Here is a 227,319-nt window from a genome sequence, read left to right as displayed (position 1 = left end):
AAGGCCGGTCTCAAGAAGGCCCGCAAGGCTTCGCAGTTCTCGAAGCGCTAGTCGTCACCGGCTGAAGATCGCAATGCCGCGTCTGTTCGGTACCGACGGGGTTCGTGGTCTCGCCAACGGCGAGCTGACGGCCGCGCTCGCACTGGGTCTTGCCCAGGCGAGCGCGGCCGTCCTCACACACGGACACCATGCCGACGCCCGCCGGGCGTCGGGTCGACCGCGCCCGCGCGCGGTCCTCGCGCGTGACCCGCGCGTCTCCGGCGAGTTCCTCGGTGCCGCCGTCGCGGCCGGGCTCGCCTCGGCCGGCGTCGACGTGCTCGACGCCGGGGTCATCCCCACCCCCGCCGCGGCGTTCCTCGTCGCGGACATCGACGCCGACTTCGGCGTGATGATCTCCGCATCGCACAACCCCGCTCCCGACAACGGGATCAAGTTCTTCGCCACGGGTGGCCGCAAGCTGCCGGACGAGGTCGAGGACCGCATCGAAGCGGCCATGCACGACCACTCCGCACCCACCCCCACCGGCATCGACGTCGGGCGCATCTCGCGGTTCGCCGACGCCGAGGACCGCTACGTGGTGCACCTGCTCGGCACGCTGCCGCACCGGCTCGACGGCATCCACGTCGTGCTCGACTGCGCGAACGGTGCCGCCGCCGGCGTCTCGCCCGAGGTCTTCGTCAACGCGGGTGCCCGCGTGACGCTCATCGGCGCCGACCCCGACGGCTGGAACATCAACGACGGCGTCGGTTCGACCCACATCGACAACCTCGCCCGCGCCGTGATCGCGCACGGTGCCGACGTCGGCATCGCGCACGACGGTGACGCGGACCGCTGCCTGGCGGTCGACGCCGCGGGCAACGCGATCGACGGCGACCAGATCATGGCGATCCTGGCGTTGTCGCTGCAGGAGCGCGGACGGCTGAAGGACGACACCCTCGTCGCGACGGTCATGTCGAACCTCGGGCTGAAGCGCGCCATGGCCGACGCGGGCATCACCGTGATCGAGGCCGGCGTGGGCGACCGCTACGTGCTCGAGAAGATGACCGAGGGCGACTACTCGATCGGTGGCGAGCAGTCCGGCCACATCATCTTCAACGAGTTCGCCACCACGGGTGACGGCATCCTGACCGGGCTGCACCTGGTCGCCGAGATGGCGCGCACGGGCAAGACCCTGCAGGAGCTCGCCTCGTGCATGACGGTGTTCCCGCAGGTGCTGCTCAACGTCCGGGGCGTCGATCGTCACGGGCTCGCCGACCAGGGCGTGCAGGACGCCATCGCCGCCGCCAGTGAGGCGCTCGGGGACAGCGGCCGTGTGCTGCTCCGTCCGTCGGGCACCGAGCCGGTCGTTCGCGTCATGGTCGAGGCCGCCTCGCAGGACGATGCCCAGCGCATCGCCGAGGAGCTCGCTGCCGTTGTGCAGGACCGCCTGGCGCTCGACGCCGCGTAGGTTCCCCTCCGCAAGACACCGGTGTTCGCCGGTTGAACACGCGCAGAACGCGGTTCAGCTCGCGAACACCGGTGTTTTGCTGTTTCGCCCCCCCCACTCAGATCTTGCGGAGCAGGACCGAGTTCACCTTGTGGTTCGCGCCCTTCTTGAGCACCAGGGTGGCGCGGGAGCGCGTGGGCAGCACGTTCTCGAGCAGGTTCGGCTCGTTGATCGCCCGCCAGACCTCGGTCGCCGTCCGGACCGCGTCCTCACGCGAGAGTGAGGCGAACCGGTGGAAGAACGAGTCGGGGCTCGAGAACGCCTCTTCCTGCAGGGCGAGGAACCGGTCGACGTACCAGGACTCGATGTCCTTCGTCTTCGCGTCCACGTAGATCGTGAAGTCGAACAGGTCGGACAGCGCGAGCCGCCCGTGCACCGGGGGCGCCAGCACGTTGAGGCCCTCGACGATGAGCACGTCGGGCTGCCGGACGACGATCTCGGCATCGGGCACGATGTCGTAGACCAGGTGCGAGTAGTACGGCGCGCGGACCTCGGTCGCCCCGCTCTTCACCTGGCTCACGAAGCGCAGCAGGGAGCGGCGGTCGTACGACTCCGGGAAGCCCTTGCGGTCCATGATCCCGCGGCGCTCGAGCTCGGCGTTCGGGTACAGGAAGCCGTCGGTCGTCACGAGCTCGACCCGAGGGGTGTCCGGCCAGCGCTTCGTCAGCTCGCGCAGCAGACGGGCGACGGTGGACTTGCCGACCGCGACGGAGCCCGCGACGCCGATGACGAACGGCGTGCGTCCGGCGCGCTCCCCGAGGAACCGGCTCGTCTCGGCGTGCAGGTTGCGCGCACCGGCGGCGTAGAGCGTGAGCAGGCGGGACAGTGGCAGGTAGACCTCCTGCACCTCCTGCATGTCCAACCGGTCGCCGAGACCACGCAGCTGCACGATCTCGGTCTCGGTGAGCGACAGGTGCTCCTTCGGGGCGAGCTGGGACCAATCGTCACGTGGGATCTCCACGAACGGGGTCGGGTGCGCGACGGCGGTCTCCGAGAACGGCATGGGATCGAGCGTACAGACGGGAGGCCCGGGGCACGTGAGCCGACCGGCTCACGTGCCCCGGGCCTCCCGTCCAGTGCCCGGTGCGCGTCCGCAGGACGCGACGCGTCAGGCGGGGAGGGCCGCCTCGATGGCGGCGACGACCTCGGGGGCGTCCGGCTTCGTGGTGGGACGGAAGCGCGTGACGGTGCCGTCGGGGGCGACGAGGAACTTCTCGAAGTTCCACGCGACGCGGCCGGCCTTGCCGTCGGCGTCCGGGGTCTCCTTGAGGGCCTGGTAGAGCGGGTGGGCGCTCTTGCCGTTGACCTTGACCTTCTCGGACATCGGGAACGTCACGCCCCAGGTGGTGGAGCAGTACTCGTCGATCGCCGCGGACGAGCCGAGCTCCTGCAGGAACTGGTTGCTCGGGAAGCCCAGCACCGTGAACCCGCGGGGGCCGTACTGCTTCTGCAGGGCCTCGAGCTGCTCGTACTGCGGGGCGAGGCCGCACCGGGAGGCGACGTTCACGACCAGTACGGCCTTGTCGGCGTAGGCGCCGAACGTGGTGTCCTCGCCGTGCAGCGTGGTGATGGCGATGTCGTCGAAGCGTCCCATGGCCCGGACGCTAGTCCACGATGTCGAGATCGGCCTGACGGCGGACGAACTCGCCCATGTTCGGCACCGTGAACGCCACCTTGCCGCGCTCGGGCGCGTAGATGATGCCCTTCTCGATCAGTCCCTGTCGTGCCGGGCTGGTCCCCTTCGGTTCCGCACCGAGGCGCGATGCCACGACGGCGGTCCCGGAGACGCCGGCCGGGTCGTCCGACATCGCCACGAGGTACTGCCGCTCCGCGGGTGTGGCACGGTCCCAGCGGGCCGGGAAGAAACCGCTGTCGAGTTCTGCGTTGCCGCGGTCGACGGCAGCTGCTGCGTCATCGCGGGTGATCCGTCGGTCGGCCGCGAGGTCCCACGCCGCCGCCCCGTAGGTCTGGAGGTAGTACGGGTACCCGCCCGAGGCATCGATGAGGAGATCGAGCGCGGCGGCGTCGAAAACCACCCCGGAGCGGGCGGCCGGAACCGTGAGCGCGTCAGCGGCTGCTCCCGACGGGAGCGACCCGATCTCTCGGTAGTCGAAGAGGCGCTCGGCGTAGGACCGGGCCGCCGTGAGCTTGCCCGGTACGTTCGGCAGACCGGCCCCGACCATCACGAACGGCCAGCCCCGTTGTCCGGCCCGGTGCTGGACGGACAACAGCGCGGAGAGCAACTCGAGGTCGAGGTCCTGGACCTCGTCGATGAAGAGTGCGAGCGCCCGGTTCTGCTCCCGTAGCGCGGGGGCGAGGTCCTCGACGAGTTCCTCGAGGTCGATCTCTATGACGCCGGAGTCCGCGCGACCCTCAACGGCGGAGAACCCCAGGTCGAAGCCGATGTTCCCGAAGTGCACACCGAACGACGTGACGGTGCCGAGCGCGCGCTGCACGGCTGCGCTGACCGAGCGGCCGCGGGCGAGGCGACGTGCTGCCAGCGCGATCTCTCGCGCGAGCCTCCGTCGAGCACCCTCGCGGCCGGACACGCTCGTCTGTCCTTCGACGTCAACGACCAACCACTCCGCGGCGTCAGCCTGCATGCGGAACTGGTTCAGGAGGACGGTCTTCCCGACCCCACGCAGCCCGTGGAGGATCATGCTGCGCGTTCCGAGCGCGCGCCGTGACCGTGCCACGACGAGGTCGAACGCATCGATCTCGGTGTCACGACCGACCAGCTCCGGGGGGCGCAGGCCGGCGCCGGGCGAGTACGGGTTCAAGGCGGCGTGCATCGAGCAGATTCTACGCTTGTCTAGCGCATCTCGTAGAATGCTCCCGATTGTGCTCGACTCGTTCCCATCGGTCGCTTCGCAGGGTCGGCGTCCAGGCAGACCGTAGGATCGCTTCCATGTGTGGAATCGTCGGCTACGTCGGCAGCAACAGCAGCCAGGACGTCCTCCTCGGTGGCCTCCGTCGCCTCGAGTACCGCGGCTACGACTCGGCGGGCATCGCCGTCGTCGACCCAGCCGGAGACCTCGTGTCGGCCAAGAAGGCCGGCAAGCTCCAGGCCCTGGTCGACGAGCTCGAGTCGTCGCCGATCCCGGACGGCACGACGGGCATCGGGCACACCCGCTGGGCGACCCACGGTGGCCCGACCGACGGCAACGCCCACCCGCACCTGGCCGACGGCGACAAGCTCGCCCTCATCCACAACGGCATCATCGAGAACTTCTCCGAGCTCCGCGCCGAACTGCAGGCCGAGGGCATCGAGTTCCGCAGCGAGACCGACTCCGAGGTCGCCGCGCACCTGGTCGGACGCGCCTTCCGCGACACCGGTGACCTGACCGCCGCCATGCAGCAGGCCGTGCAGCGGCTCGAAGGGGCCTTCACGCTCCTCGTCGTGCACGCCGACCAGCCCGGCGTCGTCGTCGGTGCCCGTCGCAACTCGCCCCTGGTGGTCGGGCTCGGCGACGGTGAGAACTTCATGGGCTCGGACGTCGCCGCGTTCGTCGCCTACACGCAGCGCGCGCTGTCGATCGGGCAGGACGAGATCGCCACGATCCGCCCCGACGGCGTGGACGTCATCCACTTCGACGGCACCCCGGCCACGCCGACCGAGTTCGAGGTCAACTGGGACGCCTCCGCCGCCGACAAGGGCGGCTGGAGCTCGTTCATGGCGAAGGAGATCAGCGAGGAGCCCGAGGCCGTCGCGAAGACGATCCTCGGTCGCGTCCACGACGGCGCCGTCACGCTGACCGACCTCGACCCGATCGCCGAGCGCCTGGCGACCGTCGACCGCGTCATCGTGATCGCCTGCGGTACCGCCGCCTACGCCGGCATCCTCGGCAAGTACGCCATCGAGCAGTGGGCCCGCATCCCGGTCGAGGTCGAGCTCGCGCACGAGTTCCGCTACCGCGACCCGGTGCTGAACGAGCGCACCCTGGTCGTCTCGATCAGCCAGTCCGGCGAGACCATGGACACGCTCATGGCCGTCAAGTACGCCCGCGAGCAGGGCGCGCAGGTCCTGTCGATCTGCAACACCCAGGGCGCCACGATCCCGCGTGAGTCCGACGCCGTGATCTACACGCACGCCGGACCCGAGGTCGCCGTCGCGTCGACCAAGGCCTTCATCGCCCAGGGCGTCGCGCTCTACCTGCTCGGGCTGCACCTGGCGACGCTGCGCGGCACGCTCACCGCCGAGCAGATCGCCGAGCAGGTCGCCGAGCTCGAGGGCCTCGCGCCGAAGCTGCAGCAGACCATCGAGGACGCCGCCGGCATCAAGGACCTGGCCCGCTGGATGGCGGACACCCGGAGCGTGCTGTTCCTCGGTCGCCACGTCGGCTACCCGATCGCGCTCGAGGGAGCCCTCAAGCTCAAGGAGCTCGCGTACATCCACGCCGAGGGCTTCGCCGCCGGTGAGCTCAAGCACGGCCCGATCGCCCTGATCGAGCCGGGCCAGATCGTCTTCGTCATCGTGCCCTCGCCGCGCGACCCCCGATCGCTGCACCCGAAGGTCGTCTCGAACATCCAGGAGATCCGCGCACGCGGTGCCCGGGTGATCGCGATCGCCGAAGAGGGCGACGCCGCGGTGCTGCCGTTCGCCGACGAGGTCCTGCGGATCCCGCTGGCGACCCCGCTGTTCGAGCCGCTGCTCGCCGTGGCACCGCTGCACATGTTCGGCATGGAGCTCGCCGCGGCCAAGGGCCTCGACGTCGACCAGCCACGCAACCTCGCGAAGTCGGTCACCGTCGAGTAGTCGCGACGGTGATCATCGGGATCGGGGTCGACGTGGTCGACCTGGAGCGGTTCGAACGGGTGCTGGAGCGCACACCGGCGATGCGGGCGCGCCTGTTCACGCCGTCCGAGCAGGTCCGTGACGGCGAACCCCGGCCGATCGCGTCCCTCGCTGCGCGGTTCGCGGCCAAGGAAGCCCTGATCAAGGCCTTTGGCTCGAGTGCCGGCCTCAGCTGGCAGGACCTCGAGGTCGTGTCCGACGACCAGCGGAACCCGTCGCTCACCCTGCACCAGGGGGCCCGGCAGGTGGCGGACGCGCGTGGCGTGACGAGCGTGCACCTGTCGCTCTCGCATGATGGAGGGATCGCGACCGCGTTCGTGGTCCTGGAAGGAACAGACGTGGTCCTGGAGGGGACGGTTCAGTGAGTGCGTTCACCGGGATCACGGTCGACCGTGGGGCCCTGATCGAGAACTACGCGACGATCGCCGACCGGGTCGCACCGGCCGGGGTCATCGCGGTGGTCAAGGCGAACGCCTACGGCCACGGAGCACTCGACGCCGCGCAGGCCTTCGTGGATGCCGGTGCCGAGTGGCTCGGGGTCGCCGACATCGACGAGGCCGTCGCGCTCCGTCAGGGTGGCATCGACGAGGGGGTCCGGATCCTCGCGTGGCTGCACGCCCCCGACGAGGACTTCCGTCGCGCCGCGCAGTTCGACGTCACGCCCGCGGTGTCGAGCGTCGAGCAGCTCTCCGCAGCAGCCGACTCCGACGTCCGCGCCGTGCACCTGTGCGTCGACACCGGCCTCAGCCGCAACGGTGCGGTCGAGTCCGAGTGGGCCGAGCTCTTCGCGACCGCCGGCGCCCTGGCCCGCGGCGGCAACCGCACCCGGGTCGAGGGGCTCATGTCCCACCTGTCGAACGCGTCGCGCACCGACGACCTCGACCAGGACGCCGCACTGCAGCGGGCGCTGGACGGCCTCGCCGCGAACGGCATCGTGCCGGACGTGGTGCACCTCGCCGCGAGTGCCGCGAGCATCGCCGTGCCGGAGACCCGCCACGACCTGTCCCGCGTCGGGCTCGCCCTGTACGGGCTGAGCCCCTTCGACGGTCGCACCTCGGCCGACCTGGGGCTGCGCCCGGCGATGCGGGTCACCGCCGCCGTGCTCCGCACCGTGCCGGTCGCTGCGGGCGACGGTGTCTCCTACGGCTACACCTGGCGCGCCGAGACGGACACCCGTCTCGCCGTGATCGGCCTCGGCTACGCGGACGGCCTCGACCGCGACTTCGGCAACCGGGTCTCGGTGCGGATCGGAGACCGGACGTTCCCGGTGGTCGGACGCGTCGCGATGAACGCCATGCACGTCGACATCGGCGACGCCGACGTGCAGGTCGGCGACGAGGCGGTGCTGTGGGGCGACCCCGCGAACGGCGACCCCGCCGTCGAGGACTGGGCCGACGCCGTCGGCACGATCAACTACGAGGTGGTCGCCCGGATCGGCCGCAGCGTGGAACGGAGGACGACGTGAGCTCCGCACCGCTGCGTCAGGCGCGCATCGACCTCGACGCCTACCGTGCCAACCTCGACCGTGTCCGTGAGTGGATGGACCCGGTCGCCGTGATGGCGATCATGAAGGCCGACGCGTACGGGCACGGCCTCGAGCCGATCGCGCTCGCCGCCGTCGACGCCGGCATCCGCTGGATCGGCGTGCTGACGGTGCCCGCGGCCCTGCGGCTGCGCTCGATCGGCGTCGGCGAGGACGTCCACCTGTTCACCTGGCAGCACGACCCCGACCTGGACTTCCGTGACGCCATCGACTCGGCCGTCGACCTCGGCGTCTCGAACGTCGCCGAGCTGCAGCGCATCATCGACGCCGTCGACCAGCGACCGGCCCGGGTGCACCTCGGCGTCGACTCGGGCCTGCACCGCGACGGCGCGACTCCGGCGGACTGGCCGGCGCTCGTCGAGCTCGCCCGGGACGCCCAGCGGAACGGCCGCATCGAGGTCGTCGCCGCGTACACGCACCTGGCCGAGGCGTCCGACCACGAGGACAGCGCCGCGGTCGCCGTGTTCGACGCCGCGATCGAGATCGCCGAGGACCTGGGGCTCGACGTCCCGATGGAGCACGTCGCCGCGTCGCTCGCGGGGCTGGAGCGCAAGGAGTTCCGCAAGGACATGGTCCGGATGGGTGCGAACCTGTTCGGCATCCCCGGAGCCGACGGCGTCTCGGCGGCCGACCTCGGGCTCGAGCCGGTGATGACCCTGACCGCGTCGGTCGCGAAGACGAAGCGCGTCCCCGTCGACACCGGCGTCTCCTACGACTACACGTACCGCACCGCGACCGAGACGACCCTGGCGCTCGTGCCCGTCGGGTACGCCGACGGGGTCCCGCGTCTGGCGCAGGGACGCATCGAGGTCGCGATCGGTGGCAAGCGCTACCCGATCGCCGGCCGCGTCGCGATGGACCAGTTCCTGGTGGACGTCGGCGAGGACGACGTGCAGACCGGCGACACCGTCGTGCTGTTCGGCACCGGCGAGCACGACGAGATGACCGTGCTCGAGTGGGGCGCAGCGCTCGAGACCATCGGTGAAGAGATCGTCTGCCGCATCGGCAGTCGTGTGCCCCGGTTCTACGAGGGCCACGACATCGAGGGACGGGTCGGGGAGTACCTGCGGGGCGAGCGGCCGTGACCGAGTTGCCGCACGTCCTGCTCGACACCACCGTCGACGGCACCGAGGCGATGGGGGAGCTCGGGGCCCGGTTGGCCGCGGTGCTGCGCGCGGGGGACCTCGTCGTGCTGACCGGGCCGCTCGGTGCCGGCAAGACGACCCTGACGCGCGGGCTCGGCGCCGCACTCGGCGCGCGCGGCCAGGTGTCCAGCCCGACCTTCGTCCTCGCCCGGACGCACCCGACGACCGCCGGCCCCGACCTGGTGCACGTCGACGCCTACCGCCTGTCCGACCCGGTCGAGCTCGACGACCTCGACCTCGACTGGGACGCCGCGATCGTCGTCGTCGAGTGGGGCCGCGGCATGGTCGACGGCATCAGCGACAGCGTGCTCGACGTCGAGATCACCCGTGCCACCGGCGCCGACGACGCAGCCGCTCACGACACGGACCCGGACGACGTCCCCGACGAGCCCCGCCGTGTCGTCGTCACCGCGACCGGCCCGCGCTGGGAAGGCGTGGCCCTCTGACCCTGCAGCCCGTCGACGCGGACGACGTCGAGGCGATCCGCGCGTTCCTCGTCGGGGCGGATCTGACCCTCGCCGGGCTCGACGAGCCGGCGGTGCGGCTCTGGATCGACCGCGACGACGCCGGCAGGGTGGTCGGCAGCACCGGGTTCGAGGCGAGCGCTGACGGCCTGCACGTGCTGATCCGGAGCGTGGCCGTCGGCCCGCAGCACCGCGGCTCCGGGGCCGGCACGCGCCTCGCGCGGTTCGCGATCGAGCGGGCGACCGAGGCCGGTGCCGAGCGTGCGTGGCTGTTCTCGCGTCGCTCCGGTCCGTTCTGGCAGTCGCTCGGCTTCACGCCCGCCGACCGACAGGCGCTGGCCGCCGCGCTGCCGGACACCCACCAGGTCCGCCTGTTCCGTCGGACCGGGCAGTTGGACCACGAGGTCGCGTGGTCCCGCGGGCTGCCGGTGCGCTGACCGCGCCTACGATGGACGGGTGCTGCTCGCGATCGACACCTCCGCCGGGACCTCCGTCGCCGTCGTCGACCCGGCCACCGGCCAGGCCCTCGCGACCCGCGACACCGAGGACAGCCGCCGGCATGCCGAGGTGATCGGCCCGTTCCTCGCCGAGGCCCTCGCCGAGGCCGGCATCACCGGCGCCGACGTCACCGGCATCGTCGCCGGCATGGGCCCGGGCCCCTTCACCGGCCTGCGCGTCGGCATCGCCGCCGCCCGCACCTTCGCCGCCGCTCGCGGCGTCCCCGTCCTGCCCCTCGTCAGCCACGACGCCGTGGCCCTCGACCAGCGCGACTCGGGGATCGCCGGTCCGTTCGTCGTCCTCACGGACGCCCGCCGCCGCGAGGTCTACTGGAGCGCCTACGACGCCGACGGCGTCCGCGTGGCCGGCCCCGGACTCGCCAAGCCCGCCGATCTCGACGACGCGATCCGCGCCTCCCGGCCCGCAGCGGTGGGCTGGGACCGTGTGACGGTCGCGTCCATCCCGGCCTGGAGGCTCGGCTCGCTCGCCGCGGACCGGCTCGCGTCCGGTGCGGCGTTCGACCAGGACACGCCCCTGTACCTGCGTGAGCCCGACGTCACGGTGCCGGGTGCGCCCAAGCGGGTGAAGCAGTGACCCTGCCGGACGGGCTCCGCCTGCGGCGAGCACACCCGCAGGACCTCGACGACATCATGTGGCTCGAGCACGTCTCGTTCCCGACGGACGCCTGGTCGGCGTCGCAGATGTCCGGCGAGCTGTACTCACCGCACGGGTACTACGTCGTGATCGAGACGGCCGACGACACGTCCGCGCCGCTGGTCGTCGGGTACGCCGGGCTCTCGTCGCTCGCGGGCAACCCGGTCGCCGACGTGCAGACCATCGCCGTCGCCGCGGACCAGCGCGGCAAGGGGCTCGGGCGGGTCCTGTTCACGGAACTGCTCGACGAGGCCCGGCGCCGCGGGGTGCGCGAGGTGTTCCTCGAGGTGCGCGCGGACAACCCCGTGGCGCAGGCGATGTACACGGCGTTCGGGTTCGAGCACATCGCGACCCGGCCGCGCTACTACCAACCGGACGGCGTCGACGCGTGGGTGATGCGGGCGGACCTGCCCGGCCCGGACGCCGAGCGGTCGTCCGTCGTCGGACCCATCGGACAGGAGGCCCTCGGTGAGCGCGACTGAACCACTGGTGCTCGGCATCGAGACGAGCTGCGACGAGACGGGCGTCGGCATCGTGCGGGGGAGCACCCTGCTGGCGAACGTGATCGCCTCGAGCATGGACGAGCACGCGCGCTACGGCGGGGTCGTGCCCGAGGTCGCCGCACGGGCCCACCTGGAGGCGATGACGCCGACGCTGCACGAGGCGCTCGAGCGTGCCGGCGTCACCCTCGACGAACTCGACGCCGTCGCGGTGACCGCCGGGCCGGGCCTGGCGGGGGCGCTCATGGTCGGGGTGGGAGCCGCGAAGGCGCTCGCCGTGGCCACCGGCAAGCCCCTGTACGGCGTGAACCACCTGGTCGGGCACGTCGGCGCCGACGTGCTGCGCGAGGACGGCAGCGAGATCGAGCTGCCGACGATCGCGCTGCTGGTCTCCGGTGGCCACACGTCACTGCTGCTGGTGCGGGACCTGGTCGGCGACGTCGAACTGCTCGGCGAGACGATCGACGACGCGGCGGGCGAGGCGTTCGACAAGGTCGCGCGGCTGCTCGGCCTGCCCTACCCCGGCGGCCCGCAGATCGACCGTGCGGCGGCCGATGGCGATCCGACGGCGATCCGGTTCCCCCGGGGACTGACGCTGCCGAAGGACATGGCCGCGCACCGGTACGACTTCTCGTTCTCAGGGCTCAAGACCGCCGTCGCACGGTGGGTCGAGCGCTGCCGCGACGAGGGCCGCGAGGTGCCGGTGGCCGACGTCGCCGCGAGCTTCCGCGAAGCCGTCGTCGACGTCCTGCTGACCAAGGCCCTGAACGCGTGCCGCGACACCGGCGTCGACCGGCTGCTGCTCGGTGGCGGGGTCGTCGCGAACGCCCGACTGCGACAGGTCGCCGAGGAGCGCTGCGCGGCCGCGGGCGTGCGGCTCCGGATCCCACCGTTCGACCTGTGCACGGACAACGGCGCGATGATCGCCGCCGTCGGCGCCCGACTCGTGGCCGAGGGGCACGCGCCGAGCGACCTCGGCATCGCGGCGGACTCGACCCTGCCGGTGACGACCGTCCACGTCTGACCAGTTCGGCCCCGGTCCTTCTTCGGGAGCCTGTGGGAGGATTCACACGGGCGTCGGAGAGACCGGACGCCCGAGAGGGGTGGACGGTGTCCGATCAGAACGAGTGGCCGAAGCCGGGCGAGACGCCGAACGGCCCGGCGAACGGACAGCCCGACGGCACGCCCGCCCCGGACGCCCCGCAGGCTCCTGACGCACCGCAGGCGCCGTCGGCCCCGGAAGCGCCCCAGAACCCGTACGGCCAGCAGCAAGACCCGCACGCGGCCCCGCAGCAGCAGAACCCGTACGGTGTTCCGCAGCAGCCGCAGAACCCGTACGGTCAGCCGCAGCAGCAGAACGCGTACGGGCAGCAGCAGAACCCCTACGCGGCACCGCAGGCCTCGTCGAACCCGTACGGGCAGCCGCAGCAGCAGAACCCGTACGCGGCTCCGCAGCAGCAGCAGAACGCGTACGGCGCCCCGCAGAACCCGTACGGCCAGCAGCAGAACCCGTACGCGCAGCAGCAGCAGCCCTACGCGTCGAACCCGTACACGTACCAGCCCTACGCGCAGCGCCCGAAGACGAACGTCCTGTCGATCCTGTCGATCGTCTTCGCGTTCGGCGGCATCATCATCTGGCCGATCATCATCCTGACGAGCCCGGCCGGCGCGATCATGGGCCACATCGCCCTCGGCAAGATCAAGCAGACCGGCGAGGGTGGCCGCGGCCTGGCGCTCGCCGGCATCATCGGTGGCTGGATCCTGACGGGCCTGTTCATCCTGATCGTCGCCCTGGTGTGGATCTCGATCGCGAACGCGTCGGACTACTCGGACTACTCCGACTACAGCTCGAACTCCGGCGCCTTCGTCAGCTGACGCAGCCGCTGACGCGGACGCTGCCGCCGACGCGCACGCAGCACCGCACGCGGCCCCCGGCCGTCAGCCGACCGTGTCGGTGAGCCGCTCGCACAGGATCGCCGTGTGGCGTCCCTCCAGGCGGGTGAGCACGAGCGTGACGCGACCCGAACCGCGCAACCGCAGCCGCTTGCGGAACTGCGCCGGGTCGACGTCGACGCCGCGCTTCTTGATCTCGACGGTGCCGATGCCATCGGCGGCGAGCCGTGCGGCCAGTCGCTTGACGTCGAGCGGCATCGTGTCGAGCACCCGGAAGCCCTGCGCGAAGGGGGTCGTGACGGCGCGGTCGGACGTGACGTAGGCGATGCCCTCGGACAGCATGTGCCCGTCGAGGCCCCGTGCCAGGTCGCCGATCAGCCGTGCGCGGATCACGGCGCCGTCGGGCTCGTACAGGTAGGCAGCGAGCGGTCCGACCTCGGCGTCGTCGGCGTCGGCCGCTCCGGTCATCTCGGCGATGCCGTGCGCGCCGATGACGGTGGCAGCGCGGCGGATCCCGGGGCGGGCGAGGGGGCCGAACCACAGGGCGAGCTCCACGACCTCGCGGTCGACGGAGGTCCACTGCGCCTCGGCCGTGTCCGGGATCAGGTCGCGGTCGATGCCCGGTCCGAGCTTCACACCGGTCGGCGTCGTCGTCGCCGCGGCGAACACGGTGTCGAGCGAGGGGGACCAGTCGTCGGGGTCGGCGAGGCGGCGGGTGTCCGAGTGGCCGGAGGTGCGGCGTGCGGGGTCCATCCACACGCCGTCCACCGCGGACAGGTCGAAGGACGCGGCATCGCCGAGCTCCACCCGCGCATTCGGCCACACCGCGAGGTTGTGGGTCGCGACGGCCGCCGTCACCTCGTCACGGTCGACGGCGGTGACGTCGAGGTCGAGCGCCGCCATCGCCATGGCGTCCCCGCCGATGCCGCAGCCGAGGTCGGCGACCCGGGTCAGGCCGGCCGCCGCGAAGCGTCCGGCGTGCTGGGCCGCGACCTGCAGCCGGGTGGCCTGCTCGAGCCCGGCCTCGGTGAAGAGCATGCGGGAGGCGAAGTCGCCGAACTTGCCGCGGGCCTTCAGCCGCAGCTTCGCCTGGGTCAGCACCGCGGCGACCAACCGGGGATCGTGGCCCTCGGCGCGCAGCCGGGACACCACACGGACGATCTCGCCGCCGTCGGAGACGCCCGGGGTACGGTCGAGCAGGGCCATCCCGTCGGGGGTCAGCAGTGCGGTGAGTTCGGCGGCGTCCATGCGTCGATCCTCGCAGGTGCTGCGTGTTCTCCGGATGTGCTGGCACTCGGATTGACCGAGTGCCAGAGGCCCCCTAGAGTTGGCGTTGGCACTCTCCTGTGCGAAGTGCCAACCCGGTTTTCATCTGTACCGAGTCCGTACCGAGAAAGAAGAGGTCACCGTGGCCGTCAGCATCAAGCCGCTCGAGGATCGCATCGTCATCCGCCAGGTCGAGGCGGAGCAGACCACCGCTTCCGGTCTGGTCATCCCCGACACCGCGAAGGAGAAGCCCCAGGAGGGCGAGGTCGTCGCCGTGGGTCCGGGTCGCATCGACGACAACGGCAACCGCGTCCCGCTCGACGTCGCCGTGGGTGACAAGGTCATCTACTCCAAGTACGGCGGAACCGAGGTCAAGTACTCGGGCGAGGACCTGCTGGTCCTGTCGGCCCGCGATGTCCTCGCGGTCATCGTTCACTGAGTCGAGTACTCACCACGGACGCCCCGTCCGGCCTTCGGGCCGACGGGGCGTTCGTGCGTCCGGGGCCGGTCACCCGGGTGCGCCGGTCCTGGTCAGTCCGCTCACCCCGCCTGGAGGCCCGGTGCGCGTCCCACGGGTCGGTGGTCGTTCCTAGGATGGTTCCGTGAGTGAACCGAGTCCGGCGCGACCCGTCCGCAGCGAGGCATCCGTCGGCGTGGTGCAGGCCATCGTGGCCTACGGGCTCTGGGGGCTGATGCCGCTGCTCTTCGCAGCCATGGCCCCCGCGGCGGCGTTCGAGATCGTGTCGTGGCGGATCGTCTTCGGCCTGGTGTTCTGCGCGGTGGCGATCGCCGTGACCCGGTCGTGGCTCCGCACCCGCACCCTGATGGCCCAGCGCCGTGTGATGCTCGTGATGGGGCTCGCCGCCGTCCTGATCCTGGTCAACTGGACCGTCTACGTCCTCGCGACGACCACCGGCCACACCGTCGAGGCCGCGCTCGGCTACTTCATCAACCCGCTCGTCACCATCGCGCTCGGCGTCGTGGTCCTGCGCGAACGCCTGCGTCCGGCGCAGTGGGCAGCCGTCGGGCTGAGCGTCGTGGCGGTCGTCGTCATCGCGATCGGCTACGGGCAGATGCCGTGGATCTCGCTGGCCCTGGCGTTCTCGTTCGGACTGTACGGCCTGGTGAAGAAGCGGGTCGGCGGCACCGTGGACGCCCTGAGCGGCCTGACGATCGAGACCGTGTGGCTGCTGCCGATCGCGGTCGTGGCGCTGGTGGTGCTCGGTGTGACCGGGATCGGTGGCGGCGTGACGTTCACGAGCGAGGGCTGGGGACACGCGGTGATCACGGTGCTGACCGGGCCGGCGACCGCGGTGCCGCTGCTGCTCTTCGCGTCGTCGGCACGCCGGGTGAGCCTGTCGACGCTCGGGCTGACCCAGTACTTGGCGCCCGTGATGCAGCTGCTCGTCGGGGTGCTGGTGCAGCACGAGGAGATGTCGGCCGGGCGCTGGTTCGGCTTCGGCATCGTGTGGCTCGCGCTCGTGGTGCTGACGGCGGACTCGTTCGCCGCCGCGCGTGCGTCCCGTCGCCGGGCGCTCGCACCCACCCAGGCCGAGCCGGTCTGACGGACGCACCACGGGCCTCCAGGCCGCCCGTCGGTCCGTCCTGCTGCGGCGACGGACCCTGCCCTGCCGCGCATCCCGGTCACCGACGCGAAAGCGACAGGCCCCCACGGAAGTTCCGTGGGGGCCTGTCGCTTTCGCGAGCGGTGCTGGGCTGAGCCCTACTTCTTCACCGCACCCTGGATGGCGCTCTGGTAGACGGGCTTGTTGTCGCCGTCGAACTTGTAGATGCCGATGTAGGCGGCCGACGGGTCGTTGTTCTCGTCGAACGGACCGATGCCGGACGGGCCGGTGTAGTGGATGTCCTTACCGTCGTCCAGGAGCGTCTTGCACTCCTTGAACGTGGCGCACTCGGTGCCGCCGTCAGCACCCGACACCGCAGCCATGTTGGCCTGGATCGTGCCGGAGTCGGTGCCCTTGCCCTTCACCGCGGCGAGGGCGGCGAGGACGGTGGCGTCGTAGGACTCCGCCGCGTACGAGTAGTCGGCGAGCGTCTTGCCCGACGAGTCCTTGTAGAACGCAGCGAGCTGCTTCTTGAAGTCGTCCTTCGGCGAGGCACCGGGGATGGTGCCCTGGGCGCCGGTCAGGGTGCCCTTGTCGAAGTCCTTCGAGTAGTCCGCCGTGTTGCCGTCGGACATGTAGATCTTCGCCTCGTTGCCCTGCGAGACGAGCTCCGGGATGATCGACTTCGTCTCGTCGAAGGCGAGGACGACGATCGCGTCGGGCTTTGCGGCCAGGGCCGCGGTCACCTCGGACGAGAACGTGGTCTGGCCGGGCGGGAACTCCTGGCCCTCACCCTTGCCGCCGTAGACGACCTGGCCGCCCGATGCCTCGACCGCAGCCTGCACCGAGTTGCGGAGGCCGGTGCCGTACGTGTCGTTGAAGACCAGGAAGGCGACCTTCGCGTTGCCGTCACCGGTCACGAGCTGACCGAGCGCGGAACCCTGCACCGAGTCCGGCGGTGCGGTCCGGTAGTAGTACGACGAGTAGCCGGAGAGGTCGGTCGCGGTGTTCGCGGGCGAGATCTCGACGATGCAGTTGCTCGTCAGCTGGTCGATGACGTTCAGCGTGACCGACGAGGACTCGGCGCCGATCGCGACCGGCACCTTCGCGTTGACGAGCTTCGTCGCCGCGGAGCTCGACACAGTCATGTCGTTGCTGTCACCGGAGTCGGTCGCCGGGTCGATCGTGACGTCCTTGTCGAGGACGCCGCCCGCGGCGTTGATGTCCTTGACGGCCAGGCCGACACCGGACTCGGCCGGCGGGTTGAGGTAGGCCAGCGAGCCGGTCAGGGGCAGGATCGTGCCGATCTTCAGCGCGTCCGTACCGGGGGTGTCCGGGGCCTTGCAGCTGGCGGCGGGATCCTTCTTCGCATCGCTCGACGCCGAGCTCGAGGGGGAAGCACTGCCGGTGGTGGAACACGCGGCGAGGAGGACGGCTGCTGCGCCCGCCAACGCCAGTGCCGCGGTGGCACGGGTGGTTCTGATCATCCGTGGAGCCCTTTCTCTGCGCGGAGGCTGTGCCGCTTCGGGTGAATGCGACGCCTCCACTGGATGTCGAGAAACGTAGGGTCCATGTGTTTCGCCCGTGTGACGGGGCGGTACGCAAAGGTGTTTCGTTACCGAGCCGTGACGTTCCTGTGCGCAGGGACAGGGATCGGTGCAGCAGCGACGGTGCCGGCGTGGCGACCCGACCTGCGTCAGGCGGATGGTCCGGCAGGGCGCCCGGGAGGCCCGGCGTACGTTCCGCCGCATGAGCGACTTCCAGCCCACCACAGCCATCGTCACCGGTTCCGAATCCGGGATCGGCCGCGCGACCGCCGTCGCGCTCGCCGAAGCCGGCATGGACGTCGGCATCACCTACCTGTCCGAACCCGACCGTGCAGAGGAGACCGCGGAGGAGGTCCGGAAGACCGGCCGTCGGGCCTTCGTCGAGCAGATCGACGTCTCCGACCTCGCCGGCGCGGCCGCCGTCGTCGACCGCCTCGTCTCGCAGCTGGGCGGCGTCGACGTCTTCGTTGCCGACGCCGGCACCGGCGACAACGCCCCGTTCCTCGAGATGACCCTCGACCAGTGGCGCCACACGGTGTCGACCGACCTCGACGGGGCCTTCGTCACGATGCAGACCGCCGCGAAGCACATGGTGCAGGCCGGCACCGGCGGCCGGATCATCGGCATCACGAGCGTGCACGAGCACCAGCCCCGCTACGGGTCCAGCGCGTACGACGCCGCGAAGCACGGGCTCGGCGGCCTGCTGAAGACCATGGCGATCGAGCTCGCCGAGCACGGCATCACCGTGAACGCCGTCGCCCCCGGCGAGATCGCCACCCGGATGACCGGCGCCGAGGACGAGGACCCGCACACCATCGACCGCCCCGGTGTGCCGCTCGGCCGTCCGGGCAACGCGTGGGAGATCGCGGCAGCCGTGGCGTTCCTGGCCTCGCGTGCGTCGTCCTACATCACCGGGGTCTCCCTGCCGGTGGACGGCGGGATGCTGCAGATGGGCCCGCACGGCGGCTCGCACATCACGTCGAACGACTGGCGTTCGGCGTAGGAGCTCGGCCGGCGGTCCGGCCTGCAGGCCGGACGCCGGGCCGGTCAGCTCTGCCGGTCGGCGCGCTGGTCAGCTCTGGCGGCCGGCCTGCTCGTCAGCTCTGCTGGACGGCTTCTTCGTCGAGTTCGGCCTGGGACCGCAGGACGCAGAACTCGTTGCCCTCCGGGTCGGCGAAGACCACCCATCCGCCGTCCGGGTGGCGCAGGTCGGCGAGCTCCACGGCACCGATGCCGCGGAGCCGCTCGACCTCTTCGTCGCGGGTGCGGTCGGTGGGGCGCAGGTCGAAGTGGATCCGGTTCTTCACGGTCTTCGCCTCGGGCACCTGGATGAAGAGCACCGTGTGCGACCGGTCCGGTGCGGTGATCTCGCACTCCTCGTGCCCGGGGGCGTTCGGGTCGTCGGGCAGATCGACGTACCCGAGCACCTGCTTCCACCACTCGGACTGGGCGTAGGCGTCGCGGGAGTCGATCGTGGTGTGTGAGACGGCGCTGGCCATGTCGCGACACTACCGCCGGGGAACGCAGCACGCCCCCGCTCCACAGGGGAACGGGGGCGTGCTGTCGAACGCTGTCTAGCTGCGGTAGTTCGGCGCCTCGACGACCATCTGGACGTCGTGCGGGTGGGACTCCTTGAGCCCCGCCGCCGTGATGCGGACGAACTTGCCACGGGCCTTCAGCTCGGGGATCGTGCGACCGCCGACGTAGAACATCGACTGCCGCAGCCCACCGGTGAGCTGGTAGACGACGTTGCCGACCGAGCCGCGGTAGGGCACCTGGCCCTCGATGCCCTCGGGGATGAGCTTGTCGTCGTTCGGCACGTCCGCCTGGAAGTAGCGGTCCTTCGAGTACGAGGTCTTCTTGCCGCGGGTCTGCAGGGCCCCGAGGGACCCCATGCCGCGGTAGGCCTTGAACTGCTTGCCGCCCACGAACACCAGGTCACCGGGGGACTCGTCGGTGCCGGCCAGCAGCGAGCCGAGCATGACGGTGTCGGCACCGGCCACCAGGGCCTTCGCGATGTCGCCCGAGTACTGCAGGCCACCGTCGGCGATGATCGGCACACCGGCCTCGCGTGCGGCGAGGGAGGCCTCGTACACGGCGGTCACCTGGGGCACACCCACACCGGCGACGACGCGCGTGGTGCAGATGGAGCCCGGACCGACGCCGACCTTGACGGCGTCCACGCCGGCGTCGATGAGCGCCTGGGCGCCCGCGCGGGTGGCGACGTTGCCGCCGATGACGTCGATCGCGTCGAACGTCGGGTCGGCCTTGAGCCGACGGACCATGTCGAGCACGCCCTCGCTCTCGCCGTTGGCGGTGTCGACGACGAGCACGTCGACGCCGGCGTCGCGCAGGGCCTCGGCGCGCTGCCAGGCGTCCCCGAAGAAGCCGATCGCGGCACCGACGCGGAGCCGGCCCTCGTCGTCCTTCGTGGCGTCCGGGTACTGCTCGCTCTTGTCGAAGTCCTTGACGGTGATGAGGCCGCGGAGCTTGCCCTCGGCGTCGACCAGCGGCAGCTTCTCGATCTTGTGCTGCGCGAAGATGGCGATCGCCTCTTCGGGGTCGATGCCCTCCATCGCGGTGATCAGCGGCGCCTTGGTCATCACGTCACGCACGTACGTGGTGGCCTGCTCGAACGAGGCCACGAAGCGCATGTCGCGGTTCGTGATGATGCCGACGAGGGTGCCGTCCTGCTCGACGACCGGCAGGCCGGAGACGCGGAACTGGCCGCAGAGCGCGTCGACCTCGGCCACGGTGGCGTCCGGGGTGGTGGTCACCGGGTTGGTGATCATGCCCGACTCGGAGCGCTTGACCTTGTCGACGTAGGCAGCCTGGTCCTCGATGGACAGGTTGCGGTGCAGGATCCCGATCCCGCCCTGGCGCGCCATGGCGATGGCCATGCGGGCTTCGGTGACGGTGTCCATCGCGGCGGAGAGCAGCGGGACGTTGACGGAGATCCGCTTGGTGAGCCGGGACGCCGTGGACGCCTCGCTCGGGATGACGTCGGTGTGCCCGGGCAGCAGCATGACGTCGTCGTACGTGAGTCCGATGAATCCGAACGGATCCGGCTGGTCCATGGGTCCCCTTCGTGGGCGAGTGAAGTGTCGAGACACCGGGAACACGACGACGGGTTCCGGATAGGACATGGTAACGCGAGCGGCTGTCGCCGCATTCCGCCTGGAGGCACGGATCGCGCCCGCCTCGGAGCGTTCCTCCACAACGTCACAGTTCGGGTACGAATCACACAGGGAACGTGTTGGAAACACGGGTGTCACAAAATCCCCATAGGTTCCTCGTCATCCGAACGAGAGGCTCTTCCGTGGGATCCATCACTCCTCCGGGACGGGCGCAGCCGCGCCTGTTCCGCCTCCGCCACGCACGACGACGACCGGTCCTGGCGGCCGTGCTCGTCGCCGCGTTCCTGGCGACCTTCCTGATCGACTGGGCGGTCACCCTGCCGGCCTTCAGTGCCACCTCGGCACCGGCCACCAGCCAGGCGTGCACCGTCAGCCCCGACAACGGGTGCATCCAGGGCACGATCACCGACTCCGAGCGTGAGCCGGCCGAGGGCGTCGACGTCGACGTGACCGGCCCGAGCGGCTTCGACGAGACGGCCACGACGAACGGCGACGGCCGCTGGTCCGTCAGCGTCGACACGGCCGGCGAGTACACGGTGAGCGTCGACCAGGGCACCCTGCCGAAGGGCCAGTACCTGACGAACGCCGCCGACGCCGAGCGCAAGGTGCAGGCCACCCTGAACGCCAACGTCGGGCAGATCTTCCAGCTGTCCGACCAGAAGGGCGCCACGACCTCGACGGATTCGTCGGGTGTGAGCATCCAGCGGGCCTGGCAGCAGTTCGCCTCCGGGCTCCGGCTCGGGCTGCTCATCGCCCTGGCGTCCATCGGGCTCTCGCTCATCTACGGCACGACGGGGCTGTCGAGCTTCTCGCACGGTGAGCAGGTCACCCTCGGCGGTCTGCTGGCGTACGTGTTCGCCAACCAGCTCGGCTGGAACATCTGGGTCACCGGGATCGTCGTCACGCTGTTGTGCGCCGCGACCGGGTACCTGCAGGACGCCGCGATCTGGCGCCCACTCCGGCGACGGCGCATCAGCCTCACGCAGCTCATGATCGTGACGATCGGTCTCTCGATCGCCGCCCAGTACGCGTTCCAGTACTTCTTCGGAGCCTCGACGGTCCGCATCCAGCAGGGCAACCCGGAGACCGTGCGGTTCGCCGGCGTCACCCTGACGGTGCAGTCGTACGTCGCCATGGGCATCGCGCTCGTGGTCCTCGTCGCGACCGGGCTCTTCCTGGCGAAGACGCGCTTCGGCCGGGCGACCCGCGCCGTGTCGGACAACCCGGCGCTCGCCGCGGCCTCCGGCATCGACGTCGACCGGGTGATCCGCTTCGTGTGGACGCTCGCCGCCGGCCTCGCGGGGCTCTCCGGCGTGATGCTCGGACTCGTCCTGAACGGCGTGAACTGGCAGACCGGGCTCCAGCTGCTCCTGCTCATGTTCGCCTCGGTCACGCTCGGCGGCCTCGGCACCGCGTACGGCGCCCTGGTCGGCTCGATGATCATCGGCGTCGTCGTGGAGCTCACGAACCTGGTGCTCCCCGGTGACTTCAAGTACGCCACCGCCCTCGTCATCCTCATCCTCATCCTGCTGTTCCGGCCGCAGGGCATCTTCGGCCGCGCCGAGCGGATCGGCTAAGGGAGCACGCGCATGGACTACATCCTCAACCTGCTGTCCTCGCTCACCCAGGAGGCACTCGCCCCGACCACGGCGGCGTTCGCGCTGGCCGCGATCGGCCTGAACGTGCACTTCGGGCTCACCGGCCTCGTGAACATGGGCCAGGCGGCGTTCCTGCTGCTCGGCGCCTACGGCTTCGCGATCTCGATCACGAACGGACTGCCGTTCGTGATGGCGGTGCTCATCGCCCTGCTCGTCTCGATCGTGTTCGCGATCATCCTCGGCATCCCGACCCTGCGGTTGCGCGGCGACTACCTGGCGATCGTCACGATCTCCGGTGCCGAGATCATCCGCATGGTGGGCCGCTCGAGCCTGCTCACCTCGACCACGGGCGGCTCGAACGGCATCACCGGGTCGAGCTACCGCGACCCGTTCACCGCCCTCAGCCCGCTGCCCGACGGCACCACCACGATCCTGTGGTTCACGTACGCGAACAACGGCGTCAACGGCTGGTGGATCCGCATCGCGGCGTGGGCAATGGTCGCCCTGTTCACCCTGGTGCTCTTCCTGCTCATGCGCAGCCCGTGGGGCCGCGTGGTGAAGGCCATCCGCGAGGACGAGGACGCCGTCCGCTCGCTCGGCAAGAACGTCTACTCGTACAAGATGCAGGCGCTCGTGTTCGGTGGGGCGCTCGGTGCGATCGCGGGCATCATCTACGTGCTGCCGAGCTCTGTGCAACCGGACGCCATGGGCCGCTCGATGACGTTCTTCATCTGGACGGCGCTCATCCTCGGTGGTGCGGCGACGGTGTTCGGACCGGTGCTCGGAGCCGTGCTCTTCTTCGTCGTCCGGCTCTTCATCCGCACGCTGGCCGGCGACTTCATCCCCGACTCGATCATGAACGCGCAGCAGGCCGAGCAGTTCTCGTACGTGCTCGTCGGCGTCGCGCTCATGCTGCTCATCGTGTTCCGTCCACAGGGGTTGCTCGGCAACAAGAAGGAGCTGACGTTCAGTGTCTGAGACCTACGACCACCCCAAGGCCGACCCGATCCTCACCGTCGACGACGTCACCCGCCGCTTCGGGGGCATGACCGCCGTGGACGTCGACCACCTCGAGGTCCAGCGCGGCTCCATCACGGCCCTCATCGGCCCGAACGGCGCCGGCAAGACCACGTTCTTCAACCTGCTCACCGGGTTCGACAAGCCGAGCCCGGGTGCGAAGACGCAGTTCAACGGCGCCACGCTGCAGAAGACGAGCGCGACGCACATCGCGAACAAGGGCATGGTCCGCACCTTCCAGCTGACCAAGGCGCTGTCGCGGCTCACCGTGATGCAGAACATGCTCCTCGGTGCCCGCGACCAGCCCGGCGAGAACTTCTTCGCCGCCCTGGTCAAGCCGGTGTGGGCGAAGCGGGAGCGCGAGATCACGGCCAAGGCCGAGGACCTCCTCGCCCGGTTCAAGCTCGACACGAAGGCGGACGACTACGCAGGTTCGCTGTCCGGCGGACAGCGCAAGCTGCTCGAGATGGCCCGGGCGCTGATGTCCGACCCGACGATGATCATGCTCGACGAGCCGATGGCCGGTGTGAACCCCGCGCTCACCCAGTCGCTCCTCGGGCACATCCAGTCCCTGCGCGACGACGGCATGACCGTGCTCTTCGTCGAGCACGACATGCACATGGTCCGGCACATCTCGGATTGGGTGGTCGTGATGGCCGAGGGCAAGGTCGTGGCCGAGGGCCCGGCGGACACGGTGATGGACGACCAGGCCGTGATCGACGCCTACCTCGGTGCGCACCACGACACCGACCTGGGTGACGACTCGCTCCTCACCGAGGAGACCTTCGAGGAACTGGCGGAGGAAGTCGCCGAAGAGGACGCAGCAGAGGAGACGACCCGATGACGGACGCAACGGACCCCACGAACGCGAGCAGTGCCTCCAGTCCGTCCCCGGCGGCCACGCTGGAACGCGAGCCGGTGCTCAGCGCGAAGAACCTCGTCGCCGGCTACCTGCCGGGCGTGAACATCCTGAACGGCTGCGACCTGGACTGCTACCCGGGCGAGCTCATCGGCATCATCGGGCCGAACGGTGCGGGCAAGTCGACGCTCCTGAAGGCGCTGTTCGGGCTCGTGTCCATCCGCGAGGGTTCGGTGACCCTGCAGGGTGACGACATCACGAACCTCAAGGCGAACAAGCTCGTGCAGGCCGGTGTCGGCTTCGTGCCGCAGACGAACAACGTGTTCCCCTCGCTGTCCATCGAGGAGAACCTGCAGATGGGGCTGTACCTGCGGCCCCGGAAGTTCGCCGAGCGCCTTGAGGTCATCTACGACCTGTTCCCGGTCCTCGCGCAGCGGCGGAACCAGCGGGCCGGATCGCTCTCGGGTGGTGAGCGGCAGTCCGTCGCGATGGCCCGTGCGCTGATGATGGACCCGAAGGTGCTGCTGCTCGACGAGCCGAGCGCCGGACTGTCCCCCGTGCGCCAGGACGAGACGTTCCTGCGGACCCGCCGGATCAACAAGGCCGGTGTGTCGATCATCATGGTGGAGCAGAACGCGCGACGCTGTCTGCAGATCTGCGATCGTGGGTACGTGCTCGACCAGGGGAAGAACGCGTACTCGGGCACCGGGAAGGAACTCGCTGACGACCCCAAGGTCATCGAGCTCTACCTGGGGACGCTCGCCAAGGACGTCGACGCACAGCGCTAGCGCTGTCGTCGGCTACGGGTACCGCTGTGGGGGTGGTATCCGTGACGGGTGGGGCCGTGCGTGGTCGCTTCGCGCCGCACGGCCCCGCTCCTGTACCCGGCCAGGAGGCGCTACTCGCCCCTGGTTGCATGGCTGTGGTCGCATGACGCCGTCGTGTTCCGTCAACGCCGCGGTCCCGTCGAGACGCCTCGGAATTCGGCGGCGTCGCGACGGCGTGGCGGTGTCCTGCGCTGACGACGGCGTCTTCCGTTGACGACGGTGTCGTCCGTCGCACCCGGCCAGGAGGCGCGGCTCGCCCCGCGCGGGTCGGTATCGTTCCGCGGGTGCGCACCTCCGGACCCCTCGTGCTCGACGCCCTCGTCTGGCTCGTGTTCATCGCGCTCTTCGTCGGGGCGGCGCTGCTCGTCAAGGTCGCGGCCGTGCTGCTCGTCGTCCTCGTGGTGCTCGCGCTCCTGCTCGGCTTCGTGCTGCGGGCGCTCCGGAAGCGCCGACGGGCCCCGCGGCGTCCGCGCTGACGGCTCCGCCGTGACGTCTCCGCCCGCACCGTCCGGCCCGTGCACGCCGCAGAGCCCGCCCGGTAGGCTGTCCGAGTGAGCGAAGTCGAGATCGGTGCAGGCAAGCGCGGACGTCGGGCGTACGCGTTCGACGACATCGCGGTGGTCCCCTCCAGGCGGACGCGTGACCCGCGCGACGTCAGCGTGCAGTGGTCGATCGACGCGTTCACGTTCGCGTCGCCGATCCTGTCGGCGCCGATGGACTCCGTGTCCTCGCCGGCGACGGTCATCCAGATGGGCAAGCTCGGCATCCTCGGTGTGCTCGACCTCGAAGGTCTGTGGACCCGCTACGAGGACCCGACCCCGTACTACGACGAGATCAAGTCGCTCACCGACGGCAACGTCACGAAGCGCATGCAGGAGATCTACTCCGAGCCGATCAAGGCCGAGCTGATCACCGCACGCCTGGCCGAGATCCGCGCAGCCGGGGTGCCGGTCGCCGGTTCGCTCAGCCCGCAGCGCACCCAGGAGTTCTCGAAGACGGTCGTCGACGCCGGTGTCGACCTGTTCGTCATCCGCGGCACCACGGTCTCGGCCGAGCACGTCTCCCAGACCGAGGAACCCCTCAACCTCAAGAAGTTCATCTACGAGCTCGACGTCCCGGTGATCGTGGGCGGTGCCTCGACGTACACGTCGGCGCTGCACCTCATGCGCACCGGTGCCGCCGGCGTGCTCGTCGGCTTCGGTGGCGGCGCAGCGTCGACCACCCGCGCCGCGCTCGGCATCCACGCCCCGATGGCCACCGCCGTCGCGGACGTCGCCGGTGCCCGTCGTGACTACCTCGACGAGTCGGGCGGCCGGTACGTGCACGTCATCGCCGACGGCGGGCTCGACACCGCGGGCGACATCGTCAAGGCCATCGCCGTGGGTGCCGACGCCGTCATGCTCGGCACCGCGCTCGCCCGTGCGACCGAGGCCCCGGGTGGCGGCTACCACTGGGGTGCCGAGGCGCACCACCCCGAGCTGCCCCGCGGCCGCCGGGTCGAGGTGGGCACGATCGCCCCGCTCGAGAACGTCCTGAACGGTCCGACGCCGACCCACGACGGCCGCGCCAACCTGGTCGGTGCCCTGCGTCGCTCGATGGCGACGACGGGATACTCCGACGCCAAGGAGTTCCAGCGAGTAGAAGTGGTCGTGGCGCCGTACCACCAGTGACGGTGGCACCCGGGCACGAACCCGGGTGACGCCACGGCGCCGACCGTGACCCGGAGGCGACGATGGCCAAGTCCAGCACGACGAAGCAGACCAGCACGGCCGGACGTCCGCGTGACGTGGCGCCCGGCGTGGGGTTCGACCCCGCGGCGAAGCTCGGGCCGGACGAACGTGCGGCCGCGATCGAGACGCTGAAGACCAAGGAGCTCGACGTCCTGGTCGTGGGCGGCGGGATCGTCGGTGCGGGCAGTGCGCTCGATGCCGTGACCCGCGGCCTGAGCGTCGGCATCGTCGAGGCCCGCGACTGGGGCTCGGGGACCTCGAGCCGCTCGTCGAAGCTCGTGCACGGCGGCATCCGCTACCTCGAGCAGCTCAACTTCGCACTCGTCCGCGAGGCCCTCATCGAGCGCGGCCTGCTGCTCCAGCGCATCGCCCCGCACCTGGTGAAGCCCGTGCGCTTCCTCTACCCGCTCAACCACCGGGTCTGGGAGCGCTTCTACATCGGGATCGGCATGGCGATGTACGACGTGTTCAGCTGGTCCGGCGGCCGTCCGCCCGGCGTCCCGCACCACCGGCACCTCAGCCGGAAGCAGGTGCTCAGGAACATGCCCGGCCTCAAGAAGGACGCCTTCGTCGGCGGCATGACGTACTACGACGCCCAGGTCGACGACGCGCGCTACGTCGCGTCCCTCGTGCGCACCGCCGCCTCGTACGGCGCTGAGGCAGCGAGTCGCGTCCGCATCGAGGGGTTCATCAAGGTCGGGGAGCGCGTGGTCGGCGCGCAGGCCCACGACATCCAGACCGGCGAGCGGTTCGAGATCCGCGCGAAGCAGGTCGTCAACGCCACCGGTGTCTGGACCGACGACACCCAGGCGATGATCGGCACCCGCGGCCAGTTCAAGGTGCGGGCGTCGAAGGGCGTCCACCTCGTCATCCCCCGTGACCGGTTCCAGTCGAACACGGGCATGATCTTGCGCACCGAGAAGAGCGTGCTCTTCGTCATCCCGTGGGGTCGGCACTGGCTCGTCGGCACGACCGACACCGACTGGTACCTCGACAAGGCGCACCCCGCAGCGACCGCGGCGGACATCGACTACATCCTCGAGCACGTCAACAAGGTGCTCGCCGTCCCGCTCACCCGCGAGGACGTCGAGGGCGTCTACGCCGGACTCCGCCCGCTGCTGGCGGGGGAGTCCGACCAGACCTCGCAGCTCAGCCGCGAGCACGTCGTCGCGCACACCGTGCCCGGGCTCGTCGTGGTCGCCGGCGGCAAGTGGACCACCTACCGGGTGATGGGCAAGGACGCCATCGACGAGGCCGTCGCGGCCATGGACGGCAGGATCCCGGAGTCGACGACCGAGGACATCCCGCTCCTCGGCGCCGAGGGCTACCCCGCCGCGTGGAACCGACGCGCCCGCACCGCACGGAGCTTCAACGTGCACAAGGTCCGCATCGAGCACCTGCTCAACCGGTACGGGACCCTCGCGACCGAGGTGCTGCAGCTCGTCGAGCAGGACCCGGCACTCGCCGAACCGCTGCCGGGAGCCGACGACTACATCGGCGCCGAGGTCGTCTACGCCGCCTCGCACGAGGGCGCCCTGCACCTGGAGGACGTCCTCGCCCGTCGCACCCGCATCTCCATCGAGGCGTGGGACCGCGGCGAGTCAGCGGCGCCCGTCGCCGCGAAGCTCATGGCGGACGTGCTCGGCTGGGACCAGGAGACGACCGAGCACGAGGTCGCGAACTACCTGAAGCGCGTCGCCGCCGAACGGGAGTCGCAGCTGCAGCCCGACGACGAGAGCGCGGACCGCGTGCGGCTCGAGGCCCCGGACATCGCGTTCGGCTTCGACGAGGACGACGTGGTCGTGGGCGGCGGCCGTTCGGACGGCGCCGAGGGCGCGAAGGCGTCCGACGAGCAGGTCGTCGGCGAGAAGACGAGCGAGCCGGAGTAGCGAGGCCAGCAGACGCCGTCGTGTCACCGAGAAGCCGGCGTCTGCGGGTTGAACAAGACGCCGTCGTGTCGTGTTGACGCCGTCTGGCCGTCGAGACGCCGCCGGATCCGGCGGCGTCTCGGTGTCGACGAGGCGTCTCGACAAGACGACGGCGTCTTGCGGATTCCACCCGCGCCTCCAGACCGGAAGGACGGAAGACCGGACTGGAGGCCCGTGGTACGTCCGTCAGGCGGCGTGCGCCCGCAGGGCGGCGCGGCGCACGTGCGCCGCCTGGCCGACCACGAGCACCACCGGGATCGCGATCAGCGCGACGAGGCTCGTCACGTAGAGCACGCCCGACCAGATCGTGTGGGCACCGCCGCCGACCCCGTAGGCGTCCGCGACGTCCATGCCGAGGGCGATCGCCGCCACGAACGACATCGGCGTCCCCATCACGACGACGGCGAGCAGCACTGCCGCGATGACGTGCGCCCTCGCCCGGGTGATGAGCAGCAGCACCGACAGCCCCGCGGCGAACAGGACACCGACGACGGCGATCCCGATGACGGTCGCGATGTCCGCTCCGACCGAGAAGCCCTGCTCCGAGAGCTCGGCGTGGATCTCCGCCAGGGTCGCACCGGGGACCGCGGCGAGCGGGTCCAGCACCAGTGCGTCCACCGCCAGCAGCGCTGCGTACAGCGCGACGACCAGCACCCCGACGACGGCGACGACGATCCGTGTTCTCCCCATCCACAGAACAGTAGTGCGCGGAATGCGCGGGACCACCGGGTGGTTAGCATGGGGGTACTCGAAGAGGGAGCCATCATGGTCGACGTCCATCGCGTCAAACTCCCCGGAGTCGGCGTGCTGCACAGCTTCTACACCGACGACGGTGGCAAGTGTGGTGTCATCACGCACCGGTCGGGGCACTCCGACCTCATCTCGTTCGCCGACGTCTCCGACGGCGCGGACAAGTCCGAGAAGGTCTCGCTGCGTCTCAGCGAGGACGAAGCGCACACGCTCGCCGAACTCCTCGGCGGCACCCGGATCACCGAGGGCCTCGACAAGCTCGACGAGATCCCGGGACTGTCCATCGACTGGTTCTCCGTCGACTACGACGACGCCATCGCGGGCAAGCCCCTCGGCGACCTGCACGACTCGGGCTTCATCGGCCTGACCGTCGTCGCCGTGGTCCGTGGCGACAGCGCCAACCCGGCGCCCTCGTCGGACTTCGTCGTCTTCCCGGGCGACACGATCGTCGTCGCCGGATCCCCCGAGAAGGTCGCCAAGGCGTTCTCCTTCTACCGCAGCGGAGAGCTTGCGGCCGCCTCGGCCGAGGCCCCGCGGAAGAGCTAGCGCATGCACCTGGGTGGTGAGCTGCTCACCATCGGTGTGCTCTTCGTCATCGCCTACGTCCTGGGCCGGCTCGGCAAGACCATCGGTCTGCCGGCCATCCCGATCTACATGGTGGTCGGACTCGTCGCGAGTCCGAACACCCCGTGGTTCGGGCTGAGCGTCGAATCCCACACCATCGAGCTCATCGCGACGTTCGGGCTCATCCTGCTGTTGTTCAACCTCGGGCTCGAGTTCGACCAAGAGGAGTTCTACGGCAACGCCGGCAAGCTCCTGGTGTCGGGCGGCACCTACGTCGTCATCAACATGGGCGTGGGGTTCGCCTTCGGGTTCTCGCTCGGCTGGGGCACCCGAGAAGCCCTGATCATCGCGGGCATGACGGCGACGTCCTCGAGCGCCATCGTGACGAAGCTCCTCATCGAGCTCCGGCGCCTGGCGAACGACGAGACCCCGATGATCCTCGGTGTCACCGTGATCGAGGACGTCTTCATCGCCGTCTACCTGGCGATCGTCTCGGTCGTGCTCTCCGGCGACACCAACGTCTGGGCCGTCGTCGGCAAGCTGGCACTGGCGTTCGGGTTCCTCATCGTGATGTTCACGCTCGCGCGCTTCGCGGGCAAGTGGGTCTCGAAGATCTTCGCCACCCGTGACGACGAGCTGTTCACGGTGCTGTTCTTCGGACTCGCGGTCATGTTCGGTGGCATCGGCGACCTGCTCGGCGTGACCGACGCCATCGGTGCCTTCGTCATCGGCCTGCTCTGCGGAGCGACCCGGTACCGCGACCGCATCGAACAGCTCGCCCTGCCGATGCGCGACGTCTTCGCCGCGTTCTTCTTCGTCAACTTCGGGCTCGGCCTCGACCTGTCGACCTTCGGCGAGGTGCTCTGGCCCGTCCTCGGCGCGATCGGCATGACGGTCGTGCTCAACGCGGTCGCCGGCCAGATCGTCGCGCGGATGAACGGCTTCAACGTCCAGCAGGGCATCAACACCGCCGTCATCCTGGTGAACCGTGGCGAGTTCGCGCTGATCCTCGCGACGCTGTCGGCTGCCGCCGGGCTGGAGGCGCGGATCACCGCCTTCGCGGGCCTCTACGTCCTCTGCATGGCCGTCCTCGGGCCGCTGCTCGCGGTGAACTCGGACCGGATCGGCCGCCTCGTGGTGCGCCCGGGCCGGCTCATCCGCCTGCGCGGACGCCTGGGTGGCCGACGCGCCGTCGCCGCGGCAGCCGCCGCCGAGAGCGCCGAAGCGGCCGAGGCCGAGGCGGACGCGACCGCCGCGGCGCGGAAGGCCGAGCGGGACCGCCAGTTCGCCGAGGAGTTCGCGCTCGTCGAGGCAGCTGGCAGGGACGAGCGAGACAATGAGGGGTCCGAGCCGACGTCCGCCCCCGTGACGTCGCCGGTCGAGATCCCCGCCGAGCGCCCCGAGCGCCCGGTCCGACAGCGCGATCCGGAGTACTGATACAGATGTGGGCCGTTGCCCGACGACCGAGGTGGATCGCGCTGCTGCTGCTGGCGCTCGTGCTGGCGGCGGTGTTCGCCGGGCTGGGCAAGTGGCAGCTGGAGCGGTCGATCGCCAACGGCAAGCCCCTGCCGGCGACCACCGAGACCCGCCGCACGCTCGAGGCGGTCACCACCCCCGAGCGCCCCGTCAGCGAGAGTCTCGCCGGGCAGAAGGTCACCGTCACCGGGACCTTCGTCGCCGACGACACCACCGTCCTGACCGGCCGCACCGGGGGTGGGAAGTACCAGACCGTCGGACACCTGGTGGACTCGGACGGTGGGGCGAGCCTCCCGGTCGTCATCGGGTGGTCCGACCAGCGGTCGGCCGCCGTCGCCGGGGGCGAGCGCCTGGCGGACGGCCAGACGCTCACGATCCAGGGCCGCTACTACCCGGCGGAGTCGCCCGACCAGGACGCCTACAAGAAGGGCGAGTACTCCGCCGTCGCCCCCGCCCGGTTCGTGAACACCTGGCAGGCCTTCGACGACCGCATGTACCTCGGGTACGTCGTCGCCGACGGCACCACCGCGAAGGCCGCCGACCTCGGCACCATCGCCGACCGCGCACCGTCGCGCGAGGTCCAGTTCGACTGGCTCAACCTGTTCTACGCGATCGAGTGGGTCGTCTTCGCCGGCTTCGCCGTGTTCCTCTGGTACCGGTTCGTGAAGGACGCCTGGGAGCGCGAGCAGGAAGAGGAGCGCGAGGCAGCGCTCGCCACCGAAGCCGACGCGCTCCGACGGTAGGATTGCCGGCATGGCCCTGACCGTCCGAACCCGTGACATCCCCAAGATCCCGGGGGCGGTGAAGTGGTACCGCGTCTCGGCGTACATCACCGGTGTGCTGCTGCTCGCCCTGGTGGTCGAGGTCATCATCAAGTACACGCCGCTGCAGCTCGAGATGCAGCTCGGCAACGGTCCGTTCTTCGTGCCCAACGGCACGGCGGGCGAGACCCCGGGCACGTTCAACCTGTCGATTGCGATCCTCATCGCCCACGGCTGGCTGTACGTGCTCTACCTCTTCACGGACTTCCGTCTGTGGAGCATCATGCGCTGGAGGCCGTCGCGCTTCCTGCTCATCGCCCTCGGGGGCATCATCCCGTTCATGTCCTTCGTGGTCGAACACCGCATGCAGCAGCGGGCCATGGACACCTACCACGAGCTGATCGCTGCCCAGCAGCGTGAGAAGGAGGCCGCTCGGTGAGCGAGACCGAACAGCGTCCCGTCCTCGTCGTCGACTTCGGGGCCCAGTACGCGCAGCTCATCGCGCGTCGGGTCCGTGAAGCGAACGTCTACAGCGAGATCGTGCCGCACTCCATCACCGCGGACGAGGTCCGCGCCAAGGACCCGGCAGCCATCGTGCTGTCCGGTGGTCCGTCGTCCGTGTACGAAGAAGGCGCGCCGTCCCTCGACGGTGACATCCTCGACCTCGGCGTCCCCGTGCTCGGCATCTGCTACGGCTTCCAGGCCATGGCGACCGCCCTCGGTGGCGAGGTCGCGAACACCGGTCTGCGCGAGTACGGCGCCACCGACGTGACCCTCGCCCCCGGCACCAGCACCCTGCTCGGCGACCAGCCGGCGGACCAGGTGACGTGGATGTCGCACGGCGACTCCGTGGCCAAGGCACCGGCCGGCTTCGAGGTGCTCGCCTCGAGCGCATCGACGCCCGTCGCGGCGTTCGCGTCCGACGAGCGCAAGCTCTACGGCGTGCAGTGGCACCCCGAGGTGAAGCACTCCGTGTACGGCCAGGCCGTGCTCGAGAACTTCCTGCACCGAGCCGCGGGTCTGCCCGGCGACTGGAACTCCAGCAACGTCATCGAGGAGCAGGTCGCCCGCATCCGCGAGCAGGTCGGCTCCGCGCGGGTCATCGCCGGGCTCTCCGGTGGTGTCGACTCAGCCGTCGCCGCAGCCCTGGTGCACAAGGCCGTCGGCGACCAGCTGACCTGCGTCTTCGTCGACCACGGGCTCCTGCGTGCCGACGAGCGGAAGCAGGTGGAAGAGGACTACGTCGCCTCCACCGGTGTCCGGCTCATCACGATCGACGCCGAGCAGCAGTTCCTCGACGCCCTCGCCGGCGTGAGCGACCCCGAGCAGAAGCGCAAGATCATCGGGCGGGAGTTCATCCGCACGTTCGAGGGCGCAGCCGAGGCACTCGTGCTCGAGGCCCAGGCTTCCGACTCTGATGCCGAGGTCAAGTTCCTCGTGCAGGGCACGCTCTACCCCGACGTCGTCGAGTCCGGCGGCGGAGCGGGCACCGCGAACATCAAGTCGCACCACAACGTGGGCGGCCTGCCCGAGGACATGACGTTCGAGCTCGTCGAGCCGCTGCGCACCCTGTTCAAGGACGAGGTCCGCGCGGTCGGCCGCGAGCTCGGGCTGCCCGAGGTCATCGTCGGTCGTCAGCCGTTCCCCGGCCCGGGCCTGGGGATCCGCATCGTCGGCGAGGTCACGAAGGAGCGGCTCGAACTGCTCCGCGCGGCCGACAAGATCGCCCGCGAAGAGCTCACCGCGGCCGGCCTCGACCAGGAGATCTGGCAGTGCCCGGTCGTGCTGCTCGCCGACGTCCGCTCCGTGGGCGTGCAGGGCGACGGCCGGACCTACGGGCACCCGATCGTGCTCCGTCCGGTCTCGTCCGAGGACGCCATGACCGCCGACTGGACGCGTCTGCCGTACGACACCCTCGCGAAGATCTCGAACCGCATCACGAACGAGGTGCCCGACGTCAACCGGGTCGTGCTCGACGTCACGTCGAAGCCGCCGGGGACGATCGAGTGGGAGTAGGGCTCCCCTGAGCAACGGAAGGCCCGGTACGCGTCACGCGTGCCGGGCCTTCGTGCGTCCGTGGGCGGCGCCGGGGTCGGTGCCGGAGTCGCACGAACTGCCGTCTGCCGGGACGTGTGACGGCAGTCCGCGCGACCCGGGCGCTGCGCGTGCGGCGTGTTGTGCGACCTCGGGCGGCTGGAGTTGTGGGCGTGGGTGCTGCCGGGGCCGTCGAGTGGTCACGACACCCCGCGGGCCCGGTGCCGAGGGGCCACGAACTGTCGGCTGGCCCCGGCCCGGGCGACACTTCGTGACCACTCGACGGTCGTTCGGCGGGGTGTTGTGACCACTGGGGCCGCTGCCGGGACCGCCGGCCGCCGCTCTCGCTTCCACCGGCCCGGGAACGACGAAGGGCCCCGGCAGCGCCGGGGCCCTTCGTGTGTGCGGTGGTACTAGTTGCGCGAGCTGCTCGCGACGATGGCGAGGATGCGCAGGATCTCGAGGTACAGCCAGACGATCGTCACGATCAGGCCGAACGCCGCGGTCCAGGCGTAGATCCGGGGAGCGCCACGACGGACACCGGTCTGGATCTGGTCGAAGTCGAGGATCAGCGAGTAGGCCGCCATCACCACGACGAGGATGCCGATGATCACACCGAGCGGGATGCCGAAGATCGTGATCCCGAGTGCGCCGAACGCCGTGTCCGTCACTCCGGTCCACATCAGGACCAGGTTGATGAGCGAGAACACCATGTACCCGACCATCGCGACGAGGAAGAAGCGCGTGGCCTTCGGTGTCGCGCGGACCTTGCCCGATGCGAACAGCGCGAGCGTCACGGCGAAGACACCGAGCGTCCCGAACACCGCCTGGGTGACGATGCCACCCCACATCGAGTTGTACGCGCCGGAGATGCCACCGACGAACAGACCCTGGACGAACGAGTACGTCAGGATCAGACCCGGTGACGGCTTCTTCTTGAAGGTGTTCACGAGGCCGAGCACGAGGCCGACGACCGCCGCGACGATCCAGACGACCGGCGGCAGGTTCCAACCGGCCACCGCGCCGACGACGAGCACGCCGAACGCGAGCAGCGTCTTGACGATGGTGTCTTCGTACGACATGCGGTCGGTGTCCACCGGGGACGCAGTCGGGCGGTCGTACATGTACTGCAGCTGCTCGGGGGTCATGCCGCCCTGGGCCTGCTGCGGGGTCTGTCCCCAGCCGGCCTGCTGCTGACCAGCACCGCGCCCGCCCCAGGTGTTTGCCCCCTGTGCGTTGAAGGCGGGGGACTGGTCGAAACCGGGCTTGAAGGCCATGGTGTCCTCTTCCTAGGAGATTCGAGTCCTCTCAGCCTAGGGGCGCTCGGTCGCGGAAGGCTGAGGATTCGCGGCGAGCGGACGCGGGCCCAGCGGGCTCCGTCGAGGGAAGCCTAGGGTCGCCCGCTGCACGCGCGCCCCGAGGACGTCGAGAGTCCGCCGTCGAGCCCGTCGAGCGCGCCCGTCCCGACGGCAGCGCCGGGTAGAGCCACGTGACGAGCGCGACCGAGATCGTCATGAGCAGGAACCACGCCACGATCTTCGTCGGCGCCACCGGCTGCCACACCGCGAGCTGCGCCGGGTAGCTCCACGCTCCGGCCCAGGTCGCGACGTTCTCCGCCGCCCAGATGAACACCGCGACGAGGGCCATCGCCACGAGCACGGGCATCCGCAGCGTCGCCCGGTGGATCCGAACGTGCATGGTCGTGCGGGCGAAGAGCAGCAGCACGAGCGCGAGCAGCACGTACCGGGCGTCGGCGACGAAGTGGTGGCCGAAGAAGTTCAGGTAGATCCCGCCCGCCACGACCGCCAGCAGCCACTGCCGCGGGTACCGGTCGAACCGCAGGTCGAACAGCCGGTAGACCCGCACCATGTACGACCCGACGGCGCCGTACATGAACCCCGAGAACAGCGGCACCCCGGCGACGACGAACAGCCCACTCGACTCGTAGGTCCACGAGCCCATGTGGGTCTTGAACACCTCCATCGCGGTCCCGACGACGTGGAACAGCAGGACGACCCGGAGCTCCCGCACGGTCTCGAGCCCGAACACGAGCATCCCGACCTGCAGCAGCACGGCCGCGATCGTCAGGACGTCGTTCCGCATCGCCGCGGGCACGGTCAGGTGCACCACCGCCATGGTCGCGAGCAGCAGCGCCCCGAACGCGCACGCCCAGGCCTGCTTCGCGCCGAACACCAGGAACTCGGTGACGAACACCCGGACGGGCCGGTGCGGTTGATGCCCGGCGTCGAGCAGGCGGCGAGCGGCGCGGTCGATCCGGGCCTCGACGGCGGTGGAGAGCGAACGGACGGTCATGCGGCGATGGTCGGCGTCGTCGCTGGGAACGACGGGCCTCGGAGCGCCGGGTGTGTCCCGCGACACAGGCGCCCCGCTGGTCACCCGCGGCCAGTAGGGTCGCGCCATGACCCTCGTGATCGCCCACCGCGGTGCGTCCGGCTACCGTCCCGAGCACTCGCGGAGCGCGTACGAGCTCGCGATCGAACTCGGCGCCGACGCGATCGAACCGGACCTGGTGCCCACGAAGGACGGCGTGCTGGTGCTCCGGCACGAGAACGAGGTCTCGGGCACCACGGACGTCGCCGACCACCCCGAGTTCCGGCACCTGCGCACGACGAAGACCGTCGACGGCCAGACCCTGACCGGCTGGTTCACCGAGGACTTCACGTGGGCCGAGCTGCAGACGCTCCGCACCCGCGAGCGCCTGCCGGTGCTGCGTCCGGGATCCGCCGAGCACGACGGTGCGCAACCGATCCTGCGGCTCGTCGACCTGCTCGCGATCCTCGACGCGGCGCCCCGCCCGGTCGGGCTCGTCGCCGAGGTGAAGCACGCCGCGTCCTTCGACCGCGCCGGGTTCCCGATGGGTGCACTCGTCGACGCCGCGCTCGGCGAGGCCGGGTGGCGGCAGGACGAGCGGCTCACGGTGGAGAGCTTCGAGAAGGGCGTGCTGCGCGACCTGCGCGAACGGGGGACCGGTGGTCGGCTCGTGTACCTCCAGGAGGCCCGTGGCAGCGCCGCGGACGAGGTCGCGTCCCACGGATCGCTCGCCCCCACCTACGCCGCCGAGCGCTCCGAGGACGCGCTCGCGTCGTTCGCGACCGAGTTCCACGGCATCAGCGTCGACCTCGGCACCCTGATGGCCGGCGTCGACAGCGTCGCGCTCGACGACCCGACGCCGGTGCGCAGCGCGATCGTCGACCGCGCCCATGCCGCCGGGCTCGCGGTGTACGCGTGGACTCTCCGGCCGGAGAACCGGTTCCTGCCGTCGCCGTTGCGTCGTGGCGGCGACGTCGCGGCCTTCGGCGACTGGGAGCGGTGGTTCACGTCCGTGATCCGCACCGGACTCGACGGGGTGTTCGCCGACCACCCCGACCTGGCGGTGCGTGCCCGGTCAGTCCTCGAGCGCCTCGAGCGGGATGCCGGCTGACCGGAGGGCCTCGAGGGCCTCCTCGCGTGCGGACGTGGCAGCGGCGCGGAGCCCGGCCAGGTCCTCGGGCCGGTAGAACCACGAGCTCCGGTCGCCGGGCGAGACCGTCCGTTGCGCGTCCGTCAGGTCGGCGTCGTGTTCGCCCTTCCGGAGGTCGGCACGCGCACGGTCGAGCGCCTGCAGGACTGCCGAGGCACGGATGACCTCGGCCGCGGGCAGGTCCCCGGGCGCGAGACGGGCGACCCGAGGGTCGATCGGTGTCACCGGGAGGGCCTGCACCGGTGGCTGTCGGCGCCGCCGTCGATCGACGAGGACCGCGACGGCGGACGAGACGACGAGGAACACCACGACGGCGACGAGGAGCCGGGCACTCCTCGGGAACGTCGACGCAGCGAGGGCCCCGAGTACGGCCAGGCACAGCCCAGCGGTGACCAGGCCGACCGACAGCGGGACCAGGCACCCCGCCGTGTCCTGTCGAGACCGCTGAGCACGGACCCGACGGTGGCTCTCGACGATCGCGGCGGGGTCGTCGCGCCCGTCCGGAGGCAGGATGCAGAGGACGTCCTGGGTGGTGGGGACCGCGGCCGACGTCGCAGGGAGCACGAAGACGTCAGGTCGGTCCGGTGTGATCGCCACGGCGCCATCCTGCCGCACGAGGTCGCTGTCGGGGGTCTCGCCTAGAATGTCCCGAACATGACGATCGTGCTCGACCCCTTCGAATCGACGCCCGAGCCGGGCGCCGGTGCCCGCGCGTACGAAGACCCGTTCACCGCGGGTCTGAACCCCCAGCAGAAGGAAGCCGTCGAGTACCGCGGCGAGTCCCTGCTGATCGTTGCCGGCGCCGGTTCCGGCAAGACGAGCGTGCTCACCCGCCGCATCGCGCTGCTGCTCGCCAACCGCGAAGCCTGGCCGTCGCAGATCCTGGCGATCACGTTCACGAACAAGGCCGCCGCCGAGATGCGCGAGCGCGTCCGGGCCCTGGTCGGTGGCGAGGCCGAGGGGATGTGGATCTCCACGTTCCACTCGGCGTGCGTGCGCATCCTGCGGCGCGAAGCCGAGCGGTTCGGGTTCCCGCAGTCGTTCACGATCTACGACTCCGCCGACTCCAAGGCGCTGCTGAAGCGGATCATCAAGGAGCTCGAGGCCGACTCCCTCGGGCTGACCGTCGGTGCCGCGGCGTCGAAGATCTCGAAGCTCAAGAACGAGCTGCAGGACATCGACACCTACGCGCGCAACATCAACGTGAACGACCCGCAAGAGGTCATGTTCACCGAGGTGTTCCGGCGCTACACGAACGAACTCCGCCGGGCGAACGCGTTCGACTTCGACGACCTCATCGGGCAGACGGTGTTCCTGTTCCGGGCCTTCCCGGACGTCGCCGCCCTGTACCAGCGCCGCTTCCGGTACATCCTGGTCGACGAGTACCAGGACACGAACCACGCCCAGTACGCCCTGATCCGCGAGCTCACCCGCCCGGTGCCGGTCGAACAGGTCGACAAGCTCGAGGACTCCGGCCAGCACGTCGCCCGGATGCGCGAGACCGACGGCTCGATCGCCCCCGCGTCCCTGACGGTGGTCGGTGACTCCGACCAGTCCATCTACGCCTTCCGCGGGGCGGACATCCGCAACATCGTCGAGTTCGAGCGGGACTTCCCGAACTCCAAGACGATCCTGCTCGAGCAGAACTACCGCTCGACGCAGAACATCCTCGACGCGGCGAACGCCGTCATCGCGAACAACTTCGACCGCCAGGCGAAGAGCCTGTTCACCGACGTCGGCGCCGGCGAGAAGATCGTCGGCTTCACCGGGTACACCGGCCACGACGAGGCGCAGTTCGTCGCCGACGAGATCCAGCGCCTGCGTGAAGACGGCATGGACTACCGCGACATGGCGGTGTTCTACCGGACCAACTCGCAGACCCGTGCACTGGAGGAGATCTTCATCCGTGCGGCGATCCCGTACCGGGTGCTCGGCGGCACGAAGTTCTACGAGCGTGCCGAGATCAAGGACGCCATGGCGTACCTGATCACGGTCGCCAACCCGGCCGACCCGATGGCGCTGCGCCGCATCCTCAACGTGCCCAAGCGCGGCATCGGCTCGGTCACCGAGACCACGCTCCAGCGCTACGCCGACGAGCACGAGACCACCATGCGTGACGCCCTGCGACACGCGGGCGAGCTCGGGTTCGGGCCGAAGGTGCGGAACGCCATCACGGAGTTCGCGGCGCTGCTCGACGCCGTGTCCGAGAAGGCCCCGACACAGCCGGTGGTCGACACCCTGACGCAGCTGCTCGACGGTTCCGGGCTGCTCGACAACCTGCGGAAGTCGCCCGACGCGCAGGACGCCGCACGCGCCGACAACATCGACGAGCTCGTGGCCGTGACGCGTGAGTTCCAGAAGAACAACCCCGAGGGCACGCTGTCGGACTTCCTGACCGAGGTCTCGCTGGTCGCCGCGGCGGACGAGCTCGACGACTCCTCGGGCACGGTGTCGCTGATGACCCTGCACACCGCGAAGGGCCTGGAGTACGACGCGGTGTTCCTGACCGGCGTCGAGGAAGACCTGCTCCCGCACCGGATGTCCGCCAACGAGCCCGGCGGTCCGTCGGAAGAGCGCCGGCTGTTCTACGTGGGCATCACCCGCGCCAAGAAGGTCCTGTTCCTGTCCCTCGCGATGACCCGTGCCCAGTTCGGTGACGTCAACGTGGCGATGCCCTCGCGCTTCCTGCAGGAGATCCCCGAGGGGCTCATCGAGTGGAAGCAGTCCCCGGGCATGGCGAACAGCCGCGGTGGCACGCAGCCCCGTGCCCTGAACGCCAAGCGCGACGGCGGCTTCGGCGGCGGTGGCGGCGGCGGCGGTGGCTACCGCGGTGGTGGTGGCTGGGGCGGCGGCTCGTACGACCGCGCAGCGGCTGCCTCGAAGACCCGTCCGAAGACCGAGTGGGCGAACCGGGTGTCCGGGCAGGTGCGCGACAACGGCGACATGGAACTCGTCGCCGGCGACCGCATCAAGCACGTCGACTTCGGCGAGGGCACGGTGTCCGCGGTGACGGGGCAGGGCGCCAAGCGCATCGCCGAGATCGCGTTCGACTCCGCGGGCCGCAAGAAGCTCCTCATCAAGATCGCCCCGATCGAGAAGCTGTAGGAGCCCTCACCGGTCCACACCGAACCGGCAGCCGCGGCCGGTCTGGAGTTCACGGAACGGACCCGGGGCGTTCCCCCGCGATCCGTACGGTGCGGTGCTGTGCAGAACAGCCCTGACGACCGCGACGACGCCCACGACCACGCCGGAGAGCGCAGCAAGCGCATCCCGGTCTCCCGCCGGGGCTTCCTGGTCGGGTCCGGACTCGCCGGTGCCGCCGGTCTCGGGGCGTCGAACGGCTTCGGCAGCGCCCCGGCCGTCGCCGATTCGCTGACCGCGGCACCCGCCGTGGCTCCGGCAGCGCTCGGCGGATCGGCGGCGGCCGCGCAGGCAGCCGTGGTGCGCGGCCACACCGGACGGTGGCACCCGGACACGACCTCGCCGCGCTTCACCGTCGCGGTGATGCCGGACACGCAGTACATGTTCGACGGCGCCGCGGTCGACCAGGCACCGATGCGCGCCTCGCTCGAGTACGTCGTCCGCGAGCAGGCCCGGCACAACACGGTGTTCCTCGTGCACCTCGGCGACCTGACGCAGAACGGTGCGGCGTCCGAGATGCGCGCGTCCGGTGCGGTCTTCGACGTGCTCGACCGAGCCGGGGCGCCCTACAGCGTGCTCGCCGGCAACCACGACGTCGACTCCTCGACCGACGACCAGCGCGGCCGCACCCCGTACCTCGACGTGTTCGGTCCGCAGCGGTTCCGGAAGGCCCCTGGCTGGATCGGTTCGAGCCCCGACGGCTACAACACCGCCCACCGGTTCACCGCGGCCGGCCGCGAGTGGGTCGTCCTGGCGCTCGACTGGCGGACGAGCGCGAGCGGGCTCGCCTGGGCCAGCTCCGTGCTCGCGGCCCGGCCGCACGCTCCGGTCATCCTCACGACGCACGCCCTCGTCGACTCGGACGCCAGCGGTGGAGCGGCGTTCGACCCCTACGGCCAGCAGCTCTGGGACTCCTTCATCTCGAAGCACGACCAGGTGTTCCTGACGCTCAACGGGCACTACTGGGGTCCGGGCCGCACGACGGCGAAGAACGCCGTGGGGCACGACGTCGCACTCCACCTGACCAACTACCAGAACCGCTACTACGGCGGCGCGGCCATGATCCGGCTGTACCACGTCGACCTCGAGCGGAACGTCATCGACGTCGAGACGCTGTCGCCGTTCCTGCTCGCCGGCGGTCTCGGCGACGCGAACGAGCTCGCAGCCAGGAGGTCAACCTCAGTGGCGACGTCGACCGCTTCACCATGGCGGTGGACTTCGACGCGCGTTTCGCGGGGTTCGCGCCGGTCGCACCACGGGCCTCCCGGCCGGCGGCACGCATGCTGGTGCCGGGGACGCTGGCGTACTGGCGGTTCGACGGCAACCCGGACGGGGCGGCGCTCGCGCCGACGACGCGGGTGCGCGACCAGAGCGGCAAGGGCAACGACCTGGTGGTCGCCCGGCGGACCGGTGCCGTCGCAGGGGCGCTGCGCTGGACGGCGGCGCACCACCCCGACCAGCCGGGCGCCGGCAGCCTCGCGCTGCAGGGCGGCAAGACCGGCGGCGACCACCTGCAGACCGTCGACACGGCACCGCTCAACCGGACCCACTTCCCCCGGGGCTACACGGTCGAGGCGTTCTTCGTGCTGCCGACCACGTTCGACCCGAGTGCGAACGGGTTCAGCGCCCTGCTGTCGCAGTACTCGAGCGCCGGCCAGGTGGGGAAGGCGACCGGAGCCGACGGTGACCCGGACGAACCCGCGATGACGCTGAGCCTGTCGGGGGACCGCGAACTGCAGTGGTGCGTGTACCCGGCGAGCCAGGACGGATCACTGACGAACTGGGGACACGAGTTGCCGCTCGGTGCCTGGTGGCACGTGGCCGTGGTGAACGACGGGACGCACACCGTGCTGTACGTCGACGGGTGCCCGGTCGTGCGGAACCCGTCCACCCCGAACCGCGGTCTGAGCACGATCGGCAAGCCGTGGCTGCTCGGTGGCTACCGCTACGGCGGCACGCTCGACAATGTGTTCGTCGGGTCGATCGGCGACGTGCGCATCGTCGGCCGGGCCCTGCAGCCGAGCGAGTTCATGAACGCCTGACGTCCGGCGGCGGACGCCTGGCCCGCGCGGTGGGTGGGGGCTCGGGCTGCCCGGCAGACGTGCGTCTGACACGCCCGGCCGTTCGGCGCGCCCCTCGTTCGGGTGGCACGATGACAGTTGGTGAGGTTAGCCTTACCTAACGTGACACCTCCCATCGAACTCCTGACCACCGCCACCGCCGAGCGCTACCGCTCCGCCGTGACGTCCACGGTGGACCGTCTGGCCGACCGCTTCGCCGCCGCCGACCGTCCGACGACCGACACCGCTCCCGAGGTCCTCCGGGCCCGGGTACAGGGCGTCGACCTCGACGCCGAACCCCTCGGGACGGACCGCGCACTCGCCGAACTCGACGAGCTGTTCGTCCGCGAGGCCGTCTGGTTCCACGACCCGGCGTACCTCGCGCACCTGAACTGCCCGGTCGCGCTGCCCGCGGTCGCCGCCGAGTCGGTCCTGGCCGCCGTGAACCCGTCGGTCGACACCTGGGACCAGTCCCGCATCGGCACCGAGATCGAGCGGCACGTCGTCGCCTGGCTCGCCGGTCGGATCGGCTTCGCCGCGGGGGACGGCATCTTCACCTCGGGCGGCTCGCAGTCGAACCTGCAAGCGCTGCTGCTGGCGCGCGAGGCCCTCGGTACCAGCGGCACGGTGTTCACGACCGCCGAGACCCACTTCACCATCGCGAAGTCCGCGCGGCTACTCGGGCTCGAGGCCGTGGTCGGCGTCGCCACCGACCACGCCGGCCGGATGGTGCCCGCTGCCCTCGCCGAGGCGATCGCCGCCGCCCGCGCAGCCGGGCAGACGCCGATGGCCGTCGTCGCCACCGCCGGCACCACCGACCGCGGGGTCATCGACCCGCTCGAGCCGATCGCGGACGTCTGTGATCTGGAGGGAGTGTGGCTGCACGTCGACGCCGCGTACGGCTGCGGGCTGCTCGTGTCCCCGACCCGCCGGCACCTGCTCGACGGCGTCGAACGGGCCCGGAGCGTGACCGCCGACCTGCACAAGTCGTTCTTCCAGCCGGTGTCGTCGAGCGCCCTGCTCGTGCAGCGCCCGGAGGACCTGCGCCGCACCGCCTGGTACGCCGACTACCTGAACCCGGAGGACGCCGCCGAGCCGAACCAGGTCGACAAGTCGCTGCAGACCACCCGCCGGTTCGACGCCCTGAAGCTCTGGGCCACCCTGCGGGCGACCGGTGCCGACGCGATCGGTGCCGCGTTCGACGCCGTCATCGACCTCGCCGCGGCCACCCACCGGATCGTCGAGGAGCACCCGGACCTGGTGCTCGTCGCGCCGACGCAGCTCAGCACGGTGCTGTTCCGCTGGCAGCCCGCCGGCATGACCGACGAGGCCGCCGACGCGCTGGTCGCCCCGATCCGCTCGGCCCTGCTCGCCGAGGGCCGGGTCCTCATCGCCAAGACGGTCATCGACGGCCGGCCGTGCAACAAGCTCACACTGCTCAACCCGGAGACGACGCCGGAGCAGATGCGCGCGTCGCTGGAGCACGTCGTCGCGACGGCCGCCCGGGTGCGCGCCGCCACCACCGAGACCGAGGGAGCGAACCGATGAACCGCGATGAGCAGCCCGTGCACGACGTCGTCGGCATCGGCATCGGCCCGTTCAACCTCGGCCTCGCCTGCCTGACGGACCCGATCGCCGACCTCGACGCGGTCTTCCTCGACGCGGCTGACGGCTTCGCCTGGCACCACGGCATGATGCTCGACGACGCCACGATCCAGGTACCGTTCCTCGCCGACCTGGTGACGATGGCCGACCCGACCTCGCCGTTCTCGTTCCTCGCGTGGCTCAAGGAGACCGGCCGCCTGTACCCGTTCTACATCCGCGAGGACTTCCACCCCCTGCGCAGCGAGTACGACGCCTACTGCCGCTGGGCCGCCGACCGGCTCGACACCCTGCGGTGGGGCCGCCGGGTGACCGCCGTCGAGCACGACCCGGTCACCGACACGTTCACGGTGCACGCCGAGACCGATCTGGGTCCCGAGACGTACCGCGCACACCACGTCGTCGTGGGCATCGGCACCGAGCCGTCCGTCCCCGCCCCGCTGCGCGGGATCGGCGGACCGGCCGTCCACTCCGCCGAGTTCCTGCGGAACCGCGACGCCCTCCGCGACGCCGGATCGATCGCCGTTGTCGGCAGCGGGCAGTCCGCCGCCGAGGTCTACCGCGAACTGCTCGAGGACATCCGGCAGGACGGCTACCGCCTCGACTGGATCACACGCTCGCCCCGGTTCTTCCCGATGGAGGACACCAAGCTCACCCTCGAGATGACGAGCCCGGAGTACACGGACCACTTCCACGGGCTGCCCGAGGCCGTCCGCGACCGCCTGGGGCGGGAACAGCGCGGCCTGTACAAGGGCATCAGCGCCGACCTGGTCGACGACCTGTACGACCAGCTCTACCGGATCAGTGCGCGCGGCCCCGTCCCGACGACGCTCCGGACCGAGACGAGCGTCGTGGACGCCGCCTGGCTCGCCGACCGTGGCACCTACCGGCTGACGCTCCGCCACGAGCAGCTCGACCAGACGTACGAGCACGAGGTCGAGCAGCTCGTCCTCGCCACCGGGTACACCCCGCGGGTCCCGCGGTTCCTCGACCCGGTCGAGCACCTCGTTGCCCGCGACTCCCGCGGTCGCCTGGCGGTCGCCCGCGATCACCACGTCGACACCCTGGGCGGACGCATCTGGGTGCAGAACGCCGAGGAGCACACGCACGGCCTGACCGCGCCCGACCTCGGCATGGGTGCGTGGCGGAACGCGTCGATCATCCGGTCCGTCACGGGTCGCCCCGTGTACGGCCTGGAGGCCCGGATCGCCTTCCAGGAGTTCGGCCTGCCCGCCTCGGAGCCGTCAACAGCAGCGCCGTCCACCGGCCGCCCCGGCGCCGCGGAGCGCGCGCCGGCCCGCCCCGCGACCGAGCGCGCGGAGGTGTCCGCATGAGCACGACCGTGACCACCACGGCGCCGGACGCGACCGCGCCTGGGGGAGCCGAGCCGAGCCTCCTGACCGTCGAACCCGTGGACCCGGAACGCGACGCCGCCGTCGTGCAGTCGTGGCTCGCCCACCCGGCGTCGTCGTGGTGGGAGATGGGCGACCTCGACGTGGACGCCGTGCGCGCCTACCTGGCCGGCGTGCAGGCGGACCCCGCGCAGGCAGCGTGGCTCGGCCGCCGGAACGGCGAGCCGTGCTTCCTGGCGGAGACCTACGACCCCTCCGCCGTCCTGCTCACCGACGTGTGGGCGGCCGAACCCGGCGACGTCGGCATGCACCTGCTCGTCGCGCCGGTGCCCGCGGACCGTCGTGTCCACGGCCTGACCAGCGCGGTGATGCGTGCCGTCGTCGAGCACTGCCGGGACGCCCTCGGCGCGCGCCGGGTCGTCGTCGAACCGGACGTGCGGAACACCGCCGTGCAGGCGAAGAACGCCGAGGTCGGGTTCCGCGCCCTGCGCCAGGTGGACGTCGACGGCAAGCGGGCCCTGCTGTCGGTGCTCGACACCGATCGCATCGGCGTCCCCGACGACGACGGGCCGGCCGCGCACCTGCGGCCCGAGCACCTGGAGCCCGCCGAACGGCACCTCGTCGCGAAGTCGATGGCGGAGTTCACCCACGAACGGCTGATCGCACCCGTGCCCGACGGGGACGGCTGGCGGCTCGAGGCGGGGGAGTCGACCTACCGGTTCCGGGCGCGGCAGCACGTGCTCGAGCACTGGTCGATGGACGAGGCCTCGCTGACGCGGACCCGTGCGGGGGTGTCGGCGCCGCTCAGCGCGCAGGAGCTCGTGCTCGAGCTGCGAGCGGTGCTCGGGATCCCCGACGAGCTGCTCGGCACGTACCTGGAGGAGATCGCGTCGACGCTGGCGAGTGCGGCGGCGAAGCACCGGCGGGGCGTCCGGGTCGTCCGGTGCGACCGATTCGGCTGGTTCGTCCGGTTCGACCGGGTCCGTCGAGGACGTCGTCGCGTCGTTCCAGGACGTCGAGGCGGCGATGACCGAGGGGCACCCGGCGTTCGTCGCCGCCAACGGCCGGATCGGGTTCGGGCTCGACGAGTACCGGGCGTTCGCGCCCGAGTCCGGCGGCCGGTTCCGGTACCGGTGGCTCGCCGCCCGACGTGAGCACACGCACCTGGCGCTCGCCGCGGACCGGACCGAGCAGGCGCACTGGGAGTCGGAGCTGTCGGCGGCGGTCGTGGCCGGGTTCCGTGCCACGCTGGAACGTCGCGGGCTCGACCCCGACGACTACGTGTGGCTGCCCGTGCACCCGTGGCAGTGGCAGCACCGGATCGCCGTGACCTTCGCACCCGACCTGGGCCGACAGGACCTGGTCGACCTGGGCGACGGACCCGACGAGTACCAGCCGCAGCAGTCCATCCGCACCGCGTTCAACCGCACCGAGCCGGCACGCTCGTACGTGAAGACGGCGCTCGCCGTGCAGAACATGGGGTTCCTGCGGGGGATGTCGCCCGCGTACATGCGGAACACCCCGGCCGTGAACGACTGGGTCGAGTCGATCGTCTCCGCCGACCCCACGCTCGCCGCCGCCGGGTTCTCGGTGCTCCGGGAGCACGCCGCCATCGGCTACACGGGGGACGCCTACCACCGGGTCGACGTGTCCTCGCCGCAGCGCAAGATGCTCGCCGCCCTGTGGCGGGAGAGTCCGCTGCCGCGGGTGGCGGACGGCGAGCGACTGCTGACGATGGCGGCGCTGCTGCACCGGGACGCCTCGGGGAACGCCGTGGTCTCGGCGTTGATCGAGGCCTCCGGTCTACCCGCCGACGTCTGGGTCCGGCGCTGGCTCGACGCGTACCTGCTGCCCGTCGTGCACTGCCTGACCGTGCACGACCTGGTGTTCATGCCGCACGGCGAGAACCTGGTGCTCGTCGTGCGCGACGGCGTCGTGGTCCGCGCCGTGATGAAGGACATCGGCGAGGAGGCCGCGGTGCTCGGTCGGCACGACGACCGCCCGGTCCCCGCCGACATCGACCGGATCGTGCACCCGGTGACCGACGACGAGGCCGCGCTCGCGGTGTTCACCGACGTGTTCGACGGGGTGCTGCGGTTCGTCGCCGCGATCCTCGACGACGACGCGGTGCTGCCGGAGTCCCGCTTCTGGCAGGTCGTGGGGGAGTGCATCGACGCCCACGCCGCCGCGCACCCGGACCGCCGTCGTCCCCTGGACCTGCGGGTGCCGACGTTCGAGCACTCGTGCCTGAACCGGTTGCAGCTGCGGAACACCCTGTCGATGGTGGACCTGGCGGACCAGTCGGCGTCGCTCATCCGGGCGGGGGCGATGGTGAACCCGATCGGCCGGTAGGGGCACGCGGCGTGAGCGAGACTGGTCCGATGGAGACCGGTGCGGGCGCGGGTGTGGGGGCGATCTCGGTTGCGATCGAGGACGTCGCCGAGGCACGCTGCATCCTCGCTCGAGCGTCGCACCGTGCCGAACGCGTCGCGGGCATCGGATGGGTGCTCGGCGTCCTGGGGTTCATCGTCGGGGTCTCCGGCATCGATCGCATCCCCACGGTCGATCCCGACGCTGGACCGTGGGTCGTGACCCTTGCGGCGATCGGCCTCGTGGTGATCGGGTACCTCGCTGCGTACTGGATCACCCGGAACCCACGGGCGGAACGGTCCGCCGCCGTCGATGCCGCAGCAGAGCGCATGCTCGTGGCGACACGCGCCGGAGGATTCCCGGAGCTCGATCCGAAGAGCGTCCGGCGCGCGTTGCGTGAGGACGACAACGGGCCCGCGCCGTGGTTCGATCCCGAACTCGGGCCGCACTCGTGGCCGGTGTGGCGGATCGGTACCGTCGACCCCGCTGAGAGCCGCTTCGTCATCGGGGAACGATCGAACGATGCTCGATCGCTCACGGTCCGAGTCGAACCCGCTCAGCCGGCGTGGTGGTCCAGGGACTGAACGCCGACCGTCGGCCTCAGGGCTGGAGGCGTGTGGCCGTCCAGGCGCCCTCGGTGAGCGCGTACTGCAGTCGTCGGTGCATCCGGTCACGGCTACCGTGCCAGAACTCCACGATGTCTGGTTCGAGACGCCAGGCAGCCCATCGTGCAGGTCGGGGGACGTCGTCGCCGGAGTCGTCGAGCAGGTCGTTCGCGTCGTCGATCAGGTCCTGCAGCGTGCGGGGCTCGAGCACAGCGGACTGGTCGGCGATGGCCGTCGCGGCGCGTGACTTCGGGGAGCGGTCCCCGAACAGGGCGTCGGACTCGGCATCCGACAGCCGGACGACGTGGCCCTCGAACCGGAGCTGCTGCATCGTCTCGCGCCAGTACGCCTGCAGCGCTGCGTGCGGGTTCTCGGCGAGCTGCCGGCCCTTCGGGCTGTCCTCCGACGTGCCGAAGACCAGTCCGTTCGTCTCAATCCGCTTCACGTCGACGGTGCGAGCGGACACGCGGCCGTCGGCACCGGCCGTGGCGAGGGTCATAGAGAGCGGCTCGGAGACCTCACGGTCCTTCGCCGCGGACAGCCACTCGCGAGCGAGGTCGAGCGGAGACGCTGGCGGGTTGTCGAACTCGGGCAGGTGCAGGGAGTCGTCACCGGAGAGCGGGGCAGAGGACATGTACCCACCCAACCGTGCGCGGGGGCTCGGTGTTCAGGGAGTCACGGACGGTCGTCGCCGGCACCCGGTCAGGCGTCGGGGAACTTCGCTGCGACGAACGCGCGTTGCGCCTGCACGGTGCCGAGGTGTTCGTCGGCCGGGGCGAACACGTCGACGAGGTCCTTGAACCGGGGACGACGACCGCGGCGGAGTCGGTACGCCCGCATGCCACCGCCCTGCTGTCGCGCCATCCCACTCGGCCACACGTCGACGCGGGCCCCCTGCACGCCCAGGAGCCAGCCCTCGTCGTCGAGCGCTTCGCGCACCAGGCTCAGCGCCTCGAAGGCGTCGTACGCCGTGGCCGCGTGCTCTGTGCCCAGCAGCAACACTGTCACGGTGTAGCGCACCTGATGGTCGGGGTTCGTCAGGTCCATCTCGACGATCACGGTCGCCGGCGCGCTCGTGCCGTTCCTGTGAGCGGTTCGTTCGTAGGTCGTCATGTCACGCACCGAGCCGCAGCGCATTGAAGAACGGGACGCCCGGGTGGGCGATCGCGCCTCCCGGACCGATGGTCATCAGGGTTCCCGACTCGGACACCGTGGCGTTCCGCGGAGTCGCCGAGAAGACGCCCGGTCCGAACCCAGGGAACCTGACGCGGGACGCGATCTCGTCGAACGTCGCATCCCGGTCGAGCTCCAAGCCGTAGCCGACGTGACGATGCCCGAGCGAGTCGGTGTACTCGATGCAGCGGAAGGTCCACGCTCGTTCTGCCGGGCCCAGAGACGGCGAGACGGCTTCCGCCAACCGCGCGAGCTGCCGGCAGACGGCAACGCGGTCGGCGAGGGGACCAGCGGGGACCGAGTTGAGGAGTTCGTGGGCGAACGGGATGTCGATGACGGCAGGCGGGTGCTCCTGGTCACCGAAGGCCGTCGTGGTGATCTCCGTCGGGAGATCGGCGTGCCGCGCGAACGGGCGGTACGGCGGAAGCGGTGCTGCTCGGAGGTTGCCGTCGCCGTCGCGCCAGTCGCTCGTCAGGTCGAGCGGCACGTCGGCTTCCCCGACGATGCGGAGCGAGCGCTCGTCCTGTCCCCAGTAGGTGTCGCAGGCGACGCAGCGGAAGTACGAGGTCCGCTGCTGGTGGCTGACGCCGATCGCCGTCTCGACCCTGCCGTGCCGCGCAACTGCAGCGGTGCAGACCGAACACCCCGGCTCGATCGCCGTCGGATCCGCGCTCGGCATCGTCATCTGTTGATCACCACTCGGTTGAACGGGAGTCCGATGGGCGCCGTGACGCCCGGTCCGATCGCGAGGAGGGTGCCCGCCGAGTCCGATTGATGGGCGGTCGGACTGGGCGGGCGATGGTCCCCGGCCTCCTCGGGCAACGCGGCTCGATCGCTGAGTAGCTGCAGGTTCGGCTTCCCGCGGAGTACGGCCCCGTACCCGACGTGGAGGTGGCCGAGCTCGTCCTCAGCCTCAGCCTCAGCCATCGTGCTGCCCGTGGAGGAGTGCGCGGGCGGCATTCCGCCAGGCACGTGGAACGGCGTCAACGGAATCGACGATGGTGATCCCCGGGTGCGGTCGGTCTCCGAGTGCCCGGAGGATCTCCGTGCGACGCCGGGCGGGATCCGGGTCGATCACCAGGTGCAGTCGCGGCCCGGTGGCGTTGAAGGTGAACAGTTCCCATGCGGTGTTCGGGACGGACACTCCGAGGACCACTTCGGCCCAGATGCCGCTGGATGCCGACATCCGCCTGGCGTGTGCTGCTCGTGACTGGATCGGCAGGAGACCCCGCCGCGCTCGGGGGCGTTCGGCGACCGGCAATCCCTCCCAGTGATCGGCGGCCACGTCGACGAACACGATCGCGCGACCGCTGCGCTCGTCCTCGATCAGCGACTGACGGCTCACCCGCCGTGAGCCGGTGCCGACAGCCGGCGGGCGGTCCCCGGCGATGGAGTACGCGAACTCGACGACGACGCCACGGTCGTACGGCACCGTGGCGGGCCGGCCGCGGTCGTCGATCGCCAGGTGCAAGTCATCGGGTACGGGGACAGCAGCGAGGCGCACGCTCACCACCCTACGAGCATGTTCGTGGCGCTGGGGTGCAGCGCAAGGACATCAGGCATCCGGCAGGATGACGAATGCAAAACGCGCCCGTTCACTCGCGAACCCACCGGGAAAGTACCGGACCAGTGTCGTTCCTTCGTCGAAACGTTCCGCCGCCATGCCGTCGGGAAGTCGGAAGTCGGAGGTCGGCCAGCGCTGTTGATCGTCGGCCGTCCTCGGGGACGCTGCCCAGAAGCGAGATGCAAGTCGTCAGGAAGGGCGCCGGTTGATGGTCCCAAGCCTGCCCGTCGTCAGCACGAGAAGGGACTGTTTCGTCTCGTATCGAGGATGGCGGGTGTCACGGTGACACGGGTTCGATGAGGGCTGGCTGCTGGCGAACCCACATTGCGTGCTCTACCGGGATTTCGTCGATCCAAGCTGTCGAAACAGGATCTGGATGATTGATCGCGTGTGCCACCTCGTAGACGGCATCCGAATACCGCAGCCCGCTAGCTTCGTCATCGGCCGCAACAACGACAAGGACCTCGGCGGGAAGTACGTCGACTTGATGGCGGAGCAGCCATACGCGAGCAATACCGGCTGCACCCTTGGTGCGCTCCTGCAGTGCGCCACACAGATCACGCTCGCGGCGGCTCGGCGGTGCCAGCGTCACTGGAGCACCGGCGGGGAACAGGCCGCTGTCATTGATGACCTGATCTCGGTCGCCTGGACCGACCACCTGGGGATGCGGACGATCAATGTCAACGATGACGCCCCAGTCCTGCGGGATCATCCGGACCAGCTGGTGCATCGGAAGGCTCTTCGGCGTGGCGGGTACATCGCTGGTCATTCTCGCCCTAGCGTCATCGAGCTCGGTGAAAGCGAGGGCCAGCGGGACGCCCTCGTTCCCGACGATCGCTAGAGGTATGGCCAACCGGTCATGTCGCAGCACGATGACCTGCGTACGGGCGAACGCATACTTCGACGACATCATGGCGCGACGATGAGGATTGCTGGGAAGTCCACCGTTCGTCATTGGTTCAGTCGCCACTTTCGTCCTCTATGACGAGCGCGAAGCGCGCCCGCTCCGTTGCAAACCCCCCGGGGAAATCTCGAACCAGAGTGCCGCCCCCGTGCAACCGTTCTGCGGCCATGTTGTTGGGGAGCAGGAGCTCATTCAGGATGGAAGGGCCTTTCATGAACACCGCAGACGAATGCTCCACCGCTTTCGAAAGACGCCGGTACGGATCGCGGTACAACACCCTACCCCCAGCTCGTTGCACAGACTGGACGACGTACGGCAATCGTCCCCATGCGGCCTCGGCAGGGTGCTTGGCGGGGACATCGTGACCGTTCCAGTTCGGGGTCAGATCGATCGCAGGACCGAGTCGAACGAGTGCCCGAGTGGCGGCATCTCGGTCGTCGTTGGCCAGGCTGTCCCCGGGCGTAGTCAACCGGAGATCCACTGAGTACCGGTAGTCACCAGATCGGACACCGTCCCTCAGCCGGGAGATCAGCCCGCCGGTGTTGCCTCGGAGTTCGACGACTTCGATCCCCTCGCCGAACGACCATTCCTTTTCGAGGTCGGCAATCGAGTACAAGGGCCCGACCGCGCTGAAGCGTCTGTCAACGAGGATCTCGTTGCCGCGCTGGCGGAAGGGGCCGCGGTGCTCCACGATGGTGAAGGCTCGGTCCTCGAGCCAGTTCATGAACGTGAGCAGACGACCGTACTCCGGCCAGAGCGGGTGCGGCGCGACCATCGAGTGATAACGACCGTCCGGGGAGCGTTCGGGGATGGCGAGCCAAGATTCCGACCTTGGTAGGAGCGACCTACCCGACCGGGAGAGCCCCATTCTCATCGTGGCGTGCTGTCATGGCGCAAGTCGTTCAAGTAGTCGAAGGGAATGGCGTTCCCGCTCCGCAGAGACCAGCTCCCAAGGCGCTTGAGTCCGTCACCGTACTCGTTCATACGCATCGTGTAGTCCGACGGCGACGTGGTGGCTGCGTCCATCGCCGGATGGTCGATCACGTTGGCTGCGGCCGACCAAGTGCTGCGGTCCCCGGGGATGAACACTTCTGTTGCGCCGCCGGCGCCGTACTGGGTGTTCGCGACAGCTGTGCCCTGGGCGTGGGGGATCGGTGCGGTGACTTCATAGGTAGTGCCGTCCGTCCGGAAGTTCTGGTACGGGCCGCGCTCGTCGTGGACGCCGATCTGTACCGACTCCGAGTACCTCCGCGCATCACCACCGGCGGTGATGAGATCGGACGTCGGGCCGTCGCTGACGACGAAGAACTCCCCGTTCCCGACAACCTGCAGACGCTTGCCGACAAGCGCAGTCGGGTCACCGGTCGTCCAGGGATCGACTCCCGGGTATCCAGCTCCCCAAGCCGACGGCTGTCCTTGCCAATGGCGAGCTCTTGCCGCCATCGAGGGAGCGTCCGACCGCCAGTAGGAGTCAAGCCCGTTCTTGAAGCCCTTGAGCGGATGCGCCAAGTCCTGCCGGATGCCGTTGCCCCCGCCGACCACGAAGGCGCGAAGAGATTCAAGGGTTCGGAGCGCAGTGCCGTGACGGACGTTGGACAGCAGATGGCGCGCAGGAGCGAACAGCGTTCGAGCCTCGGAGCCCACGTGCCGACCAGCGGAGCTGAACTTGGATGCGAGAGAAGCGCCCTTCGCGAACTCCCTCCCGATCTTCGCCGCGGTGGTGATTCCCTTCCCACCGGGCACACAATCGAGCAGCGCGAAGGCGAGGTCCCACCCGTCGGCGGTGCCCTTGCTCATCTTGTACAGGGTGTCAGCGAGCACGAGCAGCGCTGCGCCGAGCACGATCCATGCGAGCGGTCCGCCGATGATCATCGCGATGATCCCACCCACCGCCACGACGACCTTCGCCACCGACACGATGGTCTCCCACGCCTCGGACCCGAAGATCTTGTCCCACCTGGACTGCTTCCCGAGGCCCGCGTCCGCAGCTTCACCGATCTTCGTCGCAGTCCGCTGCTCCGCGTCCTGCCAATCACCCTTCGCATCCGCCACGAGCCGCTTCGCCGCATCGATCCGCGACTGCGCCGCCGAGATGTCCCCCTGCGCCGACGACACCGACCCCTGCGCGACGGAAGCGTTGTCGGACGCTGCCCGCAACTGTGCCGGCGAGGGAACATCCACCCCGTCCGGCACGTCGGAACCTGCCGGGTACTTGTCCGCGACCTTCGACAGGTCCTTCGACGCGGACTCGTAGTGCGACAACGTCGACTGCGCATCCGCCAACCGGTCCTGCGCTGCGGCGAGGTCCCCGGTGGCGTCCTTCGCATCCGCCAACGCACCATCAGCCCGGTACTGGGTGTCATCGACCGTGTCAGCCCACCCCGACAACGCCGTCGCGGCGAGTTCGTACGAATCGACGAGCTTGGTCAGGTCCGACGGGGTGTCCTCGATCGCGTCGACGAACACATCAGCGGCTTCACCCTCCCAGTCGGTCAGCCACCCGGAGCCCTTCACCGACTTCAGCCGGGTCGAGGCGTCGTCGGCCGCGTCGGAGATGCGCTGGTACTCCCGCGCCATCATCCGCAACGTCGACGGATCACCCTTGACCGGATCATCACCCTGATCGACAACGTCCCACCCCGACGGCCGCCCCATGACTACTGCGCCCTCGAGGCAGCGGGTCCGCCGCCGCCGTTCTCGTCGTTGACCTGCAGGGCCTGTGCCAGCTGTTCGTCGGTCTCGGTGTAGGTCTCGATGGACGAGCTCAGCATGTCCGCCAACGCCTTCGTCGACTCGCTGATCTTGTCCCGCTTGTCGCCCCAGCGGTGGTCGAAGTCGTGCAGAGCGTTCTGCACCGTCCCCGAACCGATCTCGTCGTCGGACGCGTCGACACGCTTGTGCGCCTGCTCGAGCGTGCTGTGCACGGTCGTCAGGTCGTTCTGGAGCTCCCCGAGCCCCATCAGGTCAACCAGCAGTTTGCCTGCCACGGAACAATCCCTCCCCGATCACGAACCGGCGCCGTCAGGACGGCGCCACAGGAACCGCGACGACCCCGTGCCCCACGCGATCGCGGGGCACGGGGTCGACGACGGTGTCAGCCCTTGAGGCCGGAGGCCAGCGACTCGTCCGTCTCGGACAGGGTCTGCGAGGCCTTGGAGAGGAACGTGGAGAGGCCTTCGAGCCCCTGGACCGTCTGGGTCACGCCACGGTTGAACTCGTCGTAGGACTCGCCGAACGCGACCGACGACTTGTCGGTGACGTAGCCGTCCGAGATGAGCTGCTGGATCTTGCGCTGCAGTGCCGACAGACGGTCTTCGATGTCTGCCTGGCCCGCCTTGAGGTCGGAGGCTGCTGCCTCGAGGTCTGCGTACGAGACGTTGATGTTCGCCACGGTGTGACTCCCTTTCCCCGGAGTTTCGTTTGTCCCCCCAACGGGGCGTGTTGCAGGGGACACTACCATCGTCCTGCGACACGAAGTCAACGCTACGGGGGAATGCCATGACCTTCACGTTCACGATGGTCGACCGCGAGAGCGGCCAGACCGCGAACGTCTACGTGGACGGCGACGACTCCCGGGCGGTGCGCGAGCTGGTGGCCGAGGCCGAGCGCCTCATCGCGACGGACGTCGTCGCATCCGGCCGGACCCCCGTGTACTTCGTCGGGGAGCAGCCGCTCGACCTCTCGGCGTCGGTCGCCGAGTCGGGCGTCCGTGAGGGCGTGGTGGTGCGCCGGAGCCTCGAACAGGTGCCGCCGCCGCCGCTCCGCCCGCTGACCGACGCCGAGGTCCGGATCGTGTCCGGGCTGCACGCGGGGACGATCGTGCGGGTCAGCACCGGCACGGTGACCATCGGTACGTCGCCGTCCGCGCACGTGCGGGTGCCGGTGAGCACCACGGATGAGGTCGAGGCCGAGGCGTCGGGGTCCGACACGGTGCCGGACATCGCCCTGCTCGTCACGGTGACGGCCGACGGCGCGAAGGTGCGCCCGGCGAACGGCTACTCCGGCGCGCTGCTGGACGGCGAGCCGGTCACCGAGGAGACCGACTGGCCCGAGACGGCACAGCTCGCGGTCGGCGGGGTCCTGCTCGGCTTCGGCCGTGCCCCGAACCGCGGCGCCCACCTGTCCCTGGCGGACGACGGCATGTCGCTCGAGTACAACCGGCCGCCGCGCATCCTGCCGCCGGACGAGCACACCCGCTACCAGCTGCCCCCGCCGCCGACCGAGCCCCCGGCCCGGGCGCTGCCCATCCTGATGGCGCTGGCGCCGATGGGCATGGCGGTCATGTTCGTGTCGACAACCGGGCGTTGGATCTACCTGCTCATCGCCCTGCTGTCGCCGATCCTGATGATCATCACGGGCCTCCAGGGCCGCCGGCAGGGCAAGAAGACGTACCGGCAACGCGTCGTGGAGTACGAGGACACCAAGGCGCGGATCGAGGCGGACGCGACCGAGAGCCTCCAGTCCGAACGTGCACGCTGGATCGCGAGCGCGCCGGACCCCGCCGCCGTCTACGAGACGGCGGTCACGCCCCTGCCGCGCCTGTGGGAGCGACGCCGGACGGACCCGGACCACCTGCTGGTCCGCGTCGGCACGGCGACGCAGCGCTCCGAGGTCACCATCGAAGACCCGGAGCAGCTGTCCCACAAGCGGACCGTCGCGTGGGACGCGACGGACGTGCCGGTGCGCATCCGCCTGGCCGAGCGCGGCGTGATCGGCATCGCCGGTCCGGACGACGACGCCCGACGACTCGCGAACTGGGTGGTCGCGCAGCTCGCGACGCTGCAGAGTCCGAAGGACGTCACCTTCACGCTGCTCACCGACACCACACGCACGTCGCTGTGGGAGTGGATGTCCTGGCTGCCGCACGTCCGCCGCGACGGTGCGGACCAGCCGATGACGAGCATCGCCTCGAACGCCACGTCGACCGCGCGGGCGATCGCCGAGCTCGCCGCGATCATCGACGCCCGCAAGGAAGCCGGGATCGGCAAGAAGACCCCGCCGGCCGACGAGATCGTCGTCGTGATGGACGGCGCGCGCCGGCTCCGCGCGATGCCCTCGCTCGTGCAGGTGCTCAAGGAGGGGCCGTCGGTCGGGGTGTTCAGCATCTGCCTCGACCTGGACGAGCGGCTCCTGCCCGAGGAGTGCGACGCCGTGGTGGTCGTCCGCGACGACCGGGTGCGGGTCACCCAGCAGCGCAGCGAGCGCATCGACGACGCACGCCCGGACCTGGTCGACCAGGACTGGCTCGAGTGGGTCGCCCGGTCGCTGTCCCCGATCGTCGACGCCAGCCCGGACGTGCAGGACGGCGCCATCCCGTCGTCCGCCCGGCTGCTCGACGTGCTCCAGCTCGAACCGCCGACGTCCGAGGCCGTGCAGGCACGCTGGCTGCTCGGCGGCCGCAGCACCACCGCCGTGGTGGGGGCGTCGATCGACGGGCCGTTCGCGATCGACCTGCGGAACGACGGGCCGCACGGCCTGGTCGCCGGGACCACCGGTTCCGGCAAGTCCGAGCTGCTGCAGACGATCGTGGCGTCCCTCGCCGTGGCGAACCGGCCGGACGAGATGAACTTCGTGCTCGTCGACTACAAGGGCGGCGCGGCCTTCAAGGACTGCGTCGACCTGCCGCACACGGTCGGCATGGTCACCGACCTCGACACGCACCAGGTCGAGCGCGCGCTCGAGTCGCTCGGCGCCGAGCTGCGCACCCGCGAGCACGCTCTGGCCGAGGTCGGTGCGAAGGACCTGGAGGACTACCAGGACCTGCAGGCCAAGCGCGCGGCGAACGGGGACACGATCCCGAGCCTGCCGCGGCTGCTCATCGTCATCGACGAGTTCGCCTCGCTCGCCCGCGAGCTGCCCGACTTCGTCAAGGGCCTGGTGAACATCGCCCAGCGCGGTCGTTCGCTCGGCATCCACCTGATCCTCGCCACGCAGCGACCGGGCGGTGTCGTGTCCCCCGAGATCCGCGCGAACACGAACCTCCGGATCGCGCTGCGCGTCACCGACCAGTCGGAGAGCCAGGACGTCATCGGCGCGAACGACGCCGCGCGGATCGCGAAGTCGACCCCGGGACGCGCCTACGTGCGGCTCGGCGCTGCCTCGCTGCTGCCGTTCCAGTCCGGTCGTGTGGGTGGGCGCCGGCCCGGCTCGGACGACCAGGAGGCCCGCCCCGCCCTGGTCCGCGAGCTCACGTTCGCCTCGTACAGCGATCCAGCCCCCCGCCCGGCTGCCGTCGAGGCCGCCGCCAGCGACGTGGAGGTCACCGACCTGAGCGTCCTCGTCGCGTCGATCGACGACGCCACCCGCGCCCTCGGCACCCCCGAGCAGCGGAAGCCCTGGTTGCCGCCGCTCGGCGAGGTCGTCGGGCTCGACGACGTCGAGGCGACCGGCACCGGCGACCTGGCACCCCTGGCGGTCGCCTGGGGCGTCGAGGACCACCCGGGTGACCAGCGGCAGCGCCCGGCGGTGTTCGACCTCGACGCGGACGGTCACCTGTTCGTCATCGGCTCGCCGCGCTCGGGCCGCAGCCAGACGCTCCGCACCTTGGCGGGGGCGATGGCCCTGCGGCTCGGCGTCGGCGACGTGCACATGTACGGGATCGACTGCGGCAACGGTGCGCTGCTGGCCCTCGGGGCGCTGCCGCACTGCGGTGCCGTGGTGCAGCGGCACGAACCCGACCGGGTCTCGCGGCTGCTCGGTATCCTGCTCCGCACCGTGCAGGAGCGCCAGGCCGCCTTCGCCGCCGGCGGGTACTCGTCGATCGCCGAGCAGCGGACCGACGCGGGCGCCGTGCCGATGCCGCACATCGTCGTGTTCCTCGACCAGTGGGAGAGCTTCATGGCGACCCTGGCGGACGCCGAGAACGGTGCGCTGCACGACGCCGTCCAGACCCTGCTGCGCGAGGGCGTCGGCGTCGGCGTGCACCTGGTCGTCTCCGGCGACCGCACCCTGACGTCCGGCCGGATGTCGAGCCAGGTGGAGCGGAAGCTGCTGCTCGCCCTGGCCGACCGTGGCGACTACAACTACGAGGGCATCAACGGCAAGAAACTGCCGGAGTCGATCCCACCGGGGCGCGGGTTCCGCAACGCCACGGCGACGGAGACCCAGGTCGCCGTGCTGCCCGGCGGACTCGGGGGCCGCGACCAAGCTGCCGCGCTCCGGGGCATCGGTGACGAGGTCCGTGCGCACGTGCCGGCCGACGCCCCGAAGCCGTTCCGCATCGACGTGCTCCCGCGCTCCATCACCTTCGCGGACGCCGTGCGGTACCTGCCGTCGGCCGAGGCATCGGTCGGCCGGGTCGCACTCGGTGTCGGCGGCGACGAGCTCCGGCTGTTCACGCACGACTTCGTGCAGGACACCCCGGTCTTCATCGTCGGCGGCAGCCCCCGCTCGGGCAAGAGCACCGCGCTCGTCGCGATGGCCCGTCACGTGCTGTCGGCGGGTGGGTCGGTCGTCGCGGTGACACCGCGGGAGTCCCCGCTCCGAGCACTCGACGGAGCACCCCGCGTCACGGTGGTGACCGACGGCACCATCGGGGCCGAGGGGCTGTCCGCCGCGATCGATACCGGCTCGGACGGCTTCACGCTCGTGCTGGTCGACGACGCCGAGGCCCTGAAGGAGTCGCCGGCCGAACCGGTGTTCCGGGCGATCATGGACTCCGACCGGGGTCGTTCGGTCGGGCTCGTCCTGGCCGGTGACGTCGAGGGCGTGGCGAGCGGGTTCCGCGGCTGGCAGGTCGACGCGAAGAAGGCGCGTCGGGGCATGCTGCTCGCGCCGCTCAGCACCGTCGACGGCGACCTGATCGGCACGAAGCTGTCGAAGAGCCTGGTCACCCAGGACCGCGTCGCGGGTCGGGCGCTGCTGAACGACGCCGACCAGGCGCTCCGACTCGTGCAGGTACCGGCCGGCGACTAGCGCCGGCCGCGGGGGCGTCGGCCGCGGGGGCACCGGCCGCGGGGCGCTGCCCGGAGCCCGCGCACCCCGGGATCCGGCCCGGTCCGGGGCCTGCTCAGCCCAGCGGCGTCTCGCTGACGAGTCCGACGGCGGGTTCGGCGCGGAGCGTGTGCCCGCCGAACACCACGGTGTCGCCGGGCTGCACGGTCGTGCGTTGGGACGGCACGAGCATCGCCGCGGGGAACCCCGGGCGCTGCAGCTCGACGCCGTTCGCCGAAGCGGTGTCGAGCACCCAGAGGGAGCCCTCGGCGCCGAACCCGAACTCCAGGTGGGTGCGGCTGAGCAGCCGCTCCGGGTCCTCCAGGGCGATCATGTGGGCGTGTCCGCCGTCCGGGTGGGCGCTCGCGGGGTCACGGCCGATCAGCCCTCCACCCGACACGGTCACCCGCTGGGTGCCGTCGAGGACGAGCACGGCAGCCGCTGCCTGGCGGGCGGGGGCGGCGTCACGACGGGCGGTGGATCCGCCGGACGACCCGAGCGGTCGGCCGGGCATCTGCGCCACGGTCGCCCGGACCCGGTCGGCACTCGCACGCGGAGCCGGGGGCGGTGTGGTGACCGACCGGGCGAGCTCGCCGCGCTGCGCCATCTGTGCCAGGTCACGCTCGCCGACCCGTTCGACGACGGGTTCGACGACCTTGCGCTTCTTCCGGAACGGCCAGAGGCGCATCAGGACGCCTCGCTGCCGACCGCGGCGGAGTCGATGAGCTCGAAGGTGTCGGTCACGGTCTCGAACAGTTCGTACAGGGGCTCGGCCAGGTCGGTCGCGGGCGACGAGACGCTGACCAGGGCGACCTGGTCGCCGGCCGGCACGAACGTCTGCATGAGCACGACGTCGAACGACCCGCGGCCGTCCGGTGCCTGCACCGTCGAGACACCCCAGACGCGCGGCACCCGGCCGACGCGGGGGACCTCGTGCACGTCGACGTGCATGCCGTCGTCGTCACCACCGAGTGCGGCGACGTGGTCGGTGAGCGCGGCGAGCGGGTCGCCGCCGGCCTCGGGCGCGGGCAGGACCGTCACGGTGAGGGCACCAGAGACGATGCCGTCCTCGCTCGGCTCGGCGAACGCGGCGCAGTACCGCGCGCCGCTGTCCCACGCCGAGCGGGCGAACCGGCGGAGCACCCGGACGATCTCGGTGCGGTGGTCCCACAGTTCCCGGTGGTCCTCGATGCGTTCCTGCACGAGGGCGCTGATCCGGTCGTCGCGGCGTTCCGGTTCGACCGGGAGCTCGAACCAGGACCGCGGGACCGTGATGGCGAAGTGGTCGACCGACATGCCCGCTACCGTACCGCGGCGTGTCGCCCAGCGGTCCGCCGCATCGCCCGCAGCAGCAGCGGCCCCGGCAGCCGCAGCAGCACCCTCGGCACGAGCGCCCGCACCCCGGCCACCACCCGGACGGTGCGCCGGAAGCGCCGTTCCTCCCGCGGCCCCCACGCGAAGCCGTACGCCGTGCGCACCCGTTCCGGCAGCATCCCCACGGTCACGATGCGGACGAGGGGCATCGCCGCCCGCACCCACAGCGGCGCGAACCGCGGGTGCAGCAGGTCACGGACGACCCCACGGGCGTCGTCGGTGACCTCGAGCCCCTCCAGTGTCCGCTGCCAGTACCGGTCGAACGCCGCCACCGAGGTCGGCCAACGCTCCGGCGGCACCCGCAGCGCGGTCGCGATCGGGGCGTAGGCGGCGAGGACCTGCTCGGCTCGGGCCGGGGAGACGCGTGTGCCGAACAGGTCGTGCGCCCGGCGGGCGGAGTCGAACAGGGTCGCGGCCACCCAGAGCTGCCGGTCGACGTCGTCGGCGCCGGCGACGGGCCGGTGCGCACGGTTGACGAAGCCCGCTGCGGTCGCCGAGTCGGTGTCGGTGCCGATGACGACGGCGTAGACGAACATCAGGGTGTGGGCGAGCCGCTGCTGGGGTCGCCGGGCGAAGTCCGAGTGCCGCCGGACACCGGCCGCGACGACCGGGTCGGCGATCTGCAGCAGGATGGCGCGGCCGCCCGCGGCCACGGGCGTGCTGTCGGCGAGGAACCGCCGCAGGTGACGGTCGTGCACGCGACCAGCAGTCGGACGGGAGGCACGGTGCGGGTCGTGTGCCGCGCCTCCAGGCCGTGGGGTGGTCACGCCGCACCCCGTCGGCGTCGCGCCCGCAGGACGGGCCGGAGGTCCACGGCGATCGCCGCCAGGAGTGCGACCCCGCCGACGACCAGGGCGACCAGTGCGGACGAGGCGCCGACGGGCGCGTCACCGGTCAGGGCGAGGAGCGTCGCGACGAGCCAGATCGCGGGGAGCGGCCAGAGGCGGGTCGGTGATCCGGTGACGACCGCACCGACGACGCCGACGACGAGGAGCGGGACCCAGCGGCCACCAGACTCCGAGCGGGCGGCGAGGTGTGCCGCGGCGGCGACCAGCAGCATCGCCGCGACCGCCAGCAGCCGCGCTGCCGAGGGCATGCTGCGGACGCTGGAGCGGACTCGTCGGAACACGGCCCGATGCTACCGAGCCGTGTTCCGGGGGAGCCTGATCAGCTCAGAGATCAGCGCTCAGAGCGGCTTCGTGCCGAGGTCGTTGCCGAGGTCGGCGCGGTCCTCGTCCTGCTCGTTCTCGTGCTCCCACAGGTCGGGCGAGCCCTCGCGCGGGGACCCGCCGGTCGGACCGTCGTCGGAGCCGTCACCGGGCTGCGGATCCACCGTCTCGCCGGCGACCGCGTCGTTCGTCACCGTCTCGAGGGACTCCTCGGCCTCGTCCACCTCGTACGGGCCGACGTGCTCGCGGTCGATGTCGTCGTCGCGACGCTGCTGGGACTCGAAGTCGTCGACGGGGCTGATGCCGGGGTCGCTCATGGTGGTTCCTTTCCGTTGCGGGCTTCCTGCCTACCCGCCGGCGCTTGGCGGCCGTCCGGTTTCGTGTCGTGTTCACCCGGGCGTCACCTTCCGGTCACACCGCCACGGCAGCATCGCCGATGCTCGGGGGAGTGGAGCGCGGTCGCCGACGGGTGGTCGAGCGACCGCGCCTTCCTCGCCCGGGCCGGCCGGGCCGGGCGGGCCCGTGCGCCGGCCGCCGGTGCGCTTCGTCCGTGCCGCTGTCAGACGCGTTCGAGCAGGTCGCGTTCCTCGACGTCGGCGAGTGCGAGGGTGCGGTAGCCGGCGGACTCGAAGAACACCGTGATGCGGTCCTCTTCCGTGCTCATCACCACGCCCGTGCCCCACTCGGCGTGCTCGACGCGCGCATCCGGCGGCCACGCTTCGTCGTTCGCACCGTCGGCGACGTGGGCGGAGGCCTCGCGTGCCGTGCCGGACGAGCAGGTGTCGCAGTTCCCGCACGGCTCCGGCAGCTCGTCGCCGAAGTAGCCGAGCAGGAACTGGCGGCGGCACCCGGTCGTCTCGGCGAGCTGGCGCATCATGGCGATACGGGACTCCTCGACCCGTTCCCGTTCGGCGGCACGGTCGGCTGTCGCACGTGCCGCACGGTCGGCGTCCTGCGGGCCGTCCGGCACCCGGGAGACACCGTCGACGTCGTCCCGCAGGGCGCCGGCGTCGAGCAGGGCGTTGAGTGCTCGACCGGCGGTGCGGGCCGACAGGCCGGAGGCTTCCACCAGCGCGGCGCGGGCGATCGAGCCGGTCGTCGGGACGGCGTCGAACACGGCCCGGACCGAGGCGGGCCGCGGCGAGCCGGACGCGAAGAACGTGCGCAGGCCGAAGTCCTCGGCGCGGTAGTGCAGGGTGGCGCCGGCCGGTTCGGCATCCCGCCCGGCCCGCCCGATCTCCTGGTAGTAGGCGTCGATCGACTCGGGGACGTCGGCGTGCACGACGAACCGGACGTCGGGCTTGTCGATGCCCATGCCGAAGGCACTCGTCGCGACCACCACGTCGACGTCGCCGTCCAGGAACCCGGTGTGCACGGCCTCGCGCTCCGCCACCCGCATGCCGGCGTGGTACGGCTGCGCGCGGCGACCGCGGGCGGCGAGCGCGTCGGCGTACTCCGTGGTCGCGGCGCGGGTGGCGACGTAGACGACCGTGGGTCCGTCGAGCTCGGCGACCTGGTCGACCACGGCCTGGCGCTTCTCGGCGTCCTCGGCGTGCCGGACCACCTCGAGCCGGATACCGGGACGGTCGAACCCCGAGGCGAGCACGAACGGGTCGCGCATGCCGAGCCGGTCGACGATGTCGTCCCGCACCGGAGCGGAGCCCGTCGCGGTCAGGGCGAGCACCGGTGGGCGGCCCAGGCGCTCCGCGACCTCGCCGAGCGCCAGGTAGTCGGGTCGGAAGTCATGACCCCACGACGAGATGCAGTGCGCCTCGTCGACGGCGACCAGTGCGACCCCGGCGTCGCGGAGGCGCTCGAGCACGTCGTCCTTCACCAGCTGCTCGGGGGCCAGGAACACGTAGCCGACCTCGCCCGCGGCGACGGCGTCCCACGCATCGGCGACGTCCCGTGCCTTCTTCGTGGCGTTCAGGGCGACGGCTCGGGGTGCGTCGGGATGGTGCTCGAGCCCGACCACCTGGTCCTCCTGCAGCGCCACGAGCGGGGAGACGACCACGACGAGGCCGTCCAGCCCGAGGCCGGCGACCTGGTAGATCGCGGACTTCCCCGATCCGGTGGGCATGACCGCCAGGGCGTCGCGGTGTTCGAGCACCGCGTCGATGACGGACTCCTGGTCGGGGCGGAGCTTCCAGCCGAAGACCTCGGTGGCGCGGGTACGGAGTTCGGGTTGCACCGATCCACAGTGCCGAGCGCCAGCTTGGGGCCGGTCCCAGCGGTGCGCGCAGCGGCTCATGCGCTTCCGGTGCCCGCTCCTGATCGCCGGGTACCCGGCTGTGTCCGACGTGCACCGGCCGTCCACCGAGCAGCGCTAGGCTGCGTGGCGGCCGTTGTCTCGACATCGAGCGACCCTCGATGTGGAGTGCGCGACCGGGAAACCGATGCCGATCGCACGAACCGTGCGGGAAGAAGAACAGCGTGGATCTTTTCGAGTATCAGGCCAGGGACCTCTTCGAGTCCTACGGCGTCCCCGTGTTGCAGGGGATCATCGCCGACACCCCCGAGCAGGCGAAGGCGGCGGCCGAGAAGATCGGCGGCGTCGTGGTCGTCAAGGCGCAGGTGAAGGTCGGCGGTCGCGGCAAGGCCGGCGGCGTGAAGGTCGCGAAGACCCCGGACGAGGCGTTCGAGCACGCGCAGGCCATCCTCGGCCTCGACATCAAGGGCCACACCGTCCAGCGCGTCATGGTCGCCCAGGGTGCCGACATCGCCGAGGAGTTCTACTTCTCCGTGCTGCTCGACCGGGCCAACCGCTCCTACCTCTCGCTCACCAGCGTCGAGGGCGGCATGGAGATCGAGCAGCTCGCCGTCGAGAAGCCCGAGGCACTCGCCCGGGTCGAGGTCGACCCGCTGACCGGCATCGACAAGGCCGCCGCGCTCGAGATCGCCGCGCAGGCGAACTTCCCATCGGAGCTGCAGGACGCCGTCGCCGACGTCTTCGTCAAGCTCTACGACGTCTACAAGGGCGAGGACGCGACCCTCGTCGAGGTGAACCCCCTCGTCCGCACCGGCGACGGCCAGATCCTGGCACTCGACGGCAAGGTCTCGCTCGACGAGAACGCCGACTTCCGCCACGAGGGCCACAAGGACCTCGAGGACACCGCCAGCGAGGACCCGCTCGAGGCCAAGGCGAAGGCCCACGGCCTGAACTACGTCAAGCTCGACGGCCAGGTCGGCGTCATCGGCAACGGCGCGGGGCTCGTCATGTCGACGCTCGACGTCGTCGCCTACGCCGGTGAGCGCCACGGCGGCGTGAAGCCCGCCAACTTCCTCGACATCGGCGGCGGCGCCTCGGCCGAGGTCATGGCCAACGGCCTCGACGTCATCCTCGGCGACCCGCAGGTGAAGAGCGTCTTCGTGAACGTCTTCGGCGGCATCACCGCCTGTGACGCCGTCGCGAACGGCATCGTCGCCGCGCTCGGCATCCTCGGCGACGCGGCCACCAAGCCGCTCGTCGTGCGCCTCGATGGCAACAACGTGGAAGAGGGTCGCCGGATCCTGGCGGAGGCAGCGCACCCGCTCGTCACCGTCGCCGCGACCATGGACGATGCGGCCGAGAAGGCCGCCGAACTCGCCGCCGCAGCGGCCTGAAGGGACTGACCATGTCGATCTTCCTCAACAAGGACTCCAAGGTCATCGTCCAGGGCATCACCGGTGGCGAGGGCACGAAGCACACCGCCCTGATGCTCAAGGCCGGCACGAACGTCGTCGGCGGCGTGAACGCCCGCAAGGCCGGCACCACCGTCACCCACGGCGACGTGTCGCTGCCGGTCTTCGGCTCGGTGCGCGAGGCCATCGACACCACCGGTGCCGACGTCTCGATCGTCTTCGTCCCGCCGGCGTTCGCGAAGGACGCGGTCATGGAAGCCATCGACGCCGAGATCCCGCTCGTCGTCGTCATCACCGAGGGCATCCCCGTACAGGACTCGGCCGAGTTCTGGGCGCACGCCAAGGCGAAGGGCGGCACGACCCGGATCATCGGGCCGAACTGCCCCGGCATCATCACCCCGGGGGAGTCCCTCGTCGGCATCACCCCGGCGACGATCACCGGCAAGGGCCCGATCGGGCTCGTCTCGAAGTCCGGCACCCTGACCTACCAGATGATGTACGAGCTCCGCGACCTGGGCTTCTCGACCGCCATCGGCATCGGCGGCGACCCGGTCATCGGCACCACGCACATCGATGCGCTCGCCGCGTTCGAGGCCGACCCCGAGACCGAGGCCATCGTGATGATCGGTGAGATCGGTGGCGACGCCGAAGAGCGTGCGGCCGAGTTCATCAAGGCGCACGTCACGAAGCCGGTCGTCGGCTACGTCGCGGGCTTCACCGCTCCCGAGGGCAAGACCATGGGCCACGCCGGCGCGATCGTGTCCGGTTCGGCCGGGACCGCCGAGGCGAAGAAGCAGGCGCTCGAGGCCGCCGGCGTCAAGGTCGGCAAGACACCGTCCGAGACCGCCGCGCTGCTGCGCGAGGTCGTCGCCGCTCGCTAGCGGCCAGCCCGTTCCGCAAAACACCGGTGTTCGTCGGTTGAACCGCGTCCTGCGCGTGTTCGTCCTGCGAACACCGGTGTTTTGCGTCGGCAGCCGCGCGGCTCCGGGGCGGCCGCGCGAGGGGCACGTATCCTCGCTGCGATGAACCGCCTGGGAACCGCTCTGCTCGCCGCGATCGAGGCGGTCGTGACGGTCGGCGTCGGCATCGGGATCGCCCTCGTGCCCCTGACGCTGCTCTGGGGGTTCGAGTACGGCCTGCAGGTCGACTGGGACGTGTTCTGGAAGGCCACCGGCAGCGTCTGGCTGGTCGGGCACGGCGTCGACGTCTCGTTCCTGCTCGGGTCCGCACTCGCCAAGAGCACCGGGGTCAGCGGCGCAGCCGACCCCATCCACGTGACCCTGGCGGCCCTCGGGTTCGCGGTCGTGACGGCCTGGCTCGGCGCCCGCGCCGGACGTCGGTTCGCGGAGACCGAGCACCGCACCACCGGGCTGCTGGTCGGGACCGCCGTCGTTGCGCTCCTCGGTCTGGCCGTCGCACTGTCGTCGACCTCGGCTGCCACCCGCCCCACGCTCTGGCAGGCCGTGGTGCTGCCGGCGCTCTGGTTCGGGATCCCCGCACTCGCCGCCTCCGAGGTCTGCCGGCGTCGGCGTGACCTGCCCGCCGACGCCGGCACCCAGCGGGTCATCGACCTGGTCGACCGCATCCCCGCCGTCTGGCGGTCCGTCGCCGGGTTCGGCCTGCGCGCCGGGACCGCCGCGACCGCCGTGGTCGTCGGGGTTGCCGCGGTGCTGGTCGGTCTGCTCCTCTTCACCTCGTTCGCCGAGGTCATCACCCTGTACGAACAGTCGCACGCCGGGGTCATCGGCGGCGTCGCACTCACCGTCGGGCAGCTCGCGTTCCTGCCGGACTTCGTCGGGTGGGCGACCTCGTGGCTGATCGGCCCCGGGTTCGCCATCGGCACCGGGTCGAGCGTGTCCCCGATCGCCACGACCCTGGGCCCGATCCCCGGGCTGCCGGTCTTCGGCGCGCTGCCGACCTCTGGTCACACCTTCGGGCTCGTCTGGATCCTCGTGCCGGTCATCGCCGGGTTCGCGATCGGCGGCTCGATGCGGCCGCGGTTGGTGCGGGCCCTGGGCGCCGCCGACTCCGCGCTGCACCGTGCGATCGGCGGTGTCGTCGCGGGACTCGTGGCCGGGGTGCTCACGGGGCTCATCGCCTGGGTGTCCTCCGGTTCGTTCGGCCCCGGGCGCCTGGCCGACGTCGGTCCGCACGCCCTCGCGGTCGGCGGGTTCGCCGCACTCGAGATCGGCCTGCCGGCGATCATCGCCCTCGCCGCGGGCAGTGACCTGGTCCGGCTGCCGGACCGCGGATGGACGCGAGAGCGCTGGACCGAGGCCGACGAACCCGACGATGCCCCCGACGCGGCGCGCGCCGGGGTCGACGTCGGCGAGGGGTCCCTGCTCGCCGCGCTCGACCAGGCCGGTGCCGGGCGCACCACCGACGTGCACCGCTTCGTGGTCGAGGAGTCCCACGACGGGTCGACCGCTGCACGGCCCCGTGCGACGACCGAACACGTGACCGAGCCGGTCAGCAGCGAGCCGATCGGCAGCGAGCCCGCCTCCGCACCCGCGCCCGTCGCACCGCGTGCCGGCGACACCGACCACGACGTCGAGCTCCCCGACTGGGCGAAGACCGATGCGGTGGCCGCCGACCGCCTGGCCGCTGAGCCCGAACCGGAGCGCCGCGGTGCCGGACGAGCAGCCCTGGGTGGCCTCCGCGACCGCCTGGCCGGTGCGGCCGAAGGGGTCCGGGGACGAGCCGGTGCACTCCGCGAGCGCGTGACCGGCTCCGACGCCGAGCCGGAGCAGCCCGGCCCCGAGCGGCCCGCAGCCCCCGCAGCCGCGTCCACACCCGCACCCACCCCGGTGCCGACCGACGCCCAGCCCGCGTTCCCGTGGAGCACCGAGGAGTTCGTGGCCGGCCGCGACGACGTGGACGAAACGGCCGAGGCGGACCGCGTGGACGTCGAGCCCGGCACCCGAGCGCCCGCCTCGAAGCCGGCGGAGCCGTCCCGCCCGGCGAAGTGGGACGTCACCGACCAGATCCCCGAGGACGAGCTGCCCTGGTGGCGGCAGCCGAAGGACGACCGGTAACAGCGCCCGTCGGGTCCGTGCCTGCCGGTAGGGTTGGTGCCGTGCTCGAACTGGTCGTCCTGATCTCCGGTACCGGGTCGAACCTCCGAGCCCTGCTCGAAGAGACCTTCGACGCCGAGTACCCCGCCCGTGTCGTCGCCATCGGTGCCGACCGTGATGCCGAGGGTCTCGGCCTGGGCGAGGAGTTCTCGATCCCGACCTTCACGGTGCCGTTCACCCGCTACGACTCCCGCGCCGAGTGGGGCCAGGCCCTGGCGGAGCAGATCCGCCCGTGGTCGCCCGACCTGCTGGTGCTCTCCGGCCTGATGCGCCTGCTGCCCCCGGCCGTGGTGTCCGAGTTCGCCCCGGGGATCATCAACACCCACCCGGCGTACCTGCCCGAGTTCCCCGGCGCCCACGGCGTGCGGGACGCCCTGGCCGCCGGGGTCACCGAGACCGGTGCGAGCGTCATCGCGGTCGACGACGGCGTCGACACGGGGCCGATCCTGGCCCAGGAGCGCATCCCGGTGCTGCCGGGCGACACCGAGTCGACGCTGCACGACCGCATCAAGCCGGTCGAGCGCCGCCTGCTCATCCAGACCATCCTCGACATCGCCAACGGCACCACCGACCTGAAGGGCACCCCGACCGCATGAGCGTGCACGCAGCCGACCCCAGCCTCTACCGCGACCGTGACGTGGTCCCGGTCCGCCGTGCACTCGTCTCGGTGAGCGACAAGTCCGGCCTGCTCGAGCTCGCCGGCGCCCTGGCCGACTCCGGGGTCGAGATCGTGTCGACCGGCTCCACCGCGCAGACCATCCGTGACGCGGGCTACGCCGTCACCGACGTCGCGAGCGTCACCGGGTTCCCCGAGTCCCTCGACGGTCGCGTGAAGACGCTGCACCCGTCGGTGCACGCCGGCCTGCTCGCCGACCTGCGGCTCGAGTCGCACGAGCAGCAGCTCGCCGACCTCGACATCGCGCCGTTCGAGCTCGTCGTCGTGAACCTCTACCCGTTCGTCGAGACCGTCGCGTCGGGTGCCGACACCGCGACCGTGGTCGAGAACGTCGACATCGGCGGCCCCGCGATGGTCCGTGCCTCGGCGAAGAACCACCCGAACGTGGCGATCGTCGTCTCCCCGGCGTCCTACCCCGAGGTCGTCGAGGCCGTCCGTGCCGGCGGCACCACGCTCGAGCTCCGGAAGCGCCTCGCCGCCCAGGCCTTCGCGCACACCGCCGCCTACGACACCGCGGTGGCGTCCTACTTCGCGAGCGACGTCGTCACCGCCGCCGCGGCCCCGACGACCGCCGGCGACATCCGGACCCCCGGTGCGTTCGACGAGCACCTGGCGGTCGAGGCCGAGCTGTCGGCGACCCTGCGCTACGGCGAGAACGCCCACCAGGCCGCGGCGCTCTACACGACGTCGGACGGCACCGGCATCGCACAGGCGACGCAGTTGCACGGCAAGGAGATGTCGTACAACAACTACGTCGACGCCGACGCAGCGGTCCGTGCGGCCTTCGACTTCGACGAGCCCGCCGTCGCGATCATCAAGCACGCCAACCCGTGCGGCATCGCGATCGCCCCGGCCGACGCCGCCGACCCGATCGCCTCGGCCCACGCCGCCGCGCACGCCTGCGACCCGCTCTCGGCGTTCGGTGGGGTCATCGCCGCGAACCGCCCGGTCACCGTGGCCATGGCCGAGACCGTGAAGGACATCTTCACCGAGGTCGTCGTCGCCCCCGGGTTCGACCCCGAGGCGCTCGAGATCCTGTCGCGCAAGAAGAACATCCGCCTGCTCACGCTGCCGGCCGACTTCGCGCTCGCCGACCGCGAGGTCAAGCAGATCTCCGGCGGCTTCCTGGTGCAGGACGCCGACCGCTTCACGGGCTTCGACCAGGCCACCTGGACCCTCGTCGCCGGCGAGCCCGCCGACGAGCAGACCCTCGCCGACCTGGCCTTCGCGTGGCGTGCGAGCCGTTCGGTGAAGTCGAACGCCATCCTGCTGGCGAACCAGGGCGCGAGCGTCGGTGTCGGCATGGGCCAGGTCAACCGGGTCGACTCCTGCCACCTCGCGGTGAACCGTGCCGGTGACCGAGCGACCGGCAGTGTCGCGGCGTCGGACGCGTTTTTCCCGTTCGCCGACGGCCTGCAGGTGCTGCTCGACGCCGGTGTCCGTGCGGTGGCGCAGCCCGGTGGCAGCGTCCGCGACGACGAGGTCATCGCCGCGGCGAAGGCCGCCGGCGTCACGATGTACTTCACGAGCGAGCGCCACTTCTTCCACTGATGTGAACAATCGGTGGCGAACCATTGCGCGCCGTGAGTCACTGTGAATAGTCTGTAAGGCTCCGCGGCAGGCAGCCGACGATCCCTCGGGACCGGCGGCACCGCGGACACAACGGTGACGAAGACGACGACTGGAGTGACGATGGACAACATGACCGGAACCGTGGCGACGGCCGCCCGTGCAGGTCTCGTGTCCGTCGTGGGGACCACTCCCGCACGGCGATCCCTGATCGCACCGCGGCCCCGCGCCGCGGCCGCCGTCTAGTCGGGCCGTTCCCACGGCCCCGCGACGCAGCACCACCGGCGTCCGCGAACCACCCGCCTGAACCCGGGGGACGACTGTCCCTCGGTGCCTCCGGCCCGACCGACGTCACGCGAGTGACGGCGGAGACGCGACCACGCGCCCGGCCGATGATCACCACGCAACGCCACACCGAGCCTCCAGGCCGAAGCCGCGCGACGCGAGCAAGCAAGCAGCAAGCAGCAAGCAGCAAGCAGCAAGCAAGCAAGCAAGCAAGCAAGCAAGCAAGCAAGCAAGCAAGCAGCAAGCAAGCAGCGAGCAAGCACCGCGCAGCGCGACCCGGGGACCCGGCAGACGCATGAGGACGCAACGCATGTCCAAGTCGCCCACCACGGCGCGCCCGTCCACCTTCCGCGCGATCGCGCGGATCTACCCCTACGTGAAGCCCTACCAGGGGCGCCTCATCGGCGGCATGGCCGCAGCGATGGGAGCCTCCCTGGTGGCGCTCGCAATCCCCTACGTGCTGCAGTGGCTCGTCGACGGTCCGCTGTCGTCGCGCGACTCGGCACAGATCTGGCCCGCCGGGCTCGGGGTGCTCGCCCTCGGTGTGCTCGAGGCGTTCTTCATCGCCTCGCGCCGCCGGCTGGTGATGCGCCCCTCGACCCGCATCGAGACCAGCATGCGCAACTCGCTCTACGCGAAGCTGCAGGACCTGCCGGTCGCGTTCCACGACCGCTGGGAGTCCGGGCAGCTGCTGTCCCGCTCCGTGTCGGACCTGTCGCTGATCCGGCGATGGCTGGCCTTCGGGGTCGTCCTGCTCGTCGTGAACATCGTGACGATCGTCGTCGGCTTCGTCGTGCTGTTCACCTTCGGCTGGATCCTCGGGCTGATCTTCCTGATCGCCTCGATCCCGCTGTGGATCAACGGTCTGCTGTTCGAGCGCCGGTACTCCGCCGTCGCGCGACGCAGCCAGGACCAGGTCGGTGACCTCGCCACGAGCGTCGAGCAGTCGGTGCACGGCATCCGCGTGCTCAAGGCGTTCGGTCGCGGCGGCGCCAAGCTCGAGGAGTTCAGCGAGCAGGCCGAGGCCCTGCGCGGCACCGAGATCAAGAAGGCGAAGGCCATCGCGGGCATCTGGCTGTGGCTGCTGCTCGTGCCGGACGTCGCGTTCGCGCTGTGCCTGCTCGCCGGCATCTGGCTGGCGTCGCAGGGGCAGCTCAGCGTCGGCCAGCTGTTCGCGTTCTTCGCGACGGCGACGGTGCTGCGGTTCCCGATCGAGTCGATCGGCTTCCTGCTCTCGATGACGTTCGACACGCGCACGGCGGTCGACCGCTTCTTCGAGGTCATGGACTCCGAGAACACCATCACGGACCCGGAGCACCCGAAGACGATCGCGGAGCCGCACGGTGCGCTGTCGTTCAACGGCGTGCACTTCCGGTACCAGGACTCCGCACCGCAGTACCCGGACCTGATCAACGGCGTCGAACTGCAGCTGCAGCCGGGCGAGACCATGGCGCTCGTCGGGCTCACCGGCTGCGGCAAGACGACGCTGCTCTCGCTCGTGCCGCGCCTGTACGACGTGACCGGCGGTTCGGTGACGATCGACGGGGTCGACATCCGCGACCTCACCCGCGAAGAGCTGCGCCGGCACGTCGGCGTCGCCTTCGAGGACGCCACCCTGTTCTCGTCGACCGTGCGTGAGAACGTGCTGCTCGGTCGACCGGACGTGCAGGGTGCCGAGGCCGAGGCGCTCATGCGCGAGGCGCTCGACATCGCGCAGGCGTCCTTCGTGGACGACCTGCCCGACGGCGTCGACACCCGGGTCGGTGAAGAGGGGCTGTCGCTGTCCGGTGGGCAGCGCCAGCGCCTGGCGCTCGCCCGCGCGATCGCCGCACGGCCGTCGGTGCTGGTGCTCGACGACCCGCTGTCGGCGCTCGACGTCGACACCGAGGCACGGGTCGAGGCGGGCCTGCGACGCGTGCTCGCCGACACCACGTCGCTCATCGTGGCGCACCGTCCGTCGACGGTGACGCTGGCCGACCGGGTCGCCCTGATGGAGAACGGCGTCGTCACGGCCGTCGGGACCCACCACGACCTGATGGCCACCAACGAGCACTACCGCTACGTCATCTCGTCGCTCGACGACGACGACGCGACCGCACGACAGGAGGCGATGGCATGAGCCAGCAGACCGACCAGAACCTGCCGGGAGGAACGGCGTCCGTCCCGCAGGAAGCTCCGGACGAGCAGGCTGCCGCCCCCGTCACCGCCTCGATCACCACCATGGGCGTGCGCGGCGAGGAGCGTGAGGACTTCACGAAGGCCGAGAGCAAGCGCCTGCGGCGCCGGTCCCTCGCCCTGCTCGGGTCCCTCGCCGCACCGCTGAAGCTCCGGCTGGTGTTGCTCGGGATCGTGGTCGTGGTCTCGACAGCCGGCACCGTCGCGGGTCCGGCGCTCATCGCGTGGGGCATCGACAACGCCCTGCCCGCGGTGATGGACCAGAACGACTGGGTGCCGGCGTTCGGCGTCGTCGCGACGTACATCGTCGTGGCCGTCCTCGGTGCGGTGCTCACGGCCTGGTACACGGTGCTCGCGGCACGGATCAGCCAGGCGATCCTGTTCGACCTGCGCAAGCGGGTGTTCCTGCACACGCAGCGACTCTCGCTCGAGTTCCACGAGACCTACACGTCAGGCCGGATCATCTCGCGCCAGACGAGTGACCTCGACTCGATCCGCGAGCTGCTCGACTCCGGGCTGAACCAGCTCATCCAGGGCGTGCTGTACATGGCGTTCACCGCCGTGGCCCTGGTGCTGCTCGACCCGACGTCCGGGCTCGTGCTCGCGGTGTCGCTCGTGCCGCTCTGGTTCCTGATCCGCTGGTTCCAGACGAACTCGCAGACGCTGTTCCGCTCCACCCGTGTCACCTCGGCGCGCGTCATCGTGCACTTCGTCGAGACGATGACGGGCATCCGGGCGGTGCAGGCGTTCCGCAAGGAGTCCCGCAACCGTGACGAGTACGGCGGCTACGTCGAGGACTACCGGGTGGCGAACACGAAGGTGTTCAACCTGTTCGGGACCTTCGACCCCGTGCTCGTGCTCATCGGCAACGCCACGCTCGCCGCGGTCGTCATCGTCGGAGGCTTCCGGATCGTCGGCGGGACGCTCGAGGTCGGTGCGCTGCTCGCGGTCGCGCTGTACGCCAAGCGCTTCTTCGACCCGGCGCAGGAACTCGCGATGTTCTACAACGGGTACCAGTCGGCCTCGGCGGCGATGGAGAAGATCTCGGGTGTCCTCGAGGAACGGCCGAGCGTGCCGGACCCCGTGAAGCCCACCCGTCTGGCGGACGCCACCGGGAAGATGGACTTCGACGACGTCGTCTTCGCCTACAACAAGGGCAAGGTCGTGCTGCCGGAGTTCGACCTGCACATCCCGTCGGGGCAGACCATCGCCCTCGTCGGGTCCACCGGTGCCGGCAAGTCGACGCTCGCCAAGCTCATGGCGCGCTTCTACGACCCGACCCAGGGATCGGTCAAGCTCGACGGTGTGGACCTGCGCGACCTCGACACGAAGGACATGCGCCGCGCGATCGTCATGGTCACGCAGGAGGCCTACCTGTTCTCCGGCACCGTCGCGGACAACATCGCGCTCGGCAAGCCCGGTGCGTCTCGTGAGGAGATCGAGGCGAGCGCCAAGGCCGTCGGCGCGCACGAGTTCATCATGGCGCTGCCCGACGGGTACGACACCGACGTGAACAAGCGCGGCGGTCGTGTCTCGGCGGGTCAGCGGCAGCTGCTCTCGTTCGCGCGGGCGTTCATCGCGGACCCGAAGGTGCTCATCCTCGACGAGGCCACGGCGTCGCTCGACATCCCCTCGGAGCGACTCGTGCAGGAGGGCCTGGAGACCCTGCTCGCCGACCGCACCGCAGTGATCATCGCGCACCGACTGTCCACCGTCGCGATCGCCCACCGGGTGCTCGTGATGGAACACGGCCGGATCGTCGAGGACGGCACCCCCGCCGACCTCATCGCCGGCACCGGGCGGTTCGCCCAGCTGCACGCGGCCTGGCGCGACTCGCTCGTCTAGGCCCCGGTCGGGCTGCACCACGTGGTTGGCTTGCTCCATGAGCAACGACAGCGTGGTGCAGCCCGGCGGCGTCGCCCTGCACGACCCCTTCTACGGTGCCCCCTTCACCGAGGCCGTCCGACGGTTCTGGCGGAAGTACACCGTGTTCACCGGACGGGCATCGCGCGCCGAGTTCTGGTGGTGGTGGCTGACGTCGTTCGCGATCGGGCTCGTGCTGCAGCTCGTGCCGCAGGTGTTCACGCCGGACACCCCGGTGCTCGAGAACCCGGTCGGCTCGTACCTGTTCATGCTGTGGGTGCTCGCGACGCTCATCGGGTCGCTCGCCCTCGGCGCCCGACGGCTGCACGACGCCAACCTGTCCGGCTTCTGGCAGTTCCTGCACGTGCTGCCGGGCCTCGGCTCGCTCATCGTGTACGTGCTGTGCCTGCTGCCCGCGAACCCGAAGGGTGCGCGCTTCGACCGCTGACGGTGGACCCTGGCGGTGCACCCTGGCGGGCCGGCCTGCGCGGCCGGGGATCAGAACGGGTCGTCCGCGTCCGTGGCGGGTGACCAGCGCGCACGACGCATGTCGAGCCTCCAGGCCGTCGTCCCCTGCACGAGCGGCGTCCCCTCGACGCGGTAGTGCTCGAGCGCCCGGGCCTCGTGGTGCAGCGGCGGGTGCCCACCCGCGCGCACCACGCGCCACCACGGCAGGTCGGCGCCCTCGTGCGCCATCACCTTGCCGACGGCACGCGACGCCCGCGACCCGAGGGCTGCGGCGACGTCGCCGTACGTCATGACGTGACCCGGCGGGATCATCCGCACCACCTCGGCGACGGCGGCGCCGAAGTCGACGACGGCGGCATCGTCGGACGGTACGGCGTCGGAGGGCACGTCGTCGGAGCGTACGTCGTCGGGGAACGCTAGAGCGTCAGGACCGCGAAGTGGTCGCCGTACTGGGTCTCGCGCACGACCTCGAAGCCCACGGCGCGGAAGAACGCCTCGGGGCTGTCGTCGCCGCCCGGCTCGTACACGACCGTCAGTCGCTCGAACCCGCGGCTGCGTGCCTCGTCCGCCAGACCGTGCACGGCGAAGCGACCGACGCCCCGGCCCTGTGCGCTCGCCGCCACGTTGACGCGCCAGATGCAGCTGCGCAGCTCTTCCTGCGCGTTGTCGGCGTCGAACGAACCGATGATCAGGCCGAGGACCTCGTCGTCGTCGAGGACGACACGGGTCCACGCGGAGCTCGGCTTGACGTCGGACTCGGCGACCCCGTAGGTGGTCGGCTGCACGAACTGTTCCTGGCCCGGCTTGAGCGTCAGGGAGTTGGCCGCGGCAGCGGTCTTCGCGGAGAGTTCTTCCAGGCGCAGGTCGGACATGCGGCCAGGCTAACGGTGCAGGCCCTGCGGAAGCCAGTGACGACGGCAGACCGAGACCGCACCGTTGCCGCGGTATGGTCGCGGCATGGCAGAGCATCGACGCGGAGCGAACCTCCCGTCGATCGGCGGGTTCAACCGCACCGTGGTCCTGGACGCCGTCCGCCGCTCGCCCGACGGCCTGAGCCGCGTCGAACTCGCCGCCCGCACCGGCCTGAGCGCGCAGACCGTGTCGAACGTCACCCGGTTCCTGATCGAGGCCGGCATGATCGTCGAGTCCGGCACCGTCGTGTCCGGCCGCGGCAAGCCCCGCACCATCCTGCGGCTCGAACCGGGCAGCCGGTACGCGGTCGGCGTGCACGTCGACCCGGCCGTCGTCACCTACGTGCTGCTCGACCTCGCCGGCACCGTCGTCGCCGCGTCCACGACCTCGACCCCCACCGCCGACGACCCGTCCGAGGTGGTGCGCACCATCGCCTCGGCCGTCGACGGGCTCGTCGCCGACGCCGGGGTGGCCGTCGACAGCGTGCTCGGCGTCGGGATCGCGAGCCCCGGACCCATCGACGTCGAGGCCGGCATCGTGGTCGACCCGCCGTTCCTGCCCCGGTGGCGGGACGTGCCCCTGCGCGATGCGCTCGCCGAGGCCACCGGCTACCCGGTCCTGCTCGAGAAGGACGTCACGGCAGCCGCGGTCGGCGAGATGTTCCTGGCGGGGGAGTCCTCGGCCCGGAACTTCGCGTTCGTGTACTTCGGCACCGGGTTCGGCGTCGGGCTCGTCGTCGACCACGAACCCGTGCGCGGGGTGGGGTCGAACGCGGGTGACGCCGGGCACATCATGGTCGACCAGGGGTCGCTCGCGGGCACCCCGGACGGCTCGGGTACGCGCGGCGAGGTCGGTGCAGCCGTCGCGCCGGACCGGCTGGTGCGGATTGCGCGGTCGCGGGGGCTCGCGTTGTCGGGCGGTGTCGCGGTCACGGAGGCTGGCGCAGACGCGGATGTCGACTCGGTCGACGCCGTGAACGCCGCGTGGGACGAGCTCGCCGTGGCGATCGCCGACGGGGACGACACCGCCGTCACGCTCGCGGCCGAGGCCGGCACCGTCATGGGCAACGCCGTCGTCCTCATCGTGAACCTGCTCGACATCGACCGCGTGGTGTTCGGCGGCCCGTTCTGGTCGCGCATCGCGAGTGCTGCCCTGCCGGCCGCGCGGACCGCCATCGTCGGGTCGCCGCTGCTCGTGCCGAAGCACGCCGTGCAGGTGGTGGAGAGCGACCGCGGTGCCGACGTCGCCGCCGTGGGTGCCGCCTGCCTGGTGCTCGACGCCGCGCTCTCGCCGCGGGCCAGCACCCTGCTCATCCGGCGCTGACGGCACGGCGTCGTCGCTCGGCGCCCTGCCCGGCCGGAGCACTCCGCCCCGGCCCGCTACGCTGCGATCCGACGCAGCCGCCAGGTGTGCGGGATCGACGGGGGACACATGACGGACAGCACGGACACCACGGACAGCGCGAACGACACGGACGGCACGATGGACCCGCGGTGGGCGAGGGTGCGCCCACTCGTGTTCCGGACGATCATCGGCGCGGTCGTCGCCGCGGGCCTGGTCGGCATCGCCGCGGTGCTCCTCGGCGACTTCGGCATGGTCGCGGTCCAGCTGCTCCTGACGATCGTCGTGGTCGTCGTGTTCGCGCTGCTGTCCTGGTACGACGCCGACGTCTCGTCCAGGCGGTCCGGGATCTTCGCGTTCGCGAGCATCGCCACGTCGATGTACCTGCTCGTCGCCGGTCTGTACAAGGTGTGGATCGTGCCGACGGGCGTCTCCGGTGACGGCATCTGGTTCGTCCTGGAGCACTTCTGGCACTGGATCTGGCTCGTCGGCGTCGCTCGGGTGGCGCTCCTGCACGTCCACCTGCTCCTCGTGATCCACCGGCGGTACCCGACGCCCGTCCTGCAGGTCGTCGCGAAGGCCACCGTCGGCGTCATCGCCCTGCTCGCACTGCTGCTCTCGATCCCGCTGCTCGCGCCGGACGTCGACTACGCCCGCGGCTACTGGCGGCTCGTCTGGGTGGTGGTGATCCTCGACCTGCTCGGGACCGTCGTGGTGCCCCTCAGCAACGCCCTGTTCCGTCCGCGAGCCACGCTGCCGTCTGCGACGTGGCCGGTGCCCGAGCAGCAGCCGGCGTGGAGCGCGACGCCGACGCCCGCCGCTCCCGCACCGGCACCCGATGTGCCGCTGCCGCCCGCTCCTGCGCCCGCTCCCGCTCGCGCCTCCACCCCCGGCCCCGCGCCCGAGACGGTCGTCGCGTCCGACGGGCGTCGCTACGCGTCCCGTCCGTCGGCCTCCCGCGCCCTTGCCTGGCCCCGCTACGTCGACGGCACGCCCCTGCCCGCGCTGCCCGACGGGACGCCGGACTTCTCGGAGGTCACCGAGCGCTGACACCTCGAGCAACGCGTGTGCAGAAGACGTCGGGTTCGCCGTGCGGACCCGACGTCTTCTGTTCACCGGATGCGGTGAGCGCGACCGCAGGGCGGACGGGAGGCGCGGTGCGGGCCCGACCCGCGCCTCCCGTCCGCACGCCGCGTGTCCAGGGCACCGGTCGCGACCCGGGACACCGCCCGTTCACCCGGCGGCCACCGGCCGGTCGCGTGGATGCTGAACAGTCGTGCAGGTCTCCGCCCGCTCTCTCCCCCGAGAAGGACCCTACATGCGTGCTCCTGCCCTGCGCCCACCCGCGATGCGGATCGGCGCAGTCGTCGCGACCGCCCTGGTCGTCGCGGCCGGTGTCGTCACCGCCAGTCCGGCCCTCGCCGCCGTCGGTGACGACGACCCGGCCGTCGGCGCCGTCGCGGCGAACGGCCTCGTCGTCAACGAGGTCGAGTCGAACGGCGACGACACCGACTGGGTCGAGCTCAAGAACACCTCGGGCACCGCGATCGACCTGACCGGGTACGCGTTCCTCGACTCCGACAACTCGCACGACGCGTACGTGCTGCCCGGCGGCTCGACGATCGCCGCCGGCGGGTACTTCGTCGTCGACCAGCTGTCCGCGACCGCCCCCGGCTTCGACTTCGGGCTCGGCGGTGCGGACACCGCGCGCCTGTACGACCCCGCCGGCGACCTGGTGCTCCGGTACGCCTGGACGACCCACGCGGGTGTCACCTACGGTCGCTGCGCCGACGGTGTCGGGCCGCTCGTGGACACCACGGCCTCGACGAAGGGCACGGCGAACGACTGCTCCTCGCCCGTGCGCATCAACGAGGTCGAGTCGCAGGACGGCACCCCCGGCGACTGGGTGGAGCTGACCAACACCGGCAGCACCACCGTCGACCTGGGCGGGTACGTGCTGCGCGACAGCGAGGACGACCACACGTACACGATCCCCGCGGGCACGACCGTCGCGGCCGGGGGCTTCACCGTCCTCGACGAGGCGGCGTTCGGCTTCGGACTCGGCAAGGCGGACTCCGTGCGGCTCTTCGACGCCCGCGGTGCGGTCGTCGACTCGACCTCGTGGACGGCGCACGCGAGCGCGACGTACGGCCGCAACCCCGACGGCACCGGGGACTTCGCCGAGACGGCAGCCCCCACGAAGGGCGCGGCGAACCGGTTCGCCGGCGTCGTCACCGCCGAGGCCTGGCCCGGCGGCCCGGACGAGACCGTGCTCGACGACGAGGACACCTTCACCGGTGACCTGAGCGGCCTCGACTGGACGACCTCGGGGAGCTCGCGGGACGGACAGCTCTGGGCCGTGCAGAACGGCGACGGCCTGCTCTACCACCTGACCTCGGACGGCGCGGGCGGCTGGGCGCCGTCGAACGCCGCTGGCACCGACCTGCGCTACGCCGACGGCACGGGCACCCCGGACGCCGAGGGCGTGACCGTCACGAGCGACGACCCCGGCGCCGTCTACGTGTCGACCGAGCGCAACAACGACGTGTCGAGCACGAGCCGTCCGTCGGTCCTGCGCTACGCCACGACCGACGGCTCCGAGGCCACCCTGCGGGCCACCGACGAGTGGAACCTCGCCGCGGACTTCCCCGGGCTCGGCGCGAACGCCGGGCTCGAGGGCGTCACCTGGATCCCGGACACCTGGCTCACCGCGCACGGCTTCGCCGACGAGCGCACCGGCGCCGCCTACGCACCGTCGAGCTACGCCGGACACGGCGAGGGGCTGTTCTTCGTCGGGGTCGAGGGCACCGCGAGTGTGTACGCCTACGCCCTGATGGACGACGGATCCTCGGCGCGGGTCGCCACCATCGCGACCTCGCTCGCCGTCGTCGCCGACGTGCAGTTCGACCCGACGCTCGACGCGCTCTGGGTGGTCTGCGACGAGGTGTGCTCGGGTCGGACCGCGCTGTACGAGGTGACCGACGGAGTCTTCGCCGCGTCGACGCTGTACGAGACGCCGTCGGCCGCTGACCGCACGCTCGCCAACGAGGGCTTCGCGATCTCGGGCGTCTGCACCGACGGGGAGCGCGCGACCTTCTACGCCGACGACAACGACACGGACGGGTTCTCGCTCCGCACGGGGACGTACCCGTGCGAGGGCGGCGACACCGACCCGGGCACGGAGCCGACCCCGACCCCGACCCCGACCCCGACCCCGGGTGACGGTGGCACGACGCCGACGCCGACGCCGACGCCGGTTCCGATCCCGGGTGCGACGCCCACCGCGGATCCGACCCCGGGTCCCTCGGCTCCGCCGGTTGCTCCGGTGGCGCCGTCGGGGTCGCTGTTGACGGAGGTGAGTCGTGGTGGGGTGTCGGCTCCGGCGTCGGCTCGTGCGGGGCAGACGATCACGGTGACGGTGGGCACGCAGTCCGCGGGGCAGAGCGTCAACGTGTGGTTGTTCTCGGAGCCGACGCTGATCGGCACGGCTGTGGTCTCATCCGACGGGACGGTGCGGGTGACGATCCCGGCGGACACGATGGCCGGCGTGCACCGCCTCGCGGTGACGGCTGCTGACGGGAGCCTGATCGGGTGGACCCCGATCACGATCACCGTGGATGGGCAGCTCGCGTTCACGGGTGCTGCGGGCCTCGGTGCCGGTGCGCTGGTGGCGTTCCTGCTGCTCGCGGCGGGCGCGGGTGTGCTGGTCGTGCGCCGCCGCAGGACCGCGGCCGCCGCGGAGTAGTCCCCACGCCCCACGGGCGCACTTCGTGAGCAGGAATGGTCGGGTCCGCAGTGGGGACCCGACCGTTTCTGCTCACCATGCGCGGTGGGCGCGACCGCGTGACGGACGGGAGGCGCGGTGCGGGGCCGCCCCGCGCCTCCAGGCCGGTGGGCGGCTGCGGTCAGTCCGCCGACCCGTGCATGGTCTGGGTGTCGTCCTGACCCGGGATGGCGTCCTTCGTGGTCCAGCCGTACCAGCGGCCGTCGATCTCGGTGACCGCGCGGCCGTCGCCGCAGGTGACGAGGCCCTTCGTCGGGAGCTCCTCGGGCAGGAAGTCGGCGGTCATCGCCGTGCCGCCGTACGACTCGTCGAGCGGGGTGCAGTCGTCCACGTCGACGCCGTCCTTCGAGGCGAACCCGATGACGTACCCGGGCTGGGAGACGTGGAGGCGCACGTCGATGTCCTTCGCGTCCTTCGGCACCCACTTCGGCATGAAGAAGGCCAGGTCCTCGGACTCCCCGGAGCGCGGGGCGTCGGAGTACGCGTCGAAGTGCTTCTGCGGGGTCTTGTTCGGCACGATGTCCTGGATCGCGCTGCAGCCGGCGGTCAGCAGCAGGGCGGACACCCCGGCGGTGGAGGCGAGGGCGATCCGGAGGGTGCGGCGGGCGGTGGTGGGGCGCGTGTCGGTGCTCATGGAACCAGTCTCACGACGGACGCGGCGCTGAAACATCACGTGCGCACCCGGAAGTGGTCGGGGGTTACCCCCACCCGCCGCGCCGGGCCTGCCGAGGAGTACTCAGGAGTGCCCAGGTCGCCCCGGTAAGCAGGTTCGGTGCACCAGACGCAGCAGCCACCGGTCGGAGTCCCCTGGCACCAGGCCACCTTCCCCGCCTCGTTCTCGCGGTTCTGGCGGGGGTACGTCGTGTTCCGCGGTCGTGCCGCTCGTGCCGAGTTCTGGTGGTGGGCGCTGTGGTGGGCGATCATCTCCGCGGCGATCAACATCGTGTACGGCATCGGACTCTTCATGACGCCGCCACCGATGCCGAGCCCGGACGAGACGCGCGTCCTCGACCAGGCGATGCAGTCCTTCAACCCGTTCCCGGTCTGGTGGTTCCTGCTCACGTCGATGCCGGTCTTCGCCCAGATCGCACTGGGGGTCTTCGTGGTCGTCGGACTCGCGGCGCTGCTGCCCTGGATCGCCATCGCGGTGCGGCGGCTCCACGACACGAACCGCTCCGGGTGGTGGGTCCTGCTGTACCTCGTGCCCGCCGGCAACATCGCGCTCGCCGTGTTCCTCGCACTGCCCTCGGAGCCACCCGCGGCACCGCAGCAGTCCGGGCCACCCGTCGGTGATCGGCCCGCGCACCCGGTCGTGACGCCGCAGTAGCGTCGGGGCATGCAGCAGGAGATCCTCCGGTACACCGCCTTCGCCGCCGAGCCGGGCGGTGGCAACCCCGCCGGGCTCGTGCTCGACGCGGCCGGGCTGTCCGACGCCCAGATGCTCGCGATCGCCCGGCAGGTCGGGTACCCCGAGACCGCATTCGTCGTGGGTGCGACGTCGACCGTGCCGCGGGTCCGCTACTTCTCGCCGAGCGCCGAGGTGCCGTTCTGCGGGCACGCCACCGTCGCACTGGCCGTCGCGCTGGCCGAGCGCGAGGGGCCGGGCCGCCGGGTGTTCACGACCCTGGCCGGCGAGGTCACCCTCGACGCCACCGTCGGCGCGGAAGGGTCGGTGCAGGTCGCGATGACGAGCGTCGAGCCGTGGACACGGGACATCGACCCCGCTCTGCTGGCGCGGCTGTTCGACCTGCTCGGACTCTCGGCCGCGGATGTCGCTGCGGGGTTCCCGGTGCTGGAGTCCTTCGCCGGCAACTGGCACCCGGTGCTCGTGCTGCACGACGGCGAGCTGTTCCACCAGTTCCGGTTCGCGCCGGGGCCCCTCGCCGAGCTCAAGCGCGAGGCCGGCTGGGCGGGGACGGTCACGGTACTGCACCGCACCGGCGACCGGGAGTACGAGGCGCGCAACCTGTTCCCCGCCGGGCGCATCACCGAGGACCCGGCGACGGGATCGGCGGCGGCGTCCACCGGGGCGTACCTGCGGCAGATCGGTGCAGTGCAGCCGGGCGACCGCATCACGATCCGGCAGGGGCGACACGTCGGGCGTCCGAGTCTGCTGCTCGTGGACGTGCCCGAGGCCGGCGGGATCACGGTGACGGGGAGCGCGACCCCGATCTCCTGACGGACGTTCCTTCCCAGAACGCACGCGATGGGAAGCGGGATCGGGCGTACCTGGTCGAAACTTCCGACCCGGTACGCCCGTTTCCGCTCGGTACGCCCGATTCCGCCCGGTACGCCCGATTCGACCCGGTAGGCCCGAATCGGCCCGAGAAACTCCTTGACACGGTTAAGTCAATACGGTGGACTAATCCTGCGCGCGGGCGATGGTGCCCGCGGACATCACCCGTGCAAAGGAGCACCGATGAAACGCACCCGCATCATCGCCGGACTCGCAGCTGTGGCCGTGGCCGCAGTCGGTCTGGCTGGCTGCTCGAGCTCGGGGTCCGCCTCGAGCGACACGATCAAGATCGCGTACCAGAAGTTCGGCGCCTTCCAGCAGCTCGACGCCCAGATGAAGGTCGTCAAGAAGCAGTACGAGAAGGACAACCCCGGCAAGAAGGTCACCCTCGTGCCAATCCAGGCGCAGGGCAACGACTACTACACGAAGCTCGCGCTCATGAACAAGGCGCCGGCCACCGCCCCGGACGTCATGTACGAGGACACGTTCCTCGTCAAGGCCGATGCCGAGGCGGGCTACCTGCTGCCACTCGACAAGTACACGGACAAGTGGGACGAGTGGGACCAGTTCTTCGACAACGCCAAGCAGGCCGGTCAGGGTGACGACGGCAAGATCTACGGTGTCCCGATGGGCACCGACACCCGAGCCCTCTGGTACAACAAGGACATCTTCAAGAAGGCCGGGCTCGACGTCCCGTGGAAGCCGAAGACGTGGGACGACGTGCTCGCGGCGGCGAAGACCATCAAGGACAAGCAGCCCGACGTCATCCCGTTCAACATCTACTCGGGCAAGGCGCAGGGCGAGGCCTCGACCATGCAGGGCTTCGAGATGCTCCTGTACGGCGCCGACGGCTCCGGCAACACCCTGTACAAGGACAAGAAGTGGGTCACCGGCTCGAAGCAGTTCGAGGACTCGCTCAAGTTCGTGAAGGACGTCTACCAGGGCGGCCTCGGCCCGACACCGCAGCAGGCGCTCGACACGAACGTCGGCACGACCATCGCCCAGACGTGGCTGCCGAAGGGCAAGCTCGCGATCGACCTGGACGGTTCGTGGCAGTCCGGCACGTGGCTGAAGTCCGGCACCGCGCCGTGGCCCGAGTGGAACGACGTGATGGGCCAGGCACCCATGCCGACCCAGAACGGGCAAGCTCCCGGCTACAACTCGATGTCCGGCGGCTGGACCCTGGCGGTCGGCGCGAAGTCGAAGAACCCGCAGGCGGCGTTCGACTTCATCACGAGCTTCCTCGACAAGGACGGTTCGCTGAAGTACGACACCGAGAACAGCCAGATCGCCGTCCGGAAGGACGTCGCGGACGACCCGGCCTACACGGCGGCGAACCCGACGTTCAAGTTCTTCTCGGGGCTGGTGGAGAATACCAACTTCCGCCCGGCGACGAGTGACTACTCGCAGGTGTCCAACGCGATCCAGGTCGCGATGGAAGCGGTCATGACCGGTCAGCAGTCGCCGAAGGACGCGGCTGCCGCCTACGACAAGGCCGTCACGCAGGTGGTCGGCAAGGAGAACACCGTCTCCGCTGGTTGACGGACGTCACCCACTGACGGACTGGAGGCGCGGGGCGGTCCCGCACCGCGCCTCCCGTCCGTCCTTCCCCACCTTCGGAACCCCTCCGCACCCGGAAGGCACCCATCGTGTCCAGCACCCCCCTCGCGCCGACGCTGTCGGCGCCCGGTGCGCCGAAGCGCACCGATCCACCCGTGCCGCGCAAGCGGCGACCGCTGCGGAACGTCGGACGAGCGGTTCCGCTCATCCCCGCCCTGGTCCTCCTCGTCATCTTCCTGCTGGGCCCCGTCATCTCGTCGTTCTACGGGTCCTTCACCAACTCGGCCCTGACCGGCGCCAGCGCGGCCGACCAGCAGTTCGTCGGGTTCCAGAACTACGTCGAGCTGTTCCAGGACCCGGACTTCCCGAAGTCCGTCATCCTGACCGTCGTCTTCCTGCTGGCCTCGGCCGTGGTGGGACAGAACGTGCTCGGCCTCGGACTGGCCCTGCTGATGCGCTCGGCGAACAAGGCCGTCCGGGCGATCGTCGGCACCTTCGTGGTGGCGGCGTGGGTCCTGCCCGAGATCGTGGCGTCCTTCGCGGCGTACGCGTTCTTCAACGACGAGGGGACACTCAACACGTTCCTCGCCTCGATCGGGATCACCGGCGCGAACTGGCTCTACACGTACCCGATGCTCGCCGTGATCCTGGCGAACATCTGGCGCGGCACCGCGTTCTCGATGCTCGTCTACTCGGCCGCCGTGCAGGAGGTCCCCGAGGAGATCACCGAGTCCGCCGAGGTCGACGGAGCCACCGGCTGGCAGCGGCTCGTCTACATCACGCTCCCGGTGATCCGCCGGAGCATCTCGACGAACCTCATGCTCACGACGTTGCAGACCCTGTCGGTCTTCACGCTGATCTTCGTGATGACCGGCGGCGGCCCGGGCACGAACTCGTCGACCCTGCCGATCCTGGCGTACCAGGAGGCGTTCAAGTTCTCGCAGCTCGGCTTCGGGACGGCGATCGCGACCATCCTGCTCGTGGTGGGGGCGGTCTTCTCGATCATCTACATCCGGGCCCTCAAGCCGGAGGTGGACTGATGGCCATGACAGCCCCGTCCCTCGACCAGACCACGACCCGCTCGGTGACCGCACCGGGGTCGATGCACATGACGTCCCCGCGCGGCCGCACCATGCGGTGGGTGTCGAACGTCGTGCTGCTCGTCATCGCGGTGTGCTTCGCGGTGCCGCTGCTCTGGCTCGTGCTCGCCTCGTTCGACACCCAGGCCTCGCTGTCGGTGAAGCTGCCCTCGCAGTTCACGCTCGACAACTTCGCGAAGGTGCTCACCCCCGAGCTGTCGTTCATCCCGCTCGCGAACAGCCTGCTGCTCTCCGGCGGCACCGCGGTCGTCACCGTGGTGTTCGCCCTGCTCGCCGCGTACCCGCTGTCCCGGTACAAGATGCGGGTCAACAAGCCGTTCCTGTACAGCATCCTGTTCGGCACCGGCCTGCCGATCACCGCGATGATGGTGCCCGTCTACGCACTGTTCGTGTCGCTCAACCTGATCGACAACGTGTGGGGCTGCATCTTCTTCCTCGCCGCCACGTCGCTGCCGATGGCGATCTGGATGGCGAAGAACTTCATGGACTCGGTGCCGATCTCGCTGGAAGAGGCGGCGTGGACCGACGGCGCCTCGATGCTCACCACCCTGACCCGCATCGTGATCCCGCTCATGCGTCCGGGCATCGCGGTCGTGTTCATCTTCGTGTTCATCCAGGCGTGGGGGAACTTCTTCGTCCCCTTCGTCCTGCTGCTCTCGCCCGAGAAGGTGCCCGCCGCGGTGAGCATCTTCAACTTCTTCGGGCAGAACGGGGCGGTGGCGTACGGCCAGCTCGCCGCGTTCTCGATCGTCTACTCCGTGCCCGTCATCGCCCTCTACGTGATCGTGTCCCGAGGCCTCGGCGGCGGCAACGCCCTCGCCGGCGGCATCAAGGGCTGATCCGCCGGTCCACCCCGGCACACTCTCGAAAGGAAACACATGCACCAGGACGAACCGCTCGTCGAGGCCCGGATCGCCCGCCTCGTGCGCGACCGTGTCGACCCCGCCGTCCTCCGTCGCTCGGCCCCGGTGACGATCGAGGCGTGGGAGGTGCCGGGCGAACCGGTGCCGTTCGACGCCGCCGTGGGCGAGACGTACACACCGTTCACGGTGGGGTCGCACTGGGGCGGACGCCCGTGGGGCACGACGTGGTTCCGGGTGACCGGGACCGTGCCGGCGGACTTCGGCACCGCGCCGGGGACCACCGCCGAGCTCCTCGTCGACCTGGGGTTCACCAAGCGGCAGCCCGGGTTCCAGGCCGAGGGACTCGCGTTCCGCGCCGACGGCTCCACGATCAAGGCGATCGAGCCGCGGAACGACACCGTGCCGCTCGAGGTCGGCCCGGGGGAGGCCTTCGAACTCTGGATCGAGGCCGGGGCGAACCCGGACATCGGCGGCGACTCGTTCCAGGGTGCGACGCCGCTCGGCTCGCGCTCCACCGCCGGCGACGACCCGATCTACCGCCTGAAGGCCCTCGAGGTCGTCGAGCGCGACGACACCGTGTGGGAACTGCAGCAGGACCTCTGGGTGCTGCGCGGGCTGATGGCCGAGCTCCCCACCGACGGCACCCGCGGCGCCGACATCCTGCGGGCACTCGAACGCGCCGCCGACGCCCTGGACCCGGACGACGTCGCCGGCACCGCCGCGGACGCCCGTCAGGTCCTGGCGCCCGTGCTCGCCGTCCCCGCCAGTCCCGCCGCCCACCGCGCGATCGCCGTCGGGCACGCCCACATCGACTCCGCCTGGCTGTGGCCCGTGCGCGAGACGAAGCGCAAGTGCGCCCGGACGTTCTCGAACGTGCTCGACCTGATGGACCGCGACCCCGACTTCACCTTCGCCTGCTCGTCCGCGCAGCAGTACGCGTGGATCCGCGACGAGTACCCGTCCATCTGGACCCGCATCAAGCAGCGCGTCGCCGAGGGCCGGTGGATCCCCGTCGGCGGCATGTGGGTCGAGTCGGACACCAACCTGCCCGGCGGTGAGGCCCTGGCGCGCCAGTTCGTCGCCGGCAAGCGCTTCTTCCTCGAGGAGTTCGGCATCGACACCCCCGAGGCCTGGCTCCCCGACTCGTTCGGCTACTCGGGCGCCCTGCCGCAGATCGTCCGCGCCGCCGGGTCGAAGTGGTTCGTCACCCAGAAGCCGTCGTGGAACGAGACGAACGTCATCCCGCACACCTCGTTCCACTGGGAGGGCATCGACGGCTCGCGCGTCCTGACGCACCTGCCCCCGGCCGACACCTACAACTCCGACGTCTCGCCCGCCGACCTGCGCCGCGGCGAACGGAACAACAAGGAACGCGGCACCGCGAACACCTCGATGCTGCTGTACGGCTTCGGCGACGGCGGTGGCGGTCCCACCCGCGAGATGGTCGGCGCCGCACACCGCCAGCACGACCTCGACGGGTCGCCCCACGTCACACTCGGCACGCCGGCGCAGGTGTTCGAGCAGCTCGAAGCCGAGCTGCCGACACCCGGGGTCTGGTCGGGGGAGATGTACCTCGAGTTCCACCGCGGCACCTACACGTCGCAGATCCGCACGAAGCAGGGCAACCGCCGCTCCGAGCACCTGCTCCGCGAAGCCGAGCTCTGGGCGGCGACGGCGGCGGTCCGGCTCGGCAGCGAGTACCCGTACGCCGAACTCGAGGACGCCTGGCACACCGTCCTGTTGCAGCAGTTCCACGACATCCTGCCCGGGTCCTCGATCGCGTGGGTGTACGAGAACGCCGAGGAGCAGTACGCCCGGGTCGCCGAGGTGCTCGAGGGGCTGATCGGCAGTGCGACGACGGCGCTCGTCGGCGCTGCCGACGACGCCGCGTCGGTCGTGCGCTTCAACGCCTCGCCGGTCGCGGCAGGGGACATGACCGCCCTGGCAGGTTCGGTCGTCCACGCACCGCGACCCGTGCCTCCCGTCCGGAGCGGCGACCGCTTCGTCTTCGACACCGGCGTCGTCACCGCGACCATCGACGCTGCCGGCCACGTCGTCTCGTTCGTCGATCACGCCACCGGACGCGACGCGATCGCACCAGGCGCTGCGGCGGCGGAGTACACGGTCTTCCGGGACACCCCGAACCAGTGGGAGGCCTGGGACATCGACCGCGCGTACCAGCGCAACGGCACGGTGCTGTCGGCGTCGTCGGTCGCGATCGCAGGCGACGAGCTCGTCGTGGAACGGTCCTTCGGATCGTCGACGCTCACCACGCGCTACTCCGCCGTGCAGGGCGAACCGGAGCTGACCGTCGAGACCGAGGTCGACTGGCACGAGCACCAGAAGCTGTTGAAGCTCGCGTTCCCGATCGACGTGCTCGCGTCGTCGGCCTCGAGCGAGATCCAGTTCGGGCACATCGACCGGCCGACGCACCAGAACACCTCGTGGGACCACGCCCGCTTCGAGACCTCGGCACACCGCTGGGTGCACGTCGCGGAGCCCGGGTTCGGCGTCGCCGTGGCGAACGACTCGACCTACGGCCACGACATCACGCGCGAGACCCGGCCGGACGGCGGGATCACCACGCTCGTGCGGGAGTCGCTGCTGCGCGGACCGACGTTCCCGGACCCGAACGCCGACCAGGGGCACCACGTGTTCCGGACGGTGCTGCGGATCGGGGCCTCGGTGCTCGACGCCGCCGACTCCGGGTACCGGCTGAACCTGCCGGTGCGGAGCGTCCCCGGGTCGTCCGAGGTCGCGCCGCTCGTCACGGTGTCGTCGCCGCAGGTGTTCGTCGAGGCCGTCAAGCTCGCCGAGGACCGCTCCGGAGACGTCGTCGTGCGACTGTACGAAGGACTCGGGGGCCGGGCTGCTGACGTCGGGGTCACCTTCGGGTTCGACGCTGCGTCGGTGGCGCAGGTCGACCTGCTCGAACGGCCGCTGGAGCGCTCGTGGTCGGCCGGGGAGCCCGTCGTGCTGACCCTGCGGCCGTTCGAGATCGTGACGCTGCGCGTGCGTCGGGCCTGAGGCAGCGGGCCGGCGTTCGGTCGGGGAGAGACCGCGGCGCCGGACGGGACACGGGTGCGTTCCGTCCGGCGCCGTGTTGCGTGGGGTGCGGGTGGGGTGCGGGCGCGGGCCGGGCCGGGTGGAATCGGGCGTAGCTGGTCGAATCGGGCGTACCTGGTCGGAACTTCTGGCCAGGTATGCCCGATTTCGCTTGGCATCGCGGCCGTTCTGGGAAGGAACGTCTCCCCTCCACAACCGTCCAGGCCTGGAGGCCCGTCCACAGTTCCCGACATCGGCCTCCGGAACGGATGGCCGGTCCGGCATCGTCACGTGCATGAACGAGTCGCTGCCCATCCTCCGAGCCTCCGCCATGCACGAGGCCGGCCTCGATGCCACCACCCTGCGCCGCCGGACCCGGACCCAGGGTGTCGGCCGCCTGGTCCGGGTCGGACCGAACGCCTTCGTCGACGGTGCCGCGTGGGACGCCGCCGGGCCTCGTCAGCGGTACGTCACCCGGGTCTTCGCGCGGCTCGGTCGACTCGGCACGCAGGCGACGGCCTCGCACCTGTCCGCGGCGGCCCTGCACGACCTCCCAGCGCTCGGCGGGTGGGACGTCCCGGTGCATGCGACGGTGCCGGAGTCGATGTACCGGGGCCGGAGCGCCGAGCTGGTCCTGCACACGAGACCCGTCGGTCGGGGCGAACGGGCCACGGTCGGTGCGATCGCGGTCACCTCCGTCCCCCGGACCGTCGTCGACGTGGCGATGACCGGCGACCTGCGGGCGGGCGTCGTCATCGCGGACGCCGCGCTGCGACGTGGGTTCGACGACGCCGACCTCCGACGAGCGGTTCCTCCGAAGGCCCGCGCCCGAGCCCTGGCGCAGCAGGTGCTCGACCTGGCCGATGCTCGGTCCGGGTCACCGGCCGAGTCGATCGCTCGGGTCGTGTTCCGGGAGCTCGGGCTTCCGGACCCGGTGCTGCAGCAGGAGTTCGTCGTCGACGGACGTCGGTCCGCAGTCGACTTCTGGTTCCCGGACCACGGGGTCATCGTCGAGATCGACGGACGGGCCAAGTACTCGCAGGAGCGCTACCTGGGCGGCCGGAGTCCGACCGAGGTGTTCCTCGACGAGAAGCGGCGGCACGGTCGCTTGCTCACCGTGCCGGGTGTGCGGACGATCATCCGGCTCGAGTGGCGAGACCTGTTCGACCTCGATGCGCTGGCGCTGCGACTCCGGGCGGCGGGGCTCCCGTGCGCGGTCCGACCGGTCCGGAGCGCTCGGCTCCGTACGGGGTGACCGTCCGACTCCGGACGGGCTGACCGTCCGGCGCCGCGCGGGGCGACCGTCCGGCACCGCACGGGGTGATCGTCCGGCGCCGGTGAACCGGCACAGCACGCTCTGGCTAGCGTGGCGGCATGGCAGTGCAGGAGATCTGGCTCGTCCGTCACGGCGAATCGGTCGCGAACGTCGCGGCGGCTCGGGCCGAAGCCGCGGGTGAGGACGTGATCGACGTCGAGTTCCGGGACGCCGACGTCCCGCTCAGCCCGCTCGGCACCGATCAGTCCCGGGCCCTCGGGCAGGAGCTCGCCGACCGCGGGATCGACGACGTCCCCGTCGCGCTGTGGGTGTCGCCGTACCTCCGCGCACAACAGACCATCGCGATCGCGCTCGAGGCAGCCGGCATCACCGAACCCGAGAAGCGGGTGGACGAGCGGCTGCGCGACCGTGAACTCGGCGTCCTCGACCTACTGACCCTGCAGGGCGTCCGCAACCGGTACCCGGACGAGGAACGCCGGCGGCAGTGGCTTGGCAAGTACTACCACCGGCCGGCGGGCGGGGAGTCGTGGGCGGACGTGATGCTCCGGCTCCGGTCGCTCCTCGGCGATGTCGAGCGGGTCGACGGCGCCGAGCGCCTGGTGATCGCCGCGCACGACGCCGTGGTGATGCTCGCCGTCGCGGTGTGCCTCGACCTCGACGAGCCGGCGCTCATGGAGTTCGCCCGGACCCACGCCGTCGCGAACGCCTCTCTCACGCGACTCCGTCGCGACGATGCCGGATCGCCGTGGGTGCTCGAAGAGTTCTCCTCCGTCGGACACCTGGACGACGACGAGGTCACCCAGCACACCGGCCGGAAGGACGACGAACATGTCCACTGAACCCGTCACCCCGAACTTCCTGCGGGACTGGCCACTGCCCGAACCCGGTGCCGGCAAGTACGGCCGCGGGCAGGTGCTCATCGTCGGCGGCGCCGCTCGGACCCCCGGTGCGGCGATGCTCTCCGCGCTCGCCGCACTCCGCGTCGGCGCCGGTCGCCTCACCCTGGCGGTCGGCCGGAGCGTGGCGAACGAGGTCGCGGTCGCGGTGCCCGAGTCCGGGGTCGAACCACTCGACGAGGACCAGGACGGACACATCGCCGTCGGTGCGATCGAGGGCATCGCGGACAGCGCCTCGAGCGCCGACGCGGTGCTGGTCGGGCCGGGGCTCGACGAGCCGGACGGTTCGCGTGACCTCGTGGCCGAACTCGCCGACGTCGTCGGTCCGCAGACCACCGTCGTGCTCGACGCCTTCGCCCTCGGGGTGGCCGCCGACGTGCGGGACCGCCTGGAACCGCTGCGTGGACGGCTCGTGATGACGCCGAACTCCGGCGAGGCCGAACGCCTGCTCGGGCGGGAGTGCAGCGACGACGACGTGGCCGACGCCGTGGCGATCGCGAACCGCTTCGGAGCGGTCGTGGCCCTCGGCGACTCCATCGCCACACCGCAGGGTCGGGCGTGGCTCAAGGGCACCGGCTCCGGCGGTCTCGGCACGAGCGGCAGTGGCGACGTGCTGTCCGGCGCGGTCACCGGCCTGCTCGCCCGCGGCGCCGATCCGGCACAGGCCGTGGCGTGGGCGTCCTACGTGCACGCTGCCGCAGGTGACCGGCTCGCGGTGCAGGTCGGTCCGCTCGGCTACCTGGCGAGCGAGCTCGTGACAGAGATCCCGCGGGTCCTGGTCGAGCTCGGGGCCTGAGCGCGCCCGTTCTTTCCCAAAACGCCCGCGTTACCTGGCGCTTTCGGGCATACCTGCCGAGAACTTCCGACCAGGTACGCCCGAATCGACCAGGTACGCCCGGAACGACCAGACCGCCCGACCCCGCCCCGACCCCTACCCCCGCAGCGACTCCACGGCCTTCTCGATCCGCCGGGCCCGGGTCTCCGGGGCCTTCGCCTGCGCGACCGGGTCGGCGAGTGCGCGCTGCCGTGAGTTCGACAGGGTGTCGAACGCCGCACGCACGCCGGCCTCCTGCAGCGCGGCGGCCAGGTCCTCCGGCAGGTCGACGGTCCGGGGCAGGGTGTCGACCTCGAGCGAGACCTCGACGGTGTCCCCGGCGGTGATCCCGGCGGCCGCACGGTGCGAGGCCGACAGCGGCACCAGGAACTGCTCGTCCATGACCCCGATGGTGGAGCGGTAGGTGTAGCCCCGGTCGATCGTGACGACCACCGCGGGGCGCTTGCCGGATCCGAGCGCCTCGATGACGGACTCCGGGACGGGGAGTCCGGTCGCCGTCTTCCGCGCTTGCAGGACCGTCGTCGTGAACCGCATCCGTGCCTCCAGGCCTGGTGTGGGCGCGACCCTGCGCCCAGAACGAGCAAAGCGTACAGCCGCACCCGCTGTTCCGCCGTCGTTCACCACCGGAGCACGGGCCGGAAACCGGCCGCGTCCACGATCGACCAGAACCCGGACACCCGGTCCCCGCAGCACCTTCCCCCACCCGAAAGGCCCACCCGTGCAGCACAAGCGCACCCTGGCCGGCATCGCCCTGGCCGCCGCAGCAGTCGTCACCCTCGCCGGATGCTCCTCGACGAGCTCCGCCAGCACGAGCAAGGGCGACGCCGACTGGAAGACCACCACCAGCGCCCAGTCCGCCGGCGGCATGGACGCCCTGGTCAAGGCGGCCAAGGCCGAGGGCCAGCTCAACGTCATCACGCTCCCGCCGACGTGGGCCAACTACGGCAAGATCATCGACGGCTTCACCAAGAAGTACGGCATCAAGATCAACTCCGCGAACCCGAACGGCTCGAGCGCCGACGAGGTCGCCGCGGTCAAGTCGCAGAAGGGCCAGAGCACCGCCCCCGACGTGCTCGACCTCGGCAACGCCGTCCTGCAGGAGAACCTCGACCTGTTCGCCGACTACAAGGTCGCGAACTGGGACGACATCCCCACGAACCTGAAGGACGAGGACGGCGCCTGGACGCGCGACTACACCGGCCTGATGTCGATCGGGTACGACTCGTCGAAGATCTCCGACGCCCCGAAGGACATGACGGACCTGCTCGGCTCCGAGTACAAGGGCAAGGTCTCGATCGGCGGCGACCCGACGCAGGCGAACCAGGCGGCGTCCGCGGTGTACCTGGCGGCGCTGGAGAACGGCGGCTCGGCCGACGACATCACCAAGGGCGTCGCCTTCTTCGGCAAGCTCAAGCAGGCCGGCAACTTCCAGAACGTGCTGCCGACGCAGGCCACCGTCGCCTCGGGTGAGACCCCGGTCGTCGTCCAGTGGTCGTACAACAACCTGGCCTGGGGCCCGGCGGCGGGCGCGAGTGGCAACAAGGACTGGAAGACCGTCGTCCCGAAGGGGCAGGCGCTCGGCTCGTACTACTCGCAGGCCATCAACAAGGACGCCCCGCACCCCGCGGCCGCCCGCCTGTGGGAGGAGTACATCGCCAGCCCCGAGGTCCAGAACCTGTACCTGCAGGCCGGCGCCTTCCCCTCCACCCTCGCCGCGCTGACGAAGTCGGGCAAGGTCGACCAGGACGCCCTCGACGCCGCCGGTGGCGCACCGAAGGACTACGTCGAGCTGACCGACGCGCAGGTCGCCGACGCCGCCAAGGTGCTCAAGGCCAAGTGGTCCTCGACGATGGGGTCCTGAGCAGCATGACCACCGCATCGGCAGACGCGCCCGCGGCGAGCGGCACAGCCGCGACCGACGCCGCACCGGCGACGAGCGCGACGAGCCCCGTGCGCCCGACGTCCGCACGAGCGTCCGCCGATGCCGTCCGACGCGGTGCCGGACCCCGTGTCCGGCGCCGCATCGGCCTCGCCTGGCTGGGGCTGACCCCCTTCGCCGCCTACGTCCTGCTGTTCCTCGCGGTCCCCGCCGTGATCGCGATCGGCAGCGGTTTCTTCGACGGCTCCGGAGCGTTCACGTTCGCGAACCTCGCGGCCTTCGCCGACCCGTCCGTGCTGCGGGCGTTCGGCGGGTCGTTCGGCCTGTCCGCCGCCTCCGCGGTCATCGGTGCCGTGCTCGGCGCGGTCGTCTGCTGGGCGCTCTCGGCACTGCGGCCGGACGGACTGGTCCGGTCGATGATCGACTCGGCGGCGAGCGTCCTCGCCCAGTTCGGCGGCGTCATGCTCGCGTTCGCGTTCATCGCCACGATCGGCGTGCAGGGACTCGTCACGACGTGGTTGGTCACGGTCTTCCACGTCGACCTCAACGCGGACGGCGCCTTCCTCTACACGGTGCCCGGGCTCGTGATCCCCTACGTCTACTTCCAGGTGCCGCTCATGGTCCTCACGTTCATGCCCGCACTCGAGGGCGTCAAGGCCCAGTGGGGCGAGGCCGCCGCGACCCTCGGCGCCTCGCGCCTGACGTACTGGCGCCGGATTGCGTTGCCGGTCCTGGCACCGGCGTTCTGGGGGTCGCTCCTGCTGCTCTTCGCCAACGGCTTCTCGTCGTTCGCCACCGCCGCGGCCCTGATCTCGCAGGGCGGCATCGTGCCGCTGACGATCCGCACGCAGCTCACCAGCGAGACGCTCGCCGGCTTGCAGAACGTCGCCGGGGTGCTCGCCTTCGGCATGGTCGTCGTGATGGCGGTCGTGATGGGCGCGTACTCGCTGCTGCAGCGCCGTGCCGCGAGATGGCAGCGATGAGCGCGGCGGCCCCGGTCCGTCCGGCCCGCCCGGCGCAGCCGGTTCGGCTCGGAGGCCCGTCCCGCGTCCGCCGCTTCGGCACGGCCCCGTCCCGTGGTGCGGCAGCGATCGTGCTCACCGTGATCGGGCTCCTGTTCGCCGTGCCGCTGGTCGCCCTGCTGCAGTTCACCTTCCGGCAGGGCACCGACGGCGGGCTCACCTTCGCGCACTGGGCGGCGATCGGTGACCCGGCCAACGCGTTCACCTACCAGCCCGTGTTCGACGGGCTCGGGGCGTCGCTGCTCATCGCCGTGATCACCGTCGGGATCGTGCTGCTCGTGCTGCTGCCCGCCCAGATCATCACCGCGCTCCGCTACCCCAGGCTCCGGAGCGTCCTGGAGTTCGTCTGCATCGTGCCGATCACCGTGCCGGTCGTGGTGCTCGTCGTCGGGTTCATCCCCGTGTACCAGGTCGTCTCGCAGGTCTTCGGATCCGGCTCCTGGACGCTGGCGTTCGCAATCGGGATCATCACGCTGCCGTTCGCGTTCCGCCCGATCGCCGCCGCCATCACCGCGACGGACCTGATCGTCCTGTCCGAGGCGGCCCGGTCGCTCGGTGCCTCGTGGTGGACCGTCACCTGGCGCGTGCTCCTGCCGAACCTGCGTCGGGGCATCACCGCCGCGTGCTTCCTCACGATCACCGTGGTCCTCGGCGAGTACACCCTCGCCGCGTTCCTCTCCCGCAGCACGTTCCAGACCGGGCTCGTGCTCGTGCAGGGGACCGACCCGTACGTCGCCGCGATCTTCTCGGTCGCCGCGCTCGCGTTCGGCTTCGTGCTGCTCGTCCTCATCGGCCGCATCGGGACCCGTCGCACGGGCCGAGTCCGCCGCACCCGCACCACCCGTCGTCCCCGCCTCGAGGAGTCCGCATGACCGTCACCGCTCCGGCAGCCCCGGCGTCCCTCGCCACCACCGGTGCCGTCGTCGAACTCCACGCCGTCGAGAAGCACTACGGCGCACACCGTGCACTCGCGGGACTGTCCCTCCGTGTCGAGCCGGGGGAGTTCGTCTCGCTCCTCGGCCCGTCCGGTTGCGGCAAGACGACGGCGCTCCGCGCGCTCGCGGGCCTCGAGGCCATCGACGCCGGCTCCATCCGCATCGACGGCCATGACGTCGCCGACACCCCGGTCAACAAGCGCGACATCGGCATGGTGTTCCAGCAGTACTCGCTGTTCCCGCACATGACGGTGCGGCAGAACGTCGCCTTCGGCCTCGAGATGCGCCGGGTCCCCGCCGCCGAGCGCAAGAGCCGCGTGGTCGAGGCCCTCGACATGGTCCGCCTCGGCGAGTTCGCCGAGCGGTACCCGCACCAGCTCTCCGGCGGGCAGCAGCAGCGCGTCGCCCTGGCCCGTGCCCTGGTCACCCGCCCCCGGGTGCTCCTGCTCGACGAGCCGCTGTCGGCCCTGGACGCGAAGGTCCGGGTGTCGCTGCGCGACGAGATCCGCCGCATCCAGAGCGACCTCGGCATCACCACCGTGTTCGTCACCCACGACCAAGAGGAGGCGCTCGCCGTCTCCGACCGGATCGCCGTGATGCAGGCGGGCGACATCGAGCAGGTCGGCACGCCCGAGGAGCTCTACCGCACCCCGTCGTCGGCGTTCACGGCGGACTTCGTCGGCCAGTCGAACCGGCTGCAGGGCGACCTGCGCGGGGGCGACGTCTTCGTGTACGGGTTCCGGGTGCCGGCGCTCGACTCCTCGGCTCCGGACGGGCCGGTGCTCGCCTACGTCCGGCCGGAGGACATCGCCTTCGCCCCGGAGGGCATCACCGGCACCGTCGTCACCTCGAGCTTCCTCGGGTCGATCCGCCGCACCACCGTCCGCCTGGACGACGACACCGTCGTGACCGTCCAGCACGAGGTCGGCGACCGCCGGGCCACCGGCGACCCCGTCGCCGTGCGCCTGCTCGGCGCACCCGTGGCGGTCGCGCCGCTCGCGTAGCTCCACCCCCCCCCGCGAAAGCGACAGATCGCGCTCGCGACCGCGCTCACCGTCGCGAAAGCGACAGATGGGCGCGGATGCTTCGCGGACTTCTGTCGCTTTGGCGGGGTGGGCGCGACCGACGGCGGACGGGAGGCCCGTGGCGGCCTGGCACCGCGCCTCCAGACCGGTGGGGGCAGCGCTGGAAGCGCGCCTCGCGCTCGTCGGCCAGCCCGGCCTCGACGCGTGCCCGCATGTTCTCCGACATGTCGGGCAGGGCGTCGAGCCGAGCCCAGAACGCCTCGGTGTTCTCGCCGTCGGCGGGGTTCGGCGTCCCGGAGACGTACCGGCAGGCGAAGACCAGGTCGAGGTACTGCGACCGGTCGCCGTTCGGGTAGGTCATCTCGGGCAGCACCTGCACCCAGGCCAGGCGTTCGGCGACGGCGACGACGTCGGCTTCCTCCAGGACCTCGCGTTCGGCGGCGACGGCGGGTTCCTCGCCCGGGTCGACGATCCCGGTGACCGGGGTGTACGCGCCCGTGTCGGCCCGCCGGACCACGAGCAGTTCGCGATCGGCGCCGGAGCCGCGGGTCACGATGGCGCTCACGCCCGACAGCCAGAGCGGCGCCGTGCCGATCTTCTCGCGCAGGGACAGGACGAAGTCGGGGGTCGGCATGCCTCCACGCTACCCACACGACCCCTGTCGCAGACTGGTCATGACCAGTAGGCTTGCCGTGTGGAGATCATCATCCTGCCCACGCCGGACGAGGTCGGTCGCGTCGCCGCGGCCAAGATCGCGTCCGTCGTCGCCAAGAAGCCGTCCGCCGTCATCGGTCTCGCCACCGGATCCAGCCCGCAGGGCATCTACACCGACCTGCAGCGCCGGGTGCAGGCTGGCGAGGTCTCGTTCGCCGAGGCTCGTGGGTTCGCCCTCGACGAGTACGTCGGCATCCCGCTCGAGCACCCCGAGTCGTACGCGGCCGTGATCGCTCGCGACGTGGTGGCACCGCTCGGATTCGACGCCTCGCGCGTGCGGGTGCCGGACGGCCGTGCCGCCGACCTGGAGTTCGCGGCCAAGGAGTACGACGCCGCGATCCGTGCCGCGGGCGGGATCGACGTGCAGATCCTCGGCATCGGGGCCAACGGCCACATCGGGTTCAACGAGCCGACCTCGTCGTTCGCCTCGCGTACCCGCATCAAGACCCTCGCGCCGTCGACCCGTGACGCCAACGCGCGCTTCTTCGACTCGCCCGAGCAGGTCCCGACGCACTGCATGACGCAGGGGCTCGGCACCATCCTCGAGGCCCGCGAGCTCGTCCTCGTCGCCCAGGGCCCGTCGAAGGCCGCGGCCGTCGCCGCTGCGATCGAGGGGCCGCTCAGCTCCTTCGTGCCCGGTTCGGCCCTGCAACTGCACGAGCACGCGACCGTCGTCGTCGACGAGGAAGCCGCCGCCGGGCTGCAGCTCGCCGACTACTACCGCTACACGTACGCGAACAAGCCGGCCTGGCAGCGGTTCGAGTAGGCGTCTGGCTCGGGTTCAGCCCCTGGCGGCTGCGGCGAGGCGGCTGAGTCCCTCGTCGAGCGTCTCCGCCGAGCACCCGAAGTTCAGCCGCGCGAAGCCCCGGCCCTGCCGTCCGAACGCCGGGCCGGAGCCGAGCGCCACCTTCGCCCGGTCGACGAGCTCCGATGCGGGGTCGTCGCCCCACGGCAGCGCCCGCAGGTCGAGCCACGCCAGGTACGACGCCTGCGGCTGCCGGTACTCGGCGCCGGGCAGCACGTCGCCGATCTGCTCGGCCAGGGCGCGCCGGTTCGCCGCGAGCTCGGTGAGCAGCGACGCCAGCCACGGCCCGCTCTCGCTGAAGGCCGCGACGCTCGCCGTGTAGCCGAGGATGCCGGTGCGCTCGACGACCTCGGTCGGCAGGCCGTCGAACCAGGCGCGGGCCCGCTCCGAGGCGCCGATCATCATCGCGCACTTCGTGCCGGCGAGGTTCCAGGCCTTGCTCGCGCTCGTCAGGGCGACGCCGAGGGACGCGGCCTCGGGGCAGGACTCCAGGAACGGCGTGAACACCGCGTCGGCGTGCACGAGCGGCGCGTGGATCTCGTCGGACACCACGACGGCGTCCCACTCGGCGGCCAGCTTCGCGAGTGCGACGAGCGACGCGCGGTCGTGCACCAGGCCGAGGGGGTTGTGCGGGTTGCAGAGCAGCACCGTGCGGGCTCCGTCGGCGAACGCCTGTGCGATGCCGTCCAGGTCCATCCGCCAGCCGGCCGTGGTGTCGAAGGGGTCAGCCGGGCTCGTGGGGGCGAGCAGCGGGACCTCGGTGACGGTGCCGCCGGCCTCGGACACGTACTCCCAGAACGGCGGGTACACGGGCGGCATGATGACCACCTGGTCGCCCGGCTCGATGACCCGGCGCAGCACCTCGACCGCCGCGACCGACACGTCCGTGGTGGTGCGGACCAGGTCGGGGTCGACCCGCCATGCCCACCGGCTCTCGGCGAAGTCGGCGAACGCCTTGGGCAGGGCCCGTCCGTGCCCGACGTACCCGGTGTCGCCGTTCGTCACCGCCGTGACCAGGGCGTCGCGGATCGGTTCGGCGAGCATGCTGTCCATCTCGGCGACGAACATGGGGAGCACGTCCGGCGGGTAGGCCGTGTACTTCTCGCTCGTGCGGGACCGGTACGCATCGAAGACGGACACCATGACGCTCATGCGCCCATCCTGACAGCGAGGCACGCGGGGCGCGAGGGTGGTTGGTCAGCCGGGCGGAGGCCCGCCAGCAGCACCTCGACGTAGCGCTCGGGGTCGTGCACCCGGGAGCCACCCGCCACGGCGGCCACCCGCATCCCGCACAGCAGCCGTCGCAGGTCGTCCGCGTCGACATCGGCACGCACGAGCCCCTCGGCCCGTGCCCGTGCGAGCAGCGCGTCGACGGACTCGACCAGGTCGCCCGCGAGCGCCGCGGTGTCGGCGCACGAGAACCCGCCGTTCGTCAGCAGGTCGCCGAGGGCCGCGTCGTCGACCATGCTCCGGAACGCAGTCGTCACGACCCCGCGGAGCGCGTCCACCGCGTCGGGCAGCGCGACGGCGACACGGACGAGGTCGAGCATGTCCTCGAGCGCGTCGATCGCGAGCGCCTCGAGCAGGTGCTGCTGCGACGGGAAGTGCCGGTAGGCGGTCCCGACACCCATGCCGGCCTCGTGCGCGACGGCGTTGAGGAGCGGCTGCTCGCCCCGCTCGAGGAACGACCGGGCGACGTCCAGCAGCGCGGTCCGGTTGCGTTGCGCATCGGAGCGCAGCGCTTCGGGTCGGGCCATCGCGATCGTCATACGGACACTCTATCCGCTTGTGCTAGCGTTCCGGATGGATCATCCGATTCCAGACGACGAGTGAGCAGGAGACGACCATGGACACCTTCGAGTGGGAACCGTCCGCGATGCCCGACCAGCGCGGCCGGACCGTGGTGGTCACCGGCGCGACCGGCGGACTCGGGCTGGTGGTCGCGACCCGACTCGCAGCCGCCGGAGCACGCGTCATCGCGGCGGTCCGCAACCCCGACAAGGCGGCTCGCGTCCTGCCCGTCGGCCTGGAGGCGCGGGTCGTCGACACCGCGTCGGTCGCCTCGGTCACGGCGTTCGCCCGGCAGCTCGTGGCGGACGGCATCGTCGTGGACGCCCTCGTCAACAACGCCGGCGCGACGCTGGGCGCGTTCGGGTTGACCGACGAGGGCATCGAACGCACCTGGGCCACCAACGTCGTCGGCCCGGCCGTGCTCGCCGACGCGATGCTCCCGGTGCTCGGCGGACCGTCGCCCCGGGTCGTCCTCGTCGGGTCGAACCTGTCGCAGCGCACCCGCCGCGTGCCCGCACCGGGCGGGGTCGACGATCCGAGCGACTACTCGCAGCTCGCCGTGTACACCGACTCGAAGACGGCGGCGACGGCGCTCGCGGTCGACCTCGGTGAGCGGCTCCGCGCGGCCGGCTCGGACGTCCGCTCGGTCATCGCACACCCCGGCATCGCGGCGACGGGGATGAACGACCAGGCCGAGACCCTCGCGCAGCGCCTCGGCGGCATGATCGCCCGCAGCATGGCCCGGACCGCGGAGGACGGCGCTCGCTCGACGCTCTGGTCGGCCACCGCGCCGGACGTCGCCGAGGGGGTGTTCGTCGGGCCGGCGCTGCGTCGGGGTGACCGGCGACTGCACGTCGTGCCCGTCCGCGGGGCCGCCGCGGATCCGGTGTTCCGGCAGCGGGTCCGCACCTTCGTCGACGAGGTCGCCGCCCGCGCCGTCGTCTGACCGAGGCCGGGCCCGACGCCGAACCCGACGTGAACAGCGGGAGAGCGGTCGGTGACGCAGGCGGCGTCCCCCGTCCGAGGGGGCTAGCGTCACCGATGTGAACCGATCTCGCGTGCACCGTCGCCCGCTCGTCCGTCCGCTCCCGCTCGCCGCGGTGGCCACGATCGCCGCACTGCTGGGCACGGCGATCGTCGCCGCGCCGGCCGTGGCCTCGCCGTCGACGCAGCCCGGACGGACCGTCAGCGATCCCGCGCGGTACGTCGACCCCTTCATCGGCACGAGCAACAACGGCAACACCTGGCCGGGTGCCACGGCGCCGTTCGGGATGATGCAGTGGAGTCCCACGGGCACCGCGGGTGACCAGACGTCGACCCCGGTCGCGAACGGCTACTCGTACGACGTGAACCGGCTGCGCGGCTTCAGCCTGACGCACCTGAACGGTGCCGGGTGTGCTCCCGGGGCTGCCGGTGACGTGCCGATCATGCCGGTCACGACCCCGGTCACGACCTCGCCGTCGGCCGACTCGAAGGACGCCGTCTACGCCGCCGGGTACTCCCACGACCAGGAGTCCGCGAGCCCCGGCCGCTACGGCGTCACGCTCGACAACGGCGTCCGCACCGACCTGGCCGTGACCACCCGTGCCGGCGTCGGCGCGTTCACGTTCCCGGCCGGCAAGGACGCGAACCTGCTCTTCCGCACGTCGAACTCGATCAACGGCAGCGAGGCTGCGATCACCCGCGTCGACCCCCGCACCCGCACGGTCAGCGGCAGCGTCCTGACCGGCGGCTTCTGCAGCCGCCGCGCGAACGGCGGCGGCGCCACCAACCCGGACCGCCGCAGCTACTACCGCCTCTACTTCACCGCGACCTTCGACACGGCGTTCGCGAGCACCGGCACCTGGAAGGACGGCACGGTCCAGCCTGGAGGCACGTCCTCCTCCGGTGGGGAGGGCTACCTGACCGGCGCCGACCGCGCCGGACGCGGCTCCGGCGCGTGGGTCGGGTTCGACGCGCGTCGCGGAGCGACGGTGCAGGCGAAGATCGGCATCTCGTACGTGAGCGCGGCCGGGGCGGCCGCGAACCGTGACGGCGAGGTGACCAAGCGCTCGACCGTCGCCAGCGTGGCGGCCGGCACACGGGCCTCCTGGAACCGTGAACTGTCGCGCCTGCGCGTCGGTGGTGGCACGGCGGACCGGACCACCCAGCTGTACACGTCGGTCTACCACGCACTCATGCAGCCGAACACGCTGAACGACCGCGACGGTCGTTACCTCGGGCCCGACCTGCGGGTGCACCGGATGGACCGCGGACACCGGGCCGTCTACGGCACGTACTCCGGGTGGGACCAGTACCGGGCGCAGATCCAGCTGCTGGCCTTGCTGCGGCCGGACGTCGCCGGGGACATGGCGCAGTCGATGCTGCGGTTCGCCGAGCAGAACGGCGGCGTGTGGGACCGGTGGCTGCACCTCGGAGCTCCGACGCACGTGATGACCGGCGACCCCTCGGCCGCGACGCTCGCAACCTGGTACGCCATGGGCGTCCGGAACTTCGACGTCCGGGCCGCCTACGCCTCGCTCAAGCGCCAGGCGACGGTCGAGAACGCGGACGCCGAGAGCGACATCGGGTGCCCGGGGCAGTGCCTGGCGCAGCGGCCCGCACTCGACGAGTACCTGGAGCGCCAGTACGCGGCGAACGACGACTGCTCCTGCTGGGGTGGTGCGGCCGAGACCCTCGAGGACTCGATCTCCGACAGCGCGCTCGGGTACTGGGCGGGTTCCCTCGGGCTGCGGTCGGACGCCCGGATGTTCGCGGAGCGTGGGACCTACTGGAAGAACACCTTCAACGCCGCCGTCGGCTACCAGGCCGCTCGTCAGGCCGACGGATCGTGGACGCCGGACTGGTCGCCCTCGACCGGCACCGGGTTCGCGCAGGGCACGAGCGCGCAGTACACCTGGCTCGTGCCGCAGGACGTGCAGGGGCTGTCGAGCGCGCTCGGCGGTGACGACGCCACGACCGCTCGGCTCGACGACTTCTTCCACGACAGCACCGGTGCGTTCGCGGTGACCGGTGGCGATGCGACGAAGTTCGACCCGACGAACGAGCCCGACATCCACACGCCGTGGATGTACAACGCCCTCGGCAAGCCCTGGAAGACGCAGGAGACCGTGCGGCAGGTCGTGGACGACGCCTACTCGACCGGCCCAGGCGGCCTGCCGGGCAACGACGACCTCGGCACGATGAGCGCCTGGTACGTCTTCGCCTCGATCGGCCTGTTCCCGCAGACGCCCGGGCGAGCGGAGATGCTCATCGGCAGCCCGACGTTCAGCACGGTCGACATCCGGCGCTCGAGCGGCGAGCGGATCCTCATCCGGTCCTCGGGGGCCGAGCCGTACGTGCAGGGTGCCCGGTTGAACGGGTGGACGCACGAGCGGTCCTGGGTGCCGGCGTCGTTCGTGACGCGGGGCGGCACGTTGTCCCTGCGGGTCGGGGACACGGCGGACACGTCGTGGGCGAGTGGCCAGCGGGGGCGCCCGGTCGACCGCTGAGCACTGCTTGACACACCGTACTTCAGCGGTGATATGTTGACCTCCTCGGGGAACACGAGGGGGCACCATGGGGGATCTGACGGTCGACCTGCCGACGATGCAGGCGGTCGCACGAGCGGCGGGGCAGGCGGTCACCGACCTCCGCTCTGAGCGCCCGTTGTCCGGTTCGGACGGCGGTACGTTCGGCTCGGGGGCGGTCGAGTCCGCGTTCGTCGCGTCGGCCAGGGCGCACGACGCGATGATCCGGTCCCTCGGTGACGACGCGGACACGCTGCGCGAGTACGTGACCGCCGCCGCCGAAGCGGTCCTGCGTGCGGATGCCGACCTCGCCCGGCGGGTCCGGTGAGCGCGGACCCCGTCGCGGGCGACCCGGACGGCATCCAGCGGATCGCCCGTCGGCACGACGACCACTCGGACGCGGTCCGTGACGGCGCCCGGCACGTGCTCGTCGCCGCGGAGCACGCGGCGTCCGGCTGGGCGGGGCGGGCGCAACAGCGGTTCCTCGTGACGGCGGCGGCGATGCCGGCGAGTGCCCAGCGCGTCGCGGCGCGGCTGGACGCGGCGTCGGCCGCACTCGGCACCTACGCACGCCAGGTGCGGGAGATCCAGGACGACGCCGCGAGCCTGCAGACGACCCGGCGGAACACCGCGGACGACATCGCGGCCAACCAGCGGGCGATCCGCGATGCCACCGTGGTGGCGTCCGGACCGGATGCGGTCGAGTCGGACCGTGCGCTCCTGCAGCAGCTGGAGCGCAGCGGCGAGTGGTTGGCAGCGCTGGACGCTCGGCTGACGACGCAGTGGGACGAGCTCGTCGCCCGCCGAGCCGCAGCCGACCGAGCGGCGGCCTCCGCGCTCGAGGACCGGTCGGTGCTCGGCAAGCTGGTCTCCGCCACGGTCGTGTCCGCGATGAGCGACGGGCAGTTCCTCACCTGGCTCGGCACCCTCGACCCGGAGACCGTCGCCGCGCTCGGTGACGACGCACGGGTCGCCGAGCGGCTCGCCGGACTCGACCCTGCGCAGGTGGCCGGGTGGTGGCAGGCGATGTCGGGCGTCGACGGTGTGCCGTCCACGGTCCAGCGGGCGTTCGTCGCGGCGATGACGGCGGTCATCGGCAACCTGAACGGTGTCGCCTCCTGGGCGCGGGCACGGGCGAACACGACGGTGTTGGCTGACCGGCTCGCACACGCCCGCAAGCAGGTCCGCCACTGGCGAGGGCGGCACGACGCCGCCCGGAACCCGGCCGAAGCGGCGACGGCACGGGAGCAGCTGCTCGTCTGGGAGCGGCAGCGCGACGCCTACCGGAACATCCAGGACACCCTCGCCACGACACCGGTCTCGCTGGTGGCACTCGTCGACGACCGTCCCCCGCTCGCGCAGGTCGTCGCGGGTGACCTCGACCGTGCCACGCACGTCAGCGTCATCGTGCCGGGCATGAACACCGCGACGTACCAGGACGGCACGGTGCAGGACTACAGCGCGATCGCCCGCGGGATGCGTCGTGAGGAGGCTCGTGTGGCTGGCATCCGCCGCAGTGACATCGCCGTCGTGTCCTGGATCGGCTACCACCCGCCGATGGCCGACGACCCGTCGTTCCGGACCGTCCTGGCGGAAGACCGAGCGCGAGCGGGCGCCGAGCGACTCGTCGCCGACCTCGACGGGTTCCACGCGGCACGAGCGGCTGCCGGGCGGGACGCCGACCTGACCGTCATGGGGCACTCCTACGGCACGACCGTGGCGACCATCGCCCTGACGAAGACCCACGCCGACCACGTGGTGCTGCTCGGCTCGGCCGGTGTGACGGACGCCGTACCGAACGCGTCCGCGCTGCACGTGCCCGAGGGGCAGGTCTTCGCCAGCCAGGGCGCGAAGGACGGCTGGGCCGTCACCGGGCAGAACCTGTCCGGTCGGCGTGACCCGACCGAGTCCACGTGGGACGCGCACGCGTTCAGCTCCGAGACCGAGGGTTATGGGTCGGGCACCCTGCACGGCGTCACCCGCCACGGGCCGTTCGACGGCGATGACGACGACGGCCGGTACTCCTACTTCGACAACGGGACCACCGCCCAGCACAACGCTGCACGAGCGGCGATGGGACTCGGAGACGAGATCCCGGAGCGCGGCGGCCCCTTCGATCGGATGCGGCAGCAGACCAAGGACGACTGGCTCATGTACGGCTGGCAGACCGGGGGCACCGGTGACCCGATGCTCTGAACCGCGGGGCGCCGCCCTCGCCGGAGCCCTGGTGGTCACCGCGCTCCTGGCCGGGTGCACCGGCGCCTCCCCGGACTCCCCGATCCAGAAGGACACGTCGATGAACGTCGAACAGTCGCACCAGGACGTCCTGGACATCTTCGCCGCCGTGCGCTCGGTCGTCGGGCAGGAGGGTTGGGGTGACGAGGACCCAGGGTGGAACCTCTGCGGAGGCGATGGCGAGGACGCTGCGCAGTACACCTACGCGAGCACCCGGAGACTTCCGCTCCCGGGCACACCCGATCAGGTTGCCGAAGGAGTCGCGAGGGCACTCGCGAACATCGGGTACGAGGGCGCGCGTGTTCAGCACGACACGGAACTCTCGCCGGAGCGGACGGTCATCAGCTACCCGAAGGGGTACCTCGGTGGGACAGCAGCAGACGGGTTCGCCATCTTCTTCCAGGCATTCGATTCGTACGCGGACGTGTCCATCGACGGGCACTGCGTCCCGGGCCGGGCCCCACGGTTCGGTGAGCCCCTCAACCCCCGCCCGACCGACCTGCCGTGACGTGTCCGAGCGAGCCGTCTGTGCCGTGCGCGCTTCAGCGCAGCTCGCGCCCGCCACCCCAGACGCGCTCGACCTCGAGCGACGGCGACAGCGCCACGAGGTCGGCGGCGAACCCCGGCGCCAGCCGACCCAGACGGTCGCCGAGCCCCAGCGCGCCGGCCGGCACGCTCGTCAGCGCCGCCACGGCCTCGGGCAGGGTCCGCCCGGCGAGCGAGACCGCGTTGCGGAGCGCCACGTCCTGCGTCAGCGTCGACCCCGCGATGGTCTCCGTCCCCGCCACGTGTGCGACGCCGTCGGTCACCGTGACGTCGAGCGACCCGAGCCGGTACGACCCGTCCGCAGCGCCGGCGGCACCCATCGCATCGGTGATCAGCGCCACCCGACCCGGCGTCGCCCGGAAGAGCGTGTCCGCCACGACCGGGTGCACGTGCACGGCGTCCAGGATGAGCTCGAGCGTCACGCGGTCGTCCGACACGGCGGCGCCGATCGGCCCCGGAGCGCGGTGGTGCAGCCCGGGCATCGCGTTGCAGGCGTGGGTCAGGATCGTCGCGCCGGCGTCGAACGCGGCCCGCGCCTGGTCGTACGTGCCGACCGTGTGGCCGACGGCGACCGTGACGCCGGCGTCGACGAAGCGGCGGACGGCGTCGAGCGCTCCGGGCAGCTCGGGCGCGATCGTGACCTGGCGGATGACACCCTCGCCCGCTTCGAGCAGGGCGTCGACCGCGGCGGGGGTCGGCTCGATCAGGAACGACTCGTTGTGGGCGCCCTTGTTGTGCGGGGACAGGAACGGTCCCTCCAGGTGCACACCGAGCACGAGCGGGTCGGTCGCCATCACAGCGCGGACGTGGGCCAGCGACGCCGCGAGCGCGGGGACCGGGTTCGCGACGAGCGACAGGACGGAGCGGGTCGTGCCGTGCGAACGGTGCATCGCGAGCGAACGGTCGAACGAGTCGTCCTCGTACGCCTCGGTCGCCCCACCGTGCCCGTGCAGGTCCACGAAGCCGGGCGTCAGGACCGCGTCGCCCAGGTCGACGACCCGGTCGGCCGCGGGGGCCTCGGGGCCGGAGCCGGTCGCGTGGATCGTGTCGCCGACGACCAGGACCCAGCCGTCGGCCGTGGTGCCGGCCGCGTCGACGACGCGGGCTGCACGGACCAGCGTGCGCTGGGCCTCCTGGCCGGTCTGGAGGCCCGTGGTGCTCATGCGGTCTCCTTGCGGAACGCGATCACGCCGCTCAGGGCGGCGATCACGATGAAGACGATGCCGACGACCGGGTGGCCGATGGAGATCCAGGTCGCGCCTGCGGCGACGACCAAGGCGACCTCGACGATGGTCTTGCCGACGATGTCGGTCTCGATCGGGGAGCGCGGCGACCGGAAGAAGTACCAGACGACCGCGGCGAACAGGGGAGCCCCGACCATGAACAGGTAGCCGGGGAGCGGGAGCTGCCACGACCAGTAGCCCCAGAAGGCCAGGGACAGCAGGCCGAACACCATCACGGCGATCCGCAGGATCATCCAGGCCTCGAACCGCCGTCGCGGCTGCCGGACGGCTGCCGGGTCCGGGACCGATTCCCAGTCGACGGGGGACTGCGGGGCGTTGGTCATGGTGCTGCCTACTTGAAGATGATGGTGCGGGCGCCGTCGAGCAGGACGCGGTCCTCCGCGATCCAGCGCACCGCCTGGGTGAGCGTGCGGGACTCTTCGTCCTGCCCGATGGACACCAGCTCGGCCGGTTCCTTGGTGTGGTCGACGCGGACGACGTTCTGCTCGATGATCGGGCCCTCGTCGAGGTCGCTCGTCACGAAGTGCGCGGTCGCACCGATGAGCTTCACCCCGCGGGCATGCGCCTGCCGGTACGGGTTCGCGCCCTTGAAGCCGGGCAGGAACGAGTGGTGGATGTTGACGGCACGCCCCTCGAGTGCGGCGCAGAGTTCGGGCGACAGGATCTGCATGTAGCGGGCGAGGACCACGAGCTCGATGTCGTGCTCCTCCACCGCCTGCAGCACGCGCCGCTCCATCTGCTCCTTCGACTCGGCGTCGGTGACCGGACGGTGCTCGAACGGCACGGAGTAGAACGCGGCGAGCTCGGACAGGTCCGCGTGGTTCGACAGCACGAGGGGGACCTCGATCGGCAGCTGTCCGCCGCGCTGCCGGTAGAGCAGGTCGTTCAGGCAGTGGCCCGCCTTCGACACGAGCACGAGGGTGCGCAGCGGACGACCGACGACGTCGAGCTGGACGCGGGCGTCGTAGCGGGCGGCGACGGGGGCGAGTGCTGCCTCGAAGGCGGCGCGGTCCACCGGCGCCATCACCTGCAGGCGCATGAAGAAGGTGTTCGTGTCGGCGCTGGAGAACTGCTGCGACTCGGTGATGTTGCCGTGGGCGGCGACGATCGCTCCGGAGACGGCGTGCACGATCCCGGGCTGGTCGTCGCAGACGAGCGTCAGGGTCCAGTGCGTGGGGGTCGGGTCGGTCACCGGATCAGGGTACCGGCCGCGGGGGAGGTGCTTCGTGAGCAGGAATGGTCGAGTGCGCCGCGGCGACTCGACCATTCCTGCTCACGAAGCGTCAGGCGGCGGGCGCCAGCGTCAGCGCCCGGCGCCGGCGTCGGCGTCCCGCAAGCGCCGGTCGGCCAGGGTCAGCACGGTCAGGAGCACCGCGACGCCGAGGATCACCCACGCCAGCACGTGCAGGTCCGGCGTCGTCGGGGCCTGGCCGAACACGCCACCGATGAGCGAGGATGCCGCGATCGCCCCGATGTACACCGCGGTGCGCGACAGCCCGGCCGCGGTGCCGATGTACTCCGCGGGGACGAGCCGGTACAGCGCCGCCTGGTTCGACACCGACGCCAGGGCCTGCGGCACCCCGAACAGCGCCGGGGTCAGGGCGAGCAGGACGACGGGCGACCCGGTGTGCAGGAAGAGCAGGAGCGCACCGCCCAGGATCGGCACCAGTGCGGCGACGACGAGCGGCCCGCGGATCGCGGTCTTCCGTGCGACCACGAACGAGGCCACCCCGGCGACGATCGCGGCCGGCAGCTGGATGTACCCGGCGACGTCGCTCGGGTAGCCCGCGACGTCCTGCACCCACTGCGAGAACCCGTAGGTCATCGTGTAGGCGAGCAGGTACGTCAGGAACAGGCGGCCGTAGGTGCGGGACAACGCGCCGTTCCGGGCGAGCAGCCGCACGTCGACGAACGGTCGCACGGCCCGGAGCTCCCACGCCACCAGGGCGACGAGCAGCACGACGGCCACCGCGAGCAGCCACCACAGCCCGGCGGACAGGTCGAGCAGGAAGACGAGCAGCGCCGAGACGGTCCCGGTCATCAGCACCATGCCGAGCGGGTCGAGCGCCTGCAGCACCGGCAGGTCGGCGTCGTCGCGCGGACGCAGCCGGTCGGACGGCAGCCAGAGCGTCGCCACGACGATGCCGAACACCGCGAGCGGCACGTTCACCAGGAAGATCGCGTGCCAGCCGAACGCGGCGATGAGCGCCCCGCCGAGCGGTGGGCCGGCGGCGGCGGACACGAGCGACGTGATCGACAGCGCCCCGAGCACGAGCGGCGGCGTCGGCTTCCCGATCCGAGCGGAGTGCTGCCGGAGCGTGGTGAGTGCCGCCGGGTAGGCCGACGACGTCCCGATGCCGATGAGCACCCGGGCGAAAACGGCGCCGCCGAACCCGGTCAGCACCTCGGGCACCACCCCGGCGATCCCGACGATGACGAGCCCGGTCAGGAACACCTTCTTCGGGCCGAACCGGTCGGCGAGCTTGCCCATCGTGGGCTGCGCGATCGCACTCGCCAGGTACAGGGCCGCGACGAGCCAGATCGCCTGCGCCGCACCGATGCCCAGGTCGCGGGAGATCGGGGTGAGGGCGACCGACACCATCGTGGTGTTGATCGGGTTGAGCAGGGGCCCGACGAGCACCGGGATGAGGAGCTTCGGGCCGAAGCCGCTGCCCGTGGTCGTGTCGGGGGTCGTGGTGGTGGACGTGAGAGCGCTTCTTCCGGTTGCAGGACTGGGCGAGGGGTGCGGGTCAGGGATCGACGATCGGCCCGAGCAGGTCCATCGCCCGCGCGACGACGCGGCGGTCCGCCTCGGGCAGGGTCGCGAGCCGCTCGGCGAGCTCGTGGTTCCGCGCGGCCCAGGCGGTCTGGCGCGCGTCCCGGCCGGCCGCCGTCGCGCTGACGATCGCCCGCCGGCCGTCCGTCGGGTCGGCCTGCCGCTCGGCCAGGCCGAGGTCGACCAGGGCCTGGACGGTCGCGCCCATCGACTGCGGTCGGACACCCTCGGCTCGCGCCAGGTCGGCGATGGTGGCCGGCCCGTGCCGCAGCAGGCGTCCGAGGGCGGCGGTCTGCGACGCCGTGACGTCGTCCGACTTCGAGGCCAGCAACGACCGCCGCAGTCGTCCGTGCATCGTCAGCACGGCGTCGGCCAGGTCGGTCGGGTCGGTCTCCGGTGCGTCGGTCACGCCCCGGAGGCTAGTCCGTCACCAGCCAACCTTGCAAGTTTGCCTTCTGATATCGCTCAGGGAACGGCGGACCCGTCGTCGCCCGCGTCCGGCTCGAGCAGCGGGAGCAGGGTCGCCGAGATCGATTCCGCACCGTCGCCGAACCACGCGTTGCTCGCCCGGACGATCGGGTGGGCGCGTGCCAGCAGCGCCTCGCCCTGGTCGGTCAGCCGCATCCGGGAGGACCGTCCCCGGCCAGGTGCGGCGCCCCGCTCCACGAGTCCCCGCGTCGAGAGCCCCCCGACGAGCGTCGTCATGCTCTGCGGTCGGACGCCGACGGCCCGCGCCAGGTCGGCCTGGCTGAGCTCGCCCGCTGTGGCGAGCTGGATGAGCGCCCCGAACTCCACGGGCGTCAACCCGAGCGGCGCCAGCTCGGCTGCGAGCCGGCGGGAGAGCGTCCGTGCGGCCCGGATCACCGTCCACGCCACGATGCCGTCGACGTCGTCGCGCGGGGCTGGGAGTTCCTGGGGCACGGGGCGATCGTACCGGCGTACGTTCTGGTATCAGGAAACTGATACCAGAACGGGTCAGCGGGACGAGGAGCGGACATGGGCGAGATCGTGGCGGTCACCGGCGTGACCGGGGACGTCGGGGGCAAGACTGTGGAGCTGCTGCGGGCGGCCGGGGTGACGGTGCGTGCCGTGGTCCGACGGCCCGAACAGGTCGACGCGCTCCGGGCGCGGGGCATCGACGGACGTCTGGCCGACCTGGACGACGAGGACGCGCTCACCGCGGCGCTCGAGGGGGTCGACCGGTTCTTCCTCGTGACGCCGGTCAGCCAGCGGCAGCGCGAGCAGGGCACCACCGGGGTCCGTGCGGCGCAGCGTGCAGGGATCGGCCGGATCGTGCAGCTGTCGGGCGGGGACGCCGCCGAGCACTCCCCGATGTCGTGGGCGAGCGCCGCCTGGCACATCGACCGTCTGGTGCGCGAGAGCGGGCTGGCGTGGACGATCCTGCACCCCTCGTCGTTCATGACGAACGTGCAGCCCTCGGCGCCGGCGATCCGACGGGGGTGGTTCCCGCACACCACCGGCCGCGGGGTGATCGGCTGGATCGACACCGAGGACATCGCCCGGACCGCCGCCCGGGTGCTGACGGAGGACGGCCACGACGGCACCGAACCGGTGCTCACCGGGCCGGATCTGCTCGACGCGCGGGGTGTCGCCGCCGCGCTCGCCACCGGGCTCGGCCGACCCGTGCGCGCCCTGCACCTGCCGAGCCGGGTCTACGCCGGTGTGCTGCGCCTGAGCGGCGTGCCCGCGTGGCAGGCCGAGGGGCTCCGGCAGCAGTTCGGCCGGGTCGTCCGCCGCGGCCTCGACGGCGTCGACGTGATGAGCGACGACGTCCTGCGCATCACCGGCACCGCGCCCCGGAGCCTGACCGACTGGGCGCGAGCCCACCGCGACGACCTGCTGGGGTGACCCGCCGCACCGGAGGTGATCCGAGCCTCCAGGCCGTGGGCCGTCAGCGCGACGTGAGCGTGACGACCAGGTGTTCCTGCACGTAGCCGAGCCAGTCGTAGACGTCGCGCAGGCCGACGCCCGCGTCGGCCTCGACGGACCGCTCCTCGTCGTCGGCGTCCTCGATGCCCAGCCGGTCGGCGATCGTCAGCCGCAGGTCGGTGAGGGTGCGGAGCCACGCCTGCTCGTCCTCGGCGTCGAGCGAACCGTCGCGGGTGCCCGTCAGCCAGTCGTGCACGATCGAGGCGTTCGTCGTCTTCTGCGTGAGCAGGTCGGACTGCGTGTACTTCCGGAACTCCGCGCTCGCCGCGTCGTCGCCGGGGTAGGCGTCCGGGAACATCCGTTCGCTGATCGGGTCGGTGGACAGGTCACCGCCGAGCACCTGCTGCAGCTGCTCGGTGAGCGAGGCGAGCAGGTCGCGCTCGCCGGAGGACAGGCCGAGGTGGACGCCGTCGGCGCGGCGGACGAACGGGATCACGCTTCGGGAGCCTTGTCGACGGTCGCCTGCAGCCCGTAGCCGTGCATGGACTGCACGTGGGCCTCCATCGACTCACGCGGGCCCGTCGCCACGATCGCCCGGCCGTCGTCGTTGACCTGGTGCATGAGCCGCTCGGCCTGCTCGCGAGAGAACCCGAAGTGCCGCTGGAAGACGTAGGTGACGTACGACATCAGGTTCACCGGGTCGTCCCACACCACCGTGACCCACGGGGTGTCCGCCCGCGCACTGGTCCGTTCGTCCGTGGTGGTCCGTTCGTCCACGTCGGGCGAGAGCAGCGTCATGCATCCAGGGTGACACAGGGCGGGGTCGCTCGGTACGATCGTCAGGTCGCGACTGGCGTTGGATGGGTCACCATCGGGGAGCGACAAAGACACGGTGCGCGGCCGTACGCCTGGGCTGCACCGACCGACCGTCCGAGTGCGACCAGCTGGTCGTCCGCACACCGTAGGAGTCCCGTGTCCATTGCCGATCTGCCCCCGTTCGTCTCCGACTCGGCCGAGGTGGCCGAGCAGGCCGCCGCACGCGCCGCCTTCAACGCCCCGCTCACCGAGGTCGACCCCGAGATCGCCGCCGTCCTGCAGCAGGAGCTCGGCCGCCAGCGCGACACCCTCGAGATGATCGCGTCCGAGAACTTCGTGCCGCGTGCCGTGCTCGAGTCGCAGGGCTCCGTGCTCACCAACAAGTACGCCGAGGGCTACCCGGGCAAGCGCTACTACGGCGGCTGCGAGTACGTCGACGTCGCCGAGCAGCTCGCCATCGACCGTGCCAAGGCGCTCTTCGGTGCCGAGTACGCCAACGTCCAGCCGCACTCCGGCGCGACCGCGAACGCGGCCGTTCTGCACGCCATCGCCTCGGCCGGCGACACCATCCTCGGCCTCGAGCTCGCGCACGGTGGTCACCTGACCCACGGCATGAAGCTCAACTTCTCCGGCCGCATCTACAACGCCGTGGCGTACGGCGTCGACCCCGAGACGTTCGAGGTCGACTACGACGACATCCGCGCGAAGGCCATCGAGCACCAGCCGAAGGTCCTGATCGCCGGGTGGTCCGCCTACCCGCGCCAGCTCGACTTCGCGAAGTTCCGCGAGATCGCGGACGAGGTCGGTGCGAAACTCTGGGTCGACATGGCGCACTTCGCCGGCCTCGTCGCCGCCGGGCTGCACCCGTCCCCGGTCCCGCACGCCCACGTCGTCTCGTCGACGGTCCACAAGACCCTCGGTGGCCCCCGCTCGGGCATCATCCTGTCGAACGACGAGACCCTGTTCAAGAAGCTGAACTCCGCGGTCTTCCCGGGCCAGCAGGGCGGCCCGCTCATGCACGTGATCGCCGCGAAGGCCACCGCGTTCCTGCTCGCCGGCACCCCGGAGTTCAAGGACCGTCAGGAGCGCACGATCCGTGGCGCCCAGGCCCTCGCCGCCCGCCTGACCGCCGACGACGCCAAGGCCGCGGGCATCGACGTGCTCACCGGCGGCACCGACGTGCACCTGGTGCTCGTCGACCTGCGCGCGTCCGAGGTCGACGGCAAGCAGGCCGAAGACCTGCTGCACGAGGTCGGCATCACCGTGAACCGCAACTCCGTGCCGTTCGACCCGCGCCCGCCGATGGTCACCTCGGGTGTCCGCATCGGCACCTCGGCGCTGGCCACCCGCGGATTCGGCGACGCCGAGTTCACCGAGGTGGCCGACATCATCGCGCTGACCCTCATGCCGAACCCGGACGTCGCAGCACTCTCGGCGCGGGTGAAGGTCCTGACCGACGCGTTCCCGCTCTACGCGTGAGCGGTTCGGTCAGCGCGGCGCTCCCGCGCGAGCTCTGGGCCGGTGAAGGGAGTGCCGTCCGCATCGACGGCACGGCCCTCGCCGCCCGGACGCTCGACGAACTCCGGGGCCGGATCGACCGCCTGCACGAGCACGGCATCCGTCCGGGTCTCGGCACGATCATGGTCGGCTCGAACCCCGGCTCGATGTCCTACGTCGCGGGCAAGCACCGCGACTCGGCGTCGATCGGGCTCGACTCGCACCGCATCGACCTGCCCGAGACGGCGTCCGCTGCCGACATCCGGGCCGCGATCCTGCAGATGAACGACGACCCCCGGGTCACCGCGTTCATCGTGCAGCTCCCGCTGCCGCAGGGCATCGACCCGACGCCGATGCTCGAGCTGATGGACCCGTCGAAGGACGCCGACGGCCTGCACCCGACGAACCTCGGCGAGCTCGTGCTCGCCGTGCCCGGTGGTGCCGGCACGATCGACGCACCGCTGCCGTGCACCCCGCGGGGCATCGTCGCGATGCTCGACGCGTACGAGATCCCGATCCGTGGCGCGCACGTCACGATCATCGGCCAGGGGCTGACCGTCGGACGGCCGCTCGGCCTGCTGCTCACGCGGCTCGAGGCGACCGCGACCCTGACGCACTCGCTGACCGCCGACGTCGCCGCGGAGTGCCGTCGCGCCGACATCATCGTCGCCGCGGCCGGGGTCGCCGGGCTCGTCAGGCCGGACTGGGTCCAGCCCGGTGCCGCCGTCATCGACGTGGGGATCACCCGCGTGGTCAACGAGGAGACCGGCAAGGCGAAGCTGCACGGCGACGTCGACCCCGCGGTCGCGTCGGTCGCGGGCTTCCTGTCGCCCACCCCCGGTGGCGTCGGGCCGATGACCCGCGCGATGCTCATGAAGAACGTCGTCGAGGCCGCCGAGCGCCAGCTGTCGTAGGGCGCGGGCTGCGCGCTCGCGTGCCGATGGTGTGCAGCAATGGTCGGGTGGCGTCATCGCACCCGACCATTGCTGCTCACGAAGTGCACTCCGCCGGTGCTACGGTCGCGGCATGGGGGATGAACGTCTGCAGACGACGCCGGTGATGCGAGCCCGGCCCGAGCCGTCGCAACTGACCAAGGACGCCCGGTGGCTGATCGTCATCGTGGCGATCTGCGTGCTGTTCCAGGCACCGGGTTCGAGCTGGGCGACGACCTTCGTGCACGCCGGCCAGGAGTACACGTTCACGTCGGGCCCCTGGTTCGGGTGGACGCTCGCGACGGTGGCGTTCGCGGTCGCGGGGTTCGTCGTCGCGATTGCCCGCCGTGGTGCAGCCCGGTTCGACGAGCACACCGTGATGGGCCTGACCCTGGCCGCCGTGCTCGGGACCACTGCCGTGGTGTGGTTGCTCATGCCGGCGCAGACCGCGTGGGTGGAGTGGGCCGTGGAGCACGGTCGGACGCACCCGTTCGTGCTCGGGAACGTGGTGGAGTACGTCCGGTACGCGGACTACCTCGGCTGAGTCGGCGCGGGCGCGGCCGGGCGCTGCCGTTCTTTCGCGCTGAGCGACAGTCCACGGGCTGATCGCCGCGTGAACTGTCGCTGATCGCGAAACGTCGAGCGGCGGAGCGCCGTCAGTCGCGCCGGGCGCCCTGCGCGGCGTGCACCGTGAACACGTTCGGCTCGCGGAACCCGGCGTCGGCGAAGGCGGCGGTGACGGCGGCGGTGATCGCACCGCGCGACTCCTGGTCGACCAGCGCGATCGCCGCACCGCCGAACCCACCACCGGTCATGCGCGCACCGACGGCACCCTGCTCGACCGCCGTCGCGACGGCCAGGTCGAGCTCCGGCACGGAGATCTCGAAGTCGTCCCGCATCGACTCGTGCGACGCGACGAGCAGCGAACCGATCGCCCGGGGGCCCTGTTCGCGCAGCGTGCGGACGGTGTCGAGGACGCGCTGGTCCTCGGTCACGATGTGCCGTACGCGGCGGAAGGTCTCGTCGTCCAGGAGCTCCTGCGCACGAGGCAGGTCCTCGACGCTGACGTCACGCAGTGCCTCGACACCGAGCGCCCGCGCACCCTTCTCGCACGAGGCCCGACGAGCCGCGTAGCCACCGGTCGCGTGGGCGTGCTCGACGCGGGTGTCGATCACCAGGACCTCGAGCCCGTTCGCCTCGAGCGCCAGGTCGACGACGGCGGTGTCGAGCGTGCGGCAGTCGAGGAACACGACGGCGTCCTGCTCGCCGAGCAGCGAGGCGGACTGGTCCATGATCCCGGTGGGGGCACCGACGGCGTGGTTCTCCGAGTACTGCCCGACGCGCGCCAGGGTCTTCCGGTCGAGGCCGAGTTCCCACAGGTCGTTGAAGGCCAGCGCGACACCGCACTCGATCGCCGCACTGGACGACAGGCCCGCACCGACCGGCACGTCGGACTCGATGAAGACGTCGAACCCGGTCTTGTCGTCCAGATCGGCACCGGCCTGCTCGCGCAGGGCCCAGGCGATCCCGAAGACGTAGGCCGACCAGCCGTCCATGGCCTCGGGCGACAGGTCGTCGAGGGACAGCGCCACCGGCTCGCTCGAGGCGTCGAAGGCAGAGGCGACGCGGATCGTCCGGTCGTCGCGCTGCGCGATGGACGCGGTGGTGCGACGGTCGATCGCGAAGGGCAGCACGTAGCCGTCGTTGTAGTCGGTGTGCTCACCGATCAGGTTGACGCGACCGGGGGCGGAGTACCGCACCGTCGGCTCGTACCCGTAGACCTGCTGGAACGTCATGCGCGCTCGACTCCCTGTCGGATGAACTCGGCCGCCTTCTCGGGCACGAGGTCCCCGATCCAGGCGCCCATGGCGGCTTCGCTGCCGGCCAGGAACTTCAACTTGTCCGCCGCACGTCGCGGCGAGGTGATCTGCAGCATCAGCCGCACGGTGTCGCGGGCGGTGTGCACCGGTGCCTGGTGCCACGCGGCGATGTACGGCGTCGGGTCGCCGTAGAGCGCGTCGAGCCCACGCGTGAGCCGGAGGTGCATGTGGGCCAGTTCGTCCTTCTCGGCGTCGGTCAGGCCGGCGAAGTCGGGGACGTGGCGGTGCGGCAGCATGTGGATCTCGATGGGCCAGCGCGCGGCGAACGGGACGAAGGCGGTGAAGTGCTCGCCAGCGAGGACGACCCGCTCGGAACCCCGCTCGTTCGCGAGGTGCTGCTCGAACATGTCCGGACCGAACCGTTCGATGCTCGCGAGCAGGCGCTGGGTGCGCGGCGTGATGTACGGGTACGAGTAGATCTGCCCGTGCGGGTGGTGCAGCGTGACGCCGATCGCCTCGCCCCGGTTCTCGAAGGGGAACACCTGCTGGATGCCCGGCATCGCGGAGAGTGCGGCGGTACGGTCGGCCCAGGCTTCGACGACGGTGCGGGCACGCGACTCGGAGATGGAGGCGAAGGACCCGGAGGTCTCGGGTGAGAAGCACACGACCTCGCACCGGCCGACCGAGCGGAGCTGGCGGTTCAGGCCGACGTCGCTCAGGGACTCGAGCGACTCGGGGGCGTCGTCGGCTTCGAGCAGCGGGCCGAACGACGGCGATCGGTTCTCGAACACGGCGACGTCGTAGCGGCTCGGGATCTCGGACGGGTTGGCCGGGCTCTGGGGTGCGAGCGGATCCTGGTCGGCCGGCGGCAGGAACACCCGGTTCTGCCGGGACGCCGCGATCGAAACCCACTCGCCCGTCAGGACGTCCTGCCGCATCCGCGCCGTCTCGGGCCGCGGGTCGAGCACGCGCTCGTCGATGCTGCGTTCTGCGGGCAGCGTCGAGTCGGCGTCGTCGAAGTAGAAGAGGTCGCGGCCGTCCGCGAGCTTCGTCACGCGCTTGGTGATCACCGGAACAGCCTAGCGCCCATCCGAAGCGTTGCGAAAGACATCGGAAGCAAGCGAAACTGTGCACATGACGGACGCCGACCTCTCCTTCCTCGCCGGCGCGCTGCCCGCGCCCCTCCGGCAGGACCGCATCGTCGCGATCGTCGACGGCGCCCCCGGCATGGTCCGGACGGCCGCGTTGGCCGCGTCCCTCGGCACCAGCGAGGTGACGGTCCGCCAGGACCTCGCCGTCCTCGACCAGGAGGCCCGGATCCGGCGGGTGCACGGAGGCGCGGTCCGCCTCGGGGCCGGGTCCACCGAGCGCCCCTTCGAGGAGACCGCCGTCGAGCACCAGGTGGCCAAGGCCGCAATCGGCCGTGCGGCCGCTGCGCTGGTCCGCCCGGGGGAGTGCGTCGTCCTCGACGTCGGCACCACGCCGGCCGCCGTCGCCGAGGCCCTCGTGGCGCGCACCGAGCTCACCGGCGTCACGGTCGTCACGAACTCCCTCACCACGGCGCTCGCGCTCGAGCGGGCTGTCCCGCGCTTCACCGTGATCGTCACCGGGGGCACCCTCCGGCCCCTGCAGCACTCGCTCGTCGCCCCCTTCAACGGCGCGGTCCTGCCGATGATCGCCGCGGACCTCGTGTTCCTCGGCGGGACCGGACTCGACGTCGACCACGGCCTGACGAACGTGAACCTGCCCGAGACCGAGGCCAAGCGGATGCTCGCGGCGACGGCCCGGCGTACGGTCGTGGTCGCGGACGGGTCGAAGTTCGGCCGGGCCCACATCGGGGTCGTCCGCGCGCTCGAGGACATCGACGTCGTCGTCACCGCCGAGGCCGACGCCGCCGCGGTCGCCACGATCCGGGCGGCCGGGGCCCAGGTGATCGTCGCCGACGGCGAGCAGCACACCGAACCAGCCGGAAGGAAGAACACCCCATGACCGCAGCACCCACGGGTGGCCAGTACCGCCTCCACCACGCCGGACCCGACGGGGTCGTCGAAGCCGTGGTCACCGAGGTCGCCGCGGGCATCCGCGAACTCCGCGTCGCCGGCTTCGACATCACCGAGACGTTCCCCGTGACCGAGCAGCCGCCGGGGGCGAACGGCATCGTCCTGGCGCCCTGGCCGAACCGCGTCGCCGGTGGTGTGTGGGAGCTCGACGGCAAGCGGCAGCAGCTCGACGTCTCGGAGCCGAAGTACGGCAACGCCTCGCACGGACTGCTCCGGTTCGCCCCGTACCGGGTGGTCTCGCAGACCGAGACGTCGATCCAGCAGGAAGCGACGATCCACCCGCAGCACGGGTGGCCCTTCACCCTCGAGACGCGCGTGCTGCACGAACTCGTCGACGACGGCATCCGCGTCACGCACGAGGTCACGAACCGCTCGGGCGTCCGCGCACCCTTCGCCGTCGGTGCCCACCCGTACCTGCGTGCCGGTGACACCCCCGCCGACGACCTGGTCGTCACGCTCGACGCCGCGACCGCCTTCACCGTCGACGAGCAGAAGGTCCCGAACGGTTCGGTGCCGGTCGAGGGCACGCCGTACGACCTGCGCCAGGGGCGACGTGCCGGGGACTCGGACCTCGACACCGCCTACAAGGACGTCACCCCCGACGCCGACGGGATCCGCCGCACGACGATGCACGGGCCGGAGGGCGACGGGGTCGAGCTCTGGCAGGACGCCTCGTTCCCCTACGTGCAGGTCTTCACCTCGCGCGAGTACCCGCGGGGCGACGGGAAGGGCCTCGCCGTCGCGGTCGAACCGATGACGGCGCCCGCCAATGCCCTGAACTCGGGCGAGGGCCTGCGCTGGCTCGAGCCGGACGAGACCTGGACCGGGTCGTGGGGGATCCGCCGCGTCTGGTCCTGAGGATTCCGGTCGGCGTGCACCGCCGACACGAGGAAGGCCCCGCCGGGTGTCCGGCGGGGCCTTCTGTGTTCGTGTCGGACGCCGGGCGTCAGCCGCGGCGCATCCGGAGTGCCTCGACCGCGAGGGACTCGGTCGCGTACCGGCCGACCTCGTGCGCCCACGCCGGGTCGTCGCCACGGAGCGCGATGAAGTCCTTGCGCTGCCGGCAGACGTAGCCGAGCACGGCGGTGGCCGTCGCGACCTCGATGAAGTCCTTGCGGATGTGGCGGGTCGTGACCTGGGCGTTGCGGCGGAGCGTGTCGAGCAGGAGCTCGTTGCTCATCGTCGTGTTGGTCGCTGCTGCGAGCTCGACGATGCGGCGCGCGTCACCGGTGGTGCTGGTCTGCGTGGCTTCGATGGGCTCGATCACGGTGTGCCCCGTTCGTTCGTGGTGGTGCTGTGCTGCAGGATCCGGTGATCGGATCCGGGAACGACACTATCGGCGGCAGCCCAACAATCCGCTGAGGGTGGGCTGTGGTGGGCAGGGGATCTCCCATGAGCCCGCTGGGGACGGGTTGTACCCCGTTCAGGAGCAGGCGGCGTCCCTCAGACGCAGCGGGCGCTGCCGACGGGTGCGCCGAGGGCGTCGAGGGACTCGCTGACGCGGTCCGCCAGGTACTGGTAGCCGGCGTCGTTCGGGTGGCCGCCGTCGACGGCGGAGTACCCCGGGCTGTTGCTCGACTTGAACCACCTGCCGGCGAGGGCGTCGATGTACGGGACACCGGCGGCGGCGGCACCCGCGGAGACCGACGCGGCGACACCGACGGTCGAGTTCGCCCACGGGAGCGGTGCTGACGGGCCGAGCGCGACGACGACGGCGTCCGGCCAGGTCTGCTGCGCCGTGCGGAGGGTCCGCTCCACCGTGGCGCGGAGGGTGTCCGAGTCGACGAGCCAATCGTTCTGGCTGCCCTGCACGATCACGAGCTGGGGGTCGAACGAGGCGTGCCGCTCGAGGCGTGGCCCGTACGTGTAGTGCGACGAACCGGTCCGACCGGTGTCGACGTAGCCCGTGCCCGGGTACCCGTCGATCTTGGCCGTCCACCCACGGTCCTCGCTGAGGTCCTGTGCCCAGCCGCGGAGTCCGCTGGTCGAGCCCCGACCCGAGGTGTACGAGTCGCCCACGATGAGCACGCGCGATCCAGGCTCGATCGCCGCGGCGACGCGGTCGGCCGAGACGCCGGGGGCAGCGACGGCCGAGGCCGAGGTCGACGAGGACACCGGCTGGCAGGCACTCGAGACGCTCGGCAGGATCAGCAGGAGTCCGGAGACCCCGAGTGCCATCGCGCCGAGGGCGAGTGCCGGCACCAGCTTCCGGCGGCGTCGGCGCATCGTCGCCGGGCCGGTGGGGGTGCCCGGCCGCTCGCGCTGCGATCGTCGGCCCATCGAGGACATTCTAGACAGGAGCTAGTGGGTGGGCCCCGTGGGGCTCGAACCCACGACCCTCGGATTAAAAGTCCGGTGCTCTACCAACTGAGCTAGAGGCCCTCACCCGCAAGGCTAGCGGGTGAGGGCCTCCGAGACGGAACCGTCCGACCGGGTCAGCCCCGGCGTCCGGTGAGCGTCCGCAGCAGCCACGCGATGACCGCGATGATCAGCAGCACGATGCCGACGTAGAGCAGGAACTTGAGGCTCGCAGCGAAACCGCCGACGAACAGCAGGATGACTGCGATCACAGCCAGGATGATGAGCAGGGCGTTCATGGATGGTCCTCTCCTTCACGTGCAGGGAGGAGCGCCTCCCTGCCGCAACACGGTACGCGTGGCGCAGCGGTTGCGTTCTGGGCGAACGGGACGCGGGCGTGTCACCGGCCGCGCCTACACTGCTGCGGTGCCTCGCGATCACCACCGTCCCGTCCACTTCACCGACGCCGAGTTCGCCGCCATCCAGGGCGGTGAGGACCCGGCGCTCGTGAACCGTGTCGCGCACGAGACCGCGAACGCCCTGCTGCACCGGGTGCGCGAGGACCCGGACCCGGCCGTGGTCGAGCGGCTCGTCACCTACACCGACGTGCACGGCATCGACGCCATCGCGGAACTGTGGGCACGGGTCGGGGCACACACGCTGCCGGGGGCGCTCTGGCGGGTGTACCTCGTGCGCATCGTCATCCGGCAGAACCCGGAGGAGATCGCGTACCTGTTCGAGCGGGGCACGGCGCAGATCGGCACGATCGACCAGGCGGTCGCGGGTGCCGAGGAACCGACGGGGCCGGCGGAGATCCTGACGCTCGCCGACCGCATCCTGCACGGCCTGTACACGGGCGACCTCGCGGTGGCGCTCGACCGCGGGGCGTCGTTCTGCCGTCTGACCGCCGCCGGCGCGACCGCCGTGGCGGACGAGTCCGACCTGGTGGCATCCGAGCGCGCGAGCGAACTCACGACGCGGGCGCTCCGCCTGACGGAGCTGGCGGCCGACCTGACCGAGGCGGCGGCGCTCTGGCGCCGCGACAGCCTGGACTGAGCGAGCGGCGGGGCGGACCCGCACCGGGCCTCCAGGGCCGCGCAGCAGAAGACCGGGACGCGACCGCATCCGGGCATGAAAAGACCGGGCCGCAGAAGCGCCTCTCGGCGCGAGGCCGCTCGAAGCGGCGAATTTTGGAGCCCGGGGCTTGCTGCGGCCCGGCGAGACCAAGTCTACGAGACGTCGGCTGATCACTCGACCCTGTTCACTCATGGTGGACAGAACCGGCCCCGGGCGTGCCCGCGCGCACCCCTGTGCGGGCCCGCCGCGCCCGTCCCGCCGAGAAATCCCGACCCCCATCCAATCCACAGCGGGGACCGCACCGAATCATCTGCGTGACGGACGGAATGCCCGTCACGAAGCGAGAGGCCCGGTGTGACCCGGACCGGCACCGCCGGTCAATTCCCTGTGGGTCACGCCGGCCCCTCGTCTCGACCGCCCATACGGAGGCTTCGTGCTACCCGCATGGTCAACGAAAGCAACCGAGAGGAGGGAAACCTGCAATGCTTGCCCTCGTGGATAGCGACACCGAACGCTGGAGCTCGTCAGAGCCAGCTCAGGCATCGCCGGACGACCTCCTCGCCCGGGTCGCCGCCGGTGACCAAGCCGCCTTCGCGGACCTCTACGACGCACTCTCCGGGCGGGTCCTCGGTCTGATCACGCGCCTCCTCCGGGACCGCGCGCAGTCGGAAGAGGTCACGCAGGAGGTCTTCCTGGAGGTCTGGCAGCAGGCCACCCGCTTCGACCGGAAGCGTGGGACGGCCGCCAGCTGGGTCCTCACCATGGCCCACCGCCGAGCGGTCGACCGGGTCCGTGCCTCGCAGTCGTCGCACGACCGCGACACCAAGATCGGCATCCGCGACCTCGAGGCCGGTTTCGACCAGGTCTCCGAGTCCGTCGAGATCCGCATCGAGCACGAGCGCGTCGGCCGAGCGCTGGCGAAGCTCACCGAGTTCCAGCGGCAGGCCGTGCAACTCGCGTACTACGGCGGCTACTCGCACAGCGAGATGGCCGAACACCTCGGTGTCCCCATCGGCACCGTCAAGACCCGTCTCCGTGACGGGATGATCCGACTCCGAGACGAGATGGGGGTGACCTCATGACCGAACGCCACGACGACCCCGCACTGATGACGGGTTCCCACGCACTCGACGCGCTGTCCGACGACGAGCGCGCGCTCCTCGAGGACGCCCTCCGGACGTCCCCCGAGCTGCAGGCCGAGAACGACTCGCTGCGCGAGACCGCGCTGCAGCTCGCCTACGCCGTCGCACCGATCGAGCCCCCCGCGTCGCTCAAGGCGTCGCTGCTGGCCCGGATCGCGACGACCCCCCAGGCCGCGCCCCTCGCCGACACGACGGTCGACCAGACCCCGGTCGCCGAGACCACCTCCGTCCAGGAGGCCCGTCCCGAGCCCGCCAGGCACGTCGCCTCGATCGCCGACGGCCCCACCGCCGGTGGCCGGGCATCGTCCGAGGCCCGCCGCCGCTGGTTCCAGCGTCCGGCGGTCATGCTGACGGCCGCAGCTGCCGTCGCCGCGGTCTTCTTCGGCGGACTCGGCGTCGGGTCGATCTTCGACCCGAACGGCTCCGGCACGGGCACCACCCAGGCCTCGAGCGGTCTCGACCGCATCTACGCCGCCTCGGACTTCCAGCGCACCACCACCAAGGTCGCGGGCGGCGGTTCGGCGACGGTCGTGTGGTCGAACGACCTCGGCAAGTCCGCGGTGATCCTCGACGGTGTCGAGCAGGCACCGAAGGGCAAGACGTACGAGCTCTGGTACATCGGCTCCGAGGAGCAGGGCGGCACCATCAAGTCGGCCGGCCTGGTCGACGGTGCGGCTGACGGTGTGCACTCCGCCGTGCTCAAGGGCGCGATGTCCGAGGGCGCGACGATCGGGATGACGGTCGAGCCCGAGGGCGGTTCCGAGCAGCCCACCACCTCGCCGATCATGGCGGTCCCCACCACCACGGCCTGAGGCATTCCGGAAGGTGCCCGTGCAGTCGATGCGCGGGCACCTTTCGTCGTTCCACGAGTCGATCGACGCGCGGACTGTCGGAACATGCGCACGCAACGTCTGCGTGCGCATCGAGCGACGAACCACGAGTCGATCGACGCGCGGACTGTCGGAACATGCGCACGTCCCGCGGGTTGCCGTCGCACCCGGCGCAACCACGAAGGCCCGGTGCGCGTCCGTGGCGGACGTGCACCGGGCCTCCAGGCCGTCCGTCAGTGCGACGGACGGATGCCGATCAACCGAAGCGGCCCGAGACGTAGTCCTCGGTGGCCTGCACGGACGGGTTCGAGAACATCGTCGCGGTGTCGTCGAACTCGATGAGCTTGCCGGGGGCGCCGGTGCCGGCGATGTTGAAGAACGCCGTCTTGTCGCTGACGCGCGACGCCTGCTGCATGTTGTGGGTCACGATCACGATCGTGAACTCCTTCTTGAGCTCCTCGATCAGGTCCTCGATGGCGAGGGTCGAGATCGGGTCGAGGGCCGAGCAGGGCTCGTCCATCAGGAGCACGTCCGGCTCGACCGCGATCGCGCGGGCGATGCAGAGACGCTGCTGCTGCCCACCGGACAGACCCATGCCGGGCTTGTCGAGGCGGTCCTTGACCTCGTTCCACAGGTTCGCACCCTGCAGCGAGCGCTCGACGATGTCGTCGGCCTCGGAGCGGGAGACGCGCTTGTTGTTGAGCTTCACGCCCGCCAGCACGTTGTCGCGGATCGACATCGTGGGGAACGGGTTCGGACGCTGGAAGACCATGCCGACCTGACGACGGACGAGCACGGGGTCGACGCCGGCGCCGTACAGGTCGTCGCCGTCGATCTTGACCGAGCCCTCGACCCATGCGCCGGGGATGACCTCGTGCATGCGGTTCAGGGTGCGGAGGAAGGTGGACTTGCCGCAGCCCGACGGGCCGATGAAGGCCGTGACGGTGCGGGGCTCGATGGTGATGTCGACACCCTCGACCGCCTTGAACTTCGAGTAGTAGACGTTGAGGCCGTCGACCTCGATGCGCTTGGACACGTTGATCCTTCTGGGTGGGTGGTGTCGCTGGTTCCGCGGGGGCGGAGGGTCAGCGGCTGAGCTTGGGGGCGAAGAGACGGGTGATGAACCGGGCGAGCAGGTTGAGCAGCATCACGATCAGGATGAGCACGAGGGCCGCGGTCCAGGCCCGGTCGACGAACGGCACCGGGTTGGCGCCCTGCTGCGAGTACTGCGTGTACGCGTACACCGGCAGGGTCATCATCGGGTCACGGAACAGGTTGTAGTTCATGCTCGCGGTGAAGCCGGCGGTGACGAGCAGCGGGGCGGTCTCACCGATGACGCGGGCGATCGAGAGCATCACGCCGGTGGTGATGCCGGCGAGGCTGGTGGGGAGCACGACCTTGAGGATCGTGAGGTACTTCGGCACCCCGAGGGCGTACGAGGCCTCGCGGAGTTCCATCGGGACGATCTTCAGCACCTCTTCGGTGGAGCGCACGACGATCGGGATCATCAGCACCGACAGGGCGACGGAGCCGACCAGACCGAAGCGGGCGCCCGGGCCGAGGAACAGCGCGAAGAGCGCGTAGGCGAACAGACCGGCGACGATCGACGGGATGCCCGTCATGACGTCGACGAAGAACGTGATGCCCTTCGCCAGTGCGCCGCGACCGTACTCGACCAGGTAGATCGAGGTGAGCAGGCCGATCGGCACCGAGATGAGCGCCGCGAACAGCGTGATCTCGAGCGTGCCGACGAGGGCGTGGACCGCGCCGCCGCCCTCGGAGATGACCCCGCGCATCGAGTACGAGAAGAAGTTCGCGTCGAAGCGGGCGACGCCCTTGGCGATGACCGTCCAGAGCAGCGACACCAGCGGCAGGACCGCGATGACGAACGCCGTGATGACGAGCGAGGTGACCAGGCGGTCGACCGCCTTGCGGCCGCCCTCGACGATGCGCGAGATGACGACGATGAGGACGTCGAACAGGACCGTGCCGAGGAAGATCGCGGCGACGACGTTGAAGTCCTTGACGGCGCCGCCCGCGTTGAGCAGGGCGAAGACCAGGACGAGGGCGACCCAGCTACCGACCAGCAGCAGCCACGGGACGGAGGCGTGCAGCTTGCCGTTGGCGTAGACGTTGCCGGCGGTACCGGTCTGACGGAGCGCGAGGGACATCGGGTGCGACCTCTCAGCTGACTCGGCTGCGGACGATGTACCGCGCGAGCATGTTGATGACCAGGGTGATGACGAAGAGGATCAGACCGGACGCGATGAGCGCGTTGAGTGCCGTGCCCGAGGCCTCGGCGAACTGCAGGGCGATGTTCGCGGCGATCGTCGAGGGGTTCTGCGACGTCAGCATCTGGAACGTGACGTTCGTCGAGACCGACAGCACCAGCGCGATCGCCATCGTCTCGCCGAGCGCACGACCGAGGCCGAGCATGATCGCGGAGACGATGCCGGACTTCGCGAACGGCAGGACCGACAGGCGGATCATCTCCCAGCGGGTCGCGCCGAGGGCCAGGGCCGCTTCCTCGTTCAGGGTCGGGGCCTGCAGGAAGATCTCACGCATGACCGCGGTCATGATCGGGATCGCCATGACGGCGAGGACGATCGACGCCGTCAGGATCGTGCGGCCGGTGCCGGACACCTGGCCGGAGAACAACGGGAACCAGCCGATGTACTCGTTCAGGAACACGTAGAACGGCTTCACCAGGGGAGCCAGCACGGCGATGCCCCAGAGGCCGTAGACGACCGACGGCACCGCGGCCAGCAGGTCGATCACGTAGCCGAGGACCGGCGCGAGTCGACGCGGCGCGAAGTGCGAGATGAAGAGGGCGATCCCGAGGGACAGCGGCACGGCGATCACGAGCGCGATGAGCGCGGACCAGACGGTGCCGAAGACCAGGGGGCCGACGAAGTCCCAGAAGTTCGTGGCCTTGCCCGGCAGCTCGCCGACCTTGGCGGAGAAGGCCGGGATGCTCTGCCAGACGAGGAACGCGGCGACGAGCACGAGCACGAAGAGGATGAGGCCGCCGGCGATGACCGAGGCGGCGGAGAAGACGCGGTCGCCGACACGGACGACGGGCTTCGGCTTGGTCGGGGTGACGGTGGCCCCTGGCTGGGCCGGTGCGGTCGTCATGGGGTACTCCTGTCGGAGGAACGCCGGGGGAGGCGACGGGTTCTGGGGTGGTGGTGCCCGTCCGGGCGGGGTCCTGGACGGCTGAGTGCCCGGACGCCGGTCGAGTGGGTGGGACCGGCGTCCGGGCGCTCAGGGGGCCTTACTTGATGGAAGCGACCGCGTCCTTGGCCTTCGACGCGAGGTCGGAGGAGAGGGCGGCCGACTTGGCCTCCTTGGCAGCGGCGTCCTGAGCGGCGCTCGAGACGACGTAGTCGAGGTAGCCCTTCACGAGCTCGGCCTTGTCGGCGTCCTTGTACTCCTGGCACGCGATGGCGTAGGAGACGAGGACCAGCGGCCAGGCACCGTCAGCGGTGTCCTTGCGGTCGATGTCGATCGCGAGGTCGTTGTCCTCACGGCCGGTCGCGATCTTCGAGTCAGCGACGACCTGCGCGGCGCCGTCGGCCGAGATCTCGGTCGCCTTGTCGCCGACCATCAGCTTCGCGCGGTCGAGGTCACCCGCACCGGAGTCGTCGATGTAGGTGATGGCGTTGGTGGCGTTGCCCATCGCGGAGGCGACACCGGAGGTGCCCTTCGCGCTGTCACCGACCGAGTACGGGAAGGTCTGGCTGGGCTCTTCGGTCCAGACGTCCGAGGCGTTCGCGGAGACGTACTCCGAGAAGTTCTGCGTGGTGCCCGAGTCGTCGGAGCGGTGGACGACCGTGATGTCGGCGTCCGGCAGCTTCGCGTCCTTGTTCAGGTCGGCGATCTCGGAGTCGTCCCACTTGGTGATCTTGCCCGAGAAGATGCCCGCGATGGTCTTCGCGTCGAGGGTCAGGTCGCTGACGCCGTCGACCTTGTACGCGATCGCGATCGGGGAGATGTAGACGGGGATGTCGATGCCCTTGGTGTCCGCCTTGCAGGACTCGAACTTGCCCGAGAGCTCCTCGTCCTTCAGCGCGGCGTCGGAGCCGGCGAAGTCCGCGGCACCCGACATGAAGTTCTCGCGACCGGCGCCGGAGCCGTCCGGCGTGTAGTTCACGGTGACGCCCGAGGCCTCGTTCTGGAAACCGGCGGCCCAGGTGGCCTGCGCGGTCTGCTGTGCCGACGAGCCGGAGCCGGTCAGGGTGCCGGAGAGCTTCGAGTAGTCGCTGCCGCTGGTGGAGGAGGACTCGGTGCTGCCCGCGTCCTCGTTTGCCGCGCACGAGGAGAGCACGACTGCGCCGGCGATCGCGATTGCTGCGATCGAACCGATTCGCTTGATGTTCACAGGGGTCCCTTCGGGAATGGAATGCAGTGGGACCACTGCGGTCCCTGGGCCGGTGCCGACCCGGGAGCGACTGTAGGGACGCGAGGTGACCGCAATCACCCCCGCTGGTGAACGGGAGGTGAACGAGGGGTTGTCCACGTCGGGGCGGCGTGCGCCGCTCCCGCGCAGGGAGCAGGATCGGGGGCACTGTGCGCTCGTTCGGAAGATGCGCACGCATGATCGCGGACGAGCGGTCGGGAGGCCCGGATCGGGTTCCCGGGCGCGGCGCGGCCCCGTCGCGTAGCCGGGTACCGGGCGTCTGCGCTGCGGCCCGTGGCGCTGCGGTCCGGTGGCGCTGCGGTCCGGCGGCGCCGTGGTCCGCCGGCGCTGCGGTCCGGCGCTGGCCGGCTACGCCGGGATCGTGTTGCGGTGCGTCTCGACCGCGACGAGGGTGTCCCCGGCGATGTGCATGACGGAGAAGTCCCCGACGGACAGCATCGCCGCGCGGCGCAGGTCGAAGCGGCCGGAGTCGTCGGCGGTCGCGGTGGCGATCCGGGCGATGATGTCGGGCAGCACCGGACCGTGCGAGCACAACACAGCGGTCTTGCCCTTGTCGAGCCGGCGCCGGACGACGCCCTTGACGTCGGCGGCGCCGCGGTCGTGGGCGTCCTGGCTGATGTCGGCGGTGCTCGAGACCCCGAGCTTCGTCGCCGCGGACAGCGGTTCGACGGTCGCGAGGCACCGCGCCGCCGTGCTGCTCACGATCTTCTTCGGGCCGAACGCCGCGACCGGTGCCGCGGCGGCCTTGGCCTGCGAACGGCCGACGGGCAGCAGCGGACGGGTGGCGTCGGGGCCGTCCCAGTCCGAGCCGGGCACCGTCTTTGCGTGGCGCAGGGTGATCAGGGCGAACGTGCGGTGCTGTCCGGCGGCGGCGCGTTCGGCGAACCGGTCGAGGATCGCGACGTCCCGCTCGTACGTCAGGCGGTTGCGGGCGTCGTCGATCGTGACCCACTCGAGCGCGGCGACCTCGTGGTTCGGCACGAATGCCCCGGCGCGGGCGTACTCCTTGGCCGAGACCCGGGCCGCCCAGTAGTGCACGATCTTGTCGCGGCCGTTCGGCAGCACGTACTCGGCGGTGCCGAGCGGTGCGCCGAGGTGGACGCGGTACCCGGTCTCCTCGTCGATCTCGCGCACGGCGGTCGTCGGGACGGCCTCGCCCGGATCCACCTTGCCCTTGGGTAGGGAGACGTCCTTGTGGTGGTCGCGGTGGATGAGCAGCACGAGGGGCGTGCCGTCCTGTTCGCGCCAGACGACCGCACCCGCAGCGACGACGGGGCCCGAGGGACCGCCGCTCACCGAGTCGAGCGCTTCCGGGCCGAGATCTTCCGCATGGTCACATTCTGCACGTCCTCGAGCGGACGGCCCGCATCGTCCGTGGAGTGCCGTGTCCACTCGCCGTCGGACTCCAGGTGCCACGAGCTGGCGGTGTCGGCCATCGCCAGGTCGAACATCTCCTGGACCTCGTTGATGTGGTCCGGGGCGACCAGCCGCACGAGCGCCTCGACGCGTCGGTCGAGATTGCGGTGCATCATGTCGGCGCTGCCGATGAACACCGCCGGCTCGCCGTCGTTGTGGAACGCGAACGCACGGGAGTGCTCGAGGTAGCGCCCGACGATGCTCCGCACGCGGATCGTGTCGCTGACGCCTTCCATGCCCGGCTTGAGCGAGCAGATGCCGCGCACCCACACGTCGATCGGCACCCCGGCCTGGCTCGCCAGGTACAGCGCGTCGATGATCTGCTCGTCGACCATCGAGTTGACCTTGATCCGGATGCCCGAGGGCTTGCCGGCACGGGCGTTGGCGGCCTCGGTCTGGATGCGCTTGAGCAGGCCCTTCCGCAGGTGCAGCGGTGCCACGAGCAGGCGCTTGAACTTCTTCTCGATGGCGTAGCCGGACAGCTCGTTGAACAGGCGGGTGAGGTCCTTGCCCACCGTGTCGTCCGAGGTGAAGAGCCCCATGTCCTCGTAGATGCGCGAGGTCTTCGGGTTGTAGTTGCCCGTGCCGATGTGGCTGTAGTGCTTGAGCGTCCCGCCCTCTTGCCGGATGACGAGCACCAGCTTCGAGTGCGTCTTCAGTCCGACCAGGCCGTAGACGACGTGCACGCCGGCCTTCTCGAGCTTCCGGGCCCAGGTGATGTTGTTCTGCTCGTCGAAGCGGGCCTTGATCTCGACCAGGGCGAGGACCTGCTTGCCGGCGGCCGCTGCGTCGATGAGCGCTTCGACGATGGGGCTGTCGCCGGAGGTGCGGTACAGGGTCTGCTTGATCGCCAGCACGTTCGGGTCGGCCGCGGCCTGCTCGAGGAACGCCTGCACGCTCGTGGCGAAGGACTCGTAGGGGTGGTGGACCAGGACGTCGTTCGCCTTGATCGCGCGGAACAGGTCGGGCTTCGTGTTCGGCTCACCCGGCTGGAACTGCACCGGGGTGGTCGGCACGTGCTTCGGGTAGTGCAGGTCCGGACGGTTGATCTTGGAGATCTCGAACAGTCCGCCGAGGTCGAGCGGCGACGGCAGCCGGAAGACCTCTTCCTCGGTGATGTCGAGTTCACGCACGAGCAGGTCGAGCGTCACCGGGTCCATGTCCTCGGTGATCTCGAGGCGGATCGGCGGACCGAACCGGCGGCGCAGGAGCTCGCGCTCGAGGGCCTGGATGAGGTTCTCGGCCTCGTCCTCCTCGATCTCGACGTCCTCGTTGCGGGTGACCCGGAACACGTGGTGCTCGAGGACCTCCATCCCCGGGAACAGGTCGTCGAGGTGGTTCGCGATGAGGTCTTCGAGCGGGATGAAGCGCATCCGGCCGGAGTTGTCGTCGGGGAGCTTGATGAAGCGCGAGAAGTTCTGCGGCACCTTGAGGCGCGCGAACTCCTGGCGCTGCGACTTCGGGTTGCGGACCCGCACCGCCAGGTTGAGCGAGAGCCCGGAGATGTAGGGGAACGGGTGCGCCGGGTCGACGGCCAGGGGCATGAGCACCGGGAAGATCTGCTCGTTGAAGTACTCCCGCATCCGCTGCCGGTCGGCTTCGTCGAGGTCGGACCAGTGCTCGATGTGGATGCCCGCGGCGTCGAGGTCGGGCTTGAGCGACCCGATGAAGGCCTGGGCGTGCCGGTCCTGCAGCTCGTGGGCCTTCTTCGCGATGTCGCGCAGGACGTCGCTGGGGGCACGGCCGACGTTGGTCGGGACGGCGATGCCGGTGTCGATGCGGCGCTTCAGGCCGGCGACACGGACCATGAAGAACTCGTCGAGGTTGGACGCGAAGATCGCCAGGAAGTTCGCCCGCTCGAGCAGGGGTTGCGTGCGGTCTTCACCCAGCTCGAGCACGCGCTGGTTGAACCGGAGCCAGCTGAGCTCACGGTCGAAGTAGCGGTCCGTCGGCAGTGACTCGTGCTCGATCTCGATGACTTCGTCGAAGTCGTCGAGGTCGGGTGCGACGGATTCGCCGTCGAGCTGCGGTTCGGTGTCCATCCCCACATCCTGCCACCCGGCCCCTGCCACCGGAGGGGCCTCGGTGGACGCTGTGGAAACCGGCGGTGAACCGTTCGGTTGTGGAGGGTCGGCCGCGACGGACCGAGGTGGTGCGCTCAGCGCGCGAAGACCTGCACGAACGCGCCCCACTGCGCCGGCGCCCGCTGCTCGAGCCACGCGCAGAACTCGGGGTAGGCGGCATCGATGGACAGGACACTGATCACCCCGCGCTGGCCGTGCACCTTGACGTCCAGGCCGCCGAAGCGGTTCGTCGTGGGCCGGATGTGCTTGATGGCAGCGGGGTCGACGGTCCGGGCGGCACGGAACATCGGCGTGACGACCAGCTGCGAGTCGTACGCCTCGACCCGGCGCCGCTTCTGCCCGACGCCCAGGTAGACGAACAGCAGCCCGAACAGCCCGATGCCGAGACCGCCGAGGAGCATCCCGATCGCCTCGGGGTCGTCGAGCAGGGCGAGTGCGGCCAGCAGGAAGAACCCGCCGACCACGATGAAGACGATCCCGATGATCCGGAGCAGCAGGTAGTTCCACCGGCGAGCGCGGACGGTGAAGAGCACGCCGTACGCCTCGTCCCCGACGACCGTCGACGGGGGTCGCTTCCGGTCGCTCTGGCGGACGAGTGCGGTGACGACGGCGGGGATGGCGACCATCGCGGCCATCGCGAGGAACACCGGCGACGGGTTGAAGTTCACCGGCGTGCCCCCGACCGTGCGTGCGGACGTCGTCGTTCGATGGGCGATCCGCCCTGGTCCCCCTGGATCATGGGCGCAGCGTATCAGTGACCTGAGGGTTGCTCCGGCGCCGCGTACTGCACGTCGATCGCGTGCTGTATGAACCCCGAGCGCCGGTACAGCGCCAGCGCCGGCTCGTTGTCCCCCTCGACGTACAGCGCGGCGGCGGTCAGCCCGCGGCCGCGCAGCCGAGCGGTGCCCGCACGCATGAGCACTCCGCCGAGTCGCTGCCCCTGCAGGTCGGGCCGCACGGCGACGGCGTAGAACTCGCCGATGCCGTCCTCGACCTTGAGCCAGCACGAGCCCGCGAGCTGCCCAGAGGCGTCGCGGAGCAGCAGCAGGTCCTCGCCGGAGAACCAGTCCTCGGCCTCGCGGGCGTGCAGGTCGTCGAGCGTCATCCGCCCCTGCTCGGGGTGGTGGGCGAAGGCGGCGGCGTTCAGCGCGAGCCAGTCGGTCTCGTCGTCGGTGCCGGGGCGGAACGCCGACAGCGAGTAGCCGTCGGGCAGCGCCACGTCGGCATCAGCGTCGGCGGCGACGTCCACATCGGAGTCGGCGACGGGCGCCCGGAGCTGCAGCAGCGTGCGGACCGCGCGCCAGCCGAACCGGTCGGCCAGCGCTCGCGCTGCCGGGTGGTCCCCGTGCGCCCACGCGAGCCGGGGAGCGGCCCCGCCGCCCAGCGCGAGTGCCTGCGTCACCAGTGCCGTGCCGATGCCCCGGCCACGGGCCTCCTGGGCGACGACGAGTTCCAGCTCGCCGTCACGGACCACGGCGACCCCGTGGTCGACGGTCAGGATGGTCGCGCGCCCCGCGCGGACGTCCACCAGGGTCTGGTCGGAGAACGGGGGAGCCTCGTCGAGGGCGACGTAGCTGCCGAGGTCGGGCAGCACTACTGCCCCATCAGGCGCTCGGCCTCGTCGTCGTAGACGTTGAAGCGGTACCCGACGTTGCGGACGGTGCCGATGAGCGACTCGAGGTCGCCGAGCTTGGCGCGCAGTCGTCGGACGTGCACGTCGACCGTGCGGGTGCCACCGAAGTAGTCGTAGCCCCAGACCTCGCTGAGCAGCTGCTCGCGGGTGAAGACGCGTGACGGGTGGGTGGCGAAGAAGCGCAGGAGCTCGAACTCCTTGAACGTCAGGTCGAGCGGCCGGCCGCGCACCTTGGCGGAGTAGCTGGCCTCGTCGATGACGACACCGGACGCCTGGATCTTCGAGCTCGTCTGGCCCTTCGCCGCACGACCGGCCGACAGCCGGATGCGGGCGTCGATCTCGGCCGGGCCCGCGCTCTCGAGTACGACGTCGTCGACGTTCCAGTCGCTGTTGACGGCGGTCAGTCCGCCCTCGGTGACGACGAGCACGATCGGCGTGGTCGACCCCGACGAGGCGAGGATCTTGCACAGGGCCTTCGCGCTGACCAGGTCGGTGCGGGCGTCCACGAACATCAGGTCGCTCTGCGGGGCGTTGACCAGCTGTGCGGCCTCGGCCGGCACGTGGCGGATCCGGTGGCTCAGGAGGCCCAGGCTCGGCAGGACGTCTCCGGGCGCGGTCGAGGTGAGTACCAGGAGCTGTGCCACAGGACCTCCGGAGGTGGATGACGTCGTGGAGACATCCTAGTGATGCTCGGGAAGGACTCATCCGGCCGGACGGATTGCGCGTCATCCCGCACCGCACGGCGCGAGCAGCGCACCGCTCGGCGCGAGCAGCGCACCGCTCGGCGCGAGCACCGCACCGCACGGTGCGTGCGTTCCGCACGTCCCTGACATGATGGAGCGCGTGACCGAGCCCGTGCACCCCACCGACCAGCGTCGCCTTCGGCTGACGTCCGTCCTGCCGGTCTGGGTGCTGGCGGTCGTCGGGGCCGTGCTCGTGCTGACCGTGGCCGAGCGCGACGCCTTCGCCTGGCTGCTGCTCGTCTTCGTCGCCTGCGTGATGGTCAGCTTCGTGCTGCAGCTCATCACCGCCACGAAGGACGGTCTGGTCGAACGGATCAGCATCGCGTCGTCCGGGGCGTTCGTCGTGGTCCTCGTCACCGCGGTGGTGCTCCTGGCGCGTTGAGCCGAGCCGCGTAGACTCCGAGCATGGATTCGCTGCTTGCGCTCGAGCTCTTCTACGTCGGCCTCCTCGGCCTGGCGTCGCTCGCGATCGCGTTCATCTCGGTGGTCGTCGTCGTGAAGCTGTTCAAGGGCCAGCGTTGATCGAGCTGCCCGAGGGCCTCGCCCCCGAACTGGTCCCGCTGTCGTGGCTGGTCGGCGTGTGGGAGGGCACCGGAGTGGTCGAGTACCCGGTCGGTGACGACGACGAGGTCCGGCACTACGAGTTCGGCCAGCGTGTCAGCTTCAGCCACGACGGTCTGCCGTACCTGAACTACTCGTCGACCACGTGGCTGCTCGACGACGACCACACCCCGCTCGCCGCCGAGATGGGCTACTGGCGGATCGACCGTCCGACCGAGCCGGGCGACCGCGGTCCCGCGATGCTCCTGGGCGACGGGCCCACGCCCTTCAGCACGGTCGAGAGCGTCGAGGCGCTCCGCAACACCACGGACGGCTTCGACGTCGAGGCCGCGATCATCCACCCGACGGGCGTCAACGAGCTCTACGTCGGCCGGGTGCTGAAGGGCCGGATCGACCTGTCGACCGACGCCGTGCTGCGCTCGCCGAACGCGAAGGACTACTCCGCCGCGACCCGCCTGTACGGACTGGTCGAGGGCAAGCTCTTCTGGGCGTGGGACATCGCCGCGCTCGGTCGCGAACTCACCTCGCACGCCTCGGGGCAGCTCGCGAAGGTCGACTGATGTCGGTGTTCGCCGCGCGTGACGGCTTCGTCGCGGCCGACTCCGTCGCCGCGCACTTCGGCAACCCGATCGGGGAGCAGCGCCTGCTGACCCGGGGGCGTGCCGTCGTCGAGCTCGGACTCGGTGTCGTCACCGTCTCCGGACCGGACCGGTTGTCGTGGCTCAACTCGATCACCTCGCAGCAGCTCACCGGGTTGCCGACCGGCGTCAGCACCGAGACGCTCGTCCTCGACCAGGCCGGACGCGTCGAGCACGCGGCTCGCGTCGTCGACGACGGTACGACGGTCTGGCTGCTCACCGAGCGCGCTGACGCTGCGCCGCTCGCCGGGTGGCTCGACTCGATGCGCTTCATGCTCCGGGTCGCGGTCGCCGACCGCTCCGCCGACTTCGTCACCCTCGGCTGGTTCGGGGCGGACGCCCCGTTCGCGTCCGTCGAACTGCCGGAACCGCCCGTCGCCGAGTGGGTCGACCCGTGGGGCGCCATCACGCCCGGCGGATGGGGCTACGCCGACCAGGAGGCCCACCCCGGCTCCGACTGGACCCTCCGCATCGCCGTGGTCACCCCCACCACCGCGACCGCGATCGCCGCGTCGGACGTGCCCGTTGCGGGGCTGCTCGCCTACGAAGCACTGCGGATCGCCGCGTGGCGCCCGACCCTGTCCGACGTGGACGAGCGGACGATCCCGCACGAGCTCGACTGGCTGCGCTCCGCCGTGCACCTGTCGAAGGGCTGCTACCGCGGGCAGGAGACCGTCGCCAAGGTCCACAACCTCGGGCACCCGCCGCGACGGGCCGTGCTGCTGCACCTCGACGGGTCCGACGGTGTGCTGCCGGCACCCGGTGCCCCGGTGCTGCTCGACGACAAGCCCGTCGGCCGGCTGTCGGCGTCGGCGATCCACCACGAGCTCGGGCCGATCGGGCTCGCCGTGGTGAAGCGCTCGCTCGACCCCACCGCGACCCTGCGGCTCGAGGCCGACGACGTCGTGGTGACCGCGGCGCAGGAGACCATCGTCCCGCCCGAGGCCGGTGCCACGGCGAACGTCCCGCGGCTGCCCCGGCTCGGAGCCGTCAAGCGCTCCTAGCCTGCGCGCTGAGGGTCGCAAGACACCGGTGTTCGCCGGTCGCACCGCGGTTTGCGGGTGTTCGGAGCGCGAACACCGGTGTTCTGCGTCGCAGCGTCAGGCGGGCTCGACGGCCGACCACGGGACGCTGAGCTCACCGAGCCGCCAGCGCGTCACCCCGTGCAGCACCGGCCAGCCGCGGTCACGCATCCCGCGCACCGTGGCGATCCACCGCTGCCGGGGCCCGTACGTGCCGAGCGGCGCGGCGACCGCCCACGACAGGTCGAGGTCCCGCAGGAACGCGTGCACCCGTTCGCCGGGCACGTTGCGGTGGATCAGCGCCTTCGGCAGGCGCTCGGCGACGATCGAAGGCACGTCGAGCCCGGCGAGCCGGAGCGACACCGTGAAGGTCTGCGGCGCGACGTCGTCGAGCGTCACCCACGAGGCCACCCGACCGACCTCGTTGCAGGTCCCCTCGACGAGCGCACCGCCGGGCTGCAGCCGGTCCTGCATGATCCGCCACGACCCGACCACCGCGGACTCGTCGTACTGCCGCAGCACGTTGAAGGCCCGGATGACGGCGGGCCGGCGCTGCCCGGGCGTCGGCGTCTCGAAGCCCCCCAGGCGGAACGTCACGCCGTCGCGGGTCCCGGCGTTCGCGAGCGCGACCCGCGAGGGTTCGATCTCGATGCCGGTGACTTCGACGTCGGGTCGGACGGCGGCCAGCCGGTCGCGCAGTTCGAGGGTGGTGGTCGGCGACGCCCCGTAGCCGACGTCGGCGACGAGCGGGTCATCCGTCCGGCGCAGCACCGGCAGGGTCGCGATCCACCGGTCGACGCGGCGGAGCCGGTTGTACCCGGTCGTCCCGCGCGTCACGTTCCCGATGGGCATGCGTCAAGGGTACGGGGCCGGTACCGCTCGGTAGACTCGGAGGCATGACCTCCACGCTCGTCCTGCTCCGTCACGGCAACAGTGACTGGAACCAGAAGAACCTGTTCACCGGTTGGGTCGACGTCCGGCTCAGCGAGCTGGGCGAGAAGGAGGCGAAGCGCGCCGGCGACCTCATCGCCGAGTCCGGCATCGTCCCCGACGTCCTGTACACCTCGCTCCTGACCCGTGCGATCCAGACGGCGGACATCGCGCTGCTGCAGGCCGACCTGGCCTGGCTGCCGGTGAAGCGCGACTGGCGCCTCAACGAGCGCCACTACGGGGACCTGCAGGGCAAGGACAAGGCCCAGACGCTGGCCGAGTACGGCGAGCAGCAGTTCATGGAGTGGCGCCGTTCGTTCGACGTCCCGCCGCCCCCCATCGCCGACGACGCCGAGTGGTCGCAGTTCGGTGACCGTCGCTACGCCGAGCTCGGCGACCAGCTGCCCCGCACCGAGTCGCTCAAGCTCGTGATCGACCGCCTGCTGCCGTACTGGGAGTCCGACATCACGAAGGACCTCGCCGGCGGCAAGACCGTGCTGGTGACGGCCCACGGCAACTCGCTGCGTGCGCTCGTGAAGCACCTCGACGGCATCTCCGACGACGACATCGCCGGCCTGAACATCCCGACGGGCATCCCGCTGGTGTACGAGCTCGACGACGACTTCACGCCGACGAAGCCCGCGTACTACCTGGACCCCGAGGCCGCCGCAGCCGGCGCCGCCGCCGTGGCCGCCCAGGGCGCCAAGAAGTAGCACCCACGCAGAACGCCCCGTCCGGCATCCGGGCGGGGCGTTCGTGCGTGTGCGGGGCTTCGCGAAAGCGACAGTGGGTCGCGAACGTTCCGCCGACTCCTGTCGCTCTGCCAGGAGGAACGGATCGCCCCGTCGACGACCTGTCGCTTCGGCAGTGTGGTCGGCTCGACGAGCCGTGGCTGGTCAGACGAAGTGCGACGCGATCTCCTGCACCAGGGCGCCGACGTCGTAGGGCTTCGTCGTGTCGACCCGGATCACCGGGACGCCGGGCAGCCCGACGGGCCGGGCGTCGTCGCCGTGCTCGTCCCAGAAGGCCAGCACGTCGGCCAGGTCCCCGTGCACCTCGTGCCGCACCGGCACGGTGCCCGGTTCGTACCGGTCGCGCAGCCGCTGCTCGGCGGTGGCGCGGTCCGTGTCGCACCACACCTCGACGGCGCGAGGGGACCCGGCGGACGCGAGTCCGGCCTCCAGGAGGTCCCCGTCACGCGACGGCAGCCAGACGGCGTCGAGGACGACCCCGTTCTCGACGGCCCGCGCCATGGACCACATCGTGTCCATCGCGATGCCGCCGAGCGGGCGCGAGGCGATCATCGGGCCGACGACGTCGGCGAGCGGCTCCTTGATGCGGTCCTTCGACAGGAACGGGCAGCCGAGCACCTCGGCGAGTGCCGTGCCGATGCTGCTCTTGCCGGAACCGGGCATGCCGTTGACGATGATCGCGACCTGGGCCATGCCACGATCCTCGCAGACCGATCGGGCCGGGTCAGACCGATCGGGCCGGGTCAGACCGCCGCGGTCGAGGTGGACGCGCCGGTCCAGTCGCCGGTCGCCAGGTACTCGACCTTCTTGGCGATCGAGACCGCGTGGTCGGCGAAGCGCTCGTGGTAGCGGGAGGCCAGGGTGGCGTCGACGGTGTCGATCGGCCCGCCCTTCCATGCCTCGCCGAGCACGAAGTCGAACACGCTGGCGTGCAGCTCGTCGACGGCGTCGTCCTCGTCGCGGATCTCGGCCGACAGCGCGATGTCCTCCGTGGCGAGCAGCCGCGTGAGCTTCTGCGCCATCGCGACGTCGTGCCGGCCCATCTCCTTGAACGTGCTGCGGAGGCCCTTCGGCACGACCTTCTCGGGGAAGCGCTGGCGGGCGAGCTGCGCGATGTGCTCGGCCATGTCGCCCATGCGCTCGAGCGAGGAGCTGACGCGCAGGGCGGTGACGACGACGCGCAGGTCGCGGGCCACCGGTGCCTGGCGGGCGAGGATGTCGATCGCGATCTCGTCGAGGCTGTTCGCAGCGAGGTCGATCTTCTCGTCGTCGGCGATCACCTCTTCGGCGAGGGCGACGTCGGAGTCGCTGAAGGCCTGCGTGGCTCGGGTGATGGCGGACTCGACGAGCCCGGCGATCTCGGTCAGTCGCTCCTGGACGTCCTGGAGTTCCTGCTGGAAGACTTCGCGCATGGGGGAGTACCTCTCTCTGCGTACCGGACGAGTGTCGTCAGCCCAGGTGAACGAACGGTGACGCGGGGCTGAACGCTTCGCGTTCTGGCCTTCCGCAGACGGTGAACGGTACCGGAACCCCGCATGACCATCCCTACACTGGCGGCATGGACAACGCGTGGCTCGTGCCACTGTCGATGCTCCTCGGCGGGGTCTTCGGCGCGGGCGTCGTGGTGCTGATCATCACCGCCGAGCGGACGGCACGTGCTGCCGACGTGGCGGAGCGGACCCTGCCGGACGGCGTCGCAGCGGTCATCGCGACGATGCACAACCCGGCGGTCGTCATCGACCCGTCGAACACCGTCGTCGCGGCATCCCCCCAGGCCCTCACGGCGGGGCTCGTCGTGCGCCGACGCCTGGTGCACCACGAACTGCTCGAGCTCATCGACCGGGTGCGCAAGAGCGGGGAGATGGGGTCGGAGGACCTCGAGCTGCCGCGTGGTCGCCACGGGGAGCTCATCGGCTACCTCAGCTTCCGTGCCGCCCAGCTCGGCAACCGGTACGTCCTGCTCACGGCGGACGACCTGACCGAGAGCCGGCGCATCGACGAGGTCCGCCGCGACTTCGTCGCCAACATCTCGCACGAGCTGAAGACGCCGATCGGCGCCATCGGCCTGCTGTCCGAGACCCTCGTCCTCGCCGCCGACGACCCCGTGCACGTGAAGAAGTTCGCCGCGCAGCTCATCACCGAGTCCGAGCGGCTCGGAGCGCTGACGAAGGACATCATCGAGCTGTCCCGGCTGCAGTCCGTCGACGCGCTCGAGAACAGCGAGGAGACCGGCATCGACAAGATCGTGCAGGCCGCGATCGACGCGAACGAGGTCGTCGCCCGCGCCCGCTCGATCGAGATCATCCGCGCCAAGAAGTCGAAGCTGCGGGTGATGGGCGACCGGGGGCTGCTGCAGGTCGCGGTGTCGAACCTCATCGCCAACGCGGTGAAGTACTCGCCGGACAACACCCGCGTGGGCGTGGGCGTCCGGTCGTCGAAGGGCTTCGTCGAGATCGCCATCACCGACCAGGGCGTCGGCATCCCCGAGGCCGACCTCGACCGCGTCTTCGAACGGTTCTACCGTGTCGATCCCGCACGGTCGCGCGCCACCGGGGGCACCGGCCTCGGGCTCGCGATCGTCAAGCACGTCGTCAGCAACCACGGTGGTGACGTGCGCGTCTGGTCGCAGCCCGGCAAGGGCTCGACCTTCACCATCCGTCTGCCCGAGGCAGATCCCGAACTGACCACAGCACTCGAAGAGCAACTGGAAGAGCAGCCATCGTGACCAAGATCCTCATCGTCGACGACGAGCCGGCCCTGAGCGAGCCCCTGGAGTTCCTGCTGCAGCGTGAGGGGTACGAGACCTCCGTCGCTGCCGACGGCGTGACCGCGCTGTCGAAGTTCGACGCGGAGAACCCCGACCTGGTGCTCCTCGACCTCATGCTGCCGGGCCTGAGCGGCACCGAGGTGTGCCGGCAGATCCGGACCCGGTCGAACGCGCCGATCATCATGCTGACCGCGAAGGACTCGGAGGTGGACATCGTCGTCGGGCTCGAGCTCGGCGCCGACGACTACGTGACGAAGCCGTACTCGACCCGGGAGCTCCTGGCCCGGATCCGTGCCGTGCTCCGTCGCCGCACCGAGGACGACCCGGCGGACAGCGGCATCCTGCAGGTCGGCGGCATCCGGATGGACGTCGAGCGGCACACGGTGTCGGTCGACGGGTCCGAGACCCCCATGCCGCTCAAGGAGTTCGAGCTCCTCGAGCTGCTGCTCCGGAACGCCGGCCGTGTGCTGACCCGCGGGCAGCTCATCGACCGGGTGTGGGGTTCCGACTACTTCGGCGACACCAAGACCCTCGACGTGCACATCAAGCGCATCCGCTCGAAGATCGAGCGGGTCCCGTCGACCCCCGAGATCCTGGTGACGGTCCGCGGTCTCGGGTACCGCATCGAGGCCTGAGACGGACGGACAGGAGGCCCGGTGCGAGTCCCTGGGACTCGCACCGGGCCTCCTGTGCGAACGGTCCGGGCGCGGTGTCAGCCGCGCCCGTCGGCGTCAGTTGGTGCCGTTGTCGCCCTCGGACGAATCCGTCTGCGAGTCCGTCGGCTGCGTGCCGGGCACGGCCTCGCCGGTCGACTGTGCGCCGCTCTCGGACGGGGACGTCGAGGTGGGCGTCGGGGTCGGGCTCGGCGCGAGGGTCTGGTACTCCTCCTGCGAGCTCGTCAGCACCGGCACGTTGGCCGAGGTGCCCTCGGCGTCCGGGTAGCTGAAGTAGACCTTCACGAGCGAACCGGGCTTCGCGTCCGCGTTGTCGAACACGATCGGTTCGGCGTCACCGGCGGTGGTGCCCTGCGTGGTGTCGCCCTCTTGCACGCTCGACTCGTCGTCGCTGCCCGCACCCGCGGCCATGGCGAGGTCGACGTGGGTGTTGGCCGGCACGTCGACGGTCTGGGTGTCGCCGCCGATCTCGATCGAGACGGTGTAGTCGTCCTGGTCGTCGTTGTTCACCAGCGTGCCGATGAAGCGGGCGCTCTCACCGTCGTCCGAGATCAGGAGGGCGTTCCGCACGTCGACCTTGCCGGTCGAGACGTCCACGCCGTCGGTGATCTGCTTGATGTCGACGGTGTGGGCCGGCGACATGAACTCGCACCCGGTGGCGCCGAGCGCGATGGTTGCCGCAACGGCGACGGACACGAGTACCCGAGGTCGCAAGAGATTCCTCCGTAAGTCACGATGGAGACCGGGCGGTCCCCGCGCCCATCCTAGCGATCACCGGGAGGGGTGAGCGTTGAGGGTCCCCTTACCGGAACGGCCCTTGTGGTAAACTGGATGTCTGGGAACGGAGCCTGATACATGCAATTCGAGGTCGGCGAGACCGTCGTCTACCCCCATCACGGGGCGGCAACCATCTCTGAAGTCAAGACTCGCGTCATCAAGGGCGAGGAAAAGGTCTACCTGAAACTGCGGGTGACGCAGGGTGACCTGACGATCGAGGTCCCGGCGGACAACGTCGACCTGGTCGGCGTCCGCGACGTGATCGGCAAGGAAGGACTCGACAAGGTGTTCGAGGTCCTCCGGGCGCCGTTCACGGAAGAGCCCACCAACTGGTCACGCCGCTACAAGGCGAACCTCGAGAAGCTCGCTTCCGGTGACGTCATCAAGGTGTCCGAGGTCGTCCGCGACCTCTGGCGGCGCGATCAGGACCGCGGGCTCTCCGCGGGTGAGAAGCGGATGCTGGCCAAGGCCCGGCAGATCCTCATCTCCGAGCTCGCGCTGGCCGAGAAGACCGACGAGGACAAGGCATCGACCGTCCTCGACGAGGTCCTGGCTTCCTGAGCCTGACGACAGCGCACTGAACACGACAGCACGAACGACGACCGCACGGTTCCCCGAAGGGGTGGACCGGGCGGTCGTCGTCGTTGCGGCCGGCTCCGGCACCCGGCTCGGCATCGGGACCGCGAAGGCGTTCGTGCCCGTGGCCGGTGCGCTGATGCTCGCGCGGGCGCTCGAACCCCTGTTCGCGCTGCCGTCACCGACGCTCGTCGTCGTGGTCGCACCCGCGTCGCACCTGGACGAGTGCCGGCAGGTGGTCGGTTCGGTCGCGGGTGCTGCGGTCGCGTACACGGCCGTCGTCGCCGGAGGCACGGATCGCCACGGTTCGGTCGAGGCCGGCCTGGCCGTCCTGCCGGACTCCGTCACCACGGTGCTCGTGCACGACGCGGCGCGGTGTCTCACGCCCGCGGCACAGTTCTCGCGGGTGTTCGACGCCGTCGCCGCCGGTGACGGTGCGGGCGTCGTGCCGGCGCTCCCCGTCACGGACACGGTCAAGCGGGTCGACGGTGACGTCGTCGTCGAGACCGTCGACCGTGCGGCGCTCGTCGGGGTGCAGACGCCGCAGGGCTTCCCGCTCGCGGCACTGCGGCAGGCCTACGCGGTGTCGTCGCAGTCCGAGACGGACGACGCCGGGGTGTTCCAGGCCGTCGGGGGCACCGTGCGGTTCGTGCCGGGTGACGCCGATGCCTTCAAGATCACGACGCCGTGGGACCTCGGCCGGGCCGAGTCGATCGTGCGGGCGCGGTCCGAAGCTGGTGCTGGTGCTGGTGCTGGTGCCGGTGCCGGTGCGGCGGGTGCCAGCCAGGCGGACGCCGTCGCGGTCCGACTCGGGCTCGGGGTCGACGTGCACGCCTTCGACGACGCCTCGCCCTGCCGCGTCGGGCTGCTCGACTTCCCCGGCGAACCCGGCCTCTCCGGGCACAGCGACGGTGACGCGGTGGCGCACGCGGTGTGCGACGCCCTGCTCTCCGCCGGGGGCCTCGGCGACATCGGCGGACGCTTCGGCACCGCTGACCCGCAGTACGCCGGCGCCACGGGCGACGTGTTCGTGCGCGGCGCGGTCGCGTTGCTCGCCGACGCCGACCTCGTGCCGGTGTCCGTCACCGTGCAGGTCATCGGCAACCGGCCGCGTATCGGCCGCCGCCGTGACGAGATGCAGGACGCCCTGTCCGCGGTCGTCGGTGCGCCCGTCGCCGTGTCCGGCACGACGACCGACGGGATCGGGTTCACCGGCCGTGGCGAGGGGCTCGCGGCGATCGCCACGGCACTCGTGCGTCCCTCCTGAAACCGCGGCCCCGCGCCGATTAGGGTTGAGGCGTGACCGTTCGCCTCTACGACTCCCGCGCCGCAGCCGTCGTCGACCTCGTGCCCCTGGTCGACGGACACGTGAGCGTCTACGTCTGTGGTCCGACGGTGCAGTCGTCGCCGCACATCGGGCACCTGCGGTCCGCGCTCGTCTACGACATCTGGCGTCGGTGGCTCACCCACCGTGGGTACCGGGTGACCCTGGTGCGCAACGTCACCGACATCGACGACAAGGTCCTCGACCTGGCTGCAGGCACGGACGAGGAGTGGTTCGCCCGCGCCTACCGGGTCGAGCTCGAGTTCACGGCCGCGTACAACGCCCTCGGCATCCTGCCCCCGACGTACGAGCCCCGCGCCACCGCGAGCGTGCCGCAGATGCACGAGATCATCCAGCGCCTCATCGACCGCGGGCACGCCTACGCCGCCGACGACGGCTCGGGTGACGTCTACTTCGACACCGGCAGCTGGGCCGACTACGGGGTGCTCACCCGGCAGCGGCGCGAGGACATGGTCGAGGCCGCCGACGCCGACCCGCGTGGCAAGCGCGACGCCCGTGACTTCGCGCTCTGGAAGGGTGCGAAGCCCGGCGAGCCGTCGACGGCCAACTGGGACTCCCCGTGGGGCGCCGGCCGTCCGGGCTGGCACATCGAGTGCTCGGCGATGTCGCGCCGGTACCTCGGCCCCGCGTTCGACATCCACGGCGGCGGGCTCGACCTGCGCTTCCCGCACCACGAGAACGAGCTGGCGCAGTCCACGGCCGCCGGGGACCCGTTCGCGTCGTACTGGCTGCACAACGGCCTGGTGACCGTCGAGGGCCAGAAGATGTCGAAGTCGCTCGGCAACTCGATCTTCGCGGCGGACTTCCTCGGATCCGCTCGTCCCGCCGTCGTCCGCTACTTCCTCGGTGCCGCCCACTACCGCTCGTCGATCGATCACCACGAGGGCTCCCTGGCCGAGGCCGAGGCTGCGTACGACCGCATCGCCGGGTTCCTCGAGCGCGCCGAGACCCGGCTCGAGGGTGTCCACCTCGCCGACGCCCCGGCCGTGCCCGAGACCTTCGCCGCGGCCATGGACGACGACCTCTCCGTGCCCCAGGCCCTGGCCGTGCTGCACGAGACCGTGCGCACCGGCAACGCCGCCCTGGACGCCGACGATGCGGAAACGCTCGGGACCGCGTACCATCAGGTGGCTGCGATGGTGGAGGTGCTCGGCATCGACCCGCGAGCCGCCCACTGGTCGGGCGGCGGCCACGACACCTCGGCGGGCCCGCTCGCCGCCCTCGTCGAACGCCTCGTGCAGGAGCGCGCGGACGCCAGGGCAGCACGGGACTTCATCGCGGCCGACCGCGTGCGCGACGACCTCGCCGCCGCGGGCATCACGATCGAGGACACGCCGTCCGGAACACGCTGGAGCATCGCCTGAACACGGCAGTGCCGAACAGGAGCTACGCATGAAGAACGTCTCGGGAAGCAAGAAGGGTCGGCCCGGCGCCGTCCGCACCGGTCGCAAGGGCAACAAGCAGGTCGGTTCCGGCGGACAGGGCGCCCAGGCGCTCGAGGGTCGCAAGCCGACCCCGAAGGCCGAGGACCGCCCGTACCACCCGGCCGGCAAGCGCAAGGCCGCGAAGGACCGCTTCGAGGCGGCCAAGGGTCGGCACGGTTCCTCGAGCACCCCGCAGGGTCGCACGGGCCGTCCGCCGGCACGCAAGACCGACGACTCCGAGCTGGTGACCGGGCGCAACTCCGTGCTCGAGGCCCTGCGCACGAAGACCCCGTCATCGACGCTCTACATCGCGTCGCGCATCGAGGTCGACGACCGCGTGAAGGAGATCCTCGCGCTCGCCAACCACCGCGGTGTGCCGATCATCGAGCTCATGCGTCCCGAGCTCGACCGCATCACCGGACACGACAGCGTGCACCAGGGCGTCGCCCTCAAGGTGCCGGCGTACCAGTACGCCGTGTCCGAGGACATCGTCGAGCAGGCGTTCTCGCGTGACCAGGTCCCGCTGCTCGTCGCACTCGACGGCATCACGGACCCCCGCAACCTCGGCGCGATCATCCGCTCGACCGCGGCGTTCGGCGGACACGGTGTCATCGTGCCGCAGCGTCGTTCGGTCGGCGTGACGGCGTCGGCGTGGAAGACCTCGGCCGGTGCCGCGGCACGCACCCCCGTCGCGATGGCCCCGAACCTCACGCAGACCCTGAAGTCGCTCAAGTCGATGGGCCTGTTCGTCCTCGGCCTGGACGGCGACGGTGACGTGGAGCTCGACGGCCTCGAGCTCGCGGACCGCCCGATCGTGATCGTCGTCGGTTCCGAGGGCAAGGGCCTGTCGCGCCTGGTCACCGAGACCTGCGACGCCATCGTGTCGATCCCGATCTCGAGCGCCACCGAGTCCCTGAACGCCGGCATCGCCGCGAGCGTCACCCTGTGGGAGGTCGCGCGGCGCCGTCGCACCGCGTAGCCCCAGCACTTCGTGAGCATGAATGGTCGCCTCCCCGAGCGGGAGGCGACCATTCTTGCTCACGGTGGCAGGCGGGGCTGGGCGTGACGGTCTGGAGGGCCGGCGCCGGTCTCCGGGACGCGGGACGGGCCTCCAGGCGGTCGCGTTCTCGACCCCGAACGGTCGGGACACGTCGGCTGATGCCCGCCGTGTGGTCACGAGTCGTCGCTGCGCGACGCCGCAGACGACGGTCTGCGACCGGTCGGCGCCCACCCGGCGGGGTGTCGTGACCGAGCGGGGACCGCGTCAGACCGTGGCGCGCCAGTCGTCGACGTCGTCGGACTCGTCGGACCCGTCGGCGTCGTCGTCGTCCAGCACCGGGATCGGCACGGTGATCGACGAGGTCGGCGGGTTGATGAGCAGGCGCTCGTCGCGACGGTGTCGGAGCACGTCGTTGATGTAGGCGGTCGTGGCCTCGGGCAGGGAGACGGAACGCTCCTCTTGCTGGGACATGAACCAGCGGTGCTCGAGCAGCTCGTGGAACACCTCGGCGGGTTCGAGCCGACCGCGCAGGTCACGGGGGATCGAGCGGACGACGGGCTCGAAGACCCGTGAGACCCACTCGTGCGCCACCATCTCCTCGTCGAGTTCGTCACGGCCGTTGCGGGCACGGTACGAGTCGAGGTCGTTGAGCAGGCGCCGGGCCTGGTTCTCGCCGGCGTCGAGCCCGGTGAGGCGCAGCAGTCGGCGCTGGTGGTGCCCGGCATCGACGACCTTCGGCTGGATCCGGACCTGCGAGCCGCCCTCGGTCGTGTGGATCGACAGTTCTTCGATGTCGAAGCCGAGCTCGTTCAGGCGCTCGACGCGGTCGTTGATGCGCCAGCGTTCCTTGATGTCGAACTGCTCGGTGCCGGTGAGCTCGGTCCAGAGCGTCCGGTACTGGGCGACGATGCGGTTCGAGACGTCGACGGCGTCGGCGTTCTCGTCGAGCCGTCCGCCGGCCTCGAGGTCGAGCAGCTCGCCGGCGATGTTCACGCGGGCGACCTCGAGGTCGTTCTCACGCTGGCCGTTCGACAGCCCGCCGGGGTAGAGCTTGCCGGTCTCGGCGTCGACCAGGTACGCGGCGAAGGCGCCGGCGTCGCGACGGAACAGCGTGTTCGACAGGGACACGTCGCCCCAGTAGAAGCCGATGACGTGCAGGCGGACGAGCAGCAGCGCGAGGGCGTCGACCAGACGGGTGGCGGTCTCGGGGCGCAGCGTCTGCGAGTAGAGCGCGCGGTAGGGCAGGGAGAACCGCAGGTGGCGGGTCACGAGCACGGGGTGCAGTGGTTCACCGTCGGCGTCGACGCGGTTCGTGATGACCGCGACCGGGTCCACGCACGGCACGTCCATGCGCTGCAGGGTCCGGAGCATCTCGTACTCGGACCGGGCGACCTCTTCGCCGGTCTCCTTCACCGCGGCGACGTACCCGCTCAGGTGCACGAACCGCACGAGGTGCCGCGAGATGCCCTTCGGCAGCGCGACGATCGTGTCGTCGGGCCAGTCGGCGAGCGGCAGGTCCCACGGCAGGTCGAGCAGGCCGGGGTCGACGGTGGCGGCAGTGATGGACATCGAGTCGGGCACGGTGGTTCCTCTGGTGTCGGGGACAGCCGAGAGCCCGCGTCCGCCCTTGTGAGGCGGGCGCGGGCTCTCGGGGGAGTGCGCTGGTTACGCGCTGACGACGGCCTTGTCGTCGAGGCGGTCGCCCGACTCGGTGTCGAAGGCGTGGACGTGGCCCTGCTTCGGCGTGATGACGATCGTGTCACCGATCGACGGGTGCGCACGACCGTCGACACGGGCGACGATGTCGGCGCGCTGGCCGTTCACGTCCGCGTGACCGTAGAGGTAACCGTCGGCGCCGAGCTCCTCGACGACGTCGACCGTGACGGGCAGGCCCTCGCCGGACTGCGACACGATGACGTCCTCGGGGCGGATGCCGACCGTGATCTGTGCGGCACGGGCGTTCGACAGGGTGTCGCGGTCGATCGCGTGGTTGAGCGTGCCGAACTTGATACCGCCCTCGATGACGTCGGCGGGCAGCAGGTTCATGGCCGGCGAACCGATGAAGCCGGCGACGAACACGTTGTTCGGCTTCTCGTACAGGTCGCGCGGGGTGCCGACCTGCTGCAGGATGCCGTCCTTGAGCACCGCGATGCGGTCACCCATGGTGAGGGCCTCGGTCTGGTCGTGCGTGACGTAGACCGTGGTGACGCCGAGACGACGCTGCAGCGACGCGATCTGCGTGCGGGTCTGGACGCGGAGCTTGGCGTCGAGGTTCGACAGCGGCTCGTCCATGAGGAACACCTGCGGCTGACGGACGATCGCACGGCCCATCGCGACGCGCTGACGCTGACCACCGGAGAGCGCCTTCGGCTTGCGGCCGAGGTAGTCCTCGAGGTCGAGGAGCTTGGCGGCCTCCTGCACGCGGGTGGCGCGCTCTTCCTTGCCGACACCGGCGATCTTGAGCGCGAAGCCCATGTTCTCGGCGACGGTCATGTGCGGGTACAGCGCGTAGTTCTGGAACACCATCGCGATGTCGCGGTCCTTCGGCGGGACGTCCGTGACGTCGCGGTCGCCGATGCGGATCTGACCGGAGTTGACCTCTTCGAGGCCAGCCAGCATGCGAAGCGAGGTGGACTTGCCGCAGCCCGAGGGGCCGACGAGGACGAGGAACTCGCCGTCGGCGACGTCCAGGTCGAGGGAGTCGACCGCGGGACGGTTGCCTCCGGGGTAGAGACGGGTTGCCTTGTCATAGGTGACGGACGCCATGAGCGTTCGGTCCTTCCTTCACCGGCAGGTACGTGCCGGACGATCCGAGTGAAGCGGTGTGCCCGTACGGGCCCCGGACAGTCGCCGTCGACTGTCGAGGTTCATACAACACGAGTTCACCCGGGTGCGCCAGTGTTTTCCCCCTTGGTCGGCCGCTTCCCAGAGCGCCCCACTACAATCGCCGGGTCCGTCCGCCGAGCAGGGGAACGCCGAGCGGACACCGATCAGGAGGACGACGCACCGATGAACAACCGCCCCGAGGGTGCCGCCCGCGCCGCGCGGAACGAGCGCCGTGAAGCCGCCCGCCAGCGAGCCCAGCGTGCCCGGACCCAGCAGAAGCGACGCCAGCGTGGTGTCCGGCTCGGCCTGCAGATCGGGCTCGGGGTCGTGCTCCTCGCCGCCGCGACGATCGTCACGCTCGTGCTGGTCGACTCCGTGAAGCCCGCCGGCCCCGGCCCGTCGACCATGTCGCAGGGCGGCATCACCATCGGGCAGGGTCTGAAGCCCGTCGCGGCGTCCGCGTCCGGATCGGCCTCCGCGTCGCCGAGCAGCGCCGCGACCGACGGCGCCGGCACCGTCCGGATCACCCTGTACGTCGACTACCTCTGCCCGGGCTGCGGCCAGTTCGAGCAGGCGAACGGCGACTACATCAAGGACCTCGTCGACTCCGGTGCGGCCACGGTCGACATCCATCCCGTCGCGGTCCTGTCGAACCGCTCGCAGGGCACGAAGTACTCCCTCCGCGCCGCGAACGCCGCTGCCTGCGTCGCCGAGCACTCCCCGAACCAGTTCTACGCGGTGAACCAGGCGCTCTTCGCGAAGCAGCCGGACGAGGGCACCCCGGGTCTGACCGACGCGGAGCTCACCGACGTCGTCACGGGCGTGCAGGGGCTGCAGGAACGCAGCGCCGTCCGGAGCTGCATCGCCGACCAGGACTACGCCAAGTGGGTGGACGAGCAGACGACGGCGGTGTCCGACGGCACGATCCCCGGGTCGACGCTCAAGGAGTTCCCCGGCACGCCGCTCGTGCTCGTGAACGGGCAGCGCTACGAGTTGACCTCCCCGGTCACGAACGACGACTTCCGCACCTTCGTGGTGACGGCCGCCGGGGCGACCGACGCCACCCCGACGCCCACGCCGAGCGCGACCCCGTCGCCGACGCCGACCAAGCGCTGACGTTCGGACGAGCGCTGACGCGCTGCCCACGGACGGGAGGCCCGGTGCCAGCTGGCACCGGGCCTCCCGTGGTTCGACGGTGCGGCTACAGGGCCGAACCCGGGATGCTCAGGGTGTCGCAGCTCGTCGCGCCCTGCTGGTAGCCCCGCAGGAACCAGCGCTGTCGCTGCTCGCTCGACCCGTGCGTGAACGAGTCCGGGTCGACGCGGCCGGTCGCGCGCTCCTGGATGCTGTCGTCGCCCACGGCACTCGCCGCCGACAGGGCGTCGGTGATCTGGGAGCGGGTGATCGGTTCGAAGAACGTCTCGCCGTTCGCGTCCTTCGTCGTGGCGGCGTCGCCGACCCAGGCCCCGGCGTAGCAGTCCGCCTGCAGCTCGACGCGGACACTGCCCGACGACGCCCCCGTGCCGGAGCGGTCGGTGTTCGCGAACGACCCCTGAAGCTGCTGGATGTGGTGCGCCCACTCGTGCGCGACGACGTACATCTGCGCGAGCGGACCGCCGGACGAGCCGTACTGCGACTGAAGGTCGTCGTAGAACGCGGTGTCCAGGAAGACCGCACGGTCCGGTGGGCAGTAGAACGGGCCGGTCGCGGCCGATGCCTGCCCGCACGAGGTGTCGGTGGAGTCCTGGAACAGGAAGAACTCCGGTGACGTGTACGAGATGCCGAGCGACCGCGCTTCGGACGTCCAGTAGGTGTCGAGCGACTCGGCCGCGCCCTCCATCCGGCACTCGACGCGCAGGTTGGCGTCGCGCCCGGTCCGGCACTCGGGGGCGGCATCGACGGACTCGCCCCCCTGCTGGATCGTCGTCAGGCCGTTGCCGCCGCCGACGATCCCGCTCACGTCGAAGCCGGTGAACTGCGCGATCAGGAACACCACGATGGCGCCGACGCCCACGGCACCTCCGCCGATCGCCGTGGTGCGACCCCGCCGCTTGACCTTGCCGCCCCGGAGTTGCGAGTCGTCGTTGAACGTCATGGTCCCGAACCTACCGATCAGCACCTCCCGATCAGCGGCCCCGCGTACCGTCGGCGGCGTCGGCCACCCCGACACCTGTCGTACACCTGTCGTACAACCGGAAGGAACCGCACGATGGCCACTCCCATCAGCACCGTGATGAGCCCCGCCCGCTACGTCCAGGGCAAGGACGCGATCACCCGCGTCGGCGAGTTCATCGCCCCGATCGGCAAGCGGCCCCTGATCGTCGCCGACGACGTGGTCTGGGGCATCGTCGAGACCGCCGTCACCGAGAGCTTCCGGTCCGCCGACCTGGCCGTGCAGCGTGTCGGGTTCGGCCGCTTCGCCACCCCCGAGGCCGTCGACGAGCTCGTCGAGCAGATCCGCGCGAAGGATGCCGACGTCATCATGGGGCTCGGCGGTGGCTCCGCGATCGACGCCGCGAAGGCCGCTGGGCACCTCGCCGGCATCCGGTGGGCCAGCGTGCCGACGGCCGCGTCCACCGACGCCCCGACCTCGGCGCTCGCCGTCATCTACACCGCCGAGGGCGAGTTCATCGAGTACCGCTTCTTCCCGCACAACCCGGACCTGGTGCTCATCGACACCAGGCTCGTCGCCAACGCGCCGGTGCAGTTCCTGGTCGCGGGCATCGGCGACGCGCTGGCGACGTGGGTCGAGGCCCGTGCCGCGAAGCGCGCCAACGCCGACACCATGGCCGGCGGCCTGCAGACCCAGACCGGCGTCGCGCTCGCCGAGCTGTCGTGGAAGCTCCTGCACGAGAACGCCCTGCAGGCCATCGAGGCCGTCAAGGCCAAGGTCGTCACCCCGGCGCTCGAGAAGGTCGTCGAGGCGAACACGCTGCTGTCCGGCCTGGGCTTCGAGTCCGGTGGGCTCGCCGCCGCCCACGCGATCCACAACGGGCTGACCGCGGCTCCGCAGGCGCACGGCCTGGCCCACGGGCAGAAGGTGAACATCGGGACGATCGCCCAGCTGGTGCTCGAGGGTGCCCCGGCCGAGGAGATCGAGGACTTCGTCGTCTTCACCACGAAGGTCGGCCTGCCGAACACCCTGACCGAGATCGGCCTGACGGTCGACGACCGCGACGTGCTGCGCGCCGTGGCCGAGGCCGCGACGGTGGAGGGCGAGACCATCCACAACATGCCGTTCCCGGTGACGCCGGAGCTCGTGGTCGACGCCCTGGTCGCGATCGAGGGCATCGCACGCAGCGTCCGCGCCGAGCACGGTCTGCCGGAGCCCGTGCTGTACGAGCACCACTGACGTTCGAGCAGCACTGACGGGCGAGGGGTCAGGTGCGGATCAGCGGCTCCGTCGTCGCCAGATCCGCACCGATCCCGACGTCGACGAGTTCGATCCGGCCGGCGAGGGTGGCGGCGGGTCCGGTCAACAGGCCGGCCTTCACACCGCCGAAGGTGACGGTGACGTCGGCGTGCAGGACGTGGTCGTCCGCGACGCCGCCGGTGTCCACGTCGATGCCGCTCGGCACGTCCACCGCGACGACGAACGGCGCACGCTGGTCGCGGGCGAGCTCACGGATGGCGTCCACGACGTCCCGCGCGGGGGACCGCAGTGCGTTCGCGCCGTGCACCCCGATGCCGAGGATGCCGTCGAGCACCAGGTCGGCCTCGAGTGCCGCCTCGGTCGCGACGTCCGCCAGGCGTTCGCCGTCACTCCGGCCGGCGGCCCGCAGGATGTCGGCCGCTCCGCCCGAGTTCGGTCCCGAGGAGCCGGACGGGCCGTCCAGCAGACGGGCGCCGGCGTCCAGCGCCGCTGCGAGGCCGGCCTCGTGGACACGGGAGCCGACGCGCAGGACCGCCACGTGCCTCCCGGCCGCTGCCAGGCGCGCGCCCGCGAACAGGGCGTCACCGCCGTTGTCGCCGCTGCCGGCGAGCACGAGGACGGATCCCGGCCCGTCGACCGGCCGCACGGCCGGGTCGTCCAGCAGGTCGCCCACGATGCGCGCGAGCCCGTCGGCGGCCCGTTGCATCAGGGGTTCCCCCGCGTCGAGGTGGGGGCGTTCCGCCGCCCGGATCTGATCGCCGCCGTAGCCGTCCATGGCCACCACACTGCCCCGATACGCTTGAGAGGACATGTCACTCGTCCCCGAAGCGCCCCGCCCCCGGTTCGTGATGTCGCCCGACGGGCTGCGACTCGCGACCTACGACTTCGGCGACCCCGACGCCCCGGCCGTCATCGCTGTGCACGGCTTCGCCTCCGGTGCGGTGCTGAACTGGCACGCCTCGGGCTGGACACGCCACCTGGTCCGTGCCGGCTACCGGGTCGTGGCACTCGACCAGCGCGGGCACGGCGCGAGCGCGAAGCCGCACGACCCGGGTGCGTACTCGATGGACCTGCTCGTCGCCGACGTCACCACGGTCATCGACACGTACCTGCTCGACGACGTCGCGTTCCTCGGGTACTCGCTCGGCGCACGGGTCGGCTGGCACACCGCCGAACGGCTGCCCGGCCGGATCTCACGTGCGGTGTTCGGCGGGATCCCGGACGCCGACCCGATGCGTCGCGTCCGCGTCGACCAGGCAAAGGCGTACATCGCCGACGGCACCCCCATCGAGGACCGCGTCACGAACGGCTACCTCACGATGGCGGGCAACGTCGAGGGCAACGACCTCGGCGCGCTCGTGGCCATGGTCGAGGGGATGCGGAACAGCATCGAGCCGACCCCGGAGAACGCCCCGGCGCAGCCGCTCCTGATCGCCGCGGGCAGCGAGGACGGCATCCGCGACAGCGCGGTCCGGCTCGCCGAGGCCGCGCCGGACGCCACCTTCTTCGAGATCCCCGGGCGCAACCACTTCAACGCCCCGACGTCGCGGCCGTTCCGCGAAGCGGCACTGCGGTTCCTGTCCGCCCCGCGCTGAGGGGTACTCGTGGGTCCCCTCGGTCGGACGGCACCGGGCGTACCGTCCCCGCCATGGACTACAGACTCCTCGGCAACAGCGGGACATCGGTGTCGACGCTGACCCTCGGCACCATGACGTTCGGCAGCGAAGCCGACGAACCCACCTCACACGCCATCCTCGACGCCTTCGTGGCCGCCGGTGGCACGCTCGTCGACACGGCGGACGTCTACTCCGGCAACGAGTCCGAGCGGATCATCGGCCGCTGGCTCGCAGCACACCCCACCGAGGCCGCGCAGGTCGTCCTCGCCACCAAGGGTCGGTTCCCGCAGGGCGACGGCCCGAACGACCTCGGCCTGTCCCGACGACACCTGCGCGTGGCCCTCGACGCCTCGCTCGAGCGGCTCGGCGTCGACCACATCGACCTGTACCAGATGCACGCGTGGGACGCCCTGACCCCCATCGACGAGACCCTGCGGTTCCTCGACGACGCCGTGTCCGCCGGCAAGATCGGCTCCTACGGGTTCTCGAACTACCTCGGCTACCAGGTCACCAAGGCCGTCTACGAGGCGAAGGCCCACGGCTGGGCGCCGCCCGTCACCCTGCAGCCGCAGTACAACCTGCTCGTCCGCGACATCGAGCACGAGGTCGTGCCCGCCTGCCTCGACGCCGGCATCGGTCTGCTGCCCTGGTCGCCGCTGGCCGGCGGCTGGCTCTCCGGCAAGTACCAGCGCGACGAGGCCCCGACCGGTGCCACCCGCCTGGGCGAGAACCCGCAGCGCGGCATGGAGGCCTGGGAAGCCCGCAACGGCGACGAGCGCACGTGGGAGGTGCTCGACGCCGTCTCCGAGGTGGCCGACGCCCACGACGCGTCGAAGTCGCAGGTCGCGCTCGCCTGGCTGCTGGCCCGTCCCGCGGTCACGAGCGTGATCCTCGGCGTCCGCACCCTGTCGCAGCTCGAGGACAACCTCGGTGCCGCGGACCTGGTGCTCACCGACGACGAGCTCGACCGGCTGACCGACGCCAGCGCTCCCCGCATCGACGACTACCCCTACGGCACGGCCGGCGTCGCGCAGCGGGAGCGGAAGATCACCGGCGGCCGCTGAGCCGGCGGGTGCCGAGCTGGCGGACGCTGAGCGGACAGGACCCCTGCGCGTTCGTGCACATCGTGCGGATTTCCGCGGATGTGGGGTCAGGGTGTGGACGCGCGGGTCGGTGAGGTGTCATCCTCGTCGCACGACCGGCTGGTTACCGCGTCCAGCGCCCGGAACGCCCCCTGATCCGCGTTCCGTGTGCCGATGCCCCGGGCGAGACTTCGCCCGGGGCATCGCTTCGTCTGGGGCCGGCAGCGGGACTTGAACCCGCAACCCCCGTATTACCTGACGGAGCATTTCGGCCTCTTCCCCTAGATGGCTGCTTGCGCGCTCAACGGGGCTTCTCCTGCTCGTAGGGTTCCGGAAGGTTCCGCGCGATGCCAGCGAATCTGCGGGGTAAGTGCGGGTACGTCACTCCGTCGGGTGTGGCGGCTTCGGCGACGGCCAGTGGCTTCGATACCCCGCCGCTTGCGGCCGGCCGACACGCTTCCGCCCGCGCGACTGCGGTGACTGCTTCCACGGGTCACGCGGCTCAGACAGGTACGTCCGCACCTCTGATGGCCAGAAGCGGTGCGCCCTGCCGACTCGGAACGATGGGAACAGCAGGTCGTTGCCGAGCTCGCGGGCCTTCCACTCGGTGATGTTGAGCCACTTCGCAAGCCCGCGCACGTCGAGGGCCTGGCTGTCGTCCGGAGCGTTGTCCACGGACGCAAGGTACGTGCGCAGCTGCCGGCGCGCGGGACGTCCAAGAGTCCGCGCATGTCTTCGACTTGTGACGGGCGGGGGCCTAGCATCCGACCATGCCTGAACGCGACGATGAAGATGAGCGTGGACGCATGATCGCAGCTGCGTGGGCCACGGTGGAGGCGCTCGGGATGCCTGACACCCCGGCGCGGCGCGTCTACTTCGACCTGGCGCGCATCATCGGCGACGGCGAGGCCACCGAGATGGCGATGGCGAGTGCGGCGTTCCTCGCGTTGAGCAAGGAGATGCACGAGATCTACGCCCGGAAGAGCCCGCTGCAGCAGCAGCTCGAGCACATCCGAGTGCGGAAGGAGCTTGCCGAGATGCTGGGCGAGCCGGTGCGGGAGCTTCCCGGTGAGGCGTTCGTGCTGGAGCCGTTACCAACGACGCCGGCGGCCCTGGGTGAAGAGCTCGGCTACCGCGATGGCGGGCGCGCGGTCCGGAGAGTGCTGCGTGCACGCCATCCGGAGCACGACAAGGGCACGATGTGGTCGCCCCTGAGCGAAGCACAGGCGAACTACGTCCGGGCTCACCTGCCCAGCCGGGCCTGACTTGCGACCTCTCGAGTAGCTGCGCAGATCTGTCGATTGCCAGTCAGCGCTCGTCGCGAGACGATCGTGCCGTGGAGGAACACGGGCAGCTCGCGTACACGATCGATCACTTCGCTGCAGTCTGCGACCTCTCCGACTGGACGATCCGACAGGCGATCCGGAAGGGTGAGTTGGTGCCGAAGTACCCCGGGAAGAAGAAGGCGCTCATCCTGCGCGGGGAGGGGGAGCGCTGGCTGCAGTCGCTCCCGGACGAGCCGCGGCGGCTGTAGCCGTCCCTGTCAGAGGTTCGCCGCTACCGTCACCAGGTGGCCAGGCGACGTCGTGACAGGTGGACGCTCGGCCCGGCGTTGAGCCTGCCCGAGGCGGCCTACGGTGGCCCCGTCTACGACCTCGCACAGCCGGACCCGGTCCTCGCCTGGGTGACCTTCCCCGATCGCTCTCTCGAGGTCGAGGCGCGCGTCATCGCGTACACGGAGCGGGCCGCACTCGTTGAGTGGGGATTCAGTCAGGCGGCCGAGTGCGCGTGGGTGTGGCGTGATGCAGTCAGCCCAAGACTTGGGGCCGCGGACGGGGTCGAACACGGCAGGCGCATCGTAGAGTGATGCTCATCATGATGAGGATCGTCGCGCCAACAGCCACTGCTCTCGCGCTCATCGTCGTGCTCTCCGGTTGTTCGGGCAGCGGGCAGAAGGAAACGACCGCCTCGAGCACTCGGACGTCCGCGGCATCGACGGCAACCCCGACACCCACTCCGACCCCCACACCGGCGGCGATGAGTGTCGCCGCGGCCGGGAAGTACTTCCTCGGGACCGTCTGTCCTGTCAACGCAGCATCCAAGACGCTCAACGACGCGCTGGTGGCACAGAACCTCGACGCCATCCACTCGTCATCCGGCCCCCTCATTACGTCGGCGCAGGACGCGGCGCGACGCCTCGACGACCGGAAAGTGATCTGGCCCGAGGTCATCGACCAAAAGGACGTCGACTCGCTCCGCGACTACTACTTCCAGGCCCTGCCCGCGATCAACACGATCAAGGAGTCGGCGTCGCTCGAGCAGGCAAACGCGGTTGCGTTCCCCTCGGACGAAGTGTCGGGCGCTGCTTCGCAGCGCATCCGGCTCCGCCTCAACCTCAGCGCTGACACCACGCAGGGCTGCTAAGAGCTAGCTCGTGCACGAAGGAGCAGGCAGTCGCGCCCAGAGCCGGGGAGGCTGCGGCGCTCGCCAGGATCACGTGCTGGCGAAGCGACGGACCAGGTGAGCTCTCCAGTGTTCACTCAGACTCTCAATACACGCGGCTCGTTCGATACTCTCGTGATCGGCGACGGCTATGACTCTGATCGTCCGTTCGCTTCCGGCGTTGCGCATGTACACACTTGCTCACCGTTTTACAGGTTTCTGTACTACGTTTGGGGCATGTCCGCATCCCTGACGCTCTCCCGTCCCAACGCTGCCGCGCACACCGCCGTCGGTAACGACGGACTGACGGTGGACGAGCGCATCGATCTTGCGGCAGCTCACCGTACAGGTGCCGGTTCGCCGGTCCTGTCGTCTGTAGAGCGAGACATGATCCGTCAGTGGCGCGAAAAGCGTGGGGAGCGCTAGTCACCTCGACTGGCAGACCGCTCACGCGGGTCACAGGTTCTTGCTTCAGCAGTTCGTCTGCGCAGATCCAGAACGCCAGACGTACGATCGATACCGCCGTGATCACCACCCCAAACCGTGGGAGTACGAGGTTCAGTCTCACTTTCGTGGGCTGAGGCCACCGCCGCCGACGGGTGAGGCAGTACGGGTCGGATTCGAAGATGGTCGTCTGAAGGCGGTCACCCACTTCGGTTTCGACTCTGACGGTCAGGACTTCATCATCTGGGCCCTGGGTGTGAGCGTTGACGAGCGTGGGAGGCACCTTGGGCGAGAAGCGCTGGAGGACGTCCTAGGGGCGCTAACTCGGACCAAACGAGATGAGAGTCTCGGGTGTGAAGCCTTCACCCGCATCTGGCAAGGCAACGAGCCAAGTCAGCAGCTCTTCGCCGCAGCTGGGTTCGAGAAGCTCGGCCCCACGGACAAGCCGGGACTCGATCTGTGGGGGCACCCGCTTCCCACTTCTGTGCCGGCGGAACTGCAGCCCTGCCCGTAGCCAACGGTGCCCCTCGAGCCCCCGAAGGAACCCGAGGGGCACTGTCTGGTCTCAGCTGGCAGATTGCTCCGCGGCGCTGTCCTCGCGTTCGTAGTAGTCGTGGACCCATTCGTCCCACTCGTTGTCCCGGCCCATCGTGTCCTCCTTGCCGGCAGCCCCGTCTGGGCTGCAGTTACCTAGGACTATCGACCGGAGCGATTCAGGCTGCGTCTGGCCCCGCTCACGCGGTACGTTCAGCCGGTGACGCTGCTGACGACCGAATGGCACCCCTGGTTCTCCTACGAGTGGTGGTCAGACATCGGCACCGGCCTCCTCGGTGTGGTCGCGGCGACGATCGTCGGAGGCGTGACCGTGTGGATCGCCCTGCGAACTGACCGTGTCGCGCGGGAGACGGTCGAGTTCAGCAAGCGCGTCCGCGAGGCTGACGAGCAGCGCGAAGAACGCGACCGGTTACGGCAGGCGCAGCTTGAGCGGATCTCGTTCGCGGGCCTCGTACGGAACTGGGTCAGCGCCGTGAACGAGGCTGACGTGGGTCCCGAGGGCTCAGAGAACTCGGCCAAGGTCGCTGCTCTTCGCACGCAACTCGGGGACCTGGCGTACGACTTCGACCAGTTGGGTCGCCAAGAGCTTCTCGAGAAGATCGACGCGATCGTTGCAGTGGACCGCGACTACGACGAAGAGCCGGAATGGCGCATGTGGTGGAACGCTCGCGAGCTCCGGAAACTCACGATCCCGCTCTTGATCGAGGGCTATGTCGCCGGCAGTCACCTTCCCCGGCACGGGTTGCCTGCGGACCGCTGAAATCCCCTGGCTGCCGGTCTCGGTCGCCGAAACAGGTCGAGGCAAGAGAGGACGCCGTCGGCCGCGATGAAGCGGCCGACGGCGTCGCGCCCGCGGTACTACAGCACCGCCTGTGCGGTGAGGTCGTAGGCAGTCAGCTGTCCGACGGCGAACGTCGTGGTGCCGGGCTGGACGAACATCTTGAGGTCGATGCTGTTCGTGTTCTCCGGGACGACGAGCTCGGTCGAGAACTTGCCGCGTGTGACTGCCTCGGTGACGTCGAGGAGCTGGTTGTACGTGTCGGTCTCGTTGGACGTGTTGAAGTAGGCCTGCAGGCCGGCCGCGCCGGCGGTCTTCGTCACCGTGCCCGAGATCACGATGCGCCGTCCGGGGGCGGGCGTGATCCGCTTGTACAGCGTCGCCCCGCTTGTCGTGGCGGAGAGCGACAGCTGCTGCATCTTCCCGGGTACGAGCGGGTCGGTGACCACTGAGGGCGTCGCGCCGGTCGGGAGTGAGCCGAACACCCCCCAGGGGGCTGCGAGCCCGTTCGTCACGGAGCCGTAGTTGAGGCCGTCGGGCACGAGGTTCAGTGTGTCGGTGTTGTCTGACGCGAGGGGGGTGGTCGCTGCTCCCACGAGCGGCGCGAGCGTGTCGGCGGTGTACTTCCCGAGCAGCGCGTTGCCGATGTTGCCCGGGTGCGTGCCGTCGGTGTTGCCCATCGTGGACTGCAGCAGGTTCCCGGTCGCGGGGTCGACGGTGAGGGCGTAGAAGTCGAGCATCCGGATGCCCTGCACGGCGCAGTACCGGCGGAGCCACGTGTTGTAGTTCACGATCACCGGGCGCTGCGCCGTCGAGTTGATGGTCGGGATGGTGCAGAGCACCGGAACGATGCCCGCGGTCCGCAGGTAGGTGACGATCTTCGTGATGTTCGCGGCGAAGTCGTCCACCGGCACTGGTGTCGCGGAGTCGTTGGTACCACCGAGGACGACGCACACCGCGGGGTTGTAGTCGATGACGTCCTTCTTGACGCGCGCGAGCATCTTCGCGGTGGTGTCGCCGCTGACGCCGGCGTTGACCGTCTTCGCCAGCTTCCCGCCTGAGTAGAGCATGGCGTACGTCGGGATGCTGTCGCCGGCGACGGCCACGTTGGTGCCAGCGATGACGCCGGGCCAGGAGTCGCCCTTGTTGGTCGCGCCGAGGCCACGGGTGATCGAGTCGCCGAGCCAGGCGATGCCGGATCCGAATGCGCTGGCGGCAAGCGGCGCGAGCCGCCGTCGGAAGTAGAGTCCCGCACCGCCTACAGTCTGGACTTCCACCTCGTCGGGCCTGGGCAGTTCCGGCCAGGGGACCTTTGCGTACGGCTGCATGTTGTCTCTTTCTGTCGTGAGTGGGGGTTGCGGTTCAGCGGCCGCCGGTGATCCGGGTCTTGAACTGGAACCAGGCGTCGTCGAAGTCCTGCCGCTGGTTGCCGGAGGAGACGAACTGCGGGGCGAAGGTCGTCGAGTTGCCGCCTCCCGAGCTGCCAGGTGCCTGGGCGTAGACGATCTGCGGAGGAGTCGGCACGTACGTCGGGGTCCCGCCGTGCACGTCACCGTCCGCGAACGCCTGCAGCCGGCGACCGGTCTCCTCCCAGATCGCGAGGGACCGGGTCCGCTTCGACACGGCGAGCGGGATGTACGCCTCACCGCCGGTCTCGGGCTCAGCCCAGACGCGCATCGTGCCGGCGGCAGCGAACTGCGCAACGTGGTTCTCGGCGACACCACCGTCGCCGTAGAAGTCCATGACCGCGCCGTGGGCGTTGTAGGCCGCCTTCGCGGCACCGGGCGCGGCACCAGACTTGATCGCTTCGGTGATGAGCTGCTGTCGGACGGTGATGACGCGGCCGTCGTTGCGGGTGATGAACGCGTTCAGGTCCGTCTGCGCCTTGTCCGTGTCGGCGAGGATCTTGATCTCCTTCTCCGACGGCAGCTGGAACACACGGTCGGCGAGCTTCTTCACCTCGCCGGCGTTGAACCCGGCAGCGGTCGCGGACTCGATGAACTTCTGCCGCTGCTTCGCGAGCGTGCTCGCGTACTTGTCGGCAGCGTCCTTCGAGCTCATCGTCGACTTGTCGACCTCGTACTGCTTCGACGCGGCCTCCTGGGCCCGGTTCGCGAGGCTCGACAGCATGTCGGCGTTGCTGGCACCGATCGCGGTGTTCTCGTCGAGGGAAGTCGTGTACCCCTCGGTGTTCTTCCGCTGTTCGGCGACCTGCTCGCCGAGCCCGGCCAGGGCTTCCTGGTACGACGCGTTCGCGCTGATGGCGTCCTGGTTGACGTCGTTCGCGGCGTTGATCTGGCCGATCAGCTGCTCGAGCTCGTTCGACAGGTCGGAGACGTTCGCGGCCTCGGTTTGGTACTGCTCAGCGACCGTGGCTGCCGTGACGCCGGCTCCGCCGTTGGCCTTCTCCTGGTTGTCGAACGCCGTCTGGCTGTCGTCGACGGCTTTCGCGAGGTCCCTGATCTTGCCCTGAGCGGCGACGGACCGCCATGCGACGCCGTCGAAGGCGTGCCCGACGCTGTTCGTCTTCCCGAACTTCTCGAGGGTCTTGTCGAGAGCATCCCCACCCTCGATGATCGAGTCGGTGAGCTGCTTCTGCGAGACGCCGGCTTCCTTCGCCGCCTGGAACGTGTCGTCTTCAGCGAGCTTCCGGACGACCATGGCCCGGCTGTACTTCGTGAGCGCCCCGGTCGAGTCGTCGAGGGTGTCGGTGAGCTCCGACGTCATCGCCTGCAGATTCGCCTGCTTGCCGACCAGGTAGCCGATCGCGAGCGTGACACCGCCGAGCGCGAGACCGGCGGCAGCACTGCGGAGAGCAGCGGTCTTGAAGCTGATGCCCATGGTGTCGAGCTGCACCTTGAGCGCTGCGATCTTCGGGACCGCGATGAGCGCTCCGCCACCCACGAGGCCGACGCCGGCCGCGAGAGCTGTCACGGCGACGCCAGCGGCGAGGACGGGCTGCGGGAGCGCGTTGATGCCGTCCACGAGGAACGTGGCGGTCTGGACGATGGATCGGAGGCTGCCGTTCGCGGCCGACCCGGACTGGATCAGTGCCGTGTCGAACGCGCCGCCGAGCTTCTCGACGTCGCCCTTGAGGTTGTCGAGCTTCAGGCGGGCGGTCTCCGCGGCGTACCCGTTGTCGTTGACCTTGCCGGTCCACTCGGCGATACCGGACGCGCCCTCGCTGTAGAGGACGTTCGCGGCGCGCACCGCGTCGTTGCCGAAGATGGTGGCGAGGGCTGCGTTGCGCTGCTCGTCGGAGAGGGTGCCGAGCTTGTCCTCGAGCTGCGCGGCGATGCCACCGAACGAGAGCATCTTGCCCGACGAGTCGTACACGTCGATGCCGTACTGCTTCATGATCCCGCGCGCCTTGTCGGACGGGTTCTGCAGGGCGATGATCGCGGTCTTCAGGGACGTACCCGCGTCGGATCCGAGGAGGCCCGCGGACGCGAACGCCGCGAGGGTGCCTGTGGTCTCCTCGATGGAGAACCCCGCCTGCGACGCGACGAGGCCACCCTGGTTGAGTGCCTGCGCGAGGTCCTTCACGCTGCCCTGCGCCTTGCCGGCACCGGCGGAGAGGAGGTCCGCGATGTGCGGAACCTCGGACCCCTTCTCGTTGAACTGCGTCATCGCCGTCGCGGCGATCTGCGCGGCGTCGGCGACCTCGAGCTCGCCGGCGGAGGCCAGGTCGAGTGCGCCGGAGAGGCCACCGTTGAGGATGTCGGCGGTGCTGACACCGGCCTTGGAGAGCTCCTCGATGCCGTTCGCGGCCTGCGTGGCAGTGAACACGGTGTTCGCGCCGGCATCGATCGCCGCGTCGCGAAGCTGGTTCATCTCCGTCACGGAGGCATGCGTTGCCGCCTGCACCGACGACATCGCGGCGTCGAACTCGGCGTACTTCGCGACGGCGAGCCCCACCGCGGCCGCGGCGACCGCACCGAAGGCAGTCATGGCCATGCCGACGCCAGCGATGGCCTCGCGCTTCTGGCCCAGCTTCTCGGTCTCGGAGCCGAGCTCGCGGGTCTTCTTCGCGGCCTGGTCGAAGCCGGAGATGTAGCCGGAAACCTCGGCTACTAGGGACGTCTTGACGGTGCGGTTGGGCAACGGAGGACACGCTTCCTAGCGCTTCCCCCGGGAGTTGCTAGGGGTTGTCCTCCGGCTTCTCAGCTTCTGCTGATCGGCCCGCCCGCGACGTGTTCGGCAGTGGTTTCCGTCACCACCCATTCTACCCGAGAACAGCGAAAAACAAGGGAGCAGCAGGCTGATTCACGGTGCCTGCTGCTCCCTCGGGATGATCAGATGTTGTCGTAGTCGAAGGCACCGTCCTCGACTTCCTCACCCTCGGTCACCTCGTCGTCGACGGTCTTCGTCCGGAGCTCCAGGTCGATCCGATCCATCTCACCGATCAGCCGAGCAAGGGCATACGCCTGGACCTTGCCCGAGTCGATCTCTTCGGCGATACGGCGACGGCTGGCCTCAAGGAACTGCCGGCGCGTACCGGTGATAGCCCTGACCAACGTGTTGTCCTCATCCGACCCGCTCGCTGGCGCTTCGGGGGCGATCTTGGTGTCCGCCTGAGCGGCCTGCCGCGCCAATCGACGGGTGACGATCCGGTCAACGTCTGCCTCCGAGAAGGTCTTCGGCGCGGCCTTGGCTGCTGTCACGGTGTTCCAGCCCTTCGTTTTTCTGAGCGGGGAGAGACGACGCCTATCCCCTGTGGTACTTCCAGGTGGGGCGAGGGGGGACCCCCGGGTGGGGTCACGAGTAGTTGAGGTCCGGGTCGTGATCGAAGAGCTCGTTGACGAATCGCTTCACCTCTCGGGGTGAGTTCTTCGAGTGGGTCACTGTCGTAGCGCCCTCACGTGGTGCCACGTTGCCGAGCTGAGCTTGCGAGGTCTGTCCGCCTCCGAGTGCGACGAGGCGTTCGGCCTGGTGTTGGAGCGTCGCTTCATCGGTTGCGCTGAGGAAGTCGAGGTACTCCGTCTTGATGCCGTGCTCGCCTGCGATGCGGGCCCGGAGTGTTCCGAGCTCCGCTTCTCGGGTCTGCGCTTCGGCGTCCGCCAGGCGCCCCTGCATCTCGGTGAGCTGGGCCTGCAGTTCGGCGGGGGTCGGAGGTTGCGTGTCCGTCATGCTCGTCCTGCCCTAGGCGATCATGTAGGACAGCGTGCGCTGGAAGCCGCCGGAGGTGAGTACCTTCTCGAGGCTCTCGATCTCCTCGGCAGCTGCAGCGGAGTCGGGGTTCTCGGCTGCGAACTGCTTCACCGCTTCCGACCAGCCGTTCTCGGACGCCTTGCGGAAGAGCGCGTGCGCCATGGTGCGGTCGTTGCTTCGGAGCGCCTGGCCCATCAGCCGGGCGGCCACGTCCTTGTCCGTTACTCGCTCTGCGCGGTCCTGCGCGTCGCGGAAAGCGATGATGTCGGTCGCCCCGTACCCGATCTTCGCGTCGAGCTTGGTCTGCAGGCTGCGGATCCGGTCCTTCACCAGAGCGACCTCCTTGTCGCGGAGTTGCCCTGCTTCGGCCTTGGCCTGCGCCTTGGCCTCAGCCAGCTCGGCGGTCTTGCCGGCGTCGCTGAGGTTGCCGTCGCTCTCGATGTTCTTCTGCTGCCGGCCGTAGTCCTTCTGGATCTCGGCGGCCTGGGCGCGGAGGCCGTGCACTTCTGCTTCGAGTTCTGGGGTGATCATCTCTTGTCCGTCCGTTCGGTGTACTGGGCGAGTTGTTCGCGGTCGACGCGCCAGACGCGTCCCACGCGTACGGCGTGCAGCCGGTGTTCCTGGATTGCTTTCCGGATGCCGCGGTCCGAGAGCCCGAGGGCTTCAGCTGCTTGCCGGGTGCTCATCCAGTCCGCAGTGTGATCGAGTTCCGGGGTCGCGGCCTCTCGCGTTCCGGTAGCGGAACTGCGCCACTTGAGTGCGACCACGGTGAGCGCGACCAACGTGTTGTCGACCTCGGGGTCTTCACCGCGGTGCTGACGTCGGTAGTCATCGAGGCCCGCGTGCCGGAGCAGGTAGGCGGCGACCCTGCCGGTGACGGTGACCTCGGGCCCGTGCGCGCCGACGACGAGGTTCTCGGGCTGCCTTGGCATGCGGTGCTCAGCTGGTCGTCTTGGGGTCGTCTTCGGCGAGCGCGCGGCGCAGCATCACCCACTGTCGACTGGTGGCGTCGCCGAGGTCATCGCCAGCGGCGTCGAGTCGTTCGTACGCTGGCGCGAGGTAGCTGCGTGCGAGGACGACGATGCTGCCGAAGAGGATGTGGACGACTTCTGCGGTGTCGTGTTCGGCGTCGAGCTGTGCCAGGGCTTCGGAGACCTCGCGGGTGAGGGCTTCGGAGCTGGTGGCGTGTGCGGCGGCGCGGAGGGCGAGGATGAAGGCTGGGACGCCGACGGTGCCGATGTCGGTGACGCCGATCGGGACCCCGTCGCGTTCGATGAACACTCCCCTGCTTGCGCCGGCGAGTCGAGCGAGGTCGATGGTGGCGCGGATCAGGTCGTCGTTCTCGTTGTCACTCATCGGTGTCCTCCTTGGGGACCAGGCCGTGGTCGGACAGCCACTGCTGCATGACGGGGCCCTCCATGCGTCCGCGCTCGGTGAGCACGTCGGCGAGGTCGACGGTCAGCTGGTCGAGGAGGCCTTCGTACTTCTCCTGAGCGGCGTCTCGTGCTGCCTCGGCTTTGAGCGCGCGTTCACGCCACTTCGTCGATGCGGACTGCTGCTGTGCCATGGGGTTCTTCCTGTTCGTGGGGCGGGCCGCGTCATGCCGCCCACCCGTTCTGTGTTCGTGCCGGTGCCGGCCTTGCTTCGTGGACACCATCGGTCAGTAGGCGCTGAGGCCTTCCGGGAGCATCTGTCGGTCGGCGAACTCTCGGCCCCGTTCCGACAACTGCTCGTAGGCGTCATCGCCGATCTCCGGGCCGTCGTAGGCGTCGTTCCGTGGGATGTCGCGCAAGTACTGGTTGATGAGGTCCGTCGCTTGCTGCTTGGTGAGGTCGCCCCAGTACTCGAGGAGCTCCTCGTCCGGCGATACCCGGTTGAGGTGCACCTGCAGGTCGCTGAGGTATCGGTGTTGGGCCTTGGTCGACGGCTCTTGTGGATCGATGAAGGTGCCGAGAGGAGAGGGGTCACGCCCGAACCCCTGTTCGGGCCTCAGGTCTTCTTCCTCTGGTTCTTCTTGTGGTGGTTCTTCTTCGTGGTCGCCTCGCGACCCCTGTTGCGGTCGTCTCGCGACCCCACTGGGGTCGTCAGGCGACCCCTGTCTGGTGAACGCGACCGCGGATCCGGCCCCGTCGTCGCTGAGCTCGAGCACGTGGTACAGATTCGGGTCGTGCTTCTTGCCCTCGTTCGGACGGATCGTCACCCGGATGAGCCCGTGCGCCTCGAGTGCCTTGAGCCGGTTCTTCACCGTCGTCTCCGACAGGCCCGACTCCTTGGCGAGCGTTGACCGTGACGGCCACGCGACGCCGTGCTTGTCGGTGTGCGATCGCAGCGTCAGGTACACCAGGCGCTCGTACGGGTCCATCGGGTAGTCGCGCATGAACCAGTGGGGCAACTTCTGGAAGCCGCTCACACGCACCTCCCGTCGTGGTTGTTGATGGCCGCGGTTCAGGCGTTGAACTTCTCGGCGCTGCGAAGTGCGTACAGAACGGCCGCGCGGAGCTCCATGTGGTCCTCATGGGCGACGTCGGTCGTCGGGTCGGGTGGCGCGCTCACCTGAACCGGCTCGGTATCTCCACGAGCGAGCCAGACGGTCCAGGGGCCGTCTTCATCGCGCTTCTCGATCGACACCGCGGCGAGCGCTGTGCGGACGGTGCGGAAGCGGTGCCCGGTGTCTCGCGTTGTGTGCCAGAGACCGAAGCGGATGCAGCCTCTCTGTGTGCACCGTTCGTAGGTGCTGGCGTCCATCAGCTGACCCGCCGGACACGGTTCGCCATGGCGGCGAGCTCCGCGGCGAGACGATCGGCTTCTGCCGGCTTCATGTGCTTGGCGAGCTCACGCGTCCCGTCCTCGCTGAGCGTGAGGAGGACGACGTCGAGTCGTCGGGTTCGGGACCTGCCCTCGTCCTGTGACCACCCGTTCGTCACCTCGACGGCGGATGCGTTCTCGAGCGCGGGCGAGAACGGCATAGACGGCGGTATCGCCTTGACCTCGGCCATCAGGCAGCCACCTGCAGCGTCGGGGCGAGCCGTGGAACGGCGAGCGGCTCGGTCCGGATGTCGGACACCCTGGCGATGAGTGCGTGTGCCAGCCGGAGTGCCTCGGACGGGGTGAGGATGAGCGTGTACCCGTCGCTGAATTGGCTGGGCTGGGCGTCGATGAGGATCTCAGATCGGCCGGCCACGGTGCTGTCGAGCTCGACGAGCTTGGTGACATCATCCATCAGTGGGATTCCCCATTCAGCTCGGCCGCGAGCGCCACGGCGCTGTTGTAGTGAGCGGTGAAGAACGCGACGCGTTCCGGACTGAGGCTGATGTCGTCGTCGCAGAGGAAGCCCGACACGTACCAGTGCGACTCGGCCTCGGGCACGTCTTCGGATGCGGCGAACTTGGCAACCTCAACGCGAACGTCTGTCGCGCTCGCCACGAACGCCTTGTGCTGGAGGAGGTCTCCCCACTTCAGGAGGTGCGGGGTGCCGTAGATGTAGCACCCGGGCTCGTCGCATGGGACGAGGACGACGGCGTCACTCGCGATGTCGTGCCAGTGGATGTCGTGGGCGTCTGCTAGCGTCAGAACTGTCTTGTTCATGGTGTCTCCTGCAGGGATGTTGTGGATGGTGGACGTAGCCCCGGTTGCCGCCGGGGCTTTTCTCTTGGGCTGGCTCGCGGTCGAGCTTGCGTTCCCGCTCAAGCGCTTGCCTTGCGCTGCGCGTCGATCCACTCGAGGACGTCTGTCCGTGCGTATCGAACGGCGCGGCCGCCGAATCTCGTGACCCGCGGACCGCGCTTCTCGGTGACCCACCGAGCGAGCGTCTGCGGTGCGACGCCGGTGTACTGGGCGACCTCGTCTCGAGTTGCCCAGTCGGGGAGGTCCTCGCTGCGACGGATGGTGTTCGTGCCCGCAGTGGCCTCGGTGGCGCTCATGCGGTGTCCTTTCGCTCAGGGTTGCAAGCGCCTAAGTGATTTCCGCTTGCTTGATTGAACTTACCTCGGGGACATCGTGTCCGCAAGTGGATTCCGCTTAGGCGTGTCGTGTATCGTCAAATTCCGTGAGCGAGATGAAGACGAGCGCGGAACCCCTGCCCGGTGACTCCTGGGAGGTGCGGTACACGAAGACGGTCGTTCGGGCGATCGCGCACTACAAAGCGGCGGCGGGCATGACCACGGGTGAGCTCGCTGCCGCAGTTTCGCTTCGGGCGGGGGATCCCGGTTACTTGAAGCCCACCACTCTGAACAACCTGCTTGCGGGCAAGCGTCGCTCGATCGGCGTTGCGGAACTCCTTCTGTTCGCGTTCGCTCTGGAGGTTCCGCCGCTCGCACTGCTGGTGCCGGTGGGTATCGAGGACTCGGTCGAGATGGGCCCTGACTGGCGAATCGCGACCGTGGATGCTGTCGACTTGGTCACGCGAAGCCTGTTCGTCGGAGACGAGCCTGATCTGAGCGACACCCCGGTCGGACACGTGGCTGTCCTGCTGCGAGCGCTGGAAGAGCATCACCTGGCCGCTGAGGCTCTTCACCACCAACTGCTCCGACTTGGCTTGCATCTGCAGAGCGCGAACCAGCCGGAGGGCCTGATCGATGCCGAACTGCGAGGCGTGCAAGGGGCCTGGGGCAAGCTGCGAGCCATTCGCTTCGATCTCATCGCGCGCGGGACGACTCCGCCTTCGCTCGATCCCATCAGCGCCTGGGTCGACTCCCTTGAGGCCGAGTCCGTCGACCGGGCGGCGGCGCTTGCAATTACGGAGCCGATCATCAAGAAATACGGAGCGCCCGGTGGCGAGGCCTAGGACGCCCATCGGCGCTCACGGAGCCATCTCCCTGGCTCAGCTGGACGACGGGTCCTGGCGAGCACGGACTCGCTTCCGCTTCGAAGACGGCCGGCTACGCCAGGTCGAGCGATTCGACACCAGCGGTCCCAAGGCTCGCCGGAAGCTGCTCGCCGCCCTCACCACGATCAAGGCGACGACGAGCGGGACCATCAATCAGCACACCCCGCTCAACCGGCTGGCCGACCGCTACATCGAGAACAAGCGAACTGGCGGGGTCGCGCCGACGACGCTCGCCGCGTACGAACGGACGCTGAGCAAGATCGTTCTGCCGGCGCTGGGGGAGTTGGCCGTGCTCGAGGCAACCCCCGAGCGACTGCAGCGCTTCATGGATCAGGTGATCGCGAAGCACGGGCCCGCGTCGGCGAAGATGTGTCGCGCGGTCCTCAGCGGAATGCTCGGCCTGGCGGTCCGCAACGACGCTGCACGCACGAACGCGGTACGCGAGCTCGAACGCGTTTCGCAGCGCCGGGATGGTGCTACAGCGCTCAGCGCGGAACAGCTGCAGGATCTGCTGACGCGGGCGGACCTCGACGAGCGGGTACAGGCCCTCGACCTCGCCGACCTCCTCCGGTTCATGGCCGGCACCGGCTGTCGCATCGGCGAGGCCTGCGCGATGATCTGGGAAGACGTCTACCCCGGTGCAGTCCACATCCACTCGACCGTTGTCCGGCTCCGGGGACAGGGGCTACTCCGCCAGGAGCATGGCAAGACGCAAGGATCCGATCGCCGAATCGCCATCCCCGAGCACGTCGACGAGATGCTCAAGCGCCGGGCCTCCGATCGCGGGGCCGGGTCACTGGTCTTCCCGTCCGTTCTCGGCAACCTCCGTGACCCGAACAACACCCAGGCTGATTGGCGTGGTGTCCGCGAGTCTCTCGGGTTCCCCGGCGTCAAGCTGCACGCTTTCCGGAAGACGGTCGCGACGCTCCTCGACGGTGCCGGCCTCTCGGCGCGCGACGTCGCGGAGTACCTCGGGCACAAGAACCCGTCGATGACACAGGACCGCTACATGGGGCGCAACACGGGTAGCGCGGCCGCGGCGCGAGCCCTGTCGGCGCTCACCCATGGATCGCAATCTGCGGGGTAACCGCGGGGTGAACGAAGAAGCCCCAACCGGAGGCCGAGGTAAGCGGCTTCTGATCGGGGCTTTCGGGCCGGCAGCGGGACTTGAACCCGCAACCCCCGTATTACAAGTACGGTGCGCTACCAATTGCGCCATGCCGGCTGACGCCGCTCATCCTACCGGTGAGGGCGTCCGGGGCTCACTCGCCCGACTTCTCCGAGAAGTTCAGCGAGATCGAGTTCATGCAGTACCGGTCACCCGTGGGGGTGCCGAACCCGTCCGGGAACACGTGGCCCAGGTGCGAACCGCAGTTCGCGCAACGGACCTCGGTGCGGGCCATGCCGAGCGAGTTGTCCTCGATGAGCTGCACGGCGTCCGGGTTCACCGACTCGTAGAACGACGGCCAGCCGCAGCCGGAGTCGAACTTCGTGCCGCTCTTGAACAGCTCCGCGTTGCAGGCCGCACAGGTGTAGACGCCGGCGCGCTCCTCGTCGAGGAGTTCACCGGTCCACGGTCGTTCGGTCCCCGCCTGGCGGAGGACGGCGTACTGGTCCGGGGAGAGCTCCTCGCGCCACTGGGCGTCGGACTTGTCGACGTTGTATGCCATTGGTTCCTCCTGCTTCCGGCCGGGCTCTTCCGGGCACTCCCGACCACTTCACTAAACTCGCCACGATGTCCGAGCATTCCGTGCACCACGCCCGCTGGACCCGTCTGACGACGGACGAACTGTACGGCATCGTCGTCCTGCGCAACCGCGTGTTCGCGCTCGAGCAGCGGGTCACCGCCGAGGACTTCGACGGCCGTGACCGCGAGCCCGACACCGAGCACTGGTGGTTCGGCACGGACACCGATGCGGTTGGGTACCTGCGGCTCATCCGCCCGGCAGTCGACGAGGTCCACCCCGACGGCGCAGAGCCCCCTGCGTGGGTGATCGGCCGGGTCGCGACCGATCCCGGACACCGTGGGCAGGGGATCGCCGGCCGGCTCGTCGCCGCCGTCCTCGACGAACACGGGCACGACCCGTTCGTCCTGCACGCCCAGGAGTACGTCGCCGCCCTGTACGAGCGGTACGGCTTCGTGCGGTTCGGGGAGCCGTACGACGAGGCCGGCATCCGCCACGTCGGCATGCACCGGCCCGGACGCTGATGGACACCCGCGCCCGGTTCGACGCGTACGCCGACCGCATCCAGGCGGTCTCCCCGTCGTACGCCGCGTGGGCACGGTCGCTCGACGACTCCCTCGTCGCGCTCCTCGCCGAGGTCCCCGAGCAGCAGCGGCAGCCGGAACTGTTCTTCGCGGTCGCGCGGCGGCTGGGCGCGGACCCGTCGGACCCGGGTGCGCTGCGCGCGCTCGGCCTGGAGGCCCGCCCTGCGCTGGTCACGGCCCTCGCCTCCGCCACGGTGCAGGCCAACGACCCGCAGCGGCTCGCCCCGGTCGTCCCGCTGTTCGCGGCACTCGCCGAACGGTCCGCGCGACCGCTCGGCCTGGTCGACGCCGGGGCCGCCGCCGGACTGTGCTCGATCCCGGACCGGGTGACCCTGGACTACCGCGTCGGTTCCGGGGCTGCGGTCCTCCGGATGCACACGGCGCTCGCCGAGCCCTCGGTCCGGCTGGTCGCGGACGCAACCGGGGCCGTTCCCGCACCCGCGACCGTCCCGATCAGGGTCGGTGCCCGGGTGGCCCTCGACCCGAACCCGATCGACCTGTCGGTCCCCGGTGCGTTCGACCGGCTGGTCGAGGCCGTCCCGCCCGAGGCGTCGTACCGGACCGCCCTGATGCGCGCGGCGGCGTCCGCGACCCTCGCCGTGCCTCCAGTCCGGATCCGGGGCGCGCTGCCCGGCGACCTCGACCGTGCACTGGACGCCCTGCCGGACGACGTCGAACCGGTCGTCCTGACCACCGGGACCCTGGTCTACGTGCCGGGCGCGGACCGGCAGCGGTTCGTCGACGGGATCCGAGCGCGAGGCGTGCACTGGATCGCCCTCGAACGCACCGGGATCCTGCGCGGGGTGGCGGCGACGCTGCCCGACGACGTCGATGCGGCGGATCCGGACTCGTTCGCGACGGTCTCGCTCGACGGGGTCGCGGTGGCCGTCTCCGACCCGTTCGGTCGGCGTGTGCGCTGGTTCCGCGCGCCGAACCTGTGACCGGTGTTCGCGACAGTCCAGCGCCGTGCCAGGGTCCGGATCGACTCCACCCCTACGATGTGCGAGACCCGTTACCCGACCGTGATCGGAACCGCAGTGACCAGCCCCACCGACGAACGCAGCGTCGACGAGCTCAGTGCTGACCAGATCGGTGCTGACCAGCTCGGTGCTGACCAGCTCAGTGAGCTCGCGAAGCACGTGCTGACGTTCGAGCAGGACCGGGCACGGCACGACCGCACGAAGGAAGCGGAGATCCGGGTCGAGTTCGAGATGTCGGCGGCGCGCTACTACCAGGTGCTGAACCGCGTGATCGACTCGCCCGCGGCACTCGCGTACGACCCGCAGCTCGTCAGCCGGCTGCAGCGGCTCCGTCACGCGCGCACCAGCGCCCGGGCGACGCGCAGCTTCGTCGCGCCCGGTGCGGCTCCCGAAGGACGTGAAGAGGAACGATGAGCACGAGATTCCCCCGAGACCGGTTCGACGACGTCGCCGACGGCCCGCGGGTCGGTGCGCACCGCGGTGCCCAGCGTCGCGGCCGTGGCTGGATCGCCTTCGCCTGGGCGGCGCTCGCCACCGGTGTGCTCGTCGGCATCGGCGTGCTCGTCCTCGCGATGCTGAACGGCAGCTACTCGTTCAACAGCTCGGATTCCCCCTCGGCCTCCACGTCGGCGTCCGCCACCGCGAAGCCCTCGGCGACGTCCAAGCCGTCCGCGTCCTCGTCGGCCGGTTCGGGCTCCGCAGGGTCGGGGTCGGGCAGCGCTGCGGCCGCGACGCCGGCGCAGCAGGGCACCACCACCGTCGTCGTCCTGAACGGCACGACCACCACGGGCCTCGCCAGCCGGGCGAGTGCGGCGCTGACCGGCGCCGGCTGGCAGGTCGCCTCCACCGGTGACGCCGGCACGACGGGCTCCACGTCGACGATCGTCTACTACCAGCAGGCGTCGCAGGCGGCGGTCGCGCAGGGCATCGCGAAGCAGCTCGGCGTCACGGCCGTGCAGCAGTCGGCGGCGTTCCCGAACGCCGACGTGAGCGTCGTCCTCGGCGCCGACTACACCGGCTGATCGGTCGTTCTGCGGGGCGTCGCGCCGCGTTTTCCGCGCATTGTGTGACGGCCGTGTTTCGGGCACGTTGATTTCTGACGGAATCGACGTGAAACAACGTCACACCTCTTGCCTGATCGGACGGGTTCGGTCAGAGTCCCATGCAGACGACGATCACGTCGTTCCGCACTGCAGTACCAGGGAGCAAGAGATCATGGCCAACGGAACCGTGAAGTGGTTCAACGCTGAAAAGGGCTTCGGCTTCATCACCGTGGATGGAGGGGGCCAGGACGTGTTCGTGCACTACTCGGCCATCGACATGTCGGGTTACAAGGTCCTCGAGGAGGGCCAGGCCGTCGTGTTCGACGTCGGCACCGGGTCGAAGGGCCCGCAGGCAGAGTCCGTCCGCCCCGCCTGAGCACGACCACTTCCAGAACGCGCCGTCCCGTCAGGGGCGGCGCGTTCGTCGTGTGCGGGGACGGTGACCGGCGCGGGGAGCGCGACCGCGGCGGTGGTGCGGGGTCCACCGGACGCGACGTGTGCTGGGAAGTCGTCACGAGCCTCCCGACTGTGTTGCACTCACACCCGGCGAGTGCCAGAATCGGCGTTGGCACTCGCTCACGCTGAGTGCCAGCACGACCCCCAAGACGACGTCCGGGAGGGACGAAAAACCACATGGCTAAGATCATTGCTTTCGACGAGGAGGCCCGCCGTGGCCTCGAGCGCGGCCTGAACCAGCTGGCCGACGCCGTGAAGGTGACGCTCGGCCCGCGCGGCCGCAACGTCGTCCTCGAGAAGAAGTGGGGCGCCCCCACGATCACGAACGACGGTGTCTCCATCGCCAAGGAGATCGAGCTCGACGACCCGTACGAGAAGATCGGTGCGGAGCTCGTCAAGGAGGTCGCCAAGAAGACCGACGACGTCGCCGGTGACGGTACGACCACCGCGACCGTCCTCGCCCAGGCGCTCGTCCGCGAAGGCCTCCGCAACGTCGCTGCCGGTGCCGACCCCGTGTCGCTCAAGCGCGGCATCGAGAAGGCCGTCGCCGCCGTCTCCGACCAGCTCCTCGCCAACGCGAAGGACATCGAGACCAAGGACCAGATCGCCGCGACCGCGTCGATCTCGGCCGCTGACCCGACCATCGGCGCGCTCATCGCCGAGGCCATCGACAAGGTCGGCAAGGAAGGCGTCGTCACCGTCGAGGAGTCGAACACCTTCGGCACCGAGCTCGAGCTCACCGAGGGCATGCGCTTCGACAAGGGCTACCTGTCGCAGTACTTCGTCACCGACCCCGAGCGTCAGGAAGCCGTCTTCGAGGACGCCTACATCCTGATCGTCAACTCGAAGATCTCGAACATCAAGGACCTCCTGCCGGTCGTCGACAAGGTGATCCAGGCGGGCAAGCAGCTCCTGATCATCGCCGAGGACGTCGACGGCGAGGCCCTGGCCACGCTCGTCGTGAACAAGATCCGCGGCATCTTCAAGTCCGTCGCCGTCAAGGCCCCGGGCTTCGGCGACCGCCGCAAGGCCATGCTGCAGGACATCGCGATCCTGACCGGTGGCCAGGTCATCTCGGAAGAGGTCGGCCTCAAGCTCGAGAACGCGACGCTCGACCTGCTCGGTCGTGCCCGCAAGGTCGTCATCACCAAGGACGAGACCACGATCGTCGAGGGTGCCGGCGACGCCGAGCAGATCGCCGGCCGTGTCCGCCAGATCCGTGCCGAGATCGAGGCGACCGACTCCGACTACGACCGCGAGAAGCTCCAGGAGCGCCTCGCGAAGCTCGCCGGTGGCGTCGCCGTCATCAAGGCGGGTGCCGCGACCGAGGTCGAGCTCAAGGAGCGCAAGCACCGCATCGAGGACGCCGTCCGCAACGCGAAGGCTGCCGTCGAAGAGGGCATCGTCGCCGGTGGTGGCGTCGCCCTCATCCAGGCCGGTGCCGTCGCACTCGAGGCCCTCGAGCTCGAGGGTGATGAGGCGACCGGTGCGAACATCGTCCGCGTGGCCATCGACGCGCCGCTCAAGCAGATCGCGCTGAACGCCGGTCTCGAGCCGGGTGTCGTCGCCGCCAAGGTCCGCGAGCTCGAGTCGGGTTGGGGCCTCAACGCCGCGACCGGCGAGTACGTCGACCTGATCGCTGCTGGCATCATCGACCCCGCCAAGGTCACGCGTTCGGCGCTGCAGAACGCTGCGTCGATCGCCGGTCTGTTCCTGACCACCGAGGCCGTCGTCGCCGAGAAGCCCGAGCGCACCCCTGCTGCTCCGGCTGGCGACCCGACGGGTGGCATGGACTTCTAAGTCCGCCTGACGGAAGGGCCCCGCACGCTGCGCGTGTGGGGCCCTTCTGCGTGTGCGGTCGGGCCGGTTGGGCCGGGATCGCACGAACTGCCGCTTCGCGGAGGCCGTCCCGGCAGTTTGTGCGACCACGGCGTGCTGGAGACGGCATGTTGCGCGATCAGCATGAAGCGCACAGGAGGCCCGGCACCGGTCGTTCTCCACAGATGCGTTCCCGAGGGGGTCGCGTGGGCAGCCGGGTCGCGACACTCGGGACATGCCGAAGCCTCGTCCGCTCCCTGAGACGCTCGACTCCGCCGGCTTCCTGGTCCGTGACGCCATCGGGTTCGGCGTCGATCCGGGTCGTCTCCGTCGACGTGATCTCGTCCGTCCCGTGCATGGCGTCCGGTCGACCGACGCCACGATGTCGATCGTCGCGGCAGTCGGCCTGGTGCTCCGTCCGGACCAGTACCTGAGCCACACGACGGCCGCCGCGCTGTGGGGAGCACCGCTCCCGCACGGTGCCGAAGTCCCCGTCCACGTCACGACCGACGGAACCGGCCCGGTGATGCGACGTCCACAGGTCAAAGGACACCGTCGCCGGTCCGGAGCTACCAGCTGCGAGCGGCAGGGGATGCGGCTCAGCACTCCAGAGCTTGCGTGGCGGGAGTGCGCCGGTCTGCTCAGCGTGGAGCAACTCGTCGCGGTGGGCGATTTCCTGGTGGGCAAGAGCGGACTCTGCACGATCGACACGCTCGCCAAGAGCATCGTGCCCGGATCTCGGTGGATCGCGGTCGCTCGTGCCGCGATCGCACGGGTGCGCGTCGGTGCCGAGTCACCGATGGAGACCTGGCTTCGGCTCGCCGTGGTGGACGCGGGCTTCCCCGAGCCGGAACTGCAGGTCGAGGTGTCGGAACACCACGGCCGGTTCCTCGGACGCGTGGACATGGCCTGGCCGGAACGTCGGATCGCGTTGGAGTACGACGGCGATCACCACCGCGAGAAGGATGTCTTCCAGTACGACCAGCGGCGTGACAACGGTATGGCGGTCAACGGCTGGCTCGTCCTGCATGCGACGCGGGCTGATGCCGCTCGCCCTGCTGTGCTGTTCGAGCGTCTGCGCCAGGCCTTCGTCTCGCGCTCGTCGTGACGTCGGCGGGTTGTCCCTCCGAAGGGTCCGACGCTTGCTTGCGGCGGTCGCACAACACGCCGTGCGTTCGTCACCCAGGTCGCACGTTGCGCCGTGAGGGCGGAGGATGGGCGGCAGTTAGCGCTACCTCGAGCAGCGGCCGGCGTGCGGGTCAGGCGGCGAAGTCGCGGGGGAGCAGGGGGAGCCAGACGCGGAAGGTGGCGCCGCCGCCCTCGGTGTCGAAGACCTCGACGGAGCCGTGGTGCGCCGCGACGATGCCGGACACGATGGCGAGCCCGAGGCCCGAACCGCCGGTGTCCCGGGCGCGGGAGGTGTCCGCACGCCAGAAGCGCTGGAAGATCTTCTCGCGCAGCTGCGGCGGGATGCCCTCACCGTGGTCGATCACGTCGAGGTGTGCCATGCCGCGCTCGTCGTCCACGCCGATGCCGATCTCGATCGGGTCGTCGTTCGCCGTGAACCGCATGGCGTTGCCCATCAGGTTCGTGACGATCTGGCGGATCTTGTTCTCTTCCGCCAGGACGATCGGCGGGCGCTTCGGCAGCACGACTGTGGGCAGCGGGGTGGTCTCGTCCGTCGGGGCGGCACCGGCGTCGATGTTCATGGCGCGGGTACGACGGGCCCGCAGGCGCGCGATGGTCTGGCGCGAGAACGCGATCGGCCCAGTGGTGTTCGCCGAGGTGGGCGACACGGGAGGTGCTTCGCCGGAGTCCGGAGAGCCGATGGACGACGACGACGCCGACGGGCGGACGGCCTGGGGCACGCTCTCGCCGGTGAGGGAGTCCTCGACGAGGACCTGGATCTCGCGGTCGGGGTTGGAGGCCATCGTGTCGAGCGCCGAGTCGCGGGCGATGGCGACGAGGTCGACCGGGCCGAGCTCGAGCGGCTTCGACTCGTCGATGCGGGCGAGCTGCAGCAGGTCCTGCACGAGCAGGCCCATCCGCTGCGCTTCCTTCTCGATGCGCTCCATCGCCTGGGCGACGTCCTCTTCCTTGCGCAGGGCGCCCATCCGGTACAGCTCGGCGTACCCGCGCAGGGACACCAGCGGCGTGCGGAGCTCGTGCGAGGCGTCCCCGACGAACCGGCGCATCTGGGCGATGGTGCGCTCACGGTCCTCGAACGCGGAGTCGATCCGTTCGAGCATGACGTTGAGGGAGCGGTTGAGGCGGCCGACCTCGGTGTTCGGGGTGTCGGCCTCGAGGCGCTGGTTGAAGTCACCCGCGGCGAACCGTGCAGCGGTGTCCTCGACGTCGCGCAGCGGGTCGAAGGTCGCGGTGACGAGCAGCCGGGTGAGCATGGCGCCGAGCAGGATGACCGAAGCGCCGAACCCGAGGAAGATCGCGGTGAACTTGCCGATCGTCTCGTCGGTGCCGGCGCTGGAGACCGCGATGAGCACGTAGCCGGTCTCGGTGGTGCCGTCGGACTGGTTCTGCAGCGACGCCGGGATGATCTGCGCACGCCACTCGTGGTTGTGCTGGCTGTCGTAGAGCGAGATGCGCTGGTTCGCCTGCGAGGCCTCGACCAGGGTGGCTTCGCGGACGTCGGGCCGGCTCGACGCCTTCGTCTGGCAGATCCGGTCGCCGTCGGCGTCGTACGCGGCGACGTAGGCGCTCTGCGACACCACGACGGACAGCTTGCAGTACTGCTCGCCGTCGCTGATGTTCTGGCCCTCGAGCTGTTCGGTCGTCTGCTTGACCGTGTTGTCGAGCTGCTGCATGAGGTAGGTGGACAGCACGGTCATCGTGCCGAGTCCGGCGACGAGCAATCCGAGCGCGACGAGCAGCACCGTGATCCCGGTGATCTTGGTGCGCAGGGAGATCCCGTCCCACCAGTGGTTCATTCGCGTGTGCATGCTGCCCCAACGATAGACAGCGGCCGCCCGGTGAAACCGGACGACCGCCGTGAAGTCGAGCCCCGCGGGACTCCTGCTCCTACGAAGCCTTGGACGCCTTCAGCATGTAGCCGAAGCCGCGCTTGGTCTGGATGATCGGCTCGGCGGAGTACTGGTCGAGCTTGCGGCGCAGGTACGAGATGTAGCTCTCGACGATGCCGGCGTCGCCGTTGAAGTCGTACTCCCACACGTGGTCGAGGATCTGCGCCTTCGACAGCACGCGGTTCGGGTTGAGCATGAGGTACCGGAGCAGCTTGAACTCGGTGGGCGAGAGCTCGATCTGGGCGTCGCCGATCGTGACCTCGTGCGTGTCCTGGTCCATCGTGAGCTCGCCGGCGCGGATGATCGCGTCTTCCTCGTCGTTCATGGTGCGACGGAGGATGGCCTTGATGCGGGCGACGATCTCGTCGAGCGAGAACGGCTTGGTGACGTAGTCGTCGCCGCCGACGGTGAGGCCGGTGATCTTGTCCTCGGTGTCGTCCTTCGCCGTCAGGAACAGGATCGGCGAGGTGTAGCCCGAGGAACGCAGGCGCTTGGTGACACCGAAGCCGTTCATGTCGGGCAGCATCACGTCGAGGATGATGAGGTCCGGCTCTTCTTCCAGCACGGCGGAGATCGCCTGTGCTCCGTTGCCCACCGCACGCACGGCGAAGCCGGCGAAGCGCAACGAGGTCGTCAGGAGGTCGCGGATGTTCGGCTCGTCGTCGACGATCAGGATCTTGGGGCCATCGCTCATGGTCTTATCTTCTGACTGTTCCCTCGGGGTTTCCTGAGAGCGGTTCGTACGTCAGCCCACGGGCGTCTGGACCTGGTCGGCATCCAGGATCGTGTACGAGTACCCCTGCTCCGCCAGGAACCGCTGCCGGTTCTGCGCGAAGTCCTGGTCGACGGTGTCCCGGGCCACGAGCGTGTAGAACGACGCGGGCAGGCCGTCCTTGTTCGGGCGGAGGAGCCGGCCGAGCCGCTGCGCCTCTTCCTGCCGCGACCCGAACGAGCCGGACACCTGGATGGCGACGGTCGCGTCGGGCAGGTCGATCGAGAAGTTCGCGACCTTCGAGACGACGAGCACGTCGACCTCGCCGGACCGGAACGCGTCGTACAGCCGCTCCCGTTCGTCGACCGGGGTCGCCCCCGTGATCTCCGCGGCGTCGAGCGACGCAGCCAGTTCGTCGAGCTGGTCGATGTACTGCCCGATCACCAGGATCTGCTCACCGCGGTGCTTCTCGATGAGTTCCCGCACCACCGGGGTCTTGGCCGGGGACGTCGCGGCGAGCCGGTAGCGCTCGTCGTCGCTCGACGCCGCGTACTCCAGGCGGTCCTGGTGCGGCAGGTCGATGCGGACCTCGTAGCAGGAGGCCGGCGAGATGTAGCCCTGCGCCTCGATCTCCTTCCACGGGGCGTCGTACCGCTTCGGCCCGATGAGCGAGAAGACGTCGCCCTCGCGGCCGTCTTCGCGCACGAGCGTCGCGGTGAGGCCCAGGCGTCGGCGGGCCTGCAGGTCGGCGGTCAGCTTGAACACCGGCGCGGGCAGCAGGTGCACCTCGTCGTAGACGATGAGCCCCCAGTCGAGGGCGTCGAGGAGCGACAGGTGCGTGTACTCGCCCTTCCGGCGGGCGGTGAGGATCTGGTAGGTCGCGATCGTGACCGGCCGGATCTCCTTGACGCTGCCCGAGTACTCGCCGATGTCCTCCGGCGTCAGGGTCGTGCGCTTGAGGAGCTCGGTGCGCCACTGCCGCGCCGACACGGTGTTCGTCACGAGGATGAGCGTGGTCGCCTTGACGGTCGCCATCGCGCCCGCGCCGACGAGCGTCTTGCCCGCGCCACAGGGCAGCACGACGACGCCGGAGCCCTGGGCGAAGAACGTGTCGACGGCCTGCTCCTGGTACGGCCGCATGTGCCACTCGGCGGTGTCCAGGTCGATCGGGTGCGGCTGGCCCGGGGTGTAGCCCGCCAGGTCCTCCGCCGGCCAGCCGAGCTTCACGAGCTCCTGCTTGATCTGCCCCCGCGCCCACGGCTGCAGCTCGACCTCGGTCGAGGACCGCATGTCGCCGAGCAACGGCTTGATGCGCTTCGACCGGATGACCTCGGCCAGCACCGACGGGTCCTCTGCGGTGAGGAGCAGGAGCGGCAACCGCTCGAGTTCCTCGGTGGGGGAGTTCGCGATCACGGGCGCGTCGGGCCGTTCCTCGCGACGGATCACGAGTCGTCCGTAGCGCGAGACCGTGTCGCGGATGTCGACCGTGACGCTCTGCGGCACGGGGAACTTCGCGAAGCGTTCCAGGGTGTCGATCATCGCCTCGGCGTCGTGGCCCGCGGCGCGCGCGTTCCAGAGTCCGAGGCGGGTGATCCGGTAGGTGTGCACGTGCTCGGGAGCGCGTTCGAGCTCGGCGAAGGCCGCGAGCTCGTGGCGTGCGTCCTCGGCGTCGGGGTGCGCGACCTCGAGGAGCACGGTGCGGTCGCTCTGCACGATCAGCGGTCCGTTCATGACCTGCCAGCCTAGCCGTCGGCACCTGCGTGCGGGTGACCGCGCGGCTCAGGCGTCGCTCTCGACCGACACGACGAGCGACAGCGGCAGGGTCCGTTCGACGTCGACGGCCGTGTCCCGCCCGCGGACGCGTCCGGCCGCGACCGAGGTCGGCACGATCGAGAACGGCCGCTCCGAGCCGTCCGGCATCCGGACGGTCACGCGGATCGGCGTGCGTCCGCGCACGGCCAGGTCGATCTGCCGACCGAGCCACTCCTGCTCCGGCTCCGCGTCGCCGCGCTGCGTCGTCAGGCGGAGCCGTTCGACGAGTGCGTGCGCCGACTGCTCCGGCGAGCGTCCGGTGGGGCTGCGCCGGCCGGGAGGCCCGTGGTGCGCCTCGGGGCGGGCTGCGGTCGTCAGGACGGCCGGGTAGCGCTGGTCCTCGAGCGCGGTGTGCACGACGTGCGGCGGGTAGCGCGTGGTCAGCGTCGTCAGGTCGGGCCGCTCCCACGCCAGCTGTCGGAGCTCGGCGTCCACCCCGACGAGGTCGAGCTGGTCGGCGGTGCCGCGGACCTCGGTCCCGACGCCGCCCGGCCCCCGGTCGACGACGATGCTGCCGTCGCGTCCGGCCACCTGGTCGATCAGGTAGGCGAGGGGCTGCGGGATCCCGGTCGCCGACAGTCGTCCGAGCAGGGACAGCAGGTCGTCGCGGGAGTGTCCGGCCCGGAACGCCGCGCGCAGGGTGTCCTCGGAGATGCGGTAGCGCGCCGCGAGGCCCGGTGCCTCGAGCACGGCGACGGTGCGCAGGGCGTCGTCGTCCACCGGCGCGAGCGGCCCCGGTGCGATGACGGTGAGGTCGTGCTGCAGGTAGACCCGCTCGACGGTGCCCGGCAGGTCGTCGGCGGCCTGCTCGGCGTCGCCGTCGAGGAGTGCCCGACCCGTGCTCGTCACGATGCCGTCGACCGCCAGGCCGAGCGACGCCGCGGTGCCGGCGACGTCGAGCAGCAGGGCGTCGAGCCAGCGGGACCCCGCCGGGTACGCCCAGCGCCCGAGCGGCACGAGGTCGCGCAGGTCCCCGTCGGCCAGCTCGAGCACCTGGTGCACGGCGGGCGGGAGCGTGTCCGACCACGCGGCCACCAGCGACACCCAGCGTTCCGGCCAGCTCGCGAGCAACCACGCGTGCCCGGGATCGGTGACGATCCAGCGTCCGGTGTCGGGGTCGGCGAACCCGATGCCGTCGAGCAGCGCCAGGCGACCGGCGACGAGCTCGGCATCGGTGCCGATGCGCTCGGCCAGGGTGCGGGCGAGCGGCATGCCGATCCCGCCCTTGACGAGTTCGCGGACCGCGCCGGCGTCGACCGCCCGCAGCAGCTCGGCGAGCACCGTCATCGTCGCGAACGCCTGCTCCGCGCCGGTGGTGCGCGCACGCTCGAGTGCCGCGGCGTCGAGGGCGGGAGCAGCGGGGCGGACCTGCTCCGGGCCTCCAGGCTGCTCGTCGAGTGAGGTGAGGTCGGGGTGGGCGGCCACGCGCGCGGCGACCGCGTCGTCGACCGCGCCGTCCTCGTCGGCGAGTCCGAGCTCGATCGCGGGGCCGAGCGCGTCGACGGCGCCGCCGTCGCGCAGCGCCAGGATCGTCGCGCGCGGCAGGTGCTCGACGGCGGCGTCCACGGCGTCGTCGCCGCGGAGCGCCTCGGCGAGGTCGAAGAAGTCGGTGATGCGCTGCGGGCCGGTCTCGGCGAGTGCAGCGGTGGGGAGTCGCCTCGCCGCGACGAGGCGCTCGAGCGCATCGTCCGGCATCGCCCGGAGTCGGGCGGCGAGGTCGGCGGTGGTCGTCATCGTCCGGTGCCAGCGTCCGGGGCGGACGTCAGCGAGCCGTCCGGTTCGCTCGTGCGCGACGTGTCCAGGTGATGCCGAGGAGCGTGAAGACCAGCACCATGGCGATCGGGAAGCCGTAGAGCGGGATCGCCATGACCACCGGCCACGGCATCGCACCCTGGGCGCTGGGAGCGGTGAGCCACATGATGATCATCGCGACGAAGCAGAGCAGGCCGAGGATGATGATCCCACCGATCATGAACGCCAGAGCGCGTTCGGTACGATTGAACGTCACCGGGGGTTCTGCGGAGTCCTGCGGGTTCCCGGTTGATCGGGTCGGCTTGGCCATCGACCCAGGATATCCGACGCACCACGGCCGTACCACGACCTCGAGGAGTCCACGCATGCCCACCGGCAAGGTCAAGTTCTACGACGACGACAAGGGCTTCGGCTTCATCACCGGAGACGACGGCGACCAGGTGTTCCTGCACGCGTCCTCGCTGCCCGACGGCGTCGTGACCGTCAAGGCCGGCACGCGGCTCGAGTACGGCGTCGTCCAGGGCAAGAAGGGGTCGCAGGCGTTGTCCGTGCGGCTGCTCGAGCCCCAGCCGTCGCTGTCGCGGATGACCCGTCGCTCCGCGGACGACATGGCCGTGATCGTCGAGGACCTGGTGAAGGAACTCGACCGGATCAGCGGAGACCTCCGCCACGGCCGCTACCCGAAGAACGGCGATCGCATCGCCGCCATCCTGCGGCACGTCGCAGACCAGTTGGAGGCGTGACCCCATGACCGAGTCCGAGACAGCAGGGGCCGAGACGGCTCCCGACGCAGCGTCCACCGACGTAGCGTCCGTCGACGCAGCGTCCATCAACTACACCGACCTGGCGCGCGAGGCGTTGCTCGAGGTCACCCCCGAGTCGACCGTCGGCGCACCCGTCGGCACCGTGGACGAAGGGGACGGCGTCGTGTCCGTCCTGTTCGCCAACCGCCTGCCCGGGTACCCCGGGTGGCGCTGGACCGTCAGCGTTGCGAAGATCGGCGACGACGAACCCACCGTGCTCGAGGTCGAGCTGATGCCCGGCGACGGCTCGCTCGTCGCGCCCGAGTGGGTGCCGTGGTCCGAGCGACTGGCCGAGTACCGGGCCGCGCAGGAGCACGAGGGCGAGGACGCGTCGGACGAGGACTCGGACGACGAGGACTACGACGACGAGTCGGATGAGGACGACGACGAGGACTCGGACGAGGACTCGGACGAGGACGACGACTACGACGACTCGGATGACGACGAGGACGACGACGAGTCGGACGACGACGATGACGACGAGTTCGACGCCGACGAGGACGACCTCGACGAGTCGGACGACGACGACATCGAGGGCGTGGACGTCGATGCGCTCGCCGATGTGAGCGACAGCGACACTGACACCTCCGCCGCCTCGGCCGCCGGCGACGAGGCCCCGCAGCCGCCCCGTCGCCGCCGTGCCCGCCGCGTGCAGCCGTTCGAGCCCGACGCCGATCTCGAGGTCGACCAGCTCGACGCCGGCGAGGCCGATCCGGGCTTCCACCGCGCCTGACCCGGACCGACGAACGGGCCCGGCACCACCGATCGGGTGGTGCCGGGCCCGTCTTCGTTCCGGTGGGTATCCCGACGTCAGCGCAGGGCGTCGATCGTGAAGTCGATCGCGCGCACGAGCTTCGCGACGTCGTCCGGGTCGATCGCGGTGAACGTCGCGACGCGCAGCTGGTTGCGGCCGAGCTTCCGGTACGGCTCGGTGTCGACGATGCCGTTCGCACGAAGGGTCGCGGCCACGGCCTTGGCGTCGATCGAGTCGTCGAGGTCGATCGTGGCGACGACCTGCGACCGAGCGGCGGGATCGGAGACGAACGGGGTCGCGGAGTCGCTGGCCTCGGCCCAGTCGTAGATCGTCGACGACGACGTCTTCGTGCGGAGGTCCGCCCACGCCAGGCCACCGGACTCGTTCATCCACCGCACCTGCTCGTCGAGGAGCAGCAGCGTGGAGATCGCCGGGGTGTTCAGGGTCTGGTTCAGGCGCGAGTTGTCGACGGCGTTCTTGAGCGACAGGAACTCCGGGATGTACCGGTCGGAGGCGGCGATCCGCTCGATCCGCTCGATCGCGGCGGGGGAGAGCAGCGCGAGCCACAGGCCGCCGTCCGAGGCGAAGTTCTTCTGCGGGGCGAAGTAGTAGACGTCGGTGGCGCTGACGTCGAACAGGGCGCCACCGGCGGCGCTGGTCGCGTCGACGACGGTGAGGGCGCCGGCGTCACCGGTCGCGCGGACGACCGGGGCCATGACGCCCGTCGAGGTCTCGTTGTGCGGGTAGGCGTAGACGTCCACGCCCTCCACCGGCTCGAGGGCAGCGAGGGAGCCACCCGGCGCCTCGACGACGTGCGGCGCCTCGAGCCACGGGGCCGCTGCGGCCTTGGCGAACTTCGACCCGAACTCGCCGAAGGACAGGTTCTCGGCACGGCGCTCGATGAGGCCGAACGCGGCGGCGTCCCAGAACGCGGTCGAGCCGCCGTTGCCGAGGACGACCTCGTAGCCCTCGGGGATCTGGAACAGGTCGGCGAGGCCGGAGCGGACGCTGCCGACCAGGTCCTTCACGGGCTTCTGACGGTGCGAGGTGCCGAGGATCGTGGCACCGCGCGTCACGAGGGACTCGAGCTGGGCGCCGCGGATCTTCGACGGACCGCAGCCGAAGCGACCGTCGGTGGGGAGGAGTTCGGCCGGGATGACGATGTCTGCCATGCACCGATCCTACCGACGACGATCCGCCTGCCCGAGCCCGTGTACCGGCCGGACGGGGAGGGTTCGGCCCGCCCGCCCACCGCGTCGGATGACCCTTTCTCACGTGCACCCGGGCGCCGGTCGGTGTTCGTCGGTGCGAACAAGTAGTGTGGTCGGCGCTGGGCCCAGACATGAGAGGCGGACCGTGACCGATCTCGTCGACACCACGGAGATGTACCTTCGCACCATCCTCGACCTCGAGGAAGAGGCGATCGTGCCGCTGCGCGCGCGCATCTCCGAGCGCCTCGGACACTCGGGCCCGACGGTCTCGCAGACCATCGCCCGCATGGAGCGCGACGGCCTGGTCGTCGTCTCGGGCGACCGGCACCTGGAGCTCACCGACGAGGGTCGTTCCCGCGCCACCCACGTGATGCGCAAGCACCGTCTGGCCGAACGCCTGCTGGCCGACGTCATCGGACTCGACTGGGCCTTCGTGCACGACGAGGCGTGCCGGTGGGAGCACGTCATGAGCGAGCAGGTCGAGGTCCGCCTGCTCGAGATGCTCGGCAACCCGACCGAGTCGCCGTACGGCAACCCGATCCCCGGACTGGCCGAGATCGGTGGCCCCGCGGCCGCCGGGTTCCTCGACGGTGTCCAGAACATCGTCGCCGCGACCGAGGGCACCGATGCCGTCACGACCGGGGTCGTCCGACGCCTGGGCGAGCCCGTGCAGTTCGAACCGGAGCTCCTGCACCAGCTCCGCACCGCCGGCGTCATGCCCGGGCGCATGGCGAGCGTGCAGCGCGCGGGCGCCTACGTCGCGGTCCGCGTCGAGGGCGAGGACTCGGGCATCGAGCTGCCCATCGAGGTCGCGCAGCACGTCTACATCGAACGCGGCTGACCGTTCCTGGTCGTTCCTGAGAGTCTTTACCGTTTCGTTACCTGCGGGGCGTTTGGTCTCGACTCGGTAACGACGCTTCCGTACACTCGTCCGAGTCGCCGCGCTGCCCCTGAGCCGGAGACCCGTGGCAGGACGTCTCGAACCCGTCTCCTGCCTCGATCGGAAACGATGACGAACGGATGGGGTTGCACACCGCCGGACACCCACGGCGGCGTGATGACGAGACGTTGGAGACACACCTCTTGACGCAGACCGGTACCGCCGCGGACGACCAGACGCCCGCGAACCCGACGAACACCGAGAACGCCACCACCGCCCCGCTCACCCGGCGGGCCGTGCGCGAGACCGAGGGCCGCCCGGTCCGCAAGGTCGTGCCGGTGCGCTCCGGCCCGCTGCCCGGTGGTCGTCGTGCCGCGCAGGCCGCGGCAGCCGCGAGCACCGCGAAGGCCAGCTCGTCGTCGCGCAAGCGCAAGTTCCTCGCGCCGGTCGTCCTCACCGTGGCCGCCGGCATGTTCGGCACGGTCGCGGTCGCCCCGGCCTTCGCCGCGACGACCTCGAGCAACTCGACCGCCGCCGCCGACGCCCAGCGTCAGGTGCGGGCCACGCAGAGCCAGGAGCTGTCGGTCTCCGACGCCGTGGCGCTCGCCGACACGAGCCGTGACGGCTTCGGCGCGACGTCCACCGCGACGCTCGACGCCGAGAAGGCCGCGAAGCAGGCCGCCGCCGACCAGGCTGCCGCAGCGAAGGAAGCCGCCGAGCAGGCCGAGCAGACCCAGACCGCCCGTGCCGCGACCGCGAAGCAGTACTCCTCGTACACCGGGCCCACCGCCGCCGAGTACGCGGCCAGCTCGTCCGCCGCCGACACCCCGTTCTCGCTGCCGGCCGTGGTCGCCACGGGCAAGCAGTACATCGGCACCCCGTACGTCTTCGGTGGCGCGGACCCGTCGGGCTTCGACTGCTCCGGCTTCATCATGTTCGTGTACGCCCAGTACGGCATCAACCTCGCGCACTCCGTGCCGCTGCAGGACCAGGCCGGCACCACGATTCCCGAGTCCGAGGCGCAGCCCGGCGACGTCGTCATCTTCAACAACGAGGCGCACGACGGCTTCTACATGGGGAACGGCATGATCATGGACGCCCCGAAGCCCGGTGGCACCGTGCAGATCCGTCCGATCTGGACGAGCGACTACCACATCGTCCGCTTCGGCATCTAGCGACCACTGCCCCTCCGGCGTGTGAACTTCACCGGAACCGGCCCGCACACCCTCGTGCCGGGCCGGTTTCTGGGTTAACCTGACGCTGCACCGGTCCGCACCGGCGCGAACAGGAGACCCTCATGTCGATGTTCCGCACGACCCGCACCATGGGTCGGCGCGCGCGCGTCGACATATGGTCGAGCACAGCTTGCGTGCACGAGCACGCCCCTGCATGACGAGAGCACTGCCCATCCGGGTGGTGCTCTTCGTGGTTCCAGGGGTGTGAACAGGTCGTCCTCACCCGTTCGCGTCGTCGGTCCGACGCACCCGCAGCGCCTGGAAGCCGTCCAGGCACGTCGGAAGGGAACCCATGCGCACTCTCGTCCTCAACGCCGGTTACGAGCCCCTCGCGGTGATCTCGTTCCGACGAGCCCTCGTGCTGGTCATGAACCAGAAGGCCGCCATCGTCGCCGCCGACGTCGAACACCCCGTCACCGGGTCGACGTCGAGCTACGACCGTCCGTCCGTCATCATCCTCACCCGCTACGTGCGCATCCCGCACTCCAGGCTCGTGCCGGTGTCCCGTCGCGGTGTGCTGCGTCGGGACGGCAACCACTGTGCCTACTGCGGCCGGCACGCCACCACCATCGACCACGTGCAGCCGCGGTCGCGCGGTGGGCAGGACTCGTGGGAGAACCTCGTCGCCTGCTGCCTGGCCTGCAACAACACCAAGGGTGACCGCACCCCGCAGGAGATGGGGTGGCGCCTCCGATTCCCGCCGAAGGTGCCGCACGGGTCCTCGTGGGTCGTGCGCGGCATCGAGCGCCCGCAGGCGGAGTGGGACGAGTACCTCGTGGCCGCGTAGCGGCCGTCGGTCCGCACCAGGAGACGGACTGGAGGCCCGTGGCGACGCCGTCACGGGCCTCCAGTCCGGCGGTCGCACCGCGACTCCCGGCACCGCCGCGGGCGTCCTCGCCTGTCCGGGCAGGTGCCCGCCGAGTTCACGCACCGTCCACGCGGCGTGCACCGGGACGGAACCCCGCCCCACCGCTGACCTGCGACAGTTGCGGCATCCGCACCGGACCGGCACTCCGCGCCGCCCGAAAGGTCTTCATGCCCCGCTCCGCACACACCGCACTCGACACTGAGACGGACCACCAGCCGCTGACCGAACGGTACGACGTCGTCGTGGTCGGCGCGGGCATCGTCGGGCTCGGCATGGCCTACGAGGCGCTCCTGCAGGGCGCCCGGGTCGCGGTGGTCGATCGTGCGGGCGCGGTCGTGGGGGCGAGCGTCCGGAACTTCGGCCACGCCTGCGTCACCCCGCAGACCGGGGAGGCAGCCGGGTACGCGCAGGAAGCACGCCGCCGCTGGCTCGCACTCGCGCAGCTCGCCGGGTTCACGGCCCGCGAACGCGGTGCCCACGTCGTCGCCCGTCGTCCCGAGGAGCTGGCGGTGCTCGAGGAGTACCGCGACTCCGGCGCGGACCTGCGGCTGGCCGACGCGGCCGAGATCACAGCGGCGGTGCCGGTCGACCCCGGCTCGGCCCTCGGCGGCGCGCACCTCGCGCACGACCTGCAGGTCGACCCCCGGGAGGCGGCACCCGCGATCGCGCGCTGGCTCGCCGGGCAGGGGGTCACCTTCCACTGGCGCACCCCCGTGCTCGAGGTCACCACCGGCGCCGTCCGCACCGGTCGCGGCATCGTGGAGGGGACCCGGATCGTCGTCTGCACCAACCACGACCTCGACCAGCTCTTCCCGGAGCTCGCCGAGTCGATCGGCCTGGTCCGCTGCCGGCTCCACATGCTGCGTGCGACGATCCCGCTCGCCTTCCCGCTCGCCACACCGCTGCTGACCGGGTGGTCGCTGCTCCGCTACTCGGGGTTCGCCGCGATGCCCGGAGCGGGTGCCCTGCGGGACCGGCTCGCCGCGGACCTGCCCGAGGGGATCCGCTGGGACCTCAACCAGATGTACACGTCGCCGCCGGACGGCAGCATCATCGTCGGGGACACCCACGAGCGCGGGGTCGACGCGCCGCCGTTCCAGGACGAGGACGGCTTCCGGCTGCTCGTCACCGAGACCGAGCGGCTGTTCGGTGCGCCGGTCTCCGTGGTCGACCGGTGGCAGGGCGTCTACGCCTCGGCGCCGGGGCGGGAGTTCCTCATCGACCAGCCGGTCCCCGGGGTCGACGTCGTGACGGTCACCACGGGCATCGGTATGACGACCGGCCTCGGCATCGCGCCGACGGTCCTCGGCTGAGGGAGACCGTCAGTCGCGGCGCATGCGACCACTCCGGCGAACGGTGCGACCGCGGCGGCCTCCGGCACCGGTGAGGTCGTCACGCGGTCGTCACGCCCTGGCGGCGGCGTCGTCGACCTCGGCGAGCACCGACGGCAACTCGGTGACCGAGTCGAGGACGTGGGTGTGCGCGACCGTCGCGAAGTCGGCGTCCTGGTGCGTCCCGGTCCGCACGCCCGCCACGACGGAGGCGCCGGCGCGGTGTCCCGTGAGCAGATCGGCGACGGTGTCCCCGACGACTGCCACGTCACGGACGTCGTCGGTGGCGGTCCGGAGCACGGCGGTGAGCACCATGTCCGGGTACGGGCGCCCGCGGCCGGCGTCGGCGGGGGAGAGCGCGAGGTCGATCAGCGGCCGCCAGCCGAGCAGGTCGAGCACCGCGTCGCGCGTCGCGGGCGAGAACCCGGTGGTCAACGCGATCCGTCGCCCCGCTGCGCGGAGTGCGACGAGCGTCTCGACGGCGCCGTCCACCGGCCGCACGCCGCGGTCGAGGGTTCGTGCGTAAGCACGCTCGAAGGCGGTGTTGGCCGCCTCGGCGCGGACACCGTCACCGTCGAACAGCGCCGTGAACACGGCGATCTTCGACTGGCCCATGGTGTCGACCGCGTACTGCACGGCGCGGTCGTGCTCGGTGCTCCCGCGCTCGAGGCCGACGTCGGTGAGCGCGGTGCGGAAGGCGTCGAGGACGACGCCGCCGTCGTCGACGGTGGTTCCTGCCATGTCGAGGCAGACGAGCGAGATCATGGGACTCCTGGGTACGTGCCGTCGCGCCGGGACCGGCGCGGTCCGACCAGCGTCGACGCACCCCGTTGCGGGCAGAGGATGCGCGGGTGTCCGCCAGGTGAACGCCGCCGGGAGGCTCGTCACGGCCTGTGCGGACATGCAGTCGGTCCGCCAGTGGGAGCGGCTCCAGTCCGCGCTCGCCGATCTGCGTCGGTGGCGCTGAGTAGCGTCGGCCGCATGGGCGAGACACCGCACATCGACGACGCGACCATCGACGACCTGCGCGCGCGGCTGCGCGCCACGCGCTGGCCGGACGCACCCGCCGGGGTCGGCTGGTCGCTCGGCGTGGACCTCGACGTCCTGCGCCCGCTCGTCGAGTACTGGGCCGACGGGTTCGACTTCGACGCGCACCGCGCCGAGCTCGCCGCGCTGCCCTCGCGCCGCGTCGTCGTCGACGGCATCGGCATCCACGTCCTGCACGCCCGCGCGCCGCAGCCCGACGCCCTGCCGGTCCTGCTCGCGCACGGCTGGCCGGACTCCGGGTGGCGGTACCGCAAGGTGCTGCCGATGCTCGTCGCCGCCGGGTACGACGTCGTCGTGCCGGACATGCCCGGCTACGGATTCTCGGATGCGCCGCCCCAGGTGCTCGACGCCCGGCAGGTGGCCGGCATGTGGGCGACGCTGATGACGGACCTCGGGTACGAGCGGTTCGCGGTGTCCGGTGGCGACATCGGCACACACGTCGCCCGCTACCTGGCGCTCGACCACCCCGACCGGGTCGTCGCCGTGCACCGCATCGACGGCGGGCTCGCCTGGCCGGGGCTGGATGCGTCGACGTTGTCCGCCGCCGAGCGGGAGTTCGTCGCCGCGACCGATCGGTGGCGCACCGCCGAGGGCGCCTACGCGATGCTGCACCGGACGAAGCCGCAGACCGCGGCCGTCGGGCTGAACGACTCACCCGCGGGTCTCGCGGCCTGGATCGTCGAGAAGCTCCGGGCGTGGAGCGACTGCGGCGGGGACCTGTGGTCGGTCTACAAGCGCGACGAGGTCCTGGCGCTGCTGACCGAGTACTGGGCCACCGCCACGATCGGGTCGGCGATGCGGATGTACCACGCGAACGCGGCGATCCCGGCGGAGCAGCTGGAGCGACGGGTCGAGGTGCCGTCCGGGTTCTCGATCTTCCCCGGCGACATCGTGCGGGCGCCGCGGGAGTGGCTCGAGCGCACCACGAACCTCGTGTTCCACCACGAACTCGACCGCGGCGGGCACTTCGCGCCGTTCGAGCAGCCCGACCTGTTCGTCGACGAACTGCACGCGTTCCTGCAGGGCTTCCGCCGCTAGAGTGGTCGGGCCAGCCTCTGTAGCTCAATGGAAGAGCAGTTCCGTCCTAAGGAAACGGTTGGGGGTTCGAGTCCCTCCAGGGGCACCAGCAGCCTGGGCATGAGTGTGCTCAGGACAAGCCGCTGGCCCAAGTCCGCTCTGCACGCCTAATTCGGCAGCTGCCCATCGTAAACGTCACAGCGAGCCAGCCAGCCGGCGTCGAGAGGCCCGAGGCCTACTGGTGGCTCGTGATGAAGTTGCGAACTTCTCGGACGAAGGTCTGAGGACTGGGCGCCTGCTTGAACAATTCACCCTCCAACACCGCTCTCAGCCACTCTTGTTTGTTTCCGGTCACTTCGGGATGGAAGCGTTCGAGCTCGCCTTCCGCGACCAAGAACAGTCCGATGGCACGGCAACTGGCCAAGATCGATTCGAACGCCATAGTGGGGCCACCGCTATCAACGACTCCGATGCCCTTCCGTTTGACCTGCTTCCACCCAGACTCTGACCTCACACTTTCGCGTAAACGAACCAACTCGGCGGCCGTGAGCTTTGGATCTTCTGAGGATCCAAGTACCTCGTTCATCGCTTCTCTTACCCCTAGGCGAGTAGGCTCAACCTTCTGGTTTCTCACGGAGGCTTCGATGACATTGTAGCTCGCTTCAATGACGCTAAAGTCGCCTCCCATTGTATTGAATAGCGCGGCGAATTTGCCTCGGTCGGCGAGTAGGTCTATGTCGGCAATGACGGCAGTGGGAACCGAAGCCGCCGCGAGTGCTTTGTATGCCCGGTCGAATCGGTCCTTTCCGCCGCACTGAGTGAACAAGAGATCAGATGCCGATAGGTCATCTGTCGTCTCAAGATGTGCCAGGGTTGCCGAATAGTACGTACAGTCCGACTCGGACTCACATAGTACGGCCCCTTTATAGAAAATACCGTCGAGGATATCTGAGTAGCGAAGTAACGGGTCCCGGTAGAGCGATCTAAGGGACTCGGGGGGGACCTGTGCAATGCGATTCTCGTAATCCACGGGGCGAGTTATGCGAACTACTGAAACCTCTGCTTCGTCCCGCGAGGCGTTCAGTACCCCCTGAACAAAATCATCACTGTGTGTAGCGGCGATCACTTGAAGGCCCCGATCGCGGCTCAGTTCGGCGACAACTTCGCCTAGCAGCCGAGCCTGCGGGGGATGTAGGAAGGCTTCCGGCTCGTCCAGTAGCACTATATCGAAAGAAGCTGCTGCGAGAGTGAGCATAGTGCCCATGAACGCTTGCATCCCGGAGCCTTGCACGGAGAGCAACGGAAGTGCCATGACCTCGTCGAGATAGTCGCCCTGTGTGCCCAGCTGGGGCTCTTCGCTCGAGACGCTTCCGACGTGCAGGTAGGTATTCAGCCCAGCGTGACGATTAACGGTAAGCCGTCGGCCAAATGCGCGTTGCATGTAGCTATCCATCGTGGCCTCGAGCCTGCGGTCCGCCCAAAGCATCTGCATGGGCGACCGTCCTGGCTCCCCCATCAAATCTGGAGTCTGTTGAGGCTGCAGGACGCTCCCGCGCCCTTCGGGTCCCAAGTAGTTAGCAAAGACGTTGGCTACCTGCCCAAAATGGTTGCTCCTTTGCAGTGAAGCTTCGATTGATGCGCGTGTCAACGCTGTGCCGCTTGGGAAGATGAAAGTTTCTTCGTAGAACGCACCTCGGGGATAAGTGCCCGGCTCGAATCGCTGTGCCGTTCTCAATAGGCTGTCAATATATTCCGTAACCGGCGGGAAGCTCACATTCGCCGATTCAACAAGCTGTGGACCCGGGTTCGGGGGCTGATGCGGTTCGGAAGTAACATGAGAATGAAGGTTGCCAAGTAGGGCACTCTTCCCGACATTGTTCGGCCCAACAATCAACGTCACGTTGTCGCTCGGCTCGATGAACTCGCCGGGGGTGCTGAGATTGACCACGGAGATCTTCGCGCGCATGTGAAAAGTCTTGCACGCAACTGGAGTCTCGTGCGTAGTGCCCGCGAGATTCCGCTAAGGGCCGCCAGGCCGTGCGCAGCCGTGGGGCGTCGCTTGTGCGGTCAACCGTCGACCCGGACGGTAGCGCGGCCCGCTGGCCCCGTACGATTGACCCCGTGTCCAAGGTCCTGAGCAGTCTCCCCGTCGGCGAACGAGTCGGCATCGCGTTCTCAGGGGGTCTCGACACCTCCTGCGCCGTTGCCTGGATGCGCGAGAAGGGAGCGATCCCCTGCACGTACACGGCCGACATCGGCCAGTACGACGAGCCGGACATCGACGCCGTCCCGAGCCGCGCCCACGAGTACGGCGCGGAGATCGCCCGACTGGTCGACGCGAAGAGCGCCCTGGTCGAAGAAGGCCTGGTCGCCCTGCAGACCGGCGCGTTCCACATCCGCTCCGGCGGCAAGACGTACTTCAACACGACGCCGCTCGGCCGCGCGGTGACGGGCACGATGCTCGTCCGCGCGATGAAGGAAGACGGTGTCGACATCTGGGGCGACGGCTCCACCTACAAGGGCAACGACATCGAGCGGTTCTACCGCTACGGCCTGATGGCCAACCCGCGCCTGCGCGTCTACAAGCCGTGGCTCGACTCCGAGTTCGTCGAGGAGCTCGGCGGCCGCAAGGAGATGAGCGAGTGGCTCGTCGCCCGCGGGTTCCCGTACCGCGACTCCACCGAGAAGGCGTACTCGACCGACGCGAACATCTGGGGTGCGACGCACGAGGCGAAGAGCCTCGAAGAGCTGTCGAGCGGCCTGGACATCGTCGAGCCGATCATGGGCGTCGCCGCCTGGCGTGACGACGTCGAGGTCGCGACCGAGATCGTCAGCGTCCGGTTCGAGGCCGGCCGCCCTGTCGCGATCAACGGCATCGAGTACACCGACGCGGTCGCCCTGGTCTACGAGGCGAACGCCATCGGTGGCCGCCACGGCCTGGGTGCGTCCGACCAGATCGAGAACCGCATCATCGAAGCGAAGAGCCGTGGCATCTACGAGGCTCCGGGCATGGCGCTGCTGCACATCGCCTACGAGCGCCTGCTCAACGCGATCCACAACGAGGACACGGTCGCCTCGTACCACAACGAGGGTCGCCGTCTCGGTCGCCTGATGTACGAGGGCCGCTGGCTCGACCCGCAGTCCCTCATGCTCCGCGAGTCGCTGCAGCGCTGGGTCGCCTCCGCCGTCACCGGCGAGGTCACGCTGCGCCTGCGTCGCGGCGACGACTACACGATCCTCGACACCACGGGCCCCGCGCTGTCGTACCACCCGGACAAGCTGTCGATGGAGCGCGTCGGCGACGCCGCCTTCGGCCCGGACGACCGCATCGGCCAGCTCACCATGCGCAACCTCGACATCGCGGACTCCCGTTCGCGGCTCGAGCAGTACGCGGCCGCGGGCCTCATCGGTGGCGCGACGGCCGAGCTCGTCGGCGAGCTCGAGGCGGGCGAGGCCGAGGAGATCCTCGGCGGTGCGATCGTCGCCTCCGACGCCGAGGACGCGATGGGTCGTCGCACGGACCTCGCGTCCGAGGGCGCTGCCTTCGACTCCGGCACCGACTGATCGAGCGGACCCGCGCCCTGGGCGCGACGCCCTGATGACGGGAGGCCCGGTGCCAGATGGCACCGGGCCTCCCGTCCGTCGTCGTGACGTCTCAGGCCGCGGCGCTCCCGAGCAGCAGTTCGAGCTGCTCGACGACCAGGTCGGGCCGGGTGATGAAGGGATGGTGCCCGGTGGGGACGTCGACGCTCCGCGTCGCACGTGCCGCGTGCGCTCGCTGGAGGCCGACGGTGGTGCTCCGGTCCTCGGTGCAGACCAGGTAGGTGGAGTCGACGCCCTGCCAGCCCGCGGCGGTGGTCGGCGTGACGAACGCGGCAGCGGACTGGGCGGTGACGCGGTCCCACGCAGCTCGCTGCACCTCCGGGTCGGCGTCCTGCAGGAACCGCGCGCCGAACGACGAGGCGTCGTACCCGACCACTGCCAGGGCTCCGTCCCCGGCATCACCGATCGCCACCGGATCGGGCTCGTCCGACATGATCCCGGCCTGGGCCGATCCGACGTCGGGTAGGTAGGACGACGCGTAGACCAGGTGCTCGACGGCATCGTGCGGGCCGGCCTCGGCGATGACCGTGCCGCCGTACGAGTGCCCGACGACGATCGCGCCGTCGCTGCGGTCGAGTGCGGCCCGGAGCGCTGCCGCGTCCTCGACGAGACCACCTTCGGGGAAGCCGGACGGGCCCTCGCCGCAGGACGGCAGTGCCACCGATCGACTGCGGACACCGGTGCGGTCGAACAACAGGTCGGCGGTGGGTTGCCACCACCAGCCGCCGTCGCGGACGAGCGCGCCGTGGACGAAGAGGATCTCCATGGGCCGACGCTACAGCGCACCCGCCGCGCCGGTCCGTCGCGTCCGTCAGCCGCGAAGCGCATCCGCCTCGACGGCGCTCGGGCGCGACCGTATCGTTGCGGTACCGGGTCAGTCATCAGGGACTCGTCGTCACGATGCTCCTCACGATCTGTGAGGTCTGGCACAGCGGGTCGACCCGGACGGATCCGAGATGCGCATCATCTCGACGAAGGGCTGGTCGCCATGACCGCCACCATCCAGAACGCCTGGCACCGCCACGGCCTCCGCTCGCCCGAAGACCTCGCCGCCCTCGTCGCCGAACGCCTCGAAGGAACCGGCCACCAGCTCGTCAGCGTCAGCGAAGCGCGCTACGAGCCCACCTACGCGGACTTCCTCGGCGAGCAGCTCTGACCCCCAGCGGGCTGCCGCTCGACCGTCGGTAGAGTCTGCGCATGCGCACAGCTCGAACCACGGCGGCGGCACTGGCGATCGTCGCGGCGGGACTGCTGACGCTCGTCGGTGTCCAGCCCGCGTCGGCCCACTCGGCCCTGACCAGCAGTACCCCGGCGGACGGGGCGGTCGTCACCGAACCGCTCGAGTCCGTCGACCTGACCTTCTCCGAGGCACCGCTCGCCGGCCTCGACGCCGGACTCCGGATCCAGGTGACGGACGCTTCCGGTGCCGACGTCGCCAGGGGTGACGTGACGGTCTCCGGGACGACCATGCGCCGCGCGGTCGACCTCGACCAGGGCCGCTACACGGTGCTCTGGCGGTACGTGTCGCCGGACGGCCACCCGATCGAGGGCACGTTCGCGTTCGAGTACCGGGCCGCAGCGCCCGTGTCGACCCCGAGCGCGAGCGTCACCCCGACCCCGACGGCGAGCACCGCTCCGACGTCGAGTGCCACCGCGACGGCCACCGGAGCCTCGGACGGTGCTCCGTCCTCGTCGCCGGGCATCGCGCCGGGCGTGTGGATCGGCCTCGGCGCCGGGGCCGTCCTGGTGGCCGGCGCGGTCGTCGTGTTGCTGCTGCGGCGCGGCCGCAGCGCGTAGCGCGCGCGGCGGCAGCGGCGCCAGCGCACTTCGTGAGCAGGAACGGTCGGGTCGCACGCACGCACCCGACCGTTCCTGCTCACGAAGCGCACACACGCAGCGAGCCCACGAAGCGCACGCGGCGCACGGAACGTGACCACGCGACGGACGGGAGGCCCGGTGCCGGACCGGCACCGGGCCTCCCGTCCGCACGTGGTGCGTGACGCCGGGGGCGACGCGCCTCACGCCACGGGGGCGGCCTCCAGCGCGGCGTCGGCGCGTGCCGCGCTGCCCTCGGCCAGGCCTCGGGCGATGCGCCCCCGCGTCGCCAGCCAGAGGACGACCGCGGCGACGAACACGATGCCCTCGGTGATGGTGAGTGCCCAGATGATCCCGGCGAGCCCGAACCACACGTTGCCGGCGATCACGATCGGGATGAACAGCACGCCCTGCGCCATCGACAGCACCATCGCGGGCATGACCATCCCGGTCGCCTGGAACAGCGAGGTGAGCAGTCCCGTGAACCCGTTGACGACGGCGGCGACGAGCTGTGCCGTCAGGATCGTCATGCCGATCGCGAGCACCGAGTGGTCACCGGAGAAGATCGTGAAGACCTGCTCGCGGAACACGAACACGGTGCCGGAGAAGACGAGCACGATGCCGCCGACGGTCAGGGCCGCGGCGCGCAGGCCGGAGCGCAGTCGAGCTGCGTCACCCGCTCCGAACGCGTAGGCGAGCAGCGGCAGCACGCCGATGGTCACGCCCATCACCAGGAACTCCGGCACCTGGGCGATGCGGACCGCGACGCCCATCGCCGCCAGCGGGTCGTCACCGTAGGCGGCGGCGAGGTTGTTGAGGACGAGTGTCGTGACGATGAGGAACGCGGACTGCAGCAGCTCGCCGACGCCGATGCCGAACACGGGCTTCAGGATGTCCGCACGCAGGGTGAACCACTTCGGCGCGAAGCTGACGTTCTCGCTGTTCCGCTGCAGCCAGGTCACCCAGTAGGCGATCGAGACCACGTTGGCCAGGCCCACCGCGAGTGCGGCGCCGCCGACACCCCAGTGCAGCCCCAGGATGAACAGGACGTCGAACACCAGGTTGCCGACCGTGGACAGGACCAGGCCGATCATCGCCTGCCTCGCGGCGCCCTCCGAGCGGACGATCTGCTCGAGCGCGAAGGACGCGGCGAGGACGGGGACGAACGCGAGCATCACGGCGACGTAATCGCTCGTGGCGGGGACCGCTGCAGCGTCGGCACCGAGGACGGCGACGAGCGGGCGGAGCAGCAGGAGTCCGACGACGCCGAGCACGGCGCCGGTCACGACGGCTCCCCACAGGGCGAACGAGGCGACGTGCTTGATGTCCCGGGCCTTGTCGGGGTCGTGTTCCGAGGCGCCGAGCAGCCGGGACATCAACGCGCTGCCGCCGACGCCGAACACGCCGCCCACGGCCATCACCAGGCCGAGCAGCGGCGTGCCGAAGGTGATCGCGGCGAGCAGGGACGTGTCGTGCTGGGCGCCGATGAAGCCCGCGTTGATGACGTTGTACAGGGCGCTGACGACCATCGCGGCGGCCATCGGCACGCACAGGTGCACCAGGGCTCGGGCGATCGGGGCAGCGGAGAGGTACCAGCGGTTCGTCGCCGCGGTGGTGGTGGTGGAGGACATGACAATTCCCTTCCGGGCATGGCGGTGGGCGCGCCGACGGACGCCGGCACGGCAGGGGGAGCGTGCGACCGATGGGATCGCGGGATCGCGGGATCGCGGGATCGCAGGGTCGCGGGTCGGGAAGGCGCGGGATCGCGGGGTCGCGAAGGCGCGCCGGCGGATCCGGCCGGGAGGCGCGTGGTGCGTGAGCGGGTCGGTGCGGTGGCGCGCGTGGCGCCGGCGGTGCGGTGGTGCGGCTAGCGGGTCGGCGGCGCGAGTTCCGCGGTCACCTTCTGCAGCAGTCGCCGCAGGGTGGCGCGTTCGTCCTCGTCGAGGGGTGCGAGCAGGGAGTCGTCGAGGGCGACCATCGCGTCGGTGAACCCGGCGATGAGGTCGATGCCCGCCTGGGTAGCGTGCACCGTCTTCGTCCGCCCGTTCGTGGCGTCCGGTCGTCGTTCGATCAGGCCACGCCGCTCGAGCCCCTGCAGGAGACTCGAGACGCTGGCCGCGCTGGTCCGGGTGGCCTCGGCGACGTCCCGCTGGATGGCGCCGGGGTGTTCCTGCAGGTACCCGAGCACGAAGGACTGCTCGTGGGTGAGGTCGCGTTCACGGACCCACTCCTCGGCGCCCTTGCGCTGTGCCCATCCGATCCACCGCATGAGCTGGAGCGGTGTCGTGAAGTCCGGTGCCTGCATGATCAGGACACTAACTGTTAGTCATCGAACTGTCAACGAAGGCAGTCCAAGTCGTGACCCCACAACGGGGGTGTCGAGCCCTGCTCGCATCCTGGTACCTTCCACAGCAAGCGGCCTCACCAGCCACCCTCAGCCCGTTCGACGGGCCCCACATCCCCTGGCTCACCACCGGGGTCGGATCAGCGGCGGAGACCCCGTCGGGGGAGGAGGCGCCGTGCCACACCACGGACCACCCACCGCGATCCCGGTGCGACGGGTTCGTCGCGCCTGACCAGGACGGGCGCTGGCGGGTACCGGCGTCCGCCTCACCGGGTCCGCGACGCGTTCGGGTCGTCGCGGATCCCCGGGGCGGTGGTGATCGGGTCACCGCCGCCCCGGGACCTCCCGGTCGATCCGATCGACGTCTTCGGGAACCCGCCGGTCCACGGAGCCGGATCGGCGTGATACTGGGGTGGTGCGTGAACTCCAAGCCGCCATCGCAGCGGACCTCAACGTCCAGCCGACCATCGACCCGGAGCAGGAGGTCGCCCGTCGTGTCGGGTTCCTGCGCGACTACCTGCTGACGACCGGGGCGAAGGGGTACCTCCTCGCCATCAGCGGCGGGCAGGACTCCACCCTGGCCGGCCGCCTGACCCAGCTCGCGGTCGAGTCGCTCCGCGCCGAGGGGCACCCCGCCGAGTTCACGACCGTGCGCATGCCCTACCGCGTGCAGGCCGACGAGGACGACGCCCAGCTCGCCCTGCAGTTCATCGCGGCCGACCCGGGCGTCACCGTGAACATCGAGCACGGGGTCGACGGGGTCATGCAGGACACCGCGGCCTCGGGGGTCGAGCTGAGCGACTTCGTCAAGGGCAACGTCAAGGCGCGCATGCGCATGGTCGCCCAGTACGCGATCGCCGGGCAGCGCGGCCTGCTGGTGGTCGGCACGGACCACGCGGCCGAGGCCGTCACGGGCTTCTTCACCAAGTACGGCGACGGCGGCGTCGACCTCACCCCGCTCACCGGGCTGTCGAAGAGCCAGGGGCGGCAGCTGCTCGAGCACCTCGGCGCACCCGCCCGCCTGTACGAGAAGGCGCCCACCGCCGACCTGCTCGACGAGCTGCCCGGACAGACCGACGAGGCGAACCTCGGACTCACCTACGCCGAGATCGACGCGTACCTGCAGGGCCACGACGTGCCGGTCGAGGTCGCCGAGGCGATCGAGTCGCGCTACCGCGCGACGGAGCACAAGCGCCAGGTGCCGGCGACGCCCTTCGACGACTGGTGGCGTGCGGGCGCGTAGGCGCTGACGCAGCCCCGGCCGGGAGGCGCGGTGCAGGTGATCCTGCACCGCGCCTCCCGTCTGTTGTCCCCAACCCTCCCCAGCGCGGCCCCGCTGTCCGCGCGCGCTCCTAGGATGGGAGCCAACGGAACAACAGATGCGGAATCCAGGCTGGCGCCTGGTCCGGAGGGGGAGTCATGGAAGTCCTGTTCGCGCTCGGAGCCGTCCCGCTGATCATCGTGGGGATCATCGTCCTCGCCGTGATCGCGCTGATCTACGCCAAGGTCGTGTACCGCAACGCCGGTGCCGACGAAGCGCTCATCATCACCGGCAAGCGCTCCCGCAAGGTCAAGAACGACGACGGCACCGAGACCGTCGAGTCCGGCATCAAGGTCGTGCTCGGTGCCGGCGTGCTCGTCCGCCCCTTCTTCGAGAAGGTCGCGAAGCTGTCGCTCAGCTCGCGTGCGATCGACATCAACGTCAACGCGCAGGACTCCCGCGGTGTCACCATCGACGTCGAGGCCGTCGCGCTCGTCAAGGTCGGCGAGACCGACGCCTCGATCCGGGCGGCCGCACAGCGGTTCCTCGGGCAGGAGAAGAAGATCGACGACTTCGCGCGCGAGGTCCTGTCCGGTTCGCTCCGCGCCTCGATCGGTGCGACCGACGTGTCGACCATCATCCGCAAGCGCGACCAGCTCACCGTCGCCGTGCTCGACGTCGCGAAGGACGCCCTGCACAGCCAGGGGCTCGACGTCGACTCGTTCGAGATCAAGGGCATCTCGGACCGCAACGAGTACATCAGCGACCTCGGCCGTGCCGAGCGTGCACGCGTGCGACTCGAGGCCGAGAACGCCGAGGCCCAGGCCGACCGTGAAGCGCGAGAGGCCCGCGCGACCGCAGACCAGGCGATCGCCGAGGCCGAGAACACCCTGGCCATCCGTCGTGCCGCGCTGCAGCTCGACGCCGACCGTGCATCCGCCGAAGCCGCTGCCGCCGGCCCGCTCGCCCAGGCGCGTGCGTCCCAGGGCGTCGTCGAGCAGGAGCAGATCACCGCGCAGAAGCGTGCCGAGCTGCGCCGTGCCGAGCTCGAGTCCGAGGTCTCTGCGGTCGCCGAGGCCCAGGCGCGCAAGACCCGCGTCGAGGCCGAAGCCGCTGCTGGGGCCCAGGTCGAGACCGCCCGCGCCCAGGCCGAGGCCCGCCGGATCTCCGCCGAGGCCGTCGCGGCCGAAGCGAAGGCCGAGGCGGACGCCCGCAAGCTCGCCGCCGACGCCTCGCGCGCCGAGGGTGAAGCCGCCGCCGACGCGATCCGTGCGAAGGGCCAGGCCGAGGCCGATGCGACCAAGGCGCAGGCCGACGCGCTCGCCCAGCACTCCGAGGCCGTCCTGCGGGTCAAGGCCATCGAGACACTGCCGAGCATCGCCCGCGAGCTCGCTGCTCCGATGAGCAACATCGACACGCTCACCGTGGTGTCCTCCGACGGCGCCGGTGCACTGTCGAAGAGCGTCGTCAGCCAGTTCAGCGAGGTCGATGCGCTGCTCGGTGCCACCGCCGGGTTCACCCTGAGCGACATCGTGAAGAGCACCACGACGGGTCAGGCCGCTGCCCGTGCCGTCGTGCGCGAGCAGTCCGTGCCACAGGTCGAACCGGCCGAGTAACCGAGCGGTGCCTGCAGCGGGCGCGACGGGGGATCAGCCCTCGTCGCGCCCGTTCTCGTTCTGCGGGTCGCGCTGCTGAGCACCGGCGTCCTCACGCTCGTCCGCGAGCCGCTGCTGCCACACGACACTGCGGGCCGCACCCTCGAGCACGTCGTCGACGCTGCGACCGCTCTGGGCGGCGAGGGCACCGCTGAGTCCGGCGGTCAGGGTGCCGCCGGCCGCGGCGAGTCGCTCGACGACCTCCTCCTGCCGCGGGGTCAGGGGCTCGTCGACCAGTTCGTCGATCGTGTCGCGGATGTTCTGCTCGCTCGCGTCCAGTGCCGCCTCGTCGCCGGACTGCAGGGCTGCTGCTTCTCCGACGACGACGAGACCGAGGCGCGCGGCGTCGTCTTCGGGACGCGGGGTGCGGTGCTCATCAGTCATGCGGTGGACCGTACGCTCCGGTGCGCTGCGCTCCCTGGACAGACACGTCCCCCGGGCGGGCGGGCGCGGTGTCAGTCGGCCCAGCGCCGGAGCAACCACTCGGCGGCCGCGACGCCCTCGCGACGCTGGAAGTCGCGGATCGTGGGCATGTTCGGCGGTGCCGGGGGCAGGGCGTGCTCGAAGAACAGCCCGGCGAGCCCGGCCAGCACGGCGTCGATCGTGGTGGCGGGCACCCCGGCGAAGACCGGGTGCGTGGTGAGGTGGTGTTCGACGTCGGCGTCCTCGCCGCGGACGAGCGTGTCGAGCAGGTAGGTCAGTGGATCGAGCCAGTGCGCGCCCACGCTCGCCCAGGGCCAGTCGACCACCCAGACGAGCCCGGCGTCGTCGAGGAGCAGGTTGTCCGCTCGGCAGTCGGCGTGCACGAGGTGTTCGCCGTCGACGAGTGCCGCTGCCCCGGATGCCGCGCGGGCGATGGCGGAGCCGGCGTCGAGGACGTGCGGCGGGACGACCTCGGCGACACGGACGGCGTCCGCGTCGTCGGCCAGCATCCGGTCCCAGGCGCCGAACTCACCGCGCAGGTCCTCGGCGATGCGGGGGAGCGTCACCAGCCCACCGGTCGCGGGCGGCAGCGTGTGGAGCGCGTCGAGCACGGCCGTCGTGTCCGAGCCGTCGAGGTGCCCGCCCGGGTGCTGTCCCGCGACGTCGTCGAGCACGAGCGCGACCCAGTCGTCGCCGTCGACCGTGGCGTGGAGCGCGTCGAGCAGCCGTGGCGCCTGCACGGTGGTCGGCAGCTGGGCCATGACCTCGGCCTCGCGGCGGTGCAGCTCGAGGGCTGGTTCGTTGCGCGAGCGCGACACGGTCTTCACGAACGCCCGTCGTCCCGCCGCGGTCGTCACCCGGTCGGCGCTGCCGGGAGACCACCCGCTCGCCTGGGACTGGGCGGTCACGACCGGACCGCCCAACACCCCCTCCACCTGCTGCCGCAGCGTCATCGGTACATCGGTCCAGGTGGTTCGCCCCATGCGCCGACGTTACCTGAGAACCCGTACACGAACATGCATGCTCGGCAACTTTGCGTTGGCAGCAAAGGTGCTGGCGGTGTAAAGTTGCAGAGCCTGCAAGGTTGACATCCGTTCGGGGTCCCGACCAGGCCGACGACCACCACGCCACATCCCCTGTGAGGAACTCCGCATGTCCACTGCCACCGCACCCGTCGAGGTGTCGCGCGGACGACAGGACTCCCCGGCGAGCACGCCGGGCAAGCCGATCATGTCGCACCGCCAGATCCTGCTCGTCATCTACGGCCTGATGGCGGGCATGTTCCTGTCGTCGCTCGACCAGACCATCGTCGGCACGGCGATCCGCACGATCGGTGACGACCTGCACGGCCTCGACCAGCAGGCCTGGGTCACGACGGCCTACCTGATCGCGTCGACCATCACCACGCCCATCTACGGCAAGCTCTCCGACGTCTTCGGACGTCGCCCGCTCTACATCTTCGGCATCGCGGTCTTCATCCTCGGGTCGCTGCTCTCGACCCTGTCGACGTCGATGACCATGCTCGCCGCCTTCCGCGCGTTCCAGGGCATCGGTGCCGGTGCGCTGATGTCGCTGCCGCTCGCGATCATGGGCGACATCCTCGCCCCGCGTGAGCGCGCGAAGTACCAGGGCTACTTCCTCGCGGTCTTCGGCATCTCGTCCGTGATCGGCCCGCTGATCGGCGGCCTGTTCGCCGGTGCGAGCTCGATCGTCGGCATCACCGGGTGGCGCTGGGTCTTCCTAATCAACGTGCCGATCGGCGTCGCCGCGCTCCTCATGGTGATCGCGTTCCTGCACCTGCCGAAGTTCGGCGAGGCCAAGGCCAAGCCGCGCATCGACTGGTGGGGAGCGACCTCGGTCATCGTCACGCTCGCGCCGCTGCTCCTCGTCGCGGAGCAGGGCCGCACGTGGGGCTGGGGTTCGGCCAGCGCGATCGCCTGCTACGTCATCGGTGCGCTCGGCCTCGTCGCCTTCCTGGTGATCGAGACCCGCATGCAGGACGACGCGATCATCCCGCTCAAGCTCTTCCGCTCGAGCACGTTCTCGATGGCGACCATCCTGGGCTTCCTGGTCGGCTTCGCGATGTTCGGCGCGATGCTCACCATCCCGCTCTACCTGCAGATCGTCACCGGCCTGACGCCGACCGAGTCCGGGTTCGCGACGCTGCCGATGATCGGTGGCCTGATGATCGCCTCGATCGCTTCGGGGCAGATCGTGGCCCGCACCGGCCGGTACCGGATCTTCCCGGTCATCGGCACGGCCCTGGTGTCGCTCGGCTACGTCGTCCTGACCTTCATGACGATCGACAAGCCGCTGTGGTTCCTCATGATCGGCATGTTCCTGATCGGTCTCGGACTCGGCCAGCTCATGCAGAGCATCACCCTGGCATCGCAGAACTCGGTGCAGCCGCGCGACATGGGTGTGGCGACGTCGTCCGCCACGTTCTTCCGCCAGATCGGTGGCACGCTCGGCACCGCCGTCCTGCTGTCCGTCCTGTTCTCGCTCATGCCGACGAACATCCTGCACGCCACAGCGGACGAGTCGAACCTGAAGCCCGCCCTCAGCGCGGCGCTCGACCCGGAGATCGCCAGCGCGAAGGCGAACCAGGGCGTCATGGACCAGATCTGGAACCCGATCGTCACCCCGCTCCAGCAGCAGGTGCAGTCCGGCCTCGACACCGCCACCGACCAGGTGACCCAGGCCACCGCCGGGGCTCCCGACGCCGTGCAGCAGCAGGCGCTCACCGCCGCCGCCGACAAGGCGCACGCGAGCGTGCAGGACGGCCGGCTCGTCGTCGACTGGTCGGACTCGGGGCAGCGCACCTACTGGGTGGACCAGCTCGCACCGGAGCTGTCGAAGCAGATCGACAAGGGCGCGAACGACTCGAGCGACTCGAACGCCGAGACGAGCGACACGTCGTACCTCAACGGTGCGGACTCGGCCCTGACCCGGCCGTTCATGTCCGGGTTCAACGCCTCGGCCGTGACCGTCTACTGGGTCGGCTTCGCGGTGATCCTGCTCGCGTTCGTCCTGAGCTTCTTCTTCAAGGCGCCGCCGCTCCGCAAGAGCTCGGCCCTGCAGGAGCAGGCGGACGACGCCGGCACCGCCGACGACCTCGAGGCGCAGGCCGTGCGGGCCGCGGACACGATGGGCTCGCCCACCGCCCCGGTCACCGGTTCGATCCCCGTCCAGGGCGGTCGGTCGCAGGTCTGAGCCACGCCGGGCCTCCCCGTCACACGACGCGGAGGCCCAGCGTCGCACGGACCCGAGAGCAGGACGGAGCGCAGCACGTGCACCAGCCCACCACCACCGAGGACCTCGTCGCGAGCGACTGCGGCCTGCGGGAGCGCAAGAAGCAGCAGACCCGGTCCGCCATCCACCGGTCGGCACTCGCCCTGGTCACCGACCACGGGCTCGCCGGGGTGACCGTCGAGCAGATCTGCGCGGACGCCGGCGTCTCCCCGCGGACGTTCTTCAACTACTTCCCGTCGAAGGCCGAAGCAGCCCTCGGACTGCCGGCGACGACGGTCCCGGAAGTGGCGCGCGCAGCGTTCCTCGGTGCCACGGGTCCGCTCGTGTCGGACCTCTGCGACCTCGTCGCGCACACGGTCACCCTGCCGCAGGACCGCCGGCGCATGAAGGAGCTCGTCCGAGCCCGCCCCGAGATGGTCCCGGCGATGATGCAGTGGATGGCGCACGCGCGGCAGACCGTGCTGGCGGTCGCCGCCGAGCGCGTCGACGAGGACACCGCGCGGACCGCGACCACCCTCGTGATGGCCGCCGTGATCGAGTCCGCCCACCGGTCGGCGGACGGCTCCCGCGACGAGCTCGCTGCGCGGCTGCGCGCGGTCGTCGCCGAGATGGGGCGGCTCGCCACCGCCTGACCAGCGTGACCATCGCGTCGCCCCCGGCGCGGGGCGACCACGGCCTGGAGGCGCGGTGCGGGTCGGACCCGCACCGCGCCTCCAGGCCGTTGTCGCGTCCACACCGTCGGTCGCGCAGTCATCGGACGGTTGGGCGGCCACTTTCGCCAGAACCGCAAGAACAGGGCTCTTGACGCACGAGACATCGGATGTTTTGATTGCACCGTTCGGTCGACGGAGACCGGACGGCAGGAGACACAGATGAGCCGCATCACCGGTCTGCACGTGCACGACATCCGGTTCCCGACCTCGCGGGAGCACGACGGGTCCGACGCCATGAACCCCGCACCCGACTACTCCGCCGCCTACGTCGAGCTCACCACCGACGCGCTCGACGGCCTGGTCGGCACCGGCTTCGTCTTCACCATCGGCCGCGGCAACGAGGTGCAGGAGTCGGCGATCGCAGCCCTCCGTGGGCACGTCGTCGGCGCCGATGCCGAGGCGGTCCTCGCCGACATGGGCGGCACCTGGCGCGCGATGGTGCACGACTCGCAGCTGCGGTGGCTCGGCCCGGAGAAGGGCGTCATGCACATGGCGATCGGCGCCGTGGTGAACGCCCTGTGGGACCTGCGTGCGAAGCGTGCGGGGCAGCCGCTGTGGGCCCTGCTCGCCGACCTGCGACCCGAGGAGCTCGTCGACCTGGTGGACTTCCGGTACCTGACCGACGCGATCACCCCGGCCGAGGCGCTCGAACTGTTCCGCGCCGCCGAACCGATGCGTGCCGAACGTCGAGCGCGCCTGGAGCGTGCGGGCTACCGCGCCTACACGACGACCCCAGGCTGGCTCGGCTACGACGACGAGAAGCTCGCGCGGCTGTGCCGGGAAGCCGTGGACGACGGGTTCACCCAGATCAAGCTCAAGGTCGGCGGCGACGTCGACGAGGACGTCCGACGGATGGGCATCGCCCGCGCCACCGTCGGCCCGGACGTCCGGATCGCGATCGACGCGAACCAGCGCTGGGACGTCGACGAGGCCGTGGCGTGGATCGACCGGCTCCGCCCCTTCGACGTCGCGTGGGTCGAGGAGCCGACGAGCCCGGACGACATCCTCGCCCACGCCGAGATCGCCCGGCGCATCGCCCCGATCCCGGTCGCGACGGGGGAGCACATGGCGAACCGGGTGATCGCGAAGCAGCTGATCCAAGCCGGGTCGATGTCGGTGCTGCAGATCGACGCCACCCGGGTCGCCGGGGTGAACGAGAACCTGGCGATCCTGCTCCTCGCCGCCAAGCACGGGGTCCGCGTCTGCCCGCACGCCGGCGGGGTCGGCCTCTGCGAGGCGGTGCAGCACCTGTCGATGTTCGACGCCGTCGCCCTGACCGGCGACCTCGACACCCGGTGCATCGAGTTCGTCGACCACCTGCACGAGCACTTCGTGACACCGGTCGACGTCCACGACGGCCGCTACTGGCCGCCGACCACGCCCGGCGCCGGCACCGAGATGCTCGCCGACACCCTGACCACCCACGCGTTCCCGGACGGCCCGGTCTGGGCCGAGTCCGATCCCGATCGGGTCCCGGACGCCGTCCGGGTCGCCTGAAACCCCACCGCACACCCCATCACCACGACGAAGTGGAGACACCGATGCAACGACGACGCACCGCCGGGCTGGCGGCAGCAGCAGCTGCCGTGCTCGTGCTCACCGGCTGTTCCGCTGGCAGCAGCGCCAGCGACGGCCAGTCCGAGGACTCCCTCACCTGGGCCATGTGGATCGCCGGGAAGGAGGACAAGGCCGCGTGGCAGAAGGTCGCGGACACGGTCAAGACCGACGACGACGTGGACGTCTCGATCCAGGGCTCACCCTTCAACGACTACTGGACCAAGCTCCGCACGCAGCTGTCCACCGGCACCGCGCCCTGCATCGTGAGCATCCAGTCGCTCCGCGCCGCGAACTACACGGACGTGCTCGTGCCGATCGACGACATGGCGAAGCAGGCCGACCTCGACCTGGGCGAGTACGACCAGACCGGGCTCGACGGCATGAAGGTCGACGGCAAGCTCTACGGGCTGCCGTACGACACCGGCCCCATGGTCATGTTCTACAACAAGGACATCTTCGAGAAGGCGGGCGTCGACGAGCCGAAGCCGGGCTGGACGGTCGACGAGTTCGAGGACGCCGCGAAGCAGCTCAAGGCCGCGGGCACACCGATCTGGGGCACGAGCGTCGAGGACATCCCCCTCGAGTCGATGATCCTCGGCTACAACGGTGGTCGGGTCATCGAGGACGACGGCACGCTCGACGCCTCGAACGCGGAGTTCGCCGAGGGGCTCGACTGGATCGGCGGCCTGGTGAAGGACGGCTACGCCACACAGGCGAGTACCGACGGCTCCACCGACGACAACGCGTTCGTGTCCGGTGACGTCGCGATGTACAGCGACGGCCCCTGGTCGATCATCAGCCAGAAGGCCAAGGTCAAGTTCGACCTGGGCATCACGACCATCCCCTCGGGCACGGACGGACCCAGCTCCTTCGCCGCGGGGTCGGGGTTCGGCATCTCGAAGCAGTGCAAGTACCCCGAGCAGGCGTTCAAGGCCATCACCACGATGACGAACGAAGCCACGCTCACCTCGCTCGCCGAGCAGGGGCGCGCCTTCCCGGCACGCACCGCGGCGCAGCAGGCCTGGTACGACAACGCCGGCATCGACGGGGTCGAGGACGCCCTGAAGACCGGACTCGAGAACGCCACCCCGTTGCCCGGCAACAAGCAGAGCGACCAGCTCAACCAGCTCTTCGCGCAGTACGCCCTGCAGGCGGTGAACGGACAGACCTCCGGCAAGGAGACGATGTCGTCCATCGCGAGCCAGCTCGGATCGCAGTGACGGGCGTCACCCCCTGACGGACGGGCGCGGCCCGCTTCGAGCGACGCGAAGCGTTGCGCGGGCCGCGCCGACGGAGCCTGCGGAGTCGGAGGTCGACCCCGCCCCGCGCCTCTCGGTCCGTCCCATCCCCTGACCAGGACCGCGCGAACGACGAGGAGGTCGTCGCATGACCACCATCCAGGACCCACCCGCCGAGGCGGCGCTGCCCGCCCCCGCGGTCGCGGTCGCGACCGGAGCGGCCCCGCGCCGGAAGGACAGCGGCGCCGACGCCGAGCTCGGCCGCCGCTCCTGGTGGGGCGCCGCCTTCGCCGCTCCGCACTCGATCGGCCTCGTCGTGTTCACGGCGTTCCCGATCCTCGCGTCGCTCGTCGTGAGCTTCATGAACTGGCCGATGCTCGGCGAACGCTCGTGGGCCGGCCTGTCGAACTACGCGCAGCTCTTCTCCGACCCGATCTTCCGCACCGTGACGCTGAACACCGTGCTGTTCGTCGTGCTCTACGTGCCGCTCAACCTGGTCGTGTCCCTCGGGCTCGCGGCCTGGCTCACGCCGAAGATCCGCCACCGGCACGTCTTCCGCGTGCTGTTCTTCATCCCGACCATCACGCCGATCGTCGCGAACGTCGTCGTCTGGCGGATGCTGTACCAGCCGGGCGGTGCCATCGACGCGACGCTGCAGTCGACCGTCGGCGTGAACGCCCCGAACTTCTTGGCCGACGACAACTGGGCCATGCTCGCCGTCGTCGCGATGAGCGTCTGGCAGGGGTTCGGCTACAACATGCTGATCTTCTCGGCGGCGCTCGACTCGGTGCCGGAGAACCAGATCGAGGCTGCGCAGCTCGACGGGGCGAACGCCTGGCAGATGTTCTGGCGGATCAAGTTCCCGCTCATCTCGCCGTCGATCTTCTTCGCGACGATGATGACCCTGATCACCTCGTTCCAGGTGTTCGTGCAGCCGTTCGTCCTGACGAAGGGCGGCCCCGGCACCGCGACCGAGACCCTGGTGCAGTACATCTACAACACGGGGTTCCAGACCCAGCAGCTCGGACTCGCATCGGCCGGGGCGTGGGTGCTGTTCGTCATCATCCTCGGCATCACGGCCATCCAGTTCCTCGGACAGAAGCGGTGGGTGCACTCTGAGTGAGCTGACCTCGTCCAACCGGACGATCAACCCGCGGGCGTGGACATACGCACGAAGGGAGCATCCCTCGTCATCCCGGATGCAATAACCACCACGTCCGGCTTACCCTTGCTGGCGACGAAACGGAACAGATCGAGAGCGCCATCCGGATCCGTGATGTCGAATGTGAACGGCTCCACACCCTCGGGAACGCCAGAGCCTCGATGTGTGCCGATGACGTGGCTTCCCTCGTGCATGTATTGGCGAGCTACCGCCGCGCCGATACCTCCTGACGCTCCAATCACAACAACAAGTTGCTTACTTTCGGCCACACCAGCATGCTGGTGATCACTCGACGTAGACATGATTTTCTCCCTGATAAGCGGTTCGGATCACGGCACATATATGGGCGACCCGCGAACCACTCCGGTCGCCGCTGTAGCAGACAAAGCGGCCCCCACCATTCGCACGTGCCACCCATGGTGCACTGTCACGGGAGCGGCGCCATCGGGCCCCCCAGGCGATCGCCTAACGAGCATAGCTCCGCGCCCACACCTCACCCATCCCGCCATTTATGAAGTTGAACGGAATCTCGTTTTCCACAGCACACCGGCATCTCCGGCCGGGCTCGTGTGGAGGAATCGCCTGTTACCGACGGGCCACCTGGGTCATTTCTGTGAAGGACACTGCTCCGAGGCCGGTTTCATCGTCATACCCAGGGGCAGTGGTTAGCGACGTGTCGTGGTCGAGCGTTACGAGGTAGTCCTTGCGGGGCGGCTTGCTCGTGTAGGCAAGCGCGATTGGTGCCGCCGAAGGTCGGACGTCCCTGAACGCGGACGGGGTAGCGCGATACGTCGCGTACAACGTCGGGTTCGCGAATCCTAGCCGCGTATGGGTCGACTGTTGAACCAGAGCCGAGATCGCTGCAGTCACTGGTGCGGCTAGGGAGGTTCCGCCGGTCGTTTCGTTCACAAAGCCACTGGTCGCCAAAGTGGCCTCATTGCTGATCGGACGGTATCCAATTGAGAAGCCGGTGTAGGGGCTTGCAATCGCCGCGATATCAGGAGAGACACGCTTGCCTCCTGCGAGGTACGCGGGCACGATGCCCCGCTGATAGGCAGGCTGATCAAACAAAGTGCTCTGGCCTCCGCCGCCTGCGCCGCTGATGTCGCCGGGCAAAGGCTTGGAGTAGACGTTGCCACGGGGGCTGCTGACAATCGGATTGAGCGCGTCCCCCCACCCGGTCTCGAACGTTCTACGGCCGTTCTTTCCGATGCCGATGCTGGTGCCGCCAACCGACGTCACCCAGGGGCTGGACGCAGGAAAGTCGGGCTGCGCACTACCTAGCGAAGCTCTTTCGTCCCCGTTGTCCCCGCTCGAGAAATACATTCCGATGCCCTCGCCAGCTGCCTGAATGTGCAGGTTCTCTTGGCCCCGAATGACGGAGAGCGCGAGGTTTTCACCCACGTCGCCATAGCTGTTGTTGACGATGTTCGCTAGCCCCTGGTCGAGGATATTCGACACCGCCACGTCCATGCCGCCACCGCAGTTCGTGCCCCCGACGTAAAGAATCTTCGCTGCCGGCGCCACTGCGTGCACGGACTGGACGTCAAGAGTTTCTTCGCCCTGCCAGCCGCTCGGCTGTTGGCACGGCGATTTGTCAGTGAACTCGGACGGCGATGGAATGAGCTGCTGGAACGTTGAACTCGTCAGGGGCGGCTCGCCGTGCTGAGCTGAGTAACTGTTCGTATCGCGGACGATCGTCGGCGAGGCATACGCGCCGATGATCGCCACGGTCTGTCGTTGCCCCTGAACGCCACGCGCGGCCAGAGCATCAAGACCGTAAGCCGACCGAATCTGCTTCGGCACATACCCGCATGCAAAGGTATGCACCCTGGTCTTCCCGTATGCGGCCGGCACCACCGCAGTGTGCTCGCCGTCGTACCGCGAGCACCTCGCCGCGACACCGGTTGCAGCTGGCGACTCCTGAGCGAGCGGACGAGACGTCATCGCCGACGGGGGCGTCTCGCCCTGCCTGACGAGATCCGGGTGGGTCAACAGGCGTCCCTGATCGACGCTAACTCCACTGACGCGACGGGCTATCGACGTCGGCAAACTAGGCACAGTTGACGGCGCGACGAGGGATTGACCCGCGTGCTTGTAGGTGTGAAGTGAGACGCCGAGCGCCGAATTGACAACCGATGCAGGGCCGCGGAATAGAACGAACTGATGGCTTGCCGGCACCGCCGTGATGCGGAGGCCCTTCGCTCGCAGGAAGCCGGCGACCTGGTCGACGGCAGCCCTCGACGGTGCGTACCGCTTGATCCACGCAGCTGGGCTGAGAGGTTTACGGTAGTGGGTACTACCGGGGGTCGACACAGCGGTCGCGAAAGCTTCGGCACCGCGCTGGTTTTGCAGCGGCAGGAATACCTCGCCTTCCACGTCAGTGCTGGCGGTAACCTTGCGTAGCTCGTTGTCCACGGTTGCCCACGAAGGGGTCGAATTGGGCAGCGTTTGACGGACAGCTGCATCAGCGGGGCCAGCGACGAACAACACCGCGCCGATTGTGCACGCCGTGACCGTGAAGGCGATTGCGGTCGTGTGCGATGGTCCGATCCGTCGTGGGACTAGTGGGCGTCGAAGCAATGTGGGTCCTTTCGAGGGAACGTCGTTACTAGCAGAAGCGCTGATCGCGTCATTCCTTGGTTATAGGGCGGCTGAGGCGACTGTAGAGAGGGCGAAATCTAGACCGTCAGCATTTCCCCCGCCGCGCTTGTGCCCTTTACAGGGAAGCACTGTCGCTTCGTACGGCCCGAGCCCTAGTGATCTGCCGGGCCGTGCTTCCAGGTCGGCGGAACGCTCATGCCGGACGGCATGGGGGTTCTTGTGGTTCATCATCGATTACTCCCTCTTGCGGTTGTTGGCCGGCGACGATAATCAATCTGGTAACCATCGGGAAAATCACGAACAGTTAAATCAAGCCGCCTCCGAGCAGCCGATTTGCTAGCAACTCGCTCGGTACAGCTCCGCCGTACTAACGGCCCTCCGCTCGATACAGAGCGGAGTATGGTGAGACCGGTTGCGGCGGCAGGCATCACCTTGATCGGGATCGGGACCTGCAAGCTCAGGCGCCCGATAACTGGTCAAGCAATGCTAAGCAGGTTCCTATACAATCGTCTAGTGAAACTCTTTACAGGAACCAAGAAAGCATTTCGAGCCTGGCCGCCAGCGTTCGCGTCGCGACTGATTCGCATTGGCAAATGGACGGGGCCTTAGGCTGCTTAGCGCCAATCGTTCAAGCAGTCCTCATGCACCCCTGACAAAAGAGGGAACCCCTCACGTGCCCGATCGACGCAGGCCGGGCGCAGCACTCTTCAGGCAAAGTTCGACCGAGGTTGCCCCACGCCCCGCACAATTCACCCACGGTCGGTCGACCATCTGCGACCGTCCCGCGAGGTGGAGTAGAGCCGTCTCGATAGCTCGCGATGAAGCCCTCGTAGATGCCATGTCGGTGTCGCACGAACTGCGCGGAATTTTCCGGGTGCGGAGATAAGCGGTCGACCCTCCGCCAACGTCGGTCGTGATACTGGAGAAGTGATGTCGCAAGCGGATGCGAGCACGCCCGTGTCACCGACCGCGGCAGTGGGCCGCCACCCCCGTCTGAGGAGCGCGCTCGGCGGGTGCGGCTGTCCCGTCACAGTGTGATGGTGAGGGGCCAGGAGACGGGGACGGTTCCTGAGCTGGCGCACTGCTGAGGCTGATCAAACTGGCGGTGACGCAGACCATGGTCACCAGGACGCCGACCACGACGGCAGCCGGAGGCTGGCAAAGGACCGCGACGTGCCGTCGACCGGCGAGCCAGGGCGAGGTAGGTCCGACATCCGGCGCGGTAGCCGTTGCAGGGGGCGTATTGGTACTCATCGGTCTTCGCCTTCGTTTCACAGGCGGCCCGTTCCCCGTCCTCGTCGCAGCCATTCGAACAACCGGGCCACAGCACGAAGGCACGGAAGAGCGATCCGTTCGTACACTGGAAATGGACTGAAGTGGTTCCTGCCTATCTGGCAGACGCACGGTTCCATGATGACTCCGCCGTAATTTGGAAGGAGGTACATGACCAAGTGGCTACCATCCTCCGTCGAGCGCGGAGTTTCCTCGCTCACTGTTTTTCCGTGCGGAAGAACCCGGAAGAGTCAGCACATTTTGCGCGCCGATTCCGGTGAAACGCATGCTGACACCAGGATGCAGACGGCCAGCACTGGACGGTCGAAAATTTCATTTGGACCCTTTCGTGTTGGATGAAGCCATGGAGGAAACATGCACGGGCGACGGCCTTTTTGACATGCGGCCGCAAGCCGTAGCGCTCCAGACCGGTCGACGATTCATCGGACGACCTCTCAATAGCGTCGCGGCGTGATTTCAGATGAGGCCCGCCTGTTTCAAAGAGGAATTTGTAGACGGAGGCGATGCGACCCGTCAGGGAGAATGCTGTTGGTGACTGTGCCATCGAGAAGCTGCGCACGCTCCCTCAAGCCCGTGAGTCCGTATCCGCCGCTCGGCAGGTGGAGGAGGGGTTTGGTGGCGATGCCCGAGTCAACGTCGAGAATGACCTTGCCCGCCTCCAGACGCCCGAACACCGCGACCGACGCGCCGGTTGCGTGCTTACGCGCGTTGGTGAGTCCCTCCTGCACAGTCCGATAGACAGCACGCTGCACAGCTGGGCCGAGACTCGAGGGCAGGTCGATGGCGACGGTGACGTCGATTCCGCTCGCAGTGATGAGCGCTGCGATGTCGTCGAGCGTCGGTTGGGGCGCAATTGCTCCGCCGACATCGCCCGCATGGCGCAATACCCCGACCATCGACCGGAGCTCGTCGAGGGTGGCGGTGCTCAACCCTCGGATGACGCGCGCAACGTCGCGCGACAGAGGATCGTCGGAGGCAAGCTGGAGCGCGCCGGCCTGCACTGCAATGAGGCTGACTTGGTGCGACACCACATCGTGCATCTCCCGGGCGAGCACCGCCCGCTCTCGAGCGAGCGCCATCTCCGCAGCCTGCCGCTGTCCAAGAGCCTGCGCGTCCTGCAACGCGTGCAACTGCGACACCACCAGTCGCCGCTCACGAAGGAACGCGCCGAGCAGCGTAGGCATCGCTGTGTAGACCACGGCGAGGACGAGCGTGTCGATGAAGCCCTGGGGATTGTAAATACCAGCGGTGACCATGTACGCAACGGCGACGCTCGCGCTCACCGCGTAGGAATGCCACCGCTTCGAGCGGGTGAGCCCAATTTGGAATTGGGCCACCATGATCGGCACGAGCGCGGCCCCCGAGAGAAACGCGGGTAGTGCGACCGCCAGGCTCAGCCAGGGCAGCCGACGCGACACGAGAAGGCCCGCGCAGGCCACGACGGCCGCGGCGATCTGCATCGGATTCTGGTCGTACGGCAGGAAGGTGAAAGACACCATGGCGGACGCTGCAACGACGAGCAGGTCGACGAGCACCCCGTGCACTCGGGGCCGCGTCATGAACGCGGCACCAGACCGGCACGATCGGCGACGATCGCTGCCTCGACGCGGGAGCCGACGCCGAGTGTGAACACGATCGAGCTCACCGTCTCTTTTACGGCGCCGAGGGTGAGTCCACACTCCGTGCAGATCTGCGCGTTGGTAAGTCCTCGTGCAAGGGCCCGCAGCACGGTGATCTGCCGTTTGCCCAGCTGAGAAACGAGGTCCGGGCGCGGCGTCTCGTTGGGTGAACGGAACAGACGTCCCGGTCGCAGACCCGGCGCGAGAACGACGCCGCCAGCGGCGAGCGTGAGGACATGACGGGCGAGCTGCTCCGGATCCGTGTCCTTGAGCAGGAAGCCCGACGCGCCCCCGTGCAACGCCTCAAGCACGTGCTCATCCATGTCGAAGGTCGTGAGCATCGCGACGACGGGCGGGGCGGGTTCCGCCATGAGTTCGCGCAGTATGGTCAAGCCGTCCGGCGCTGGCATCCGGATGTCGAGGAGGACGACATCGGGCGCGTATTCGCGAACAGTGTTCACTGCGGTCGGGCTCGACACGGCGGCGACTACCGAGGTCCGAGAGGACGCGTTGAGCACCATCGCGATTCCGGAACGGACCAGAGACTCGTCGTCCACCACGACGACGGTGATGACGGAATCTGCGCTCATGGGCCACCTCAAGACTGCGGACTGCGGACTGCGGACGCGCACGGCCCGATCGTTGCATAGGGGGACGCTAGCGCCTGCGGTGAGGATCAATGCAAGAACGGTCGCATTTCATTCTCAGAGAGTACATATTCCCGACGATCGGCTGGCCCTCTCAGCCAAACGGCGGTGAAATCGATACGCGCGGCCGTTCATCAGCCGTAGGGTCTTTCGTGCGGCCGGTAAGTCGGGCCGGAACGGTCCCTAGATGGGGACAGGGCGTTGTTCTGGCCCCGACGGACCGAGCCGGGACCGAGCGAGAACGCCTCCCGGCTCGATCCGTACCCGCTGGAAGGTGACGTTTCGAGAGCCGGATCGGCTACCGCCCACGTGCGCCGTCTCGGGAGCCCGCGAGGATCCGGGATCTCGGTGTCGGTAGCGCGGACTGCTGGTGGGAGGAGATCATTGGCGACACCGACCGGGGTCTGCTGCGCGCCGCGGGAGAACCGGACGACGGCGTCGTTCTTGCCCGCGACCAGTAGCAGGCCAACAGTGTCCGCGTGCTGAGGCCGGCGGAGCCTGTCATTGACGACCGAAACGTAGAAGCCCCTCACCAGACACCTCGCCGAATCGCCAAGGGGTCAAGGGGTCAAGGGAGCCCAGCACAGCCATCTGCAACACGAACAGCGAGCCCTCACTGATCACAGAGGCGTCGGACGAGAGGGTCCGAGAAACGATCGATTGCGACGTTCGTCACAACGTTCCCCCTGGGTCGCCCAAGACTTCGGAGGGGAGCACGGGTTCCCTGCCCACGTCTCGAGTGAGGTTCAGAGTGACAGTTCGTGGTGCTGCGAATCGCGGCGGCGGCGGTCCTCACGGGCAACGCTGACGATGCTGATGACACACATCACCCAGAGGGCAACCTCAACAGGGACGCCGAGGATGTCGAGGTCGACCGGTGAGCGGTGGTGGTTGGGGCTGTCAGTGAAGTCGGATCCGAGGTATAACACGCAGTCAGTGAGGGCATGGACCGCGATCGCGGCCCAGAGGCGCCCGGTGACGCGCCGCACCCAGTAGCAACCAACCCCGCCGACGAGGAGCGCGCCGATCTGCAGTCCGATCGCATAGGCGGGGAAACCGTTGATGAGACTGATCGGCAGATGTGCGATGGCGAACACGCCTGCGGAGATCGTGAGTGCGTAGAGCTCGCCGTGCCGACCTCGCGCTGCGGTGAGCAGGATGCCGCGGACGTACAGCTCCTCGTTGAACCCGACCAGCGCCGTTCCTACGACGATAACGAGCACGAAGAGAGCAGTCCGGTCGGCCCAGGGGATTTCGGCGACCTGCAGGACGGCGGACATCGTGAGTAGGGCCGGGATCGCGATCAGCCACCGTCGCGCTGGGCGCAGCTTCAAGGTCGGTGTCTCCGCCCAAACGTCACGGCCCCACCGAGCCCATCGGAGAAACAACAGGGCGACAATGATTGTGATCGGAAGGGGAATGAAGTGGCTCACGGCGAATTCCAGGGTGACGTCCGCCCCCGGGATCCCAATTGCCAACAAATTGCCCAGACCCACGTTGATGGCGACCACGACGACGACCGCAATGAGACCCACCCACGTCCGCTTCGGCACGCGAGGCGCGAGTCTTCCCATTGCTGCGTCGTACTGCAGGGCCATGAGGTTTCCAATCAGGTCACAAGGAAAAAGTATCTGCATTCGCCGAATTGCCCCAGCAGCGAAACTATGACATCTCCAGCCACCCCTGCGCTTGAGCGCGGCAAAAACGCTCCCTGTAAAGCGAGAGCCCGGATGACCACAGCGAATGCAAGAGCAATCAGACCCGAAATCGATCACCCCAACAGCGCACACCGAGCGCCTGCGGTAGTGGGATCCGCGGTGGCATCAGCGATGATACGTCGGTCTATTAAAGTGCAAGGTAGTCGCCCGAATACCGCGGCGATACCCGGCGAGTCGCCACCTGACGAGCCCCTCGCCTCCCCACCCTTTCTCTCCCAGACACACCGTGGCAGATAAAGAAAGGAGGGATCGCGGCACTAGCCACGATTGGCGTGCCGTGAATTCATCACGGTCACGTAACGGGGTCGGCGCTTGAATACTAGGAGCCCACTCGCCCGGCGATGCAAAGGGCACCCAAGAGAAGAACGATGGCGACGATACCAAACCAGAGTAAGATACTGAATGCAGCAACAACTACCGATAAAACTGACCAGAGTAGGTTCACCACTATGCCTCCTTCTAGAGCGAGCATTGAATAGTTTCGGCAGGGTGCGCCAGGGAAGGGCCGACATGCCCCAAGAGCCGCTCAACATCCCGGAACCGGTCGTCCAGTGCTGCTCCCGCGGCGACACAACCCACGGGAGCAGCACGGAGAATCAACTCGTCACGAGGCTGTAACGCGGCATCTCCTTAAAGAACTTGGACAGCTTGATGTAGACCATCGTGCTGGGCTGAGTCGTCCTGGGGAGCTGGTCCGTAATGATGCCGTACAGCTTGCCGCTTGACGCGTTGAAGACCGGCCCACCGGAATCGCCGCCGAGGAGGAAAGCAGTATTTGAGCTTGCGGCTTCATCTCCATCGCGCCGGTTCCTAAAATTGGTCGGCCATGCCCGCTCGGAGAGCTTGTTCCATTCGAGCTGCACGCCGGTCGTGCTTCCGCTCGTCGCGAACGTCTCATCCTCGCCGGGGTCACCGGAACCGGGAACAGGCTGCGCGTAGATCGATCGAGTCCGAAGAGACGCCGTAAGAACACGGCCGAGCGCGTTCACGGAGTACGACGTGATCGGGATGCAGGAGGGGCCGCCGTGAGACGTGGTTCCGCAGGCCCTCGTGTTGTGCACGGTCGGGTTGATCTTGACGAGAGCGAGATCGGTGTCAGGTGAACGCCAGACGACATTCCCGACCTCGGCGATACCGCCGCGTGCGCTCTCCGCGTCGCTCTTCACGTAGACCTCTTCGTCCCCCCTGTTTGCACAGTGCTTCGCGACGACCACGTATCGTGTTGCGCGTTCCTTAGCACTGAGGAGGGAACCCCAGGTATTGAGGCGAACAACGGCACCTGCGGTGCACTCTCCGCCATACCGGAATTGCAGGCGAGTACCTACGAGAACCGGCCGCGTTTGACGTTCTGGTTCTACGGCGGAAGCAGGGGAAGTAGAGAGCACTACACCAAAGAGTGATGCAGCAGCGACCGCGACGAGTAGGGCGTTGCGCCGCCCTGAGTTTACGAACATATATAGGCTCCGGACTTTTGATAGTGCAAGATGCAATGTGCAATGCAGTCTTAACTGCGATGTTCTACCCCGCCCTGGCAACTGCCGTTGCAGCCAATGGGCCGCGGACGTTAAGACGTCAATTAGGTTAGGCGATCGCCGAGCGAAAGCAACAGGGTGAGCCTGAGGGTGTATTCAAGGGCTCGTCTTCAATTTGAATTAGGCAAGGTGGACTCCCACGGGAGGCGCCTGCGAGACTGATCCGCTCGCCGTATCGGCCTGATGTTAGTGCCTGCAATCGCGGATCCCTGCAAGAGCAGCTGCACTTCAATCGAGATGACTACGCCAGCCCGCCATTCGGCTGCCCTGTCCAGCCGAATGGCTGCAAAGTTGATACTCGCGACCTATGCCCTGGAGGAGTTCTTCTGCCTACCCTTTCGACATACGGAAACGCAACGTCGACGTGCGAATGGGGCAACTAGTGCCGCCCCTGCACCCTTCGATCTCACAAACTTGGCCTCATGAACGGAACATGCGAAGAGCGCGCCGTATTCCACCGGCACCAGGTGGAGATGTGCCGTTGCCGTGCTACCAAGGTTTCAACGAGAGGTTCTACCGATCATGATCAGGCGAACGCATCATCACGCATTGCTGAGGTACGCAGCCCTCGTCATCGTGGCGCTCGGCGCCTACTTGGCTGGTCTTGTCGTGGCGACTCCCGACGAAGCCGCGACGGGGTCCTACCGCCACGTCACAACCCAGTATCGGATGCCAATCTGTCGGGAACACACTGATAGGGGCCCGCGTTCTCAGCTGGCGTCCGCGCCGATCGGTGACACGGCTGCCGAGCGAGGTGGATCCTTCTCAGTGAATCACCGATCTGCGGCACACGCCGACAGATCGCACATCTCAACCGCAGAACTGGCCCCGTACACAATGCATTGCAAGAACATCTGGCACAAAGGTCCTTCGATCAGAAAGGTTCAGCTCGAGCGCGGCGGTCGTTACGCCGGCGGCAGCGACGGATTCAACCGACAAGGAGTGGCCGCCGTTCCTGGAGGATTGATCACCAAGCCACCGCCCGTTCGGGAAGGGTCTTTCAGGGCAGCCGAGCACGCGCCGTCGGCCCGCCGAAGATCGTCGGAGGTCTAGAATGAAGGCACTTATCGTCGGAGGCGGTATCGCCGGCCTCGCCGCTGCCATCGCGCTCCACCAAGGTGGACATACTCCGATCGTGCTCGAGCGGGGCGAGAAACCGGCTCAGGACGAGGGATCGTGGCTCCAGGTTGCAAGTAACGGCATCCGCGCTCTTCACAATCTTGGGCTTGGGGCCGCGGTGTCGGCAGGGGGATTCCCGACGCCACTGTTGCAGACCTTTGACTTCACGGGCCGCCTGACTGCAACGCTTCCGCTGGGGTCGCAGGAAGAGCAACTCGCGACGCGTTCGATACAACGAGCGTTTCTCTATCGAATCCTGCGAGCAGAAACACTTCGACGCGGAATCACGATCCAACCGGGAACGCGCGTCTTAAGCGTGACCGACGAGGGAGACAAGGCGAGTGTGCTCACAGGATCACTGCAACACTTCGCAGCCGACATCGTCATTGGCGCAGACGGCATCGGTTCTGCCGTCCGACGCAGCTTCACAGCTCGCAACGTCGACGCGAACCGATACACAGCGGCGAAGAAGCTGCCGAACCTCATCAACCTCGGCGGAACGTACACCAGCAGCAAACTATCCGACACTGACGGCGGAGCGACGGGGACGCTGCAGTTCCACTTCGGCAGGGACTGCTTCGTCGGCAGCGTTCGGGTCGATGCTTCAACGATCTGGTGGTTCGCAAACCCCAGGACGGGTGCAGTAGCCGGCGGGATGCGTGCCGCTGCTGGCATGAGGAGCACAGACTGGCAGGCGGCACTCCCGTCACTTCTCGGATCTGACGCTCTTCCAGTGTCGGACCTCCTGGCGGGTTCCGGGCCCCTCGACGTCTCGCATTCCCGACCCCCGCGCCCCACGCTATGGGGCCGCGGGCGTGTCGTTCTCATTGGCGATGCTGCACACGCCATCCCGCCGACAGCTGGGCAGGGGGCGTCGCTCGCACTCGAGGACGCCGTCGTGCTCGGGCAACTCGCGCGCCGAAGCACGCCTGTCGCCATGCTCGCTGCCTCAATGAAGGAGCAACGCGGGCGCCGAGTCGCAAACATCGCCCGACAAGGCGCGCTGCTAGATAGAAGCAAGACGTTGGGCGCAATAGGAGCCATGGTCCGGGACGGGATCGTCCTTCCTTCAGCAGCGAAGCGAGCCCTCCGGAACCCTATTGCCGAGATGTATCGATTCAATCCAACGGATTAAGAAGTAGGCGCACGGCGATCGGCCCGGCGACGGCGCCGCGTGTGACACGGCGGAAGGCATCTGTTCGCACGCGCTCCTAATCAGGACGCGAGGGTGTCAGTCTCCGTCGCCAGGGCGCCTGCGAGATCGTATGCCCGTGGCAGGACCGGCCGCACTGTACGGCAGTCAGCTAGCAATCCCACATTCGTTGGGCCCGGAGCTCCGATGGAACCGAAGGAATACTATGCGTGGAAATGTTGACCACCATTTCGTCACTGTTGCCGAAGTCTCGGCAATCATGCGCGTATCAAAGGCAACTGTCTACAGAATGATCCTGTCGGGTGACCTGCCGGCAGCTCGTTTTGGGAGGTCTTACCGGCTTCCCCAGTCGGTGATCACCAACCTCACGCCTGGGTCCCCAAAAGAACGTGTTGGCACAGAGAACATCCACGACCCACGGAGTAGTCCGTAAATAACACCTCTCGAGTTCTTGTCTCGCTCAGCGCGCGAGCGCGTGAAGCGGTGGGGGGGGGGGGGGTGGAGGTCAGGACGACTGCCGGCACAGGCGCAAGAACGAGGCCAGC

General features: G+C 70.0%; 220 protein-coding genes, 3 tRNA genes, 2 pseudogenes and 1 riboswitch (1 of these 226 only partly in view). Of the genes and pseudogenes, 125 read left to right on the top strand and 100 right to left on the bottom strand.

Annotated elements, in window-relative coordinates:
- Window positions 1-51: the end of a 30S ribosomal protein S9 gene (gene rpsI, locus DEJ03_RS01110; protein WP_017885499.1), read on the top strand. The gene continues 435 nt to the left of window position 1, outside the view; only the last 51 of its 486 coding nucleotides appear in the window; its start codon lies off the left edge, out of view; the stop codon is at window positions 49-51.
- A 22-nt stretch (window positions 52-73) separates the two neighbouring features.
- Window positions 74-1,447 (top strand): phosphoglucosamine mutase, encoded by a 1,374-nt coding sequence (gene glmM / locus DEJ03_RS01105; RefSeq protein ID WP_110863207.1) that lies wholly within the window; start codon window positions 74-76, stop codon window positions 1,445-1,447.
- Between the two features lie 97 nt (window positions 1,448-1,544).
- On the opposite strand, the gene coaA is transcribed toward glmM, so the two are convergent.
- From coaA to DEJ03_RS01090, 3 genes are all read right to left on the bottom strand, one after another.
- Window positions 1,545-2,489 carry a type I pantothenate kinase gene (gene coaA, locus DEJ03_RS01100; RefSeq protein WP_110863206.1) on the bottom strand — a complete coding sequence of 315 codons (945 nt, stop codon included), beginning with the start codon at window positions 2,487-2,489 and terminating at the stop codon, window positions 1,545-1,547.
- A 105-nt stretch (window positions 2,490-2,594) separates the two neighbouring features.
- On the bottom strand, window positions 2,595-3,080 hold the full coding sequence (locus tag DEJ03_RS01095; RefSeq protein WP_110863205.1) for a glutathione peroxidase: 486 nt from the start codon (window positions 3,078-3,080) through the stop codon (window positions 2,595-2,597).
- A gap of 10 nt (window positions 3,081-3,090) precedes the next feature.
- Complete coding sequence (locus DEJ03_RS01090; protein ID WP_110863204.1) at window positions 3,091-4,278, bottom strand: ATP-binding protein; 1,188 nt, start codon at window positions 4,276-4,278, stop codon at window positions 3,091-3,093.
- A gap of 116 nt (window positions 4,279-4,394) precedes the next feature.
- Between DEJ03_RS01090 and glmS the strand changes: the two genes are divergently transcribed.
- The 10 genes from glmS to DEJ03_RS18310 all read left to right on the top strand — a co-directional run bounded on the left by glmS (window position 4,395) and on the right by DEJ03_RS18310 (window position 12,960).
- Entirely contained in the window at window positions 4,395-6,242 is a 1,848-nt protein-coding gene (glmS, locus tag DEJ03_RS01085; RefSeq protein ID WP_110863203.1) for a glutamine--fructose-6-phosphate transaminase (isomerizing), read from the top strand.
- 8 nt (window positions 6,243-6,250) lie between these two features.
- Window positions 6,251-6,646 (top strand): holo-ACP synthase, encoded by a 396-nt coding sequence (locus DEJ03_RS01080; RefSeq protein WP_110863202.1) that lies wholly within the window; start codon window positions 6,251-6,253, stop codon window positions 6,644-6,646.
- On the top strand, window positions 6,643-7,746 hold the full coding sequence (gene alr / locus DEJ03_RS01075; RefSeq protein ID WP_110863201.1) for an alanine racemase: 1,104 nt from the start codon (window positions 6,643-6,645) through the stop codon (window positions 7,744-7,746). The genes DEJ03_RS01080 and alr (DEJ03_RS01075) overlap by 4 nt, the downstream gene beginning before the upstream one ends.
- Window positions 7,743-8,909 (top strand): alanine racemase, encoded by a 1,167-nt coding sequence (gene alr, locus DEJ03_RS01070; RefSeq protein ID WP_164941159.1) that lies wholly within the window; start codon window positions 7,743-7,745, stop codon window positions 8,907-8,909. Before alr (DEJ03_RS01075) ends, alr (DEJ03_RS01070) begins: the two co-directional genes overlap by 4 nt.
- Window positions 8,906-9,415, top strand: coding sequence for a tRNA (adenosine(37)-N6)-threonylcarbamoyltransferase complex ATPase subunit type 1 TsaE (gene tsaE, locus DEJ03_RS01065; protein ID WP_181422566.1), 510 nt, complete (start codon window positions 8,906-8,908; stop codon window positions 9,413-9,415). The genes alr (DEJ03_RS01070) and tsaE overlap by 4 nt, the downstream gene beginning before the upstream one ends.
- Window positions 9,416-9,507: 92 nt before the next feature.
- The gene (locus DEJ03_RS01060; protein WP_308201352.1) at window positions 9,508-9,870 is read left to right on the top strand and encodes a GNAT family N-acetyltransferase; all 363 of its coding nucleotides are present in this window, start codon (window positions 9,508-9,510) and stop codon (window positions 9,868-9,870) included.
- Window positions 9,871-9,889: 19 nt separating this feature from the next.
- Window positions 9,890-10,525: a tRNA (adenosine(37)-N6)-threonylcarbamoyltransferase complex dimerization subunit type 1 TsaB gene (gene tsaB / locus DEJ03_RS01055; RefSeq protein ID WP_110863199.1), complete on the top strand. Its 636-nt coding sequence runs from the start codon at window positions 9,890-9,892 to the stop codon at window positions 10,523-10,525.
- Window positions 10,522-11,067: a ribosomal protein S18-alanine N-acetyltransferase gene (gene rimI, locus DEJ03_RS01050; RefSeq protein WP_258370439.1), complete on the top strand. Its 546-nt coding sequence runs from the start codon at window positions 10,522-10,524 to the stop codon at window positions 11,065-11,067. Before tsaB ends, rimI begins: the two co-directional genes overlap by 4 nt.
- A complete protein-coding gene (gene tsaD, locus DEJ03_RS01045; RefSeq protein ID WP_110863198.1) occupies window positions 11,054-12,109 on the top strand; it encodes a tRNA (adenosine(37)-N6)-threonylcarbamoyltransferase complex transferase subunit TsaD in 1,056 nt (351 codons plus the stop codon). The genes rimI and tsaD overlap by 14 nt, the downstream gene beginning before the upstream one ends.
- Window positions 12,110-12,195: 86 nt before the next feature.
- Window positions 12,196-12,960, top strand: coding sequence for a DUF4190 domain-containing protein (locus DEJ03_RS18310; protein ID WP_110863197.1), 765 nt, complete (start codon window positions 12,196-12,198; stop codon window positions 12,958-12,960).
- A 63-nt stretch (window positions 12,961-13,023) separates the two neighbouring features.
- On the opposite strand, the gene DEJ03_RS01035 is transcribed toward DEJ03_RS18310, so the two are convergent.
- Window positions 13,024-14,226, bottom strand: coding sequence for a class I SAM-dependent methyltransferase (locus DEJ03_RS01035; RefSeq protein WP_110863196.1), 1,203 nt, complete (start codon window positions 14,224-14,226; stop codon window positions 13,024-13,026).
- Between the two features lie 160 nt (window positions 14,227-14,386).
- Between DEJ03_RS01035 and groES the strand changes: the two genes are divergently transcribed.
- Together groES and rarD are read left to right on the top strand one after the other, a co-directional pair.
- Entirely contained in the window at window positions 14,387-14,683 is a 297-nt protein-coding gene (gene groES, locus DEJ03_RS01030) for a co-chaperone GroES (protein ID WP_017885484.1), read from the top strand.
- A 163-nt stretch (window positions 14,684-14,846) separates the two neighbouring features.
- Window positions 14,847-15,809 carry an EamA family transporter RarD gene (gene rarD / locus DEJ03_RS01025; protein WP_181422565.1) on the top strand — a complete coding sequence of 321 codons (963 nt, stop codon included), beginning with the start codon at window positions 14,847-14,849 and terminating at the stop codon, window positions 15,807-15,809.
- A gap of 158 nt (window positions 15,810-15,967) precedes the next feature.
- Here the strand turns inward: rarD and DEJ03_RS01020 are convergent, their stop codons facing one another.
- Entirely contained in the window at window positions 15,968-17,296 is a 1,329-nt protein-coding gene (locus DEJ03_RS01020; protein ID WP_071404636.1) for an ABC transporter substrate-binding protein, read from the bottom strand.
- Window positions 17,297-17,558: 262 nt separating this feature from the next.
- On the opposite strand from DEJ03_RS01020, the gene DEJ03_RS01015 reads away from it, so the two are divergent.
- Window positions 17,559-18,359: an SDR family oxidoreductase gene (locus tag DEJ03_RS01015; RefSeq protein ID WP_110863293.1), complete on the top strand. Its 801-nt coding sequence runs from the start codon at window positions 17,559-17,561 to the stop codon at window positions 18,357-18,359.
- A gap of 94 nt (window positions 18,360-18,453) precedes the next feature.
- Here DEJ03_RS01015 and DEJ03_RS01010 read toward each other — a convergent pair whose 3' ends face one another.
- Together DEJ03_RS01010 and guaB are read right to left on the bottom strand one after the other, a co-directional pair.
- A complete protein-coding gene (locus tag DEJ03_RS01010; RefSeq protein WP_110863195.1) occupies window positions 18,454-18,855 on the bottom strand; it encodes a VOC family protein in 402 nt (133 codons plus the stop codon).
- 75 nt (window positions 18,856-18,930) lie between these two features.
- Entirely contained in the window at window positions 18,931-20,433 is a 1,503-nt protein-coding gene (guaB, locus tag DEJ03_RS01005) for an IMP dehydrogenase (protein WP_110863194.1), read from the bottom strand.
- Between the two features lie 326 nt (window positions 20,434-20,759).
- Between guaB and DEJ03_RS01000 the strand changes: the two genes are divergently transcribed.
- The 7 genes from DEJ03_RS01000 to DEJ03_RS00970 all read left to right on the top strand — a co-directional run bounded on the left by DEJ03_RS01000 (window position 20,760) and on the right by DEJ03_RS00970 (window position 28,413).
- Window positions 20,760-22,070 (top strand): branched-chain amino acid ABC transporter permease, encoded by a 1,311-nt coding sequence (locus DEJ03_RS01000; protein ID WP_110863193.1) that lies wholly within the window; start codon window positions 20,760-20,762, stop codon window positions 22,068-22,070.
- Between the two features lie 12 nt (window positions 22,071-22,082).
- Window positions 22,083-23,069 (top strand): branched-chain amino acid ABC transporter permease, encoded by a 987-nt coding sequence (locus DEJ03_RS00995; RefSeq protein WP_110863192.1) that lies wholly within the window; start codon window positions 22,083-22,085, stop codon window positions 23,067-23,069.
- The gene (locus DEJ03_RS00990) at window positions 23,062-23,952 is read left to right on the top strand and encodes an ABC transporter ATP-binding protein (RefSeq protein ID WP_110863191.1); all 891 of its coding nucleotides are present in this window, start codon (window positions 23,062-23,064) and stop codon (window positions 23,950-23,952) included. The genes DEJ03_RS00995 and DEJ03_RS00990 overlap by 8 nt, the downstream gene beginning before the upstream one ends.
- Entirely contained in the window at window positions 23,949-24,755 is an 807-nt protein-coding gene (locus DEJ03_RS00985; RefSeq protein ID WP_027466696.1) for an ABC transporter ATP-binding protein, read from the top strand. Before DEJ03_RS00990 ends, DEJ03_RS00985 begins: the two co-directional genes overlap by 4 nt.
- 323 nt (window positions 24,756-25,078) lie before the next feature.
- Window positions 25,079-25,270, top strand: a complete 192-nt coding sequence (locus DEJ03_RS00980; RefSeq protein ID WP_027466695.1) for a hypothetical protein — start codon at window positions 25,079-25,081, stop codon at window positions 25,268-25,270.
- A 75-nt stretch (window positions 25,271-25,345) separates the two neighbouring features.
- Window positions 25,346-26,464, top strand: coding sequence for a GuaB3 family IMP dehydrogenase-related protein (locus DEJ03_RS00975; RefSeq protein ID WP_027466694.1), 1,119 nt, complete (start codon window positions 25,346-25,348; stop codon window positions 26,462-26,464).
- Between the two features lie 62 nt (window positions 26,465-26,526).
- Complete coding sequence (locus DEJ03_RS00970; protein ID WP_071245430.1) at window positions 26,527-28,413, top strand: glycerol-3-phosphate dehydrogenase/oxidase; 1,887 nt, start codon at window positions 26,527-26,529, stop codon at window positions 28,411-28,413.
- A 225-nt stretch (window positions 28,414-28,638) separates the two neighbouring features.
- Here DEJ03_RS00970 and DEJ03_RS00965 read toward each other — a convergent pair whose 3' ends face one another.
- Entirely contained in the window at window positions 28,639-29,142 is a 504-nt protein-coding gene (locus DEJ03_RS00965) for a hypothetical protein (RefSeq protein ID WP_110863190.1), read from the bottom strand.
- 75 nt (window positions 29,143-29,217) lie between these two features.
- Between DEJ03_RS00965 and DEJ03_RS00960 the strand changes: the two genes are divergently transcribed.
- Genes DEJ03_RS00960 through guaA form a run of 5 tightly spaced genes read left to right on the top strand, consistent with a single transcriptional unit; the run spans window position 29,218 to window position 34,019 of the window.
- Window positions 29,218-29,748 carry a cation:proton antiporter regulatory subunit gene (locus tag DEJ03_RS00960; RefSeq protein ID WP_017885470.1) on the top strand — a complete coding sequence of 177 codons (531 nt, stop codon included), beginning with the start codon at window positions 29,218-29,220 and terminating at the stop codon, window positions 29,746-29,748.
- A 3-nt stretch (window positions 29,749-29,751) separates the two neighbouring features.
- Window positions 29,752-31,203, top strand: a complete 1,452-nt coding sequence (locus DEJ03_RS00955; RefSeq protein ID WP_027466692.1) for a cation:proton antiporter — start codon at window positions 29,752-29,754, stop codon at window positions 31,201-31,203.
- A gap of 5 nt (window positions 31,204-31,208) precedes the next feature.
- Window positions 31,209-31,985 carry an SURF1 family cytochrome oxidase biogenesis protein gene (locus tag DEJ03_RS00950; protein WP_017885468.1) on the top strand — a complete coding sequence of 259 codons (777 nt, stop codon included), beginning with the start codon at window positions 31,209-31,211 and terminating at the stop codon, window positions 31,983-31,985.
- A 10-nt stretch (window positions 31,986-31,995) separates the two neighbouring features.
- Window positions 31,996-32,442, top strand: coding sequence for a DUF3817 domain-containing protein (locus DEJ03_RS00945; protein ID WP_017885467.1), 447 nt, complete (start codon window positions 31,996-31,998; stop codon window positions 32,440-32,442).
- On the top strand, window positions 32,439-34,019 hold the full coding sequence (gene guaA / locus DEJ03_RS00940; RefSeq protein ID WP_110863189.1) for a glutamine-hydrolyzing GMP synthase: 1,581 nt from the start codon (window positions 32,439-32,441) through the stop codon (window positions 34,017-34,019). The genes DEJ03_RS00945 and guaA overlap by 4 nt, the downstream gene beginning before the upstream one ends.
- A gap of 431 nt (window positions 34,020-34,450) precedes the next feature.
- On the opposite strand, the gene DEJ03_RS00935 is transcribed toward guaA, so the two are convergent.
- Window positions 34,451-35,314 carry a Bax inhibitor-1/YccA family protein gene (locus tag DEJ03_RS00935; RefSeq protein WP_071404645.1) on the bottom strand — a complete coding sequence of 288 codons (864 nt, stop codon included), beginning with the start codon at window positions 35,312-35,314 and terminating at the stop codon, window positions 34,451-34,453.
- Between the two features lie 31 nt (window positions 35,315-35,345).
- Window positions 35,346-36,350 (bottom strand): DUF817 domain-containing protein, encoded by a 1,005-nt coding sequence (locus tag DEJ03_RS00930; protein WP_110863188.1) that lies wholly within the window; start codon window positions 36,348-36,350, stop codon window positions 35,346-35,348.
- 106 nt (window positions 36,351-36,456) lie between these two features.
- On the opposite strand from DEJ03_RS00930, the gene DEJ03_RS00925 reads away from it, so the two are divergent.
- On the top strand, window positions 36,457-37,479 hold the full coding sequence (locus tag DEJ03_RS00925) for a glycerophosphodiester phosphodiesterase family protein (protein ID WP_110863187.1): 1,023 nt from the start codon (window positions 36,457-36,459) through the stop codon (window positions 37,477-37,479).
- Here DEJ03_RS00925 and DEJ03_RS00920 read toward each other — a convergent pair.
- Entirely contained in the window at window positions 37,444-38,115 is a 672-nt protein-coding gene (locus DEJ03_RS00920; protein WP_110863186.1) for a hypothetical protein, read from the bottom strand. The genes DEJ03_RS00925 and DEJ03_RS00920 overlap by 36 nt on opposite strands.
- Window positions 38,116-38,172: 57 nt before the next feature.
- On the opposite strand from DEJ03_RS00920, the gene DEJ03_RS00915 reads away from it, so the two are divergent.
- From DEJ03_RS00915 to DEJ03_RS00890, 8 genes and pseudogenes are all read left to right on the top strand, one after another.
- Entirely contained in the window at window positions 38,173-40,623 is a 2,451-nt protein-coding gene (locus tag DEJ03_RS00915) for an ATP-dependent helicase (RefSeq protein WP_110863185.1), read from the top strand.
- Window positions 40,624-41,022: 399 nt separating this feature from the next.
- Window positions 41,023-41,457, top strand: a pseudogene (locus DEJ03_RS18170) (metallophosphoesterase); the annotation flags it as partial.
- A 407-nt stretch (window positions 41,458-41,864) separates the two neighbouring features.
- Window positions 41,865-42,701 carry a LamG domain-containing protein gene (locus DEJ03_RS18165; protein ID WP_258370437.1) on the top strand — a complete coding sequence of 279 codons (837 nt, stop codon included), beginning with the start codon at window positions 41,865-41,867 and terminating at the stop codon, window positions 42,699-42,701.
- Between the two features lie 141 nt (window positions 42,702-42,842).
- Entirely contained in the window at window positions 42,843-44,267 is a 1,425-nt protein-coding gene (locus DEJ03_RS00905; protein ID WP_110863184.1) for a pyridoxal-dependent decarboxylase, read from the top strand.
- Window positions 44,264-45,655: a lysine N(6)-hydroxylase/L-ornithine N(5)-oxygenase family protein gene (locus tag DEJ03_RS00900; protein ID WP_110863183.1), complete on the top strand. Its 1,392-nt coding sequence runs from the start codon at window positions 44,264-44,266 to the stop codon at window positions 45,653-45,655. Before DEJ03_RS00905 ends, DEJ03_RS00900 begins: the two co-directional genes overlap by 4 nt.
- Window positions 45,652-46,113: pseudogene (locus tag DEJ03_RS18160) on the top strand (GNAT family N-acetyltransferase); the annotation flags it as partial. The gene DEJ03_RS00900 and the pseudogene DEJ03_RS18160, both read left to right, overlap by 4 nt.
- Window positions 46,114-46,699: 586 nt before the next feature.
- A complete protein-coding gene (locus tag DEJ03_RS18155) occupies window positions 46,700-48,025 on the top strand; it encodes an IucA/IucC family siderophore biosynthesis protein (RefSeq protein ID WP_258370436.1) in 1,326 nt (441 codons plus the stop codon).
- Between the two features lie 11 nt (window positions 48,026-48,036).
- The gene (locus DEJ03_RS00890) at window positions 48,037-48,627 is read left to right on the top strand and encodes a hypothetical protein (protein ID WP_146237624.1); all 591 of its coding nucleotides are present in this window, start codon (window positions 48,037-48,039) and stop codon (window positions 48,625-48,627) included.
- A gap of 16 nt (window positions 48,628-48,643) precedes the next feature.
- Here the strand turns inward: DEJ03_RS00890 and DEJ03_RS00885 are convergent, their stop codons facing one another.
- The 9 genes from DEJ03_RS00885 to DEJ03_RS00840 form a co-directional block, all read right to left on the bottom strand.
- Window positions 48,644-49,282 (bottom strand): pyridoxal 5'-phosphate synthase, encoded by a 639-nt coding sequence (locus tag DEJ03_RS00885; protein WP_110863181.1) that lies wholly within the window; start codon window positions 49,280-49,282, stop codon window positions 48,644-48,646.
- Window positions 49,283-49,350: 68 nt separating this feature from the next.
- Complete coding sequence (locus DEJ03_RS00880; RefSeq protein WP_146237623.1) at window positions 49,351-49,761, bottom strand: hypothetical protein; 411 nt, start codon at window positions 49,759-49,761, stop codon at window positions 49,351-49,353.
- Window position 49,762: 1 nt separating this feature from the next.
- Window positions 49,763-50,506: a hypothetical protein gene (locus tag DEJ03_RS00875; protein ID WP_110863179.1), complete on the bottom strand. Its 744-nt coding sequence runs from the start codon at window positions 50,504-50,506 to the stop codon at window positions 49,763-49,765.
- A gap of 234 nt (window positions 50,507-50,740) precedes the next feature.
- A complete protein-coding gene (locus DEJ03_RS00865) occupies window positions 50,741-51,325 on the bottom strand; it encodes a hypothetical protein (protein WP_146237622.1) in 585 nt (194 codons plus the stop codon).
- 337 nt (window positions 51,326-51,662) lie between these two features.
- Window positions 51,663-52,298 (bottom strand): hypothetical protein, encoded by a 636-nt coding sequence (locus DEJ03_RS17650; RefSeq protein ID WP_146237621.1) that lies wholly within the window; start codon window positions 52,296-52,298, stop codon window positions 51,663-51,665.
- A gap of 46 nt (window positions 52,299-52,344) precedes the next feature.
- A complete protein-coding gene (locus DEJ03_RS00855) occupies window positions 52,345-53,013 on the bottom strand; it encodes a hypothetical protein (RefSeq protein WP_146237620.1) in 669 nt (222 codons plus the stop codon).
- 146 nt (window positions 53,014-53,159) lie between these two features.
- On the bottom strand, window positions 53,160-54,944 hold the full coding sequence (locus tag DEJ03_RS00850; RefSeq protein ID WP_110863174.1) for a WXG100 family type VII secretion target: 1,785 nt from the start codon (window positions 54,942-54,944) through the stop codon (window positions 53,160-53,162).
- A 2-nt stretch (window positions 54,945-54,946) separates the two neighbouring features.
- Complete coding sequence (locus DEJ03_RS00845; RefSeq protein WP_128780490.1) at window positions 54,947-55,276, bottom strand: DUF6507 family protein; 330 nt, start codon at window positions 55,274-55,276, stop codon at window positions 54,947-54,949.
- 107 nt (window positions 55,277-55,383) lie between these two features.
- Window positions 55,384-55,680, bottom strand: coding sequence for a WXG100 family type VII secretion target (locus DEJ03_RS00840; protein ID WP_071404660.1), 297 nt, complete (start codon window positions 55,678-55,680; stop codon window positions 55,384-55,386).
- Window positions 55,681-55,787: 107 nt separating this feature from the next.
- Here DEJ03_RS00840 and DEJ03_RS00835 point away from each other — a divergent pair, with 107 nt between their 5' ends.
- The gene (locus DEJ03_RS00835; protein WP_110863173.1) at window positions 55,788-60,203 is read left to right on the top strand and encodes an FtsK/SpoIIIE domain-containing protein; all 4,416 of its coding nucleotides are present in this window, start codon (window positions 55,788-55,790) and stop codon (window positions 60,201-60,203) included.
- A gap of 94 nt (window positions 60,204-60,297) precedes the next feature.
- On the opposite strand, the gene DEJ03_RS00830 is transcribed toward DEJ03_RS00835, so the two are convergent.
- From DEJ03_RS00830 to DEJ03_RS00805, 6 genes are all read right to left on the bottom strand, one after another.
- Window positions 60,298-60,909, bottom strand: a complete 612-nt coding sequence (locus DEJ03_RS00830; protein WP_110863172.1) for an FHA domain-containing protein — start codon at window positions 60,907-60,909, stop codon at window positions 60,298-60,300.
- Entirely contained in the window at window positions 60,909-61,517 is a 609-nt protein-coding gene (locus tag DEJ03_RS00825) for a hypothetical protein (RefSeq protein ID WP_071404663.1), read from the bottom strand. Before DEJ03_RS00825 ends, DEJ03_RS00830 begins: the two co-directional genes overlap by 1 nt.
- Window positions 61,518-61,522: 5 nt before the next feature.
- On the bottom strand, window positions 61,523-62,362 hold the full coding sequence (locus tag DEJ03_RS00820; RefSeq protein WP_110863171.1) for an oxygenase MpaB family protein: 840 nt from the start codon (window positions 62,360-62,362) through the stop codon (window positions 61,523-61,525).
- Complete coding sequence (locus tag DEJ03_RS00815) at window positions 62,359-62,724, bottom strand: hypothetical protein (RefSeq protein ID WP_146237619.1); 366 nt, start codon at window positions 62,722-62,724, stop codon at window positions 62,359-62,361. Before DEJ03_RS00815 ends, DEJ03_RS00820 begins: the two co-directional genes overlap by 4 nt.
- A gap of 57 nt (window positions 62,725-62,781) precedes the next feature.
- The gene (locus DEJ03_RS00810; protein WP_110863169.1) at window positions 62,782-63,081 is read right to left on the bottom strand and encodes a hypothetical protein; all 300 of its coding nucleotides are present in this window, start codon (window positions 63,079-63,081) and stop codon (window positions 62,782-62,784) included.
- 242 nt (window positions 63,082-63,323) lie between these two features.
- Complete coding sequence (locus DEJ03_RS00805) at window positions 63,324-64,955, bottom strand: RecQ family ATP-dependent DNA helicase (RefSeq protein ID WP_110863168.1); 1,632 nt, start codon at window positions 64,953-64,955, stop codon at window positions 63,324-63,326.
- 242 nt (window positions 64,956-65,197) lie between these two features.
- Here DEJ03_RS00805 and sucC point away from each other — a divergent pair, with 242 nt between their 5' ends.
- The 8 genes from sucC (at window position 65,198) to DEJ03_RS00760 (ending at window position 76,475) form a co-directional block, all read left to right on the top strand.
- Complete coding sequence (sucC, locus tag DEJ03_RS00800; protein ID WP_110863167.1) at window positions 65,198-66,367, top strand: ADP-forming succinate--CoA ligase subunit beta; 1,170 nt, start codon at window positions 65,198-65,200, stop codon at window positions 66,365-66,367.
- Between the two features lie 11 nt (window positions 66,368-66,378).
- Window positions 66,379-67,266: a succinate--CoA ligase subunit alpha gene (gene sucD / locus DEJ03_RS00795; RefSeq protein ID WP_071404667.1), complete on the top strand. Its 888-nt coding sequence runs from the start codon at window positions 66,379-66,381 to the stop codon at window positions 67,264-67,266.
- A gap of 141 nt (window positions 67,267-67,407) precedes the next feature.
- On the top strand, window positions 67,408-69,420 hold the full coding sequence (locus tag DEJ03_RS00790) for a DUF6350 family protein (protein WP_110863166.1): 2,013 nt from the start codon (window positions 67,408-67,410) through the stop codon (window positions 69,418-69,420).
- Between the two features lie 41 nt (window positions 69,421-69,461).
- On the top strand, window positions 69,462-70,055 hold the full coding sequence (gene purN / locus DEJ03_RS00785) for a phosphoribosylglycinamide formyltransferase (protein ID WP_110863165.1): 594 nt from the start codon (window positions 69,462-69,464) through the stop codon (window positions 70,053-70,055).
- Window positions 70,052-71,686 carry a bifunctional phosphoribosylaminoimidazolecarboxamide formyltransferase/IMP cyclohydrolase gene (gene purH, locus DEJ03_RS00780; protein ID WP_110863164.1) on the top strand — a complete coding sequence of 545 codons (1,635 nt, stop codon included), beginning with the start codon at window positions 70,052-70,054 and terminating at the stop codon, window positions 71,684-71,686. The genes purN and purH overlap by 4 nt, the downstream gene beginning before the upstream one ends.
- Before the next feature lie 613 nt (window positions 71,687-72,299).
- Window positions 72,300-74,108 (top strand): ABC transporter ATP-binding protein, encoded by a 1,809-nt coding sequence (locus DEJ03_RS00770; RefSeq protein WP_027466673.1) that lies wholly within the window; start codon window positions 72,300-72,302, stop codon window positions 74,106-74,108.
- Between the two features lie 101 nt (window positions 74,109-74,209).
- Window positions 74,210-76,009 (top strand): ABC transporter ATP-binding protein, encoded by a 1,800-nt coding sequence (locus DEJ03_RS00765; RefSeq protein ID WP_110863292.1) that lies wholly within the window; start codon window positions 74,210-74,212, stop codon window positions 76,007-76,009.
- A gap of 37 nt (window positions 76,010-76,046) precedes the next feature.
- On the top strand, window positions 76,047-76,475 hold the full coding sequence (locus DEJ03_RS00760; RefSeq protein ID WP_110863162.1) for a DUF805 domain-containing protein: 429 nt from the start codon (window positions 76,047-76,049) through the stop codon (window positions 76,473-76,475).
- A gap of 50 nt (window positions 76,476-76,525) precedes the next feature.
- On the opposite strand, the gene DEJ03_RS00755 is transcribed toward DEJ03_RS00760, so the two are convergent.
- Together DEJ03_RS00755 and DEJ03_RS00750 are read right to left on the bottom strand one after the other, a co-directional pair.
- Window positions 76,526-76,882 carry an MGMT family protein gene (locus tag DEJ03_RS00755; RefSeq protein ID WP_110863161.1) on the bottom strand — a complete coding sequence of 119 codons (357 nt, stop codon included), beginning with the start codon at window positions 76,880-76,882 and terminating at the stop codon, window positions 76,526-76,528.
- A 29-nt stretch (window positions 76,883-76,911) separates the two neighbouring features.
- Window positions 76,912-77,367 (bottom strand): GNAT family N-acetyltransferase, encoded by a 456-nt coding sequence (locus tag DEJ03_RS00750; RefSeq protein WP_027466669.1) that lies wholly within the window; start codon window positions 77,365-77,367, stop codon window positions 76,912-76,914.
- An 85-nt stretch (window positions 77,368-77,452) separates the two neighbouring features.
- On the opposite strand from DEJ03_RS00750, the gene DEJ03_RS00745 reads away from it, so the two are divergent.
- The 3 genes from DEJ03_RS00745 to DEJ03_RS00735 all read left to right on the top strand — a co-directional run bounded on the left by DEJ03_RS00745 (window position 77,453) and on the right by DEJ03_RS00735 (window position 82,493).
- On the top strand, window positions 77,453-78,730 hold the full coding sequence (locus tag DEJ03_RS00745; protein ID WP_110863160.1) for an ROK family transcriptional regulator: 1,278 nt from the start codon (window positions 77,453-77,455) through the stop codon (window positions 78,728-78,730).
- 108 nt (window positions 78,731-78,838) lie between these two features.
- Window positions 78,839-79,798 carry a hypothetical protein gene (locus tag DEJ03_RS17780; protein WP_111099524.1) on the top strand — a complete coding sequence of 320 codons (960 nt, stop codon included), beginning with the start codon at window positions 78,839-78,841 and terminating at the stop codon, window positions 79,796-79,798.
- Between the two features lie 268 nt (window positions 79,799-80,066).
- Window positions 80,067-82,493, top strand: a complete 2,427-nt coding sequence (locus tag DEJ03_RS00735) for a lamin tail domain-containing protein (protein WP_110863159.1) — start codon at window positions 80,067-80,069, stop codon at window positions 82,491-82,493.
- Between the two features lie 160 nt (window positions 82,494-82,653).
- On the opposite strand, the gene DEJ03_RS00730 is transcribed toward DEJ03_RS00735, so the two are convergent.
- Window positions 82,654-83,166 (bottom strand): hypothetical protein, encoded by a 513-nt coding sequence (locus DEJ03_RS00730; RefSeq protein ID WP_181422564.1) that lies wholly within the window; start codon window positions 83,164-83,166, stop codon window positions 82,654-82,656.
- A 138-nt stretch (window positions 83,167-83,304) separates the two neighbouring features.
- Between DEJ03_RS00730 and DEJ03_RS00725 the strand changes: the two genes are divergently transcribed.
- From DEJ03_RS00725 to DEJ03_RS00685, 9 genes are all read left to right on the top strand, one after another.
- Complete coding sequence (locus DEJ03_RS00725; RefSeq protein WP_110863157.1) at window positions 83,305-83,859, top strand: DUF805 domain-containing protein; 555 nt, start codon at window positions 83,305-83,307, stop codon at window positions 83,857-83,859.
- A gap of 9 nt (window positions 83,860-83,868) precedes the next feature.
- Window positions 83,869-84,711 (top strand): PhzF family phenazine biosynthesis protein, encoded by an 843-nt coding sequence (locus DEJ03_RS00720; protein ID WP_110863156.1) that lies wholly within the window; start codon window positions 83,869-83,871, stop codon window positions 84,709-84,711.
- A 240-nt stretch (window positions 84,712-84,951) separates the two neighbouring features.
- A complete protein-coding gene (locus DEJ03_RS00715; RefSeq protein ID WP_110863155.1) occupies window positions 84,952-86,310 on the top strand; it encodes an extracellular solute-binding protein in 1,359 nt (452 codons plus the stop codon).
- 107 nt (window positions 86,311-86,417) lie between these two features.
- Window positions 86,418-87,368, top strand: a complete 951-nt coding sequence (locus DEJ03_RS00710) for a carbohydrate ABC transporter permease (protein WP_027466664.1) — start codon at window positions 86,418-86,420, stop codon at window positions 87,366-87,368.
- Window positions 87,369-87,373: 5 nt separating this feature from the next.
- Window positions 87,374-88,267, top strand: a complete 894-nt coding sequence (locus tag DEJ03_RS00705; protein ID WP_371830315.1) for a carbohydrate ABC transporter permease — start codon at window positions 87,374-87,376, stop codon at window positions 88,265-88,267.
- Window positions 88,268-88,306: 39 nt separating this feature from the next.
- On the top strand, window positions 88,307-91,318 hold the full coding sequence (locus DEJ03_RS00700; RefSeq protein WP_110863154.1) for a glycoside hydrolase family 38 C-terminal domain-containing protein: 3,012 nt from the start codon (window positions 88,307-88,309) through the stop codon (window positions 91,316-91,318).
- A gap of 313 nt (window positions 91,319-91,631) precedes the next feature.
- The gene (locus DEJ03_RS00695; protein ID WP_110863153.1) at window positions 91,632-92,591 is read left to right on the top strand and encodes a hypothetical protein; all 960 of its coding nucleotides are present in this window, start codon (window positions 91,632-91,634) and stop codon (window positions 92,589-92,591) included.
- Window positions 92,592-92,710: 119 nt separating this feature from the next.
- Window positions 92,711-93,451: a histidine phosphatase family protein gene (locus DEJ03_RS00690; protein ID WP_110863152.1), complete on the top strand. Its 741-nt coding sequence runs from the start codon at window positions 92,711-92,713 to the stop codon at window positions 93,449-93,451.
- A complete protein-coding gene (locus tag DEJ03_RS00685) occupies window positions 93,441-94,304 on the top strand; it encodes an NAD(P)H-hydrate dehydratase (RefSeq protein WP_110863151.1) in 864 nt (287 codons plus the stop codon). Before DEJ03_RS00690 ends, DEJ03_RS00685 begins: the two co-directional genes overlap by 11 nt.
- Before the next feature lie 135 nt (window positions 94,305-94,439).
- On the opposite strand, the gene DEJ03_RS00680 is transcribed toward DEJ03_RS00685, so the two are convergent.
- Window positions 94,440-94,877 carry a YdeI/OmpD-associated family protein gene (locus DEJ03_RS00680; RefSeq protein WP_110863150.1) on the bottom strand — a complete coding sequence of 146 codons (438 nt, stop codon included), beginning with the start codon at window positions 94,875-94,877 and terminating at the stop codon, window positions 94,440-94,442.
- Window positions 94,878-95,061: 184 nt separating this feature from the next.
- Between DEJ03_RS00680 and DEJ03_RS00675 the strand changes: the two genes are divergently transcribed.
- The 4 genes from DEJ03_RS00675 to DEJ03_RS00660 are packed head-to-tail and all read left to right on the top strand — an operon-like array spanning window position 95,062 to window position 99,183.
- The gene (locus DEJ03_RS00675; RefSeq protein ID WP_110863149.1) at window positions 95,062-96,204 is read left to right on the top strand and encodes an ABC transporter substrate-binding protein; all 1,143 of its coding nucleotides are present in this window, start codon (window positions 95,062-95,064) and stop codon (window positions 96,202-96,204) included.
- A gap of 5 nt (window positions 96,205-96,209) precedes the next feature.
- On the top strand, window positions 96,210-97,205 hold the full coding sequence (locus tag DEJ03_RS00670) for an ABC transporter permease subunit (RefSeq protein ID WP_258370435.1): 996 nt from the start codon (window positions 96,210-96,212) through the stop codon (window positions 97,203-97,205).
- Window positions 97,202-98,116 (top strand): ABC transporter permease, encoded by a 915-nt coding sequence (locus tag DEJ03_RS00665; protein ID WP_181422563.1) that lies wholly within the window; start codon window positions 97,202-97,204, stop codon window positions 98,114-98,116. Before DEJ03_RS00670 ends, DEJ03_RS00665 begins: the two co-directional genes overlap by 4 nt.
- Entirely contained in the window at window positions 98,113-99,183 is a 1,071-nt protein-coding gene (locus tag DEJ03_RS00660; protein WP_110863146.1) for an ABC transporter ATP-binding protein, read from the top strand. Before DEJ03_RS00665 ends, DEJ03_RS00660 begins: the two co-directional genes overlap by 4 nt.
- Window positions 99,184-99,229: 46 nt before the next feature.
- Here DEJ03_RS00660 and DEJ03_RS00655 read toward each other — a convergent pair whose 3' ends face one another.
- Window positions 99,230-99,838 (bottom strand): NUDIX domain-containing protein, encoded by a 609-nt coding sequence (locus DEJ03_RS00655; protein WP_110863145.1) that lies wholly within the window; start codon window positions 99,836-99,838, stop codon window positions 99,230-99,232.
- Window positions 99,839-99,898: 60 nt separating this feature from the next.
- Between DEJ03_RS00655 and nagB the strand changes: the two genes are divergently transcribed.
- Window positions 99,899-100,684, top strand: a complete 786-nt coding sequence (gene nagB, locus DEJ03_RS00650) for a glucosamine-6-phosphate deaminase (protein ID WP_110863144.1) — start codon at window positions 99,899-99,901, stop codon at window positions 100,682-100,684.
- 15 nt (window positions 100,685-100,699) lie between these two features.
- On the opposite strand, the gene DEJ03_RS00645 is transcribed toward nagB, so the two are convergent.
- Together DEJ03_RS00645 and DEJ03_RS00640 are read right to left on the bottom strand one after the other, a co-directional pair.
- On the bottom strand, window positions 100,700-101,875 hold the full coding sequence (locus tag DEJ03_RS00645; protein WP_110863143.1) for a MalY/PatB family protein: 1,176 nt from the start codon (window positions 101,873-101,875) through the stop codon (window positions 100,700-100,702).
- Window positions 101,872-102,492, bottom strand: coding sequence for a TetR/AcrR family transcriptional regulator (locus DEJ03_RS00640; protein ID WP_110863142.1), 621 nt, complete (start codon window positions 102,490-102,492; stop codon window positions 101,872-101,874). Before DEJ03_RS00640 ends, DEJ03_RS00645 begins: the two co-directional genes overlap by 4 nt.
- A gap of 77 nt (window positions 102,493-102,569) precedes the next feature.
- Between DEJ03_RS00640 and DEJ03_RS00635 the strand changes: the two genes are divergently transcribed.
- From DEJ03_RS00635 to DEJ03_RS00615, 5 genes are all read left to right on the top strand, one after another.
- On the top strand, window positions 102,570-103,460 hold the full coding sequence (locus tag DEJ03_RS00635) for an SDR family NAD(P)-dependent oxidoreductase (protein ID WP_110863141.1): 891 nt from the start codon (window positions 102,570-102,572) through the stop codon (window positions 103,458-103,460).
- 97 nt (window positions 103,461-103,557) lie between these two features.
- Window positions 103,558-106,005 carry a GH92 family glycosyl hydrolase gene (locus DEJ03_RS00630; RefSeq protein WP_258370434.1) on the top strand — a complete coding sequence of 816 codons (2,448 nt, stop codon included), beginning with the start codon at window positions 103,558-103,560 and terminating at the stop codon, window positions 106,003-106,005.
- Window positions 106,006-106,072: 67 nt separating this feature from the next.
- Window positions 106,073-106,351, top strand: coding sequence for a hypothetical protein (locus tag DEJ03_RS00625; protein ID WP_110863139.1), 279 nt, complete (start codon window positions 106,073-106,075; stop codon window positions 106,349-106,351).
- Window positions 106,348-108,219 (top strand): alpha/beta hydrolase, encoded by a 1,872-nt coding sequence (locus tag DEJ03_RS00620; RefSeq protein ID WP_110863138.1) that lies wholly within the window; start codon window positions 106,348-106,350, stop codon window positions 108,217-108,219. The genes DEJ03_RS00625 and DEJ03_RS00620 overlap by 4 nt, the downstream gene beginning before the upstream one ends.
- Entirely contained in the window at window positions 108,203-108,766 is a 564-nt protein-coding gene (locus DEJ03_RS00615; RefSeq protein WP_258370433.1) for a hypothetical protein, read from the top strand. Before DEJ03_RS00620 ends, DEJ03_RS00615 begins: the two co-directional genes overlap by 17 nt.
- A 34-nt stretch (window positions 108,767-108,800) precedes the next feature.
- Here the strand turns inward: DEJ03_RS00615 and nagA are convergent, their stop codons facing one another.
- From nagA to DEJ03_RS00585, 6 genes are all read right to left on the bottom strand, one after another.
- A complete protein-coding gene (gene nagA, locus DEJ03_RS00610; RefSeq protein WP_110863136.1) occupies window positions 108,801-109,967 on the bottom strand; it encodes an N-acetylglucosamine-6-phosphate deacetylase in 1,167 nt (388 codons plus the stop codon).
- Window positions 109,964-110,371 carry a YrdB family protein gene (locus DEJ03_RS00605; protein ID WP_084740750.1) on the bottom strand — a complete coding sequence of 136 codons (408 nt, stop codon included), beginning with the start codon at window positions 110,369-110,371 and terminating at the stop codon, window positions 109,964-109,966. Before DEJ03_RS00605 ends, nagA begins: the two co-directional genes overlap by 4 nt.
- A gap of 8 nt (window positions 110,372-110,379) precedes the next feature.
- On the bottom strand, window positions 110,380-111,240 hold the full coding sequence (gene purU, locus DEJ03_RS00600; protein WP_110863135.1) for a formyltetrahydrofolate deformylase: 861 nt from the start codon (window positions 111,238-111,240) through the stop codon (window positions 110,380-110,382).
- A gap of 111 nt (window positions 111,241-111,351) precedes the next feature.
- Window positions 111,352-112,689: an MFS transporter gene (locus DEJ03_RS00595; protein WP_220034094.1), complete on the bottom strand. Its 1,338-nt coding sequence runs from the start codon at window positions 112,687-112,689 to the stop codon at window positions 111,352-111,354.
- A 109-nt stretch (window positions 112,690-112,798) separates the two neighbouring features.
- Window positions 112,799-113,233: a MarR family winged helix-turn-helix transcriptional regulator gene (locus tag DEJ03_RS00590; RefSeq protein WP_071404703.1), complete on the bottom strand. Its 435-nt coding sequence runs from the start codon at window positions 113,231-113,233 to the stop codon at window positions 112,799-112,801.
- 56 nt (window positions 113,234-113,289) lie between these two features.
- Window positions 113,290-113,745, bottom strand: a complete 456-nt coding sequence (locus DEJ03_RS00585; RefSeq protein ID WP_110863134.1) for a MarR family winged helix-turn-helix transcriptional regulator — start codon at window positions 113,743-113,745, stop codon at window positions 113,290-113,292.
- Window positions 113,746-113,820: 75 nt separating this feature from the next.
- Between DEJ03_RS00585 and DEJ03_RS00580 the strand changes: the two genes are divergently transcribed.
- Window positions 113,821-114,693, top strand: a complete 873-nt coding sequence (locus tag DEJ03_RS00580; protein ID WP_110863133.1) for an NAD(P)H-binding protein — start codon at window positions 113,821-113,823, stop codon at window positions 114,691-114,693.
- A 43-nt stretch (window positions 114,694-114,736) separates the two neighbouring features.
- Here the strand turns inward: DEJ03_RS00580 and DEJ03_RS00575 are convergent, their stop codons facing one another.
- On the bottom strand, window positions 114,737-115,210 hold the full coding sequence (locus DEJ03_RS00575; RefSeq protein WP_071404705.1) for a DUF2017 family protein: 474 nt from the start codon (window positions 115,208-115,210) through the stop codon (window positions 114,737-114,739).
- Entirely contained in the window at window positions 115,207-115,512 is a 306-nt protein-coding gene (gene clpS, locus DEJ03_RS00570) for an ATP-dependent Clp protease adapter ClpS (protein WP_071404706.1), read from the bottom strand. Before clpS ends, DEJ03_RS00575 begins: the two co-directional genes overlap by 4 nt.
- A gap of 38 nt (window positions 115,513-115,550) precedes the next feature.
- A riboswitch (ZMP/ZTP riboswitch) is annotated at window positions 115,551-115,635 on the top strand.
- Window positions 115,636-115,731: 96 nt separating this feature from the next.
- On the opposite strand from clpS, the gene glyA reads away from it, so the two are divergent.
- The 3 genes from glyA (at window position 115,732) to DEJ03_RS00555 (ending at window position 118,503) form a co-directional block, all read left to right on the top strand.
- Window positions 115,732-117,009 (top strand): serine hydroxymethyltransferase, encoded by a 1,278-nt coding sequence (glyA, locus tag DEJ03_RS00565; protein WP_017888107.1) that lies wholly within the window; start codon window positions 115,732-115,734, stop codon window positions 117,007-117,009.
- On the top strand, window positions 117,006-117,941 hold the full coding sequence (locus tag DEJ03_RS00560) for a tetrahydrofolate dehydrogenase/cyclohydrolase catalytic domain-containing protein (RefSeq protein ID WP_110863132.1): 936 nt from the start codon (window positions 117,006-117,008) through the stop codon (window positions 117,939-117,941). Before glyA ends, DEJ03_RS00560 begins: the two co-directional genes overlap by 4 nt.
- 112 nt (window positions 117,942-118,053) lie before the next feature.
- Window positions 118,054-118,503: a hypothetical protein gene (locus DEJ03_RS00555; protein ID WP_110863131.1), complete on the top strand. Its 450-nt coding sequence runs from the start codon at window positions 118,054-118,056 to the stop codon at window positions 118,501-118,503.
- A gap of 112 nt (window positions 118,504-118,615) precedes the next feature.
- On the opposite strand, the gene galK is transcribed toward DEJ03_RS00555, so the two are convergent.
- Both galK and galT read right to left on the bottom strand, forming a co-directional pair.
- The gene (gene galK, locus DEJ03_RS00550) at window positions 118,616-119,755 is read right to left on the bottom strand and encodes a galactokinase (protein WP_110863130.1); all 1,140 of its coding nucleotides are present in this window, start codon (window positions 119,753-119,755) and stop codon (window positions 118,616-118,618) included.
- Window positions 119,752-120,849, bottom strand: a complete 1,098-nt coding sequence (gene galT / locus DEJ03_RS00545; RefSeq protein ID WP_110863129.1) for a galactose-1-phosphate uridylyltransferase — start codon at window positions 120,847-120,849, stop codon at window positions 119,752-119,754. The genes galK and galT overlap by 4 nt, the downstream gene beginning before the upstream one ends.
- A 64-nt stretch (window positions 120,850-120,913) precedes the next feature.
- On the opposite strand from galT, the gene DEJ03_RS00540 reads away from it, so the two are divergent.
- Both DEJ03_RS00540 and DEJ03_RS00535 read left to right on the top strand, forming a co-directional pair.
- Window positions 120,914-121,768 carry a DeoR/GlpR family DNA-binding transcription regulator gene (locus tag DEJ03_RS00540; RefSeq protein WP_110863128.1) on the top strand — a complete coding sequence of 285 codons (855 nt, stop codon included), beginning with the start codon at window positions 120,914-120,916 and terminating at the stop codon, window positions 121,766-121,768.
- A complete protein-coding gene (locus tag DEJ03_RS00535; RefSeq protein ID WP_110863127.1) occupies window positions 121,765-122,697 on the top strand; it encodes an aldose 1-epimerase family protein in 933 nt (310 codons plus the stop codon). The genes DEJ03_RS00540 and DEJ03_RS00535 overlap by 4 nt, the downstream gene beginning before the upstream one ends.
- Window positions 122,698-122,785: 88 nt before the next feature.
- Here DEJ03_RS00535 and DEJ03_RS00530 read toward each other — a convergent pair whose 3' ends face one another.
- From DEJ03_RS00530 to DEJ03_RS17645, 4 genes are all read right to left on the bottom strand, one after another.
- Window positions 122,786-123,106 (bottom strand): hypothetical protein, encoded by a 321-nt coding sequence (locus DEJ03_RS00530; protein WP_027466636.1) that lies wholly within the window; start codon window positions 123,104-123,106, stop codon window positions 122,786-122,788.
- Between the two features lie 176 nt (window positions 123,107-123,282).
- Window positions 123,283-124,119: an SGNH/GDSL hydrolase family protein gene (locus DEJ03_RS00525; protein WP_181422562.1), complete on the bottom strand. Its 837-nt coding sequence runs from the start codon at window positions 124,117-124,119 to the stop codon at window positions 123,283-123,285.
- Between the two features lie 29 nt (window positions 124,120-124,148).
- Window positions 124,149-124,221 (bottom strand) — tRNA-Lys (locus tag DEJ03_RS00520).
- 53 nt (window positions 124,222-124,274) lie between these two features.
- Complete coding sequence (locus DEJ03_RS17645) at window positions 124,275-124,436, bottom strand: hypothetical protein (protein ID WP_017888098.1); 162 nt, start codon at window positions 124,434-124,436, stop codon at window positions 124,275-124,277.
- Between the two features lie 127 nt (window positions 124,437-124,563).
- On the opposite strand from DEJ03_RS17645, the gene DEJ03_RS00515 reads away from it, so the two are divergent.
- From DEJ03_RS00515 to DEJ03_RS00505, 3 genes are all read left to right on the top strand, one after another.
- Window positions 124,564-125,193, top strand: a complete 630-nt coding sequence (locus DEJ03_RS00515) for a hypothetical protein (protein ID WP_027466634.1) — start codon at window positions 124,564-124,566, stop codon at window positions 125,191-125,193.
- 503 nt (window positions 125,194-125,696) lie between these two features.
- On the top strand, window positions 125,697-126,296 hold the full coding sequence (sigK, locus tag DEJ03_RS00510; RefSeq protein ID WP_027466633.1) for an ECF RNA polymerase sigma factor SigK: 600 nt from the start codon (window positions 125,697-125,699) through the stop codon (window positions 126,294-126,296).
- Window positions 126,293-127,168, top strand: coding sequence for an anti-sigma factor domain-containing protein (locus DEJ03_RS00505; protein WP_071404715.1), 876 nt, complete (start codon window positions 126,293-126,295; stop codon window positions 127,166-127,168). The genes sigK and DEJ03_RS00505 overlap by 4 nt, the downstream gene beginning before the upstream one ends.
- A gap of 274 nt (window positions 127,169-127,442) precedes the next feature.
- Here DEJ03_RS00505 and pstB read toward each other — a convergent pair whose 3' ends face one another.
- From pstB to DEJ03_RS00460, 9 genes are all read right to left on the bottom strand, one after another.
- Entirely contained in the window at window positions 127,443-128,222 is a 780-nt protein-coding gene (gene pstB / locus DEJ03_RS00500; protein WP_027466631.1) for a phosphate ABC transporter ATP-binding protein PstB, read from the bottom strand.
- A gap of 49 nt (window positions 128,223-128,271) precedes the next feature.
- Window positions 128,272-129,357, bottom strand: a complete 1,086-nt coding sequence (gene pstA, locus DEJ03_RS00495; protein ID WP_110863125.1) for a phosphate ABC transporter permease PstA — start codon at window positions 129,355-129,357, stop codon at window positions 128,272-128,274.
- A gap of 13 nt (window positions 129,358-129,370) precedes the next feature.
- A complete protein-coding gene (gene pstC / locus DEJ03_RS00490; protein WP_071404716.1) occupies window positions 129,371-130,321 on the bottom strand; it encodes a phosphate ABC transporter permease subunit PstC in 951 nt (316 codons plus the stop codon).
- A 139-nt stretch (window positions 130,322-130,460) separates the two neighbouring features.
- Complete coding sequence (gene pstS, locus DEJ03_RS00485; RefSeq protein WP_071404717.1) at window positions 130,461-131,567, bottom strand: phosphate ABC transporter substrate-binding protein PstS; 1,107 nt, start codon at window positions 131,565-131,567, stop codon at window positions 130,461-130,463.
- Between the two features lie 387 nt (window positions 131,568-131,954).
- Window positions 131,955-132,902 carry an NUDIX domain-containing protein gene (locus DEJ03_RS00480; RefSeq protein WP_110863124.1) on the bottom strand — a complete coding sequence of 316 codons (948 nt, stop codon included), beginning with the start codon at window positions 132,900-132,902 and terminating at the stop codon, window positions 131,955-131,957.
- Window positions 132,899-135,064, bottom strand: a complete 2,166-nt coding sequence (locus tag DEJ03_RS00475) for an RNA degradosome polyphosphate kinase (RefSeq protein WP_110863123.1) — start codon at window positions 135,062-135,064, stop codon at window positions 132,899-132,901. The genes DEJ03_RS00480 and DEJ03_RS00475 overlap by 4 nt, the downstream gene beginning before the upstream one ends.
- 116 nt (window positions 135,065-135,180) lie before the next feature.
- Window positions 135,181-135,774: a hypothetical protein gene (locus DEJ03_RS00470; RefSeq protein ID WP_071404720.1), complete on the bottom strand. Its 594-nt coding sequence runs from the start codon at window positions 135,772-135,774 to the stop codon at window positions 135,181-135,183.
- An 83-nt stretch (window positions 135,775-135,857) separates the two neighbouring features.
- Window positions 135,858-136,700: a mycothiol synthase gene (gene mshD / locus DEJ03_RS00465; RefSeq protein WP_110863122.1), complete on the bottom strand. Its 843-nt coding sequence runs from the start codon at window positions 136,698-136,700 to the stop codon at window positions 135,858-135,860.
- Window positions 136,700-137,383, bottom strand: coding sequence for a response regulator transcription factor (locus tag DEJ03_RS00460; RefSeq protein ID WP_017888078.1), 684 nt, complete (start codon window positions 137,381-137,383; stop codon window positions 136,700-136,702). Before DEJ03_RS00460 ends, mshD begins: the two co-directional genes overlap by 1 nt.
- A gap of 199 nt (window positions 137,384-137,582) precedes the next feature.
- On the opposite strand from DEJ03_RS00460, the gene DEJ03_RS00455 reads away from it, so the two are divergent.
- The 3 genes from DEJ03_RS00455 to DEJ03_RS00445 all read left to right on the top strand — a co-directional run bounded on the left by DEJ03_RS00455 (window position 137,583) and on the right by DEJ03_RS00445 (window position 139,685).
- A complete protein-coding gene (locus tag DEJ03_RS00455; protein ID WP_128780538.1) occupies window positions 137,583-137,864 on the top strand; it encodes a hypothetical protein in 282 nt (93 codons plus the stop codon).
- A gap of 136 nt (window positions 137,865-138,000) precedes the next feature.
- Entirely contained in the window at window positions 138,001-138,603 is a 603-nt protein-coding gene (locus tag DEJ03_RS00450; RefSeq protein WP_110863121.1) for an FABP family protein, read from the top strand.
- Complete coding sequence (locus DEJ03_RS00445) at window positions 138,603-139,685, top strand: folate-binding protein YgfZ (protein WP_110863120.1); 1,083 nt, start codon at window positions 138,603-138,605, stop codon at window positions 139,683-139,685. The genes DEJ03_RS00450 and DEJ03_RS00445 overlap by 1 nt, the downstream gene beginning before the upstream one ends.
- A gap of 96 nt (window positions 139,686-139,781) precedes the next feature.
- Here DEJ03_RS00445 and DEJ03_RS00440 read toward each other — a convergent pair whose 3' ends face one another.
- Window positions 139,782-140,555, bottom strand: coding sequence for a class I SAM-dependent methyltransferase (locus DEJ03_RS00440; protein ID WP_110863119.1), 774 nt, complete (start codon window positions 140,553-140,555; stop codon window positions 139,782-139,784).
- Window positions 140,556-140,599: 44 nt separating this feature from the next.
- Between DEJ03_RS00440 and DEJ03_RS00435 the strand changes: the two genes are divergently transcribed.
- Entirely contained in the window at window positions 140,600-141,346 is a 747-nt protein-coding gene (locus DEJ03_RS00435; protein ID WP_110863118.1) for a phosphoglyceromutase, read from the top strand.
- Window positions 141,347-141,529: 183 nt separating this feature from the next.
- On the opposite strand, the gene DEJ03_RS00430 is transcribed toward DEJ03_RS00435, so the two are convergent.
- Window positions 141,530-142,078: an AAA family ATPase gene (locus DEJ03_RS00430; RefSeq protein ID WP_110863117.1), complete on the bottom strand. Its 549-nt coding sequence runs from the start codon at window positions 142,076-142,078 to the stop codon at window positions 141,530-141,532.
- 50 nt (window positions 142,079-142,128) lie between these two features.
- Entirely contained in the window at window positions 142,129-142,797 is a 669-nt protein-coding gene (gene phoU / locus DEJ03_RS00425) for a phosphate signaling complex protein PhoU (RefSeq protein ID WP_027466613.1), read from the bottom strand.
- A 146-nt stretch (window positions 142,798-142,943) separates the two neighbouring features.
- Between phoU and DEJ03_RS00420 the strand changes: the two genes are divergently transcribed.
- Window positions 142,944-144,110, top strand: coding sequence for a cell wall metabolism sensor histidine kinase WalK (locus tag DEJ03_RS00420; protein WP_071404724.1), 1,167 nt, complete (start codon window positions 142,944-142,946; stop codon window positions 144,108-144,110).
- On the top strand, window positions 144,107-144,787 hold the full coding sequence (locus DEJ03_RS00415) for a response regulator transcription factor (RefSeq protein ID WP_027466611.1): 681 nt from the start codon (window positions 144,107-144,109) through the stop codon (window positions 144,785-144,787). Before DEJ03_RS00420 ends, DEJ03_RS00415 begins: the two co-directional genes overlap by 4 nt.
- A 96-nt stretch (window positions 144,788-144,883) precedes the next feature.
- On the opposite strand, the gene DEJ03_RS00410 is transcribed toward DEJ03_RS00415, so the two are convergent.
- Window positions 144,884-145,540 (bottom strand): hypothetical protein, encoded by a 657-nt coding sequence (locus DEJ03_RS00410; RefSeq protein WP_128780543.1) that lies wholly within the window; start codon window positions 145,538-145,540, stop codon window positions 144,884-144,886.
- A gap of 141 nt (window positions 145,541-145,681) precedes the next feature.
- On the opposite strand from DEJ03_RS00410, the gene DEJ03_RS00405 reads away from it, so the two are divergent.
- From DEJ03_RS00405 to rlmB, 4 genes are all read left to right on the top strand, one after another.
- Window positions 145,682-146,164 carry a CarD family transcriptional regulator gene (locus tag DEJ03_RS00405; RefSeq protein WP_017888066.1) on the top strand — a complete coding sequence of 161 codons (483 nt, stop codon included), beginning with the start codon at window positions 145,682-145,684 and terminating at the stop codon, window positions 146,162-146,164.
- Window positions 146,165-146,225: 61 nt separating this feature from the next.
- A complete protein-coding gene (ispD, locus tag DEJ03_RS00400) occupies window positions 146,226-147,446 on the top strand; it encodes a 2-C-methyl-D-erythritol 4-phosphate cytidylyltransferase (protein WP_110863116.1) in 1,221 nt (406 codons plus the stop codon).
- A 32-nt stretch (window positions 147,447-147,478) separates the two neighbouring features.
- Entirely contained in the window at window positions 147,479-148,888 is a 1,410-nt protein-coding gene (gene cysS, locus DEJ03_RS00395) for a cysteine--tRNA ligase (RefSeq protein ID WP_110863115.1), read from the top strand.
- Between the two features lie 28 nt (window positions 148,889-148,916).
- Window positions 148,917-149,927, top strand: coding sequence for a 23S rRNA (guanosine(2251)-2'-O)-methyltransferase RlmB (gene rlmB / locus DEJ03_RS00390; RefSeq protein ID WP_027466607.1), 1,011 nt, complete (start codon window positions 148,917-148,919; stop codon window positions 149,925-149,927).
- Between the two features lie 285 nt (window positions 149,928-150,212).
- Here rlmB and DEJ03_RS00385 read toward each other — a convergent pair whose 3' ends face one another.
- Together DEJ03_RS00385 and DEJ03_RS00380 are read right to left on the bottom strand one after the other, a co-directional pair.
- Entirely contained in the window at window positions 150,213-151,517 is a 1,305-nt protein-coding gene (locus tag DEJ03_RS00385; RefSeq protein WP_375342287.1) for a DUF4032 domain-containing protein, read from the bottom strand.
- 96 nt (window positions 151,518-151,613) lie between these two features.
- The gene (locus DEJ03_RS00380) at window positions 151,614-152,714 is read right to left on the bottom strand and encodes an ABC transporter ATP-binding protein (RefSeq protein WP_071244017.1); all 1,101 of its coding nucleotides are present in this window, start codon (window positions 152,712-152,714) and stop codon (window positions 151,614-151,616) included.
- Window positions 152,715-152,957: 243 nt separating this feature from the next.
- Between DEJ03_RS00380 and DEJ03_RS00375 the strand changes: the two genes are divergently transcribed.
- A complete protein-coding gene (locus tag DEJ03_RS00375) occupies window positions 152,958-153,890 on the top strand; it encodes a thioredoxin domain-containing protein (RefSeq protein ID WP_110863113.1) in 933 nt (310 codons plus the stop codon).
- 85 nt (window positions 153,891-153,975) lie between these two features.
- Here DEJ03_RS00375 and DEJ03_RS00370 read toward each other — a convergent pair whose 3' ends face one another.
- Window positions 153,976-154,869, bottom strand: coding sequence for a neutral zinc metallopeptidase (locus DEJ03_RS00370; RefSeq protein WP_110863112.1), 894 nt, complete (start codon window positions 154,867-154,869; stop codon window positions 153,976-153,978).
- Between the two features lie 114 nt (window positions 154,870-154,983).
- Here DEJ03_RS00370 and DEJ03_RS00365 point away from each other — a divergent pair, with 114 nt between their 5' ends.
- Window positions 154,984-156,126 (top strand): glycerol dehydrogenase, encoded by a 1,143-nt coding sequence (locus DEJ03_RS00365; protein ID WP_110863111.1) that lies wholly within the window; start codon window positions 154,984-154,986, stop codon window positions 156,124-156,126.
- Window positions 156,127-156,154: 28 nt separating this feature from the next.
- Here the strand turns inward: DEJ03_RS00365 and DEJ03_RS00360 are convergent, their stop codons facing one another.
- Window positions 156,155-156,958 (bottom strand): NAD(P)H-hydrate epimerase, encoded by an 804-nt coding sequence (locus DEJ03_RS00360; RefSeq protein ID WP_258370432.1) that lies wholly within the window; start codon window positions 156,956-156,958, stop codon window positions 156,155-156,157.
- Here DEJ03_RS00360 and DEJ03_RS00355 point away from each other — a divergent pair.
- Window positions 156,957-157,742 (top strand): alpha/beta fold hydrolase, encoded by a 786-nt coding sequence (locus DEJ03_RS00355; RefSeq protein WP_110863109.1) that lies wholly within the window; start codon window positions 156,957-156,959, stop codon window positions 157,740-157,742. The genes DEJ03_RS00360 and DEJ03_RS00355 overlap by 2 nt on opposite strands.
- Window positions 157,743-157,795: 53 nt before the next feature.
- Window positions 157,796-158,827, top strand: a complete 1,032-nt coding sequence (locus tag DEJ03_RS00350) for an aldo/keto reductase (RefSeq protein WP_110863108.1) — start codon at window positions 157,796-157,798, stop codon at window positions 158,825-158,827.
- 399 nt (window positions 158,828-159,226) lie between these two features.
- Here DEJ03_RS00350 and DEJ03_RS17640 read toward each other — a convergent pair whose 3' ends face one another.
- Window positions 159,227-159,520 (bottom strand): hypothetical protein, encoded by a 294-nt coding sequence (locus DEJ03_RS17640; protein ID WP_146237618.1) that lies wholly within the window; start codon window positions 159,518-159,520, stop codon window positions 159,227-159,229.
- A 95-nt stretch (window positions 159,521-159,615) separates the two neighbouring features.
- Here DEJ03_RS17640 and DEJ03_RS00345 point away from each other — a divergent pair, with 95 nt between their 5' ends.
- The 6 genes from DEJ03_RS00345 (at window position 159,616) to DEJ03_RS00325 (ending at window position 163,046) form a co-directional block, all read left to right on the top strand.
- On the top strand, window positions 159,616-160,110 hold the full coding sequence (locus DEJ03_RS00345) for a hypothetical protein (protein ID WP_146237617.1): 495 nt from the start codon (window positions 159,616-159,618) through the stop codon (window positions 160,108-160,110).
- A gap of 71 nt (window positions 160,111-160,181) precedes the next feature.
- Window positions 160,182-160,379 (top strand): hypothetical protein, encoded by a 198-nt coding sequence (locus DEJ03_RS00340; RefSeq protein WP_110863106.1) that lies wholly within the window; start codon window positions 160,182-160,184, stop codon window positions 160,377-160,379.
- Between the two features lie 332 nt (window positions 160,380-160,711).
- Window positions 160,712-161,269, top strand: coding sequence for a hypothetical protein (locus DEJ03_RS00330; RefSeq protein WP_110863104.1), 558 nt, complete (start codon window positions 160,712-160,714; stop codon window positions 161,267-161,269).
- Window positions 161,270-161,524: 255 nt separating this feature from the next.
- Window positions 161,525-161,713 (top strand): hypothetical protein, encoded by a 189-nt coding sequence (locus DEJ03_RS17635; RefSeq protein ID WP_146237616.1) that lies wholly within the window; start codon window positions 161,525-161,527, stop codon window positions 161,711-161,713.
- Window positions 161,700-162,245, top strand: coding sequence for a GNAT family N-acetyltransferase (locus DEJ03_RS18360; RefSeq protein WP_375342286.1), 546 nt, complete (start codon window positions 161,700-161,702; stop codon window positions 162,243-162,245). Before DEJ03_RS17635 ends, DEJ03_RS18360 begins: the two co-directional genes overlap by 14 nt.
- Before the next feature lie 240 nt (window positions 162,246-162,485).
- The gene (locus DEJ03_RS00325) at window positions 162,486-163,046 is read left to right on the top strand and encodes a hypothetical protein (RefSeq protein WP_110863103.1); all 561 of its coding nucleotides are present in this window, start codon (window positions 162,486-162,488) and stop codon (window positions 163,044-163,046) included.
- A 98-nt stretch (window positions 163,047-163,144) separates the two neighbouring features.
- On the opposite strand, the gene DEJ03_RS00320 is transcribed toward DEJ03_RS00325, so the two are convergent.
- The 14 genes from DEJ03_RS00320 to DEJ03_RS00255 all read right to left on the bottom strand — a co-directional run bounded on the left by DEJ03_RS00320 (window position 163,145) and on the right by DEJ03_RS00255 (window position 172,135).
- Entirely contained in the window at window positions 163,145-164,392 is a 1,248-nt protein-coding gene (locus DEJ03_RS00320) for a GDSL-type esterase/lipase family protein (RefSeq protein WP_110863102.1), read from the bottom strand.
- A gap of 34 nt (window positions 164,393-164,426) precedes the next feature.
- On the bottom strand, window positions 164,427-167,168 hold the full coding sequence (locus tag DEJ03_RS00315) for a phage tail tape measure protein (RefSeq protein WP_110863101.1): 2,742 nt from the start codon (window positions 167,166-167,168) through the stop codon (window positions 164,427-164,429).
- A 191-nt stretch (window positions 167,169-167,359) separates the two neighbouring features.
- The gene (locus DEJ03_RS00310) at window positions 167,360-167,728 is read right to left on the bottom strand and encodes a hypothetical protein (RefSeq protein WP_110863100.1); all 369 of its coding nucleotides are present in this window, start codon (window positions 167,726-167,728) and stop codon (window positions 167,360-167,362) included.
- Between the two features lie 94 nt (window positions 167,729-167,822).
- Window positions 167,823-168,194: a hypothetical protein gene (locus DEJ03_RS00305; RefSeq protein ID WP_110863099.1), complete on the bottom strand. Its 372-nt coding sequence runs from the start codon at window positions 168,192-168,194 to the stop codon at window positions 167,823-167,825.
- 12 nt (window positions 168,195-168,206) lie between these two features.
- On the bottom strand, window positions 168,207-168,746 hold the full coding sequence (locus DEJ03_RS00300; protein ID WP_110863098.1) for a hypothetical protein: 540 nt from the start codon (window positions 168,744-168,746) through the stop codon (window positions 168,207-168,209).
- A complete protein-coding gene (locus tag DEJ03_RS00295; RefSeq protein WP_110863097.1) occupies window positions 168,743-169,147 on the bottom strand; it encodes a helix-turn-helix domain-containing protein in 405 nt (134 codons plus the stop codon). The genes DEJ03_RS00300 and DEJ03_RS00295 overlap by 4 nt, the downstream gene beginning before the upstream one ends.
- A gap of 7 nt (window positions 169,148-169,154) precedes the next feature.
- Entirely contained in the window at window positions 169,155-169,571 is a 417-nt protein-coding gene (locus DEJ03_RS00290; protein WP_110863096.1) for a hypothetical protein, read from the bottom strand.
- A complete protein-coding gene (locus DEJ03_RS00285) occupies window positions 169,564-169,782 on the bottom strand; it encodes a hypothetical protein (RefSeq protein WP_110863095.1) in 219 nt (72 codons plus the stop codon). The genes DEJ03_RS00290 and DEJ03_RS00285 overlap by 8 nt, the downstream gene beginning before the upstream one ends.
- A gap of 93 nt (window positions 169,783-169,875) precedes the next feature.
- On the bottom strand, window positions 169,876-170,625 hold the full coding sequence (locus DEJ03_RS00280; protein WP_110863094.1) for a helix-turn-helix domain-containing protein: 750 nt from the start codon (window positions 170,623-170,625) through the stop codon (window positions 169,876-169,878).
- 35 nt (window positions 170,626-170,660) lie between these two features.
- On the bottom strand, window positions 170,661-170,960 hold the full coding sequence (locus DEJ03_RS00275) for a hypothetical protein (RefSeq protein WP_110863093.1): 300 nt from the start codon (window positions 170,958-170,960) through the stop codon (window positions 170,661-170,663).
- Window positions 170,960-171,211 (bottom strand): hypothetical protein, encoded by a 252-nt coding sequence (locus DEJ03_RS00270; protein ID WP_146237615.1) that lies wholly within the window; start codon window positions 171,209-171,211, stop codon window positions 170,960-170,962. Before DEJ03_RS00270 ends, DEJ03_RS00275 begins: the two co-directional genes overlap by 1 nt.
- Complete coding sequence (locus tag DEJ03_RS00265) at window positions 171,211-171,435, bottom strand: hypothetical protein (protein WP_110863091.1); 225 nt, start codon at window positions 171,433-171,435, stop codon at window positions 171,211-171,213. The genes DEJ03_RS00270 and DEJ03_RS00265 overlap by 1 nt, the downstream gene beginning before the upstream one ends.
- The gene (locus tag DEJ03_RS00260; RefSeq protein ID WP_110863090.1) at window positions 171,435-171,800 is read right to left on the bottom strand and encodes a hypothetical protein; all 366 of its coding nucleotides are present in this window, start codon (window positions 171,798-171,800) and stop codon (window positions 171,435-171,437) included. The genes DEJ03_RS00265 and DEJ03_RS00260 overlap by 1 nt, the downstream gene beginning before the upstream one ends.
- Before the next feature lie 98 nt (window positions 171,801-171,898).
- Window positions 171,899-172,135 (bottom strand): AlpA family transcriptional regulator, encoded by a 237-nt coding sequence (locus DEJ03_RS00255; RefSeq protein ID WP_110863089.1) that lies wholly within the window; start codon window positions 172,133-172,135, stop codon window positions 171,899-171,901.
- Between the two features lie 125 nt (window positions 172,136-172,260).
- Here DEJ03_RS00255 and DEJ03_RS17775 point away from each other — a divergent pair, with 125 nt between their 5' ends.
- On the top strand, window positions 172,261-172,998 hold the full coding sequence (locus DEJ03_RS17775; RefSeq protein ID WP_181422561.1) for a hypothetical protein: 738 nt from the start codon (window positions 172,261-172,263) through the stop codon (window positions 172,996-172,998).
- On the top strand, window positions 172,985-174,127 hold the full coding sequence (gene xerC / locus DEJ03_RS00245) for a tyrosine recombinase XerC (RefSeq protein WP_181422560.1): 1,143 nt from the start codon (window positions 172,985-172,987) through the stop codon (window positions 174,125-174,127). The genes DEJ03_RS17775 and xerC overlap by 14 nt, the downstream gene beginning before the upstream one ends.
- Before the next feature lie 65 nt (window positions 174,128-174,192).
- On the opposite strand, the gene DEJ03_RS00240 is transcribed toward xerC, so the two are convergent.
- Both DEJ03_RS00240 and msrB read right to left on the bottom strand, forming a co-directional pair.
- Window positions 174,193-174,265, bottom strand: a tRNA-Thr gene (locus tag DEJ03_RS00240).
- A gap of 37 nt (window positions 174,266-174,302) precedes the next feature.
- A complete protein-coding gene (gene msrB, locus DEJ03_RS00235) occupies window positions 174,303-174,710 on the bottom strand; it encodes a peptide-methionine (R)-S-oxide reductase MsrB (RefSeq protein ID WP_027466599.1) in 408 nt (135 codons plus the stop codon).
- A gap of 65 nt (window positions 174,711-174,775) precedes the next feature.
- Here msrB and DEJ03_RS00230 point away from each other — a divergent pair, with 65 nt between their 5' ends.
- From DEJ03_RS00230 to DEJ03_RS17630, 7 genes are all read left to right on the top strand, one after another.
- The gene (locus tag DEJ03_RS00230; RefSeq protein ID WP_181422559.1) at window positions 174,776-175,249 is read left to right on the top strand and encodes a GNAT family N-acetyltransferase; all 474 of its coding nucleotides are present in this window, start codon (window positions 174,776-174,778) and stop codon (window positions 175,247-175,249) included.
- Window positions 175,249-176,250, top strand: coding sequence for a DUF2332 family protein (locus DEJ03_RS00225; protein WP_110863085.1), 1,002 nt, complete (start codon window positions 175,249-175,251; stop codon window positions 176,248-176,250). Before DEJ03_RS00230 ends, DEJ03_RS00225 begins: the two co-directional genes overlap by 1 nt.
- A gap of 96 nt (window positions 176,251-176,346) precedes the next feature.
- Window positions 176,347-176,703, top strand: a complete 357-nt coding sequence (locus DEJ03_RS00220) for a DUF3263 domain-containing protein (protein ID WP_258370431.1) — start codon at window positions 176,347-176,349, stop codon at window positions 176,701-176,703.
- A complete protein-coding gene (locus tag DEJ03_RS00215) occupies window positions 176,700-177,311 on the top strand; it encodes a LytR C-terminal domain-containing protein (protein ID WP_110863083.1) in 612 nt (203 codons plus the stop codon). The genes DEJ03_RS00220 and DEJ03_RS00215 overlap by 4 nt, the downstream gene beginning before the upstream one ends.
- A 193-nt stretch (window positions 177,312-177,504) precedes the next feature.
- Window positions 177,505-177,708, top strand: a complete 204-nt coding sequence (locus tag DEJ03_RS00210) for a cold-shock protein (RefSeq protein ID WP_017888049.1) — start codon at window positions 177,505-177,507, stop codon at window positions 177,706-177,708.
- A gap of 257 nt (window positions 177,709-177,965) precedes the next feature.
- The gene (gene groL / locus DEJ03_RS00205; protein WP_071404070.1) at window positions 177,966-179,588 is read left to right on the top strand and encodes a chaperonin GroEL; all 1,623 of its coding nucleotides are present in this window, start codon (window positions 177,966-177,968) and stop codon (window positions 179,586-179,588) included.
- Window positions 179,589-180,198: 610 nt separating this feature from the next.
- Complete coding sequence (locus tag DEJ03_RS17630; protein ID WP_146237614.1) at window positions 180,199-180,714, top strand: endonuclease domain-containing protein; 516 nt, start codon at window positions 180,199-180,201, stop codon at window positions 180,712-180,714.
- 151 nt (window positions 180,715-180,865) lie between these two features.
- Here DEJ03_RS17630 and DEJ03_RS00195 read toward each other — a convergent pair whose 3' ends face one another.
- From DEJ03_RS00195 to DEJ03_RS00175, 5 genes are all read right to left on the bottom strand, one after another.
- On the bottom strand, window positions 180,866-182,563 hold the full coding sequence (locus DEJ03_RS00195) for a cell wall metabolism sensor histidine kinase WalK (protein ID WP_110863081.1): 1,698 nt from the start codon (window positions 182,561-182,563) through the stop codon (window positions 180,866-180,868).
- Between the two features lie 79 nt (window positions 182,564-182,642).
- Window positions 182,643-183,338, bottom strand: a complete 696-nt coding sequence (locus tag DEJ03_RS00190) for a response regulator transcription factor (protein WP_017888045.1) — start codon at window positions 183,336-183,338, stop codon at window positions 182,643-182,645.
- A 51-nt stretch (window positions 183,339-183,389) separates the two neighbouring features.
- On the bottom strand, window positions 183,390-185,087 hold the full coding sequence (locus tag DEJ03_RS00185; protein ID WP_027466594.1) for a DNA repair helicase XPB: 1,698 nt from the start codon (window positions 185,085-185,087) through the stop codon (window positions 183,390-183,392).
- Window positions 185,088-185,135: 48 nt separating this feature from the next.
- Entirely contained in the window at window positions 185,136-186,902 is a 1,767-nt protein-coding gene (locus tag DEJ03_RS00180) for a helicase-associated domain-containing protein (RefSeq protein WP_110863080.1), read from the bottom strand.
- A 28-nt stretch (window positions 186,903-186,930) separates the two neighbouring features.
- Window positions 186,931-187,230 (bottom strand): hypothetical protein, encoded by a 300-nt coding sequence (locus tag DEJ03_RS00175; protein ID WP_128780559.1) that lies wholly within the window; start codon window positions 187,228-187,230, stop codon window positions 186,931-186,933.
- 55 nt (window positions 187,231-187,285) lie between these two features.
- On the opposite strand from DEJ03_RS00175, the gene DEJ03_RS00170 reads away from it, so the two are divergent.
- Window positions 187,286-187,663 carry a cold-shock protein gene (locus DEJ03_RS00170; RefSeq protein ID WP_017888041.1) on the top strand — a complete coding sequence of 126 codons (378 nt, stop codon included), beginning with the start codon at window positions 187,286-187,288 and terminating at the stop codon, window positions 187,661-187,663.
- A gap of 4 nt (window positions 187,664-187,667) precedes the next feature.
- Window positions 187,668-188,456: a DUF3027 domain-containing protein gene (locus tag DEJ03_RS00165; RefSeq protein WP_110863078.1), complete on the top strand. Its 789-nt coding sequence runs from the start codon at window positions 187,668-187,670 to the stop codon at window positions 188,454-188,456.
- A 77-nt stretch (window positions 188,457-188,533) separates the two neighbouring features.
- Here the strand turns inward: DEJ03_RS00165 and serC are convergent, their stop codons facing one another.
- The gene (gene serC, locus DEJ03_RS00160; RefSeq protein ID WP_071404063.1) at window positions 188,534-189,649 is read right to left on the bottom strand and encodes a phosphoserine transaminase; all 1,116 of its coding nucleotides are present in this window, start codon (window positions 189,647-189,649) and stop codon (window positions 188,534-188,536) included.
- Between the two features lie 184 nt (window positions 189,650-189,833).
- Between serC and DEJ03_RS00155 the strand changes: the two genes are divergently transcribed.
- The 4 genes from DEJ03_RS00155 to DEJ03_RS00140 all read left to right on the top strand — a co-directional run bounded on the left by DEJ03_RS00155 (window position 189,834) and on the right by DEJ03_RS00140 (window position 193,984).
- Window positions 189,834-190,529 (top strand): metal-dependent transcriptional regulator, encoded by a 696-nt coding sequence (locus tag DEJ03_RS00155; RefSeq protein ID WP_110863077.1) that lies wholly within the window; start codon window positions 189,834-189,836, stop codon window positions 190,527-190,529.
- A 242-nt stretch (window positions 190,530-190,771) separates the two neighbouring features.
- A complete protein-coding gene (locus DEJ03_RS18305) occupies window positions 190,772-191,743 on the top strand; it encodes a C40 family peptidase (RefSeq protein WP_110863076.1) in 972 nt (323 codons plus the stop codon).
- Window positions 191,744-192,095: 352 nt separating this feature from the next.
- On the top strand, window positions 192,096-192,590 hold the full coding sequence (locus tag DEJ03_RS00145) for an HNH endonuclease (protein WP_027466591.1): 495 nt from the start codon (window positions 192,096-192,098) through the stop codon (window positions 192,588-192,590).
- Window positions 192,591-192,838: 248 nt separating this feature from the next.
- Entirely contained in the window at window positions 192,839-193,984 is a 1,146-nt protein-coding gene (locus tag DEJ03_RS00140; protein ID WP_110863075.1) for a TIGR03364 family FAD-dependent oxidoreductase, read from the top strand.
- A gap of 90 nt (window positions 193,985-194,074) precedes the next feature.
- On the opposite strand, the gene DEJ03_RS00135 is transcribed toward DEJ03_RS00140, so the two are convergent.
- Complete coding sequence (locus tag DEJ03_RS00135; RefSeq protein ID WP_110863074.1) at window positions 194,075-194,767, bottom strand: HAD family hydrolase; 693 nt, start codon at window positions 194,765-194,767, stop codon at window positions 194,075-194,077.
- Window positions 194,768-194,983: 216 nt separating this feature from the next.
- Between DEJ03_RS00135 and DEJ03_RS00130 the strand changes: the two genes are divergently transcribed.
- Window positions 194,984-196,087 (top strand): epoxide hydrolase family protein, encoded by a 1,104-nt coding sequence (locus tag DEJ03_RS00130; RefSeq protein WP_110863073.1) that lies wholly within the window; start codon window positions 194,984-194,986, stop codon window positions 196,085-196,087.
- 13 nt (window positions 196,088-196,100) lie between these two features.
- Window positions 196,101-196,175 (top strand) — tRNA-Arg (locus DEJ03_RS00125).
- Window positions 196,176-196,301: 126 nt separating this feature from the next.
- On the opposite strand, the gene DEJ03_RS00120 is transcribed toward DEJ03_RS00125, so the two are convergent.
- A complete protein-coding gene (locus tag DEJ03_RS00120; protein ID WP_110863072.1) occupies window positions 196,302-198,032 on the bottom strand; it encodes an ATP-dependent endonuclease in 1,731 nt (576 codons plus the stop codon).
- Window positions 198,033-198,187: 155 nt separating this feature from the next.
- Between DEJ03_RS00120 and argG the strand changes: the two genes are divergently transcribed.
- A complete protein-coding gene (argG, locus tag DEJ03_RS00115; RefSeq protein WP_110863071.1) occupies window positions 198,188-199,630 on the top strand; it encodes an argininosuccinate synthase in 1,443 nt (480 codons plus the stop codon).
- 91 nt (window positions 199,631-199,721) lie between these two features.
- Here the strand turns inward: argG and DEJ03_RS00110 are convergent, their stop codons facing one another.
- Window positions 199,722-200,435 carry an alpha/beta hydrolase gene (locus DEJ03_RS00110; protein WP_110863070.1) on the bottom strand — a complete coding sequence of 238 codons (714 nt, stop codon included), beginning with the start codon at window positions 200,433-200,435 and terminating at the stop codon, window positions 199,722-199,724.
- A gap of 222 nt (window positions 200,436-200,657) precedes the next feature.
- On the opposite strand from DEJ03_RS00110, the gene DEJ03_RS17770 reads away from it, so the two are divergent.
- Both DEJ03_RS17770 and DEJ03_RS00105 read left to right on the top strand, forming a co-directional pair.
- Entirely contained in the window at window positions 200,658-200,825 is a 168-nt protein-coding gene (locus DEJ03_RS17770) for a hypothetical protein (protein WP_155896891.1), read from the top strand.
- 41 nt (window positions 200,826-200,866) lie between these two features.
- On the top strand, window positions 200,867-201,466 hold the full coding sequence (locus DEJ03_RS00105) for a copper resistance CopC family protein (protein ID WP_110863069.1): 600 nt from the start codon (window positions 200,867-200,869) through the stop codon (window positions 201,464-201,466).
- A 221-nt stretch (window positions 201,467-201,687) separates the two neighbouring features.
- Here the strand turns inward: DEJ03_RS00105 and DEJ03_RS00100 are convergent, their stop codons facing one another.
- Together DEJ03_RS00100 and DEJ03_RS00095 are read right to left on the bottom strand one after the other, a co-directional pair.
- Window positions 201,688-203,115 (bottom strand): MATE family efflux transporter, encoded by a 1,428-nt coding sequence (locus DEJ03_RS00100; protein ID WP_110863068.1) that lies wholly within the window; start codon window positions 203,113-203,115, stop codon window positions 201,688-201,690.
- 236 nt (window positions 203,116-203,351) lie between these two features.
- Window positions 203,352-203,789, bottom strand: coding sequence for a MarR family winged helix-turn-helix transcriptional regulator (locus DEJ03_RS00095; RefSeq protein WP_110863067.1), 438 nt, complete (start codon window positions 203,787-203,789; stop codon window positions 203,352-203,354).
- A 454-nt stretch (window positions 203,790-204,243) separates the two neighbouring features.
- On the opposite strand from DEJ03_RS00095, the gene nadE reads away from it, so the two are divergent.
- Both nadE and DEJ03_RS00085 read left to right on the top strand, forming a co-directional pair.
- Complete coding sequence (gene nadE / locus DEJ03_RS00090; RefSeq protein ID WP_110863289.1) at window positions 204,244-205,071, top strand: ammonia-dependent NAD(+) synthetase; 828 nt, start codon at window positions 204,244-204,246, stop codon at window positions 205,069-205,071.
- A gap of 176 nt (window positions 205,072-205,247) precedes the next feature.
- Window positions 205,248-206,705 (top strand): SPFH domain-containing protein, encoded by a 1,458-nt coding sequence (locus DEJ03_RS00085; protein WP_110863066.1) that lies wholly within the window; start codon window positions 205,248-205,250, stop codon window positions 206,703-206,705.
- A gap of 33 nt (window positions 206,706-206,738) precedes the next feature.
- On the opposite strand, the gene DEJ03_RS00080 is transcribed toward DEJ03_RS00085, so the two are convergent.
- Together DEJ03_RS00080 and DEJ03_RS00075 are read right to left on the bottom strand one after the other, a co-directional pair.
- Window positions 206,739-207,128, bottom strand: a complete 390-nt coding sequence (locus tag DEJ03_RS00080; RefSeq protein ID WP_110863065.1) for a hypothetical protein — start codon at window positions 207,126-207,128, stop codon at window positions 206,739-206,741.
- A 71-nt stretch (window positions 207,129-207,199) separates the two neighbouring features.
- Window positions 207,200-208,150: a phosphotransferase family protein gene (locus tag DEJ03_RS00075; protein ID WP_146237613.1), complete on the bottom strand. Its 951-nt coding sequence runs from the start codon at window positions 208,148-208,150 to the stop codon at window positions 207,200-207,202.
- A gap of 169 nt (window positions 208,151-208,319) precedes the next feature.
- Between DEJ03_RS00075 and DEJ03_RS00070 the strand changes: the two genes are divergently transcribed.
- The 5 genes from DEJ03_RS00070 to DEJ03_RS00050 all read left to right on the top strand — a co-directional run bounded on the left by DEJ03_RS00070 (window position 208,320) and on the right by DEJ03_RS00050 (window position 215,050).
- On the top strand, window positions 208,320-210,380 hold the full coding sequence (locus DEJ03_RS00070) for an MDR family MFS transporter (RefSeq protein ID WP_110863063.1): 2,061 nt from the start codon (window positions 208,320-208,322) through the stop codon (window positions 210,378-210,380).
- 77 nt (window positions 210,381-210,457) lie between these two features.
- Complete coding sequence (locus DEJ03_RS00065; RefSeq protein ID WP_110863062.1) at window positions 210,458-211,051, top strand: TetR/AcrR family transcriptional regulator; 594 nt, start codon at window positions 210,458-210,460, stop codon at window positions 211,049-211,051.
- Between the two features lie 240 nt (window positions 211,052-211,291).
- Window positions 211,292-212,629 carry an enolase C-terminal domain-like protein gene (locus tag DEJ03_RS00060; RefSeq protein WP_110863061.1) on the top strand — a complete coding sequence of 446 codons (1,338 nt, stop codon included), beginning with the start codon at window positions 211,292-211,294 and terminating at the stop codon, window positions 212,627-212,629.
- Between the two features lie 44 nt (window positions 212,630-212,673).
- Entirely contained in the window at window positions 212,674-213,909 is a 1,236-nt protein-coding gene (locus DEJ03_RS00055; RefSeq protein WP_258370430.1) for a sugar ABC transporter substrate-binding protein, read from the top strand.
- A 166-nt stretch (window positions 213,910-214,075) separates the two neighbouring features.
- Window positions 214,076-215,050, top strand: a complete 975-nt coding sequence (locus DEJ03_RS00050) for a carbohydrate ABC transporter permease (RefSeq protein WP_110863059.1) — start codon at window positions 214,076-214,078, stop codon at window positions 215,048-215,050.
- A gap of 23 nt (window positions 215,051-215,073) precedes the next feature.
- Here the strand turns inward: DEJ03_RS00050 and DEJ03_RS00045 are convergent, their stop codons facing one another.
- The 6 genes from DEJ03_RS00045 to DEJ03_RS00015 all read right to left on the bottom strand — a co-directional run bounded on the left by DEJ03_RS00045 (window position 215,074) and on the right by DEJ03_RS00015 (window position 224,184).
- Entirely contained in the window at window positions 215,074-215,358 is a 285-nt protein-coding gene (locus DEJ03_RS00045; protein ID WP_181422558.1) for an SDR family NAD(P)-dependent oxidoreductase, read from the bottom strand.
- Window positions 215,359-215,674: 316 nt separating this feature from the next.
- Window positions 215,675-217,507 carry a protease pro-enzyme activation domain-containing protein gene (locus DEJ03_RS00040; protein WP_258370429.1) on the bottom strand — a complete coding sequence of 611 codons (1,833 nt, stop codon included), beginning with the start codon at window positions 217,505-217,507 and terminating at the stop codon, window positions 215,675-215,677.
- 1,955 nt (window positions 217,508-219,462) lie between these two features.
- A complete protein-coding gene (locus tag DEJ03_RS00035; RefSeq protein WP_258370428.1) occupies window positions 219,463-220,521 on the bottom strand; it encodes a sensor histidine kinase in 1,059 nt (352 codons plus the stop codon).
- A 20-nt stretch (window positions 220,522-220,541) separates the two neighbouring features.
- A complete protein-coding gene (locus DEJ03_RS00030; protein WP_110863287.1) occupies window positions 220,542-221,195 on the bottom strand; it encodes a response regulator transcription factor in 654 nt (217 codons plus the stop codon).
- Between the two features lie 803 nt (window positions 221,196-221,998).
- Window positions 221,999-222,850, bottom strand: coding sequence for a CPBP family intramembrane glutamic endopeptidase (locus tag DEJ03_RS00020; RefSeq protein ID WP_181422557.1), 852 nt, complete (start codon window positions 222,848-222,850; stop codon window positions 221,999-222,001).
- Window positions 222,851-223,566: 716 nt separating this feature from the next.
- The gene (locus tag DEJ03_RS00015) at window positions 223,567-224,184 is read right to left on the bottom strand and encodes a S1 family peptidase (protein ID WP_258370427.1); all 618 of its coding nucleotides are present in this window, start codon (window positions 224,182-224,184) and stop codon (window positions 223,567-223,569) included.
- Window positions 224,185-225,556: 1,372 nt separating this feature from the next.
- On the opposite strand from DEJ03_RS00015, the gene DEJ03_RS00010 reads away from it, so the two are divergent.
- Window positions 225,557-226,756 carry an NAD(P)/FAD-dependent oxidoreductase gene (locus tag DEJ03_RS00010; protein WP_110863053.1) on the top strand — a complete coding sequence of 400 codons (1,200 nt, stop codon included), beginning with the start codon at window positions 225,557-225,559 and terminating at the stop codon, window positions 226,754-226,756.
- Between the two features lie 223 nt (window positions 226,757-226,979).
- Window positions 226,980-227,207, top strand: coding sequence for a helix-turn-helix domain-containing protein (locus DEJ03_RS00005; RefSeq protein ID WP_110863052.1), 228 nt, complete (start codon window positions 226,980-226,982; stop codon window positions 227,205-227,207).
- Window positions 227,208-227,319 lie beyond the last annotated feature (112 nt).

The sequence above is a fragment of the Curtobacterium sp. MCLR17_043 genome, assembly GCF_003224215.1.
Taxonomy (GTDB): Bacteria; Actinomycetota; Actinomycetes; order Actinomycetales; family Microbacteriaceae; genus Curtobacterium; species Curtobacterium flaccumfaciens.
This window is presented reverse-complemented; position numbering and strand designations above follow the sequence as displayed.

Coding starts and splice junctions, on each gene's coding strand:
- DEJ03_RS00405 (WP_017888066.1), top strand. CDS start 145,682: ATGCAATTCGAGGTCGGCGAGACCGTCGTCTACCCCCATCACGGGGCG.
- DEJ03_RS00195 (WP_110863081.1), bottom strand. CDS start 182,563: ATGCACACGCGAATGAACCACTGGTGGGACGGGATCTCCCTGCGCACC.
- DEJ03_RS00095 (WP_110863067.1), bottom strand. CDS start 203,789: ATGCAGGCACCGGACTTCACGACACCGCTCCAGCTCATGCGGTGGATC.
- DEJ03_RS00070 (WP_110863063.1), top strand. CDS start 208,320: ATGTCCACTGCCACCGCACCCGTCGAGGTGTCGCGCGGACGACAGGAC.
- DEJ03_RS00210 (WP_017888049.1), top strand. CDS start 177,505: ATGGCCAACGGAACCGTGAAGTGGTTCAACGCTGAAAAGGGCTTCGGC.
- DEJ03_RS00020 (WP_181422557.1), bottom strand. CDS start 222,850: ATGGCCCTGCAGTACGACGCAGCAATGGGAAGACTCGCGCCTCGCGTG.
- DEJ03_RS00255 (WP_110863089.1), bottom strand. CDS start 172,135: ATGAGCGCCACCGAGGCCACTGCGGGCACGAACACCATCCGTCGCAGC.
- DEJ03_RS00225 (WP_110863085.1), top strand. CDS start 175,249: ATGGACACCCGCGCCCGGTTCGACGCGTACGCCGACCGCATCCAGGCG.
- DEJ03_RS00285 (WP_110863095.1), bottom strand. CDS start 169,782: ATGGCACAGCAGCAGTCCGCATCGACGAAGTGGCGTGAACGCGCGCTC.
- DEJ03_RS00300 (WP_110863098.1), bottom strand. CDS start 168,746: ATGATCACCCCAGAACTCGAAGCAGAAGTGCACGGCCTCCGCGCCCAG.
- DEJ03_RS00640 (WP_110863142.1), bottom strand. CDS start 102,492: ATGACGATCGCGATGGCCCGACCCGAAGCGCTGCGCTCCGATGCGCAA.
- DEJ03_RS00605 (WP_084740750.1), bottom strand. CDS start 110,371: ATGACCAACGCCCCGCAGTCCCCCGTCGACTGGGAATCGGTCCCGGAC.
- DEJ03_RS00645 (WP_110863143.1), bottom strand. CDS start 101,875: ATGAGCGTCATGGTGTCCGTCTTCGATGCGTACCGGTCCCGCACGAGC.
- DEJ03_RS00670 (WP_258370435.1), top strand. CDS start 96,210: ATGACCACCGCATCGGCAGACGCGCCCGCGGCGAGCGGCACAGCCGCG.
- DEJ03_RS00960 (WP_017885470.1), top strand. CDS start 29,218: ATGGTCGACGTCCATCGCGTCAAACTCCCCGGAGTCGGCGTGCTGCAC.
- DEJ03_RS00050 (WP_110863059.1), top strand. CDS start 214,076: ATGACCACCATCCAGGACCCACCCGCCGAGGCGGCGCTGCCCGCCCCC.
- DEJ03_RS00380 (WP_071244017.1), bottom strand. CDS start 152,714: ATGGCGTCCGTCACCTATGACAAGGCAACCCGTCTCTACCCCGGAGGC.
- DEJ03_RS00555 (WP_110863131.1), top strand. CDS start 118,054: ATGGGGGATGAACGTCTGCAGACGACGCCGGTGATGCGAGCCCGGCCC.
- DEJ03_RS00175 (WP_128780559.1), bottom strand. CDS start 187,230: ATGGCCAAGCCGACCCGATCAACCGGGAACCCGCAGGACTCCGCAGAA.
- DEJ03_RS00320 (WP_110863102.1), bottom strand. CDS start 164,392: ATGCAGCCGTACGCAAAGGTCCCCTGGCCGGAACTGCCCAGGCCCGAC.
- DEJ03_RS00825 (WP_071404663.1), bottom strand. CDS start 61,517: ATGTCGGTCGACCACTTCGCCATCACGGTCCCGCGGTCCTGGTTCGAG.
- DEJ03_RS00765 (WP_110863292.1), top strand. CDS start 74,210: ATGGGCGTGCGCGGCGAGGAGCGTGAGGACTTCACGAAGGCCGAGAGC.
- DEJ03_RS00770 (WP_027466673.1), top strand. CDS start 72,300: ATGTCCAAGTCGCCCACCACGGCGCGCCCGTCCACCTTCCGCGCGATC.
- DEJ03_RS00275 (WP_110863093.1), bottom strand. CDS start 170,960: ATGGACGCCAGCACCTACGAACGGTGCACACAGAGAGGCTGCATCCGC.
- DEJ03_RS00955 (WP_027466692.1), top strand. CDS start 29,752: ATGCACCTGGGTGGTGAGCTGCTCACCATCGGTGTGCTCTTCGTCATC.
- DEJ03_RS00700 (WP_110863154.1), top strand. CDS start 88,307: ATGCACCAGGACGAACCGCTCGTCGAGGCCCGGATCGCCCGCCTCGTG.
- DEJ03_RS00750 (WP_027466669.1), bottom strand. CDS start 77,367: ATGTCCGACCTGCGCCTGGAAGAACTCTCCGCGAAGACCGCTGCCGCG.
- DEJ03_RS00850 (WP_110863174.1), bottom strand. CDS start 54,944: ATGGGGCGGCCGTCGGGGTGGGACGTTGTCGATCAGGGTGATGATCCG.
- DEJ03_RS00445 (WP_110863120.1), top strand. CDS start 138,603: ATGTCGGTGTTCGCCGCGCGTGACGGCTTCGTCGCGGCCGACTCCGTC.
- DEJ03_RS00165 (WP_110863078.1), top strand. CDS start 187,668: ATGACCGAGTCCGAGACAGCAGGGGCCGAGACGGCTCCCGACGCAGCG.
- coaA (WP_110863206.1), bottom strand. CDS start 2,489: ATGCCGTTCTCGGAGACCGCCGTCGCGCACCCGACCCCGTTCGTGGAG.
- glmS (WP_110863203.1), top strand. CDS start 4,395: ATGTGTGGAATCGTCGGCTACGTCGGCAGCAACAGCAGCCAGGACGTC.
- DEJ03_RS00230 (WP_181422559.1), top strand. CDS start 174,776: ATGTCCGAGCATTCCGTGCACCACGCCCGCTGGACCCGTCTGACGACG.
- DEJ03_RS00270 (WP_146237615.1), bottom strand. CDS start 171,211: ATGGCCGAGGTCAAGGCGATACCGCCGTCTATGCCGTTCTCGCCCGCG.
- DEJ03_RS00475 (WP_110863123.1), bottom strand. CDS start 135,064: ATGGACACCGAACCGCAGCTCGACGGCGAATCCGTCGCACCCGACCTC.
- DEJ03_RS00345 (WP_146237617.1), top strand. CDS start 159,616: ATGCCTGAACGCGACGATGAAGATGAGCGTGGACGCATGATCGCAGCT.
- DEJ03_RS01090 (WP_110863204.1), bottom strand. CDS start 4,278: ATGCACGCCGCCTTGAACCCGTACTCGCCCGGCGCCGGCCTGCGCCCC.
- DEJ03_RS00985 (WP_027466696.1), top strand. CDS start 23,949: ATGACGGACGCAACGGACCCCACGAACGCGAGCAGTGCCTCCAGTCCG.
- DEJ03_RS00145 (WP_027466591.1), top strand. CDS start 192,096: ATGCGCACTCTCGTCCTCAACGCCGGTTACGAGCCCCTCGCGGTGATC.
- DEJ03_RS00330 (WP_110863104.1), top strand. CDS start 160,712: ATGCTCATCATGATGAGGATCGTCGCGCCAACAGCCACTGCTCTCGCG.
- DEJ03_RS00930 (WP_110863188.1), bottom strand. CDS start 36,350: ATGACCGTCCGTTCGCTCTCCACCGCCGTCGAGGCCCGGATCGACCGC.
- DEJ03_RS00580 (WP_110863133.1), top strand. CDS start 113,821: ATGGGCGAGATCGTGGCGGTCACCGGCGTGACCGGGGACGTCGGGGGC.
- DEJ03_RS00355 (WP_110863109.1), top strand. CDS start 156,957: ATGTCACTCGTCCCCGAAGCGCCCCGCCCCCGGTTCGTGATGTCGCCC.
- DEJ03_RS17635 (WP_146237616.1), top strand. CDS start 161,525: ATGTCCGCATCCCTGACGCTCTCCCGTCCCAACGCTGCCGCGCACACC.
- msrB (WP_027466599.1), bottom strand. CDS start 174,710: ATGGCATACAACGTCGACAAGTCCGACGCCCAGTGGCGCGAGGAGCTC.
- DEJ03_RS00350 (WP_110863108.1), top strand. CDS start 157,796: ATGGACTACAGACTCCTCGGCAACAGCGGGACATCGGTGTCGACGCTG.
- DEJ03_RS00665 (WP_181422563.1), top strand. CDS start 97,202: ATGAGCGCGGCGGCCCCGGTCCGTCCGGCCCGCCCGGCGCAGCCGGTT.
- guaB (WP_110863194.1), bottom strand. CDS start 20,433: ATGGACCAGCCGGATCCGTTCGGATTCATCGGACTCACGTACGACGAC.
- DEJ03_RS00100 (WP_110863068.1), bottom strand. CDS start 203,115: ATGTCCTCCACCACCACCACCGCGGCGACGAACCGCTGGTACCTCTCC.
- DEJ03_RS01015 (WP_110863293.1), top strand. CDS start 17,559: ATGAGCGACTTCCAGCCCACCACAGCCATCGTCACCGGTTCCGAATCC.
- DEJ03_RS00005 (WP_110863052.1), top strand. CDS start 226,980: ATGCGTGGAAATGTTGACCACCATTTCGTCACTGTTGCCGAAGTCTCG.
- DEJ03_RS00295 (WP_110863097.1), bottom strand. CDS start 169,147: ATGCCAAGGCAGCCCGAGAACCTCGTCGTCGGCGCGCACGGGCCCGAG.
- DEJ03_RS00925 (WP_110863187.1), top strand. CDS start 36,457: ATGACCCTCGTGATCGCCCACCGCGGTGCGTCCGGCTACCGTCCCGAG.
- DEJ03_RS01020 (WP_071404636.1), bottom strand. CDS start 17,296: ATGATCAGAACCACCCGTGCCACCGCGGCACTGGCGTTGGCGGGCGCA.
- DEJ03_RS00290 (WP_110863096.1), bottom strand. CDS start 169,571: ATGAGTGACAACGAGAACGACGACCTGATCCGCGCCACCATCGACCTC.
- DEJ03_RS00140 (WP_110863075.1), top strand. CDS start 192,839: ATGCCCCGCTCCGCACACACCGCACTCGACACTGAGACGGACCACCAG.
- DEJ03_RS00535 (WP_110863127.1), top strand. CDS start 121,765: ATGACCGCAGCACCCACGGGTGGCCAGTACCGCCTCCACCACGCCGGA.
- DEJ03_RS00135 (WP_110863074.1), bottom strand. CDS start 194,767: ATGATCTCGCTCGTCTGCCTCGACATGGCAGGAACCACCGTCGACGAC.
- DEJ03_RS00505 (WP_071404715.1), top strand. CDS start 126,293: ATGACCGAACGCCACGACGACCCCGCACTGATGACGGGTTCCCACGCA.
- DEJ03_RS00075 (WP_146237613.1), bottom strand. CDS start 208,150: ATGGGGCGAACCACCTGGACCGATGTACCGATGACGCTGCGGCAGCAG.
- pstC (WP_071404716.1), bottom strand. CDS start 130,321: ATGACGACCGCACCGGCCCAGCCAGGGGCCACCGTCACCCCGACCAAG.
- DEJ03_RS00430 (WP_110863117.1), bottom strand. CDS start 142,078: ATGGCCCAGGTCGCGATCATCGTCAACGGCATGCCCGGTTCCGGCAAG.
- DEJ03_RS00830 (WP_110863172.1), bottom strand. CDS start 60,909: ATGCGCCTCTGGCCGTTCCGGAAGAAGCGCAAGGTCGTCGAACCCGTC.
- DEJ03_RS00745 (WP_110863160.1), top strand. CDS start 77,453: ATGGCAGAGCATCGACGCGGAGCGAACCTCCCGTCGATCGGCGGGTTC.
- DEJ03_RS00695 (WP_110863153.1), top strand. CDS start 91,632: ATGAACGAGTCGCTGCCCATCCTCCGAGCCTCCGCCATGCACGAGGCC.
- DEJ03_RS00030 (WP_110863287.1), bottom strand. CDS start 221,195: ATGAGCGCAGATTCCGTCATCACCGTCGTCGTGGTGGACGACGAGTCT.
- serC (WP_071404063.1), bottom strand. CDS start 189,649: ATGGCAGACATCGTCATCCCGGCCGAACTCCTCCCCACCGACGGTCGC.
- sucD (WP_071404667.1), top strand. CDS start 66,379: ATGTCGATCTTCCTCAACAAGGACTCCAAGGTCATCGTCCAGGGCATC.
- DEJ03_RS17630 (WP_146237614.1), top strand. CDS start 180,199: ATGCGGCTCAGCACTCCAGAGCTTGCGTGGCGGGAGTGCGCCGGTCTG.
- DEJ03_RS00130 (WP_110863073.1), top strand. CDS start 194,984: ATGGGCGAGACACCGCACATCGACGACGCGACCATCGACGACCTGCGC.
- groL (WP_071404070.1), top strand. CDS start 177,966: ATGGCTAAGATCATTGCTTTCGACGAGGAGGCCCGCCGTGGCCTCGAG.
- DEJ03_RS00120 (WP_110863072.1), bottom strand. CDS start 198,032: ATGCGCGCGAAGATCTCCGTGGTCAATCTCAGCACCCCCGGCGAGTTC.
- DEJ03_RS00885 (WP_110863181.1), bottom strand. CDS start 49,282: ATGTCCTCTGCCCCGCTCTCCGGTGACGACTCCCTGCACCTGCCCGAG.
- DEJ03_RS00080 (WP_110863065.1), bottom strand. CDS start 207,128: ATGACTGATGAGCACCGCACCCCGCGTCCCGAAGACGACGCCGCGCGC.
- DEJ03_RS00715 (WP_110863155.1), top strand. CDS start 84,952: ATGAAACGCACCCGCATCATCGCCGGACTCGCAGCTGTGGCCGTGGCC.
- DEJ03_RS00010 (WP_110863053.1), top strand. CDS start 225,557: ATGAAGGCACTTATCGTCGGAGGCGGTATCGCCGGCCTCGCCGCTGCC.
- DEJ03_RS00215 (WP_110863083.1), top strand. CDS start 176,700: ATGAGCACGAGATTCCCCCGAGACCGGTTCGACGACGTCGCCGACGGC.
- DEJ03_RS00790 (WP_110863166.1), top strand. CDS start 67,408: ATGAACCGCCTGGGAACCGCTCTGCTCGCCGCGATCGAGGCGGTCGTG.
- nagA (WP_110863136.1), bottom strand. CDS start 109,967: ATGAGCACCACGGGCCTCCAGACCGGCCAGGAGGCCCAGCGCACGCTG.
- DEJ03_RS00305 (WP_110863099.1), bottom strand. CDS start 168,194: ATGACGGACACGCAACCTCCGACCCCCGCCGAACTGCAGGCCCAGCTC.
- DEJ03_RS00760 (WP_110863162.1), top strand. CDS start 76,047: ATGAGCAACGACAGCGTGGTGCAGCCCGGCGGCGTCGCCCTGCACGAC.
- DEJ03_RS00385 (WP_375342287.1), bottom strand. CDS start 151,517: ATGTCCATCACTGCCGCCACCGTCGACCCCGGCCTGCTCGACCTGCCG.
- clpS (WP_071404706.1), bottom strand. CDS start 115,512: ATGACGCTGCTCTCGCCCGACGTGGACGAACGGACCACCACGGACGAA.
- DEJ03_RS00185 (WP_027466594.1), bottom strand. CDS start 185,087: ATGAACGGACCGCTGATCGTGCAGAGCGACCGCACCGTGCTCCTCGAG.
- DEJ03_RS00440 (WP_110863119.1), bottom strand. CDS start 140,555: ATGCCCATCGGGAACGTGACGCGCGGGACGACCGGGTACAACCGGCTC.
- DEJ03_RS00110 (WP_110863070.1), bottom strand. CDS start 200,435: ATGGAGATCCTCTTCGTCCACGGCGCGCTCGTCCGCGACGGCGGCTGG.
- glmM (WP_110863207.1), top strand. CDS start 74: ATGCCGCGTCTGTTCGGTACCGACGGGGTTCGTGGTCTCGCCAACGGC.
- DEJ03_RS01035 (WP_110863196.1), bottom strand. CDS start 14,226: ATGGACGCCGCCGAACTCACCGCACTGCTGACCCCCGACGGGATGGCC.
- DEJ03_RS00085 (WP_110863066.1), top strand. CDS start 205,248: ATGGAAGTCCTGTTCGCGCTCGGAGCCGTCCCGCTGATCATCGTGGGG.
- DEJ03_RS00180 (WP_110863080.1), bottom strand. CDS start 186,902: ATGACGACCACCGCCGACCTCGCCGCCCGACTCCGGGCGATGCCGGAC.
- DEJ03_RS00635 (WP_110863141.1), top strand. CDS start 102,570: ATGGACACCTTCGAGTGGGAACCGTCCGCGATGCCCGACCAGCGCGGC.
- DEJ03_RS00995 (WP_110863192.1), top strand. CDS start 22,083: ATGGACTACATCCTCAACCTGCTGTCCTCGCTCACCCAGGAGGCACTC.
- DEJ03_RS00970 (WP_071245430.1), top strand. CDS start 26,527: ATGGCCAAGTCCAGCACGACGAAGCAGACCAGCACGGCCGGACGTCCG.
- DEJ03_RS18165 (WP_258370437.1), top strand. CDS start 41,865: ATGGCGGTGGACTTCGACGCGCGTTTCGCGGGGTTCGCGCCGGTCGCA.
- DEJ03_RS00540 (WP_110863128.1), top strand. CDS start 120,914: ATGACGGACGCCGACCTCTCCTTCCTCGCCGGCGCGCTGCCCGCGCCC.
- DEJ03_RS00170 (WP_017888041.1), top strand. CDS start 187,286: ATGCCCACCGGCAAGGTCAAGTTCTACGACGACGACAAGGGCTTCGGC.
- DEJ03_RS18155 (WP_258370436.1), top strand. CDS start 46,700: ATGACCGAGGGGCACCCGGCGTTCGTCGCCGCCAACGGCCGGATCGGG.
- DEJ03_RS00685 (WP_110863151.1), top strand. CDS start 93,441: ATGTCCACTGAACCCGTCACCCCGAACTTCCTGCGGGACTGGCCACTG.
- DEJ03_RS00375 (WP_110863113.1), top strand. CDS start 152,958: ATGAACAACCGCCCCGAGGGTGCCGCCCGCGCCGCGCGGAACGAGCGC.
- DEJ03_RS00105 (WP_110863069.1), top strand. CDS start 200,867: ATGCGCACAGCTCGAACCACGGCGGCGGCACTGGCGATCGTCGCGGCG.
- DEJ03_RS00055 (WP_258370430.1), top strand. CDS start 212,674: ATGCAACGACGACGCACCGCCGGGCTGGCGGCAGCAGCAGCTGCCGTG.
- DEJ03_RS00735 (WP_110863159.1), top strand. CDS start 80,067: ATGCGTGCTCCTGCCCTGCGCCCACCCGCGATGCGGATCGGCGCAGTC.
- DEJ03_RS17780 (WP_111099524.1), top strand. CDS start 78,839: ATGACGGACAGCACGGACACCACGGACAGCGCGAACGACACGGACGGC.
- DEJ03_RS00365 (WP_110863111.1), top strand. CDS start 154,984: ATGGCCACTCCCATCAGCACCGTGATGAGCCCCGCCCGCTACGTCCAG.
- DEJ03_RS00915 (WP_110863185.1), top strand. CDS start 38,173: ATGACGATCGTGCTCGACCCCTTCGAATCGACGCCCGAGCCGGGCGCC.
- DEJ03_RS00265 (WP_110863091.1), bottom strand. CDS start 171,435: ATGGATGATGTCACCAAGCTCGTCGAGCTCGACAGCACCGTGGCCGGC.
- DEJ03_RS00935 (WP_071404645.1), bottom strand. CDS start 35,314: ATGGCCTTCAAGCCCGGTTTCGACCAGTCCCCCGCCTTCAACGCACAG.
- DEJ03_RS00260 (WP_110863090.1), bottom strand. CDS start 171,800: ATGAACAAGACAGTTCTGACGCTAGCAGACGCCCACGACATCCACTGG.
- phoU (WP_027466613.1), bottom strand. CDS start 142,797: ATGCGCGAAGTCTTCCAGCAGGAACTCCAGGACGTCCAGGAGCGACTG.
- DEJ03_RS00060 (WP_110863061.1), top strand. CDS start 211,292: ATGAGCCGCATCACCGGTCTGCACGTGCACGACATCCGGTTCCCGACC.
- DEJ03_RS00730 (WP_181422564.1), bottom strand. CDS start 83,166: ATGAGCACCGACACGCGCCCCACCACCGCCCGCCGCACCCTCCGGATC.
- DEJ03_RS00810 (WP_110863169.1), bottom strand. CDS start 63,081: ATGAGCGACCCCGGCATCAGCCCCGTCGACGACTTCGAGTCCCAGCAG.
- DEJ03_RS00880 (WP_146237623.1), bottom strand. CDS start 49,761: ATGACGACCTACGAACGAACCGCTCACAGGAACGGCACGAGCGCGCCG.
- DEJ03_RS00690 (WP_110863152.1), top strand. CDS start 92,711: ATGGCAGTGCAGGAGATCTGGCTCGTCCGTCACGGCGAATCGGTCGCG.
- purH (WP_110863164.1), top strand. CDS start 70,052: ATGAGCGTGCACGCAGCCGACCCCAGCCTCTACCGCGACCGTGACGTG.
- DEJ03_RS00190 (WP_017888045.1), bottom strand. CDS start 183,338: ATGAGCGATGGCCCCAAGATCCTGATCGTCGACGACGAGCCGAACATC.
- DEJ03_RS00705 (WP_371830315.1), top strand. CDS start 87,374: ATGACAGCCCCGTCCCTCGACCAGACCACGACCCGCTCGGTGACCGCA.
- DEJ03_RS00525 (WP_181422562.1), bottom strand. CDS start 124,119: ATGGGCCGACGATCGCAGCGCGAGCGGCCGGGCACCCCCACCGGCCCG.
- DEJ03_RS00370 (WP_110863112.1), bottom strand. CDS start 154,869: ATGACGTTCAACGACGACTCGCAACTCCGGGGCGGCAAGGTCAAGCGG.
- DEJ03_RS00950 (WP_017885468.1), top strand. CDS start 31,209: ATGTGGGCCGTTGCCCGACGACCGAGGTGGATCGCGCTGCTGCTGCTG.
- DEJ03_RS00945 (WP_017885467.1), top strand. CDS start 31,996: ATGGCCCTGACCGTCCGAACCCGTGACATCCCCAAGATCCCGGGGGCG.
- DEJ03_RS01010 (WP_110863195.1), bottom strand. CDS start 18,855: ATGGCCAGCGCCGTCTCACACACCACGATCGACTCCCGCGACGCCTAC.
- DEJ03_RS00360 (WP_258370432.1), bottom strand. CDS start 156,958: ATGTCCTCTCAAGCGTATCGGGGCAGTGTGGTGGCCATGGACGGCTAC.
- DEJ03_RS00900 (WP_110863183.1), top strand. CDS start 44,264: ATGAACCGCGATGAGCAGCCCGTGCACGACGTCGTCGGCATCGGCATC.
- DEJ03_RS17645 (WP_017888098.1), bottom strand. CDS start 124,436: ATGAACGCCCTGCTCATCATCCTGGCTGTGATCGCAGTCATCCTGCTG.
- DEJ03_RS00420 (WP_071404724.1), top strand. CDS start 142,944: ATGGACAACGCGTGGCTCGTGCCACTGTCGATGCTCCTCGGCGGGGTC.
- DEJ03_RS00835 (WP_110863173.1), top strand. CDS start 55,788: ATGACCTTCACGTTCACGATGGTCGACCGCGAGAGCGGCCAGACCGCG.
- DEJ03_RS17770 (WP_155896891.1), top strand. CDS start 200,658: ATGACCGCCACCATCCAGAACGCCTGGCACCGCCACGGCCTCCGCTCG.
- DEJ03_RS00875 (WP_110863179.1), bottom strand. CDS start 50,506: ATGACGATGCCGAGCGCGGATCCGACGGCGATCGAGCCGGGGTGTTCG.
- DEJ03_RS00625 (WP_110863139.1), top strand. CDS start 106,073: ATGGGGGATCTGACGGTCGACCTGCCGACGATGCAGGCGGTCGCACGA.
- DEJ03_RS00655 (WP_110863145.1), bottom strand. CDS start 99,838: ATGCCGACCCCCGACTTCGTCCTGTCCCTGCGCGAGAAGATCGGCACG.
- DEJ03_RS00680 (WP_110863150.1), bottom strand. CDS start 94,877: ATGCGGTTCACGACGACGGTCCTGCAAGCGCGGAAGACGGCGACCGGA.
- pstA (WP_110863125.1), bottom strand. CDS start 129,357: ATGTCCCTCGCGCTCCGTCAGACCGGTACCGCCGGCAACGTCTACGCC.
- rlmB (WP_027466607.1), top strand. CDS start 148,917: ATGAAGAACGTCTCGGGAAGCAAGAAGGGTCGGCCCGGCGCCGTCCGC.
- DEJ03_RS00435 (WP_110863118.1), top strand. CDS start 140,600: ATGACCTCCACGCTCGTCCTGCTCCGTCACGGCAACAGTGACTGGAAC.
- DEJ03_RS00660 (WP_110863146.1), top strand. CDS start 98,113: ATGACCGTCACCGCTCCGGCAGCCCCGGCGTCCCTCGCCACCACCGGT.
- galK (WP_110863130.1), bottom strand. CDS start 119,755: ATGACGTTCCAGCAGGTCTACGGGTACGAGCCGACGGTGCGGTACTCC.
- DEJ03_RS01095 (WP_110863205.1), bottom strand. CDS start 3,080: ATGGGACGCTTCGACGACATCGCCATCACCACGCTGCACGGCGAGGAC.
- DEJ03_RS00855 (WP_146237620.1), bottom strand. CDS start 53,013: ATGAACTGGCTCGAGGACCGAGCCTTCACCATCGTGGAGCACCGCGGC.
- DEJ03_RS00720 (WP_110863156.1), top strand. CDS start 83,869: ATGCAGCAGGAGATCCTCCGGTACACCGCCTTCGCCGCCGAGCCGGGC.
- sigK (WP_027466633.1), top strand. CDS start 125,697: ATGCTTGCCCTCGTGGATAGCGACACCGAACGCTGGAGCTCGTCAGAG.
- DEJ03_RS00965 (WP_110863190.1), bottom strand. CDS start 29,142: ATGGGGAGAACACGGATCGTCGTCGCCGTCGTCGGGGTGCTGGTCGTC.
- DEJ03_RS17650 (WP_146237621.1), bottom strand. CDS start 52,298: ATGATGTCGTCGAAGTATGCGTTCGCCCGTACGCAGGTCATCGTGCTG.